Source organism: Candidatus Erwinia haradaeae, from assembly GCF_900698855.1.
Lineage (GTDB): Bacteria > Pseudomonadota > Gammaproteobacteria > Enterobacterales > Enterobacteriaceae > Erwinia_E > Erwinia_E haradaeae_F.
Genome location: NZ_LR217698.1, coordinates 192,320 through 423,005, shown reverse-complemented (window position 1 = coordinate 423,005; position 230,686 = coordinate 192,320). Strand labels below are relative to the sequence as shown.

Annotated in this window: 116 protein-coding genes, 3 tRNA genes and 3 pseudogenes (1 of these 122 only partly in view); 45 read left to right on the top strand and 77 right to left on the bottom strand. The window is 28.9% G+C overall.

The features are described from left to right. Nucleotides 1-352: the 5' portion of a bifunctional UDP-N-acetylglucosamine diphosphorylase/glucosamine-1-phosphate N-acetyltransferase GlmU gene (gene glmU / locus HACICURT3053_RS01190; RefSeq protein ID WP_157991934.1), read on the bottom strand. The gene continues 1,019 nt to the left of window position 1, outside the view; the window shows 352 of its 1,371 coding nt (coding positions 1-352); the start codon lies at nt 350-352; its stop codon lies off the left edge, out of view. Between the two features lie 4,454 nt (nt 353-4,806). Here glmU and pcnB point away from each other — a divergent pair. Together pcnB and folK are read left to right on the top strand one after the other, a co-directional pair. Beyond that, a complete protein-coding gene (gene pcnB, locus HACICURT3053_RS01185; RefSeq protein ID WP_157992301.1) occupies nt 4,807-6,234 on the top strand; it encodes a polynucleotide adenylyltransferase PcnB in 1,428 nt (475 codons plus the stop codon). Continuing rightward, entirely contained in the window at nt 6,231-6,719 is a 489-nt protein-coding gene (folK, locus tag HACICURT3053_RS01180) for a 2-amino-4-hydroxy-6-hydroxymethyldihydropteridine diphosphokinase (protein ID WP_157992300.1), read from the top strand. Before pcnB ends, folK begins: the two co-directional genes overlap by 4 nt. An 854-nt stretch (nt 6,720-7,573) precedes the next feature. On the opposite strand, the gene HACICURT3053_RS01175 is transcribed toward folK, so the two are convergent. The 7 genes from HACICURT3053_RS01175 to ispA form a co-directional block, all read right to left on the bottom strand. Next, the gene (locus tag HACICURT3053_RS01175) at nt 7,574-8,209 is read right to left on the bottom strand and encodes a DsbA family protein (protein WP_157991933.1); all 636 of its coding nucleotides are present in this window, start codon (nt 8,207-8,209) and stop codon (nt 7,574-7,576) included. A 1,266-nt stretch (nt 8,210-9,475) separates the two neighbouring features. After that, a complete protein-coding gene (locus tag HACICURT3053_RS01170; RefSeq protein ID WP_157991932.1) occupies nt 9,476-10,045 on the bottom strand; it encodes a UbiX family flavin prenyltransferase in 570 nt (189 codons plus the stop codon). 560 nt (nt 10,046-10,605) lie between these two features. Continuing rightward, nucleotides 10,606-12,123: an amidophosphoribosyltransferase gene (gene purF, locus HACICURT3053_RS01165; protein ID WP_157991931.1), complete on the bottom strand. Its 1,518-nt coding sequence runs from the start codon at nt 12,121-12,123 to the stop codon at nt 10,606-10,608. 41 nt (nt 12,124-12,164) lie between these two features. Further along, nucleotides 12,165-12,644, bottom strand: a complete 480-nt coding sequence (locus HACICURT3053_RS01160) for a CvpA family protein (RefSeq protein WP_157991930.1) — start codon at nt 12,642-12,644, stop codon at nt 12,165-12,167. A 1,287-nt stretch (nt 12,645-13,931) separates the two neighbouring features. Then, nucleotides 13,932-14,198 carry a ubiquinone biosynthesis accessory factor UbiK gene (ubiK, locus tag HACICURT3053_RS01155; RefSeq protein WP_157991929.1) on the bottom strand — a complete coding sequence of 89 codons (267 nt, stop codon included), beginning with the start codon at nt 14,196-14,198 and terminating at the stop codon, nt 13,932-13,934. A gap of 1,124 nt (nt 14,199-15,322) precedes the next feature. Beyond that, nucleotides 15,323-17,203, bottom strand: coding sequence for a 1-deoxy-D-xylulose-5-phosphate synthase (gene dxs / locus HACICURT3053_RS01150; protein ID WP_157991928.1), 1,881 nt, complete (start codon nt 17,201-17,203; stop codon nt 15,323-15,325). 18 nt (nt 17,204-17,221) lie between these two features. Continuing rightward, nucleotides 17,222-18,124, bottom strand: coding sequence for a (2E,6E)-farnesyl diphosphate synthase (gene ispA, locus HACICURT3053_RS01145; protein ID WP_157991927.1), 903 nt, complete (start codon nt 18,122-18,124; stop codon nt 17,222-17,224). Nucleotides 18,125-19,565: 1,441 nt separating this feature from the next. Between ispA and HACICURT3053_RS01140 the strand changes: the two genes are divergently transcribed. After that, nucleotides 19,566-20,537, top strand: coding sequence for a polysaccharide deacetylase family protein (locus HACICURT3053_RS01140; protein WP_157991926.1), 972 nt, complete (start codon nt 19,566-19,568; stop codon nt 20,535-20,537). Between the two features lie 276 nt (nt 20,538-20,813). Here the strand turns inward: HACICURT3053_RS01140 and pgi are convergent, their stop codons facing one another. From pgi to mrdA, 4 genes are all read right to left on the bottom strand, one after another. Next, entirely contained in the window at nt 20,814-22,457 is a 1,644-nt protein-coding gene (pgi, locus tag HACICURT3053_RS01135; protein ID WP_157991925.1) for a glucose-6-phosphate isomerase, read from the bottom strand. A gap of 2,881 nt (nt 22,458-25,338) precedes the next feature. Then, a complete protein-coding gene (gene ychF / locus HACICURT3053_RS01130) occupies nt 25,339-26,427 on the bottom strand; it encodes a redox-regulated ATPase YchF (protein ID WP_157991924.1) in 1,089 nt (362 codons plus the stop codon). A 1,523-nt stretch (nt 26,428-27,950) separates the two neighbouring features. Next, complete coding sequence (mrdB, locus tag HACICURT3053_RS01125) at nt 27,951-29,066, bottom strand: peptidoglycan glycosyltransferase MrdB (RefSeq protein ID WP_157991923.1); 1,116 nt, start codon at nt 29,064-29,066, stop codon at nt 27,951-27,953. Nucleotides 29,067-29,069: 3 nt separating this feature from the next. Beyond that, the gene (mrdA, locus tag HACICURT3053_RS01120; protein WP_157991922.1) at nt 29,070-30,995 is read right to left on the bottom strand and encodes a peptidoglycan DD-transpeptidase MrdA; all 1,926 of its coding nucleotides are present in this window, start codon (nt 30,993-30,995) and stop codon (nt 29,070-29,072) included. Between the two features lie 1,998 nt (nt 30,996-32,993). Here mrdA and tamA point away from each other — a divergent pair. From tamA to dapD, 5 genes and pseudogenes are all read left to right on the top strand, one after another. Then, nucleotides 32,994-34,739, top strand: a complete 1,746-nt coding sequence (gene tamA / locus HACICURT3053_RS01115) for an autotransporter assembly complex protein TamA (RefSeq protein WP_157991921.1) — start codon at nt 32,994-32,996, stop codon at nt 34,737-34,739. Then, nucleotides 34,736-38,554 (top strand): autotransporter assembly complex protein TamB, encoded by a 3,819-nt coding sequence (gene tamB / locus HACICURT3053_RS01110; RefSeq protein ID WP_157991920.1) that lies wholly within the window; start codon nt 34,736-34,738, stop codon nt 38,552-38,554. The genes tamA and tamB overlap by 4 nt, the downstream gene beginning before the upstream one ends. A 2,422-nt stretch (nt 38,555-40,976) precedes the next feature. Next, nucleotides 40,977-42,045: pseudogene (hemE, locus tag HACICURT3053_RS01105) on the top strand (uroporphyrinogen decarboxylase). A gap of 1,855 nt (nt 42,046-43,900) precedes the next feature. Beyond that, nucleotides 43,901-44,119, top strand: coding sequence for a translation initiation factor IF-1 (gene infA / locus HACICURT3053_RS01100; RefSeq protein ID WP_157991919.1), 219 nt, complete (start codon nt 43,901-43,903; stop codon nt 44,117-44,119). Nucleotides 44,120-45,164: 1,045 nt separating this feature from the next. Next, a complete protein-coding gene (dapD, locus tag HACICURT3053_RS01095) occupies nt 45,165-45,989 on the top strand; it encodes a 2,3,4,5-tetrahydropyridine-2,6-dicarboxylate N-succinyltransferase (RefSeq protein ID WP_157991918.1) in 825 nt (274 codons plus the stop codon). Nucleotides 45,990-46,954: 965 nt separating this feature from the next. On the opposite strand, the gene murA is transcribed toward dapD, so the two are convergent. Both murA and HACICURT3053_RS01085 read right to left on the bottom strand, forming a co-directional pair. Then, nucleotides 46,955-48,214, bottom strand: coding sequence for a UDP-N-acetylglucosamine 1-carboxyvinyltransferase (gene murA, locus HACICURT3053_RS01090; RefSeq protein WP_157991917.1), 1,260 nt, complete (start codon nt 48,212-48,214; stop codon nt 46,955-46,957). A gap of 111 nt (nt 48,215-48,325) precedes the next feature. Next, nucleotides 48,326-48,571 (bottom strand): BolA family protein, encoded by a 246-nt coding sequence (locus tag HACICURT3053_RS01085; RefSeq protein WP_414973881.1) that lies wholly within the window; start codon nt 48,569-48,571, stop codon nt 48,326-48,328. 4,581 nt (nt 48,572-53,152) lie between these two features. Here HACICURT3053_RS01085 and gshB point away from each other — a divergent pair. The 3 genes from gshB (at nt 53,153) to ruvX (ending at nt 55,181) form a co-directional block, all read left to right on the top strand. Then, nucleotides 53,153-54,130 carry a glutathione synthase gene (gene gshB / locus HACICURT3053_RS01080; RefSeq protein ID WP_157991916.1) on the top strand — a complete coding sequence of 326 codons (978 nt, stop codon included), beginning with the start codon at nt 53,153-53,155 and terminating at the stop codon, nt 54,128-54,130. 62 nt (nt 54,131-54,192) lie between these two features. Continuing rightward, complete coding sequence (locus tag HACICURT3053_RS01075) at nt 54,193-54,759, top strand: YqgE/AlgH family protein (RefSeq protein WP_157991915.1); 567 nt, start codon at nt 54,193-54,195, stop codon at nt 54,757-54,759. Next, the gene (gene ruvX, locus HACICURT3053_RS01070; RefSeq protein WP_174233916.1) at nt 54,759-55,181 is read left to right on the top strand and encodes a Holliday junction resolvase RuvX; all 423 of its coding nucleotides are present in this window, start codon (nt 54,759-54,761) and stop codon (nt 55,179-55,181) included. The genes HACICURT3053_RS01075 and ruvX overlap by 1 nt, the downstream gene beginning before the upstream one ends. A 196-nt stretch (nt 55,182-55,377) precedes the next feature. On the opposite strand, the gene htpX is transcribed toward ruvX, so the two are convergent. From htpX to rsmH, 7 genes are all read right to left on the bottom strand, one after another. Continuing rightward, a complete protein-coding gene (gene htpX, locus HACICURT3053_RS01065) occupies nt 55,378-56,265 on the bottom strand; it encodes a protease HtpX (protein ID WP_157991914.1) in 888 nt (295 codons plus the stop codon). 2,955 nt (nt 56,266-59,220) lie between these two features. Beyond that, nucleotides 59,221-59,859 (bottom strand): glutaredoxin 2, encoded by a 639-nt coding sequence (gene grxB, locus HACICURT3053_RS01060; RefSeq protein WP_157991913.1) that lies wholly within the window; start codon nt 59,857-59,859, stop codon nt 59,221-59,223. 1,013 nt (nt 59,860-60,872) lie between these two features. Beyond that, nucleotides 60,873-61,412, bottom strand: a complete 540-nt coding sequence (gene fldA, locus HACICURT3053_RS01055; protein WP_157991912.1) for a flavodoxin FldA — start codon at nt 61,410-61,412, stop codon at nt 60,873-60,875. 3,955 nt (nt 61,413-65,367) lie between these two features. Further along, nucleotides 65,368-65,455 (bottom strand) — tRNA-Ser (locus tag HACICURT3053_RS01050). Between the two features lie 2,285 nt (nt 65,456-67,740). Next, nucleotides 67,741-71,190: a transcription-repair coupling factor gene (gene mfd, locus HACICURT3053_RS01045; protein WP_157991911.1), complete on the bottom strand. Its 3,450-nt coding sequence runs from the start codon at nt 71,188-71,190 to the stop codon at nt 67,741-67,743. 959 nt (nt 71,191-72,149) lie between these two features. Further along, nucleotides 72,150-72,446: a cell division protein FtsL gene (ftsL, locus tag HACICURT3053_RS01040; protein WP_157991910.1), complete on the bottom strand. Its 297-nt coding sequence runs from the start codon at nt 72,444-72,446 to the stop codon at nt 72,150-72,152. Continuing rightward, nucleotides 72,443-73,384 carry a 16S rRNA (cytosine(1402)-N(4))-methyltransferase RsmH gene (rsmH, locus tag HACICURT3053_RS01035; RefSeq protein ID WP_157991909.1) on the bottom strand — a complete coding sequence of 314 codons (942 nt, stop codon included), beginning with the start codon at nt 73,382-73,384 and terminating at the stop codon, nt 72,443-72,445. The genes ftsL and rsmH overlap by 4 nt, the downstream gene beginning before the upstream one ends. 1,571 nt (nt 73,385-74,955) lie before the next feature. Here rsmH and HACICURT3053_RS01030 point away from each other — a divergent pair. Then, complete coding sequence (locus HACICURT3053_RS01030; protein ID WP_157991908.1) at nt 74,956-76,299, top strand: UDP-glucose dehydrogenase family protein; 1,344 nt, start codon at nt 74,956-74,958, stop codon at nt 76,297-76,299. A 126-nt stretch (nt 76,300-76,425) separates the two neighbouring features. On the opposite strand, the gene tldD is transcribed toward HACICURT3053_RS01030, so the two are convergent. The 17 genes from tldD to rpsB form a co-directional block, all read right to left on the bottom strand. After that, nucleotides 76,426-77,877, bottom strand: coding sequence for a metalloprotease TldD (gene tldD, locus HACICURT3053_RS01025; RefSeq protein ID WP_157991907.1), 1,452 nt, complete (start codon nt 77,875-77,877; stop codon nt 76,426-76,428). A gap of 325 nt (nt 77,878-78,202) precedes the next feature. After that, nucleotides 78,203-79,165: an acetyl-CoA carboxylase carboxyl transferase subunit alpha gene (gene accA / locus HACICURT3053_RS01020; RefSeq protein ID WP_157991906.1), complete on the bottom strand. Its 963-nt coding sequence runs from the start codon at nt 79,163-79,165 to the stop codon at nt 78,203-78,205. Nucleotides 79,166-79,177: 12 nt separating this feature from the next. Beyond that, nucleotides 79,178-82,660, bottom strand: coding sequence for a DNA polymerase III subunit alpha (gene dnaE / locus HACICURT3053_RS01015; RefSeq protein ID WP_157991905.1), 3,483 nt, complete (start codon nt 82,658-82,660; stop codon nt 79,178-79,180). Between the two features lie 551 nt (nt 82,661-83,211). Beyond that, nucleotides 83,212-84,357 (bottom strand): lipid-A-disaccharide synthase, encoded by a 1,146-nt coding sequence (lpxB, locus tag HACICURT3053_RS01010; RefSeq protein WP_157991904.1) that lies wholly within the window; start codon nt 84,355-84,357, stop codon nt 83,212-83,214. A gap of 3 nt (nt 84,358-84,360) precedes the next feature. Next, nucleotides 84,361-85,149: an acyl-ACP--UDP-N-acetylglucosamine O-acyltransferase gene (gene lpxA / locus HACICURT3053_RS01005; RefSeq protein ID WP_157991903.1), complete on the bottom strand. Its 789-nt coding sequence runs from the start codon at nt 85,147-85,149 to the stop codon at nt 84,361-84,363. A gap of 3 nt (nt 85,150-85,152) precedes the next feature. After that, nucleotides 85,153-85,608: a 3-hydroxyacyl-ACP dehydratase FabZ gene (gene fabZ / locus HACICURT3053_RS01000; RefSeq protein ID WP_157991902.1), complete on the bottom strand. Its 456-nt coding sequence runs from the start codon at nt 85,606-85,608 to the stop codon at nt 85,153-85,155. A 152-nt stretch (nt 85,609-85,760) separates the two neighbouring features. After that, nucleotides 85,761-86,783, bottom strand: coding sequence for a UDP-3-O-(3-hydroxymyristoyl)glucosamine N-acyltransferase (gene lpxD / locus HACICURT3053_RS00995; RefSeq protein WP_157991901.1), 1,023 nt, complete (start codon nt 86,781-86,783; stop codon nt 85,761-85,763). Nucleotides 86,784-86,786: 3 nt separating this feature from the next. Then, a complete protein-coding gene (locus HACICURT3053_RS00990) occupies nt 86,787-87,230 on the bottom strand; it encodes an OmpH family outer membrane protein (RefSeq protein ID WP_157992297.1) in 444 nt (147 codons plus the stop codon). 194 nt (nt 87,231-87,424) lie between these two features. Further along, the gene (gene bamA / locus HACICURT3053_RS00985) at nt 87,425-89,836 is read right to left on the bottom strand and encodes an outer membrane protein assembly factor BamA (RefSeq protein WP_157991900.1); all 2,412 of its coding nucleotides are present in this window, start codon (nt 89,834-89,836) and stop codon (nt 87,425-87,427) included. A 54-nt stretch (nt 89,837-89,890) separates the two neighbouring features. Then, on the bottom strand, nt 89,891-91,240 hold the full coding sequence (rseP, locus tag HACICURT3053_RS00980) for a sigma E protease regulator RseP (protein ID WP_157992296.1): 1,350 nt from the start codon (nt 91,238-91,240) through the stop codon (nt 89,891-89,893). Between the two features lie 9 nt (nt 91,241-91,249). Then, nucleotides 91,250-92,110: a phosphatidate cytidylyltransferase gene (locus HACICURT3053_RS00975; RefSeq protein WP_157991899.1), complete on the bottom strand. Its 861-nt coding sequence runs from the start codon at nt 92,108-92,110 to the stop codon at nt 91,250-91,252. Between the two features lie 28 nt (nt 92,111-92,138). Then, nucleotides 92,139-92,882, bottom strand: a complete 744-nt coding sequence (ispU, locus tag HACICURT3053_RS00970) for a (2E,6E)-farnesyl-diphosphate-specific ditrans,polycis-undecaprenyl-diphosphate synthase (protein WP_157991898.1) — start codon at nt 92,880-92,882, stop codon at nt 92,139-92,141. Between the two features lie 190 nt (nt 92,883-93,072). Beyond that, entirely contained in the window at nt 93,073-94,272 is a 1,200-nt protein-coding gene (gene ispC / locus HACICURT3053_RS00965; protein ID WP_157991897.1) for a 1-deoxy-D-xylulose-5-phosphate reductoisomerase, read from the bottom strand. Between the two features lie 142 nt (nt 94,273-94,414). Beyond that, a complete protein-coding gene (gene frr, locus HACICURT3053_RS00960; protein WP_157991896.1) occupies nt 94,415-94,972 on the bottom strand; it encodes a ribosome recycling factor in 558 nt (185 codons plus the stop codon). Nucleotides 94,973-95,112: 140 nt separating this feature from the next. Beyond that, nucleotides 95,113-95,838: a UMP kinase gene (gene pyrH / locus HACICURT3053_RS00955; RefSeq protein WP_157991895.1), complete on the bottom strand. Its 726-nt coding sequence runs from the start codon at nt 95,836-95,838 to the stop codon at nt 95,113-95,115. Nucleotides 95,839-96,034: 196 nt separating this feature from the next. Beyond that, the gene (gene tsf / locus HACICURT3053_RS00950; protein WP_157991894.1) at nt 96,035-96,835 is read right to left on the bottom strand and encodes a translation elongation factor Ts; all 801 of its coding nucleotides are present in this window, start codon (nt 96,833-96,835) and stop codon (nt 96,035-96,037) included. Nucleotides 96,836-97,016: 181 nt separating this feature from the next. Continuing rightward, nucleotides 97,017-97,760 carry a 30S ribosomal protein S2 gene (gene rpsB / locus HACICURT3053_RS00945; RefSeq protein WP_157991893.1) on the bottom strand — a complete coding sequence of 248 codons (744 nt, stop codon included), beginning with the start codon at nt 97,758-97,760 and terminating at the stop codon, nt 97,017-97,019. 1,353 nt (nt 97,761-99,113) lie between these two features. Between rpsB and map the strand changes: the two genes are divergently transcribed. From map to serS, 4 genes are all read left to right on the top strand, one after another. Further along, nucleotides 99,114-99,899 carry a type I methionyl aminopeptidase gene (map, locus tag HACICURT3053_RS00940; RefSeq protein WP_157991892.1) on the top strand — a complete coding sequence of 262 codons (786 nt, stop codon included), beginning with the start codon at nt 99,114-99,116 and terminating at the stop codon, nt 99,897-99,899. A gap of 1,937 nt (nt 99,900-101,836) precedes the next feature. Continuing rightward, entirely contained in the window at nt 101,837-102,424 is a 588-nt protein-coding gene (gmhB, locus tag HACICURT3053_RS00935; RefSeq protein ID WP_157991891.1) for a D-glycero-beta-D-manno-heptose 1,7-bisphosphate 7-phosphatase, read from the top strand. 1,123 nt (nt 102,425-103,547) lie between these two features. Then, entirely contained in the window at nt 103,548-104,660 is a 1,113-nt protein-coding gene (gene asd, locus HACICURT3053_RS00930) for an aspartate-semialdehyde dehydrogenase (RefSeq protein WP_157991890.1), read from the top strand. Nucleotides 104,661-105,537: 877 nt separating this feature from the next. Further along, a complete protein-coding gene (gene serS / locus HACICURT3053_RS00925) occupies nt 105,538-106,830 on the top strand; it encodes a serine--tRNA ligase (RefSeq protein WP_157991889.1) in 1,293 nt (430 codons plus the stop codon). A gap of 596 nt (nt 106,831-107,426) precedes the next feature. On the opposite strand, the gene thiL is transcribed toward serS, so the two are convergent. The 9 genes from thiL to HACICURT3053_RS00885 form a co-directional block, all read right to left on the bottom strand. Then, the gene (thiL, locus tag HACICURT3053_RS00920; RefSeq protein WP_157991888.1) at nt 107,427-108,413 is read right to left on the bottom strand and encodes a thiamine-phosphate kinase; all 987 of its coding nucleotides are present in this window, start codon (nt 108,411-108,413) and stop codon (nt 107,427-107,429) included. A gap of 49 nt (nt 108,414-108,462) precedes the next feature. Beyond that, nucleotides 108,463-108,882, bottom strand: a complete 420-nt coding sequence (gene nusB, locus HACICURT3053_RS00915; RefSeq protein WP_157991887.1) for a transcription antitermination factor NusB — start codon at nt 108,880-108,882, stop codon at nt 108,463-108,465. Between the two features lie 16 nt (nt 108,883-108,898). Beyond that, nucleotides 108,899-109,369, bottom strand: a complete 471-nt coding sequence (gene ribH / locus HACICURT3053_RS00910; protein ID WP_157991886.1) for a 6,7-dimethyl-8-ribityllumazine synthase — start codon at nt 109,367-109,369, stop codon at nt 108,899-108,901. 52 nt (nt 109,370-109,421) lie between these two features. After that, a complete protein-coding gene (gene ribD, locus HACICURT3053_RS00905) occupies nt 109,422-110,558 on the bottom strand; it encodes a bifunctional diaminohydroxyphosphoribosylaminopyrimidine deaminase/5-amino-6-(5-phosphoribosylamino)uracil reductase RibD (RefSeq protein WP_157991885.1) in 1,137 nt (378 codons plus the stop codon). A 2,193-nt stretch (nt 110,559-112,751) separates the two neighbouring features. Next, the gene (locus HACICURT3053_RS00900) at nt 112,752-113,774 is read right to left on the bottom strand and encodes an NAD-dependent epimerase/dehydratase family protein (RefSeq protein WP_157991884.1); all 1,023 of its coding nucleotides are present in this window, start codon (nt 113,772-113,774) and stop codon (nt 112,752-112,754) included. Nucleotides 113,775-113,957: 183 nt separating this feature from the next. Next, nucleotides 113,958-115,793, bottom strand: coding sequence for a glycerol-3-phosphate 1-O-acyltransferase PlsB (gene plsB / locus HACICURT3053_RS00895; protein ID WP_232037542.1), 1,836 nt, complete (start codon nt 115,791-115,793; stop codon nt 113,958-113,960). Between the two features lie 362 nt (nt 115,794-116,155). Then, a complete protein-coding gene (locus HACICURT3053_RS03405; protein ID WP_269472354.1) occupies nt 116,156-116,290 on the bottom strand; it encodes a hypothetical protein in 135 nt (44 codons plus the stop codon). A gap of 2,476 nt (nt 116,291-118,766) precedes the next feature. Continuing rightward, entirely contained in the window at nt 118,767-119,393 is a 627-nt protein-coding gene (gene yfhb, locus HACICURT3053_RS00890; RefSeq protein WP_157991883.1) for a phosphatidylglycerophosphatase C, read from the bottom strand. Nucleotides 119,394-119,825: 432 nt separating this feature from the next. Beyond that, complete coding sequence (locus tag HACICURT3053_RS00885; protein WP_157991882.1) at nt 119,826-120,164, bottom strand: Grx4 family monothiol glutaredoxin; 339 nt, start codon at nt 120,162-120,164, stop codon at nt 119,826-119,828. 442 nt (nt 120,165-120,606) lie between these two features. Here HACICURT3053_RS00885 and galU point away from each other — a divergent pair, with 442 nt between their 5' ends. Then, the gene (galU, locus tag HACICURT3053_RS00880) at nt 120,607-121,515 is read left to right on the top strand and encodes a UTP--glucose-1-phosphate uridylyltransferase GalU (protein WP_157991881.1); all 909 of its coding nucleotides are present in this window, start codon (nt 120,607-120,609) and stop codon (nt 121,513-121,515) included. Between the two features lie 1,315 nt (nt 121,516-122,830). Here galU and pgm read toward each other — a convergent pair. After that, nucleotides 122,831-124,471, bottom strand: coding sequence for a phosphoglucomutase (alpha-D-glucose-1,6-bisphosphate-dependent) (pgm, locus tag HACICURT3053_RS00875; RefSeq protein WP_157991880.1), 1,641 nt, complete (start codon nt 124,469-124,471; stop codon nt 122,831-122,833). 879 nt (nt 124,472-125,350) lie between these two features. Here pgm and HACICURT3053_RS00870 point away from each other — a divergent pair. Continuing rightward, a complete protein-coding gene (locus tag HACICURT3053_RS00870; RefSeq protein ID WP_157991879.1) occupies nt 125,351-126,478 on the top strand; it encodes a glycosyltransferase family 4 protein in 1,128 nt (375 codons plus the stop codon). A gap of 3 nt (nt 126,479-126,481) precedes the next feature. Continuing rightward, nucleotides 126,482-127,603 carry a glycosyltransferase gene (locus HACICURT3053_RS00865; RefSeq protein ID WP_157991878.1) on the top strand — a complete coding sequence of 374 codons (1,122 nt, stop codon included), beginning with the start codon at nt 126,482-126,484 and terminating at the stop codon, nt 127,601-127,603. Between the two features lie 599 nt (nt 127,604-128,202). Here HACICURT3053_RS00865 and ubiA read toward each other — a convergent pair. Further along, entirely contained in the window at nt 128,203-129,066 is an 864-nt protein-coding gene (gene ubiA / locus HACICURT3053_RS00860) for a 4-hydroxybenzoate octaprenyltransferase (protein WP_157991877.1), read from the bottom strand. A gap of 1,073 nt (nt 129,067-130,139) precedes the next feature. Between ubiA and clpP the strand changes: the two genes are divergently transcribed. The 3 genes from clpP to HACICURT3053_RS00845 all read left to right on the top strand — a co-directional run bounded on the left by clpP (nt 130,140) and on the right by HACICURT3053_RS00845 (nt 133,602). Next, nucleotides 130,140-130,724 (top strand): ATP-dependent Clp endopeptidase proteolytic subunit ClpP, encoded by a 585-nt coding sequence (gene clpP / locus HACICURT3053_RS00855; RefSeq protein ID WP_157992295.1) that lies wholly within the window; start codon nt 130,140-130,142, stop codon nt 130,722-130,724. 120 nt (nt 130,725-130,844) lie between these two features. Further along, nucleotides 130,845-132,110, top strand: coding sequence for an ATP-dependent protease ATP-binding subunit ClpX (gene clpX, locus HACICURT3053_RS00850; RefSeq protein ID WP_157991876.1), 1,266 nt, complete (start codon nt 130,845-130,847; stop codon nt 132,108-132,110). 826 nt (nt 132,111-132,936) lie between these two features. Then, nucleotides 132,937-133,602 carry a DedA family protein gene (locus HACICURT3053_RS00845; RefSeq protein ID WP_157991875.1) on the top strand — a complete coding sequence of 222 codons (666 nt, stop codon included), beginning with the start codon at nt 132,937-132,939 and terminating at the stop codon, nt 133,600-133,602. A 237-nt stretch (nt 133,603-133,839) separates the two neighbouring features. Here HACICURT3053_RS00845 and HACICURT3053_RS00840 read toward each other — a convergent pair whose 3' ends face one another. The 7 genes and pseudogenes from HACICURT3053_RS00840 to rplU all read right to left on the bottom strand — a co-directional run bounded on the left by HACICURT3053_RS00840 (nt 133,840) and on the right by rplU (nt 145,333). Continuing rightward, nucleotides 133,840-135,573, bottom strand: a complete 1,734-nt coding sequence (locus HACICURT3053_RS00840; protein WP_157991874.1) for a proline--tRNA ligase — start codon at nt 135,571-135,573, stop codon at nt 133,840-133,842. 885 nt (nt 135,574-136,458) lie between these two features. Next, nucleotides 136,459-137,067: an outer membrane lipoprotein periplasmic chaperone LolA gene (gene lolA / locus HACICURT3053_RS00835; RefSeq protein ID WP_157991873.1), complete on the bottom strand. Its 609-nt coding sequence runs from the start codon at nt 137,065-137,067 to the stop codon at nt 136,459-136,461. A gap of 605 nt (nt 137,068-137,672) precedes the next feature. Further along, on the bottom strand, nt 137,673-139,223 hold the full coding sequence (gene murJ / locus HACICURT3053_RS00830; RefSeq protein WP_157992294.1) for a murein biosynthesis integral membrane protein MurJ: 1,551 nt from the start codon (nt 139,221-139,223) through the stop codon (nt 137,673-137,675). 816 nt (nt 139,224-140,039) lie between these two features. Then, a complete protein-coding gene (locus HACICURT3053_RS00825) occupies nt 140,040-141,575 on the bottom strand; it encodes a TerC family protein (RefSeq protein WP_157991872.1) in 1,536 nt (511 codons plus the stop codon). A 626-nt stretch (nt 141,576-142,201) separates the two neighbouring features. Further along, nucleotides 142,202-143,200: pseudogene (cgtA, locus tag HACICURT3053_RS00820) on the bottom strand (Obg family GTPase CgtA); the annotation flags it as partial. A gap of 1,547 nt (nt 143,201-144,747) precedes the next feature. Continuing rightward, nucleotides 144,748-145,005: a 50S ribosomal protein L27 gene (gene rpmA, locus HACICURT3053_RS00815; RefSeq protein WP_157991870.1), complete on the bottom strand. Its 258-nt coding sequence runs from the start codon at nt 145,003-145,005 to the stop codon at nt 144,748-144,750. Then, nucleotides 144,995-145,333, bottom strand: coding sequence for a 50S ribosomal protein L21 (rplU, locus tag HACICURT3053_RS00810; RefSeq protein ID WP_157992293.1), 339 nt, complete (start codon nt 145,331-145,333; stop codon nt 144,995-144,997). Before rplU ends, rpmA begins: the two co-directional genes overlap by 11 nt. Nucleotides 145,334-145,591: 258 nt before the next feature. Here rplU and ispB point away from each other — a divergent pair, with 258 nt between their 5' ends. Then, on the top strand, nt 145,592-146,566 hold the full coding sequence (gene ispB / locus HACICURT3053_RS00805) for an octaprenyl diphosphate synthase (protein WP_157991869.1): 975 nt from the start codon (nt 145,592-145,594) through the stop codon (nt 146,564-146,566). A gap of 916 nt (nt 146,567-147,482) precedes the next feature. On the opposite strand, the gene HACICURT3053_RS00800 is transcribed toward ispB, so the two are convergent. The 4 genes from HACICURT3053_RS00800 to dnaK all read right to left on the bottom strand — a co-directional run bounded on the left by HACICURT3053_RS00800 (nt 147,483) and on the right by dnaK (nt 153,222). Further along, nucleotides 147,483-147,558: transfer RNA gene (locus HACICURT3053_RS00800), tRNA-Asn, on the bottom strand. Nucleotides 147,559-148,023: 465 nt separating this feature from the next. After that, nucleotides 148,024-148,746 (bottom strand): bifunctional 2-polyprenyl-6-hydroxyphenol methylase/3-demethylubiquinol 3-O-methyltransferase UbiG, encoded by a 723-nt coding sequence (gene ubiG, locus HACICURT3053_RS00795; RefSeq protein ID WP_157991868.1) that lies wholly within the window; start codon nt 148,744-148,746, stop codon nt 148,024-148,026. A 1,311-nt stretch (nt 148,747-150,057) separates the two neighbouring features. Next, on the bottom strand, nt 150,058-151,200 hold the full coding sequence (gene dnaJ, locus HACICURT3053_RS00790; RefSeq protein ID WP_157992292.1) for a molecular chaperone DnaJ: 1,143 nt from the start codon (nt 151,198-151,200) through the stop codon (nt 150,058-150,060). Between the two features lie 99 nt (nt 151,201-151,299). Then, nucleotides 151,300-153,222 carry a molecular chaperone DnaK gene (gene dnaK / locus HACICURT3053_RS00785; protein ID WP_157991867.1) on the bottom strand — a complete coding sequence of 641 codons (1,923 nt, stop codon included), beginning with the start codon at nt 153,220-153,222 and terminating at the stop codon, nt 151,300-151,302. A gap of 1,605 nt (nt 153,223-154,827) precedes the next feature. Between dnaK and HACICURT3053_RS00780 the strand changes: the two genes are divergently transcribed. The 8 genes from HACICURT3053_RS00780 (at nt 154,828) to yfaE (ending at nt 167,848) form a co-directional block, all read left to right on the top strand. Next, nucleotides 154,828-154,901, top strand: a tRNA-Pro gene (locus HACICURT3053_RS00780). 1,808 nt (nt 154,902-156,709) lie between these two features. Continuing rightward, a complete protein-coding gene (gene waaA, locus HACICURT3053_RS00775; protein ID WP_174233918.1) occupies nt 156,710-158,029 on the top strand; it encodes a lipid IV(A) 3-deoxy-D-manno-octulosonic acid transferase in 1,320 nt (439 codons plus the stop codon). Next, nucleotides 157,989-158,771, top strand: coding sequence for a glycosyltransferase family 2 protein (locus HACICURT3053_RS00770; protein ID WP_157991865.1), 783 nt, complete (start codon nt 157,989-157,991; stop codon nt 158,769-158,771). The genes waaA and HACICURT3053_RS00770 overlap by 41 nt, the downstream gene beginning before the upstream one ends. After that, nucleotides 158,761-159,243 (top strand): pantetheine-phosphate adenylyltransferase, encoded by a 483-nt coding sequence (coaD, locus tag HACICURT3053_RS00765; protein WP_157991864.1) that lies wholly within the window; start codon nt 158,761-158,763, stop codon nt 159,241-159,243. Before HACICURT3053_RS00770 ends, coaD begins: the two co-directional genes overlap by 11 nt. A 1,618-nt stretch (nt 159,244-160,861) precedes the next feature. Further along, nucleotides 160,862-162,268 carry an NADP-dependent phosphogluconate dehydrogenase gene (gene gndA, locus HACICURT3053_RS00760; RefSeq protein ID WP_157991863.1) on the top strand — a complete coding sequence of 469 codons (1,407 nt, stop codon included), beginning with the start codon at nt 160,862-160,864 and terminating at the stop codon, nt 162,266-162,268. A gap of 1,829 nt (nt 162,269-164,097) precedes the next feature. Next, the gene (gene nrdA / locus HACICURT3053_RS00755) at nt 164,098-166,383 is read left to right on the top strand and encodes a class 1a ribonucleoside-diphosphate reductase subunit alpha (protein WP_157991862.1); all 2,286 of its coding nucleotides are present in this window, start codon (nt 164,098-164,100) and stop codon (nt 166,381-166,383) included. A gap of 55 nt (nt 166,384-166,438) precedes the next feature. Beyond that, nucleotides 166,439-167,572 (top strand): class Ia ribonucleoside-diphosphate reductase subunit beta, encoded by a 1,134-nt coding sequence (gene nrdB, locus HACICURT3053_RS00750; protein ID WP_157991861.1) that lies wholly within the window; start codon nt 166,439-166,441, stop codon nt 167,570-167,572. A 15-nt stretch (nt 167,573-167,587) separates the two neighbouring features. Beyond that, on the top strand, nt 167,588-167,848 hold the full coding sequence (gene yfaE, locus HACICURT3053_RS00745; protein WP_232037541.1) for a class I ribonucleotide reductase maintenance protein YfaE: 261 nt from the start codon (nt 167,588-167,590) through the stop codon (nt 167,846-167,848). A gap of 1,010 nt (nt 167,849-168,858) precedes the next feature. Here the strand turns inward: yfaE and HACICURT3053_RS00740 are convergent. Continuing rightward, nucleotides 168,859-169,278 (bottom strand): ZapG family protein, encoded by a 420-nt coding sequence (locus HACICURT3053_RS00740; RefSeq protein ID WP_157991859.1) that lies wholly within the window; start codon nt 169,276-169,278, stop codon nt 168,859-168,861. A gap of 2,621 nt (nt 169,279-171,899) precedes the next feature. Here HACICURT3053_RS00740 and rplM point away from each other — a divergent pair. From rplM to glyS, 6 genes are all read left to right on the top strand, one after another. Then, on the top strand, nt 171,900-172,328 hold the full coding sequence (gene rplM / locus HACICURT3053_RS00735) for a 50S ribosomal protein L13 (protein ID WP_157991858.1): 429 nt from the start codon (nt 171,900-171,902) through the stop codon (nt 172,326-172,328). A 15-nt stretch (nt 172,329-172,343) separates the two neighbouring features. Beyond that, on the top strand, nt 172,344-172,736 hold the full coding sequence (gene rpsI, locus HACICURT3053_RS00730; RefSeq protein WP_157991857.1) for a 30S ribosomal protein S9: 393 nt from the start codon (nt 172,344-172,346) through the stop codon (nt 172,734-172,736). 283 nt (nt 172,737-173,019) lie between these two features. After that, a complete protein-coding gene (locus tag HACICURT3053_RS00725) occupies nt 173,020-173,661 on the top strand; it encodes a glutathione binding-like protein (RefSeq protein WP_157991856.1) in 642 nt (213 codons plus the stop codon). A 7-nt stretch (nt 173,662-173,668) separates the two neighbouring features. Further along, the gene (locus HACICURT3053_RS00720; RefSeq protein ID WP_157991855.1) at nt 173,669-174,172 is read left to right on the top strand and encodes a stringent starvation protein B; all 504 of its coding nucleotides are present in this window, start codon (nt 173,669-173,671) and stop codon (nt 174,170-174,172) included. A 510-nt stretch (nt 174,173-174,682) separates the two neighbouring features. Then, entirely contained in the window at nt 174,683-175,591 is a 909-nt protein-coding gene (gene glyQ / locus HACICURT3053_RS00715; RefSeq protein ID WP_157991854.1) for a glycine--tRNA ligase subunit alpha, read from the top strand. 13 nt (nt 175,592-175,604) lie between these two features. Next, nucleotides 175,605-177,698, top strand: a complete 2,094-nt coding sequence (gene glyS / locus HACICURT3053_RS00710) for a glycine--tRNA ligase subunit beta (protein WP_157991853.1) — start codon at nt 175,605-175,607, stop codon at nt 177,696-177,698. 2,077 nt (nt 177,699-179,775) lie between these two features. On the opposite strand, the gene HACICURT3053_RS00705 is transcribed toward glyS, so the two are convergent. Then, nucleotides 179,776-180,084, bottom strand: coding sequence for a hypothetical protein (locus tag HACICURT3053_RS00705; RefSeq protein ID WP_157991852.1), 309 nt, complete (start codon nt 180,082-180,084; stop codon nt 179,776-179,778). A gap of 344 nt (nt 180,085-180,428) precedes the next feature. On the opposite strand from HACICURT3053_RS00705, the gene rsmD reads away from it, so the two are divergent. Together rsmD and nlpD are read left to right on the top strand one after the other, a co-directional pair. Beyond that, complete coding sequence (gene rsmD, locus HACICURT3053_RS00700; protein ID WP_157992291.1) at nt 180,429-180,998, top strand: 16S rRNA (guanine(966)-N(2))-methyltransferase RsmD; 570 nt, start codon at nt 180,429-180,431, stop codon at nt 180,996-180,998. A 2,314-nt stretch (nt 180,999-183,312) separates the two neighbouring features. Beyond that, the gene (gene nlpD, locus HACICURT3053_RS00695; RefSeq protein ID WP_157991851.1) at nt 183,313-184,428 is read left to right on the top strand and encodes a murein hydrolase activator NlpD; all 1,116 of its coding nucleotides are present in this window, start codon (nt 183,313-183,315) and stop codon (nt 184,426-184,428) included. A 993-nt stretch (nt 184,429-185,421) separates the two neighbouring features. On the opposite strand, the gene dnaB is transcribed toward nlpD, so the two are convergent. The 4 genes from dnaB to HACICURT3053_RS00675 all read right to left on the bottom strand — a co-directional run bounded on the left by dnaB (nt 185,422) and on the right by HACICURT3053_RS00675 (nt 196,772). Further along, on the bottom strand, nt 185,422-186,840 hold the full coding sequence (dnaB, locus tag HACICURT3053_RS00690) for a replicative DNA helicase (protein WP_157991850.1): 1,419 nt from the start codon (nt 186,838-186,840) through the stop codon (nt 185,422-185,424). Nucleotides 186,841-188,291: 1,451 nt separating this feature from the next. Further along, nucleotides 188,292-189,290, bottom strand: a complete 999-nt coding sequence (gene gap, locus HACICURT3053_RS00685) for a type I glyceraldehyde-3-phosphate dehydrogenase (protein WP_157991849.1) — start codon at nt 189,288-189,290, stop codon at nt 188,292-188,294. Between the two features lie 2,263 nt (nt 189,291-191,553). Continuing rightward, on the bottom strand, nt 191,554-194,538 hold the full coding sequence (rne, locus tag HACICURT3053_RS00680; RefSeq protein ID WP_157991848.1) for a ribonuclease E: 2,985 nt from the start codon (nt 194,536-194,538) through the stop codon (nt 191,554-191,556). Nucleotides 194,539-196,364: 1,826 nt separating this feature from the next. Further along, complete coding sequence (locus HACICURT3053_RS00675) at nt 196,365-196,772, bottom strand: H-NS family histone-like protein (RefSeq protein WP_157991847.1); 408 nt, start codon at nt 196,770-196,772, stop codon at nt 196,365-196,367. A gap of 1,865 nt (nt 196,773-198,637) precedes the next feature. Here HACICURT3053_RS00675 and HACICURT3053_RS00670 point away from each other — a divergent pair. Continuing rightward, nucleotides 198,638-199,246, top strand: a complete 609-nt coding sequence (locus tag HACICURT3053_RS00670; protein ID WP_157991846.1) for a thymidine kinase — start codon at nt 198,638-198,640, stop codon at nt 199,244-199,246. Nucleotides 199,247-199,985: 739 nt separating this feature from the next. Beyond that, nucleotides 199,986-201,848, top strand: a complete 1,863-nt coding sequence (gene htpG, locus HACICURT3053_RS00665) for a molecular chaperone HtpG (protein WP_157991845.1) — start codon at nt 199,986-199,988, stop codon at nt 201,846-201,848. A 1,413-nt stretch (nt 201,849-203,261) separates the two neighbouring features. On the opposite strand, the pseudogene dnaX reads toward htpG, so the two are convergent. Beyond that, nucleotides 203,262-205,185: pseudogene (dnaX, locus tag HACICURT3053_RS03425) on the bottom strand (DNA polymerase III subunit gamma/tau). A gap of 725 nt (nt 205,186-205,910) precedes the next feature. Continuing rightward, nucleotides 205,911-206,480, bottom strand: a complete 570-nt coding sequence (gene apt / locus HACICURT3053_RS00645) for an adenine phosphoribosyltransferase (protein WP_157991841.1) — start codon at nt 206,478-206,480, stop codon at nt 205,911-205,913. A 2,048-nt stretch (nt 206,481-208,528) separates the two neighbouring features. Here apt and guaB point away from each other — a divergent pair. Then, a complete protein-coding gene (guaB, locus tag HACICURT3053_RS00640) occupies nt 208,529-209,995 on the top strand; it encodes an IMP dehydrogenase (protein WP_157991840.1) in 1,467 nt (488 codons plus the stop codon). Between the two features lie 89 nt (nt 209,996-210,084). Next, the gene (gene guaA / locus HACICURT3053_RS00635) at nt 210,085-211,665 is read left to right on the top strand and encodes a glutamine-hydrolyzing GMP synthase (RefSeq protein WP_157991839.1); all 1,581 of its coding nucleotides are present in this window, start codon (nt 210,085-210,087) and stop codon (nt 211,663-211,665) included. Nucleotides 211,666-212,417: 752 nt separating this feature from the next. Here the strand turns inward: guaA and gyrA are convergent. Further along, nucleotides 212,418-215,015, bottom strand: a complete 2,598-nt coding sequence (gene gyrA, locus HACICURT3053_RS00630; protein ID WP_157991838.1) for a DNA topoisomerase (ATP-hydrolyzing) subunit A — start codon at nt 215,013-215,015, stop codon at nt 212,418-212,420. Nucleotides 215,016-216,297: 1,282 nt separating this feature from the next. Here gyrA and gltX point away from each other — a divergent pair. Further along, complete coding sequence (gene gltX / locus HACICURT3053_RS00625; RefSeq protein WP_157991837.1) at nt 216,298-217,737, top strand: glutamate--tRNA ligase; 1,440 nt, start codon at nt 216,298-216,300, stop codon at nt 217,735-217,737. A 296-nt stretch (nt 217,738-218,033) separates the two neighbouring features. On the opposite strand, the gene HACICURT3053_RS00620 is transcribed toward gltX, so the two are convergent. The 8 genes from HACICURT3053_RS00620 to trmB form a co-directional block, all read right to left on the bottom strand. Continuing rightward, nucleotides 218,034-218,336 carry an integration host factor subunit alpha gene (locus tag HACICURT3053_RS00620; protein WP_157991836.1) on the bottom strand — a complete coding sequence of 101 codons (303 nt, stop codon included), beginning with the start codon at nt 218,334-218,336 and terminating at the stop codon, nt 218,034-218,036. Continuing rightward, nucleotides 218,317-220,731 (bottom strand): phenylalanine--tRNA ligase subunit beta, encoded by a 2,415-nt coding sequence (gene pheT, locus HACICURT3053_RS00615; protein ID WP_157991835.1) that lies wholly within the window; start codon nt 220,729-220,731, stop codon nt 218,317-218,319. Before pheT ends, HACICURT3053_RS00620 begins: the two co-directional genes overlap by 20 nt. Nucleotides 220,732-220,746: 15 nt before the next feature. After that, nucleotides 220,747-221,730, bottom strand: a complete 984-nt coding sequence (gene pheS, locus HACICURT3053_RS00610; RefSeq protein ID WP_157991834.1) for a phenylalanine--tRNA ligase subunit alpha — start codon at nt 221,728-221,730, stop codon at nt 220,747-220,749. 1,380 nt (nt 221,731-223,110) lie between these two features. Next, entirely contained in the window at nt 223,111-223,467 is a 357-nt protein-coding gene (rplT, locus tag HACICURT3053_RS00605) for a 50S ribosomal protein L20 (RefSeq protein ID WP_157991833.1), read from the bottom strand. Between the two features lie 86 nt (nt 223,468-223,553). Beyond that, nucleotides 223,554-223,751 carry a 50S ribosomal protein L35 gene (gene rpmI, locus HACICURT3053_RS00600; protein WP_157991832.1) on the bottom strand — a complete coding sequence of 66 codons (198 nt, stop codon included), beginning with the start codon at nt 223,749-223,751 and terminating at the stop codon, nt 223,554-223,556. Between the two features lie 72 nt (nt 223,752-223,823). Next, nucleotides 223,824-224,372 carry a translation initiation factor IF-3 gene (infC, locus tag HACICURT3053_RS00595; RefSeq protein ID WP_157992290.1) on the bottom strand — a complete coding sequence of 183 codons (549 nt, stop codon included), beginning with the start codon at nt 224,370-224,372 and terminating at the stop codon, nt 223,824-223,826. Nucleotides 224,373-224,390: 18 nt separating this feature from the next. Then, entirely contained in the window at nt 224,391-226,316 is a 1,926-nt protein-coding gene (gene thrS / locus HACICURT3053_RS00590) for a threonine--tRNA ligase (protein ID WP_157991831.1), read from the bottom strand. A 314-nt stretch (nt 226,317-226,630) separates the two neighbouring features. Continuing rightward, nucleotides 226,631-227,347, bottom strand: coding sequence for a tRNA (guanosine(46)-N7)-methyltransferase TrmB (gene trmB / locus HACICURT3053_RS00585; RefSeq protein ID WP_157992289.1), 717 nt, complete (start codon nt 227,345-227,347; stop codon nt 226,631-226,633). A gap of 3,086 nt (nt 227,348-230,433) precedes the next feature. On the opposite strand from trmB, the gene HACICURT3053_RS03380 reads away from it, so the two are divergent. Beyond that, nucleotides 230,434-230,686: TerC family protein (locus tag HACICURT3053_RS03380; protein WP_414973880.1), on the top strand; the 253-nt coding region annotated here is incomplete at its 3' end.

The following is a 230,686-nucleotide window of genomic DNA, read 5'->3' as shown; positions in this document are numbered from 1 at the left end:
GTAAACGACGTAGCGTATTACCTGAAATTAAAGGAACATCGCCATACAATATCAAAATTTCTTCATTATCATTAAAATAAGGTATAGCTTGCTGTATAGCATGACCCGTTCCTAACTGCTCTTTTTGTAAAATCCAGTTTAAAGAATCGTCATTGATGGCCATTTTAAGAAGATTACCAGCATGTCCATATACAAGATTAATACATCTGGCATTTATTTCTTTAGACACATCTATTACATATTGTACCATAGGTTTACCTGCTAGTAAGTGCAATACCTTTGGCAAATCTGAATGCATACGAGTACCTTTACCAGCAGCAAGGATTACTACGCTCATTAAACGATTTTCCATAAACATCCTAACTAATCATTACATCCATTGCATAAGAACATGCATGTGTCATATAGAATAATATTCTAGAAACTACTATTACTTGGTTTCAATGTGTTTCCTAATCTTCTTCTTAACGAAGAATTTTATATTTAATAATACATGACTATCTTATATATTTCAGATTCTTTTCGAAAATAAAGAATACAACCCATTTAAGTAATGTAAATATTGATGTCATTCACTCATCTTATATACTATTATAGTAATTTAAATAACAACCTAATTCGTAATGTTTCAAAAATTGAATGATAACGCATTCAACTACTAAAAAATATAATTGAATCTCTACATTTAGTACTAGATGTGTAAAGATAACAATCTTAGGCCTGTTTATCTGTTAAAAAACAGAGATAGTAAGATTTCTGTTTCACTATACAAAGAAAGTAAATATTATATTTCTCTATAAAATATAGTGTTCTTTTAATTAATTATGATCCATTTAACTCATTAATCTATTTGATACGCACCTAATAGATACCTTTACAATTACCTAGTATAGCCTACAATCTTAGTTTGCATTATAATAACTTTAATAAACCTCTTTAATTCAAATCATCAATTTATACCTTGTTATTTTTGAAAATTAAACTATAAAATCTTATTTGTTTCTAAAAAAAGTTTTGAGATAAAGTCAGCTTACTAATAGACGATTTTATCTTGCTTTTTTTTTCAAATTAATATAACAATCAATAAAAATATTTGTATTTCAAAAATCTTTAAATATTAATTTTAATAAATAATTATGGTTTGATAATGCATATTAATTCATGATATGCTTCATTATAATCATAAGAATCATGATTCTAAAAAATAGAAAGTTCTAATTATATAAATAAAAAGAAATTATATGACAAACCACAATTCTTCTCCCTGGATTAAGAAGGGCTTTGCCATCATTAATTTATACGATTATGACTATTTTTTGAGAACAAATATCTTACGAAACATCCAACATCATTGTTACTGTCACGCAAATATCAATCATATATAATAGTAATTAATCCATGGTTTGACTTCCGTTCTCTTTTATATGCTTCATTAGACATGATCTATGCTGAATTCTTCTTTATTGATAAATAAATTCATTAAAAACACCTAATAACCTACCTATCATTTTATCTACATATATAAAGTAATAACTAACATTACCACATAACTATTGATCATATCCATCAGTCGTATCCCATACAATTATTAAAATCTGATTATCTTATAGATAATCACTCAGTAAAGAAAATAGATTTTTCAGCAACTTTCTTTAAGAAAGACCTCTAGTATATAAATCGATGAATAAATAAAAACACATTATCAAATATCACTAGGTATAACAGACTAAAACCTTAGACTCTTCATTATTGCTAATAAGACTATACAGCAACGTCTATCTTTTTCTTTTATCATATTTTCATACAGTCATAATAACCCCATATTAAAATTCATTACCAACTGACTTAATGACCAAGTACATTAGTATACAATACAATAAAATATTGACTTCCATAAAATGACACCAAAACATTTATAATGTAATAAAATATCAGTTAAACTATGAAGATTAAGTATTAAAACATGACCGGTATCTAAAATAATACACAGTATTATGATTTATAACATAAATAAATTATTTTAATATCTTGCATCAATTAAAATATATAAAAATTTTAATTTAAATTTCATAAACGTTATAAAATATATCCCTAAAAACGATGACTAAACCCTAACGTTAATACTAACTAAATCTAATGAGTAATCTTTTAATAATAAGCAACTAATCTATTATAGATATACATACACAAGCGTCTCCTAACTCATCTAATTATAACGCTTTACTCCATAAAAGAAATATGCGATATATGTTTTATTGTGAGCTAAAAATATCGAATTTATACAAAATGTCATTAAATATCACTTAATGGAATATCTAAATTAGAGTATAAAATAATATTTTATATATTTTATATATTGTTTATATAAAATTAGAAATATACTATAAAATATAATCTAGTTATGTATTATATTACATTAAAACTACATATACCTCATTTTGAAAAACACATTATAAGTAATGATCATCACTTACTCAACCCAGTTAAAATAAGTGTATTACCGCTATATTAATCTTAAGTTATAAATCAATTTTAAAAAATTAAATAATTCACGAATAACATTTCTTTCAAAACGAAAGATAATTTACTTAATCATCAAAACCTACTGATTAAAATAAAATTTTTGATCTTATTAATTATACTTACATAATACTTACTTCCGTAGATCAATAAGATCAAATTAATATTATATTAATTACCAATTATCACGTAGTTATAATAATAAAGAAGGTAAATAAACAATCAAAAAAAAGATGATTTTCAAGATAGCTATTATAGATAATAATACTGTTTAACGAATCTTACAGATTTTTTTATAGATGAAATTACCCTTAAAATCAACTCTTCTTACTAAAGACACGAACAATATAAAGAAGTAAAAATAAGTATATTTTTAAATATAAAAATACATTATATATACAATCATCTTTGATAAAAATAAAACCCAATTTTATGATTTAATTATATATAATAAATACTCTACTCTATAAAATAGTAGGTTAAATTGTTTTATGTAAAAAATATATTTAAAAACTCACTAATCATTATTATGATATCCATCAATATAATAAATCACTATTAACTTAAATAGATAAATAAATAACCATAATATCCATTATGCAGTAAATAAATCACAATGATCTTATGCTTATTACAGTGTGGTGCATACAAAAATATTATTTTAAATAATAGAACACACTACAAATAAGTAAAAACTCTGAGTACTAAATACAAATATTCAAACATTCCAGTAAATTTTAGCACTAATGATACGATGAAAAAATAAAATCAATCAGTTTATACAGTTCAATCATGCTAAATGCTCATACAAGGTAAATATTGATTAGATATGATTTAAATTAAATTATTATTCATAATCTAATAATTATCTTAATAATATAGATTAACTCTCTTAATATCAAATAAGAAAAACCACTTTATTTATTTATAGAACACCTAGCTTAATCATTAATTAAGAATACACTCAATATAAATTCTATATTTTTTCTAAAAAATATTCATATATCATTGATACCAAAAATATGATAACTCTTTTAAACATAAAAGAGCTAGTTATTATTGCAATTTACATTTTTTACTTTAAAAATAGAAAAATAAATTTTTCTAAAAAAGAATCTTTTCATAATGATCGTATTCAACTATTAATTCACTCAATAAGCTGTATTATAATCATTCAAATTAATATTATTGATCGGGTCATTCATTAGAATATTGACTCTAAACTAAAAAATTAGTTTATTCGTAAAACAACTACCACTCAATTAAATAGTCATACCTTTGAATATCAAAGGTAAATCTTTCTTTAATTATCTTATTCTTATATTGTTCTATCTTCCTTATAAACTAGGACCATAATTTATAGTTGTATACAATTCATCACTATAAACTGAGAGTCTTACTTCTTTACTCTAATTGATGTTATTAATTCATCATACTATCTTTATACAATCAACCCTATTAGATTCTCCGTAAATTTATAAAAAATAATAATTATATATACTAAATTAATAATATTATACTTCAATTTAGATTAAATAAATAGACATACAGCTCAGGACTGCAATTAAGTACAAACACCTAAAGATATCTCAAATAATTCTCATTATATTATGCAGATAATTTGATTCAATTGACATTAAAACTATTTTAATTTATAGAAGATTAAACATCTTATTAGAAAATCTTCTGAGATAAAATTCCACATGCAGATGATATAGTCTTTCTAGGTTTTAAATATAAAATAATATAATATGTATTGTTATACTAAATAAAAGAAAAACTTATTAACATTTTTTAAAAAAATTATACTATGAAAAACATCAAAAATACATTGTAATGATTTTATATAATTTATATGTATATATTACAATTAATAGAAACTAATTTCCTCAACGAAAATCTCAATACTTATATACTAATATCTAAATCGAAATAATATAGTAAAAACCTAAAAATTACAATACTTCTAAAAAATGCAGATGAAGTTGCTTGTTGCTTATCATTAAGCAATATGCATCAAATAAAACCAAAGTATGCATAAGATACATTGATATATCTACCTTCCTACGCCACAATACCTACTACTTATATTTCTCATATGAAGCAATTCTAAAATAGACATATTAAGAAATTATAGTTCGTTCTAAAAGAACATTCATAACATATCTCAAAAAATACTCTTAAAATACATGAAAATTTTAACAAAATTCTAAAAATCTGTGATCTCAATTATAATGGTTCATAGATATATTTATAGACTAGATTTTATCACTATAGAGGTGCCCTATTTTTATCCGAGTGTCTAATTTTTGCCGACAAATCCTGAGTCATGAAAATGATGTGCTATCTGACATATCAAAAGCATGTCAAGTGACTGTCATTCAACGTAAAAATCATAGAATTCTTCAAAAGAATATCAGTGATAATGCTGTTAAAGTAATATATCGCTTAAACAAATCTGGATATGAAGCCTATCTAGTTGGTGGCAGTGTACGTGATTTGCTACTTAATAAAAAACCAAAAGATTTTGATATTACAACTAATGCAACACCAGATCAAGTACGAATGTTATTTCGTAACTGTCGTTTAGTCGGACGCCGTTTTCGACTTGCCCACATTATGTTTGGTCATGAAGTAATCGAAGTGGCTACATTTCGTAGCCATCATAAACCTAAGGAACAAGGTGTAATCAATTGTAATGGAGTTTGCTGTACACAAACTGGAATGTTATTGCGTGATAATAACTTTGGTTCTATTGAAGATGACGCACAACGCCGAGATTTAACTATTAACAGTCTTTATTATAATATTTGTGATCGTACAGTACGTGATTATAGTGGTGGCTTGATAGACTTAGAGTGCGGTATTATCCGAATGATTGGAGACCCAGAAACTCGATATAGAGAAGATCCAGTACGCATGTTACGCGTAATACGATTTTCTACCAAACTGAATATGAAAATTGACTGTAGAACTAAAAAACCAATCCCATATCTTGCTAGATTGTTATATGATATTCCTCCAGCTCGTCTATTTGAGGAGACGCTTAAATTACTTCAGTCTGGCTATGGTTATCATACATACTTACAACTATGTAAATATCAGTTATTTCAACCTCTTTTTCCAATTATTACACATTATTTAAGCACACAGGGTAATAAAAATATAGAACATATAATTATTTTAGTTTTGAAAAAAACTGATCTACGCATCCAACATCAGAAACCTGTTAATCCAGAATTTTTATTTGCTACACTTTATTGGTATCCTCAATTAATTATAACACAGAAATTTTCCCAGGAAAAAAAATGTACCTATTACGATGCTTTCTTAACAGCAATGAATTATTTATTGGACCAAGCTAGCCGCTCACTCGCAATCCCAAAACGTATTACTAATTTAGTGCGTGATATCTGGAATTTGCAATTACGTTTATCAATTCGAGATAGTAAAAGAACATTGATATTAATAGAGCATCCTAAATTTCGCGCTGCTTACCATTTATTAAAAATGCGTGCCATCGTAGAATCTAATTATGAATTACATAACCTAGTTGCTTGGTGGCGTCAATTTCAAATATCTACTGTATCAGAACAAAATAATATGATCAATATTTTACGAAAAAACTTAGTACCAAACTGTCAGCGATCAAATCTATGTAAATGCATGTCTTCTTGCCCAAGACAGAGCGAAAAAAATATATGTCAAGAATAAATCGTGTTTACTTATCCCTTGGAAGCAATATCTCTAATCCTCTTACTCAACTAAAGAATGCTATTAATAAAATCAAGCATATAAAAGATGCCCAAGTAATAATACAGTCACCACTGTATTATAGCCCTCCTTATGGTCCTATTAAACAGCCTTATTTTCTTAATATAGCAATAGCTATTGAGACTTATCTTACAGCCGATATATTTCTGGATCAAATACAGAATATTGAAAAAGAGCAAGGACGTGTGCGTAAAACTGATCGTTGGGGGCCTCGCACACTTGATATTGACATTATGTTATTTGGAAAACAAATATTGAACACACCTCGACTCACACTACCACACTATGATATGCATAATCGAGCCTTTATGCTTCTACCTCTTTTCGATATTGCACCAAATCTTTATCTTCCAGATGGAAGACGATTATCTAATCTTTTAGCATCTCTTGATGAGAGAATCATAAAAAATGTAATTAAATGTTAATTTTTTAAAATAAACTAGAACTTTTTTCTTCTGTTGATGCTAATAAACTTGGAATAAAATTTATATCTCACTATATTAAAATATTCTCTAATAAAATACAAACTTTATACACATTACAAAATCAAAGATACCTAATCACTTATAAATTTTATACTCAAAAAATTCTTAACAAATCATATTAAAATAAAGTCATCAAAATATTATAATTATATTTCATCTCTCTCTATAAACATGATTAGTTTAAAAATTTTATGTTCGCTAAATACAATAACAATAGCTATTTTTAACAGAAAAATTTCTTATAACTGAAACTTTAAAATTTTTTATTTTATATAAATAAACCGCATATGATGAATAAAAATAAAAAAAATAACGGACTCCTTTATACAATTTCATTTTCTAACTACAGAAAAAATTCCATATTAATAGAAACAAAAATGATTACACTTACCATAACCAAGTCGAAATTATTGAATACTAATTTAAAATGTCTATAATCTTCTATACTTAGATTATAAAATTTCTTATAAACAAATTCATATTTAATTAATCATTGATAAACATTATATCTATGATAATTTATATATCTCTTTTAATAACTCTAGTATTATTTGAATATAAATATTTGTTCTAAAAAAGACAACTATAGTAATATTTATATCTACATAACTAATACATATCCAATCAAATATAGTCAAATAGCAATTCCAAAAAAAATGCAATTTAGCTAAAAAACTTATTAAGTTTTAATAATATTTCTATACAAAAAAATATATAAATATCAGAATATTTATCAGTTACCTTGTAATACAAATATGATATCCATATATCAAAAATACTATCGTTTTAATTTGTCATTGATTTTTTTTGGTAAGTAAGAAACGTACCAAATTAGAATATTGTTTCAAATAAACTTCTGTAGAGCGTGAATCTAACTCGCTATTATTAATCATATATTTTCCATGAATTAACATCGTTGGAACCCCCTTTAGACCCACATACTCTGCAATTTTCTCTTGTTTGTGCACTAAGTATTCTACTTGATCACTATTCCACGCTACATCATATTCCGCCGACTTTATTCCAGAAACTTTCATAAAAACTTTTTTCAAAGAAACTTCGTCAGTGACGGTTTTATCATGCAAAATCCCATGAAAAATAGGTAAAGTAACTTTATTTTCTAACCCCATAACCATAGCAATCGTCCATGCACGTGTTAAAGCATAACCCATATTGCCGCCAAAACATCCAATATGATATTTTATTATCTTAACAGGATAAGGTAAGTTCTTGTTTACAATATAACCAATAGGCCAAATTTGTTCAAATTGATAACAATGAGGACAATAAAATGAAAAAAATTCCACTATTTGAGCTTCAACAGGAATAGGCTTATTTAATGTGATATAATGCTGACCATTTATGAATTCAGAAGCTGTAACATTTACCACCCAAAACAAACCCAATAACACTAGCCAAATCTTTTTCATTTAACTACTACCTCTTCATTACTGATAGCGCACATCATTCTTTTAGCCATCCCATAGCCAATAGATTAGATTAGTATAAATACTAAATATGCAAAATTCATGAATTATCCAGAATAATTATCCACAATAATTGCCTTAATTTTCTTTTAAAAGAAAGACTCTATTATTAATCAATTTTATCCTTATCTAAATTTTATCTAAAAATAAATCTAATCTTTTTGCTAAATAAAGTGTATGTTTTGTCATGAAAGTACTTATATCGACGAAAAGAATATTGAAGATAAATTATTTAGATAAATAACTTACAATACCATAATCTACTGAATAAAAAAATTCTATTTAGAAAGAGTTGTATAAAATATAAATCATATTTTTTTTAAGAAGACAGTCTGATGCAGTCATCACACAACTAGTCTATTTATCATAGACTAATCTAGAAAAGTAAATAAATAACACATAAGATATAATACTAGATAAAATAATCTATCATTTATACAAGTAACTTTTCTTCTGAAAAAGAAAAATAAATTATCAATATCTAAAATTAAAAAGTATGGAATAGAAAAATCAATTATGCTCTGTAGAGCACATACTTTTTATTATGTAAAAGTAGTATTTAAGAAGAAAGTATATATCTAAACCAATTAAATAAGTTACAAAAATAATAAATGCTTCTATCTATCAGGATAGAAGAATTTATTAAATAAAATTATTAAATTATTTTATATTATAAAAAAATAAAAAATGAATCTCCTATTTACCATTTAATTCTAAGATATCTAATTGGATCATTGATTTATTAATCAAAAAAACCATCTAATACCATATTATATCTTGATATAATAAAACTATACCTGATATAAACTAATAAATAACCCTTTTATACTTAATTAAGATTAAACTTTACCCTTTTAATAAAAGACGAATTATTAAAACAAAGATGCTATTATTTATAGAAAATAAAAAAAGATTAAAGAAATTTAAATTTACTATATCAAGTTATTTTTTAAATAAAGGTTTCAATAACCTTAAATATCATTTATTTATAAATAAAAAAAGTAAATAACTTACGGTGTATAACAAAAAATTTAATATACTATTTTATCCTTTTTAGAGTTCAAAAAATTACGCTAGTAATGTTCAGAGAACATTACAAATAAAGACCTAACTAAGTTCTTATAAGAACTAATCTTATACATAAGATTAGCGTTCAATCAAAATCTATAAAATAAATTATGATTTATCTAGTAATCCAAGCAGATTTATCTATCTCTCTCCCCAACGAATGAAAAGATCATTCTCTATTTTAATATTAAACTGATCTAAAACACGGTTTACTGTTTGATCAATAATGCTCATTATATTATGAGGGCGATGATAAAATGAAACTATTGGAGGCATAATTACAGCACCTATCTCCGATGCTGTAATCATCAAACGAAGATGCCCAATATGTAGTGGAGTTTCTCGTACACACAAGACTAGACGGCGTTTTTCTTTTAATACTACATCAGCAGAACGAATCATGAGTCCATCATGATAACTATGCACAATGGCCGATAAGGTTTTTATTGAACAAGGTAATATAACCATCCCAATAGTTTTAAATGATCCAGAAGATACACTAGCTGCAATATTATGCACATCATGAACTTCATCCGCCATAGCATGAACGTCACTTACAGAATAATCACTTTCAAGAAGCAATGTACGATTCGCTGCTTCGCTCATAATTAGATGAGTTTCAATTTCATCAATATGCTGTAAAACCTGTAAAGTTCGTATGCCATAAATTACTCCGCTTGCACCAGAGATACCCACGATCAATCGTTTCATGCCATATCTCCTAAGTCCGATCTTTAGAATTAACTTCCTTCCTATATCCAATGTTTATTTAAAATCTTACCAAATATTGATTCGGATTAAAACAAAATAAAATATTAATATGCTTTTCAAATAAAACTAGGATCTTTAATAGATAAAGTGAAATAATTTTTCTACAAAAAATAAAATCAATCTATTATATATATCTAAATTAATATTTTAGAGCCCACTTAACAACACTGAAAATTATAAAAAGCGTTAATCAAATGATTTTATAGTTTATTTTTTTGATAAAAAACTTACTTGCATATTAACTAATAATATAAATAATATTATTTATGAATATATCTTCATATTATCTATAAAGTTAATAGCTAAAAACCTACTTATCTAATTTTATATTATTACACTCATCAAAAATAAACGATATATAATATACTCATATTAAATAATAAATAAAACAAAAGTGATCTTTAATACAAAAAATTCAATAAATATTAGAAATAAAAAATATAAAATAAAAAATATAAAAACCTATCATGTTAAATAACATCAAACTATTATATATATCATTAAAGCTCATTATATATTTCTAAATTCTCTACCTCACTAATATTTTGTAAATCCTCAGAATAATCAGTACGCGATTTTTCTAAATATGACAAATATTTCTGATCAACATTTTGAGTAATATAAATACCATTAAATACAGAGCACTCAAATGAAGTAATATCTAGGTTGTCTTCTCGTACTGCATTAATAAGATCTGTAAGTTCTTGAAAAATCAATCCATCAGCCCCAATTAAATCACAAATTTGATCGGAATCTCGTCCATGAGCAATTAACTCTGTAACACTTGGAACATCAATCCCATATACATTTGGAAAACGGATCTCTGGGGCCGCAGATGCTAAATACACCTGATGCGCACCTGCTTCACGAGCCATCTCAATAATTTGTTCAGAAGTGGTTCCTCGAACAATAGAATCATCTACTAGTAATACATTTTTTCCATAGAATTCTGCACGATTAGTATTTAACTTCCGTCGTACTGCAGTGCGACGTAAATTCTGACCTGACATAATAAAAGTACGACCTACATAACGGTTTTTCACAAAACCTTGTCGATAGGGTTTGTCAAGAATTCGTGCTATCTCCAAAGCTATATCACAAGATGTTTCAGGAATAGGGATTACTACATCAATATCGATATTTTTCCATTCACGCGCAATTTTTGCACCAAGTTTAGTACCCATACGAACACGAGCGCTATATACAGAAATCTTGTCGAGACATGAATCTGGACGAGCAAAGTATACATATTCAAACAAACATGGGGTACACTTTGGATTGTCAGAACACTGATGACTATATAACTCTCCTTCTGTTGTTATATAGACCGCTTCTCCAGGCTCTATATCTCTTAGTAATTTAAAACCCAACGCATCTAATGCTACACTTTCAGAAGCAACCATATACTCAACACGCCCATCATCTATAATTCGCTGTCCAAGAACTAATAAGCGAATTCCATAGGGATCTCTAAAAGCAACTAACCCATGACCAATAATCATTGCAACACAAGCATAAGCACCCTGTACCTTTTTATGAAGCGAAGAAACAGCTGAAAAAATATTGTTTTCGTGAAGAAGATAAGATTCAAAACAATCTAGTTCTTGAGCAAAGATGTTCAGAAGAATTTCAGAATCCGAGCTAGTGTTAATATGTCGATGACCACTTTGAAATAATTCAGTACGTAACGTCAGAGCATTAGTAATATTCCCATTATGGGCTAATGTAATTCCGTACGGAGAGTTAACATAAAAAGGTTGGGCTTCAGATGCATTACATTTCCCCGATGTAGGATAACGAACATGACCGATCCCCATATTACCACTCATTCGCTTCATATGAGCAACCTGAAACACATCACTTACCAACCCATTTCCCTTTCGCATATGAAAATAATTCATTGCATCAATAGTTACGATACCGGCAGCATCTTGTCCTCGATGTTGAAGCATGGTTAGCGCATCATAGATAGACTGATTAACAGGCATAAATCCAGCGATCCCAACAACACCACACATATTAATGTACCCTCATAATCTGACCTCGTAATGCCCGATCCTTAATAAAAAATTGCTTTATTTTTTAAATAAGCCACGATCGACTCAATAATATAATTAAAATAGGGAATTAACTGAGATTGCTGCCAGTCTGGGAGTTTAGAAAAACTAGTAAAAGTATCGAGAAAAAACAATATGGCTGCAGAAATTAGTATACCTCGTAACCCACCAAAAAAAACTCCTAAAACCTTATCTATTGCTAAAAGACCAGTTTTAGAAACTAACCCACCTATCATAGAACTAACAACAGATCCAACAATCAAAGTACTTATAAAAATACACATAATAGAAATACCATTACGCATTATTTCATTTTCAAAACCTGTAAACAAGACAGAAAGGTGAGAATAGTAGCGATTCGTTATAAAAATTGCACACAACCAAGTAAATAAGGAAAGCACCTCCTTAATAAAGCCACGCGCAAGGCTCACAAAAGAAGAAAAACTAATAATTGCTATAATGCTATAATCAATCCAAATCATAAATGATTCCAGTTACTATATTATATCTATTTTCAATTTAAATTTTAATCTAAATATAAATTCAAGAATACTGAAATATTATAGCTTACTCAGAACATCATTCTATTAATAAGTTATTAAACCAACTAAAATAGTTGTATAAACTAACCGATAATATATCAATCCAATCTATCACTTAGACATTAATAACATATAATATTAAAGTTAGGTTAAAAACCTATTAAGATCGCTGAATCATAAATCAATCTAATATATCTATAACCTATTTGTCTCTATATGATCTCGCAATTTTAACCAAAGATTTAATCACTGCTCAATATCTACTAAACTATCTCTTATTAATTTAGAGATAATATCTAAAAGATTCTATCTTGCGAGCTAATTTTTTATTTTCTATAATTATATAAATATATAAAGTCAATATAGTTTATACAACTAACTTTTACAGGACAATAACTCATGATTATATCATAGAAACTCTACAAACATATTGATTCGTAATATAATCAAAATATCCATTCATTATTTTTATTCAAACCACTAAATTTACTAAATCAGATCTTAGACAAAAATATCTAACATTAATCCCTTAATATATCTCATATACTAAAGAAAATATTTTTATATTCAGGTATTCTCTAACTAATTTTTATATGATTTATATATATCGCATAGACTTTTCTTTATCAAAAGAACATTAATACGTGAAATATTAAAATATATTATATTAATATTCTATAACTATTTTATAATCTCTGATTACATTCTAAAGTAATGATAGATACTTCATTCTAAATCTATCTCTATTAATTATTATTGTAAAATGATATAATCATCTCCTACTAAACATTGTGCATCATAACTATTTTTATAATATTAAAAAATCCATTCTAATAAGAAAGAAATGTAATTATCACAAATAATAATTAAATAGGAAACACCCTCAAATAAACATAGTAGCAACCGCAGTCTATATTAACAACCTTAGACAAAATCCGAGTTATAATTGAATATACAAATGATAAAATCATGACACTTATCTTTATCAAAGATAAGTGCGATAACCAAAAAAACTATCCTGTAAAGGACTTGTATTTCAAAATCTTTACAGTCTCTTCACGAAGATAAGAGGACAATAGAAAGAAATAAAAGCATATAGCAACATTCAATAATCTAATTTAAATACATTAAAAAACCTATATGGTCTTAATATGTATTAAGACCAATCCTTCTGAATTTTAATATAAAAAAAATAAAATTTTAAAATAATTACAAACTATATTCTATTTATGTCTGATTTAATATTTGATCACTCTTAATCTCTTCTAGCTCAGACAATCTTTTTTCTAGAATAACCAGCTTCTCCTGAGCTCTTAATAAAATCTCTGCCTGAGCATCAAACTCTACACGACTGACTAACTCTAATCGAGCAAGATGCGCTTGCAGTGTCTGACGTATTTTTGTCTCAATATCATAACCAAAATCACGAATGCTAATTGGCATTGCATTATGAACTTTCCTAGCTAACATTTCAATTTTTTTTGGATCAATCATAATCTGACTCCTAATAAAAATAAATGCAATTTAGTCTCTATTTCTTCCTGAACTTAAGTAAAAAAGACTCTTGTATTATAAGAAAAAATTTTATTTAAAATAATCACAATACATTCATTTTCTCTTGAAAAACTGCGAAAAACCCTTTATTTCACACATTAAATTATAACGAGACATGATAATATCATTAACTATATACTAATTCTTGTTCTTTAAAATATTTTATCTGATAACATCATAACTAAGATTTTCAAAAAAAATAGAAACATAATATCCCTCTGTAAACCATATGTTTACAGTCGTATTTTGTATATATAATATCAGTACCACTTTGATAAATTCTTCTGACTATATTAAATAACCTAAAAAATCTAGATTATAATAAACAAAATGATATATTTTAAAAAACAATATCCAATATATACAACTTAGATTGGTTATAGAATAAAATTCTTAATTTAGAACAAGTGTTCTTTACCATCTATTAGATTAGACATGAATCATTTGGTACTTCTGTCTATTTATTTAACTGGTAAATTAGTATACGTACATCTTTTAAAAAAGATAAACATCATAAGGTTACAAACACAATTTTGTCTATATTATTCAACTACTCAACATTAGATACTGACATATATCTCTTATGTTTACTTCTCAAAATTAATACCATTCTATTCTCCTTTCTTCTTATGTTTAGACAATCTATTATCTTATGAGACAATTAAACATTACATAAAATTTATCTTAGACGACTTAACTTAAAAACCTTAATACATTGTTAAAAAACCATGTTTATTATCTTTCTAACAAAAAATCCTATGATGATCTTATTCACTCTTGATCTAAAATCAAATAATAAAATTATGCTTTTTAAGCATAAATTTAATGGATTAAGTCAATAATTTTATAGTCTCTGCCTTTTTAATTAAAAATTTTCATAATTGAAAAAATCTTTTTATTCAATAACAATTATTTTATACAAGTTTTTTTAAAAAATAAAATAGAGAATCACCCATATGTATAACCCTAATGCAAAAATTATTTAACTGAATCAATGAAGCTAATTAATTCTTTGATTAATATAATTATGAATTAATGAAGATATTGAAATATAAATATAAAACTTAAATAAGATGTAAGTCTGGTCCTAGCCAATCCATAATTTGTTTCTGAATACCAGAGCTATCTAACTGATAATCAATCCGAATCTGATTTTGATCTCCCTGAGGAATAAATTCATCTGGTAGGCCAATATTTAAAACCAATATTTTTTTTCTTTTAGCCATAAATAACTCATTAATTCCACTACCAGCCCCACCCTTTATCGCTCCTTCTTCAAGAGTAATCACGACTTGGTGCTCTGCAGCTATCTCTAAAAGAAGCGTATCATCTAGTGGTTTAACAAAACGCATATCAACTAAAGTAGTATTTAGTGTTTCAGAAACTATAATCGCTTGAGATAATAACGCTCCAAAATTTAAAATCGCTATTTTTTCACCTCGTCGCTTAACTACTCCTTTCCCCAAAGGAAGAGAAGATAGTGATTCTAAATACGCTCCTGTTCCATAACCCCGCGGATAACGCACTACACTAGGTCCATCTTGATAGTGATAACCAGTATACAACATCTGACGACATTCATTTTCATCACTTGGTGTCATAATAACAAGATTAGGAATACAGCGTAAAAAAGCAAGATCAAATGCTCCTTGATGAGTTGGTCCATCCCCCCCTACGATCCCACCACGATCAATTGCAAATAATACCGATAATTTTTGAATCGCAACATCATGAATAATTTGATCATATGCACGTTGCAAAAACGTAGAATAAATGGCTACTACTGGATTATAACCGCCAATAGCCAACCCAGCAGCAAAAGTTACTGCATGCTGCTCAGCAATTGCTACATCAAAATATTGTTCTGGATATTCACGTGAGAACTTAACCATTCCAGACCCTTCTCGCATAGCTGGTGTAATAGCTATTATTTTATCATCCATAGATGCAGTTTCACTTAACCATTCACCAAAAACTTCAGAATAACTAAGAAGACTTCCAGTATTTTTAGGAAACAAACCTCTATCTGGATCAAATCTAGGTACTGAATGCCAAGTAATAGGGTCATCTTCTGCTGGGGAATATCCCTTTCCCTTTTTCGTTATTACATGCAAAAACTGAGGACCTTTTAAGGTCTGAATATTCCGTAAAGTTAAAACTAATGTATCTATATCATGACCATCTATAGGGCCAATATAATTAAAACCAAGCTCTTCAAACAATGTACCAGGAACCAGCATGCCTTTAATATGCTCTTTTGTTCGCTTAAATAATTCTTTAATCGGGATTAAACCATTAAAAACTTTTTTACTAGTTTCACAGACACGGAAATAAGTTTCACCTGATAAAATCCTAGCTAACCGAGAATTTAAAGCGCCTACATTTTCAGAAATTGACATTTCATTATCATTTAGAACAACTACAAGATCTGCCTTGACCGTACCAGCGTGGTTCATAGCTTCGAACGCCATCCCAGCAGTTATTGCTCCATCACCAATAACACAAACGGTTTTCCGACCCATTTTTTCTTTAGCTGCAGCAACAGCCATACCAAGTCCAGCACTAATCGAAGTTGACGAATGACCTACACTTAAGACATCAAATTCACTTTCTTCACGCCACGGAAAGGGATGTAATCCGTTTTTCTGTCGAATTGTACCTATCTTTTCACGACGACCAGTTAGTATCTTATGTGGATACGCCTGATGACCAACATCCCAAAGAAGCGAATCAAATGGGGTATTATAAACGTAATGCAAAGCAACTGTTAGCTCCACCACCCCCAATCCAGAAGCTAAATGACCACTAGAGCAACTAACACTTGCAAGCAAATACTCCCTTAACTCCTTACAAAGTAATGGAAGAATACTTTTTGGTCGTAACCGCAATTCTTCTACCGTACTTGCTAAAGCAAGTGTGGGATATTTATAAGGTTCAAAGCTCATCGTTATCTCATTTAAAAGTTATATATCGCGCTCAATAATAAAATGTACTAAACCCTCTAATAGAGTCGTATTAAAAGATTTTTTAGAAAGTATTTCTAATTCACTAAGCGCATTTTGACATAAATTCTGAAGCTTAATTTTTGTATTAGCCAAACCAACTAAAAATGGATAAGTTTTCTTACTAAAATTTTTATCAGACTCTAATTTTTTTTCAATACATTCCCTATCACTGGTATAATCTAAAATATCATCCTGTAGTTGAAAAGCTAAACCGATAAAATTAGAAAATCTATCAAGAAGCGGTATAAGCTCAAAGCTAGTGTCTCGAGATGTTAAGGCACCAAGACGAACCGCTGCACGAATCAATATTCCAGTTTTATATAGATACACACGCTCTAACTCCTCTAACGTGCACTGTGCTTTATCTATAATCGATAGATCAAGAGCCTGACCTCCACACATTCCTCTTGCACCGCTAGCGCTAGCTAACTCAGACAACATAGCAATCCGATTTTTCGGCATAACACCAAACATTGGAGACTCACTTAATATAGAAAAAGCAAGAGATTGTAATGCATCACCAGCTAATATAGCTATATCCTCTCCAAATTTAATATGGCAAGCTACATGTCCACGGCGAAAACTATCGTTATCCATACAAGGTAAGTCATCATGAATTAAAGAGTATGCATGTATACATTCAATAGCTGCTGCTGGTACATCAAGCACAATTTCCTCTACATGCAACATAGTCCCAATAGCATATACCAAGCAAGGACGTAAACGCTTACCTCCTGACAATAAAGCATACTCTATAGCTGCGACTAAAGAGATATCCTTAAAGGGAAGTTTCATAATGTATTGATTAAGAACTTCATTTATACGATGATGATACTTGTTTAGCAAGGTGCTCAAAACCATAACTTCTCCTATCTTTAAAAGATTCTCTTAAAATTCTTTTATAATATGGTGTGATCATCTGAGTTAAAGAAAAAACTATAATATCCATATCCGAAACGTCTTTGAGAAAATAAATTCCCTTCCTAAAGAAGAACAAGAGAAAAAGTTAATGAAATCAACAAGTCTCACTCGTTATCGTATAAAACTTACTGAACTAACCCTCTTATTGAATCTTAGCAATACGGATCTTGAGTTTAACTTGAAGCCAATAAAATCACTGTAAAATATTTGAAATATTTAAAAGAATATCCAGGAGAAATTTATATAACCTAGAAATAATATATAAAAAGATAAATTGATCCATGATAATCTAATATTAGACAAATTAAATATACAATTAGAAAATATTTTTCTAAAAAAGTATATAAAAAATCGATCTTTTACATCAATATCTAAGTCAGTTGCCAACTCTGTATTCAATATTATATTTCAAAACAAGCACATTGGGCTTGTCTTAATCAGATCAACTGATTAAGAATCAATAAACTTCAAAAAATTAATAAACAAACACCTCTTAAATTTAGTTACATTTAATATAAAAAGAACATGTGCTTCTTCTCTATTAGAAACTTAACATTACTGTTAACTATGTTTATCCTTCCTTGGAAGGATAACAGGTTATAGCATATTTATCACTAAAATTGGAATTTTATATAAATAATACTATAAAAATAGTAATATCAATAATATCATCAGTAATAAAGACTAGTCTAAAAATTCATATACTTCTTATGACTAATGAATCCAGTTATATCAATTAAAATTTTGAAAAAAGCAAAAAATACTGATTTAGTTTAAATAAAGTGAATCCACTTACTATACAGTATATTTTTTTTAAAAAACTATCAATAATAAACACATGACCCTAAGAAAACAATTTCTAATACAGTAATTAATTTATAATCAAGACGAAGATTCTCATCTTATCTAACGGTCTTTTTTAAAGAATACGCATTCTGATTATTTAAATAATGTGAAAAATAACATTATCCTCTAATTAAAAAAATTAAATTACAATAATCATAATATGATATCTCACTATCATAATGTTATTCTGCCTACTTCTACCTATAGAAGTACTATTAATCATCTTAATCACATATAGAGCAATAATAACTTCTTTGTATTTTAACTATCGTTGCATCTATAGACCTTACTTATGTAATCTAAATGACAAATAAAATAAAATGGATCTTATAGACATGATATTAATAATTTTTTAAAATACTGTTACTTAAGATAATAGAATTAGATTCTATTCATAGTCATCAAAATATTCTATATCTTACTCTAATAATATAAAATAACATTTTATTTAAGAAGATATGTAGACTTATTATTAAATAATTTAGCTCTGCATAAAATGATACATAGCACATCTTATCTTAATATCAGAGGAAAAATGAATCTACCAGCATTACTTATTACTGTTGATACAGAAGGTGATAATCTTTGGGATAATCATGACAAAATCATGACAAAAAATGCCTCTTTTTTACCTCGATTTCAAGAGCTATGTGAAAAATATCAATTCAAACCCACTTGGCTTACTAATTATGAAATGGTTATAAATCCTGAATATATTGATTTCTCCAGAAATATTATTAGGCAAAATACAGGAGAAATAGGTATGCATTTACATGCGTGTAATAATCCACCTTTATACGATCTAACAGGAAATGACCAACAACATCAACCTTACCTTATCGAATACCCTGAACAGATTATTCGAGATAAAATTATATATATAACAAACTTATTAGAAGATACTTTACAAATTAAAATGAGATCCCATCGAGCAGGTCGTTGGGCATTTAATATAAAATATGCTCAAATTCTCATAGAACAAGGTTATCAAATAGATTGCTCTGTTACTCCGCGAGTTAACTGGAAACAAACTATCGGAGACCCTCAAGGAAGAGGTGGTACTGATTATCAGGCGTTTCCTGATTATTCGTATTTTATCGATGAAAGAAATATTTCAAAACCCGGAGACTCTACTCTATTAGAAGTTCCAATGAGTATTCAATACAAATACAGTAATTTAATTAACCAACTGAAAATAATATATCATCATTGGCGAGGAAAAGAACACAATCCAGCAGCATACTGGCTCCGTCCTTCTGGAGGGAATGTAAAACAGATGATAGATGTAGTAAAAACATCGCTGAGAAATGGAAGAGACTATGTCGAATTTATGATACATTCCTCTGAATTAATGCCAGGTGGCAGTCCAACATTTAAAACTAAATATGACATTGAAGTACTATATAACGATTTGGAACAATTATTTAACTGGCTCTATCCTCATACAGTAAGTATGACTTTATCAGAATTTTATTCTAAAAAAATAAAATATTGTAAAACAAAATAAAAAATTTTTCTGTGTAATTCTCTTTATAAAAAAGAACCTATTGTTGATTATAATACACAAGCAACCTTAAATTCTTTTAACATAAATATGTGATCATTCACCTTAACTTAATTGCATAATATATCGAAAAAAACTTAATAGAAATAATATCTAAATATTCAGTAATTTTATTGCTTCTTATAAATAGAAAATACTACACATAAAGATCTATAAAAATCTTTGTAAGAAGAAAATTATTAAGAATAGAACACTTTTCACAACACCGTATTTCAAGAGTTAGCGCCAAGACTTATAAGTATTAATAAGTCCGTTAGTTGAACTGTCATGACTCTTAACCTCATTAATATCAGAAAGCTCTAAAAGAATCCGATTAGCTAACTTTTTACCTAATTCAACCCCCCACTGATCAAAGCTAAAAATATTAAGAATGATACCTTGAGTAAAAATCTTATGCTCATATAACGCCATTAACAGACCGAGACTGTAGGGGGTTATGCAACGTATTAGAATTGAATTAGTAGGACGATTTCCCTCTAACCGTTGATAAGGAGAAATATCCTGAAGAAATTTCAAATCTTGTCCAATGTGGACATTATCTCTTTCTGTCATTTTAATTGATTGACCAAAAGCTAAAGCTTCAGTTTGCGCTAAAAAATGTGACATCAGTTTATCATGATGATTGCTAAGTTGATTATGTGAAATAACTGGTGCAATAAAATCACATGGTACTAACTTGGTTCCCTGATGAATTAGTTGATAAAATGCATGCTGACCATTAGTTCCTATATCACCCCAAATAATCGGACCAGTCTGGTAAGAAACCACTTGTCCTGTACGATCAATAGACTTTCCATTTGATTCCATGTTACCTTGCTGAATATATTTAGAAAAATAACGCATATAATAATCATATGGGAAAATCGCCTCAGTTTCTGAGCCAAAAAAATTATTATACCAAATACTAATCAAAGCAAGCAGTATTGGTAAACTTTTTTCGTCTGGTTCATTAAAAAAATGACAATCCATGGCATGAGCACCACTTAAAAAGTGTTCAAAGTTTTCAAATCCAATAGAAAGAATAATAGATAAACCAACTGATGACCACACCGAATAACGACCGCTTACCCAATCCCAGAGTTTAAACATATTATGATTATTAATACCAAACTGATTTACTCCCTTTTCGTTAGAAGATAAAGCGACAAAATGTTTTTCTATATCCTTTTCTTTACCTGATCTTAAAAACCATTCACGCGTATGATAAGCATTGCTCATGGTTTCTTGTGTAGTAAATGTTTTTGATGCAATCAAAAACAAAGTAGTCTGAGGGCTAAGTTCTTTTAATGTTTCAACAATATGAGTTCCATCAATATTAGAAACAAAATGCATCCTAAGATGATTTTTATACGGACGAAGTGCTTCTGTTACCATACGAGGACCAAGATCAGAACCTCCAATGCCAATATTGACTACATCAGTAATAGATTTTCCAGTAAAACCTTTCCATTTACCATCAATAATTGCCTCAGAAAATAATTTCATCTTTACAAGTACATCATTTACCTCAATCATAATATCTTGACCATCAAGAAAGATTGGCGTATTTTTTCGGTTACGTAATGCTATATGTAGAACTGCACGATTTTCAGTACGGTTTATTTTTTTGCTAGAAAACATGGACTGAATTGCACCTCGTACATCAGTTTCTTTCACTAACATTTGTAATTTTTCAAGCGTCTCCTCCGTAATAATATTTTTTGAAAAATCCAGCAACAGTTCCTCTTCAAACTTAATAGAAAAAGAGGTAAAACGTTTAGAATCATGTTTAAAAAGATCAATAATTTTAATATTTTTCATCTTTTTAAAATGTTGTTGTAAATCTTTCCAAGCAGGCGTATCTATTGGATTGATATTTTTCATAAAATCTACTATTATAATTAAGGATCTTAGATTTATACTAATCTAGTAAAATCTTCAACTTTACATCCTTTTCTGTCGTTATGGAAAATTAAAGAAATTATATAATGGAATTTAGACCACAATTAGAAAGATTCTAAAAATCACAAATCCTTTTATAATCTACTTTTCTGTAGATATATTGCCATGATCTAAAATAGAAAATATTTACATACAAAAAAACCAAAATAAACTTATAAAACTATAAAACATTACTATCATTCTTATCTTTTATAAACCATTATTCTATTTTAGATTAAATAATACACTATAAATAATCTTGTCATCACTCTAATCTAGAGATATTTTCTATCAAAATATAATTAAAATAATTTAATCATTTTCATAAAAAATATTCTTTAAAATCGCTACACAAACAGAAACTAAACCTTAAGCTTATGTGATGAAATTATTAAATAATTATGTATATTAAATATTTAATAAAAATTACTATGATAATATATCATTATACAATTGAATGTTTTGCCTTATAGTTAAAATTAGTAAACAATATGCAACTAATCTCAAACTTATTGAGATAAACTAATCTTACTTTTATGTCCATAAAATCAAAACAATAAAAACTCCAAAAGTAGCATTTCTAGTTAATATGAGATACCTAACTAACCATAAGAAATAGATGAAAAACGATATCTTAAGCAATATCTGAAAAAACCAAAAAATTTTGGCATACTTTCCAATATCTATAATCGCCATTACTTAACATAAGTATACTCTAATATTTTTATAGTTTATATCTAAGTTATAAGTCTTACTTAATATAAATCAAGGATCACTGTTAAAATTTTTAGTAAACAGAAACATGTTTCTTTAGAAACTAACGTTGATATTCCGAGCCTTTCTGAAAAAAAATGAGATATGACTATCCTTTTCTAAACAATTCTATGAATAAATTAATGATTAGACAAGTTACTTATCTTATTGTGGTACCTCTAATATCCTTAATTCGATTTCTCAACTATCTCTATTAGCATGAGATAGATATTAGAAAATGTTTCCGATTCTCATCGCATTCCGTAAGTGAATTGTATTAAATATTATGCAGAAAATCCTACATAATATAAGTGGATTACAATTTTCGACAAGACGCTTATTTAACAAATATCGTACACTAAATCTACTAATTACATTATTTTATGAAATGCCGTAATACATTTTTAATATAGGTAATGATTACCAAAAGATTTCTATAAGGCTTCTCTCTTATTAAGAAAAGACCTGATATAAATATCAATACAATGATATTTACTTTTCAATTACGTTTTTATCATCAACGTTCAACTCTTCTCTATAACACAAAAATTATAAAGAAACTATCCAAAAAAAATATATATTCATGTCAAAAACATAAGTTCTAATTTTCTTCTTGCTTCTTAAAAAGATTTAATAGAAGTTAAGAAATAAAACTGAGAAATTTTCTTTTATTCTTGTGAAATCTATTGTGGATATGTCTTAAAATTCGATATCGACTCAGATGATATCAATATAATAAGTGATCTAATACTAAGGCTATCGTATGTAAACTGAAAATCAACTGCCACTTGCTATATATATTATTACTCTACTTTACTAGATAAAATATTGTTTTATATTTAACACCTTAAAATATTTTTGTATACATTCTTATATTAAAGAATCAAGAAATGCTTATTTTATTATAAATAATAACTATAATATTACTTCAATTACTACAATTCTCTACGAACAGAAATATATAGTTATAAACTGCTAGAATGATTTTTATACAAAAACTAAAATACTTCATCTTGTTATAAATGATAATTTCTTTCTAATTTATTGGAAAATTATCAACATAAATCATATTTATAAGATCCTTAAATAAGGTCCCTCTTCATAATAAGCCTGACAATACCATATTAAAACTTTTTTATCTATTATCTTATTTTAATCTATTTTACAAAATATCATTTAATTTATTTCCTTCTCACCACCTTTATATCTCTTCTCTAAAGAGAAGAAATCATCATCAAACATAATACAAAGTAAAAATTTATGAAACATTGGTAACACATAGTCTATTTGATTTCAACTCATAAGAAATATATAAGCTTAACATCTCATTTAGTTTTAAAGATATCATCTTATATTTTTATATCCCCCAAGAATCTTTTCACATAAACTTATTGTTAGTTATGAAAATAAAAATAATAAAATACATTATTATAGATGTAATAATCTAATCTCTCTAATTAATAGATTTTTCGTCCTAAATGTAGAGAAACAGCATAAAAATTTACAATCTCTCTATATTAGAATTAAATACTATTTCCTCTATATATGCATCTTAATCTTATAAGCAATATTTATATATTAAACAAGATCTAATCTTATATCAAAAAACTCAGTTCCTTTCTTTATTATTTAGAAAAATAGACTGACCTATAAAATCAATATATCTATAATATGATTTACCAATTCATTATTTATATTATTGTAATTAACGATACGAAGATTTCTATTATCAGAAAACGATTATTAGATTAATTCTAATTTTTATAATATCAGTATACAATATAATTCATTTTATTTTATAAAAATGACAAAATACATCTTTCTATTTTCATATAAAAAATATAAATTAAAGATAATAAGAATTCATCAATAAAACAATTATTTCTATATTAATTAATATAAGTTATGATCAAAATCTAAGAAACTATTAATTAGAAAACATTATTAATTCATAATTAAGACCATTAAAAACACAAAAAATCATTTATTGAATAAGTCTATTACATTCTCTATTTAAAATCTCTAAGTCCTTATACATTTATAATAATGATCATTCTATTAATAATATATATTATATATTGAACAAAAAATTTATTATATCTCCATCTTGGACAATATAACTTTTTCCTTCTAATCGCATTTTGCCGGATTCTTTGGCGCCTTTATTACCTTTACAAGAAATAAAATCATCAAAAGAAATAACTTGCGCACGAATAAATCCTCTTTCAAAGTCACTATGAATTTTTCCAGCAGCTTGTGAAGCTGTGGATCCAGCTGAAATAGTCCAAGCCCGAACTTCTTTTATACCAGCCGTAAAGTACGTTTGTAATTTTAATAGATCATAACTTTCCTGCGAAATACGATTTAATCCTGTTGTCTTCATGCCTAAAGCGGTCATAAATTCCTGTCGCTCTATCTTTTCCATCTGAGCAAGATCTGATTCAACAACCGCACAGATAGTTACTACTACTGCTTTCTCACTTTTCGCAATTTTATATACAGTGTCTAGATATACATTATTGTTAAAACCACCCTCATTAACGTTAGCAACATACATAGTTGGTTTTAAAGTTAAAAAATTTAAAGAATGAACAATAGACTTATCTTCAATACTCATATCTAAAGAACGTAACATGCCAATATGAGATAAATGGGATAAACATTTTTCAAGGACAACTTTTTCTTTTTCAGTATGTGAAATTCTATTAGATTTTTTCTGTACCTTTTGAAGGGCGCGTTGACACGTATCCAAATCAGATAGGACTAATTCTGTCTGAATTGTTTCAATGTCATCAGCAGGATCAATCTTATTATTTATATGAAGAATATTTTCATCTTCAAAACAGCGTACAACATGTATAATAGCTGCAGTATCTCGAATATAACTTAAAAATTGATTACCAAGCCCTTCTCCTTTCGATGCGCCTTGAACTAAACCGGCAATATCTACGAAATTCATAATAGCAGGTAAAATGCGTCTGGGTTGTACAATTTCAGATAATTGATTTAATCGTGAATCAGGTAAAGGAACCACCCTACTATTAGGTTCAATCGTACAAAAAGGAAAATTATTGGCCTCAACACTCGCTTTAGTTAACGCATTAAATAAAGTAGATTTACCAACATTTGGCATACCAACAATGCCACATTTTAAACTCATAAATTACCTTATACATAACTGTTCTAATAAAGAAATAATGATCAATAGACAAAATTGCATAGTGTGTCATGTATTATATCATCTATAAATATGTATTTTCTGTGAAAACATTATTTCTAAATAATACAATATATAACTTGATGCTATATGTAAATCTAGTGTACATATAAAAAACACTAAAAAATATAAAAACCATCATGTTAATTTTAAAACTATATAAATCATTACATTCATTAAAAATCAACTACTAGAGTTTACAATTTTGAATAAAAAATAATCTCATGTATAATATACGAAAAGTATTGAAATAATTGGATCACTGAATCATCTAAACACTAAACTATGGTATTATTTTATACATGATACAAATCTAATATATTGAATATATACAATAATATCTATCTACAAAATAAAAAAACCAGATTAATTTGATAATCTATATTAAAATTATTAATGAATCAAGCGGTGCCTTATCTATATAAAACCTGAAAATATCAATTCTATTTAAGTAGAAAGACAACGCTACATATGATTATATAGCTATTACTTGACAATACAATATGAAATCACGTGCTCTGAACCACTACATCATACATGAGATGTTATTATATCTTAATAAAACATTAATTCTAGATAGTAGATAAAAATAAATTAAATCATCAATATTAAAACAATATTTGACGCCATTATTAGAATAACAAAGTAAATGTTAAAACATTTGATAGACCATCTTTTCAAAAAAAGAACTTTTAAAGACAGTCAATCACCCCTATATCAATTTGAATTAATTATAAAACATCACAATAAAATTGATTAAAAAATATGAAACTATAATAAATACATTATATCCCTTAGTTGTCACTAAGAAGATGCCAGCCTCTTCCTATTGTTATCTTTTCTTATCACGTTTTTGACATTATGCACTAAATATCACTATAGTTCAAAAAAATAAATTCTCTTGAATTCAATAAAATATTTTATCTAATAATAACTACTCTGATAAATCTTCTATCACTTGTAAACATTTATTAAGAACATTTCTAATTAACCAAAACATGCATTTAATTGAAAATTTAAGAATACAAGTAATATATCTCGTAATTTTAGATATATGTAAATCGTATAAAACTAAAACTGATGCTGAAATCATGTTTTTATCACATGGTTTCTTCTTTAAAAGAAACCAATATAAAAAAACTAAAAATATAATAATTAGAATTAAATAAAACTCGCAATTATCTTCTAAAGATAAATTCTAAAAAAATAAATATCATCACACGTGTTTAATGTACTCAACCTCTTTGCTCATTAACTCATTACTTGATCTTTCTATATTCAAGAAAGTTATTTACATGTATAAACTAACATTAAAACTATGTATCTTCTACAATATTCAGCGCCTCTTAGAGACATTATTTATCATCTAGTAATATTCTTCACACATACTCATTATCCTTATATTCTCTTAAAATATCATGTACTTCTCTAATTGAATTATACATACCAATCTACAATTATAATACTTATAAATTTTTGGATAACATTTTTCTATGTGTATGAATTGACATAATAATACCAAATCCAGCCATTAAAGCAATGAGCGAAGACCCACCGTAACTTACCATAGGTAGCGGAACCCCTACAACTGGTAAAAGACCACTTACCATCCCTATATTAATAAATACATAAACAAAAAAAATTAATACATTACCACCAACCATAACTCGACCAAATGTTGTCTGAGCATGAGCTGCTATCACTAATCCACGTAAAATCAGCAAGACATATAGTAACAGTAAAAATAAAACTCCTACCAATCCCAATTCTTCCGCTAATACAGAAAAAATAAAATCAGTATGACGTTCAGGTAAAAATTCTAATTGAGACTGAGTGCCATGCAACCATCCTTTCCCTGGTAACCCACCAGATCCAATAGCAATCTTTGATTGAATAATATGATAACCAGCTCCTAAAGGGTCGCTTTCAGGACACAACAACATAATAACTCGATTTCTCTGATATTCATGCATTAGACAAAACCATAAAATTGGAACAAATGCTACAACACTTAATACTGATATCATTATTACAGTCCAGCTCATTCCTGATAAAAATAATACTAATAAACCCGATCCAGTAATAAGGATTGAAGTACCTAAATCAGGCTGAGCAAAAACTAACAGTGATGGAATTAAAATAACTATTAATGTAATAATAATATTAATCACCCTAGGGGGACAAATATCACGATTAATAAAGCGTGCCGTCATTAGAGGTACAGTGATTTTAGCTATTTCAGATGGCTGAAATCGTATCATCCCTAGATCTAACCAACGCTGTGCTCCCTGACTGCTTTGACCAAATATTGTTACTGAAATTAATAATATAATAGAGATTGTATATAGAATAGGAGCCCAACTTTCATAAACACGCGGTGAAATTTGAGCCATTATTACCATGACACATAGACCGATTGTAATTTGAATAATCTTTCTTTCCATCACACCTAAATTCTGACCGCTAGCGCTCCACATAACCAATATACTAAATGCTAAAAGCAAAACGATGATAAAAAATAAAATTGGATCAAGATGAATACGATTCCAAGCTTTTTTCCATGATTGCTTGTTTGTTATCATGAATCACTGATCCTCATTGTCTAATCGACCCACACTTACGGTAGGAGACTTCACTTGATGATGACCAAGAATAATATAATCGAAAATTTGACGTGTAATTTTACCAATTTCCGATCCGCTCCCCCCGTTCTCTAAAATTACAGAAATTGCTATACGTGGTTTCATATATGGAGCATAAGCAGTCATAACTTTATGATCGCGAAGACGTTCAGTTAATCCAGTGGCGTTATAAATTTCCGTTTCTTTAAGACCAAATACCTGTGCTGTACCAGATTTAGCAGCAATTTTATACGGTGCATCTGAAAAATACTTACGAGCAGTACCATTAATCTGATTAGCGACATTATACATACCTTCTTTTACTATTTTCCAATATTCACTATTTACGTAAACCATGCCATTACTTGGTAAATCTTGCCATAAAGATGTCTTTTCTCCCCGTATCACCTCCATCAATAGATGGGGTGTTTTCACCATTCCATCATTAATCAGAATCATTAAAGCCTTATTCATTTGAATAGGTGTAGCAGACCAATACCCCTGCCCTATTCCAATCGGAATAGTATCTCCAGGATACCAAGGAATCTTAAAACGTGTAGTTTTCCATTCACGAGTAGGCATAATACCAGGAGACTCTTCTTGTAAATCGATCCCAGTAAGAGAACCATAACCAAACTTTTTCATCCATTGACTAAGACGATTAATTCCCATGTCATATGCAATTTGATAAAAAAAAGTATCAGCAGACTCTGCTATAGATTTGATAATATCAAGATGTCCATGACCTGAATGTTTCCAGTCACGAAATCGTTTGTTTGTTCCCGGCAATTTCCACCATCCAGGATCAAATAAAGTAGTCTGACGTGAAATGATACCAGAACTCAAGGCAGAAATCGCAATATAAGGTTTGACTGTTGAAGCTGGTGGATACGTCCCTTGAATTGCACGATTAATTAAAGGACGATTTTCATCATGAAGTAAAAGGCTATACTTCTGGCTAGAAATGCCTTGTACAAAAAGATTTGGATTATAGCTAGGAGTCGATACCATAGCAAGAACCTCTCCAGTACTAGGATCAGTAACCACTACAGCTGCGCGGCTACCTGCTAGAAGCGTTGCAATATATTGTTGTAATTTTAAGTCAATAGTTAAGTAAATGTCATAACCAGATTGTGGCGCTTTTTCATATAATTGACGAATCACTCGTCCACGATTATTTACTTCAACCTCTTCATACCCCGACTGACCATGTAAAATATCTTCATAGTAACGTTCAATACCTAATTTACCAATGCTGTGAGTTGCTGCATAATTGGACCATATACCTTTTTTTTCAAGACGCTTAATATCAAGATGATTAATTCTTGATACATACCCAAGAACATGGGTCAAAATAGCACCATAAGGATAAAATCTCTGCTGACAACCTACTATAACTACACCATTAAACCGATACTGATTCACTGAAAATCGAGCGATTTGAACTTCAGTTAGATTGGTTTTAAGTACAATTGAAGAAAAATGCCGTAAACGTTTTTTTTCTTTATAAAAAAGATTAAGCTCTTCATGAGTCAAATCAAAAATTGGTTGTAATTGAGATAAAGTTAATGACAAGTTATCAACTTTCTCTGGAACTATTTCCAGTTGATAAATTGTTCGATTAAAAGCAAGTAAAACACCATTACGATCACAAATCATACCTCTTCGTGGAGCTACTGGCACTAATTTGATACGATTGGCATTAGATCGAGTACTATAATCTCGATAACGGATGATTTGAAGTAGATAAAGATTGCTAACTAATACAGATGAGAGAAGTAAAATACCTAAAAAAGAAATTAACTCTCGGCGTACAAACAATTTGCGCTCGGAAGTATAGTCACGAAGAAAGTTGCTTTTCAATTGATTCCACTGCTTCTGTCTATTCACTTAACCTTAAAAATTAAAAGGATATGAAAGGTAATTAGCAATAGCTTGTTTTCTGAAAAAAGATTTTGCTATTAAGTCAGTTTTATCCTGATAAAAAAAACAAAAGACTGCTAGTTATACTTTAATCTAATCGTATTAAAGTAATATATACCCTTATAGTTTATTATGCTTGTAGCAACATGCCTTTGACAAAAATAATCCTAATTACAAAATCTATTATGAGATAGTTTTTATCTCGACATATAATATGTTGATAACTTATTGCATTTCTAAATAATATGTAGCCACTAATATATATAATAATTTCTCATATCCACACCGTTATTCTTATCAGTCAAAATATGAATCAAACTAATTAATATACTATTTCATATAGAAATAGAAAAAGAGATATGCACAATATGTATTCGAATAAAATCTCTAATTAAGTTACACTATACTAGTGGACCCTAATAGCAATAATTAATATTTTCTCTAAAACTTGATTAACTCATACATATAAAATCTATACGATTTCCAATCATATACAAAGTGATATAACAACACCTTATGTCCATATAACGCTCCGTACTTACCTCAAGTAAGTTTGCAATAATAATAAATATCTATCTGATCTCCCCTTTATTAAATACAATAAAATGCTCAGTTTAATGTATGAAAAGATTACTATATACAATTATATAATTAGATTCTGTTTACAGAATCAATGTATATTGTAACTAAAATCTTATAGATGCAGAATCTAATTCTATTAAATCTCCAATAGTTCCCACTTATAACCTAAAATATCTAAACATATTTAAAAAATTAATCTATGAATCAACCGCAAATTATTCATCTTATAAATAACTTATATTATTATTCTAATAATACTAATGTGAGTTATTATTAAATCTGATTAAATCATTGTTGCTCATCTTTTGAAAACCAATATACGTCTACTGAATGCATTTTATCCTTATAAAAAATATGTATCTCGTAATTTAAGGCGAGCATATACATATGTTATCAATCTTTATCTACATAAAACTATATAAAACAAATTATAAAAGTATATATTTATTTCCAGAAAAATATATGATTAATAATCATTAATATAAAAATTATGCACAATAATAAATATAAAATTCCTCTTTATTTTATCATCAGGTTATAATCTTGCATTTTATCAGTAATACTTGACTTACCACGTTATTATAATTATAAAATATGAAAAAATTCCTTATAATACTATCGCTAAAAACACGTTAATTTTAACTATTACAAAATAAATATTTATCTTATTGATTTTCTTATCATTCTAATATTAATCACAATCACGCAATCACATCTTCATTTTAAAAGACCAAAAAAAGAAGACATTGCTAATTAACTACTAAATAAATGAAGACTTAATTTTTTCTGTAAAAACCACTGTACATAAAATCACTTCAATAAACTTTTTATTAAAATAATAACATAAATATCTTATATTAAATCAATTTTTATAAAAACATTCAATCAATTAAAAAAAAGATAATTTATTTTTTTGAGAACAAATAACTAGAACATCGGTTCTAAATTATAATTATATCTATTCCCAAGTTATCACCTATTTCTCAAAGAGAAATAAGACAACTTTGGATAAAATCATTTAATAAATTATTAAAATAAATTTAACGCCAAAAACTGATGTCGTTAGTACGGAACGATTTTTTATCGTATCATATTTAATCTAAGATATTATATAATATCATTTAATTATCTTAAAATAAATCTATAAAGTCTCAATTAAAGATCATTAAATAAAAACTATTTTATGTAGTGTACTGCTTAATATATACTAGATAACACTTCTCATGATATTACCTCTAATAACAAATCTTAGATATTCCATCTACTCCAAAAACTGAAGAAAATTAGACCATATCACCACATAAGTACATCATGATTACTTAGCTATATTTTGACATAAATGAATCTCTTTAGCATTAAACAAAGACAGAATGAGGAGAAAGTGTGCTAAAAACCTATGTCTATTATCTATCTTTCCTACTAATTAACATCTATTCTGCATCTATTCACGCAAAATCAATCAATATTCATGTACTAGGATTATCTGGAGCTCTAAAAAAAAATGTTGAAGAACATTTATCGATAATTAGAATCCAAGAAGTAACTATAAGTAATCGATTTTATGATCGTGTCGAAAAAATAGTTAAAGAAGCCACAAAAGTATTTGGGTATTATGAACCGAAAATTCAAATTTATCTTAATCCAACTAAACAAAAAATAAAAGAGCCTGTACTTATAATTCAAGTCGCACTAGGAGAACCAGTGATCGTTTCTGGCCTTAGAGTAAAGCTACAAGGTGATGCACAAGAAGACCGTGATTATCTTAATCTTATCGCTGATAGACTACCAAAATTAGGTAGTACACTAAATCATAGAGAATATGAAAAATTTAAAAAATCTTTAAATAACTTAGCTTTAGAAAAAGGATATTTTAATGCTAATTACTACAGGAACCAACTAAAAGTATCAGTGCAAAAACATCAAGCATTCTGGGATATTGGGTACAATAGTGGAAAACGTTATCATTTTTCTAAAATTACTTTTACTGGGTCACAACTCCTTAAACAATATTTACAAAATTTAGTACCATTTAAAGAGGGTACCTACTATACCTCACACCATATGGAAGACCTAAGTCGTCGATTATCAGACACTGGCTGGTTTCATTCTGTAATACTTATACCAACACTTGATGAACCAAACCGAGGCGCATTTTTACGATTACATGGTGTTCTTACAGAACGCACCGAGAACACATTTACTACTGGGATTGGCTCCTCAAAAAAGATTGGAATGCATATACGAACCATGTGGAATAAAAATATCATTAATAATCGAGGACATAGTTTTAAAACCATTGCCAACATCTCTTCGCCTGAATGTGAGCTAAAATTTACCTATAAAATACCAATCCTAGAAAACCCACTAGAAAAATATTACTTATTACAAGGTAGTCTAAAACGCATTCATTGGAATGATATTAAGACAGATTCCTCTGTTATAACAACATCACGATACTGGAATGGTACTAACGGCTGGAAAAAATCAATCAATTTACGCTGGAGATTAGAACGATTTACTGAAGATGGCATCACAAATACAGCTATGTTAATTTATCCAAGCATTAGCGTTGACCGAACTCGCTCATACGGAGGGCTGATGCCCACACATGGTTATTCACAACATTATTCAATTGATTTTTCCGATATATCCTGGGGATCTGATATAGATTTTTTAGTATTTAAAATACAAAATTCATGGATTAAAACTATTAAAAAAAGAAATCGATTGATTATACACACAAATTTTGGTTGGATGAAGACTCATCATTTTGAAAAAATTCCACCAGATATGCGCTTCTTTGCCGGAGGAAATCACAGTATCCGTGGTTATAAATACAAGGAACTATCCCCGCGCGATCATAATGGAAAAATCCTTGGTGCTTCAAAGATTATAATAGGTTCACTGGAACATCAATATAATATTAATGGGAAATGGTGGGGCGCAGTTTTTATAGACATGGGTGAAGTCGTGCAGGAGTTTAAAGAGAAAAATATTAAAATAAGTATTGGTTTCGGTATACATTGGAATTCTCCTCTAGGTCCGATTAAACTTGATATTGCACGCCCAGTTAATGATAGAAACCATCATAGGATACAATCCTATGTTGGTTTAGGACCGGAACTATGAAAATATGGAAACGAGGATTTATTTATATACTGATTGTCATCCTGATTTTATTTTTTTTTATGATTTTTTTAATAAAAACGACAAGTGGAGCTAAATTAGTCTTCTTTACGATAGAATGCTACCTTCCGTCTCTTAAGATCCAGACAGTCCAAGGCAGTTTAAGTGACCTAACACTAAAAAGTATTCACTATATAACACAAACCATAGATATTAATATAGACGAATTTCATGTAGAACTATGCCTTACCTCTCTCTTGAAAAGAACTTTATATTTAAAAAATCTAACAATAAAACATGCAAAAATAGTAACAACTCAAACACCTCAATTATTTAGACTAAAGCCTTATCTAGAACAAAGTAATAACACAACTAAAATTAAATACATCAAGTCATTACTCTTTAATCAACTTAATCTTTATAAGATTAATTTAATTATTAATAATACTGAGATTATAATAACAAATTTTACTGGAGGCGCGAGCTGGATCGAGAATAAATTTACACTTAGACCAACCTATATCAATGGATTAAAAATCGTTCTACCAATAATAAAAAAGCAAATACTTAACAACGAGAAAGAACGACAGCACATTAAAGATCTTAAAATTATTTTTCTATTATTTGATGATATATTGAAATCAATATTGAATAAACCTATTCTACCATCTGTGTCGAAGTTAACATTACCTTTTACCATTGACATAGTACAACTGATTTTTAAGAAAATAGAAATTATTGGAAAATATAATATATCTATAAATCATCTTCTGACACAATTTCATACTAACTCTCAATATCTCTATCTAAAACAATTAAGAATTGATTCTCCTTACGGTATATTTAACTCTGAAGGCCAGATAAATCTCATTGATACCTGGCCACTAAAATTCACATTCAATGGTAATTTAACTACACCTTCTCTAAAAAACGAGAAGATCCAAATAATTATAAACGGAAATCTATATCGCTCAATCAAACTAATACTTAATTTATCTGGACCAATCCAAGCAATTCTTCATTTACATGCTCAACTTGCTATTACTGGCATACCTTTTTATATGACATTGGTAAGCCCTAAGATATGTTGGCCCATGCGTGATTCTAAACAATTTCAAGCTAACAACGTCAACTTGATCTTTAAAGGTAAAGCTATTGATTATACCATTGCACTACAAACTAACTTATTAGGGACCAATATTCCACCAACTTCGCTAATCTTACAAGGAAAAGGACATGGTAAACAATTTTTCTTAGATCAATTAAATTTAAATTCCCTATCAGGAACCATAAATTTAGCAGGATGGGTTAATTGGAATAAAGTTATTAATTGGCATAGTCAATTAACCTTATCTGAAGTTAATACAGAACATCAATATCCTACATTAAAAACAAAAATAATGGGTACATTCACCACTAATGGCTATTTCTATAAGAATAGCTGGAAAATTAAAACAATAGATCTAGACCTAAATCTTAAAGGCCAAATACTAGATCAGCCATTAACACTAAATGGTTCTATATTAATCGACAGACCTAGCTTCTTGAATATTCAACATATTCAACTTCTTATTGGTAAAAACATTATTAACCTTCATGGGGTTCTTTCTGAACAATTACATCTTGATATAAATATTGACGGCAAGCATCTACATGATGTCTTTCCTGAACTAAGTGGTAATATATGTGGATCTTTTTATGTTAGAGGAGCTCTACACAAAGCACAGTTATTTACAAAAATGACTATTAGAGCTCTGCAGTGGAAAAACATATATATTGGTCATCTGAATCTCGATAGCATGCTCACCATAAGTGATACAATTCAAGGGCGTATAAACCTTCTTATAGAGAATATAAAAAATAATAATACTATAATTCGCTTATTTCAATTAAAAGCTACAGGAACTTCTACAGAACATGATCTTACTTGTAACCTACAAAGCCAACTAATTTCTTGGAAGTTTTTCGTTCATGGAACTATGAACTTATTAGAGAAAACCTGGAAGGGAGTAGTAAAAAACAGTTTCTTTTCCACTCCAACGGGAGTGTGGAATTTAACACAATCTATTACTGTTAATTATTTTTATCAAACAAATACATTCATGTTCCAACCTTACTTCTGGAATAACTTAAAATCTAATCTATCTATACCAAAAATCACTAACATTGGACAATCTGTTTCCATAAATACTGATATTAATCATTTTAATTTATCAATACTTAATGTGTTTATAGATAGAAAAAGAGAACTAAGAGGAGAACTAAATGGTTCTGCATCTTTGAGTTGGAATATAAATACAGGGTTTCCAGAGGGAAAGGTTTTTTTACAAGGGAAAAAAATTCAAATTGACTATAAAACGCATATAGAAAATTCACCCATAATACTAGATACAGTAACTCTTAATACTCAATTAAAAAATAACTATATGCATATCCAATGGTTAATTCAATTTGCTAATAATGAACAAATAAAGGGAAATATCCAGATCTCTAATCTGGACAAAGACCGTAAACTATCTGGTACACTCGATACCGATCAAATATCAATAAAAATATTAAACCCAATATTGAATATCGATGAACAAATATCTGGAATTTTAAATATGCACCTCCATTTAAGAGGTAACTTAGATTCTCCAGAAATATTCGGGGATCTAAAAATAAAAAATATGATCCTAGATAGTCAAGACATGCCTATTCAAATACAAACATCTAACATGGAAGTGCTCTTTAATGGTAACAAATCTGCAATCAAAGGAATAATTCAAACCAAAAAAGGCGATCTGATTATGCATGGATATTCTACTTGGAATAATCTAAATAATTGGTATATAAATATTAAAATAAAAGGGAAAAACATCCGTGTAACAATGCCATCAATACTATATATGGATATATCCCCAGAGCTCGTTCTCGAAAGAACGCGAAATCTAATAATTTTAACGGGTCATATCAATATACCGAAGGCACATTTTCTTATTCAAGATAAACCAAAAGACAGCATTAATGCCTCTCCTGATGAAATACTTTTAGATAAAAACTTTCAACCATTAACATCCCAATCAATTAGTATGCCTATAACTAGTAATATCAATATTCATTTTGGAAAGAATGTAACTCTTTCCACCTATGGTTTGCAAGCTGCAATAAACGGTGATTTAAAAATACTAAAAGATAAACATAACACAAATCTCACTGGTCAAATTAATATTCCATCTGGTCGTTTCTATGCATACACTCAAGATCTGAACATACGAAAGGGAGAGCTAAAATTTTCTAAATTCCTAGATCAACCATATCTATATATTGAAGCAATTCGTAATCCAAAAAAAACTAAAGATAACATAATAGCTGGAGTACGAGTAACAGGCCTAGCTAATGATCCTAAAATAGAGGTATTTTCTGAACCGAAACATACACAGGAAGAAACTTTATCTTATTTGTTACATGGACAAAAATTAAGCGCTATAAATCATAGGAATTATTCGCTAACCTCAATATTAGTAGACCTAGGGCTAGCTCAAAGCGAAAAAATTATAGATCAGATTGGTCGAAGCTTAAGACTTAGTAATCTTGCACTAGATACCATCGGAGTAGGTAGTCAACAAAAAATAGAAGTAAGTGCTAATGTGCTCCCTAATTTACAGATAAAATATGGTATTGGAGTGTTTGATCCATTATCAATATTCACAGTACGCTACCAACTTATGCCGACATTTTATATAGAAGCAATGGCTAGTATTGACCAAGAAATGGATATGCTGTACCAATTTAATTTTCAGACTGAAGATAATAATGAAAATACTCATCGTGATTAATACATTTAACCATTCTATTTTAATAAACTACTTAAGACTTATTAAGAATTCAGTGAACTAATCTCTCTTTTCTTGCTCATACATCTATTAATATGTAATAGATCAATCTGACATTAATACATTACAATATGTTATATATTATCTTTTTACACAATTTTTAATATTATTTAATCTTCAAATTATATACTAACATGTTATTTTGTGTATAAAACTAATCATTATTCCGTTATACAACCTATTGATTTGATTAATATTCTTGTGCAACAATCCATATTATTTATATCAATTGATTTGTACAGTAATAAAGTTTTTATCTATAGAATATCTTAATGGACCCTCAGTATTCATTAAAAAATAAAATTATCATTTTTCTGAATTAAAAAACAAATAAAAAAACCAGAAGAAAAAATGAAAATAACAATACTTATTGTATTAGAAATAATACAATCTTACAAAAAATTTTTAATAAATAAAATTCTACTATATTTATCTTTTATCTATTAATGATAGTATAAGATAAATATTTAAATTAAAAATTTTTATTAGAACTAATAATTATAAAAAATGAATAATTCAAATAATCTAGATTTTCATAACACACTATCTATCAATAAATAATATAAATAAACTTAATGAAATATAATCTTTTTTAAAAAATAAAAACAATCTCTTATATGATTAAACGTCTTTCATAGAAGAATTTGAAAAATAAAAAATAAAAAAAATAATTTTCTTATTATAATTAATAGTGAAAACAGAACTTTCTGTAAACAAACTATAAATCAAGAACATTGCATTTAAGATTCTACTTATCAGAGATAAGCTTCTTTAGATAAGATATAACATTCTACTGATTTTGTATCTCTCTCAATATTTGGTATATTACCTTAATAAGTTATTATTGTCTTTAATTAAATTAATTACATCAAAGAGAATGATCATACTAAAAATACAGAAATAAAAAATTTTTTAATACGCGCTTATTTTATTATACCGTAATACCATCAGGGTATAATAAATATGCCAATTCAAACCTGAATCTTACCAAGATAATTCATTCATTAAGTTATAGATATCAAAAAAATGAATGTAAATAGATGCACACTTAATGTTTGTTATTAAAAATCTCACTTTTTTGGCAGAATACAATCAAAAAATCTTACTATTACGTATATATTATTAACAATATACATATTGTAATATAATAATTAATTCCTCTTTTCTTTCAAAAAAAGAAATTAAATCACTCAAAATTTTTTACTATAATTTAGATAGCTTTACCTTGGACTCTAATAATTAAAGATCACTCTATTTAATTTCATAATCAAATAACATTAGAGACCCAATTAAATTAAAATTTTTATTTTAAAACCTTCATTACAATGCTAATTATATTTTGTCTTTTTCTAAATATTCTATAATATAAGTCTATCATCGTTCTTCTTGACGCTCTACTCTTAACATAAGGTTCTATTTTTCATACTTAATCAATTAAATAAGATTTATCTATACCGTAAATCAATTACTTCTTGTAGTGATACACATAGCATAAAATCTTATTTCTTATATCAAAGATATATATTATCAATATAATTTTACCCTATCTAATAACTTTGAAGTCTCAAACTAAACTGGAAAAGCAATTTTATATCCTATATATGATCTTATACTTATATATGAATATCATACTATATTAACTTTTTTCTAATTAAACTTTGACTGCATTAGATTCAATATTGTATTTTTAACTCTCAGTTTTATAGATTGATTCAGTATTTTCTCGATCTAGTAATAAAATTAATAAATTTTAATCATTTTAAAGTTTTCAACCATTTTATACCAAATTTCTTTCAAGAAAAGGTATCTCCTTTTCTTCTCTATTATATGTTAAGAGCCCTCTAAATCCACTAAAAGGCTCATACCACCTAGTAATTCTCTCATTGAGCTTGATCAACTAAGGTCTAACTAGCTTGTGTACTTCGATTCTATTGAATTTTTGATAATAAAATGACATAATTCAATATTCGCCAGATAATCTAAAAAGATGCTCTAAAATTACCGAATTATTTTAATAATAGAATTTTAATCTATTCTATAAAACCGTTATAATATTTTATATAGCACTGTGATGCAATAAGATTGCAATCATCAAACACTTCCAGAAAAGTAAATCCATAGCGCTATAATCTCAAAAATTAGTGATAAATATATTAATATAAATAGATTTTAATAATCTTAAATAAAAATATTTAAGTCGTTTTCTCTATACAGATTATTAACTCATAAAAAATAATTGTTTAAGTCTGTATTTATAGTAATAATTATTTTACTTTTAGTAAAAAAATAAAAAAGTGATATAATAGATCATTGATTATTCTAAATAATTCAATACATTTATTTTTTTTCAAAATAGAACCAAATAATGAGTAAATTGAAAAATGACCGTTATCTTGGCACCTTACTACGTCAGCCCGTTAATATTATCCCTGCATGGATGATGCGCCAAGTGGGAAGATACCTACCAGAGTATAAAACTATACGTGCTGTTTCTGGAAATTTTATGTTTTTTATATAAAAATCCTGATCTTGCTTACGCAATATCCTTATAAACATTACAACGCTATCCTTTAGATGCAGTCATTCTTTTCTCTAACATCTTAACTGTTCTTAATGTAATGGGTTTTGATCTATATTTTACCGATCACAATAGACCCCATTTTTCGCATCCTGTTACTAATCGTTCTGATATAGAAAAATTATCCATTCCTGACCCTGAACAAAATTTAGGATACCTCATGAATACAATTCGATCTATTCGCAAAAATCTGTATGATGAAGTACCACTTATTGGTTTTTCTGGAAGCCCATGGACACTAGCAGTCTATATGATTGAAGGTAGAAGTAGTAAAGTATTTTCTAAAATAAAAAAATGATGTATTCAGAACCAAAAACTCTACATATCATGTAGATAAATTAACAAATAGCGTTATCTTGTATCTCAATGCTCAAATCCTTGATGGAGTTCAATCTATGATGATCTTTGATGCTTGGGGCGGTCTTCTGACTGGAAGAATTTGCCAGGAATTTTCTCTTCAATATATGCATAAAATTATCGATGGCTTATTAAATGAATAACGAATATCGTTATATACCCGTTACCTTTATTTACTAAAGGGGGGGAACAATGGTTAGAAAAAATGGTTAAAACTGGTTGTGATGCACTTGGTATCGACTGGACTACAAATATGGCAGATTCTCAACTCAGAGTTAGAAATCAGGTTGCATTACAAGGAAATATGGATTCATCAATATTATATGCTTCTCCTATGCGAATAGAGCAGCAAGTGAAAAATATTCTTGATGATTATAGATATAGAACAGGGCATATATTTAATCTTGGTCACGGAATCCATCAGGATTTGTCAGCAGAAAATGCAAAGATATTTATTAAAACTGTGCACAAATTTTCACAAACTTACCGTCCTTTCTAACAAGAAAAATCGTCTAATGTTTATATCAAAAGATATAAACAACATCTTATCATACCTTACAAGTTTTCTTTAAGTAAAAAATCAAATGATTCCTTATATAAGGAATATAGACTTTTAAAGTCTATTATTGTGACAAATTCATACGAAAAACTAAGAAAATATAACAATATTTAAAATTATAAATTTTATACAATATATTTAATTTTCAATTATTATTTAATTTTGTTCAATCAAGATTACTACATATAAAATATGTATAAATACTCTAATACTTCAATTAAAGATTTAATAGAATTGAAGATTGATATGTGCATGATTTAAATCAATTAATAACTACTAAACTATACAAAAATATATAAGAATATGCTGTCTTCTTTAAGTAAAAACAATGCATAGTCTTAAAAAGAAACGCATTCTCTAAGAGAGAAATATCCTTGCATCTATCTCGACTGAATAATATTCAGTATAATACAACTATAATTCTTATGTAAGTTAGAATAATTTTATTAAAAATACAATTGAATCTTCTAGATCAAAATATGATACCAATCATTATACTTACCACTATGTAATTTAAATCAAAGACTAGACATCGGTATTTGTCTAAATATAAGTATTAAAATAGACTGCTTCTCTTCTAAATAACTTATACTCACAATCGTGCTTATCTTGCTTATCATCTAATAACAACAGAAAGATTGCTGAATATCTGTCCTTAATTAATAAGTAAGTAACGTATGAAGTCACCCTATAATCATTTTTATAAAAAAATAAATATCCTCTTTAATTATTTATAAATCTTTATTTTAAAGTAAAATCATTGATTCTTACTTCAATATAGGTAAAATCAATATTACAATTATAAATTGTATATTTTTTATTACATGTATCTTTTTATAAAGATCACCTAAATCTTTTCATATCTATTTCAAATCTAAACATTCTCACATACACACTATGACGCATGTAACGCTTATCTTCTATCTTAAATAATTTTATTATCAGTACATGACTAAATCTTTAATAAAAATCTAGTCCAATTTTTCTTAAAAAATTTAATCATACTGATACTCATCAAATACTTTAATTTATGAAAGAAATCGAATGGCTTGATATACAAATATACATTATAAATTAATAGAAATTAATGTTAGAATACCTGTATCACATTGAAAATTCGACTTCAAAAATAATTAAGAGCTATTGCTTCAAGAGAAATGATTACAAATCTTCAATAAATGCGACATTTTAATTTTTTATCATTAATCAATATGAATTAAATAATATTTTTTTTGACTCTAATTATAAGAATAGACAAAGCATATCCTATCTGTTCATATAACACAATTATACATCAATAAAAAATAATATTTTTTGACAAATCCTGATTCTTATATAAGATAAATTTTGTTAAAAAATTAGTCACTAATTAATCTTTTAATCTATACAAATATTTAAAATCTATTATATGCTATTTATTTTCTCTATCTCAGTATATTGATTTTTCTAGAAGATTTTTCACATATCAAATCACGATGAACAGATAGTCTGAATATTTAAAAAAATTGTATGTTGGAATTATTCCAGTTATGTGAAATACTAAGATACAAATAAAAAATAAGTATACCTAAGATACAAACATTCATAGGATAAAATCTAATGTCATCTACGATGTAACCATTTATCTGTGTCTTTTATAATATTCATGGACAATATATTTAACTCGATAATTGTAAGTTAACAATAAAAAAGAAAATAATCAATCAATGATTCTTAAGCATATTTATAGAAATATATAAACAGTTAATATAGATTTAATTACTTTACAAATTAAGGTATTGACCTAGAGGATTTGATGTCTAAAGAAGATAACATTGAAATGCAAGGTGTCGTATTAGACACACTACCGAATACGATGTTTCGAATTGAATTAGAAAATGGTCACATAGTTACCGCACATATCTCAGGAAAAATGCGAAAAAATTATATTCGTATACTTACAGGTGATAAAGTCACTGTTGAGATAACTCCCTATGATCTCAGTAAAGGACGAGTTGTCTTTCGTAGCCGATAAAATATATAAAGCTAAGTAATTTTATATTAGATCTTATATAAACATAAAGATACTCGAATTCATCAAGAATATATAGAACAATATTGAGTTATCTCTAAGACTAAACGCTGTAAAGGTATATAATCTAGAGATAAATCATATACTATTTGAACAGTATTCAAGAGACTCTAAATTAGAGATATAATCTTATAATTACAATTACTCAAATAATTTAATCTGACAAAAGTTTTTTATTATCAAGTAATTAAAAAAAAATAAAAACATGCAGAATAGTTAAAAATAATCTTTTAGGATATGATTTACTTTTGCACCCTAAAAGAATTATCAATAATTCAAAAAAATAAAAATATAAAATAATTAATTAATTTATGATTTTTCATATTTTACAACACCTAATAATGTGAATAACCTAAAATATATTAATCTGTTAACTAGAAAATTCTTATCTTTAATTCAATATATTTAAAATAAACATAAAATAAAATTAATCTCAATTTAACACTCAATCTTACAAAAGAAAAAAATATCTTATATTTTTATACAAAACGAGAAAAGTCTAACTTTAGTTAATTCTTTCTCTCATAAGTCTACTATCCATAAAGCTCCTTGTATAGAACTCAAATAAAGTAGTTATTTTTTATAGATTCGAACTAAAAGTCAATAAAAATATACCCTTTATATAAAACGAGGATGATCGTATTGCTTTATATATAAAAATTATTTATCTAATAAATCAGATTACTTTAAAAAATCCAGACAATAACAGAGAGACTAATACAGTTTTATTAAAATAAGTAATATTCGTCTAAACTCGTTAATAACGCTTCTAAAAGATCCCACTTATCATAAAATAGAGAAGAAGCTAACTTAAAATTTTCCAAAAAATACCATCTACTAAATGTATAAAGAGACTAAAATACATATTTAAAAAAACTATATACATTTAATAATTAATTAGATTCAAAATCTGTCATATAATTCAGTAATAAACTAATCAACTATCTCTTAATAATAACAACAAACGCTTTAATCAGGTAAGATATTCATGAAACAACTAAAATCTATTATTGAAACCGCTTTTCAAAAGCGATTAGAAATTACCCCTAAAACTGTTGATACAGAAACACGTGAAGCTATCTGTCATGTAAGTTCTTTACTAGATAGCGGTAAATTACGCGTCGCTGAAAAAATCCAAAATCAATGGATTACCTATGATTGGGTGAAAAAAGCAATACTTCTTTCTTTTTGTATATATGAAAATCAAATTATATCTAGCGGAGAAAGTTATTACTATGATAAAATACCTATGAAATTTTCTTCATATTCTTATGAAGACTTCAAGAGAGGTGGCTTCCGGATTGTTCCTCCAGCCACAGTACGCTATGGCGCATATATTGCAAAAAATACTGTTTTGATGCCATCTTATATTAACTTTGGCGCATACATCGATGAAGGTACGGTCATAGATACCTGGGCTACCGTAGGATCTTGTGCACAAATTGGTAAGAATGTGCACTTATCCGGTGGTGTTGGAATCGGAGGAGTGCTAGAACCAGAACAAGCGAATCCAACTATTATTGAAGATAACTGTTTTATTGGAGCACGATCCGAAATTGTCGAAGGAGTGATTATAGAAGAAAATTCTGTTATTTCAATGGGAGTGTATATTGGACAAAGTACTAAGATTTATGATCGCTCTAATGGTCAAATCTATTTGGGACGAGTGCCTGCAGGATCAGTAGTAGTTGCAGGAAGTCTTCCTTCTAAAGATGGACAATATAGTATAAATTGTGCAGTAATCGTCAAACAAGTAGATAATAAAACATTGTCAAAAATAAAAGCTAATTCACTACTACGTAGTATCAATTAATTATATTTAATATTTAAAACTCTATCTTGTAATATTTTAGATAGAATCTAATTTATTGCATCATAATAATAACTACAATTATCCATCTAAAAAATAAAATCCAAAACTCACATAAATTCATCAAAAAGTTGATATTAAAAATTAATAACCACCTTTTCTATGTAAATAGATAGCCTATAAAGATAATTTAAAATTATAAAATCTATTATATAAACTATGAAATCTAATTCCAATACATATTCTAGATCTTTAATTCTAGAAAGATATATCGTATGATATTCAATACTATTTAGCTCATAACATCAAAATATTGAAATCAACATCTAAAACCATATATCACCAAAAAATTACTATAGATATATAGTGACCAAATCAAAAAAATAAATTATAAACTTTTGATTAAAACGAGAATCAACTCTCTAGAACCAAACTTCTAGAGTCAAGGAAGTATAGTTTCTCTGTTAGCTAAAAAATATATTACTATAAATCAATATTATATTCTTACTAATATGGGAATTATAAAAATATATCACGCGTATCTAGTCACTTGGAATATATAAGATCATCATAGACTTATATTACAAAAGAAAACATTTATATTAAATGCAATATAAAAAAATATTATATATTATATCAATAACTAATATCTATATTTACAAATTATATCAAATACAGTTTTTATCTAAAAATAAAGACTGATTTATACAGGTTATATAGTTATAGAAAACTACAACAATAGAATATACAAATATGTATATTCTTCCTATAAATAATAAATAGGATTTAAGAATATTTCTAAAAAATAATAATTCTTAATATATAATATGACACTAGTAAATCTGACATATGATTTACCCTTTCTAAAAATTTTATTTAAAAATAATTATCCAAGATCCAATTAAAATCCGATATAAATCTCTTATATTTATCAAAGTCTTCGTATCAAATTAATGACCAATTATCTTTTAACCGCCCTTTATTCTCTTAATATTAGCCCCAAGCCCTATCAGTTTATCCTCAATCATTTCATAACCACGATCTATATGATTAATGCGATCAACTAAAGTTATCCCTTCAGCAATACATCCAGCAAGAACTAAACTTGCTGACATACGCAAATCAGTCGCCATCACACAAGCACCTAAAAGCTTAGTAACACCATGACAAATTAACGTATTTTCCTTAATTTGAGCTTGCACACCCATGCGTATTAATTGTGGTACATGCATAAACCGATTTTCAAAAATCGTCTCAGTAATTATTCCAGATCCTTTAGCTACAAAGTTAAGAAGACTAAACTGCGCTTGAAGGTCAGTAGGAAAACCAGGATGAGGTGCTGTGCACAAATTAACTGCTTTAGGACGCTGACCATGCATATTTAAACTTATCCAATTCTTACCCTTCTTAATATCAGCGCCGGTTTCATATAGTTTTTCTAAAACTATCTTTAATGTATCAGGCTGTACTGCACGACAAATAACCTTTCCGCCAGAAATTGCCCCTGCAACTAGAAACGTTCCTGTTTCAATCCGGTCAGGAATTACCTGATATATCCCACCTCCTAACCTCTTAACACCCATAATCGTGATACGATTGCTCCCCGCTCCTTCAATTCGCGCCCCTAACATATTAAGAAAATTAGCAGTATCAACAACTTCCGGTTCACGGGCAGCATTCTCAATAATAGTCACACCAGTGGCTAAGGTTGCAGCGCTCATAATAGTTATAGTTGCGCCAACACTCACTTGATTCATAATAATATGGCTACCTTTGAGGCGGCCATTAACAGAAGCCTTCAGACAGCCTTCTTCCATCGTAATCTTAGCACCTAATTTTTTCAGACCCATAAGATGTAGGTTGACTGGTCTGGCTCCAATAGCACAACCACCAGGTAGTGACACTTGCCCTTGACCAAAACGCGCAACTAAAGGACCTAAAACCCAAATTGAGGCTCGCATAGTAGTTACTAACTCATAAGGAGCGCAATATATATTCACTTGACTAGCATCTAAACATATATAACCATTTTTTTTAGTCTGAACACCGAGCTCACTTAAGATCTGTATAGTTGTATCTACATCTTTCAACTTTGGAACATTATGAATTTCAATCGGATCTTCAGCAAGCAAGCAAGCAAATAAGATGGGTAATGCAGCATTCTTAGCGCCAGAGATAAGCACTTCACCATTTAATTGGGTAGGACCTTGTATGCAAAATTTATCCATGACCACTACCCTCTGGTTATTAAACAAACCATTACTCTAAATATACGTCACATATTATGTATAATTCAATATCATAAAAAAATTGAAAAAATAAATCTCTTTTGATTCATATTAACGCACCCATTCTTCAGGAGTATAGGTTCTGATCGAAACAGAGTGAATCCTACTATCAGTAATATAAGTTGTTAGTACCTCATAGACTATTTTCTGTTTCTTAACGCGACTCAGACCACTAAAGACATCACCAATTGCAATGATTTGAAAATGACTTCCATTACTACTAACATGGGCCTCTTTTAATGCTAACGTAGCTATTAATGTATCTTTTATTGTATTATTGTCTATTATCAGGTTCATTTTTACCCCATTAATAACATACAAATGTTATTTTAATCTCATTAATTTTCCAAAAAAAATAACAAAGTTCATAATATCTAAAACTATAAATCACAATTGAGATAAAAATAATATTTACTGTAAAATCAAATCTACCTTTTGATAAAAGAGTTAGATATCAATCTACATAAAATATAAGTGATAAATGTAATTTATAACCTTTCCTCTTCTCATAACAATTACAATCTTAGATTTAGAAAAACTCCGAATAATATTCTATATGAAAATTAATATTAATTATAAAAATCACCATCATGTTATTACTAAAAATTAATGATCTTAAAAAAACGATACATTACTTCTTTTTGAACCGAAATTACTTCAAAAATAACTAATCTAAAAAATTTAAAAAATATTAAGATAGATCATATATTTAAAATATATATAGTTTAATACCAATCGTTCAGAAAAAACATACCAAATATTACCTCAGCAATATCATAAAATCTAAGTTAAAACCTAACACCACAAGAAAATATTCTAATAAATCTATGCATATTTTAAACTTTCTCAATATTTGTTCAGTAAAATCTTTGATATTGTAATATATACAATAAACATTAATAATTTTTGATTATTCTCAAACATAAAATACAATATGACAAGCTCTATCTCAATATTTAAAGATTTTTACTTTTCTATACTAGAGAGTATTTTTAAACCAGATATATTTCCATTTCAATCACTATGCAACTTACAAAACATATTTTTTAAAAACCTCTTGATAGTTATAAGTCATATTTAACACAAATAACTACTAATCTATCAGTGTTTAAAATCCTGATCCCAAAACCAATCCCATCTAATAAAAAATAATAATTACGAAAATTTCTTGCAATACTCTTGCACCAGAGATTTTCATTCATAACCATTATTAGATATATCATATAGTTTCTAAGAGAAATTATAAGTTAATTACAGAGACTTTACCTTAATATAGAAAGAAAAATATTTTTATAATAGAGATAGATGTTATAAATAGCTAAAAATATTACTATTACTAATGTATAGTTGCCACATATTATTTAAAATAATTTTATTTTTAAAATAAATGCTAAATAATTTATTATAAGAGATAGTCTTTAAAAGAAATAAGGAACTACCTGATGCTCCTAAAAAATCGATTGAATGACATTATAACATCCAAATCACAATATCATGTTGTTTTATATAAAGATTCACTTCTAGTACCAATATAAAAATTCTTTTATAACTTAATAACATTTTGCCTCTTGTTTAGAAAAAGATAAAATATATATCTCCAACTTGATTCCACTAAAAACTATATGATTAACTAATCAGTAAATAAAATAACTTTTCATTCAAATAAAACCTTGTTTAGCTTAAAAAAATAAAATAGTTATATATCAATCCTAATAGAAAATAGATATTATGACATAATAATCATTTCATGATATTAAAATACCTCTATTTTATAAATACATTAAAAACTCGTCTTCACCAGTTGAATAATCTACCAGTCTTAAAAACTACTTAACTCAAAAGAAAATACATAGTTTAACTTTTACATAACACCCATGATTATCGAGTATAATATAAGATTTTATATCTCCATATTAGTCTATATATAATATAGCTAGTGCCAAATAAATAAGTAATCATAATATAAAATATCTATTCAAATCTAACATTTCACTTTTTATCCAATTATAGACAATAAGCGTAAAATTAATTATTAAAATTCTAATACAATATATATAAATATTTTTCATAACAAATTTAAAATATCGTTTTTTAATTATTTCGAAATATTTAAAATAATAACTGTTTTCCATAATAACAAATATTCATTAATATTCTTCTTATGATATCATGGATATGATATTTATAAAAAATCAAATTATTATATAAGATAAATATTATTTTTTAAAATAAATAATGTTTATAATATAATTATGACTTTAATAAAGAATTAATTAGATAGTTCAGAAAAATATAATTTGAATGAAATTAAATTTATCAAGATAAAAGACAATATCTTTACTAAGAAAGTAATTACTAAAAAAAATAAAAAAATAATTAGGAATTGATCTAATTTATAAGTATATCTTTATTCATCTATTGATTTATTCTAAAAATCCTTAATATAAATCACTGTATTAAAATAAATATGAATGAATTTTTGTTCAGATACATTATCAGAACTATATTTTTATAATCTTTCTTCTATGCCTTTAAACATTAACTGAAACAAACCTGAAATTAATAAACTTATCTTACTTCACTTATTAAAAAAACAATCCCTAGCCATAACTATTACGCTATAACTTAACTATATGATAATCTAGATCGCATACCTCTCTTGTTATCTGAATTTGAATTAATCTAAATAATAATAAGGTTATTCTTAATAATGTTTAAAGAAATGTCTTATAGAGACAAGATATCTGTATAACTTGATAAAACTCATTAAAACACTCAATCATATTAAAATAATTATGGAGTATTTATAATAATAGAAAATTTGATTTTGATAATCATGAAAGATTATATAAAATATTATTTCTTCTAAAATCACTCTAAGATTATTGACATCATATCATAATTGATATAAGATCATATATCTTTATATCAAAAATGTAAGGATAAAATTTTAACTTAAAATCATTCTTAGACTCATTGTCCATATTAGAAATGTATACATTGTAAGTTTTAAGATGATCTGTTTTTAATCTAAAAAGTAATATATTTTTCAAGTATATCCATAATATCAATATCTATCATCGGTTACAATTATTATCAAGTAATTAAAATATTTCTATTTTTATTACAATTCAATATATTTTATGATAAAATATCACTATATAATAATATCATATTACATACGATATATAAATTAATGTCATATGTTTACAAAAACTATATAACACATATTAATCTCTATAATAATTATATTATTAATGAATTAGAAAATATCCAAAATTTCACAGAAATAAGAGAAAACCATTACTAATCCAGTATTGTTATCTAGTTAAAAATTACTACTTATCTGGATAAGATGGGTTTCATAATCTTATTATTATTTTATTTTTTAAATAAAAAATTTATCTTGAAAGATAACAAGAAAAACTTTGATGTAGAAAAAATTCCAATATATTTGATTGTATGAATAATTTACTATAATTTGAAAAAATTTGTACAAAATACTGATTTTTTATAAAAAACTAATATCTTAAAATACTTTTATATCTAATACATTATTAATATCTATAATGTAGATCTACGTAAAAAAATAATAGAAAATTCCTTAATTTTTGAGTTAATTTCAGTTTTATTAACAACTGTAGTTGTTTATTTTATATGAAAATCAATTTTTATAGTCTAAGCTTTAAAATATCAGTCAATCAATGGTTTCTATTGTGTTAAACTACAATCCTCATATTGAAATTGATATTCATTTTTTAAGTTAATAACTATAACAAAAAAATCAATAAATAAAAAAATAAAATAATTACTATTACTAAGAATACAAAATATAAAAAAACCTAATATATACCTTTTTCAGTATATTGCTCAATAAGAAAAGATACTTTTTAGTTATGTTAGATTATTTAGAACTGACTAATAATAATTTATATACCATTTTAATAAAAAAATTGTCTGATTTAGTTAAAAATATATATTTTTATATATAATCAATCTTTTCATACTCTTGTATAAAAAGAATCGTTCTATATGAAAAATAAATCATGTGATATATATCACATATAAATATACCTGAATAAATAATACATCTATTATAAATAGATATCCAAATTTCATAAAAAAGATTAGTAATTTTAGTAATCTTAAACAATATCATATTGATTATATAATTTATACAAAATATGATCTAATATCAATTTTGTCTAGGCTGTACTTATAACTCATCTATAGATTTACAACATAAATAAAATCACCTATCACCTTCTTATTAAAATATAGATTACAAAAATGAGCACTCTGTTCATTTCTGATTAAAAATCATTAAGATACTGAAATATAAATTTCCAACCATGAATATCAATAAAAAATAAACCAAATACTTAATTCAAGTTACCTGTAATTATCTAATACATACAACTAACTCTATAAAAATCTAATATCTATTAGAGCAAAAGAAATAAGATTGAACTCATTAAATAATTTCTGATTTTTCTAATAAAAAATAAATTGATATACATCATATAACTATTACACTAGAAATGATAATAGTAGAATATATAAGATACTTCTGTTATACGTATGTATAAATTTTATAAAAATTAAAAATCAAAAGAATTTATTTAAAACTAAACAAGATAAACCTACTTATACTAATTTAATCTTAAATGATCATAGCCTAATTCATAAAATTTAAAACGTTTTACTTTCTATAAAAGATATATATATATTATATACCTCAATACTTCACACTTTGTAAACAAATAGTAAGGTCTCAAAATAGATCTGAAAGAAAAAAAATTTTTGATAATAAAAAGAGAATAATCTAACTTGGATTCTCAAAAAATATTACAAATAACGCTAATAGTGGAGAGAAATATGTTCAAACTTGGATTAGTAATGGATCCAATCACTTCAATTAATTTTAATAAAGACTCCACCTTAGCAATGCTACAAGAAGCTCAAAAACGTTGTTATGAAATCTATTATATGGAGATCTCTGATTTGTATCTACATAACGATGAAGGACGAGCACGAACTCGCATACTAAAAATTAATAATAGTTATCCTTTTTTTACCTTTAGTCAAGAACAAGACATTCAACTATCAAAACTTAACGTTATATTAATGCGAAAAAATCCACCTTTAGATTCTGAATTTATCTATGCTACCTATATTCTTGAGCGCGCTGAAAAAAAAGGTACATTAATTATTAACAAACCACAAAGCTTGCGTGACTATAACGAAAAATTATTTACAACATGGTTTCCTGACTTGATCCCAGAAACATTAGTTACTCAAAATTCTGATCAAATACGAATTTTCTGGAAAAAACATCAAAATATTATACTTAAGCCTTTGGATAGAATGGGTGGTGCATCTGTTTTTTATATCAAACCAAAAGATCCTAACATTTCGGTAATTATTGAAACTATTACCAACTATAATACTCGCTATTGTATAGCACAAGCTTACTTACCAGCTATAAAAGATGGTGACAAACGTGTTATTATAGTAGATGGTAAATCTGTGCCATATTGCTTAGCTCGTATTCCCAAACCCGGTGAGACAAGAGGTAATCTTTCAGCTGGCGCCTATAGTGAAGTGCGTCACCTGTCTTCCAGTGACTATACGATCGTAGAGAAGATAATCCCAACTCTTAACAAAAATGGGTTGATTTTTGTTGGATTAGATATCATAGGTGATAAACTAACCGAAATTAATATTACAAGTCCAACTGGTATTCGTGAAATTGAAGCTGCATTTCCAATTTCTATTACCGATATGTTAATGAATTCTATCGAAAAAAAAATACTTAATGCTTCCTCTATAACGAAGTATATTCCTACAGAATAAAAACCCTTTACATCATGCTAACTCGATCATCTTAGCATGACTAAACTATAGAAAAATTTAGTATGAATTTACAAAATAATTTCTTAATTGCTATGCCAACGCTTCAAAACCCGTTTTTTAAACGGGCGGTAGTCTATATTTTTGAGCATAATTCTGATGGAGCTATGGGTCTTATTATTAACAAACCTATAGATAATTTTATGGTTGAAGATATGTTAAAAAAACTAAAAATTGAACCAGTTCAAGATGAAGATAATACAAAAAAATTAACTACACCAGTATTTGCAGGTGGACCATTAGCAGAAGATCGAGGTTTTATTTTGCATTCAGCACAAAAAACTTTTTCTTCTAGCATCCAAGTATCAGAAAATACGGTAATGACTACCTCTCGTGACGTGCTTGAGACATTAGGAACTTCTAAACAACCAGAACACATATTAGTAGCTCTCGGTTGTTGCGCTTGGGGAAAAGGCCCTCTCGAACAAGAATTAATGAATAATGCTTGGCTAACTACTATAGCCAATACGCACGTCCTCTTTAATACACCAATAGCAGATAGATGGCGTGAAGCAGCAAAAAATATTGGTGTGGATATTTATAATATTGTTAGTGAAGCGGGTCATGCCTAGTGAACAATAAAACATTATTATCATTCGATTTTGGAATGCGACGTATTGGAGTTGCTAGCGGACAAAACGTAACTAAAACAGCATGTCCATTAAACGTTCTGAATGCAAAAAATGGTAAACCAGATTGGAATGAAGTTGATATACTCTTCAAAGAGTGGCAACCAAATCATATAGTAATAGGGCTTCCGCTCAATATGGATGGCAGTGATCAGGTAATAACAATATGCACACGAAAATTTTCTCACTCCATACATCATCGTTACAATATACCAATTTCTTTGCATGATGAACGCTTAAGCACTAAAGAAGCGCGTTCAACATTATTTGAATGTGAAGGATATCAAGCTTTTCGTAAACGAAATATTGATTCTATAGCTGCAGTTATTATATTGGAAAGTTGGTTAGAAGAAAATTCTTTATAATATGAAGTAAGAAAAGAACATTCTTATACTTATAATTAGAAATATTATCTAAACTACTACTGTATTTATTTATAATATCATATCATCTTAAATGATAATTAATTATACTAATGCATTAATGAATATTAACTGAAACTTAGAAATCATATAATATTAATAACATATTTGAATAAAGTAATCGAATACGCTAAAAGTATTATCTAGTAAACAATCCTTTTCCAGTTCTTAGCGCCTCAATTCGCTTATCTAACGAAGGGTGTGACATAAATAATTCACTGATCCATTTAGATTTACCATGAATACAAAATGCCATTATGCTTCCAGCCTCTTCTGGTTCATGGCTAGTTTTTAGACGCTGTAATGCGGAAATCATCTTCTCACGTCCAGCTAAATGAGCAGCACCAGCATCAGCATGAAACTCTCTATAGCGAGAAAACCACATGGTAATCATGCTTGCAATACAACCAAATACTAATTCAAGAACCGTGGAAGCAATCAAATAGACTATAGGATGACCATGATTACTCTCATCTTCTTCGCGGTCACCAGGCATAAGACTTGTTACAATCTGTGCTAAAATTCGTGATATAAATATTACAAATGTATTTACCACACCCTGTATTAATGTCATCGTAATCATATCACCATTGGCTATATGACTAATTTCATGAGCTAATACCGCCTCTGCTTCATCACGAGTCATATTTTCTAATAAACCGGTAGAAACTGCTATTAATGAAGAATTGCGTCGTGCTCCAGTAGCAAATGCATTCATATCTAGAGCGTGATAGATCGCAACTTCTGGCATAGACACTCCTACTGATTTAGAATGCAAATTAACAGTTTTTAATAACCAACGTTCTGTATCATTACCTGCTTTTTTAATTATCTCACCATCAACTGAACGAAGAGAAATCCACTTTGACATCAAAAGTGAAATAAATGACCCACCAAAACCAAAGAGAGCCGCCATAATCAGCAAACCTGTCATACTACTTGATTGCACACCTGTTAAACTAAGAATCAAACCAAAAACAACCATAACCCCAAGATTAGTTAGAAGAAACAGAGCAATACGTATCATAATATTTTATTTTCCTTACTTATTCAATGTTTAACTACTTCTATCAAAATTTCTCTTGATTCAAGAAATTTAATTATATCAAAATCTAAAAAAAAATCATCTATCTTGAATCAAAAAATATAAATTAAAGAATAAACTCTAATTTATAACACATTTTTTCTAAAAAAATTAAATAAATTAATAAAAATAGCTATCTCCTTTATTTAAGTATTAATATCCATAATTGTGATAAACCAAATTCCAAGAGTAATTACTCTAGATCTAATGATACAATTAATAATGCATATTATATGATCGTTATATCATCTCAATATAATTATATAACTCTTTAACTCAATAGATTACATAAACATGTTGAATTAATAATTCTCTTATACTAAAGAGTTTATCTATCATATTTTCATAATTTCTTAAAGAGATAACAAATTAAATTAACAGATTAAAATATTTATAAAATTTCTTACTAAAGATTTTTTCTAAAATATGAAAATAAGATTTCTCTCATTAAGAGAAGACTCATATTTTACAATCATAATCTTAAAATATTTTTCTGATTACAAAAGGTATCTATATCTAATTATTAAAGATAATATTACCGCCTTCAATCAACTATGATAATTTGAAGTTTTTTAAAAAAACTACAGATTAGAAGAAAATTATTATTCATCTTGTTGATGATATAACACAACCAATTGTTTCATAACATACATTGAAAATAATTCAGTAAATCAATCACTAAAAAAATACTACATACGTTATTAAATATTTAATAATAAATTTTATTTTCTAATTAACATCAGAGATATTATTACATAATCATCATACAATTATAAAAAAACAATATTTTTAATATATTTTAATTAATTTTTATAACCATACTCAAATATATTTTATATTTAAACTTAATATTATTATTATAATTACCAAATCATATATAAATGTAAAATAAAAAATTTTTATTAAAAAGTAAAATATTTATAAAATAGAATACAAGATAATCATATTAATAAATTAAATGTATAAAAATAATAAATTAAATATAATAAGTTAAATATAGATATTAGACTTTTATAATAGTTAGTTGAAAGTCTAAGAGTAATACATCTAAATAAGTAAGATATTAAACACAATCTTTTTAACTGTGAAAATTCTTGTTAAAAAATATTTAAATTATATAATTAAAAACAAAAATCATATAAATTTTTATCCCTGCTCTATAAAAAACTAATGTAATTATGTTTACATTGTAGAAAATATGACTCAAATTATTCAAACTTGTTTCTACGACTACAATCCTTACCCAAAACAAGAAATTATATTATTCTTCTGTTCCTGTTATTCTTCTAGAATTAATGGAATTAACTTTATTAAGCGTATAAAAAATATAAATATTTTATCTCTTCTAGGTTTAGTCCACATTAGAGAAACTAATCGAAATTAGATTGTGTATTAACTATGATACTCATTAAAAATTTTTATCCAAATAAGATACAAAGATTGTAGAAACTTAGAGGAAATAATACTTTCTTCTTCATTAAAACTTATTCTCACAATTAATACAAATACATATAATAATACCATTATAAAATTATTATGATAATTATCATATATCATCAAAGTTAAAAAATATTATCCTTTTTGATATTGAATGCATAAAAAGATAAAAATACAGTTTACTCCATGTATACAAAAGAATTTTTTATCTAAATTACTTTTTATTGTAATATAAAAAAATCAAATGAAAATATAGATTAAAAAATGAAGATCTTAGCTTATCTAAACCACTATGATTGTAAGAAGATTTCCTAAACATTTCTTTAAAATCCAAGAACTTTCCAGTCTGGACTAATCTATCTTTTCCAAGAATTAGTTACTCTAATTAACTAAAATAGTTATAAAATAAACCCACTAATCATGTATTATAGTACAATAAATGTTGTTTAATTTTAATGTTAACACCATCTAGAAGATTTCTCTTTCTAATAATGAATTAAGATGACTTAGAAACACATAATAACTTACCAAAAGTCATCAAATTCTATCTAAACAGAATCGTTTCATAAAGTGAAAAACCTTAATCATAACTTAATTATAAATTTATACTAAAATAACATGGATATGTTAGTCATATATTATTACATATAATTTATAGCATCCAATCAAAAACTTTAACAAGTAAATCTATAAAAAATTATATACAATGAGCATTTTAAAATTATTTAAACCGAATCAAATGTAGTCATCATAACTGTAAAAACAAATTTCAAATGAATAAAAATATTCTAATACTCAATATAAATAAATCTAGTATAATACTACTCACTTAACGATAAATAAGATTGTGAATCAACTGATCTGTAATATAAAATATTTATAAAAAATAATAAAAGTATTCTACCATATATACACTATTTGGAATAATAATAAAAACCAAATAAAATTATTAGGCCTTACTAATTTTAGTATACTCCGTAAAATTAACAGTCATAACTCATAACAAAGCAATCTTAGTTTTAAGAAATTACTTTTAACTAAATAAAAAATACTATATTTAATTTTATATACATCAAAACTTATAGATCTAATTCTTTTAACCTATCTTAAATAGATATTCTACACTAATAAAGTAAACCCTATCTCTCATAGAAATCTACAAACTCCTTAAAACAGAATAATCAAACTAACTATATCTTCCCTCTACAAACATTTGATCTACCTATATTATGAGTAATCAATAAATATATTTTTATTTAAAATTTTTACTTACTAGAAATTATAATATAATTCTAAAATTTAAATAAGATTCTATATCTATAGCTAGCTCATTTGATATAAAATCAAATCGAATCCATTAGCAATGATCTATCAAAAAATCTATTAATGACATTAAAATACTTAAGGTAAGATATCATAACAATATATCAAAACTATTGATTAGTAACCTTTTTTAGTAGTTCAAGTGAAAAGGGGACTTATTTTTGTTTTTTTAGCCATGTACGAATAGTAATTCTCCACAGATGACGGATATTTAATTTCAGAAATTAAATGTAGTAAATGCAGCAATGGAAAAATCTGAAAATCATTAAAAGATAGCTCTCTGTTAATTGTATTCGGGTATATCATTAATGAATCTAGCTTACATAAATCCTCATTCAGATCTTTAATTAAAACTAGACGTTTGTTTTTTAGTTTAGAAAACTTACCATAAGTGGCCTCTTTTTTATTAACAAAATATTGACGCGCTTCTAAAGTAGAAAATTCATAGAACAATGGTATAGGTAAATAAGGCATAAGAAGTTTGTATACATAGCCATTCACAGTCTCAAACCAATTAGTTACTGATAATCTAGGCTGACCAATAATAGAAGATGTTTGATCCAAAGCATCAACATACATAATAATATCAAAACTCTCTGACATATAACTTCCATCTTGTTTCATTAAGATCGGTACCATTTTTTTTCCAATCATGTATTTTGGAGTATATTCATCATCATTCATTAAAACTATTAAATCCATAGGAATATTTTTTAAACCAAAAATCATACGAGCTCTAATGCAAAATGGGCAATGTTCATATATATATAACTTCAATATAATCTCCTCACTAAACCATGATAAAATATAGTTGTATGAACCTCTTATATAATTTTAGAAAATTGATGATCAATATTCTTGATAGACTAATAGCAAAGTAGAAAAACCGTAGATTATCTAACTAATAGGATTAATTTAGTTAAGAATGCTCTGAATAATAAATAATTCCATGATTATCTGATAATAACAATAAATTGATCAGAATTATAGATAAAATCTCTCTACATTTTGAGATATACTTAATATTTTCACTTCTATCTTATTACGAATTAATGTTAATATAAAATATTGACAATGTTGTATTACTCTATGTTTACTGTATACTTTTCTAAATTACACATTTAGGGTAAAAATAAAATCAACAAAAAAAGAAACTTTTATAAAAATTAAAAATACATATCAATAATGATATGATCATATATCACCTAAATATGAATTTATAAACTATCTCAAAATATAATAAGATGGTGTAAATATAAATCACCATACTCTCTGTACGCTATCACACAAAATGCATATACATTAAAATTAATATTAAATTATAAATATTGAGGATCATTTTTTTTGAATTTTAGATAAAATAATAAATTATATCGTCTAAATATATCAATTAAGATTTAATTAAATTATATGTTATATATCTATCTATTCAAAAGATAGCTATACCTATTATGATAATAGTGATATTCACTATGAACACTAATTATATTCTAAATTCTATCTAATTCCAAATTAGATTCTTACTATAGAAAATAAAAAATATAGATATTTAAAAAAATCAAATTAAATAATTTTATCTGACAATATTCAGACAATAATTAATCATGTTACTAAAACTTGCCATCAACGAAAAACCTTATAAAATTCTTATCCATTCTTCTTCATCAGAAGAATACACTAATAGTATCTCAATCATATATATCCACGTAAAAGATATATATTCTTAAATGCTAGAAAGATAAAAAAACATAAAGAGCTTTTGATTATGAACTAAAAAATTATTTTTCTAGTTACATAATAGTTTTTGCAATAATTTCTGGTAAATTTAGTTCAAAAGAAATTTGCTGCACCCATTGATCCACACGATCTTTTGTAAGATCTGGCTGCCTGTCCTCATCAACAACTAAACCAGCAAAATAATTATTATTAACTATCGCTTTAGATGCCTCAAACACATATCCATGACTAGGCCAATAACCTATCATTACCGCAGAATTTGAGATAACAATATTTCGTATTATTCCCATTGCATCACAAAAATATTCAGAATAATCTAATTGATCTCCACAACCAAATAAACCAACCACCTTTCCAGTAAAATCAATTTCAGATAACGTCGGAAAAAAATCATCCCAATCACACTGTGGTTCGCCATAATACCAAGTGGGAATTCCTAGTAATAAAATATTAAAATTCTCTACATCTTCTTTACTACTTTGTGCAATATCAAAAACTTGCGCAACTCCTTTACCAAGACGCTTCTGAATCATATTTGCAATATTTTCTGTATTCCCTGTATCGCTACCAAAAAAAATACCAATTATCGCCATAACGTTACTAACTCCTTAAAACTTAATTACATAATATCTACTGAATTCTATTTATTGTATTAAATATATCAAATAAAACATATAGTATAGATATACCATCCACTTATACATTGTCCAAGATAAATACATACTACATAATAGGAAATTAATTCCAGCATGTTAATTTCTATACTTATCTAGTTTCGATGCTAATACTATCATCTGTTCCCCGTGATTTCATATAAAAATTCCTAAAATTTTTGTTCATATTGTTCTGTATACAACAGGATAGGGTATCTTCGTTAAAATATTAATATATAGGATATACTTAGTTGATACTTCAAGCACAGGTAGAAAAACTAAATACTACCCCACTTATAATAGAGCACCATTAAATAAAATAACTATGATATATCAACCTTGTTGGTATAAAGTTATATCTTGTTCAATATAAGAAATTATTATCTGATCCAAATCAGAATCTTGGATTTCTGTAATTGTTATAAAAATTGATTTCCATAACTACCAAGATACTCAAAAAAATCTATTTCTACCTATTTAAGGCACTTTATCTTACATCTGACAAGAATTATTTATAAAAATAGATTTTATCTAGCGTATTTCATTTTTTATTCTTCTTCTATTATATCCTCTTTTTGTGTATAAACATATTAGGTGAAAAGAATTTCATACATACATACTTCATAAGTATTATATAATAATACTTTTACTTATTATTGATAAAAGCAATTGAACCAATTTAGTACACTCAATATATTTATAAAAATAAGCAACCTTAATCTCTTATTCTTAAATAATTAATTTTAATACCAACTAAAAATATAATAGTATAATCTAAACCCATATAATATAAATATATCTACTTCTCTATGATTATGATTACCAATCATGCTTGATCATTATATTTGATTAGATTATATTAATCTTAAATATTTAAGACAGTGTAATAACTGTAGATCTATATAATAATCAGTCCTACTATTATCTATGAGTAGACATATGTTATTTACTTGAACTTTATATAATCTTGTTATGATTAGTAAAATAATCTAAAAAAATAAATATTTTTTAAAAGGACTATATTAAATTATATTTAAATTGACTCAAATTTAATTAGATCTATAAAATAGATAAAAGATTCTTTATTATAAGTCCTAAAATTTAGGATAACATATTTATATTTTAGATATTAATAGATTAATTACATGAGGAAAAACATAACAACATGTTGATCTTCAAAAATATTTCCAAAATTATAAGAAAAATTAAATTCTAGCTAATTGTTGTATTCTTCTAGCGTAATCATGAAATTAAATAACTTAGCCTTAGGTTATAAAACAACTTAATATCGATTTAATAAAAATAGAAAAATTAATATATTAAGAAAATAATCAATATAATACGACTAATATAACACAATTAAAATTATCAGAAAAATCAAACTGTTACTAAAAACCCATTGACAAAATTATAATAAAAAATAACTGTTTAACTCCATTTAATGACATCTAGGGAATTATGACATCACCCTTAATAAATCTTCTCGAACTTGTTAATACAATCTTTTAAAATTACATCCTAATGTTATTAATCAAAGTTATCTTGATTTCATCAGGATAACGATCTTCTTTCTCTCGTAAAAAACACATTAAAAATATACTAGAGTTAATCTAATTTGTTAATGAGACTAAAACCACTCATATGCATAAACTCTTACTACAGAAAGATTTAGGTGATTAACAGTCTTATTACTACTACAGACTATAAACCAAACAAATTCTCCTGTAACATATGAACAATCAGAAAATTATACGGTTTATAAAATAATGATAACAACTAAAAATTATTACAGAGAATGAGACATAAGTAAGTTAGCTATTGTCTTATTCAGTTATTTTCACTTAGTTTACAACTAAATAACAGCTAATTGAAAAATAACGCTTGACGAACAATTAATAGATTCTATTTTACTAATGGATTCTCATAGAAATATATCTCACAGAATTAGTGCATATAATGAACTATTAATACAAAAAAATAACTTTTAATGTAAGTTACAAGCTACTATAGCATTAGAACTATAGCAATCCTTACACAACCTGTTAATATAATGTTTTAACAACAAACTTAAAAGATAAAAAATTCATCATCCATAAGCTTTAATAACACCATCATATACACTTATGAACCTACCCATTCACAGGATTCAAATATATAATCATTTCTACAGAATAGATCGAAGACAACACTAAGATCATAATAGTGTTAAAACCCATCTTGTTTTACATATAATTGATAAACTTTAAAATCTAAAAATGTAGTTAATATTAGACTAATCAATTGTCTTATAAAAAATTTTTAACTTTTCCACCAAGAGGGTTACTTCTAACGTTACTATTATACTAACTTAAATTTGCATATGAGTTAGTATAAAACTCAATGAACAAGCGATTCAGTTACAAAGTAAAATTTATATTTATAATCTATAATTATATAGATATAAAACTATATAACAATAACACTTAGCTTATTTTATTAATATTAACTAATAAAAGAAAAAATTCTATTTGGTCCAACATAAAACAGTATGTAACTGATAGATCTGCATAGACCTATTGAATCCTAATCTCAACTTTCCTCAAGACTTGATATAATCATTATTAAATTACAAGATCTTCTATTAATAAATAAATCGTAACCTCTACAAATAAATATAATAATATCAATGAAAATATTTATTATATGCAATAATCTTATACTATATTTTATAAAACTAACTGTTAGTAAATAACCTGCTACACATATTTTAAATCGTAAATCACTTCTTTAATTTCAATTTTTTATAGTTATAAAAAATAAAATATCTATAGATATTGACCATATCTAATGAACATATCTTTTTTTATTCAAACAAATCTTAATTAGGAATTAAATTATGTATCATTTCTCTAAACTTAGATATACTCGAAGATCTTTACTAATAAATAATAGTATTTAATATTAGATTAATAATAAAATTATCAAAACGCAATTCATCTTATCCATTTATATATGCACAATTAAGTAAATACTTGCATAATAAATAAAATTTATAGAACATTCTGATCACTAATTTATATGATAATATCATTCATATGATAAATAATTAAATTTCTTGTATTAACTTCCTAACTAAAGTATAAAATATTAAAATAAAATTTTTTACTTTTAAACACAAAAAATAAATAAATAAAAAAATGGAAAACAATAAAAACTAAACATATTAAACATTTAAAAATTAAGATAACTTATTTTTTAATCTATAAAAGTACTTCGGATTAACTTTTGATAAAATACTAAATACTTCTAGATAACGTAAACTATAACAATTATTTATATTATTAGATAATATCCAATGTAAAAATTATCGATTATAAAATCAATACAATCCATTATTCCATATAATATACTATTTCTTTAATTGTTCTATAAATTAAAATAATTCAGTAATTTTAATGAATAAATCTTACAATTTAAATCTTATTTATATTTAGAAGAAATAAATAGCTCCAACACTAAACAATCAGAAATCAAGTAAAAATCATATAGAAACACAACAACAATTTTTTAATCAGTTATTATTTAAAATAATATACTATAATTAAATATAGATAATGAGCATAGCATATAAAAATAACCCCCTTATAGTTTATGAATAAGATTCAACTCTTAGACACACAATTATAAAAGCGTAACACCTGGAATCGAAATCAAATACTCTAAAATATATACTAAATTATCTATACCATAAATTATAGAATCTATATTAAGACTCTAGACTCTAACTGAATCTGCATACCTCTTAATTAACTGAAATAATAAACGCCAATCAATAGAATATTGATCTGTATATCTTTAATCCCAATTAAAAAAACATCAATCTAACATATTGATATGTTATATATTTCTAATATCATGGTGGTGAGAGAGGGATTCGAACCCTCGATACGTTACCATATACGCGCTTTCCAAGCGCGCTCCTTAGACCACTCGGACACCTCACCTAGTATACAAAAAAGCCCTAACTACTTATGATTTCACCAATATATAACAATAAATAAAAAAATCAAGTGATATTATATTTTTACTCCTACTAATTTTATTAAAAAAATATTAAAATTTGAATAAAAATCTGTTCTAGAATAGAAATCAAGAAATATACTTAATGCTCCTTTTTTAAAAATTAATTTTAAAAATATAAAAACTTTATAAATCCATACAAATTTTATAGATAATATATATCTACTTCTAATGATTATAACGTAATGCCAAATATATAGATAATTATTATTCTTTCATCTTAATATGCGTATTGTATATTACACCCATAAATCTAATTTAATAGTATAGAATACTCTTAATTGTATCAGTTTAATAAATGCAAAATAAGATAAAACATCGTACTCTTTCTATAAAAAATAATGTAACTATTAATAACTTCAATATTCTTGCAAATTCATCTCTAAAACTGAATAAAAAAATCATACTGTCGTCTAGTCTAGACTAGATAGATATCTAACTTCCTATTTTCTATTGCATTCATCTACAGATGAAATAAATATAGCCTAACTTTTAAAAATTAAAATTATTTGAAATAACTGAAGTAATAAATATTGTCACAATTACAATAATATTGTACAAATATAATTGTTATTACTGCTTAATATTGATATGGAGAATTATAATTACCGATCTATTAGATAAAAAATTTAACTCTGAAGAAATTATGTATTATGCATTATGATTATTAGTTAAGTAATAACTATATAGATCTTATTTTGTATCTTACTAACATCCATGTTATAAATATTATTTCTTAATATATTTTTTTTCTTGTATTTTAATAAATAAAAAAATAAATAAATAAAAACAAATACTCTACTCTTAATACTAAAAAATTAAATAATTAATGCATAAAAATAAATATGGACTAATTATTCAAAATAAAAAAATATATTACACTCTTATTTTTTATTTGCTATAGTACAATACTAAATAATATATTAATCTTTTCCTTAATATATTAAATATCGTAATATATCATATTAATATCTTAATTATAAAATTGATAATAATATTAAATTCCTCTGATCATAACTATTAATTAATGTATAAGTTTTTTATATTTAAAATCTTCCCAATGTCATATATTATGTCCGAGACATATACAATACTGATTGTATAATCAGTAACCTACTTTAAATCATTTTTTAGAAAAAATATTATTTATTTTAATAGGATTTTACGAAACAAAAGATATATAAAATATATTTTTGTTATAAATTCATATCTATATTTTTAGAATTAAAAAAATTTAATATTTTTAATTCTAAAAATAAAAACTATACATCAACCTATTCTAATAATGAATAAGTAATATCAATAACAATATTAGAAATTATACTAAAAATAAATATTACTTTGATATTATATATCATATGTTAAATTTTATAATCGATAATCTTTTCTCTCATAAAAAAGTGATATTAAATAATGATAGATTTATTTTTATATTTTATATTAACACATGGAGAGATCTTAACTGAAAAAAATATTACAAAATCAACTTATCTTCCACTAATTAAGTTAATGAATATAAAATTAAAACAATATAAATATGTTATAAAAAAATAAGATATGCATATCTTTACCAAAAAAATTTGGTATTAAAAAATAAAATATAACATTAGAAAATATCCGGTTAATTGACATTCTGAAGAACAATATAACTACATGATTATATCTTCTAAAGAAGATATAATCATGGTATATACTATAACTCGATATCATATAACAGTTACTCTACTTAAAAATTTTACATAATATTAGAAATATTCTATATAAAGAATTACAACCTATAAAGTGTCAAAATACTAACAATTATAATACAATCACCTATATTTATATTAACTATAATAGTTCATTCAATCATAAAATAACCAAAAACACACAATAAAAAAATAAACTAATACAACTAAATTATCAACTAATATTTACTATTCTAATTTTTCATTAAATAAAATAAAATAAACAATCTAATTAACCTCTTAATTAAAAATTAATAAAAGGTAGGATAAAAAAGAAAATAAATCTTATAAAATTTAACTAATATAGTATATTCCAATCACATTGAAAACTATAAGTACAATGAAAACGTCAGAAAACAACATGTTTAAAACATGAAAATACCTTAAGCAAAAACATAAAAGTCTTTAATAATTCAAGATATTACCTCCAACTGATAATAAATATAAAACATATATAATATTCTGTATCATTATCAAATAAACTACATAGGCACTATGTTATCAAGCATCTGTTCAATTAATTTAGTAATCCACTGAATACGCACTATTCGTTCTGATAAATCACAAACAAACCTAATACGTGTGGATCCATCTAGAAACCAACAATTAGGCTCTTTCTTTAAAAGACTTAAAAACCAAGAAGAATCAATCTTATTATCTTCACTAAATTCAATAAACCCACCTGTTTCATGAGCTTCTATTTTCTTTAAACCAATTATTTGTGACGATAACCTCAAAGAGGCGGTGTCAAAAAGAGCATGAGCTGAATCTGGCATTAATCCAAAACGATGCATTAACTCTGCCTTAATAGAATCCAATTCACTATAGTTTTTTGCACTAGCAATTCTCTTATAAAATGCTAAACGAGTGTTTACGTCAGGAATAAAAGAATCCGGAAGAAAAACAGGGATTTTGAGATCAATATTAATCTGACTACGCGTAAGATCTTCTAATGAAGGTTCGTTACCAGCCCTTAAAGAATTAACAGCATGTTCTAATAATTCCATATATAATGAAAAACCAATACTATCTATTTGCCCACTCTGCCCTTCCCCAAGTAACTCACCAGCTCCACGAATTTCAAGATCATGGGTAGCTAAAGACAAACCAACACCTAAATCTTCTAAAGAAGAAATGGCTTCTAGACGCTTCTGTGCATTTATAGTCATTGCTTTAGGATGTGGTGTCAATAACCAAGCATAAGCCTGATGATGCGATCGACCAACACGCCCCCTTAATTGATGCAACTGAGCTAGTCCAAATCGATCAGCGCCTTCAATAATAATTGTATTTGCAGTAGGTATGTCGATACCAGTTTCAATAATCGTAGTACAAACCAATACATTAAACCTCTGATGGTAAAAATCATTCATAACCCGTTCTAGCTCACGCTCATTCATTTGGCCATGACCAAGAGCAATGCGCGCTGTTGGAACTAACTCAGAAAGTTTTTTTGTTACTTTCTCAATATTTTCAACATCATTATAAAGATAATAAACCTGTCCACCACGGAGTATTTCACGTAAAATGGCTTCTCCAATAATTTTCTGATCATATTGATGAACGAAAGTTTTCACTGCTAAACGACGAGCTGGTGGAGTAGAAATAATTGATAAATCACGCATACCATGTACTGCCATATTTAATGTACGTGGAATAGGCGTAGCCGTTAAAGTAAGGATATCAACATCTGTGCGCATTACTTTAATGCGTTCTTTATGGCGGACTCCAAAACGATGTTCTTCATCTACAACAAGAAGACCAAGATCGTGCCATTTAATCTTGTTTTGCAAAAGCTGATGAGTGCCAATTAATATATCTACTTTCCCCTCTTTCGTCTCCTTTAATACCTGCTCCCGTTCTCTTTCGGTACGAAACCGAGAAAGCATCTTAATGCATACCGGCCAATTAGCAAATCGATCTCGAAAGTTATCATAATGTTGCTGAGCAAGAAGAGTGGTTGGCACTAAAACTGCTACCTGTTTATGATTAAAGACTGCTAAAAAAGCAGCACGCATAGCCACTTCTGTTTTTCCAAAACCAACATCACCGCATATTAAACGATCCATTGTTAATGGCTGACACATATCACTGAGTACTGCATTAATTGCCTTTTTTTGATCAGAAGTAACTTTAAATGGAAAACTTTCACAAAATAACTGATATTGTTTTTTATCATGTTTAAAAGCAAAACCATTTTTTGCTGCACGCTGAGCATAAATATCCAACAACTCAGCAGCAGCATCACGCACTTTTTTAGAAACTTTTTTCCTAGCTCGTAACCATGCAGAACCACCTAACCTATGTAACGGAGCATTTTCATAAGAACTACCAGTATAGCGGCTAATAAGATGTAGTGATGGCATAGGAATGTATAATTTCGCATTTTCAGCATATGCTAACATTAGATAATCTGCTTGAACACCACCCGTCTCTAAAGTAGAAAGGCCGAGGTATCGCCCAACACCATGTTCTATGTGCACTACTGGTTGACCTGGAGACAAATCCGAAAAATTCGGTATTAAAATATCAGCATGCATTGTCTTACGACGATCTTGGCCAGAATAGCTAACAAAATCATCTAGTAAATCATTTTCACAGATTAATGCGCGCTTTCGTCGGTGATCAATACAACCTTGCTCACTAGAACCAATTAATAAATAACACCCAGAATCTTTCGCTTGAGATAATTGATAAATAATATCTGCTTGAATATTAATGCGTGCGAGTAACTCCTGTAAAACTTCTCTACGACCTTCGTTTTCTACTGAAAAAATTACCGCACCACTAAAAGATTCAAGAAATCTTCGTAAACCATCTAAGGGCTGTTGAGCCTTAGGTCTAACCGATAAGTCTGGTAATGATGAGTATTCTAAATTAGTATGAGTTTTATCCTCTTCTAAACACTGCTGTTGGAGTTCTATACGCGGCCACTCCTGTAATGCAGACATAAGCTCACTACTACATAACCATAAATATTTAGGATCTAATAAAGGACGCATTACGTCAACTCGACGATTGTCATATCTCCTATTAATATCAAACCAGAAATCATCACTACTTTTCTTTAGTTCACCAGATATAACCAAGAGCGCATTAGACGGTAAATAACTAAAAAATCTAGGTAAAGGCTCTTCAAAAAATAATGGCTGCCAATACTCAATCCCAGCAGGTAGAGCTCCTTTTTTAACTTGCTGATAAACATGCTCAGGCTCCAATCGAACATCAAAATGTTTGCGCCACTGTTTCAAAAAAAGATCAATTACATCTTTGTTAGTTGGAAATTCGTGCGCAGGTAGGAGATTGAGTTCAGTAATTTCTTTCTTTGTTCGTTGACTATCACTATCTAAAAAATATATATCATGAATCTGATCATCTAAAAAAACAATACGATATACTTGATCCTTTCCCATAGGAAATATATCTAAAAACCTATCATAGTTAGAAAAATCACCATGCTCCACAATATGATGTACACTACGATAACCGGCCTTTTTAAGATGCAAACGTAACTGTGTACGAGAAATTTTAACACCTTTCTTTAAGCAAACAGCTAAAGAAGATAAGAAGTTATATGGACATACGCGCTGCATTAAGGTATGTACTGATAAAATCAGAATACCACTTTTTAGCATTGGCAGCTGATAAAGAGTAGAAAGTCTAGCAGATATAGTTGCCTGATCTGGAGAAAATCGATCAAATGGTAATGTTTCCCAATCTGGAAAACGATTCACTGGTTGATGAGTAAACTGTCTTAGTTCCTCCTGAAGACATCGAGCATTTTTTATGTCCTGGGTGATTAATATCACAAGACCGTGATGACGCTCAGCTATTTCGGCGCATTCAATAGCATAGGCAGAACCGGTTAATTGTCCCAGCTTCCGTTGGTCACCTTTTCTAAAAGGTAGGTCATAGCAGTAAAGTTCTGGCATAATCAATTAAAAGTTTCATGAAAATAGAATAGATAAATATATATGACACAGTCACATATCTTTGATCATATCAAAGATAGTTACGTGAGAACCATGGTAGTGTAAATCAATAAATTACGCTTGGAATTGATTATTTTATTCAATCATTGTCATCATTTTGAATATAAACTCTCGAAAAGAAAAATTAAAAAATACCTAATAGAAGCGTAGTGAATTATCATTGATCATGAAATAATCTTGTTCTACTTTAAGTTTTCAAGAAAGATCAAAATACTTCATATACAAATATCACTTTTAGTCTTCTATCTATCCACTTCTTGTTTTTTAGATAACTTTCAAAACCACTGATCAAATAAAAATATTTTCTAAAATTATTAATTAAAACACAGAAAAGAATCTGTACTTACTCTAATACAGATATTGTATTAAATAGTAATATAAAATATATTTAAATTTTATAAACAAAATCAAAATAATAATACTATCTACCTACCATGTTACATTATAAAACCATAAAGTATGCTAGCAGCTAGCATGGCATTATTTTCCCCTTTTAAGTTATAAATAAATCTTTAAAAAAAATTTTTAACATTCTGATTCTTTCTTTAACACTAAAGACATTATAAAAATAATGAGAACTTATGTTAAATATAAATCTATAACTATATATCATTTTAAGCTTTTAAAAAAAAATACTTCACTTCATCGAAACTCTTTATATATAATAATTAGTTATCTCTCATATCCAGAAATGTCTTATATACTAATATATATAAATATATATTTTCTAGCAATCTATTCCAAATAGCATATGAACTATTGTAGTATATTTCTATTATTTAGTCTTCTTCAGAAGCTCTGGATAGAATATTTAAAAAATAGATAAGACCCTCATTACATAATGCTATATTCTGTACATATTAAATTGAAATCTAATTTTTAAATAAAAAAATCTATATCTAATTAGAAAAGTAATGATTCATTTGCATTGAGCTGGGACTGACAGATTCATTTGAATGATATTTTGATAATGCATTTTCCTCAAGAATCAAATTCCTCCATTCAGTATCTAATGCATCACATTCTAAAATTAATTTCTCACGTTCTGTAATGCTTAAGCGTGTTTTATATGCAGTAATAACTACAAAAAAAGAAGATACAACGACTACAATTAACAAAAATATTGGAATCTTACTATGACGTATAAGATCCATAGCAATAAGACTGGATAAACTACATCTCGTAGATCTAGTCATAAATCTATACATTCTGCTAAACGAAGCATAGCACTGCGTGCGCGTGGATTGTCCAATACCTCACTTTTACTTGCCTTAATTTTTCCTAAATCCTGAAGAGAGGGATGAGATAAATCCCTGAACCCCCTCTCTCTAAGGGGGAATCGAGAAAAAATTTGTAATCCACGACTATTCTTACGTATGAATTGTTTAACTAGACGATCTTCTAGCGAATGAAAAGAAATAATTGATATACGTCCTCCTATTTTTAGGCTGCCTAATATTCCTTTTAGTGCTTGTTCTATTTCTTCCAACTCATTATTAACCCAAATTCGAATTGCCTGAAAACTTCGTGTTGCTGGATGTTTACGAAGTCGTCTAGTTGGAACAACAGAACAAATAAGATTCGCTAGTTCCTTCGTTCGCGTTATTGGACAGATTTTATTTCTTTGTACAATAGCGTGAGCAATACGCCACGCAAAACGTTCCTCTCCGAAAGTTTTTAGCACAAAATAAATCTCGCTTTCTTTTGCATTCATTAATTTTTTATCTGCTGATTGTCCATATACTGGATTCATCCTCATGTCTAGTGGACCATCTCGCATAAATGAAAACCCTCGTAAAGGGTTATCAACTTGTAATGATGACATACCAAGATCTAGAATAATACCATCAATTTTTCTTGTCAATCCACGTTCTTCAACATACTTACCTATCATTGAAAACTGACCATTAATAATTGTAAAACGTGAATCATTAATTTTAGACGCAATCGTCACAGCCTCAGGATCCCTGTCAATAGCATATAACTGCCCTAATTGACCAAGTCTATCTAAAATTAGACGCGAATGCCCTCCGCAACCAAAAGTTCCATCAATATAAATACCATCTGATCTAATATTTAGACCATTTACCGCCTCTTTTAATAAGACTGGTATATGTTTAAAAGTATCCTGCATAGCGCTCTAATCTTTAATCTTATATTAATCCAATAGAACTAGGTCGATAATTAATCGACGTCAATTATCAATTCTATAATAAAATTATTTAATATTACATCTGTTATTCTACTACTTATCATTATTCTAATTTCTCAAAATTATCTTTTTTCTTCTTTATTTATCTCATATTAAAAATTTTATGCTAAAAAGACAAGACGCATAAATTAAAAAAATCTACATTTTAAAAATAAAACAAGTTCCACGAAATAATCTAGATAAATTTCATTTTTGATAAAAACTTAAAATATACCTCTTTAACAAAATAAATATTGTAACTTCATTTAAGACATATAAACATGTTAATTATAAGAATGATCACTGAAATTTCCTAAAAAAGAAAATATAATAAGAAATACAAAGCAATACTGACCACATCCGTATAATGCATCTTCTACTTACTACACACATGTATCTTCAGATATTTTTAGCGCACACTATAAAAATATTAGTAAGGTTGTTCCTGATTATATTATACGATCGAGAAAAATCGCAAGAAAATACCTAATAATATTGTTTTAATAAAATAATTTCTTACATAATTTTTTTCTAAAGAAATAAATAAAATTTATATACACTCTAAAAATATATGATATGACAATCATTGGAAAATAATCTCTTAGAAATCAAAATAAAAAATTTAGACCCCAATAAACAATAGAAAAAACAAATCTCTAAATAAAATTAGAACCTATCTCTTTATAACAGATCTCTAGACACCATTAAAATTCTAATAACTATATAAATTATATAAAACTACCTGAGATAATATAAAACACTAATTAGATTATACCGCTAAAATAATATAAAATATTATATTAAACGAACTCTATATATACTAAATTACCATCAAATATCTATTTTAAAAAAAACCTATATATTAAATCCATGACTCCTCCCATCACCCATTAAATAATCTTGACAAAATTAATAAAAAATATACAGACTTTGTTATAGAAAAATGATTAAGTACCATAAAAACTTTAAATCTTATTTTTCTGAAAAAATTATATTATAGAGTTTGATATAAAAATAATTATAAAGATATATCTACTATCAAATTAATCTTGTAGAACACGCATTAAACTTATCTTAATAATATTAATAAATATATAATCTTCTATGATAGACAGAATGATCATTAAAACGTACAAAATTAATATATAGTTAATATGCATGCTTTAAGACACAATAATATATGCAGACAAAATTCGCTCATAGCGCGAATCACCTAAATCATTTTTATACAAACCAAGTTTTTAATATCTGGAAAAATATAAAATAATCTATCTACCCTTAACATTAAATAATCCATATTGATTCTTCAAAATGTCCGAGATGATCTCTAATTTAAATTCACTATAAATAGATAAAAAATCAAAAAAGAGTACCAATAATTTCTCTTTCCACAATAAGGTTAATCGCTTAGTTAATACTAATAAAAAAGATTTCACAATATGATATATAGATTAAATCATAACATAACATATTATATATAATAAACCAACATATTTAACACACTGGAATAATAAATGAAAGTTACAATCTTTGGTATTGGTTATGTCGGACTTGTTCAAGCTGCGGTCCTAGCTGAAGTAGGACATCATGTATTATGTATCGATGTTAACTCTAAAAAGATTGAAAATCTAAAACAAGGCATTCTTCCTATCTTTGAGCCAAACTTATCTGCGCTGATAACAAAAAACTTTAAAGAAGGACGATTGCGTTTCTCTACCCAAGAAAAAAAGGGAGTAAATCACGGACTAATTCAATTAATTACCGTTGGTACTCCATCAGATTCAAATGGATTTACCGACTTACAATCTGTTAATTCTGTCGTACATTCTATTGCAAAATACATGGAAGACTATAAAGTGGTCCTGAATAAATCCACTGTTCCAGTGGGAACCACTGAAAAAATGCAGGCAATAATGGTCAATATAATAAAAAAGCGTGGTGTAAAATTAAATTTTGATATAGCTTTCAACCCTGAATTTCTCAAAGAGGGCACAGCAGTCACGGACTGTATAAATCCAGATCGAATTATTATTGGTACCGATAATAAACTTGTGCTTAAATTAATCTATGAACTTTATTCCCCATTTGTCCAAAATAGAAATTTTATAATTCTAATGGATATAAGAAGTGCTGAGCTAACAAAATATACAGCCAACTGCATGTTGGCAACTAAAATTAGCTTTATCAATGAAATCTCTAATTTAGCAGAACGACTTGGCGTTGATATTGAAAATGTACGACAAGGAATTGGTTCTGATTCACGGATCGGTTCCTCATTTATTCAGCCTGGCTGTGGTTTTGGAGGGTCATGCTTTCCAAAAGATATTAAAGCCTTAATAAGAGCTTCAAAAGAAATGGGCTATCATCCTCGCTTACTTCAAGCTGTAGAAGATATTAATATTTCTCAAAAAAATAAATTACCTGATCTAATTAAACAACATTTTGGCAACGCTCTTCACGGAAAAATTTTTGCCGTATGGGGTTTATCATTTAAACCCAATACTAATGATGTACGTGAAGCTCCAAGCAGAACACTAATGGAAATATTATGGAATGCTGGAGCTATTATTCAAGCATTTGACCCAAAATCAATGAATGAAATAAAACTAATTTATGGTTTTCGAAAAGATCTTAAATTAATGAAAACTAAAGAGCTAGCACTTCAGAATGCAGATGGACTTATTATTTGTACTGAATGGGATGATTTTCAAAACCCTGATTTAAATCTAATTAAAAAAAATCTAAAAGAATCTGTAATTTTTGATGGTCGTAACTTATATGATCCAGAAATAATTCAAAAAGAAGGTTTAATTTATTATGGAATCGGTAGAGGATCATCTAATAGAAAGAAATATTAAATATACTTCCAAGTAAACATAGATATTAATTAACTATATATTTGAAAAATTATGTATTAATGCAAATTCATTAATTTCATGAACGAACAATCATTCTCTTCTTTAAGAGAAAAATTTTTCTAAAATTTATATGTTCAAACAACCCCCTACAATGAGGTTATCTATCTTAACAGTAGGCTGACCTACGCCAACAGGAATATTTTGTCCATCTTTACTACAAATTGCTACTCCTGAATCTAAATGTAAATCATTTCCAACCATTGAAATAGCCTGCATAACCTCAATGCCGGAACCAATAAGCGTGGCTCCTTTCACTGATTGTCGAATTACCCCATTTTTAATTAAATAAGCCTCTGAAGTAGAAAAAGAAAATTGACCAGAAGTAATATCTACTTGCCCCCCATGGAAATTAGGTGCATACAAACCATACTCAACACTTTCAATAATTTCTTGAGGAGTATAATCTCCAGCTAACATGTAAGTATTCGTCATACGAGGCATAGGTAGACAAGAGTAAGACTCGCGACGACCATTACCAGTGGATTCTGAACCCATTAATCGTGCATTTAACTTATCTTGCATATATCCCTTCAGTAAACCCTTTTCAATCAAAGTCGTATATTGTCCTGGTACTCCCTCATCATCAACAGAGAGAGAGCCTCGTAGGCCGTATTTAGTTCCGTTATCTACTACGGTACAACATTCAGATGCTACTTGTTGCCCTACTCTACCACTAAAAATAGATGTACCAAGACGATTAAAGTCACCTTCTAAACCATGTCCAACTGCTTCATGAAGTAAAATACCAGGCCATCCTGACCCTAAAACAACAGGAATCGATCCAGCAGGTGCCTCTAGTGCATATAAATTTACTAATGCCATACGCACTGCTTCGCGTGCCCAAACCTCAGCCCGAACCTCATTGTCGATATTCTCTAAAAAGAACTCGTACCCAAATCGTCCTCCTCCCCCACTAAAACCCCTTTCTCGTTTTCCACGGTCTTCCACTTGAACGCTAATTGATAAAAGAACTAAAGGGCGAATATCAGATACTAAAGTCCCGTCAGTAGCTGCAATTAACACCTGCTCATATACACCTGTAAGACTAGCAGTAACTTGGTGAACGCGTCTATCAGTTAATCGAGCAATATTATCAACCTGATGCAACAATAAAACTTTCTCATCACATGTTAAGCTACTCAGCGGATCCACACATAAGTATCGTGCAGGAACAACTTGTTTCCCTAAAACGTGGCACTGTTTGCTTCCTTGTTCAGAAACAATATTACGTGCTGCCTCAGAGCTCTTGTTTAACGCATCTAATGTAATTTGATCCGCATAAGCAAATCCGGTTTTTTCACCGCTGACAGCTCGTACTCCTAATCCCTTCTCTAGACCATACGTACCATCTTTAATCACCCGATCTTCTAATACCCATGATTCCTGGTATCTAGATTGAAAATATAAATCACTGTAATCCATCTTTTTTTCAAAAAGATAACCAAGAATAGCAGTGAGGTCATTATAACTCAGATTATTCTCAGAAAGAAGCTGATCATTTAAAAAATGAACATTCATAAATTCTCGCTTATTAATATAATTAATATTAATTACACTAATGATATAATAGATCAAATCACATTAAAGTGATATTACTAATAATACAATAAATTAATCAAATATTTTGACTATATAAATATACTATAAATACGCTTTTGTTATTATATCAGTAAGCTTTATGCAAACTAACCGATAAACTTAAAAATACAATTATTTCATAAAAATATCAATAATCTTTTAATGTTCAGATCCAATTAGTCACATGACTATACTTCATAGTATGAAGATGTACTATCTTGACATATTAAAATATCCAACTTTAGAATTTATTCTAAAATATTAATTAGCAATAAGAACCGTAACCCATCAATCTCTCATATCGACGATCTAATAATTGTTTTATACTAAGAAGATCTAAATCATTTAAATCCAATAAAAGCTGATCTTTAATTGCAGAACTGATCTGAAGTAAATCCCGATGAGCACCTCCTAACGGCTCAGGAACAACAGAATCGATAAGATGCAACTCCTTTAAACGAGAAGCAATAATAACCATCACTTCAGCAGCTATTGGTGCCTTATCGACGTTTTTCCATAAAATAGACGCACACCCCTCAGGAGAAATGACAGAATATGTACTATATTGCAACATATTAACTTTATCACCAACACCAATAGCTAAAGCTCCACCAGAACCTCCTTCGCCAATAACTGTACAAATTACTGGAACAGAAAGACTAGACATCTTTCTAAGATTACAAGCAATAGCTTCCGCTTGACCACGCTCCTCAGCACCTACTCCAGGATATGCACCGGGTGTATCAATAAACGTGATGATTGGCATTTTAAAGCGCTCAGCCATCTTCATTAAACGTAGTGCCTTGCGGTACCCTTCAGGTGCAGGCATACCAAAATTACGACGTATTTTTTCTTTAGTAGTGCGCCCTTTTTGATGACCAATTACCATTACAGGGCGCCCAGAAAAACGAGCAATACCACCAACAATAGCTTTATCATCACCGTAAGCACGATCTCCCGCTAGTTCATCAAAATCAGTAAATACAGTATGTATATAATCTAATGTATATGGTCGTAGTGGATGACGTGCCAACTGTGCAATTTGCCAAGCACCTAAATTAGAAAAAATCTTACGTGTAAGTTCACAACTTTTATTTCGTAAACGCTGAACCTCTGCATCTAAACGTATATTTTCTTGACTATCATTGCAGGAAACAAGCTTAAGAGAATCAATTTTTGCCTCCAGCTCTACAAGAGGCTGTTCGAAATCTGGGTAATGAAGACTCATAGTAATCCTATATTAATCAAACTCTAATTCCACCTGTTTTAGACCTGCCCATACACGGAGATCATTTAATAAATGATCACTAAGTGAGATATTCCATTTTTTACCTAGACATAATTTAGATCGAGTATCTCTGTTATGATAATAGAGATGAACGGGTATATTTCCTGATCTATATGGTGACAATAGATGATCGAGACTCTGCACAAGATTATCATTTATTTTCTTATCAGTTAGCAAGATCGCAAGCCCACGTATGTATCGTGTACGAGCTATATTAATATCCATGATATCCTTTGCTATCATTTTAATCTTTCCGTTAAAATCATCCACTACAACCTGTCCACTAACAATTAAGATGCGATCCTTCTCTAAGAACTGCTTGAATTTATCTAAAATATCTACAAATAAAATTACTTCCAAACGCCCTGAAGAATCATCTAGGATACAAATCCCCATACGACTTCCACGTTTTGTAACTATAATACGAGTTGATACAACCAAGCCCGCAACAATCGTTATTCTTCCATCTCTAGTTACTTCTATATCTTTTAAGCATTTTTCTCTAACATAATGCTTAAGCTCTTGTAAATACTGGTTAATTGGATGACTAGTTAAATAAAGACCTAAAACCTCTCTCTCAGCCTCGAGCTGAATTTGTTCTGACCATGGTTGTACATCTAACAGTATGTTCTTAACTCGATTTGGAGTTTCTGTAAGAATTCCAAACATATCAGATTGTCCTATGGAATCTGCCTTAGAACTCTGATGAGCAGCTTTTAATGCATCTGGTAAAGCGCTGATTAAAGCGGCTCTATGTAAGCCTAAACAATCACAAGCACCAGATAAAATTAATTTTTCTAAAACCCGTCGATTAATCTTTCTCGTATCAATACGAGAACAAAATTCAAATAATTCATTAAAAGAACCCTTCTGATTACGCGCATGTATAATTGCCTTTATTGGACCCTCTCCTATGCCCTTAATCGCCCCAATACCATACACAATTTTTCCTTGATGATTAACATAAAAATAATACAAACCAGAATTAATATCTGGTGGAAGAACCTGAAGACCTATCCGCCAACACTCATTTACTAAAGTAACTATCTTATCTGTATTATCCATATCAGTATTCATTACTGCAGCCATAAACTCAGCAGGATAATGCGTTTTTAACCATAATGTCTGATACGAGACCAAAGCATAAGCCGCTGAATGTGACTTGTTAAAACCATATCCCGCAAATTTTTCTACTAGATTAAAAATCTTAATAGCTAATCTACCGTCTATGCCATGCTCTTGTGCACCTCTTTCAAAACCCTCGCGTTGACGAGCCATTTCATCTGGATTTTTTTTCCCCATAGCTCTACGCAGCATGTCCGCATCACCTAAACTATATCCAGCCAAAACTTGAGCTATCTGCATTACTTGTTCCTGATAGAGGATAATTCCATAAGTAGATTCAAGAACAGGCTCTAACAACTCATGTTGCCATTGTTCATCTGGATAAGAAATCTTTTCCAAACCATGCTTACGGTTAATAAAATTATCAACCATGCCACACTGTAAAGGCCCTGGACGAAATAAAGCGACTAACGCGATAATATCTTCAAAACAATCAGGTTGTAATCGTTTAATTAAGTCTTTCATTCCATGCGATTCTAACTGAAAAACAGCAGTAGTCTCAGCCTGCCTTAACATATCAAAACTTCTTTCATCATTAAGATCAATAGAAGAAATATCAATTGGTTGAACATGATTTTTTATATGATTCGCATTAATCATTGCTAACGTCCAATCAATAATAGTTAGTGTACGTAGACCAAGAAAGTCAAACTTAACCAAACCAGTATATTCTATATCATTTTTATCAAACTGAGTCACTGGATAATGACCAGATTCGTCACAATATAATGGTGCAAAATCAGTGATTTTTGTAGGTGCAATAACCACTCCACCCGCATGCTTTCCAGCATTACGTGTAACACCTTCTAACTTTTTTGCCATGTCAATAAGCAGTTTTACTTCTTCATCTGACTTATAAAGAACTGATAAATTAGGGGAAGATCGAAACGCTTTTTCTAATGTTATTCCAGGATCTGCTGGTACCATTTTTGAAATTCGATCAACAAAAATATAAGGATGGCCAAGAACTCGTCCTACATCACGAATAACCGCTTTCGCAGTCATAGTACCAAAAGTAATAATCTGTGAAACTGCTTTACGACCATACATCTCTGCTACATGTTCAATTACTAGATCTCGTTTTTCCATACAAAAATCGACATCAAAATCAGGAAGTGAAACACGCTCTGGATTAAGAAAACGCTCAAATAACAAATTAAACTCTAATGGATCTATATCAGTGATTTTTAGCGAATAAGCGACTAAAGAACCTGCCCCTGATCCCCTACCAGGACCAACCGGAATACCATTATCTTTAGACCATTTAATAAATTCCATAACAATAAGAAAATAACCAGGAAAACCCATCTGATTAATAACCTTGAGTTCAGTTTTCAACCTCTGGTCATATTGTAAACGACGATGAGAACGAACTTTTTTCTCTGGAAATATAATATTTAACCTCTCTTCTAAACCTTCTTTAGATTTTAAAACAAGAAAGTCCTCCGTGGTCATAGAACCCGTTGGAAACTTTGGTAGAAAATATGAACCAAGTTGAATTGTAACATTACAGCGACGAGCAATTTCCACACTATTTTCTAAAGCTTCTGGAATATCTGAAAATAGTATACACATCTCCTTTTCAGTTCGTAGATACTGCTGAGCGCTATACAGACGAGGACGTTTCTGATTTTCTAAAGTAAATCCATTTTGGATAGCCACACGAATCTCATGAGCCTCAAAATCTAATTGAGAAATAAAACACACCTCGTTGGTAGCAACAATAGGAACACCTGTTTGTATTGCTAATTCCACTGCAGCATGCAAATATATTTCTTCATTTATTCGTCCAGTTCTAATCAATTCCAGATAGTAACAATCAGGAAAATATTTCTGATAAAAATTAATAGATTCTTGAACCTGTCTTTCGTTTCCTCGTAAAAGCATTTGACCAATTTCACCCTGAAGACCACCAGAAAGCAAAAGAATACCTTCTGGATTCTCCATCAACCAACTACGTTTAATTATTGGACCCTGGCTCCCATAACCACTCAAATAAGCACGCGAAATCAGAAATTTAAGATTTTGATAACCCTGATTATTAGTAGCTAGTATAGTAATTTGCGAAAGGTTATTACCCATAAGCTCACTACTCATTTTAAAATCAGCGCCAATAATTGGTTTAACACCTTTCTTATGTGCAGCATTATAAAATTTAATTAATCCAAAAAAATTAGTAAAATCTGTAATACCAACAGCAGGCATGCCTAGTTGTGCTACAAAATCTACTAATGTTCCTATTTTAGCTAATCCATCAATTATAGAATAGTCGCTATGGACCCGCAAATGAACAAAATGAGGCTCAGACATCTTGATTCCAATTCAAAATTAAGGCGAAATTATAGAAACAATCAACATACATTAATTATATTCTAACATCCTTATTTTGTAAGTTTGTATGGTAAAATTATAGATGAGAATATTGGAACAAGTAGCACTTATGTTTTTAGAACGCTTCTCTGTCAAATACGTAAATCTTACCTATTTTAAGATAAGCAACTAATAGATGTGATTCTTATAAATATTAATACTCGGACTTTAGTCTAAAATCAGACTGCAATATAATTGCAGTAGAAAACTACTCTCATAATAGATAATATATATTACTAAATCATAAACATGTAGACAATTTATCTACCTATATTGAAAAAGTTATTCTCATCCAGATTGATAACAAATTTTATATTTATAATATAAATTATATCTCCTTTTCTATATAATGTGTAAAATAGTTTAGGATATATAGTGAGAAAAAACATTAAATGTATTCTACTTAAAGATTAAAGATTAAAACAAAAAGCTACGTTATCAAATGAAAATAAAAAGCAATTAATGTCTATCTAAATATTAATAAATTTTTTTTATTGGCAAAACTCTAGCACTGCTTTCGCCGCACTTTCATTAGAGTTCTGTCGAATTTTATGATGTAACTCAGTAAAGGTAGTTAATAAAAAAGGACATATCTTCGGATTAATAAGAAAAGGATCCAGTGCAGCTGCAAGGTGTTTTGGTTGACACTTCTCTTGCAATAACTCTGGGACCAAAGTAGAATTAGATAATAAGTTAGGAAGTGAAACGTAACTAGTTTTTACTAAACGCTTAGCTAACCAAAACGTAAAGGGTTTCATACGGTAGCTTACTACCATCGGGCATTTGGCTAACATGCATTCTAACGTAGCTGTTCCAGAAGCTAATAAAGCAACATCACTGGCTTGCATGGCCAGAGGTCCTTTACCATCTAAAAAATGTACTTGTAATGTAGGTGCTACTCGATCCTTAATTTTTTTAAATTGCAAACGTCTCTGAGAGTTAACTAACGGTGCAATCACCTGAAGATTTGGATGTTTTTCCTGCAATATTATTGCTGTTTTCAGGAAATCTTCACTTAACATATCAATCTCAGAACTACGACTTCCCGGTAATAAAGCTAGACATAAAGAATCTGAATCAATACCAAGCTTTTGTCGTATAGATAACTTATCTGGCTTAATAGGAATCAAATCAGCCATGGGGTGACCGATAAAACAACAAGAAACATTCCAGCGATCATACAAAACTTTTTCAAATGGTAATAACACCAAAACAAGATCAGTTACACGCCCAATAGTAACAATACGTTTTTGTCTCCACGCCCATAATGATGGGCTAACATAGTGAATCGTACGAATCCCATTCCGTTTAAGACAACCTTCCAAGGTGAGGTTAAAATCAGGTGAATCAATACCAATAAATACATTGGGTTGCAAAAGAATAAGACGACGTGCCAAATCACGTCGAATATATAATAAACGACGCAGGCGCCCTACAATTTCCACAATGCCCATAACCTCTAATTCTTCTATGTCATACCATGCCAAGCATCCCTCAGACTTCATTAGAGGACCAGCCACACCTATAAAACGCACATTAGAATGTTTTTCTTTTATCGCCCGAATAAGTCCTGCACCGAGCATATCACCAGAAATCTCTCCAGCAACAAGAGCAATAGTTAATATATTATTCGACATAACTTAACGAATCAAACCTCTAGTAGATCGAGCAAAAAAATCGTAGAACGGCTGAACTTCCGGATGTAAATTTGCAATACGAGCAATCTCTGGCTTCACTGTATCTAATGTCTTACCACTTCGATACAGTATCTTATATGCAGAGCGTATCGCTCGTAGCGCATCTGTACTAAATCCATGACGTTTTAATCCAACAAGATTGATCCCAAAAGGCCTAGCATGATTACCTTGTGCAATAACATAAGGAGGCACATCCTGAGTTACACCAGAACATCCACCTACCATAACATAAGATCCGATAATACAAAATTGATGCACCGCTGTCATACCTCCAATGATTGCAAAATCATCGACGATCACGTGCCCAGCTAATGTCGCGTTATTAGCTAAAATACAATGATTACCAATAACACAATCATGAGCAATATGCGCATTTACCATCAAAAGGTTGTCATTACCAATACGCGTTATCCCATTTGATTGTGTAGTTCCGCGATGAATTGTCACGCTTTCACGAATATGATTACGATCGCCAATTTCCACTCTCGTTGGTTCACCAGTATATTTTCGATCCTGATTAACTTCACCTACTGAAGTAAATGACCACAAAGTATTATTTTTCCCAATGCAGGTATGACCATTAACTACGACATGGGATTTTAGCACCGTCCCTTCCCCGATACTAACATGAGAACCAATAATACAAAAAGGATGAATCTGAACACCTGCACCAATCACAGCACCTGCCTCAATAATTGCACTGGGATGAATAACGGCTGTAGCATCAATCACCAGCTAGACCTCCCGGCTTCGAGCACACATCATTGTTGCTTCGCAGACAATTTTACCATCTACGGCAGCCCACCCTTTGAAACGCGTTAATCCACGACGGGTTTTTTCAAAAGTCACTTCCATAATCATTTGATCACCTGGCACAACAGGTCGTTTAAATCGTGCTTGATTAATACCAGCAAAATAATAAAGTTCGCCTGGTTTTAATTGACCAACACTTTTAAATGCAAGAATACCAGTGGCTTGAGCCATAGCCTCAAGAATTAAGACACCTGGGAAGATAGGTTTACCAGGAAAATGCCCCTGAAAAAACGGTTCATTAACTGATACATTCTTAACTGCTCGGAGATACTTGTTTTTTTCAAAATCAATGACTCGATCAACTAGTAAAAATGGATAACGATGTGGTAGTAATTCAATAATCTCTTCAATTTTTAGAGTATGAGTTTTAGTATTCAAAATACTCTTCCTGTCCTGAAAAATCTTATGGCTGGAATAAAACGACCTGTAATAATTTATTTTTCTTTAGGCCAAAAATCATGTCTAGACCTCATACTTTTCTTTCTGTACATATGCTTTATCAAAAATTGATCATGTTTATTATGATGTTTTTACTCTTTATCAATTTTATTTTCGATAATGTTTAAACGTTGTCTTATGTCCTCGATATTCATTACTAATACTGTAGTTTTACGCCAAACCCTATTAGGCTGTACAGGAATACCAGAAGAATATATCCCAGGCTCAGTAATAGATCTCATCACCATGCCCATTCCTGTCACTGTGACTTTATCGCAAATCTCTATATGACCATTAATAACGCTGGCACCACCAATCATGCAATAGCAACCAATTTTAAGACTACCCGCCATGACTACACCGCCAGCTATAGCAGTATTATTTCCAATGATTACATTATGTGCGATCTGACAGTGATTATCTATGACAACATCATTGCCAATATAAGTGTTATCCAGAGAACCACGATCAATAGTTGTACACGCACCTATCTCCACTCGGTGTCCAATAATGACCGTACCTAGTTGCGGAATTTTAACCCACGCTTCGCCATCCTTTGCGTATCCAAAACCATCAGAACCTATTACAGCACCTGACTGAATAAGGCAATCACAACCAATATTAACTGCATGATAAATTGAAACATTTGCCAATAAGCGACTTCCTGAACCAATATGAGTCTTTTTCCCTATAAAACAGCCGGCACCAATTACAACATGATCTCCTAACACTACATCAGATTCAATTACTACATTGGCACCAATTGAAATATTTTTACCAAATTGGACTGTATCATGGATAACCGAACTAGGCGCAATTCCTATATCTGATTTTGGCGTGCTATCAAAAAATTGCGCTATACGAGCATATGTTAAATAGGGATTTTTAACTACCAGCGAGGACCCATTAAAAAATCTTATATCTGATGGGGTTAAAACTACCGCTGAAGCCTGGCATGTTAGAAGCTTATTACGATAACGCCTACTTGAAAGGAAAGTAATCTGACCGGTTTTAGCAGATTCTATAGAAGCAATCCCAGAAATCGCAATATCACCATTACCATGCAATTCCGCATCCAACTGCTGGGCTAATTCAGCTAGTCGAATTGAAAACATAAATTATTGAACCTGTTTTAAAACATCATCAGTGATGTCTTTAGATTGAACAGAATAGGCTACAGTATTTTGATCAAATACAATATCATACCCTTGAATACGAGCAATTTTCTTCACAGCATTTTGGATCCTGTCTAATATTTTATTACGTTCTTCAATTTGACGACGACGATTATCCTGATCAAATATCTGAACTTTATTTGAAAAAGCTTCTCTTTTTTGTATTACCTCTTGCTCCATGTTAATTCGCTCACTGGGCTTCATCGTAAGTCCATCACGCTGAAGATGACGTATTTTAGTTTGAAGCTCATTCTCCATGCCCTGTAATTCTGCAGTGCGTTCTTTAAACTCATTTTCCAATTTCTGTGCGGCAGCAGCGCGTTCGGGAAGCTGTTGAAAAATACTAGACATATTCACCACACCAATTTTATCAGAAGCTTCAGCCATTGCAGAAATAACTAAAGATAAACTTAAACCTGCAATATAAAAAAACTGTTTCACTTTTAAACTCCTTTCACTTTTACTGTTGTTAAATTAAAAACAAATACTAATTTTATTATGATTTACAATCAAGTATGTATGAGCTATCGTATTCACTGAGAAATAAAATATCCAGCCTGAATTTTAGGATTAATAATTACTTACCATATTTTCCCAAAATGAAACTGAAATGGCTCAGTCTGATCACCATGGCGTTTTTTGAAAGGATGAGAATAAGAAAATACTAGAGGACCAATAGGTGACATCCATTGCACCGAAAGACCAGTTGAGATACGTAAACTACCAGGTTGGCTATAATCAGGAATGTGAACTAGATCTGTATCCGTAATTTTTACCCAATGAGTATCCCATAAAGTTCCTGCATCTATAAACAAAGAGGTCCGAATAGAATTAGAGTATTTTACATCAATAAGTGGAGTCGGTGTAATTAACTCAGAGCTCACAACAGCCATGGCATTTCCACCAACCGCGTCATTAGAATGACAGATTCCATTAGGATGAATAGTAGAACATTTAGAAGTACTAGTATTATAGTAGACAGCTTTAGGTCCAATTGTATTAGAACGAAAACCACGTACCGTACTTAAACCACCAGCATAAAAATTCTCATAAAAAGGTAATTCTTTTTTACCAATTCCATCTCCATAGCCTAGACGACTGCGACCTAAAAAAATCCAGCTTCTAGATTGATTAATCGGAATATATTTCTGTGCATCAAGCGTAAATTTATAAAAACAGTTATCTGAACCTGGTACTGTAATTTTCCCATTAAAACTCACACTGTGACCAGTTGTAGGAAAAAAACCATGATCAATAGTTTTATAGGTCCATCCGTAATCAAATGCTATATCATCTACAGAAAAAGCCGCGTCAGAAGAAAGGGAAGGGTATGGACCAATAGAGCCAAGGTAACGCCACATAGACACCTGTGGTTTCATATGAGAAATAGCGTGATGTTGATATCCCATTCCAATACGAAGTGTATTGGCTTTACTCATCGGTAAACCCAATGTAGTATCTAACCCATAGTTTTTATTTTTATAATCGGATAAATCAGCATCATTTGCTTTAAAATCATTATAAAATATACGACCACGAAGACTTATACCAGAAATTGTGAAATAAGGATCAGTCAAGGCAAATGAGGCATACGTCAAGTAATCATTTTTAGTACTGTTAAGAGCAATTGTATTTCCAGTACCTAACCAGTTATCCTGAGTTACACCAGCTTGAAAGCTAACTCCGCTTTCCGTGCCATAACCAAAGCCTAAATTAATAGTACCAGTATTCTGCTCTTTAACCTCATAAACAACATCAACTTGGTCTAACGATCCAGGAACTGGAGATATATGAGAAGTTACTGTTGTAAAATAACCAAGACGAGATAAATGCTCTCTTCCTTGATCCACAAGATCTCTACCAAACCAAGACCCCTCCATCTGTCGCATCTCGCGTCTTAATACTGCGTCTTTAGAATTGTAATTTCCCTTGAAACGTACTTGATTGACATAGTAACGATGCCCCCTATCTACATGAAAATATGCATTAACAGTATGCTTGATATCATCAATATCTAATTTAGTTTCAACATGTGGATAAGCATAGCCATCTTTACCCAATATTTGTTTTATTTTATCTTGTATATGAGCAATTTTTTCCCAGTCATAAAACTCATTAGATTTTACTCTCGTTAGAGTTTTTAGATCTGGAAAATTCCCTTCTAGATGATTACTTATTGTGATACCAGATAATATGTATTTTTGACCTTCAGTAATATTTATAGTAATATAAATATTCTTTTTATCTGGTGTTAAACTAATCTGAGAAGAATCAATATTAAACCTAGCATACCCCCGGCACAAATAAAAGTTGCGTAAACTATCCAAATCTCCAGATAATTGCTGAGTCTGGTATTTGCCGTCACGAATAATATTCCACCAGGCTCCCTTCTCATGCAGTTTAAAATTTGAAATTAACTGATTAAAACTGAATTCTTTATTTCCAACGATATTTATCTGTTTAATTTTTGCTGCAATACCTTCAGAGAAAACTAACCTTAAATCAACACGATTGAATGACAAAGGAATGGTTTCTACTCTAACTGTTGCAGTATATCGACCAATACTATAATAGAAATTTTCTAATCCTTTTTTAATCGCAGTGACAGCAGAACAATCAAAAATCTCACCCACACGCACACCAGAAGAATTAAGGCTCTGCCTTAAAATTGTATCCTGCACTACTTTATTTCCATAAAAAGTAATACTAGAAATCGTAGGACGCTCTTTCACACGAACGATAAGTGTATAACCATCACGTAAAATATGAACATCGTCAAAGTAACCAGTCGAAAAAAGTGCATGAATAGTATTTCCCAAATCTACATTAGAAGCAGTATCACCAACATGGATAGTCATATTATGCAATACTGTCTCAGACGAGACTCTCTGTAGTCCATCAAAAGAAATATTCTTAACTACAAATCCATCTGCACCATATACAGTAGCGCTGCTTAAAAGCAGCGAAGCTATAAGAAAATGTTTCATCTCCACCCTTTAATAAATACCGCCAGTTTAATGCTCATTGCTCATTTACCGGTCAATAAATCAGAAATATGAAAAATCATTGAAAATCGCCAGTCCCATTAAGATGATCAGTATAATAAAACTAATGCGATAACTAAATTCCTGCACGCCCTGAGACAACGGTTGACCTTTTATTTTTTCAATTAATAAACACAAAAGATGTCCGCCATCTAAACCCAACAGTGGCAATAAATTCATCACCCCCAGGTTGACGCTGATCCGAGCAAGAAACATTAGATAATATTTAAAACCATACTCTACTGACTGCCCTGCGCTCTGCGCAATCGAAATAGGACCGCTGAGATTACTGAGACCTATCTCACCGTTAACTAGTTTACTTAATATATTGACTGTCAACTGAATAAACTGCCAGGTTTGAGACACCGCTTTACCCAAAGCTACCAATGGTAGGTACTGGTATGTTATTCTATACTCTTCAGATAAAGGTCTTACCCGAGGAACTAGTCCAGCAAATCCTTGATTCTTCTTATTAAAATTAATGTCTGGTGTTAACACTAACCGCACATTACTACCCGCCCTTTCTACTTCAATATATAACGCTTTATTTGGATTATCTCGAACTATCTCAGCAAAATGATTCCATGTCGTCTCAAGTTTACCAGAAACTTTAACAATTATATCACCAGGTCGCAAGCCTGCACGACTTGCCGCAGAATTCTTCTCTACCTGATCCAATACTAAATCAATATGGGGACCAGGCCCTTCCATACCTAGCAATTGCATAAAATCCTTCTTATCTATATTGCCTTTAAAAGAACGCAAGTTAATAATTTTTTCGCTATTATTCTTTCTTCCCAGAGACGTAACAGTAACACGAGCTGTATCATCACCAATCTTTTTTAGAAAAGCCATACGAACAGCATCCCAATCAGGAGTAATTATGCCATCAACAGCCTTTATTTCCATTCCTCTAGTAAAATGTGCTTCTTCTGCAGGCGAGCTAATTGTAATTCTATCAATCACTGGACGAACACCAGGCATCCCAATAATAAATATTATCCAATAAAGAAAAACAGAAAAAATAAAATTAGCAAGAGGACCAGCTATAATAATAGCCATCCGTTGTAATATATTTTTTTTATTAAAAGCCCGAGAGGAAAATGAAGAAGTAATACTAATTGAACGTACGTTCAACATTTTAACATAACCACCTAGAGGAATTAGTGCAAGTATATATTCGGTGCCCTGTTTATCTACATAACGTAATAACGTTTTACCAAAACCAATTGAAAAACGCTCTACCTTAACTCCAAATAAACATGCTGTTAAAAAGTGTCCAAATTCATGAACAGCAATTAAAAGTCCTACTGAAAAAATAAAAACGATGAAATTCAAAAGTGCATTAAGTATCATATATTCTTAGAATACTCCTGCCAATAACAACTGTAGACTTGCAAAAACTGGAGCTGCAGCCGTTAAGCTATCAATACGATCAAGAACACCACCGTGTCCCGGAATTAGATTACTGCTATCTTTGATTCCAGCTTCACGTTTAAACATACTTTCCGTTAAATCACCAAAAACCGATATTAAAACAGATAATAGAGAACAAACACAAAGAGAAACAAACGAAATCTTCAATGGCTCAAATAAATACACAAAATAAAACATAAAACTTGAAGTCAGTAAACCACCCAATAAACCTTCCCAAGTTTTACCTTCTGAGACTCGCGGTGATAATTTATTTTTTCCAAATCTTTTACCAGATAAATAAGCACCAGAATCCATTCCCCAAATAAGACACATTAAATAAAGAATTAACCAAGAACCAGAATGACGATCCAATAAATAATTATATTGCCTCAAAACAAGCATGCTGACAAAAAAAGGCAGAAGAGTTAGTAAACCAAAAATTAAGCGCAATGAACATGAAGTGCGCCAAAATAAAGATGAAATAGGATAGAATAACACTAAAAAAATAGCTATAATCCACCAAAAACACGAGATCTGAAGAACATTAACATAATTAAACCCATGTAACATCCATGTCAATTTATATACCTCAGATAGTGTATATATTAATATAATAAGACCAAACAAAATTGTCATACCTAGTCTCTTTTTACAAGAGACCAGTCCTGATAACGCTGTCCATTCCCAAGCCGCTAATATACTGATTGTCATCATAATAAAAGCAAACCATGAGAGAGAACACCAAAATAAACCTGAGATAACAATAGGAATTAATATACATGAAGTAATTAAGCGCAACTGTAACACAAAACCCTATCTCCCAAAATATAAAAAATTAAAGACTAGTTCCACCAAAACGACGCTCTCGTTGTGCAAATGCGTTTAATGCGCCTTCAAACACATATTCATCAAAATCTGGCCATAAAGTATCTGTAAACCAAAATTCCGCATAAGCAATCTGCCATAGAAGAAAATTACTAATGCGATACTCTCCTCCAGTTCTTATGACTAGATCTACAGGTGCTATTTTATGCAGACAGAGATGTGCACCTAAAGTTTCTTCTTCAATTTGCTCCGGCTGAAGAAGACCATCTTTAACTTGCCACGCTATTTTTCTGACTCCATGGATAATATCCCAGCGTCCGCCATAATTAGCAGCAATATTAAGTCTTAATCCTTTATTTTTCTTAGTTTTGTCTTCAGCTCTGCAGATAGAATCTTGCAAGCGCCTACTGAAACGACTAATATCACCAATAATTTTTAAACGAACATTATTTTTATGCAAACTGTTTATTTCACTGTCTATTACCAAAATAAAAAGTTCTAATAAAGCCATAACCTCTTGTGCAGGCCGATTCCAATTTTCTCTGCTAAATGCATATAATGTTAATGCATCCAAATGATGATTTACAGAAAAACTTACAGCTCGACGAACGGATTCTATACCCGCTTGATGACCAGAAATACGCCTCTTACCTTGATTTCTTGCCCAGCGACCATTACCATCCATAATAATTGCTACATGTCGAGGCTGTGACTCCTGATTGTCACGACTTTGAACTTGTTTTTCAAACGACATCACACGTAATAATTCCTTTAATTCAGAAATGAATACATTCTGAAATCTGTCACTCCGTTAACATTAAATATCTGCGATTATATAGGCTAAATCGATTGGACTGCACTGTAACGTTCACTAATTTATAGAACGACTATACCATTTCTCTATATTGCTCACAATTAACTATAATGATGAAAGTACGCCACAATTACTTTAAGGGAAAATGTCGCAGTAATGCTTTTGATACGGAACGAGCCTCACAATCAATAGCAAAAACCTCTTCAATACTCCCTGGTTCTTTGCAAAGCAGATGCTCCAAAACCATACTATTTAGTCTAGCTATATCAGTAAAACCAATTTTTGAATCTAAAAATGCCGCCACCGCAATTTCATTAGCAGCATTCAGTATAATTGTGCTTGCTTGACCAGATAAACCAGCCTCAATTGCTAGTTTCAAACAGGGATAACGTGAATAATCCGGTTCAGAAAAAGTAATCGCTTCAATATTCTTAAAATTAAGAGAAGATGAACCAGATTGTATTCGATCAGGCCAGCCCATCGCATAAGAAATAGGTACACGCATATCAGGAGAACTCATTTGTGCCATTACACTACCATCACAATAACGAATCATAGAATGAATAACAGACTGAGGATGCAGAATAACTTCAATCTGAGAAAAAGAAACATTAAATAACCACTTAACTGCAATATATTCCAACCCTTTATTCATCATCGTAGCTGAATCAATTGAAATCTTCTGGCCCATTGACCAGTTTGGATGCAAACAAGCTTGATCTGGTGTAATCTGATCTAATTTTGACAATGAAATCTCACGGAATGGACCCCCAGAACCTGTAAGAATAATATTCTCAATACCATGCTTCTCTGTCGATAAAAAACCAAGATTTTCCTGTAGATTATAAGGAAGGCTCTGAAAAATAGCATTATGCTCACTATCTATCGGTAATAGTTGAGCAGTAGAATCTCTCACTGCTTCTACTAAAAAACGACCACTGCTTACTAATGACTCTTTATTTGCTAATAAAACCTGTTTTCCCGACTTAATAGCAGATAGAGTTGGTAATAAAGCTACCATGCCTACAATGGCGACCATGACCTGATCAACATCATCTAAAGAAGCAATTTCACTGATAGCCTGTTCCCCACCTAACACCTTAGTAGGAATCTGAATGTCTATTAAGATCTCACGAAGTTTGTTTGCAGCTAATTGATCTGACATAACAGCAAAATCAGGACGAAATTCATAACACTGCTCTGCTATCATCTGAACATTTTTATCAGCAACAAGAGCTTTAATAATAAACAGGTGAGGATTTTTTCGTACTACAGATAACGTACTCCTGCCAATAGATCCAGTGGAACCGAGGATAGTTAATTTTTTCATTCTTTTACTCAAAAAAATAAAATTTAGTAGTCTCAAATGTAAAGGCAAACTAACGCGTTTGGTACACAACTTTGATCTCTCTTAAAGAGAGACTGCATGATTAATTTAATTCTCAATAATCAAATTGATAATCGGTAAAATACTAAAAATCTAATAATTCTTTTTCTTTTTCTGCCAATATAGAATCGATTTTCTTAATAAAAATACCGGTTTTTTTTTGTATCATATCTTGTATATGGCGAATACTTTCTTCATTCATCTTTGTATCTTTAATCAATATTTTTAGTTTATCATTTACATCACGTCGTATATTACGTAAAGCTATACGACCTTTTTCCGCTTCACCTCGAACCAATTTAATTAATTTATGACGACGCTCTTCAGTCAATGTTGGTAATGGAACTCGGATGCCCCCTGCTTCTGATCTTGGGTTTAAACCAAGATCAGAGGTGATAATAGCTTTCTCAACTAAAGAACTCATTGAGGGATCAAAGAGATTAATTTTTAAAGTGCGCGAATTCTCTACAGTTATGCTAGACAGTTGAGCAAGTGGAGTTAAAGAGCCATAATAGTTAATCATGATACCATCTAGAAGAGATGGTGCAGCTCGCCCAGTTCGCACTTTACGAACCTGAGTGATAAACACTTCTACACATTTTTCCATGCGTATTTCTATATCTTTTTTAATGTCGTTAATCAAATTCTATTCCTTAGATTCTATATAAAATTTCCTAATATACTACTAGAAAATTTGGAACACTTTAAATATAAAGTATTTTTTAGCAACTCTTAGAAACATACGTACTTTCCAATATCGAAAAAAAATCTTAGTGCATAATATTAATGCATAATCAGTGTTCCTTCTTTTTCACCCATAAGAACACGACGAAGCGCACCAAATTTGTTTATATTAAATACGCAAATAGGAAGTGAATAATCTCGAGCCAACATAAAAGCTGATAGATCCATAACTGTTAATTCTTTCTTTAATACATCAGAGTAAGAGAGTTTCTCATATAAAACTGCTCCCGGATCATTCTTCGGATCAGAAGAATAAACACCATCTACGTTAGTCGCTTTTAATACTATATCTGCCTCAATTTCAATACCACGCAAGCAAGCAGCAGAGTCAGTAGTAAAAAATGGATTACCAGTACCAGAAGAAAAAATTACCACTCGATTATGATATAGTAATCGCATAGCTTTAGACCAACTATAGCTATCACATAACCCATTTAAAGAAATAGAAGACATTAGAGATGTCTTTACATAAATGCGATTTAAAGCATCAAACATAGCTAAACCATTCATTACTGTTGCTAACATCCCCATGTGATCAGCAATTACACGGTTCATACCAACTTTCGATAATCCAGATCCACGAAAAAAATTTCCTCCTCCAATCACTATACCAATCTGAGCACCCAATGCTACTAATTCTTTTAATTCTATCGCGATCCTTTCAAGTATATTGGCATCAAGACCAAAAACTTCAGAACCCTTTAACGCCTCTCCACTAAGCTTAAGAAGCACCCGTTGATATATAAGTTTTGTATTAGTGTTCATTCTTATCCCCCCCAGATGACACCTTTAGTAAAATTTCACTATTTTTCTGATATCATCTTAAGAGTATTATGTTAATATCAAAATTCTTGAATTATTGAAATCAAGATTTAATTTATTAGACACCACTTGATACTTGTTAATCTATGAAGATATTCTTATCAGAATTGAATCTGATATTAGATTATTTTAATCTCTTTTATCTAATAGAATCACCAACTTCAAATCGTACAAAACCCACAACAGATGCATCTTTTTCTTTTAAACACTGACCTACAGTCTTATTCTGATTCAGAATAAAAGTCTGGCCGGTAAGTGACACTCTATCCATAAATTTCTGCATGCGACCTTGTATTATTTTTTCAGCAATTTCTTTTGACTTACCAGATTGCATAGCAATACCTAACTGAATTTCAGTCTCATTCTGTATTACCTCTTTAGATATATCTTCTGGCGTTATATATTCAGGTTGACTTGCTGCAATATGCATAGCAATTTGTTTAGAAAATTCTGTATCATCTGAAATCGTAGAGAGAAGAACTCCAATACGCGTGTTATGCAAGTAATAACTTATTAATTCACCCTCTATCACAGCTAAACGACGAATGTTAATATTTTCACCCATCGTTACAATAAGTTTTATACGTTCTTCTTCAAACTTAGCTCTTAAAACCATAAGATCATTAATTTTATCAGCAAAAGAAGCATTAAGAACTCGATTCACAAACAACTGAAAACTAGAATGTTTAGCTACAAAATCAGTTTCACAATTAACCTCAATCATTACACCGTAATTGCTTTCAGTTTTTATGTTTACTATTCCCTCTGAGACGACATTTCCTGTTTTTTTTGCGGCTTTAATAGCTCCAGATTTACGCATATTTTCAATTGCTAATTCAATATTACCAGAAGAGACAGTCAGAGCTTTCTTACAGTCAACAATGCCTGCATTTGTGCGCTCACGCAATTCTTTTACTAAAGCACTTGTAATATCTACCATGATCTGCCCTCAGTTTACTCGGCTCTATAAATCATATACTTATAGATTAAATCTAAACTATAGCTTTGAAGATTCATCTCTCTTTTTTCCACAAACTATACAACACCCATGCATCTAAAACTGTAAATAACAAACTTTTCAAGTAAAATACCTTAAATTTATATAGAAAGATAATCTATACCTAACATGGTAAGTTTTCTTCCTGAGAAATCATATGGACTTCTTCCAAATTTTGTGGCATATTTAGAAATAGTCCTTCACAAACTACATTTTCCACTATATTTAAATACAGACTAACTGCGCGAATCGCATCATCGTTTCCGGGAATAATAAAATCGACACCATCTGGATTCGAGTTAGTATCAACAATAGCAAACACTGGAATCCCTAAATTATTTGCTTCTTTGATCGCAATCTCTTCATGATAGGCATCGACCACAAAAAGCGCATCTGGCAGCCCCCCCATTTCTTTAATTCCACCTAAACTATTCTCAAGCTTGGCTAACTTACCAGCACGAATCAGAACTTCTTTCTTTGTCAATTTATCAAAAGTACCATCCTGAGACTGAATTTCTAAATCTTTTAGATGCTTAATTGACTGTCGTACAGTTTTCCAATTGGTTAGCATTCCACCAAGCCAGCGGTGATTGACAAAAAATTGATTGCAATTGATAGCATGTTCCTTGATAGATGCGCTTGCAGCACGTTTAGTGCCCACAAAAAGAATTTTTCCTTTACGGGATGATATCTTTTTTAATTCAGATAAAGCCTCATTAAACATAGGAACAGTTTTCTCAAGATTAATAATATGCACCTTATTACGAGAACCAAAGATAAATGGCTTCATCTTTGGATTCCAGTAACGCGTCTGGTGACCAAAATGCACACCAGCTTGTAACATGTCGTGCATGGAAATAGTTACCATGATCACCTCTATAAATATAATTGTTTAAAATCAAAGCGCTAAGCATCCTATAATGTAGGAGTTTTCATTTTTATCAAATAAAAATAAAAATATATTTAATGTTGATCAGTCTATTGTAGATATAGTTTTAAATATACTAATAATTATATAAACTTGTTATTATAATTACTGGCACAACTAATTCGAACCTTAAACCTAAATCAACATAGACGTTCCAGTTCAGTCCTATCTAATAAAAAACGACATACACCAACCATCCATCTATAATATAACGCCCAGTTATTATAAAATCTAAATAAAAAAACTAACATCTTCACTAACACTTATCTATCTTTTCTTTTTAATTCAGACACAACTATCAACGACCGAGATATAATATCTTAATTTTGTTCAATCATTCATTGAGTATTTTAAGAAATATCGTCTTGGTTAAAATACGATTTCGATTATTAAAAAATAATGAAAACATAAAGAATCTATTATGCGTAGAAAGATCTAAACAGCTAAACGAATATTTTAGTTAAAGAACGGAAAATTATAGTTATTTCTACCCTAATTTAAGAGCATAATCCCTTTCGATGGTAAAAAATAAGACAAACCCATCACGCTCTCAATATTGAAATATTGTTTATTACTTTCATGAAAACGCTAAATTAAATTTAAACAATGTTAATCTTTACATTCTACACCCTTATTTTACCGTTATTAAATCCATAAAAATCGTAATCTATCACTTAACTTTAGCACTTCTTTCTGATTCTACAAGAAGTATGCAAATTACAAATAATCTTTTACAGGTTCTCAGTTACACATATAATATACTTGATAGATCTAAACGAATCATCTAGATCCTTACAGTGTTTTACTCAAATCTTGATGTTAACTACCAACTAACACTTGTATAGCAATCTATGTAAATGAATTTATATCTTCAAAAATCGCCTAATATTTTTTATAACTAGACAACTACTCTAATTCATAGTCATATATTATAATGACTCTTGATCTTAAAAAGATTTTGACTTACACAGTATTTCAGGACAACCTTATTCATCTAAATACTAAAAAAACCACATTTAAATATAATAAATAAAATTACAACTTATTATGAACTAATTTTCCTAAAACATAGAAACATATATGTTCATTAATTATGGCAATAAAAATCCGTCAGTTAATTTGATATGTAATATCAGGCCGAAAGCACATGAAAGTTATTAAAATTACTACACATCTTCACTTATTCTTTCTAGAATGAAATGAATTGTTCTGCCATATTAATTATATCTTTGCTAATACTTACTAATACAATTATAGAACTAGTTAAAAAATAATTATCAACTTGGAAAAAAAATGAATATTCCAATCAAAACTAATAAAGAAATACAAAAAATGAGAATAGCCGGTATGCTAGCAGCGGAAGTACTTGACATGATTAAGCCATATGTTATTCAAGGCGTTAGTACCGCTGAATTAGATCGTCTTTGTCACGATTATATCGTGAATAAACAACATGCTATATCTGCCTGCTTAGGGTATCGTGGTTTTCCAAAATCTGTATGCATTTCAGTTAATGATGTTGTTTGTCACGGTATCCCTAGTGAAGACCAAATCTTAAAAAATAGTGATATTGTAAACATTGACGTTACGGTACTTAAAGATGATTACCATGGAGACACGTCTACTATGTTTATAGTTGGCAACACCAGTACCCAAGCATATCACCTGTGTGATATAACGCAAAAAAGTCTCTACTATGCAGTTCAGCTTGTAAAACCAGGAATTCGCTTGCAAACACTAGGATATCATATTCAAAAATTTGTTGAAAAACACGGATTCTCAATAGTACGTGAATATTGTGGTCACGGTATTGGAAAGAACTTTCATGAAAACCCACAGGTTCTTCATTATAAATCTTATGATAATGGAATAATTTTACAACCAGGCATGATATTTACCATTGAACCAATGGTTAACGTGGGTAACTGTCAAATTCGAATTATGAAAGATGGCTGGACAGTAAAAACTCAAGACCATAGTCTATCAGCGCAATACGAACATACTATTCTAGTAACTCAGAATAGCTATGAAATTTTAACTCTTCGTCAAAGTGAAACAATTCCAATACTGGTTGGTTAACAATTCATTTAATTTAATAATTATGTAAAACTAAATGAGAAATAAGATTTAATCTGGTAGATGTCTTCTCAATAACTATCTATGAATAATTTAGAAGATAGATTTTTAAATAAATATCATTATAAAAAATTTAAACTTTTCTCTTGCATCTCTTTTCTCTTTTATCTAAAGATACATATTTCTTATACAAAAAAACATAACCAGATAATTTACAATCCTATTTATACATAAGATCATTATAATATCATTAAAATATCATAACTTTTATATTATTAACATAATCTCTTGAGCCATACCGTTCTGCGCAAGTAACTTAATTAAGACAGTTGCACACATAAATAATACCTAATAATTCAATATTATTAGAAAATTGTATATAAAAATCAACTGAAACATATATTTATTATATATTTCATTATATAGAAATATTAAATTCTTTTATCATAATAGCAGGAATTATGAGTCATCTGTAATCTAATTTAAAATATTAATGATATATATAATTCCTTTATCAATATCAAATTATTAAATTGTAGAAAAACTATATAAAACTAGAAAACTCCAGATAAAAAATATAAATAGAGAAAAAATCACCTTTAATTACACAAAATCGATAATGATAAATTATGAACAACTCAATTTTTTAAAAAATTAACTTAATTACCAAAACTATCAATACTAGTGACTTTTAATATGTAAATGATTTAGTGTATGTCTATATACCTATATCGATAGATATTTTTCCAAAATATAAGATAATCAATGATTCCAACATTTTATATATATCGCATATTATCATGAATAATCTTAAACTTATTGCATAATCAATTGATTATAGTCTGATGGAAATAAATATTATCTTAATAATATTTTTCTTGTTTCAGATTATTGATCTTGTCATTTAATTCATATATATTACATTCTTTATTTTACAATTAATGTAATTAAAAATTCATCATTAAATATAATGATTTCATTTTTCTTCCTGTAATAATCTTTACATACAGATATATTGATAAATAAAATATTAAACCATAATGCATTATTAGCTAATAAAACAAACTTTTTTTGTTTGATCAATTTTAAATCAAAAAAACATATCTTTGTTCATACACAAAGAATTTCATTAAGTAAATTATTAGTTTCACTTCATATTAGTAAATATTTAGACTTTAGACCTCTGAAGATAGAGCTAAAAAATATTCTAGTATAAAACCGATCTTTTGATAGATCAATGATATAATTTATATTAAATAAACATTGTTTATCACATATAAAATCTTACATTAAAAATCATCAAATACAATACACGTGAATAAACTTACACTTTATCAACATGCAATAAAAAATAAATATTCTTTAGACCTAAAAAATGTAATTCAAACTAAATATACCCCAAATATAATAATTATTTAAAAATAAATTATAATATGAAATCAAACTCATCCTTTTACATCAGATCAAGAATATTAAAAACGCTAAATTCTATTTATATAATAATTAAATTTAATTATGAAATATAATTCATAATGACATATATTATCTATTAGAAATAAACAATAATAACAACTTAGTACTAAAATAGTAGTCTATGTACTAACGATGATTGAATTATTAAACGCATGGGATAGGCATTTAAAAACAATCAATATTTATATAATTTTACTGTAATAAAAAGTTTAATCTAATTTTACTATTATGATCACTTAAATATCATGATGTTAATGCATACACATAGTCACTCTTCTTGGTTTATATAACTTTATCACTAGAGTATAAATACGACTCTATATTAAAATAGATATAAAATTATATATCATGTATATAGATATATGTTATTTAGAATATGTAACAATTTCAAAGATACTTATAAAGTCCTCCTTCTTTATTAAACATTTTTAATTATTTCTATTTGTCACTACATAAAAACAATCAAATTGGAAAACAATGAATCTAAAGAAAGTACCAGCAATTTTTTTGATCGAGATGGGACGATTAATATCGATCACGGATACATCTCAGATAGTAAAAATTTTGAATTTATTGATGGAGCTATTGAGGCGATGCGCGAACTAATAACAATGGGATTTATTTTAGTATTAATAACCAACCAATCTGGTATTGGTCGTGGTATTTTTAGTGAAAATCAATTCATCCAATTAACACATTGGATGTCTTCATTTCTTAGAAAACATCATATTCATTTAACAGCTGTCTATTTCTGTCCTCATCATCCTAATGCAGTAATAGAAAAATTACGACAATCATGTGACTGTCGTAAACCAAAACCAGGAATGCTTTTTTCTGCTCAAAAAAGATTGCACATTAATATGCTAAATTCCTATATGATAGGAGATAAGGTCGAGGACATGCAAGCAGCAAAAGCCGCTGGTATTGGAACGAAAATATTAATTCAAAACCAAAATATAATTAATTCAACCAACGCTAAAAAAATTGCAGACTGGATATTAGATGGTCTAAAAGATTTACCTTTACTTATTAAGCAAAGTAAAAAACAGTTGTAATATTATAAAAATAAGACCAGAAAAAACTTAACTAAAAAAACAATTAACTCAGTTATAAACTGGCACATTCTTTATAAAACAACTATAGATTATATCTAATACCAATATTTTAATAAACGGTAAAATTATAGAAATCGTCTATATCAAAATACATTTGATTTAAACATACATGAGATATGAAACGTATGTAATCTAAATTTTAATGATCTTTGAAACATTAAAATGAATTATCAATAATTATGAATATCATCAATAAATAACTATATACTGTAATCTGATATTTTTTCTATAACTTCATTAATATGATTATTATCTTTATATCCCAAGAATACAACAACTAATATTATTATTTTATCAAAATATAAAGGCAATGATTTCACATCCATATAATATTAATATATTCATATTACAAAAAATCATAAATAATTCTATATATAAATAGAACCATTTATTTTACAATTGTTATAAGAAATCCTACATATTACCACATCTTTATTACTCTATTTTTCGATGTTATAGAAAATATATATTTATATATAATGCCTAAATAATTAAAATTTTATTTTTTGTAATATTTTATACCAAAAATCAATGTCATGTATAAAATTAGATCTATTACTACAATAAATACCCATACTCTATTGCATATACAACACTTATCGATTGCCCTTTAGTTATTACCTATATTTATTCTAAACAAAATATAAAAATAATTGTGACTAAAAAATATTTTTTACATCTCAGAAATTATAAAAATTATATTATTTATATTTGAAATTAAATTTCACTAATGTTTTAAAAACAAACATTAAAATATCAACTCTGTTATGCTATATATAAATTATATAATAAAATAATTAAACCTTTACCATGTAAAGCAATATAAATACTCAATTTATAAGATCAATCACTTAAAAATAATTATAAAATCATGTCAGTATGGGACTTCTACTCCTTTGTTTTTCCTAAAAAAGAATGATTCTAATATTTTTCTATCACTTAATCTATGCAAAATAAATTTAAATATTATCTTTCGATATAACCAAAATGGTATCATAACTGTTTTTATGTTATAAAATAATTATCTATGCAATATTATTGGTTATTCAAAAAATGGAACTAAATGTATACACTAGGCTTTGTTGGATGGAGAGGAATGGTGGGGTCAGTTCTTATGCAGAGAATGAAAGAAGAACATGATTTTGATCTAGTTCATTCAGTTTTTTTTTCTACTTCCCAAGTAGGTCATACAGTACCATTCTCATTAAGAAAATTCACAAACACACTACAAAACGCTTATGATATTGATACACTAAAAGAAATGGATATTATCATCACTTGTCATGGTAAAGAATATACGCAAGATATTTATCCACGTTTACGAAAATCTGGCTGGCAAGGTTATTGGATTGATTCCTCGTCTTTTCTTCGTATGAGAAACGAAGCAATCATCATTCTGGATCCAATAAATCATAACCTGATCTATGATAGTCTCAATCTTGGTATTAAAACATTTGTTGGAAGTAATTGTACTGTAAGCTTAATGTTAATGTCACTAGGGGGATTATTCGCAAATAATTTAATAGAATGGGCATCTGTAGCTACATATCAAGCAGCTTCTGGCGCTGGCTCGAATCATATGCGTGAATTACTGGTTCAGATGGGAAAATTATATAATATCTTTTCTAAAGAAATACATAATCCATCCTCGTCTATTTTAAATATAGAACGAAAAATGACAAATATTGCTTGTAACAGTGTTCCTATAAATAATTTCGGAGTGTCACTAGCAATAAACCTAATCCCATGGATTGATGCATACTGCTATACAGGTCAAACACTAGAAGAATGGAAAGGTCAAGTTGAAACTAAAAAAATCTTGAATACTAAAGATACAATACCAATAGATGGTATATGTGTACGAGTTGGTTCACTACGATGTCATAGTCAAGCATTTACTCTAAAGTTGAAACAAGACATACCACTCTTAGATATTGAACAACAATTATCCGAACATAATCAATGGGTCAAAGTCATTCCAAATGAACAAGAGACAACCTTACGCGAGCTCACGCCAGCAATGGTTTCCGGTACATTGTGCACACCCGTTGGTCGCTTACGCAAGCTCAATATGGGTCCAGAATACTTAGCTGCTTTCACTGTTGGAGATCAATTATTATGGGGTGCTGCCGAACCACTACGACGCATGTTGCGTATCTTAATAGGATTAAGATAAATAAAATTATTTTCTTCACAATCTATTATAAATAATGCGCTGTTATTTTAGATATTTTGCAACTACATTAAAAATATAATCTAGTGAATAAATATTGTTTATATAACTCCTCCTTAAATCTAACTTTCTGACTATAATATATAAGTGATTTTTGTTAAAAATATTTATATACAAATCTAATAAAACAACCATTCTTATTAATTCCTGATATTCTTTTAATATGATATAATCAAATTAATTAAAGTATATATCTACACACAATATCTATACATCATCAACGTCTAAATCAATAATATAATTAAATTAGATTAAGATAAACTAATTATGATATCGCACCAATATACATCCATCTATACAACACAACATAAAATTAAACTCATTTTAAAATCAAATCTAACCCATGATTATAATAATCTTTCTTATTTATCGTTATTTTATTTTCTGATACATATTTAGAAAAATTTTCATTAGATACTAAGCTTATTGTTCTTGATCTAATATGATTAATATCATGCATATGATATTGACATTATTATATAATAATCAGCTTTCACACTATCTGATCCTATCACAATATTTTATTTTTTATTTTATTTTATAAAAAATACATCATCACCAAATGCTCAATGACCTAATAAAATATGCAAACAAGTCAAAAAACCGTAATCAAGAAAGAAATAAACTGAAATCTAACATAAAACTACTATTCTACATTGCTTCTGTCCTGTTACGCCCTTATTATGAATATTCATATCTTATAATGAATACATACGCTTGATGCAATATCTCTATAGTATCTAAGATACTATAAATATCTATATCACATTTACAAGATAAATCAATTATCCTTTATTTTATGATCATTAACAGGACAAATATGCTAGATCTCAATCTTCTACGTCATCAACCATACTTAGTTGCTAAAAAATTAGCACGAAGAGGCTATAATCTAGATATTCCAAAAATACTCCAATACGAAGAAAAACGAAAAAAATTACAAATTGAAACAGAAAAACTTCAAGCACAACGTAATACCCAATCTCAATATATTGGACAAGCAAAGTTACGTGGAGAAGATATAAACAAATTATGTCAAAAGGTTCATCTGATATCTATACATCTCGAAACACTTAAAAAAGAACTCGATGCGCTTATTATTAAAATCAATAATATATTAATGTCCGTTCCAAACATTCCTGATGATTTAGTGCCAGAAGGCCACGATAGCAATAGTAATAAAGAAATAAGACGATGGGGTCAACCAAGGAGGTTTAATTTTTCCATACGCGACCATGTTCAATTAGGTGAATTATCTAAAGGTTTAGATTTTAGTGCCGCAGTCAAAATAACAAGTTCACGCTTTGTTGTAATGAAAGGTCAAATAGCTCTCATGCATCGTGCTCTAAGCCAGTTTATGCTAAATCTTCATACCGAAAAACACGGTTATCAAGAATTATATGTTCCTTATCTAATTAACGAAACCAGTCTTATTGGTACTGGTCAATTACCAAAATTTGATTCAGATCTATTCTATCTTGCACCATTAAACGAAAAGAATGCTGACCAGAAATATGCACTAATTCCAACATCTGAAGTCTCAATAACCAACTTAATACGTGATGAAATTCTACAAGAGTCAGATCTTCCGTTAAAAATGACTGCACACACGCCCTGTTTCCGATCTGAAGCAGGCTCCTATGGTCGTGATACACACGGACTGCTGCGTATGCATCAATTTGATAAAGTAGAAATAGTACAAATCACTCGTCCTGAAGATTCTATGGATATACTAGATGAATTAGTCCAACACGCAGAAACAGTACTCCAACTACTAAATCTACCGTATCGCACAGTATTATTATGCACTGGAGATATGAGTTTTGGTTCAAACAAAACTTACGACTTAGAAGTATGGTTACCTTCACAATCTACTTATCGCGAAATATCTTCGTGTTCAAATATGGGAGATTTTCAAGCTCGTCGTATCAAAGCGCGGTATCGATCTAAAGAAAAAACACAAACACAACTAGTACATACTCTCAATGGCTCTGGTTTAGCAGTTGGGCGCACTCTAATGGCAATTCTAGAAAATTATCAGCAAGAAGATGGTAGAATTGAAGTGCCTATAGTTCTTCGTCCTTATATGAATAATTTATCCATGATAGGTTAATCCTATAGATGAACTGTCGTACATAATCTCAATAATTTAAAATAATTAATAATTTTTGAATATCTTTGACTTTTATATATCATTTACGTCTTTAATTTTATTTTTAAAATCAATAAATCAAAAATAAAAATTAATATTTAAAAATTAAGAAAAATTAATAAAAACTATCTTTAGATAATAGATTAATTCTAATTTTTGTGTCTAATTCATACAAAGAATAGGAGATAGTATAACTTAGTAAGAGTGAAACCAAAAAAATCTCATACCATGCTATTACTTCATTAATACTAACTCATGAATGAATTATTAAATTTAAGAAAATGGTAAAAGTGTTATAATATCAACATAAATATAAGGATATTAATAAATCGTATGATTTATATAAACATTATATATTTTGAATCTGCTCATCTAAAAACCACTCATATAGAATATCATATTCACGATACAATCTAAAATTGTAACGAAACTTACATTAAAATATACCCAATATATAAAAATTATATTATAGTTTCAATCATAATATTGTTCGTCTAAATGATTACATCATTTACTGTAAAATCCCTAGAACGAAAAATAAATAATAGATTAAACGTCTATTTTAAATCAACATTTATAAAATGATCAAAACCTTGAAAAAGTAGATCAACTGGTTTATCATGATCAAAAATGGTTAAACCTTCAGTTTTTGGAACAATTCGACCAATACAAGTATGATCTACTCCATATTTTCCTAGTGCAATATCTAAATTTAATCGATTTTTATTCGATATAGTAAAACATAACTCATAATCTTCTCCACCACTAAGTGCCCACTTAAGAACCTTAGAAGATGGAAAATGATCTCTTAGTTCAGATGAAATAGGAAGAGAATTCAAATCAATACGAGCGCCGCAATCACTAGCCTTAAGAATATGACGCAGATCAGAAAGGAGACCGTCTGAAAGATCAATAGCAGAACTAGCTAAATGGCGTAATGCTTGACCCTGGACCACTCGAGGAGTTGGTCTCAAATGTCGTTTAATAAGTACATTTTTAATAATTGAATTATTAACTGATACTTGGTTCTGCAATAATAACAAACCCGCTATACTATCACCCAAGGTACCTGTAACATAAATCCAATCACCAATACATGCGCCACTTCGTTTGAGCGCATATCCCTTTGGGACTGTTCCATAAACAGTTAATGTTATACTTAGAGGACCTCGTGTTGTGTTACCACCAATTAACTGTACTTTATATAAAGATAAAAACTTAAAAAGACTGTCACTAAAAACCTGTAACCACGCATTGTTTACGTTAGGTAATGTTATTGATAATGTTAACCATACAGGCTCTGCACCTGTTGCAGCTAAATCACTTAAATTAACAGCTAATGCTTTATAAGCAAGATCACAAGGACTGATGTCATGTAAAAAATGAACACCCTCTACTAATGTATCAGTACTAATAGCTAATGTATTATTCCTTGATATATTAACCAATGCACAGTCATCTCCAATTCCCGTTTCTACATCCTTTTGAACAAAAACAGTGCGATCAAAGTAACGTGAAATTACTTGAGATTCGCTAGTCCCCATGTTTAAGCCTCCAGAATTTAAAATGAGACTAATTATAAGAAGTGATAAATCATATAAAACTCTCACGAATCTGTAATGAAACCTTGTCTAATACTCCATTAATAAATTTATGACTATCTTGTGCCCCAAAGACTTTTGCAAGCTCGATACCTTCATTAATCGCTACTTTATAAGGCACATCCGAACGCTTATGTAATTCAAATAATGCAATACGTAAGATAGCTTTTTCTACTAATCCTAAATCAGCTAAATCACGAGATAAATGTGGCTCGATTAACTTATCTAGCTGAACATTGTACATAACAATACCATTAATTAATTCACGAAAATAAATAATATCAATATCTTTAATATTGTTCTCTTCCAGAATCTGATATTCAATCTCTGACATATTATTATTAGATACTTGCCACGCATATAGCGCCTGTACAGCACATTCTCGAGCACGACGACGAGAGGAAGGATTCACTAAACTCTCTCCTGGATCAATTCTTAATGGATTGTAATATATTAATCATTTCAAGAGCGGTGATAGCAGCTTCGACACCCTTATTACCTTCTTTCATACCAGCACGCTCTATAGCCTGTTCAGTGTTCTCTGTTGTGAGAACACCAAAAGCAACTGGAATCTCACTACTCACAGCTACACGAGATAACCCTGAACTAACTGCATTCGCTACAAACTTAAAATGGGAAGTTCTACCTCTAACCACCGTTCCAAGCGCTATAATTGCATCATATTTTCCGGATTTAGCCAAAACTTTAGCCGTTAATGGAAGTTCATAAGCACCTGGAACCCATACTACAGTTATGTAATCATCCTGGACTTGACCAATACGTTTTAATACATCAATAGCACCACTTAAAAGGCAATCATTGATAAAATTATTAAACCGAGCAATCACTAAAACAATACGAGCATCTGGGGCAATAATATCAGCTTCAATAAGATTCATACTCTTTCTTCCAAGGTTGATTAAACAACGCGAACAAAATTATTATACCGGACTACTCGTCAACCGATGTAATGTTAGGAACAACAATATGCGGTGTCAAAATTAACTTGATATCAGGACCAATCCGACAAATATGATTAAAATTAAAAGCTAGAGAATCTTTAAGTCTCTTTAATGGTGGTATTTCGCATAAACTACGTCCAGTATCACCTATTAGTTTAGGAGCCAGATAAACAATTAATTCATCTACCAACTGTGCATTTAATAATGCACCAGCGAATTTTGCTCCAGATTCTACTAAAATTACATTTATTTCTTTATATCCAAGCTCTAAAAACATAGAATATAAATTCAGATGATTTTCATCATATTTTACATCTAATTTTTTAACATTATTAGGCCAATCTAACTGATTATATTTAGTTCGTACCAACCAAGTTTCTCCAGGTTGGTCAATAATGCGATACTGAGGAGTAATGCGATTTTTATTATCAATAATTACACGAATGGGTTGCCTGAACCTCTCTACTGGATATAACTCTAACGCAGAAGAATCCAGCTCCTTATAACGTACAGTTAATTCTGGATTATCCATTATAACAGTAGAGCTAGTAGTAAGAATCGCTGAACTTTGTGCACGTAAATTTTGTACATCAGATCTGGATTCCTTAGATGTAATCCACTGGCTTTCTCCATTGGCAATGGCAGTTTTCCCATCCAATGATGCTCCTAATTTTAATTGTATCCAAGGCAAACCCTTACGCATACGTTTGAGAAAACCACAATTTATTTTTTCTGCTTCCAGCGCCATTAACCCTTCAGAAACATGTAGACCTGCTTGTTGTAATCGATGAATGCCTTTTCCTGATACTCTTGGATTTGGGTCTTTCATAGAAACAACAACCCGAATGATTCCAGAAAGAATAAGAGCATCACAACAAGATGGAGTGCAACCATAATAAGTACATGGCTCAAGAGTTATATAAGCGGTAGCTCCTCTTGCTTTTTCACCAGCCATAAGTAAAGCATGAGCCTCTGCATGTAAACCACCTCTGTACTGATGATAACCTTCTCCAACAATAGAATCATCACGCACCAAAACACATCCAACATTTGGGTTTGGTGCAGTGGTAAACCGACCGCGATAAGCCAATTCTAAAGCACGAGCCATATAAATTTCGTCACTCATAATATCAACCTTGAATCTAGATCATTTTTTTTAAAAATCACACAAAGATCTATTGCATCATGATACACTTAATCTACATGAATTCAGATTCATGTATTACTATTATAATCTCAAATATCACCAACCTCCTTCAATAGAATCAGAATATATATCGATACCTAACTTATAAATTTAGCTATCAATACGACTAAAATATATTGTACTATAACTAGCTACATAAAATTATAAATTAAATATCTTTAATCTATTTTCTATAACACATGCTTATATGAATACTTTAGTATAATTTAAAATACCAATATTATCAAATCAAGCCACTATATTTAAGGTAATCAAAACCACCTTATTTAAATATCTGAACAAAAAATAAAAAATTAATTCTGTAATCTTTTTAAAAATGAAAATAAATCACATTAATTTTCTTCAAAATTGCACACAATATAAAATCTAACTATCATTTTTTTTCATAAAATCTAATTTACTCACTTAAATATTTTTCTTCATTCTTAGAATGATATTTAAGTGCATATTCAGTTATCTATAATTAACATACCGTAATTAACTTATCGCATGAAAACCAAAACAACATAAAAATAATAATTTTTAGATAAATTTTCTTCACTTTCAAAAAATTATCTGTATAAACTAAATATAATTTATATAGTATTGTCAAGTAAGCGTGTCTATATAAAATAAAAGTTAAATAATAATGCCAAATTAATTCTAATTTTAATAAACTACATTAAAATTATTATTATTGATACATAGATGCAAATTTTTAAATCAATTTTTAATAAAATTATATAAAATTTTCCCATGAAACATATTTAAAATATATCAACATTTAATAACTTAATCTTCAATATTCCCAATCTACTCTATTTCTCTTTTTAAAACTAAACAGGTTTCTAAAATAGAAAAAAACAATAAAAAATAGCTATACTAATACATGATTATTAACCTTCTCAATCAAATTAAAGAAATATGAGACGGATTAACATCACCTAATCTTTATACCTCACTCATTCTTCTTAATTTTTGCTTTATAAGAAGAAATTCATGCCTTAATAAACACCTTATAAAATCTCATTTTAATTATCTCTAATATATGGATACTACTAGACTTGTTATCTAATAAATTAATCAAGAAAAATACAACTAGAAGAGAGGCATACATTTGAGTCTTCTTTCTTGCAAATTACTAAATTAAATTTAATTTCATAAACTTAAAATAATTCTCTAATACAGAGAATGCTAGAAGATTCTTTATCAACTAGAATCTATAACTTCTAATTTCATACTAAAACATCATAACTCATTAATCAACAATCATATCATATCAATATATTGTCATCTAATCAGTATCTGGTTCTAATATAATCTTAATTAACTTAGAGCAAAGGAATTATTCTATAATTATATTATATTAATGGCCACATATATATCTCAAATATTCCACGATAAAACCTAGCAAAATCTCTATTAAAAAGATTATAAATTAACCTTTCAGTAGCATAACGAAGAATTATTCACTATAGAAGTTATTAATAACTAGTTTTAATTACTGTGACCTTCAAGTGGTCACATTACAATCAATTTAAGTTATTTTACTAGATATTCAAGTAAGAATCGAACCTATTCTAATTAAAATCTTTTAATATTTTTATATATTACAAAATATATATTTTCTCTGTCACTATATTCACCTCTAGTTATATAAATATTTTCTTTTGAAAAATCATCAGATCAAGTTATGAATGACATACTCATATTATAATAACTATTTTATCTTAACTAAGATAAAGGGAAAATCCTATCAAATTAGATTACTGAATCAGTAATATAATTAAAGTACAATTATAAAATATATTTATATAAATAAAATTATCTTATTCAAGATACGTAAATACATTCAAACTAATATACATAGTAAGAACTCTAAATCAAAAAAACAAATTTTGATCAATTTCATACATGTTTTGGAAACATTTTATTCTTAACAAACCTACTCAAAATAAAATATTACATACTTCATTCGTACGACACTAAAATACAACCTAATCTGAAAATATTTTCATTATTCATTATTTTTATTTAACTAATCAAATGAACCTTCTATAACATCTTAGACTAAGATGTTTTTTTAAATACTCGGTATATGGATTTGATTACTAATAAACAATAATAAAAAATCTATTGTATATTGTTATAATAATGATTATACCATGAAATGAAATGTGACACACCTATTTCTATTGAAGTGTGAGATACAGAACCTAAAACTTTTACTAATAAACTAATATCAGCATGTGTTCCACACATATCTCCAGCCTGCATAGGCAGCATATTCTTATCTGCTACCCGCCCCAGTGCTTTTTCTAGAGCATGAATATAAGAAATTAAACTTACAGGTTCACTATTACCAATGTTATAAATCTGATAAGGCACACATCTATTAGAGAGATGATCCACATCTTTAGTAACTAATCCTGTACCTCTATTTATTGGAATTATGTCTTGTAAAGAAATCACAGAGGTAACTAAATCATCAATATACGTAAAATCACGCTTCATATTACCATAATTATAAACATTGATTTTTTCACCAGACAGTATTGCTTTGGTAAATTTAAATAACGCCATGTCAGGACGCCCCCATGGCCCATATACAGTAAAAAATCGAAGACCAGTCGTAGGAATCCCATATAAATAGGAATAACTATGAGACATTAACTCATTAGATTTTTTAGTGACAGCATAAAAAGAAATTGGATGACTAGTATCATCATCTATTTCATATGGCATATTATCATTAAGACCATATACTGAACTAGAAGAAGCATACAATAAATGCTCTACTTTGTTGTAACGACAACCTTCTAGAATATTTAAATACCCTAAGATGTTAGAATTAACGTATGAAAAAGGATCAAATAGAGAGTTACGAACACCCGCACAAGAAGCAAGGTGAATAACACGTTGAAAACTGTGATCTCGAAATAAATTTGCCATGACCTCTCGATTAACTATATCACATTTAATAAAAGTAAAGTTATCTGAGTTTCTAATCGTAGATAATCGATCTATTTTTAATGTCATATCATTATGATAATTATTTAAATTATCTATTCCAACCACTTCATGACCTATGCTTAAAAGGGATTGAGTAACATGCATCCCAATAAATCCAGCCGCTCCTGTAACCAAAAATCTCATACTATCCCCATTTTTTCTAAATGTTTGAACGTATCTCTTAACACTTCACTTTATATCACTCTTTATAACATTCTTAAATTAATCCTAAGTCTTTCTGAATATCTCATACACTATACAACACGCTATTTAGCGCATTTTCCTAAAACTTATTTCATATCACTATAATCTAAAAAACTAATATAGCTATAAATGTCTTGATGCATGTTCAATAACAATTCGTATGTTCTCGTCGACTAAATCCAAACATAACTGATAAGTCGTTCGCGCTCGTAAGCAATCAGGATAACTTACATCTTTAATGTAACCTTGATTGCGTAAATTTAACACTAAAGAACTAAAAGATAACTGATCAAAATACTCTAAAAAATTAATACCAGATACAACAGATAAACGTCGTGCTATAGTACGGCTCTGTTTTTCTAACATACCACGATTAATCGTAGAAGAAATACTCAAAAGATAAAAAATGATAGAATAACGTTGTACTATAGTACGACTCCCTTCTGCTAAAAGCTGTAAAATATGAAAAGAATCTGGATTAAATCGCAAAAAATTTTTTTCTTCTATTAGCAAACCCTGTCGTTCCATTTCAACAATGAACATATCTAGTGCTTTAGATAGATTATCAACAGTCCATCGAAGAAATAATTCACTTTTAATAATAGGATAAATTACACTTATATGTTGAAGAAGGTCAAGATAACTGACCACTTTCTTATTTATAAGCAGAGATGCAATCAATGCTGGTATTACTAAAACATGGTAAATATTATTCCGATAATAAGTAGCCAATACTACTTGTGTAGGTTTTAACATAATGATGTCATCTATACTGTCTTGAAATACATTGAATTTATCCATTTTTAACGCGTGATCCAATAATTGTTGTGATGTGATTGTTGGTAGCGTTAACTCAGAAGAATAAGATGTATTTCGTAAAAGATTCATATAACAATCAATCTGATTAATTAATTGTTGACGAGATAAAGAATGTGTACGCGAAGCCAACAAAGCAGTTGCACACAAATTGATTGTATTAACAACTACAGCATTATTAATGCGTATCATAATTTTTTGCGCAATCTCATTAACAACTGAAGTTAACCAAGCTGGTCGTTGAGATTCTAGTGAATTAATACTTTTACGCCAATCTGGTACTTGATGAGTTAAATATTCTGTTAATAAAAGCGGTTCACCGAAATTAACATAGCTCTGACCAAGATTGCGCAAACAACACAATCCACGTATAATGGATAAAATACCTTCTTCTTTTTTAGAAGTTCCACGTAATTCATCAGCATAAGTCTGAGATTCTAAAACATGTTCGTAACCAATGTAGATCGGTATAAATACAATTGGGCGATGACCATCTCGTAACATAGCCTGTATTGTTATAGATAAAATACCAGTTTTTGGATTTAACAAATAACCCGTACGTGAGCGCCCACCTTCAACAAAATATTCCACTGAAGCTCCACGAATAAAAAGATCGCTCAAATACTCACGAAAGACCGTAGAATAAAGCTTATTACCCTTAAAAGAACGACGAATAAAAAATGCACCCAAACGTCTAAAAAGAAAACCAACTGGCCAAAAATTAAGATTAATACCAGCAGCAATGTGAGGCGGAACTAATCCCTGATTATAAAGAACATAGGAGAGAAGAAGATAATCGATATGACTACGATGACAAGGAACATAGACTAACTCTTTTCCAGTTTTCGCTAAGCGCCGTATGCGATCAGCCCCTGTAATATTAATTTTTTCATAGAGTCGTTTCCACGCCCATTTCATAATATGCGATGTAAAATACAGAGCTAAATCAGATGGATTAGAAGCTATTTCTTTTATAAATCTTACAGCATGCTTTCTTGCTTTCTCTGTAGAAATCTGTTTGCTGTTGGACTCATCGTCTATAGCTTTTTTTATTGCTCTCGATTCCAATAATTTATGAAATAAATTCTTTCGAACTGGTAAAATCAGGCCCACCATAGCTAGAAGATGACGAAAAAAATGCATACGAACTACTCTTATCAGAACCTTAGAGTCCCTTTCTCTTTTCTAGGTATTCATTATAAAATAATACAGTAACTCTAATCTTAAAAAACGAATAAAACTATCACAACCTAAAAATATAATTAAAAGTTTATATATACTATTTAACGTTACATAAGAATACACGCTTTCTTATTTTTTCGTTCTCTAAGTAAAGAACGACCAAATATTATAGAAACAAACACAATTTGAATATTAATGTCAGAATTCTTATTCTTTAGGTCCATAGCATAATGCAAAAAAACTTACTAAATCTAAAGATTGGTAAAGATGAGAAAAGAAACTTGTTTTTATGCATAAATACAACATCTGGTATATTCTTATCATCAACGCCCCCATTCTTCTAATGAATCAGGAAGATTTTTCTTACGACACTTCGTTTGCAATGTAAATAAATCAACTTGTGACTCATGAGATAAGACATATACCCCTTGGTTGAGATCTATCGATATCCAGTTCATATGTTAGATTATCAGGAATGACTGTGCTTTTTACTAAAATTCTCATACAAAATTGCCATAAATTATAGTATAGCTTTCGCTAATCCAACATAAATGAAACAAAACCTCTTTAAAAAAACTATAAACCTATCAGAATGAGTTAATCAGATACAATGTATTATCACAGACCTGATACTAACTATCATTATATACTCATTGCATATTTTATAATTGATTAATAACAAATTCTCATAAACCAATTGATATAAAAGAAAGTTATATAAACATTATAGATATCTATAATTGAATTTTCTTTACACCCTTATTGCAATCAATGAATAACATTAATCAATATCCTGTAATATGACCTTAGTGATATTTAATCTGACTTCATAAATTAGTTCAAATATAAAATATTATTTAATATAATAATATAGATTTTCTTTCTAGAAAATGTATATTATCTTATTTTTATAAATCCAGATTAAACCATCCTATGCTAAGACTTAAGATCAATAATTCTATATAGATTATCTTTTTACTATGTCTATTTATAATTCTATTAATCCGTCATGTATAATATATCTATATCTTTTCCTTATGATTGCATTATTAATTTAACTAAAATAAATAAAGCTTACAATAGACCAATTATCATCTGATCACAATATGGCATATTTATGTAAATTTCATTCTAATTTCTAATGAAATATATCAACATTACCACTGATTTGCTTTATGCCTAAAACAAATTAATAACTCATAAAAAACTTACCACCTCTAAAGTAACTAAACATTCCTGTGCATATAAAATTTTATTAAATAAATAGGAAATTAATATTTGTATTATGAAGACCCTATAAAGCTCACATAAAATTATATCATTATGGAATAATTGTAAGTTTAATATATTATATTTAAATGCAATATTGTAATTAAGAATAAAACAATCCAGCATGGATATGCTTACTATATTAAAAACAAGAATATTTTACCTTAAATACAAATCTTACTATTTAAATAAAAACAGATTACATAACAACTTTCAATATAATTACGCGCCTTCTTCTAGACCAGATATTAAAGATTCTAAACATGCTTTACACAAAGTTATCAATCAACTAACAAATAACTTGATGTATATAAATTTTCCATTAATATGACTTATCTCTGATTAAATTAGAGATAAAATAATAACGAAATTATGCCTATTTCTCTTCTAGCAGAAAATAAAACTTATAAATCTACTTTTCTATGCTAATCTAAAAAAGTTTTCGTATAATCTATTATAAGAATGATAATACAAAATCTATTTCTTGAGTATCTTGATAGAATCTTCATTCTAAAATGAATTTAGTAGTTTTATTCTTCCATTATCTAGTCAATGTAATTCATGAATAAAGCAATCAATATTTCTAAAATAAATATTAATTTATCTCAACAACAATTCTCGTTAGCGAATCACATTGCTACCAATACACTCATCTCATATAGTATTTCATAAACATTAATATACTCTTCCTCAAAATATAATTCATCCACTTGCAACAGTTTCTAATTTTTTTTTAAAACCATTAAAAGAGATTAAATGACCTATAAAACTTGAATATCAATATTTTCTATGACCTAAACCTAACCTTTAAATTAAAGATAGACAAAATAGACTATGATCTATTTCTTCATAAAACAACAAAAGAAGAAGTATTTAATATGTATTATAAAATAATCATTAATATTAGTATAAAAAACCTTCATTAATCAGAGCCTATCATATATAAATAAAAATAACACAAAGAACTCCAACCTATTAGGCACGCCTAAAACTTTGTAGGCACACTTTACACCAATCAGTTCTATGCTTTATATTAAAATACAAATCTCAATCAAAATTTAAGGACTTTACTATAATACATCTCATTAATTTTTACATAAATCAGTCTAAATACTATGTCTATAGTACATATAGTTCTGTGGTATTAATACCTGAATCATGTTATCTAACATTTCTAATCTTTCTAAAAGAAATTATCATATAAATTAGTGTTCATCTAGTTTTCATTAAATCCAATCACATTAAATCACTATATCAAAAACCAACTCCTACCTTTAAAATAAAATATTTTAAATTAAAACAAAATAAAATTGATTACATATGTTACAAGAATTAAAAAATTACTAACTAGTTAACATCTAATACTAAAAGTATTCTCATAAGATGTAAGTAAAATTAAACACAATTATAATTACACTAAGCAGTCGTAAATATAAATATGTTTATATAAACAATATATTATTGTAAATTTTTACTAAATCACGAAATATAATAAGAATATCATGTCCAAACAAATGATAAAAATACCAAAAAAAATCTAAATATTATGATATTGAAGATATGATAATAAGAACCATAAATAATACAAAAATCTAAACTTTTAAAAAAAAAGAAAAACTGATTTTATATAAAAAACTATGATACATTATAACATCCATAGTTTAGTTATTTAATCTTTGTTAACTCCCCTGATGAAGAGATACGGAAAGCATTTCGACAAAAAAATAATAAAGGATCATCCATTTTACTATCGCTATAACCAATTTTAATATTTAAAGGTTTACCAAGTATTAACTCCAATTGTAACACTTTTTCATATCCTACACAACGAACTAAAAGTGCTCTTCCCCCACAAAACCTTACCATCTGGCTCGCAAGAAGTTTTACTCGAGGAAGAAAATACGAATTACCATATACGATCTCTACGAGACGCCTAGGTGAACCAGTAATTAACCAAACTTCAGTGTCTACAGAAGAAATATGCTGTATTAGATGTTCTTGTACTTTCGGAAAAGGAGTGAGGTACTTCCTAAACCAATTAGCAAATTGCTCTTCTCTCTTTGTAAGAGTGGATTCACTGTGTCCAAATGTAATAGACCAAAGAAGAAGACTTGTTAACCATCGCGATGAATAACCTTGTACTAAAAAAACGCATCCAATTATAGGAAAAATAAAAATTAGCAAAAAACAATTCAACGGTTGACGCCATAGAAGCCATAATATAAAAGAGCCAAACATATCTTCTCGATGTAACGTACCATCGAGATCAAAAAAGATCACACGCTTTCGCATCGACTAACCACAATCCTTTAATCCTATTTAATTGTATTAAAAATACTAACAATATAATCTATATTAATGAAATATATTCTTATTAAAGAAGCGTTATATTATAAAAAATACTATTTTTTAAGGTCTTTTCCTCCTTAATAATTAATATCATTCAATCGATTGACTATATTGTCAATTATGTAAAAATTATGTTAAAATATATCTCTTTAGTGCTATCAATCTCTTAGATGCATATAACTTTTAATCATAACAATAAGATTACATGATTAAAATCCAATTCAATAACAATCCCTTAAATAAACTTTATGTGTTTCGCTTATAATTATTGCATCTTTCATTACAATAATAGTCAATCATAATATTATGTTATGTACCTTTCGGTAAAACTATCATGCAATTTAAAATTAAATGATCTATAAAATAAATTCTTCTCTATTCTTCTAGAGAAGCAGTTCTCTTACGAAGAGTGTCTTTAATTAACTTTTGCAGTTCACCGCTTTGAAACATATCTATGATAATATCAGAACCTCCACACAATTCACCATTAATCCATAACTGAGGAAAAGTTGGCCAATTTGCATACTTTGGCATCTCAGAACGAATATCCGGATTCTTCAGGACATCTATATATGCAAAGCGCTCTCCGCATGCTTCTAGAGCCTGAACAGCTTGAGCCGAAAAACCACAACTTGGCAGTCGAGGAGAGCCTTTCATATATAACAGAATAGGGTTCTCAGAAATCTGTCTCTGAATTTTTTCAACAATACTCATTTATTATCTCCTTAATTGTTAGAATAGATATTAATATTTATTACATACTCATGTTTTAATAATATATTTTTGTACATATACAATAAAAAAATACTTTTAGTCTATTTTAGACTACTTCAAAGCTCCTAAATCATTTAGAAACCATCGTATTATTACCATAGTGTGACAATATCTGATGCCTAATAGTAAACCAAATTTTATAAAATTTCAATTCTATTGACTATAACCACACTCAAACTAGACTCTTCTATACTTATACTCCAAAATAAGATAATAATGATCATGCATAATCTAAGTAAAATTTATCTAGTACTAAATTAAAGAGCCACTAAACCTAATCAACAATCTACAAGAATTATAATCCTAATGCAAATTATGTTTATCTTGTCTTTATTTGTTATAAGATGATAAAACCTCAAATAAGTTAAAAAGAGTAAGCACCATGTCTCAATATAGTCAAAAAACAATCAAAGCAGTTATTCCAGCTGCTGGACTAGGAACACGAATGCTCCCTGCTACAAAAGCAATACCAAAAGAAATGTTACCATTAGTTGATAAACCACTTATTCAATATATCGTAAATGAGTGCGTCTCTTCTGGTATCAATGACATTGTTCTAGTGACAAATACATCTAAATTTTCTATCGCAAATCATTTTGATGCTGATTTGCAATTAATAACTACACTAGAACAGCACATTCAAAAACAACTCATAAAAGAAATCTACTCTATCTGTCCTAAATATATTAATATTATTCAGGTTCGTCAGAAGATAACTAAAGGACTTGGAGATGCCTTGAGTTGCGCATGGCCAGTTATTGGATATAATCCGGTTGTGGTGATTCTTCCTGATGTTATCCTAAGTCAGCATGAATCAGATTTATCAAAAGATAACCTAGCAAATATGATTGAAGTATTTCATCAGACAGGATACAGTCAAATCATGGTTGAACGAATGACGGATGTCACATCCTATGGTGTGGTGGACTGTGGAGGAACACAATTAAACCCAGGTGACAGAACTTTCATAGTAGATATAATAGAAAAACCCACAGCAGACAAAGCGCCATCAAATCTTATAGTAGTAGGACGTTATGTACTTTCCAAAGAAATCTGGCCTTTGCTATCTAAAACACCTATTGGCTCTAATAATGAAATTCAACTCACCGATACACTTGCAATGCTAATAGAAAAAGAAAAAATTGAGGCATATCATCTAAAAGGAAAGAGCTATGACTGCGGTAACAAACTGGGTTATATGCAAGCTTTTGTTGAATTTGGAATAAACCATCAAACACTTGGAAATGATTTTAGGACGTGGTTAAAAAAGACCATAGAGATAATTAATTAATAATATCTATTATTTAGATTAATAATCATTGCAATATTTATTGCACCAATTCAAGATGCTACAAATTTTAATTTTGTACTATATTAAATGTGGATCAAAAAAATATTAATATAATATGTAATTATTATTTATGTTTATATAGCTCATAACTATATCAATTATTTCGGACTATATCCTTCAACTTCTTATACATGAAGATAAAAAATAACTTCAACTCATATATCATATTTAAATATAATCCATTTTAGAAGACAAGAAATGTAATACCCCATAAAACAATATTACAAACGTTAAAATGCATATACCATTACTATAAACACTAAAATATTTGAAAAAATAAATAGTTATAATTACATACCTCACGTTACAAAAATATGGATATAATCGATTCGTACGGACTCTCTTTGTGAATTACTCACAATCATAAAATAAGTTTATTACGTCAGAAAACATGCCTTATTAACAATATTAATGAACTTCTTATGTGAAAACTATATATCCGTTACATATATTCTCTTTCATTCGTAACTAAAATTTATTGTTTATTTAGTTGATAAAGCAAAAATTCCTAATAAGAGAAACAAAAAAAACTATTAATACCCTAAAACTCCATCATTATCTATTTATCAAGTCATAATTTCGAATAATAAAACAATTCAATACGATTGAAGATTATGACCAATAAAATTATCACCTAATAATATATATTAGATTCTATAACCCTTTATAGAATAAAGCCTAAATTAATAAAAAACAACACGTCTATCAATCCAAGTTATACTGCTCTAATGAAAAAAACTGGAAAAACTCTTAGAATAAATCTAATATAAAAGTATTAAATTGTAACTATCATTAACATAAGATATCGCACCTATAACAAAACAATTTTTAATCATCTCTTTTCAATAAATCTTCTATAAAAATATATTTTTAGAGTGATCTCTAATAAATCATTATACTATTACTTTATACCTATAAAGTAATATTTTATAAAATTTAATAAAAATACTTTTATACGATATGACCTAATAGAACTACTCGCTTTTTCCTTACTAAAACTAAACATTTTATATATTGATATCTTAAATAATATAAAAACCTGAATCATTTAAAACTTCGTGATTAACTAACTATTATTTATTTGAAAATCACTTTTATAAATAAAATTAATCTTCAAATAATTTGTTATGAAAATTAAATGATTAGAACCATTTTATTTATATAAAAATTCTAAAAAATTAAATAAATTAGTAATTAAATTATATAAAAAGATCATAATAACAATTACCTTACTAATTACTTCATCGTTATTTTATCAAACACAATGAATAAGAGATCTAACCATCTCAAATACTTCTTCTTCTATTTTTCTTCGGTGATTCTCTCCAATAAAACTTTCACAATAGATTTTATAAAAATCTTCAGTACCAGATGAGCGTAACACAAACCAACCATTCTTAGTCATTACCTTCAGACCACCAATTGCCTCATCATTGCCAGGCGCAATGACTATACTGTTAATAATTAGATCACCCGCTAACACATCAAACCTAATCATATCAAGTGATAATTCTGATAAAAAATTTTTTTGTATCGATGTAACAGGAACCTGTAAACAATTATAACTAAATTCACCAAGGCAATTAACAATCTCATTGTAGTATTGTTGAGGATTTTTACCGGTAACCGCCATAATTTCTGCTGCTAACAAACACATGATAATACCATCTTTATCAGTTGACCATGGTTGTCCATCAAAACATAAGAATGAAGCACCTGCACTTTCTTCACCACAAAAACCTAGGGTTCCATTAGACAAACCATCGACAAACCATTTGAACCCAACTGGAACTTCTATAAGCTGACGATTCAAATCATGAACTACGCGATCTATCACACTACTAGAGACTACCGTTTTTCCTACAGCAAGATTTTCCCCCCATAGAGGCCGATGACGAAATAGATAATGAATAGCTACTACAAGATAATGATTAGCGCTCATCATTCCATCAGAAGTAATAATACAATAACGATCATAATCTGGATCATTAGAAAATAATATATCAAATTGATTACGCACTGATAATAAACCTGCCATAGCAAGTTTTGATGAGCAGTCCATGCGGATAACCCCATCATGATCAAGATGCATAAAACGAAATGTTTGGTCAATCGAATCATTAACAATAGTTAAATCAATCTGATAAAAATCTGCAATACACTGCCAATATTTAATGCCAGATCCGCCTAAAGGATCAACACCAATCTTTAAATTGGCCTTCTGAATTGACGGAATATCAATAATCTTCGACAAACCCTCAATATAAGACTGAAGTATATCCTTTTCCTCTAAATAACCACTTGCCAATACCTGCTCAAAAGGCAAGCGTTGTACTTCTTTTAATTGATCTTGAATTAAAAAATTAGAACGAACTTCTAATATTTTTGTAAATTGACTGTCAGCGGGCCCACCATTTGGTAAATTATATTTAATTCCACCATCTCCTGGTGGATTATGTGAAGGAGTAATAATGATCCCATCAGCTTTTAAACTAACTTTTTTATTGTGTTCAATGATAGAATGAGAAATAGCAGGCGTAGGAGTATAATCATTTTCCTTTTGCAAAATGACATTAACACCATTAGCAACGAGAACCTCTAATACTGAATACATTGCTGGCTCTGACAGAGCATGCGTATCTTTTCCTACATAAACAGGCCCAGTTATACCTTTTTTTCTACGCTCTTCAGCAATAGCTTGAGTAATAGCTAGAATATGCGTCTCATTAAAACTATACCGCACAGCGCTACCACGATGACCAGAGGTTCCAAATTTGACTGCATGATCTATATTACCTAATTGAGGATGAAAAAGATAATACTGAGAAATTAATTGCGCAATATTAATCAGATCACTTTGTCGGGCTGGTTGACCAGCTCGAAAGCTATAACCCATTTCGTACTATTCCCTAAATATTAAGAAACGAAACATATCATATAAATTAATAGAACTTTAACCTCTTTACATATATTTCTTACCCAGTGACCAAGAGATTTTTAGAAAAATATACTTATAATATTAAATTTTTGCGATTTAAAAAATATATTATGTAAACATAAATCTACATAAAAATATCTTATAACTAAGATAAGTCCTATAAAATCAATAACAAGTCTATATTAATTATAGAATTTATTTCCATAAATAATTAAAATTTTAAGGTTGAGCTTATCATAGGCAACCATTAATAAAAGACTAAGATCTCTTAATGACCATATAATGTCGAAAATACATTTTATTCAACCTAACAGATGTCTGCTTGTTCTATCAAACATTCTTATTATAAGATCCAAGGAATACTGATATTGTTCTCGATATTAATCGTTCCTGCATCAACAAAATAAAGAAAATTTTTTTTCATCTTTCAATACCTTTTAAAATAAAATATTCTATTATATGAACTCTTCCCCGTGAGTAACAGTTCAAATAATTCTTAAAATTGATGAACGTTATCTTACGAATAAAATGCATTTTATCTCTTATCCTTACTGTGCGTTGAAATAGAAAATATCTTATTTAAAAAAAATCATTTTTTATCAGAACCTATTTCTCTAATTAATAACAACCTTAATCATTGAACATATAATATATTATACCTTATCTGACTGAAAACTAATACCATACTAAGTTGAATTAATAAACTTAGAAATCAATCTTATTAATTAAGACGTAATGACTCTACCTAATCTAAAACCTATCTATTCTAAAAAATAAAAACAATATCTTAAATTTTATATGACACCAAAACTAAATTATATACTAAAATCATCCATTATGAAAAATATACAACTTGTAATTGTTAGACAACAACATCGCTTTGATGGCGGAGCAGAAAATTTTATTACCAACATACTAGAAGCCTCAGGACTTCAAAAACTTAATCTGCATATTATTGCACGAAAATGGCCGAAAAAATATCTCACACACTCTACTTTTCACCCATGTAATCCAATCAAATTAGGACGTATAAGCCGAGAGCGAGGCTTTGCAAAAGCCGCTCGTACACTCTGGAAGCGAAAACACTTTAACCTTATTCAGAGCCATGAAAGGATTTCGGGATGTCATATATATCGCGCAGGAGACGGTATCCATCAAATCTGGTTAGAACAACGTTGTCGCATACTACCTAAATGGCGGCAAAAAATACTACTTAGCAGTCAATTCCATAATTATATTATGGAAGCTGAAAATAAAATGTACCAAGCACCAGAACTTAAAGCAGTGATATGTAATACAAAAATGATAAAAAAAGAAATTATTGAAAGATTTGGTCTAACTAGTAATAAAATTCACGTTATTTATAATTCGATTAATACCAAAAAATTTATTCCTGCTAATGAACAAGAAAAAATCAATATTCGAAAACAACTCCATCTCCCATTACAGTCGCGTATACTCATCTATGTTGGCTCTGGTTTTGAACGTAAAGGACTTGCAGCTGCAATCCATGCAGTAGCAATGACACACTACTATCTTATTGTGATTGGAAGAGATAAAAAAGAAGAAAAATACAAAAAAATAGCTAATGAACTTGGCTGTACTAACCGTATTATGTTTGCTGGAATAAAACATAATATGTGCCAATGGTATCAAGCTTCAGACGGACTCATTCTTCCATCTCTATACGATCCCGGTCCCAATGTGATTCTTGAAGCGATGGCTTGTGGCTTACCAATTATTACTTCCACTACTTGCGGGGGTAAGGAATTTATAGAATCTGGTAAAACCGGCTATATTTGTGATGCACTTAACATTCCTTCAATTAGAGATGCCATTATGGATCTCCCGCCGTCGACATATTCTAGCCATATAAGCAACTATATACGGAAAAAAACTATATCACTTTCTTCTGATCATCTAACTCAAAAACTAATATCTCTTTATCAAACAGTTATGGACTAACTTATGCGCATTCTAATGATTATTGATGGCCTTCCAGGTGGAGGAGCGGAGAAAGTCGTTCTCACCCTGTGTCAAGGAATGAGAATATTAGGACATGAGATTAGTCTCTTATCATTACGCAATATTTGTTACTATCCGATTCCTATCGGAATCGGATATCAAGTTTTGGAAACTTTAAATCATCCCTTTTCTTGGCTAAGATTCTTAACGAAATCTCAACAACAAGCATACCAGCTCAGACAAATTATTCAAAAAAAAGAACAGAATGAAGGCCAGTTCGACTTAATTTTTTCCCATTTACACCACACTGACCGTATAGTATCCTCTGCTAATTTACTTTCTGGTAAAAAAATATGGTACTGTGTGCATAGTATGCTATCAACATCTTATTTAAACCATCGACATGGACTTAGTCGATGGATCAAAAAAAGAAAAATTATGAAAGTATATCAAGGAAAAAATATTTTAGCAGTCTCTAAAGCTATCGAAGAAGATTTAATATACAATTTCTCTATTTTACCTAATCAACTAGCTATAATTCATAATCCATTTAACATTAGTTACATTCTTAATCAGTCTAATAAACATTGTAATCTACCACCAAAACCATACTTAATACATGTAGGACGATTTCATCCAACTAAGCGTCATGATCGATTACTTGAAGCTTATGCGCAATCAAATATACCAGCTTTCCTTGTTCTAGTTGGTACAGGAAACAAAAAACAAGTCAAAAAAATCACAGAACTAATAGAACAACTGAGTATTTCACATAAAGTCATACTCACTGGATTTCAAGACAACCCTTACCCTTTAATTAAAAATGCAGTTATGCTAATTCTGAGTTCAGACAGCGAAGGTTTTGGCAATGTTCTTGTAGAGGCATTACTGTGCGGAACGCCTGTCATTAGCACATGCTGTCCTGGAGGACCAAAGGAAATTTTGACAGAAGCCGGAGAAGATAGAGCGCTGACAGAATTAAATTCTAACTCTCTAGCAAAAAAAATGATAGAAACCTATCTCTCTCCGCCACCTCCACTGAATATCCAAAAGTTAATAAAATATGACTTACTTCCTATTTGTAAACAATATTTAAATCTAGTTAAAATCAACTATAAACTATGAGTTAATAACTTCTATATCTAAAAAAGAATTTCATCTTAATTAAAAGATTAATAATTTATTATTAACAATCTTTATAGTTCTGATTTAGATTTAACAATCAACCTATACGCTCTTTAATTATATTAATATCCAGGTATACAAACTTTTCTTTAATTGTAAACAGTTCAATTATGATTTTTTATATTTTTTTAAAAACTATCAAATTATAGTTTCAATATAAAAAATTAATTTATCTAAAAATACATCTGTAATCCTTTTTATTGTAGTTCACAATGTTAAAATTAATTATTCCAATTAAGCCTTAATATAGCTTTATTGGGATCTTTAACAGATTTTTTTAAACAAACTCAGTAATAATACATGATATAAATTCAAATACAATTTGTATTGTATTAGATACAATATCTATACGAAATTATGGGAACCATCTCATACATAGAGAATCTCTGCTTGATATATCATTACAGTTAACCCTGTGGTTTCTTACCTAATCCAATATTTATTTATAATAATCCATATAGGCAAAATTATAAAATATACCTAATTTAAATAATTCCTATGTAACATTTAAATAATAATTTTATTTAAGATGTTCTAACTTATATACCAAAAAAAATACCAAGAAATAAAACAAATCCAACCCAGTTATTATTAAGAAACGCTTGAAAACAATCTTCTGGATGACGATCTGCTATTAGCATCTGCTGATAAATAAACAATAAAAAAATAATAAAAATACTATAATAAAAACTCTTAGCTAAATGAATTTTCCATCCGATTAATATTAATACGATTAATACTGATAATTGTAAACATCCAATAATCAATTTATCATAACGATTAAATAAAATCGCCGAAGATCGTACACCAACTTTTAAGTCATCAGATCGATCAACCATAGCATATTGTGTATCGTACACCATTACCCAAAAAATATTTGCTAAAAACAATAACCAACAAATTTTCGGAAGACTTTGGGTAACTTCTGCCCACACCATAGGAATGGGCCAACTAAAAGATATACCTAAAACCATCTGTGGTAAATTAGTATAACGCTTCATAAATGGATAAATTAGAGTTAAAAATAAACCAATAAAAGACAAAAAAATCGTTTTTTCATTCATCATCAAAACTAGAGAAAAAGACAAAAAGACAAAAAACAAAAAAAGTATTTTTGCTTCTTTTTTTGATACTAATCCACTCGGGATAGGCCGTTTACATGTACGTTTAATACAACTATCAATTTTCCAATCAACAAGATCATTGACTATACAACCAGCGGAACGCATAGAAAAGACACCTAATATAAAAATAAGGAAAACCCTAAAAGATGGAGAAGACATCTCTGATAACCATAAAGCCCATAAAGTAGGCCATAGTAACAGAAGTAATCCAACAGGCTGATTACCACGAATTAAACTACAGTAAGCTACTAACTTAGTTACTTTGTAAGAAAAGTTCAATAATGAAAATTCCTTCTCCAATATATCCTATACCATAGGATATTAAATAATAAAAATCGGGATACAATAAACGCCCTAGTTCAAAAAATTAGAGAGATATGAAAAACTAACATACGAATAAATTTAAAATAATACCATTATAGATAATATATAAATAAAATAAAATAAATAAGGAGACAAAAGCAACATGTCCTATTTCCGATATTTTAAAAATAAACCAATAGAATTGTTAAATAATATTTTTAATCAAAATCTTCTCTCTTTTTGATAAATCCGTTCAGCTATCATAAAAATATATAATAATATTTGTATTAACATACTATATAAACTAATCATATATTTTTATAAAGATCCTCCCATTATCAAAACTTAATAAGATTTACTTTTTGATCCAAATTAAAGATTTGTGTATCTAAAATTATTTATTTTTCTAAATAATATTTAAAATGAATCATATTCTAATAGAATGTTTAGCTCACTCCATAAAAACAATTAAAAATATCTATCTTAATTTATTGCTAATGGGAAAATCAATAGTATATTGATTCTTATCTAATGGATTAATCATGTATATTCTATCAGATCTATACCTATGCAAAATAGTGAAAGAAATAAGAACTAAATCAAATATTTAAAAATAAATATGCTTAAACGATATACAGGAATCACTTATACACAGTTCTTATATATATCCATTATTTATAAAATGACCCTCCTTCTGAAAATACATCACTATTCTTTCGGAATATACCGGTATGAAAAGCAAAAACTTTTCTCTTCATGATCAGGAGTTTTAAACTCTCTGCCAACAACATAATTTTAAATCATTATATAACATAAAATTTCTTCCTTTAAGTAATTAGACTCTATGATAACCTTGAAATACCCAAGAAAGACCCCAAATAATTCTCATCTAGATATGAAATCTTATAATTATTAACATTTAAACACAAAACTTTCATCGAAGATTTCTAAAATCCTAAACAGCTCTAATATCAATTAATTACTACCCAAGAGTAAACTAGGAGATAACTGTGTTACATAGTCACACCAACGCGAGTACTATAGATTATATGACTTTAATACCAATAGTCATTGAAAAAACCTCTCAAGGAGAACGTGCATACGATATTTATTCGCGCCTTCTAAAGGAGCGAATTATATTTCTTACTGGACCGATTGAAGATTATATGGCCAATTTAATTGTGGCACAAATTCTCTTTCTAGAAGCCGATAATCCAGAAAAAGATATTCACCTTTATATCAATTCTCCTGGTGGAGTAATTACTTCTGGAATGTCGATTTATGATACGATGCAATTTGTTAAACCAGACATAAGAACTATTTGCATAGGACAAGCATGTTCTATGGGAGCACTACTTCTTACATCTGGTACAAAGGGTAAACGGTATTGTTTAACCAATTCGCGAATGATGATTCATCAACCCATAGGTGGTTTTCAAGGACAAGCCTCTGATATTGATATTCATGCACGCGAAATTATCAAAACAAAAAAAATAATGAACCAGTTAATGGCAAAACACACTGGTCAAACTGTTGAAACCATAGATAATGATACTAATCGAGATCGATTTCTATCCTCTCAAGAATCAGTTTCATACGGTTTAGTCGATGCCATTCTCTCTCAGCGCACCTAACAAATCACACTACAATTCATATTGTATACAATTATTATTTTATAAAAAATTGCTACATATTAAACTAGAGATATATTTCTAACCTTGTAGTCAATAGAAAATTATAATAGAGAAAGAATAATGACCAACAAAAACAAAGACGGTTCAGGTGAAAACCTGCATTGTTCCTTTTGCGGAAAAAGCCAATATACAGTAGAAAAACTAATTGCAGGACCTTCAGTATATGTCTGCAATGAATGCATTAATTTATGTAATGATATGATCGATCAAGACAAAAAAAGCGATCAAACAGAACCAGATCCAGCTCATATACTTCCAAATCCACATAGCATTCGTATTCATCTCGATGAATACGTCATTGGACAAGATAAAGCTAAAAAAGTACTTTCAGTAGCTCTTTATAACCACTATAAACGCATTCGTAATGCTAAAATACCAAATCATATTGAACTAGGAAAAAGCAATATTCTTCTTATTGGTCCAACAGGGACGGGTAAAACATTATTAGCAGAAACTATGGCACGCCTACTTGATGTGCCTTTTGCCATATCAGACGCTACCACTCTAACTGAAGCAGGATATGTTGGCGAAGATGTAGAAAATATTATTCAAAAACTACTACAAAAATGTGATTATAACGTACAAAAGGCTCAATATGGAATTATATATATTGATGAAATTGACAAAATATCTCGAAAATTAAATAATCCATCAATTACTCGCGATGTGTCTGGTGAAGGAGTTCAACAAGCCCTTCTAAAGCTAATTGAAGGAACTATTGCATCTGTGCCACGACAAGGAGGACGAAAACATCCACAACAAGAATTTTTAAGTGTGGATACCTCTAAAATCCTTTTTATTTGTGGAGGCGCTTTCTCAGGGCTAGAAAAAGTAATAGCGAGAAGAGTAGATACTGGAATCGGAATAGGTTTTAATGCATTGATAACAGGGCAGTCAGAAAAAATATCAGAAAATAATCTGATCGCACAAGTCGAACCAGAAGATCTTATTACGTTTGGTCTAATTCCAGAATTTATTGGTCGTCTTCCAATAGTAGCAACACTAGATAACCTTAATGAAGAGGAGCTAGTTGGTATTCTGAGAGAACCTAAAAATGCACTCACTAAACAATATCAAGCATTATTTAATATGGAAAATGTCAAACTAGAATTCCTCGAAGAATCTCTCTGGGCTATCGCACGAAAAGCAATAGAACGAAAAACTGGAGCAAGAGGACTTCGATCAATAGTAGAAAATATATTACTAAACATCATGTATGACCTTCCATCCATAAATACAATTGAAAAAGTAATTATCGACCAGTTGGTTGTTGAAGGAAAAAAAGAACCTCTTCTTTCATATAAAGAAGAAAAAGACCAAGAATGACTAATAAAAAATAAACTTCATTGTGAATAAACTCTTAAAAAAATATATGAGTATAGATATGTCTATATAATTACGATATTAGATTTACAATCTAACATTTATTAAAATAAATACAGTATGTCAAACTTAATATTAAGTGACTGAACCTCAAACCAATTAGGAGTAGTGTGATTTTATTAACACTAAAAAGGTAAATCGCAAGTTCTTACTTGTAATTGTCCTATGTTATAAAACATATTAGATCATATGATTTCAACAATCCGTTCTTATTTAATTTTAACAAAGAAATTTAAAATCAATGATTATTATATTCTTATAATTTTTACAAATCGACTAGACCTATCCTTTATCATATTGTGATAAAATTAATTAAATATGTAAAATCAGAATATTTATATTCGTATATTCACCTCTTTAAAATAGCACTATCTACATAGTGTTATCTTATATTATATAAGAAACCAATATATAATTTTCATTAATACAATTACCAATCTAGTCAACTATTGCTGATAACTACTATTCTAAATATATTATTAAAACATTATCTTGTTACTATGTAAAAAAGAATATTAAGGAAGTAGATATAAAACATGCTATAAGCAGATACAATAATACGATTTATCAGTTAAAAATATTAAAACTAATCAGTCATTGTAGTGACATTCATATTCAACCAATTAAGAACAATATGAAAATAACTAATAAAAATATGATTTGATTATACAATAGATATAATTGAAACAATATACAACGAATTACATCCAATCTATATATCTAATAGATAGATAAGCATTCACATCGTCTAGTGGAGCTAATATAACTAATGAGTATCTTAACCTCTCTCATTCAAGCCTTGTGGAAACAAGATTACGTTATCCTTGAAGACCCTACCCTTATTTGGACCCTATATTTAGTTTTATTTTTAATTTTATTTTTAGAAAATGGATTACTTCCAACATCTTTTTTACCAGGTGATAGTTTATTAATTCTCGTGGGTACATTAATAGCTGAGGGAGCAATTAATTGTGTAACTACTTTACTTATCCTGACTACTGCTGCTAGTCTTGGATACTGGGTTAGTTATCTTCAAGGCAGATGGCTAGGAAATACTTATACTGTAAAAAAATGGTTATCATACCTTCCTCTTCAATATCATAAAAAATCTAAAAATATGTTCCATCAATATGGATTATCTGCATTATTTCTTGGACGTTTTATTGCATTTGTCCGTACTATTTTACCTGTTCTAGCTGGGTTATCTGGTTTAAATCATTTGCGTTTTCAATTCTTCAACTGGACTAGCTCATTTCTCTGGGTATTAATTCTTATCATGATAGGATTTATGTTCGGACAAACACCGGTATTTCATGCCTATGCTAATCAACTAATATGTTTGATGATGATCTTGCCTTTAGCAATGATGTTCTTTGGTTTAATTGGTTCCTTATATCTGTTTTGCAGAAAAAAATATCTAATGATAAAAAAATAACATGGATTTTATATTGAAGGCATTATAAAAATAAACAAAAATTAAAAAATATGATAATTATAAAAATTAGCCAAACAATATGTTTAGCATATCACTATTATAGTGTAATCTAAATCTATTTTCATAGATGGTATGTCTAGTTTTATTTGGTTCATTATCGAATAAAAGTATATATATTTCTAACTTATTACATTATGTATAATATGCTTCCATATCTTTATGAAAGATATGCTAGTTCTAATAAGAACTAGATACTTTTTTTAACAAATCTATTAAGTAAAGGACAATATCACTAATTTTTATCATATGTTTTTCATATGAACGACGACATTGGTACTCAACTTCTGAATTCCGAAGATGACGTTCACTAATAACAATAAGATGCGGTATACCAATTAGCTCCATATCAGAAAACATCACACCTATCCCTTCCTTCCTATCATCAAAAATTACATCTATACCTAGCGCAGATAACTGACTATATATATCCTCAGCTATATTTTTAATACGATCTAATTTATGCATATTCATAGGTAAAATTGCTATCTGAAAGGGAGAGAGAGCAGTTGGCCATATAATACCGCGCTCATCATGACTTTGTTCAATGGAAGCCGCTATCAAACGACTAATACCAATACCATAACAACCCATTCTGACAACCTGACGTTGTCTATCTTTGTCTTGTATGCATACATCTAACGCCCGTGAATATTTTTCACCTAACTGAAAAATATGACCCACCTCGATTCCACGTTTAATAAAAATAGTACCTTTCCCATCAGGACTGATATCACCTGTGACAACGTTACGAATATCTTCAATACGTGGTATTGGCAGATCTCGCTCCCAATTAATACCGCTCAAATGCCATCCATCAATATTCGCCCCTGTAATAAAATTATTCATCAAGGACACAGATCGATCAGCAATAATAGGTATTTTAAGACCAACTGGTCCTAATGAGAAAGAATTAACACCTACCTGTTCACGAAGTTCCTCTTCACTTGCAAATCTCAATGGTTTAGCAACAATATCAATGCTTTCAGCTTTAATAATATTTAATTGATGATCCCCTCGAACTAGAAGAGCAATAAATTTAGCACTACTTTCTTTAGAGGCTTGTACTATAATCGTTTGTACTACATCTGTAAGTGAAAGGTCAAATTGAGTAACAAGATCTCTGATATTTGTAACTCCTTCTGTTTCAAATTCACGTTTGATTTTAGTAGAAGAGTTTCGACTTCCAGAAGTCGATATGGCTTCAGCAATGTCTATATTGGCCGCATACTCCGATTCGGTAGACAATGCAATGCAATTATCACCACTTTGAGCTAAAATATGGAACTCATGAGAAATTTGACCTCCAATTCTTCCAGAATCTGCCTCTACCACACAAAAATTCAAACCTATTCTCTTAAAAATATGACTATAAGCATGATACATAGCAGAATAAGTCTCCTGAAGAGAATCCTGCGTTGCATGAAATGAATAACCATCTTTCATTAAGAATTCACGAGATCGTATGACTCCAAACCGAGGACGTATTTCATCACGAAACTTAGTTTGGATTTGGAACAAGTTCAGTGGTAACTGTTTGTATGAACTAAGCTCGTATCGAATTAAATTTGTTATTACTTCCTCATTAGTCGGACCAAGGACAAAAGAACGATTGCTCCGATCAAAAAATCGAAGCAATTCTAAACCATAGTTTTCCCAGCGCCCACTTTCTTTCCATAGATCAGCCGGTTGCACAATAGGCATAGAGATTTCTAATGCCCCAATATTATTCATCTCTTCACGTATAATGTTTTCCACTTTTTTTAATACACGCAAACCAGTTGGTAACCAAATATATAATCCAGATGCTAACTTCCGAATCATTCCAGCACGCAACATTAGGTTATGACTGACCAGTTCAGAATCAGAAGGCTCATTTCTAAGAGTAGAAAGAAGATATTGAGTAGTACGCATAAATTATCAATTTATATAAGAAATGACTAAAGGAATAAAAAATATACTCACACTATATCTTTTATCATTAAAAAATTATATATATTCATGCTATAGTGAATATATCGAAATATTTTATAAAACAATCAATTAAAATATTACCTAACTTATCTAAAAAATTCAAATTTATGTGACTTATAAGTAAATTAGAAACAGAGATTATTGATCAATTTATATTAAATACTTTCTCTCTAATAAACTGAAAAAATTAAAAAAATGAATAACTGTAAAATACTTGGGATAATTAAATTTTAAAAATGAAGCATTGAAAACATGAAAGAAATCATTATAAAATACGATAACTAGATAATATATTTGTTCAAATATATAGTTAAAAACTCAATAAATCATGAAAAACCAAAATATTAAATTTATCAGTACTCTAGAATTTATATCTTAGCAATGTATAAACATATCAAAAGATTCTATTCTAGAATCAAAACAAACAAACCTCTAATCTAAATTTATTACCTATTAGTAACCCTAACTAAAAAAATATAGAATCATACATCGATTACTAATTCTTTTTTTATGTTAAAACTATCATAAAAAACTAAAAACATTTATAGAAAATACCATAATATCTTCTATATATTCTCATAGGCACATACTATTTAAATAAATATTATTTTAACACATAATATCTTGAATTTTAAAATATTTCTGTAGAAAAGTTTTATCTATATTAACAGATAAAACTAATTGTTATTCAAAATAAATAATTTTTACTAAAAAAATTAACATAAAGATATATGGTAAACAATCAAATAATACGAGTCATTAAAAAAATCTATAACCTCTATATATCAATATAGAGGTAAATTTCATGCTTTAGGTACAATTCTTCTATCGTTGATCATCGATTGTCACTCCAGAAGGAAATATAAGTTTAAATTTGTTAATATCTACTAGTATATTTTTTTGATTGTTAAAATCATAACTAGTCCGAAGTCCACTCTCCTCCATAACACTAAAGCAATTAATAACACCAGATTTAGTGACTTCAATAGAAAATTGAATAAAATCTTGCTCACTTTTTTTAGGAGTAAAAAAGAAATTATCATTTTTTTGTATTATATTATAATCTTTCCAATCAGACTTCTGATTACCTACAATTAGCATTAATGGACTATAACTCAGATCATTTTTTATACGATAAATCACAACTTGATTAATTAAAGGATGATAAAAAAACATATCTCGTCCATCCGAAAGTAGTATGTTCTCATCCGGACTAAATACATGCCAGTAAAATTGATTAGGTCTTCGCACCCACAGCTCACCATTAGACTCCTGTACCAAAATATCATTGTTATCCATAACCTTCTGATGAAATCTTACATATATACTACTAACTTGATCTAAGCGCTGCTGTAAAACACTCTGTGGATCTGCTAAAACAGTTAGAGGAATAAAAATATATAAAAAACAAAAACGAATCAATATGCTTTTCATTACAAAATGTAATTATAAAATACATTAAAAAATAAGATACAAACACCCATTGATTCTTTCAATAAAGATAACATCTTATAAATACCCTTCGCTCTATTATTCTTCTAATCCCATCCAAAACTAGCAACCTTAACATCTCTTCATATATCTCAAGAGTCATTACAATATATAAAAAATCGATTCTATTATTCATTAAATATTAATTAAATAAAAGAAAAACTACTAACAATCAATGTAAAAATTTCGTTGTATAACTTGTTTAAAAATCAAAAATTATAAACATTAATTTCAAACACAATCATTCTTTTTCAGTAGTTATTATTATAACATCTATAATATATATCAATTATAAAAAATTGAATATACGAAAGTAAATAGAGATTTTATAAACACTTAAGATTTTTAAATTAAAAACTAATACAACATAATTATTCAGAGCTATATTTTTATATAAAAATCTATACTATAATCTATAAAAATAAAATATCCCTAAATCATATTACACAATAATCCTATTAATAAACGATAGCCACCATAGAACATAATTCCATCTTTTAGAAAAGTTACATAGTTACTACTATTCTATCGCCAATTCATTCAGCTTTTTAACTAAATTCTCCAGTCTTATGCAAAGGAATCACATCACGGAGACGAAAACCCAGTGCGCTTAACATTAGAATATAAACACTAAAACCAATTAAAATTACTATCATTAATCGTGCTAATCGTTCAATCATGCCCCCATTATCCCATATGGGCATAACATAAAGCACACTAACTAACGAACCAGCCATCACTAAAACAGAGATAATTAATCGCAAAAAGAAATACATCCAGCCCGGCTGAGGGGAAAATAATTTCTGTTTACGTAATTGCCGATAAAGAAGTAGAGTATTTAGACAAGAAGCTAATCCAATAGAAAGCGATAACCCAGCATGCTTTAATGGCCCAATTAGAACTATATTCATAATCTGTGTTGCTAGTAATGTAAATACTGAAATCTTTAACGGAGTTTTTACATTCTGGTGAACAGAAAAACCCAATACCAATACTTTAATGATAATCAACCCTATTAATCCCACTGAATAAGCAACTAATGCATGTTGGGTCATTCCTACATCAAAATCAGTAAAATTACCATATTGAAATAAAGCTATAATAAGAGGTCTTGCTAAAATAGCCAACGCCACCGCACTGGGACAGGCTAGAAGGAAACAAAAACGTAACCCCCAATCTATCAGATATGAATATTCCGAAAAATTGCCACTACTCACACTTTTTGCTAATAAAGGAAATAAAATAGTACCTAATGTTACTCCTAATACTCCAACAGGAAATTCCATTAATCGATCAGCATAATATATCCATGAAATAGAACCAGGACTTAGAAACGAAGCGAAGATAGTATTAATAATAAGAGAAACCTGACTCACTGAAACACCGAGGACTAATGAACCCATATGGTGTACTAAACGCCAGACATCTATGTCGTGAAAAACTAAGCGCGGTAGAACTAATAAACCTATTTTTTTTAAATATGGTAGTTGATAACCAAGTTGTAACATACCGCCTATTAATACTGACCAAGATAATGCCGTAATAGGAGGATGGAAATATGGCGCAGCAAATAATGCAAAAAAAATGATACTTAAATTAAGCAATGCAGGAGCAAATGCTGGTATAGCAAAATAATTCCATGTATTAAGAATAGATCCAACCAATGATGATAGAGATATTAGTAATATATAAGGAAGTGTAATACGTAAAAGCGTTTCAGTTAACTTAATTTTATCAACAGTGTTAGCAAAACCAGGAGCTGTTACCTTAATTAACCAAGGAGCAAACATTATTCCTAAAATAATAACTACCCCTAATACTAACGTTAGAAACCCAGCAACATGCGTGATAAAGACTTTGGTGGCCTCCACATTCTTCTTACCTTTATATTCAGAAAGAAATGGAACAAGAGCTTGAGAAAAAGCTCCATCAGCAAAAAAACGACGTAATAAATTAGGTAACTTAAAGGCAACAAAAAAAGCATCAGTCACTATACCTGAACCAAAAATCCTTGCTATAACAGCATCCCTAATAAAACCTAATAGCCGCGACACAAAAGTCATAAAACTAACTACTACTAATGCCTTTAAAAGGCCAATTTGTGTCCTGCTCATAATTTTTAAAAATCTTAAAATAACATTCATCTTAAACACAACCTGCACTTACTATCACATTAAGAACCATCTAACTACTGTAAAAATATTTCTCTAATTAGTTATCATCCTTTCTTGTACCTATAATAAAAACAATTTTATATATTTATATGCAATATATTGCATATAAAACCACTATCCTACTTCTAGTAAAATTTGTATTAACCTATAATTTTTAATTACCTTACAATTGTCTATAATCCTAGTAATGTTAAAATTTACTCTTAGTGGGCTACGCTTTATAAAGTAACATATACAATCTTATTTTGGTCTATAACTTTTATATCTTCAAATAAGAATCTAAACTAATCTTAATGAAATTCATTCTAATTTATGGTATAATTTCTCTTCATTAGAAAATGTTTCTAACAAACAATTACTAACTTTGAATAGATTTCTTATAGAAGAATCTAATGATATTAGATACAATAAAAACTGAATCATATGTAATAACACACTCTATAATAAAACCCTCTCTTTCTTAATATTAATCAAAATAAATAGTATATTTATATTTAGTAGAACTTTTCAACCGCATCGAAAAAATAGATTTTCTAGCACGCTCTATATCTTTTTTCTTATCGCTAATATCTATACACAATATAAACATCTAACTCTTACATAAAAATTTTATTCTTAAAAACATAAAACTTAATTAAAATCATACGAAGAAAATTAGATCTATCAAAATTAATCTCATAATACATCTCAGCCACTGATTAACATCTTTTTTAATAATAATTGTATAAAATAGTTATATTATTAAAATTTAATAATACGTACAAGGTTTATACAATAGTCGCTTGCTTCTACAATTTGAAAACGAAGTGGTGGTATATCAATCACCTCACCAGTTAAAGGTAATCGACCTTGGCATTTAATTAATAAACCTGCTAAAGATTCATGATCATTTTCTGGTTTAATTAATTCTTTATAATCTAATACATGTTGTAATGAATGTAAGTCCGTACCACCTTTGACCAACCACCCATCTCCATCTACCATGATATCAGGAGTTTCATCTTCATCAGGGAATTCACCAGCAATAGCTTCCAAAACATCTAAGGGTGTAATTAAACCCTGGACTATACCAAATTCACTAGTAACAACAACAAAACTACCTTTCGCACGACGAAGAACACCAAGGAGGTTTAATGGATTAAGAGTATCTGGAACAATAATTGGCGGTGTAGTAGTAGAGAAAGAAGAGATATCGATATCATGATCTAATGCTACTAATAATTCTTTTGCTCTGACAACACCAACAATCTTATCTAGTCCACCACGACATACTGGAAACAAACTATGTGGTGTATCCAATAACTGAATACGAACTTCATCTGGAGAACAAGTTAGATCTACCCAAGAAATTTCTCCTCGTGGCGTCATAATACTCCGTATAGAACGTGACGCTAAAGTTAAAACAGCATTAATCATATAACGCTCCTCATCTTTAAAAGCTTCTTGAGGTGCAATAGTTTCTATTGTACTATTCTCTATACCATTCGATTCATTTTGTCGATTTCCTCTTATCAAACGCTGAATAGCCTCCGCAGTTCTTTCTCGCATCGGTCGACGTTCCTCATAACGCATAAAATTGCGTCGAGCCATCTGATTAAATAACTCGATAATAATAGAAAAGCTGATTGCTGCGTATAGATAACCTTTTGGTATATGAAAACCAACACCTTCTGCTACTAAACTCAGCCCAATCATTAAAAGAAAACTAAGACACAAAACAACTACAGTCGGATGACTATTAACAAAACTAGTTAACGGCTTCGAGGCAAGAAGCATCACTCCCATGGCAATCACCACCGCAATCATCATCACCGATAAATTATTTACCATGCCTACTGCAGTAATAACTGCGTCAAGAGAAAACAACGCATCAAGAACAATAACCTGTATTACAACTGACCAAAAACTAGCATAGCCTTTATGACCTAAACTATTCATATCGTGATTTTCTAAACGCTCATGCAGTTCAATCGTTGCTTTAAATAATAAAAAAATACCTCCCATCAGTAAAATTAAATCACGTCCAGAAAAACTAATGTCACCTATACTAAAAAATGGACGCCTTAAAGTAACCATCCAGGAAATTAAAGAAAGAAGACCTAATCGTGTTATCATTGCAAGTGACAATCCAGTCAGGCGGGCCTTGTCGCGCTGATTTGGAGAAAGCTTATCTGCTAATATAGCAATAAAAACTAAGTTATCAATACCTAAGACAATTTCAAGTATAACCAACGTAAGAAAACCCGCCCATATCGAGGGGTCTAAAAGAAATTCCATGCATAACTCCGAAAAAAGACACGAGAAAATACACTATTTTTTTATTCAAACAATCACAGATTGTATTAATAAGCGTATCGGGAGACATAGAAAGAAATACCAAAAAGGCCGATTGTATATTTATATCAATTATAAAATCAGTCGATTAAACTACCTGAGGCCCATTACTCCTAATATTAAAGATCTTTACTTTATCAGCTGATACCTATAGGTCAAAATCATTTTTTTTACTACGCAATATAATTTAATTAAAAAATAAAAATAAATGTAAACAGTAAAACTAAATAAAAAAAGATTTCTATACAGGAATATACTATATTATTACAACTCTAAATAGGATTATTATAATATCAGATCACCAATATTATGGTAATAGTAACTTTACACTCCTAATTCCAGTTCCATAATATAAACAAATCTAAAAATATTACATATCTTAATATATACAGAGCAAAATTAATGACTACTATACCCTTCAAGAGAACCTAACTCTTTTCAGTTTTATCCTATCTCTACGTTCATTACAGCTCAGGTATCAAATAATCTTGATTGTCTTCTTCACTATTTCATGATAAATTCTATTTACATGATTATGGAATTGAATCCAATGAATCTATCTGTAGAGGCGCTTGAAGAACTGAGATTAAATCCCAGCATAAATCATCTAAACCAGAATGATTTATAGAAGAAATTAAATAATATTTGTGATGCCAACCTAGTTCCTTTGCAATCACTTGACTGCATAATCTTGCTTGTTCCTTACTCAATAGATCAATCTTATTGAAAACCAACCAACGGGGTTTATGAAACAATGCTTGACTATACTGCCCTATTTCATGTATAATAATCTTTATGTCTCTTAATATATTCACTTTTTCCATCGAAGATAAATCAATTATATGCAATAATATACGACATCGTTCAAGGTGTTTAAGAAAGCGAACACCAAGACCTATTCCTTTGGAAGCTCCTTCAATTAAACCAGGTATATCAGCAATTACAAAACTCCTTTCTCTACCTACGAATACAACAGCAAGACGAGGTATCAATGTAGTAAACGGGTAATCAGCAACTTTTAACCTAGCGCCAGAAATCTCACGAATAAAAGTTGATTTTCCTGAATTAGGAAGTCCCAATACGCCCACATCCGCTAAAAGAATTAGCTCTAAGTGTAAATCACGTATTTCACCTTGAGCCCCCATGGTCCTCTGACGAGGTGATCGGTTTACCGATGACTTAAATCTTGTATTACCTAATCCATGATGGCCACCTTTAGCTAACATAACTTTCTGATGATGTGCCATATCTACAAGTACTTCACCAGTGCCTTTGTCAATAATACGCGTACCAAAAGGTACTTTAACTAGTAAATCATTCCCGCGTTTACCAGTACAATTAGAACTCTGTCCATGCTGACCAGATCCAGCTTTAAAAATTTTTTCAAAATGAAAAAACGATAAGGTATTTAAATTTGAATCAGTTTCTATATATATATCACCACCATCACCCCCATCTCCACCATCAGGACCACCGCGCGGGATATACTTCTCACGACGAAAACTTATACAACCGTGACCACCATTTCCAGCCACAACCACTATAGTTGCTTCGTCAATAAATTTCATTTTACTTCTCCGTCACTTACATAACTTTATTCTAATTTTAAAAAAACAAAACAAATAAACCCATATAAACCTAAGATATATAACTAGATTAACTAAAATCACACATAGACCATTAAATATCTAAAATCCTTTTATTAAAAAGATATTCTAAATTCTTTAACAATATACAAAATATAAAATGTTAAAATAATGTGTTTACAAACTCATTATAAAATTATTATATCTATTTTAATTATTCACATTCATTAAATATCAAATACGACAACCTAAAAACTATAGAAAAAACATTGCTTCAGTATTTATAATTTCAATTTGAAATATAATTGAAGTATTTTCACTCCATACAAATATATGTCGTATAATATAACTAAAATTTTCTTTCTCAAACTATCCTTTATAAATAGGTAGTTATCAAAAATATATGGATAAACTAATATTAATAATCAAGTGACAAAAAACAAATAAACTATGTAATATATAAAAATTTTTATAAATTATAAATAAATATTAAAATAAAAATATTTATATATATCAGTAAACACTGATTACGTATAAAACTAAAAAATTATTATCTCTACATCTATGTTGAAAAAACATGGATCATTTTTCTAATTATACACATCATCTTCTATTTTGAATCCCATTACTCAAAATCGGCTAAAAAATTATAACTACTTCAATCTCATTTAGATTGAAATAAACAATCAAAAAATTAAGTATTCTCAGTCGTTGAAACATATTCCACGATAATCTTTTCATTATATCCCGATAATAATTATACTAACTAGAGTTGATAATTGTTTCCAAAAAAATACAATGGACAGACCATAATGACTATTCTATCAAAAAAACAATCTATACTCTAACAACAAGACATTCCATTATTATCAAAACACACATACAACTATCTTATTTACCTTAAAGTAAACAATTATATTATGATAAATCCCATCAAGTAGCTAAAAATTCAAACTCTTGATATAACTGATTATCTTATGTATGAAGAATAATGAGTTACGATCTAAAAATTAAGAATTCATCAATTATAGATCTCTCTATTTACACTATTAATTATTATAGTTATAAACGTTATTTTTCAGTCATCTATAGAAAGATATCTTTCTAAATTAATATCAAAAAATATAATTTCATATATTTTAAGATACTAGTCTTAGTTAAGACTAGTATATAAGTACTAACATATCTATTTACATATCTATACTTAATATATATTTTTAATAAAAAATTAGATCATATCCCTATCCTTAATCATCCACGTACTGATCTTTCTTTTTTGAAAGATTATTCTCTCATCATGGATGATTTATTATTATCCTTTCTTTTTAAAAGAAAAGTGAACATTTAAAAAAATAAACCATAGTGATCGATGCAAAATCTCGTTTATGTATCTTCATGAGCCTAATTTACGATTACAGTTCTGTGTAGATACAGACTTCATATAACATAAAACCATACTTATAATAATTAAAATACATTAATATTTTATAAATAAAAATCTATCGTTATTTAGATCTAATCTAAATAATCTACATAGTAATAATGCTAACATATTTTCTATTTCTTGAGCCTTTTACTTCAAACTTAACCTTACCATTTTCAGTCGCAAATAAAGTGTGGTCACGCCCAAACCCTACATTCCTTCCAGCATGAAAATTAGTACCACGTTGACGAACAATAATTGTACCAGCTAATACCGATTCACCACCAAAGCGTTTTATCCCTAACCTTTTCGAATGAGAATCACGTCCATTTCGGGTTGAACCACCCGCTTTCTTATGCGCCATTTTTTAGATCATCCCCTAAAGAAGTAATACGAGTGATTTTTACATCAGTAAAGCTTTGACGATGCCCCTGTTGCTTATGATAGTGCTTACGAGCACGAAATTTAATAATTTTTATTTTCTTACCACGACCATGAGAAATAATTTCTGCATGAATTAAACTTCCCCTAATAACAGGTGAACCAATACTGACATCTATACCATTAACTATCATTAATACTTGATTAAAAATTATTCTCTCACCAGCAGCTAGATCAAATTTTTCTAAACGGACAGTTTGACCTTCTCTAACCCGATACTGCTTGCCACCACTTTTAAAGACTGCATACATATTCAACTCCACTTCTGCACCTGCCTGATTCAATTTAATACCACGTTATTAATAATATTGAATTATAAATTTTACGAAACTTTATGACTAAAGACAAGTATCTATTATCCAACGCTATATAAATCGCTAAACATATAAAAGAAAAGATCACATAATATTTTTCCAGTACAATCTTTTTATATTGTCTGAATTGTTTTACCAAAAAATCAATCAACACATATATCCTAGACATGAACTGAGAAATTGTTAAATAGACTAATGAACTTACAGCAAATTAATCAACTTATTTCACAAGACATGGAAGAGATTAACTCAACCATACTTACCAAATTGCACTCAGATGTTTCTCTTATCAACCAGGTAATTTACTACATAATTAATGGAGGAGGGAAGCGCATCCGTCCCATCATTTCTGTTCTAGCTGCACGAGCAATAAACAATTGCTCAAATAAACATTATATTACAATAGCAGCACTCATTGAATGCATTCATACTGCAACACTGCTACATGATGATGTTATTGACGAATCAAGCATGCGAAGAGGTCAAGCGACTGTAAACACCACTTTTGGAAATTCTGCTAGTGTTTTGGTTGGTGATTTTATTTATACTCGTGCGTTTCAGATGATCATAAGTCTGAATTCAAAACGAATACTAACAGTCATGTCAGCGGCTGTAAATATTCTTGCTGAAGGGGAAGTGTTACAATTATTAAATCGCAATAATCCAGATATGACTGAAGAGAATTATATGCAGATTATTTACAGTAAAACTGCTAGACTCTTCGAAGCAGCAACACAATCTTCCGCTATTTTAGCAGAAGCTAGTGCAGATCAAGAACAAGCCTTACAAGATTATGGTCGATATGTTGGAACCGCTTTTCAATTAATAGATGATTTACTAGATTATAGCTCTAATGGAGAGGCATGGGGAAAAAATATAGGGAATGACCTTGAAGAAGGAAAACTCACCTTGCCTTTACTGCACGCCATGAATCATGGAACCCAAGAACAAGCTAATCTCATTCGATCAGCCATTATTCAAGGAGATGGACGCTCTTTTCTTGATCAAATTTTAGAAACAATGACTAATTGTAATTCATTAAAAAAAACACGTCAAGCTGCGGAAAAAGAAGCCGATAAAGCTATAAAAGCACTTAAGATACTTCCAATATCCCCGTGGCGTATTGCTCTAGAAGCAATAGCAAACATATCAGTACAACGTTTTTTTTAAAAAATAAGATTTTATCATATACATTTCTACTTTACATAATGCCTACCTAGGCAATAGGTAGGCATTAATAATATAATCAGGCTTAGCTTTCTAATCATTTTCTCTATCTCATAACTTCTAATATTTTACTGACTTTATATTAAAAAATTAATCAGATACTTAATGAACTCACTATCTTTAACCTTTTTATTACAATTCTGAAAAATAATTCATTAATCATATTAAAATAAAAAAAATAGTATTGAACACCATTCAACACTTTTACAATCATTTATTTTTTATTAAAAATAACATATTCTGCATAATCAAAGAATCTAATTAACTTTTATATCAAATATAAAAACTCAAAAGCAACTACTTTTCCCTATCAAAAATTCAATCATTACTAATAACACTGATAAAAAAACAAAACATAATATTAAATTCTATCACAAAATACATAATTATATTGAATATCAATACTAATTGAAATAACATTTAATAAGATATTTTATCTTATTTCTATATGCATAAAAAATAACTATCAACCTCATGCTCATTCTTTACACAAAACTACTCATACAATTTAATGTGTTTATTAAAAAAATAAAAAATACTATATTAATAGTATAATTATACTAATAGATGTAACTATAGATACAGTATTTATAAGTTATTATCTATATTCACAGTTGTCCTTATCTTATGAATCTACTAAGATGGTTCATCCAAATTCTTACTAAAATGAAAATTAAAGTCCCATTAATCTTAAGCATTAAAAAATTATAAATAATAATCAATTATTTTTAATTACTAATTTTCTAATAAAAAAGATAATATCTTATAAATAATTCTTTCTTTAAAAGAAAGCTCGTATTTTATTTTTTATATAAACTACTAAATGCATCATTTCAATTTTTTAAGTGATTATTTTAAATGGCTCCTCTGACTGGGATCGAACCAGTGACATACGGATTAACAGTCCGCCGTTCTACCAACTGAACTACAGAGGATCTTATTTTATTGCAGATATATTATATACTAAAAATCAGAGATGTCAAAGTATGATTAAAAGATACTCAATTAAAATCTATGTTTACTAATATTAGTACCTCTTCAAAATGAAATTTTATAATAAACTTAATTTGAATTAAAAAAATTAATATTAATTAAATCTAATTATGATTATGACAGAACCCAATTGAATAAAATAATTTATTCATATCTCAATTTTAAACATAAGATAAATCATTAAGATTAACAATCTTATAAATATAAGATCAAAATATACAACCTAATAAATTATTAGATTCTTCACACATTAAGCTCTGTTTAATCATTAGACAGTTATCTATATTCTATTGTCACTTATTTATAAGATGATATTAGATTAAGTCATCTAAATTGATAACCAGATTTAACCTACAACATTACCATATGATATAGATTATGCACAATATCAAGATAACTTAATATTATCACTCTTTATGTGCATGCACCATATAATTCACGTCCACGTTAGCAGTTAATTTATATGACTCAGTTAAGGGATTGCAAGATATCCCAGTTATGTGATGCGCATACAATTTTGTTTTATCAATCCAATGAAGCAACTCTCTAGGTTGAATTAATTTCCACATCTTATGCGTGCCTTGTGGTAATATTCTTAATATATATTCTGCACAAAATATGGCTACAAACCAAGATTTTTTAGTTCGATTGATAGTAGAAAAAAACACTTCTCCACCTGGTTTTACCAATTGAGAGCAAGCATTAATTACAGAATAAGGCTCTGGTACGTGCTCTAATAACTCTAAACAAGTAACTACCTCATATTTTTCCGCATACTTAACTAAATGCTCCTCTGCTGTTTGTTGTATATATTGAACTTTAATTCCACTTTCCAATGCATGTAGCCTAGCGACTTGTAATAGGTCTTTCTCTATATCTAAACCCACAACATTAGCACCTAAACTCGCCATGCTTTCTGCAAGAATACCACCTCCACATCCAACATCTAATATCTTTTTTCCAGATAAACCATTAGTATAATGTTTAATCCAATCAAGACGCACCGGGTTCATTCTATGTAATAACTTACACTCACCTTCCAAATCCCACCAACGCGAAGCCATCACTGAAAACTTGGTCACTTCACTATAATCAATGTTTAAACCATCAAATTTTGGCACTTGATGCATTGAGATAAAACTCCATCAAAATAATATAAAATATAACTACCGTTCAATTAAATATACGTTCTATATAATCTCAAATTCTCAAATGTTGAAAAAACTAATCGATAATCAATTATAAAAACTATATATTAGTATGATAATAAACCTTTTAAAATTTAATCAACACAAACATTTTAATGTTTATTTAATTTAATCTCTATCTATCTAATTTTTCTATATCATACCGTTAGGTAGAATCTGTTACTATATTATCTTTGTCAAGCTTCTCCCATTATTAAGATAATAATGAAACTTATTAATATAAAATAGCTAATTAAACCAATGGATAACATTTATAATCCAAAATAAATTGTATAATATCATAGATAAATAAAATATAATATTGATTATTTTTTATAGACAAGTTAATACAAAAATTCTCAAAAACTTATGTTATGTTATATGTACTTTCTTCTATCATAAATCTTGTAAAGCTACATGTATACATACAATAACAATAACCTTTCTTGTCTTAAGAAGAATAAAATTTATAGAAATATCCTCTCGATTAAAAAATTAACTTTAAATACAATTAAAAATCAATACATTTATCTGAACGACTAATACACAATAGCATAATTATGAATAATTATGCGCTTTAATTATTTATTCATCAGAATAAATCTTAAATTTATCAACTATTCTCAGTTATATCAACTCTCGGTTATATCAATGAATAATTCACTCTAAACCATACCTATGATATCAATCTAAATAATTAGCAAATATCAATAATTCTATTATATAAATCGATCAACAAAACTTATGTACAAAATTTAATCAAATTTAAAATCATATTTTATTTAGAAAAATTATAACGTACTTAATTAGTAATTATTTTACCAAGTAAAAGTATATTAATTATCTTGATGACACGAGCTAACTTGCTTTAATAAAGTAAAAATTACTTATATATTCACTATAATAATATATAAAACATCATAAGAATATACTTTTATAAAGAATTCCCCTCTTTAACAACAACAACTCAGCCTGTATTCCCTCCTTAGGGAATACAACAACATGCTAAATATCATAAACAGTTAAAACTTCATGATTTTATTTTTATAAATAACAATAAAATTTACATTTTAACCAAGTCAAACATATTAATAATTTATTAACTATAATAATATATCCATCATTTAATTCTTTAATTACAATATAATCTAAGATCCTGAGTATGACTTCGTAGATCTAGAGTTAAATTAAATCTGACAGACTATATAATTGATGATAAATAGCTGTCAGAAAAAATTAATGGTTTAAGATTATTTAATGCGTAAGATCATCAAAAAATTTTTTCACACTATCAAAAAACGTTTTAGAACGTGGACTATTTTGCTCACCAAGAGATCCACTAAAACTTTCCTCTAGTTCACGTAGAAGCATTTTCTGTTTATCGTTTAAACGAACAGGGGTTTCTACAACAACACGACATAATAGATCACCAGATGAACCACCTCGCAATGATTTTACCCCTTTATTTCGTAAACGAAACAATTTACCTGTCTGCGTCTCCGATGGAACTTTTAAATTTACCCTTCCATCTAATGTAGGAACCTCAATTTCTCCACCTAGTGCTGCCATTACAAAGCTAATAGGTACCTCGCAATACAAGTTATTCGCTTCACGCTCAAAGATATGATGCTCTCTCATCTGTACTTCCACATACAAATCACCAGATGAAGAACCATTCTCTCCCACTTCACCTTCACCGCTTAACCGAATGCGATCACCAGTATCTACACCTGCCGGTATTTTTACTACTAAAGTTTTTAACTTTTCAATACGACCTTGAGCATGACACGTATTACACGGATCTTTTATTATTGACCCTCGTCCATGACAAGCAGGACAAGACTGCTGGACAGTAAAAAATCCCTGTCGCATCTGTATCTGACCCGACCCCCGACAAGTAGAACAAGTTTGTGGCTTTGTCCCTGCTTTTACTGCACTACCATGACACACCCCACATAATTCTAAAGTGGGAATACGAATCTCTCTAGATACCCCTCGAACCGCCTCTTCAAGTGATAACTCAATTTTATAACGCAAGTCTGCTCCACGCGCAGAGCGCTGCTGACGTCGATTGCCACCAAAAATATCTCCAAACACATCACCAAAAATATCTCCAAAATCAGCAGTAGTACTACCAAAACCACCTTGGTTACCCCCGCCGACACCTCCCTGCTCAAATGCAGCATGACCATATTGATCATAACTTGCTCGTTTCTGGGGATGAGTTAAAACCTCATAAGCTTCTTTAATCTCTTTGAATTTACCTTCAGACCGTTTATCACCCTGGTTACGATCGGGATGAAACTTCATAGCTAAACGTTTATAAGCCTTTTTAATTTCTCGCTCATCTGCCGACTTAGTAACACCTAAAATCTCGTAATAATCTCTTTTCACCATTTTAATTAATCCTACCCTTAAACACGGGTGCACGGGAATGGATACAATCCACACCCGTGGTAGTTATAACCAATTGCTTTAACGGGCTAGCATACCCTATCAAGTGCGATTATTTTTATTATCTTTCACTTCTTCAAATTCAGCGTCGACAACATTCTCATCTTTTTTTATATTTTCAGTAGAATCAGATGAACCACTAGTTCCACTCGGTTTTTTAGCACACTCTGTTAATTTATCAGAGGCCTCTAATAATAATTTCATACTAGACTCAATAGCTGATTTATCTTCACCTTTCAACGCATTTTGTAAAGAATTTAAAATTGATTCAATAGTATTTTTATCGTCTTTATTAAGTTTATCACCTGATTCGTTCATCTGCTTACGAACACTATGAACAATTTGATCACCCTGATTACGAACCTGAACTAATTCTTCAAATTTACGATCTGATTCAGCGTTAGTTTCTGCATCTCGTACCATTTTTTCAATTTCATTATCATTTAGACCTGAAGACGCCTTAATAGTAATCTTTTGTTCTTTACCACTCTTTTTATCTTTAGCGGATACATGTAAAATGCCGTCTGCATCAATATCGAAAGTAACCTCAATTTGCGGCATACCACGCGGAGCGTTCTGAATACCATCAAGATTAAATTGTCCAAGAGATTTGTTATCTATAGCCCGTTTTCTTTCACCTTGAACTACGTGAATGGTTACAGCAGATTGATTATCTTCAGCTGTAGAAAATATTTGACTATGCTTAGTTGGAATTGTAGTATTTTTAGAAATAAGCGAAGTCATTACTCCACCCATAGTCTCAATGCCCAGTGATAATGGGGTCACATCTAAAAGTAAGACATCTTTAACTTCACCAGCAAGAACTCCACCCTGAACAGCAGCTCCAACTGCTACTGCTTCATCCGGATTCACATCTTTACGCGGCTCCTTGCCAAAAAACTTAGCTACTTTAGCCTGTACCATTGGCATTCGAGTTTGTCCTCCAACTAAAATCACATCATTAATATCAGACACCGAAAGATCAGCATCTTTTAGAGCAACTTTTAAAGGAGAAATAGAACGCAAAATTAGATCTTCAACTAAAGATTCTAATTTTGCACGAGTAACTTTGATATTTAAATGCTTCGGACCAGTAGAATCTGCTGTAATATACGGCAAATTAACATCGGTTTGTTGAGCTGAAGATAACTCAATCTTTGCTTTTTCAGCAGCTTCTTTTAAACGTTGCATCGCTAATGGATCATTATGAAGATTAATACCTTGATCCTTTTTGAACTCAGATACAAGATAGTTAATCATACGACTGTCAAAATCTTCACCCCCTAAGTGAGTATCTCCGTTCGTAGCCAGAACTTCAAATGTTTTTTCTCCATCCACTTCATCAATTTCAATGATAGAAATATCAAACGTACCACCACCTAAATCATAAACTGCAATTGTACGATTGCCTTTGTTTTTATCTAAACCATAAGCTAATGCTGCTGCAGTAGGTTCATTAATAATTCGTTTGACATCTAAACCCGCAATACGTCCAGCATCTTTAGTAGCCTGACGCTGCGCGTCATTAAAATAAGCCGGAACAGTAATTACAGCTTCATTTACCGATTCACCTAAATAATCTTCAGCAGTTTTCTTCATTTTTTTTAAAACTTCAGCTGAAATCTGTGGCGGAGCAATATGCTTTCCTTTAATGTCTAACCATGCGTCACCATTATCGGATGAAACAATTTTGAATGGCATAATTTTAATATCACACTGCACTTCATCGTCTTGAAATCGACGACCAATCAATCGTTTAATTGCAAATAAAGTATTTTTTGGATTAGTTATTGCCTGACGCTTAGCAGGTTGACCAACTAAAATTTCCCCATCCTGGGCATAAGCGATGACAGAAGGCGTGGTTCGATCTCCTTCTGCATTCTCTACTACACGTGCCTGACCTCCATCCATAATGGCAATACATGAGTTTGTCGTACCCAAGTCAATACCAATTATCTTACCCATTTAGACATCTCCACTTTAATAAATAATTTATATAAAATCATCTTATAAAGCGTAAATGCGGGCATTTTTTATAGTTTCAACTCTAAGTCGTGCGTTTTTCTTAGTTGTAACATTGATACACACAGTATGATCAAGTTTTACAAAGTATCCATAAGTATATGGTATATATCATTGTTTGATAATGCATTATCAATATTTTTGACATAAGATATAATCTTCAATTAGATACAAACTAATTATAAATCACCAGATTTCAACTACATTTTTTTGGCAATAAACTTCAGATAAAAAACACATAGCCTCTATCTCCAAATAAATAATAAAGAAGCTCGATGCATCGATCACAACGAAGCTATATCATCATTTATTCTAATATAATTCTTCTGAATAAATTGCTTTATCGGTTTTAAAATATAAAAACTAATAACTCCTAACAGTATTTATAATAAAATATAAAATACTTCCATAACAATAAATATTCGTAAATATAAATAACTAATGTACAGGAAAATGAGACACTAATTTTTTTCTATAAGTATCAATAATCAATCTTCTTTTAAATCCTATCTAAATAAATCAATAAAATATAATATTTAGACCGTTAATTAATAAATTACTATTAATCTACAATCTTACAAATCATCAAGAAGATTATACCTTTACTCATCAATTATTGAAAATATTTAATTTTTAACTAACTAATTATAGATATAATACTGATCTCTTTTGATCTTATTAGAAATTTAAAAGAAAAAGATAACAATTAAATCAATCCCATAACATTTCCTGGCCCAAAATAAAAAACTAAACCTCAAAAAACCGATCATTATCTAATCAAGGTTTTTATTTTAATAAACGAATTCCAAAATATGTATTAAAGTACTCAAGATATCACAACCATTCTTTTAAATATATTAAAACATATTCTAAAAAAAATTAATCTATACATATAATATTGAATATTATTTTCAACCTTAGTGATTTATTAATACATGTTTATTGTTAAAAAGAAATTACCTCATATTATGATAAACCTCAATATAACTAACATATTCTATTGGAGAATACATAACATCTATTTATTACTTTAAAAAAATCTTCTGAATCATATGAGTTTTCAAACCCCAAAATAGACAAGAAACCAATGAAAATATATTATTTAACCAATTGATGGATATTTTCTAACCCTAAATTCATATATTCTTACCATAATTAGAAAACCACAGTTATTTCTTAAAAATAACTAAAAAATACTATTAGTTTCATCTTTGAACACTAGAGGATATATAAATATTAATTTTTAAAAATAGTTTTATTTCTTGATAGCCTACTGCATTCTTAATGCATAGATTATAGAGAGATAATAGAAATTAATGACAGATAAATCACAATTTCTCATATCATGCGATCGTTTAAATTATCATTTATACGCTGATAATACTCATATAACATTGCTTTGCTTAGTATATTCCAAATATATTACGACCCCTTACATACAGGATTTGCATGAAAAACCTCATTTGTTTCTAAATTCGAAGAATATTACATTAAAAAGTCTTATTTAAATTATTTGCATTTAAATTTTTGAAAAGTAAAATAACATTACGGCACGTGGCGCAGCTTGGTAGCGCACCGTCATGGGGTGTCGGGGATCAGAGGTTCAAATCCTCTCGTGCCGAAAAAATCAAACAACCCCATCTCATTAATCATTCCACGCTTAATTTAAAATAAAAAATTAAACACATTATTCTCATATACTACTAAATTAATTGACATTATCTTATATATCTTCAAATCACATACAATAAAAATACACTCTAGTTATTAAACTAATTAACGGTTAATGATGCGCTAATTAAAAAATTATTAGAATAACAACTAAAAAACATTACATCTAAGAAAAATTAATCACTATAATACCCAATTATAAAAAACTATAATACCTATCCTCTATAATTATATCCTTGATATAAAGTTAAAAATAATGTATATTTACAGATAAATCACTTACACATCTATTATATAAAAAATATCTTTATTATCATTTATTAATCAATAAAATAAATAATAATTCTATTTTCTTACGATATTCTGCTTTAAAAAATCATTCATATCATCTAACCTGTAAGGTACAATTAAATTCTATTGTCAAAAAACAAAAAATACGTATATCTTAAATTATGTAAACTTACATATGATTAAATACCTTATCAATATTTAAAGTTAAACATTAAAAAATTTAATATTAATTAATTATATTCCGAGCCTTACAAAAAAATAAAATAAGTAATATTGTCCTTGTTATTCATGCAATTCATATTACATCCTAAGTAACTATCCTGTTGTTAATTAATTCTCACTTCTTTTGCATTCTATCAGTGCACATTATGTAATTAACGTATCTCTTACAAATACTAAAAATTTATTTGAATTTCTATGATATTTTAAGTAAAAACCTTTTTCCAAAAAATATTAGTGAGATGAAAAATATTTTATCAGTTATTAAAAATAAATATTTATAAAATATAATTATTTATAAACTATAATATAGTACCATACTAAGATTTTTATCTGACCTATTCTTCTAATTACCAACAAATTATTAGTGCCATAGTAGAAAGAATAATAAAAACTAATATACTTTAATCTTAACAAATCATAGTATTCATAGTATCTTTCTTAATAAATATCTCAAAATAAAATCCCACTGTTAAACTTATTTAGTCTAAAAAACTTCGACTTACATATAAACTCATACTCGTAATAAAAGGAATGGTTTATTAGAAAAATAAAAAATTAAAAATAGAGTTAAAAATAAGATATAATATACATGCACTTACCCGAATTAAAGATTTATTACTCAATATTTTTATTAAAAAATAAAATATAAATCATTTTTTATATTCTATGATTGTAATAACTTATGAAGTATAAGAGATTAAAATAAATATAAAATATTATTCATTATCTGTGAATATTATACTAAATCATACATGTTATACATAACCAATAATATTTTAGTCCATAATTGAACCACTATGATACTTCTCAAAGACACATATCATATCTATCTAAAACTAACAACAACATCATAATTCACTATATTAATGGACAAATTAAGATGTAATGATAAAAATCATAGTAATCATGAAAATATCGTCTAGAAATACTACAGATTTCAATATCATCATATATAAGAAATGAACTATATTTTTAATAGAAACAAGTAAGAACAGACATTCAATCAAATCAATTATTTTATAATAACTCACTCTGATTTCTTATCTTTACCACATTCTACCTTGCAGACTCTTTAGAAATCTGTCAGTATTCGTGAAAAATAGATAAGTTTAACTTAAATATCCATAAAACACATGACAACACGAGAATATTCAATATTTTTATATCTTTATTTACCTAATTCAATATTTTCTTAAATTATCAATAATACTTAGATTACGCTCTTTCTTTAATATAAAAAAATAAAATCATGCTTTTTCTTTACACAATTTTACTATATCTATTGCAACCTATAATCTGGTTACGTCTCTGGTGTCTCAGTTATAAAAACATTAGATATCGAGAACGCTGGCCTGAGCGTTATGGGTTTTCTATTAAAACAATTCAACCACATGGCATACATCTACATGCTGTTTCAGTTGGAGAAACATTAGCAATACTACCTCTCATCCAATCCCTACGTTATAATTATCCAAATCTACCTATTGTTTTGACCACTATGACACCTACAGGATCAGAATTGGCTCGAACCATAGTAGATCATAGGATACATCATGTATACCTACCGTATGACCTGCCTGGATCCATGAAACGTTTTTTCAAACAAACATGCCCTAAATTAGTTATTATCATGGAAAAAGAGCTATGGCCTAATATGATCTCTCTTTTATACAATCAAAATATTCCATTAATAATAGTTAATGCTAGATTATCAGAACGCTCTGCCTGTTCTTATAAAAGAATTAGTATCTTTATGAAACCTTTACTTCAGCGTATCGCCTTAATCGCAGCACAATCTCATGAAGATGGAGAGCGTTTTATTAAACTTGGAGTAGACAAAAATAAAATAATAATCACTGGAAACCTAAAATTCGATATATCCATCACATCAGAAATGAAAAAAAAATCTAATAGATTACGTCATCAATGGACATTCAGTCGACCGAAATGGATTGCAGCTAGCACCCATCATGGAGAAGAAAAGATTATCTTAGAGACACATCAGAAACTATTAAAAGACTTTCCTGACCTATTATTAATTCTAGCACCTCGCCATCCTTCACGTTGCCAAAAAATATGTTATTTAACGAAAAAATATAACCTAAATTATATACTACGTAGTAGTAATTTGGTTCCTTCTGCTAAAATTCAGGTGGTAATTATTGATACAATAGGTGAACTTATGTTGCTATATGGCATTTCCGATCTAGCGTTTGTTGGTGGAAGCTTAGTAAAGCATGGTGGTCATAATCCATTAGAACCTGCGTCACATTCTATCCCAATACTCATGGGGCCCTACACTTTTAACTTTAAAAATATTTGTGAAAGAATTAAAAAAAATAATGGTCTTATTACCGTAAGTAGTACTAGTTCCTTAACTAAATCAATTATTATGCTTCTTATCCATGAAAATTTACGCGTTTATTATGGCTCTCAAGCACAACGCATATTAAAAAATAACCAAGGAACTCGACAACAACTACTACAGATCCTTAAACCCTTTCTCCCACCGCAACACAATTACTATGAAAATACGACAAAAAATTTCCGTAGTCATAATTACTAGAAACTCAGCTGAATTTCTGCCTGAATGCCTAGAATCAGTTAATTGGGCAGATGAAATTATTATACTTGACTTTAATAGTACTGACCAAACTCGAAACATAGCTTGTCAATATGGAGCTATCGTTTATAGAACTAATTCATGGAATGGTTACGGTAAACAACGACAAATAGCACAGAGCTATGCACAAAATTCTATGATTTTAATGATTGACAGTGATGAGCGCGTAACAAATAATTTAAAAAATTCAATCCAAAACATACTAAAAGAACCAGAAACAGACACAGTCTATCTTCTCTCACGCTCTAACCTGTTTCTAGGGCGATTTATGCGCCATGGGGGCTGGTATCCAGATCGAGTAATACGTCTATATCCACGTCATTTTCAATATAATAGCAATCTAGTACATGAAGCCTTATACGCGCCAAAAACGAAGATTAAATTACTAGATGGAGACCTATTGCATATAACCTGCAGTGATTTTTATTCCTTTCAATTGAAACAGTTATCCCATGCCAAAGCATGGGCTATACAGAGTAATCAAAATGGAAAAAATAGCAATGTTATACGTATTTTCTTATACACTATCTGGACTTTTATACAGACATTATTAATACGTGCAAGTTTTTTAGATGGTACGAAAGGATGGATATTAGCAATGGTAAATTCTCAGTATACTTTTAATAAATACACAACCTTATGGACTCTAAATCGCTCTACAAAGAAAAAACTACATGAGAAATAAAGCAATATACCCTGGAACGTTTGATCCGATAACTAATGGACATATAAATATCATCACACGTGCAACACTAATATTTAGCAAAATAATCCTTGCCATTACCACCAATCCCAGTAAAAATCCAATGTTTTCTATTGAAAAACGCGTAGGATTTGCTCAAGAAGCAGTTGCACATTTAAAAAATGTAAAAATAATTAGGTTTAGTGGTTTATTAATACACCTTGCTCAAAAACAAAAAACTAACGTACTCATTCGAGGCCTACGCAACGTATCGGATTTTGAAAAAGAAACCCAAAGATACCACATGAATAAACATTTAAACCCTAAATTAGAAATTATATTCCTTATTGCTACAGAACAATCCACCTATCTCTCTTCTTCATTAATCAAAGAAATAGCACACAACGGTGGTAATATTGAGTCACTCCTTCCCGCATCCGCATGCAAAGCACTTACCAATGTATATAAATCATAATTTTTTAACACAAAAATAAAACAAATAAAAAAATAAAATACTTAAATATAATAATCACATTATCCATAAATGATAATTAAAAATCACTATGCGTTGCGGTAACATCTGATTTATTTAGAAAAATTCGATCATAGATAAAAACCATCTCATTAGAGAACATATAATAAGCTCTTGTTTTTATTAACATAATGTAAACATCACTCAAATAAAAAATATCCAGAATAAGATTTATAACTCAATCATCACACATTAAAAAATTTTCTAATATACTAATAATTAGAGTTATTACTAATGATAGTAATAACTCCACAATTTATATTAACTCCACAATTTACATGAAGAAGAAATCAAGTAGTTAAATTAAAATAATAAAATAATATAGATAACAATTTTAAATTAACTTTATATATCTATATTAGCTATAATAATATTATAGCTTGTCCTACTTCTTAATATCTGAGTTTCTATCATTAAAACATTTAACTAAGTATAATACTTATATACAAGATTCTATAAATCTTTTCTAAATAATTATCATTATAGAAAACAGATGATATCTACATTAAGTCGAAATAATAAATTCAAAATAATAAATATTAATGTCAAACACTCATTTTCCTTGCTCTCTATCAAACTCTATCAAAACGATAACTATCTAACCTAGCTTATCAACTAACAACCATTAGAGTATTTAAGAGTAAAGATCACACTAGTATCATTTAATCTATGTCTTTTTAATAATAATTTTGAGTGATAAAATCTCACTATATCTCACTCTAGATATTAAGCACTAATCTTAAATACGCTAAAAATAGTAATAAAATAAAATTTTAGAACATGTTAGATAGTCAAAGAAAATAAATAAACCAACCATTCCTGATTAATCATAACCAATAAGATGATATGACTTATTCTAATTCAAATCCTCTACTTTTCCTTTAATATAGAAATTACCAGACTGTAATATCATACAATTAATCTTCAATATTAATCATACCCAAAAATTAACCAAAAAAATAACATAATAAACGGTGTTGATTATACATTAAAAATCTAATTATAAATCTATATATCTTTATCACATTATCCTGATTAAAAAAAATAACAAAATTCATTATACACGTTAATAGCGATATTTATATAATAATATATAAAATTTTATATTTTTAAAACTCAATTTAAATAAGAATCATTACTATTCAAAACCACATGAATAATATAAAATACATTATATGATATGATAGAATCATTGGTGATGAGAACAATAAATCGATCTCTAACCCTATCGTAAAAAATAGGAAAATTTTCTATTAAATCAACATCTACCATATTAAAAATAATGACCTTTAATGACTACAATAATTAATTAAAGTGATCATCTATCCTAACCAAAGCATTATCATCTCTTTTAACTATAATAGCTATATATCTCTCTAAAAAAATCTACAGTAATACAAATTATTAACTAAAACTAACTATAACTTGGTATTTACCATTAACCTATATATAAATGAGTAGTCTAATAACACTCCACTGAGCTTATATATAACATATCAATTATATTGATTTTCATCCACGAGGTCCCATCCAAAAATTATTGCATTTAGAGGAAAATAGAATGCCAAAGCAACAAATCGGTATTGTAGGTATGGCAGTAATGGGGCGTAATCTAGCTCTAAATCTAGAAAACCGAGGCTATTCAGTTTCTATATTCAATCGTACTACTGCAAAAACCAACGAAATTCTGATAGAAAACCCCGATAAAAATCTCATTCCATTTTATAAAATTAAAGAATTTGTAAATTCATTAGAAAAACCACGTCGTATTTTACTAATGGTAAAAGCTGGTCAAGCAACTGATAAAACAATATCGATAATTGCGCAATATCTTGAACACGGAGACATCTTAATTGATGGTGGAAACTCTTACTATAAAGATACCATACGTCGCAATAAAGAGTTATCTAGCCATGGATTCAATTTTATCGGAACTGGTGTTTCAGGTGGCGAAGAAGGAGCTCTAAAAGGCCCGTCTTTTATGCCTGGAGGTCAAAAAGACGCATATGAACTTATTGCTCCAATTTTTAGTAAAATTGCAGCAGTATTCCAGGGAGAAGCCTGTATTTCTTACATCGGACCAAACGGTTCTGGGCATTATGTTAAAATGATACATAATGGTATTGAATATGGCGATATGCAACTAATTTCTGAAGCCTATTTTCTTTTAAAATACGCATTACAGATGAATAATGATATTATTGCAGAAATTTTCAAAAAATGGAACGACGGAGAGCTAAATAGCTACTTAATTGACATCACATCAAAAATCTTTACTAAAAAAAATATAGAAGGAAATTATCTAATTGACTTAATCTTAGATGAAGCTGAAAACAAAGGAACAGGACAGTGGGCTAGTCAAAGCGCATTAGATCTTAATGAACCTCTTTCATTAATTACCCAATCAGTATTCGCCCGCTATATATCATCACTCAAAACAACACGAATGAAAGCATCTAAAATTCTATCTGGCCCTAAATGTAAAATATTTAGGGGTGATAAAAAAAAGTTCATTGAACAAATACGTCGCGCGCTATATCTTGGCAAGATTATTTCTTACTCACAAGGTTTTGCTCAATTAAAAGCTGCATCAAAAAAATATCAATGGAATCTTAACTATGGAGACATTTCTAAAATATTCCGCGCTGGTTGTATCATTCGCTCTCAATTTCTAGAGCAAATCACTCAATCCTATACTTTTAATCCAGAGCTGATTAATTTATTATTCACACCTTACTTCAGTAATATCGCTTCTCAATACCAAATGGATTTAAGAAAAATCACCTCTTATGCAGTACAAAACGGAATACCGGTACCAACATTTTCTTCTGCTATTTCCTACTATGATAGTTATCGTTCAGAAAATCTACCTGCAAATTTAATCCAAGCACAACGCGACTATTTCGGATCACATACTTACAAGCGTATTGATAAAGAAGGCCTTTTCCACACTAAGTGGACCCAATAATTATCCACTATCTCTTATGTTTAAGGCTTCTCATGAAAGAAGCCTTAAACATAAGTCTATATAAAATAGAAATAAAAAAATTAAGATCTCTTATTAACTTTTTAGTAAAATAAGAATTTTTATACAAATAGTAATTAATAGAATCAGATGCTATCAATAACATATAGACTCTGAAATATATAAAATAAAATAATTTATAATACATTTTATACTTAAAATATTAATATAACTTCAAATCTACAATTAATTTTACAAAATTTGATAAACCTGCTTATAATCATTTATTGGGACTAAAATCATCTTCTATTTACTTTTAACTCATAGGAAAATAAATTCCTTAATCAATTTTTATAGATTTCTACTCAAGAAATCTATTCTAAAAAAATTAAATTACATGATTAAAGTCCATTACTTCATTATTTATAGATCTTCATAAATATCTTAATCAATCTACGTAATTCAATCATTATTAATATCTCATTATTCATTAAAACGTAACAAATAACTAAATCCATAGTCATCAAACTCTCCAACTAGTTCAAGAAGTGTAATTCTCTAACTAGCGTATTGTTGCTTTCCGGTGATAAACCATAACTAAGCTTTATAATTTTTTAATCTATAAATACAGATTTTCACTAAATATAAAATTGGAATTTTTTACCAGACTTACATGAATACTAATGTGATCTTTTATGAATTAATTTCATCTTTAGAAATTTGATGACAATAGAATCACTACGTGATGAAACTATTATAGATATAAATATGCCATTCAACAATAATGCAAATTAATAAAAATATACAGAAAAGATGAAATATAAATTTACTTTATTTTAAATAAATCTTGTTTTATTAATATCCTCAAGTAATTAAGATCATCATAAAACATCTATAATTTATATCACGAAGAGGTCAAACCTAATTATAACATAAAGGTCATAAAACAATATTGATCATCTTATCAATAAAAATTATTGTAATATATAACATCAATATCTATCTAGAAATAAAACATAGACAGATTATCACATTATACCTAATAACTTATGATAAAAAACTTACTACTCACACAGACTCATCTGAATTTGATATACTAACCTGTTCGGGTTAATCAAATACCCCTCCAAAACGATAAAAATATATATTGATTCTTATAGATCCTAGTTCATCATAAGAATGATGTCTCTCTATTTTCTATAAATATCAATCTAATATATTTCTTATATAATATCTATATAAGTCACAATTTCAATATAAAAATTATAAGTTGGAGCAATAAAAAATAAAATAACATGTAAAAAAATACACTCTATAATCTTGAAATAGATTGTTAACCTTTTCTGTTAAAAAACCAAGATTATGAAAATCTTCATATATTTGATTCATAACTATATGCAATAAATTTAAAATCATATAAGACAGCAAATAAAAAATATATTTATTTATTAGACTGTTTTTAAGAAAAACTTAAAAATATCAGTATGGTTGAATCATATTTCTATTTATAGATAGATAAGTAATAAATTCTAATTCAGTTAATAATCAACCCTTTAAAATCTAAAAAAGAAACCCGAATACAAAGATAAAATAAAAATTATTTACTTTCTAGCATAACTGAAAAGAGAGAAAAATGAACTTAAAAACCGATTTATTATATGCTTCTATGCACTCCTGAAATCACAATTTATTAACTAAATAGAAACCATTAGAATAATACATGTATTATTACCATTTACCCTACCGCTATATTTGTGTTGATATGTAGAATTGCATACAAAATATATATTTTAAAACACGAGGATTATTTATTAAAACAGGTAAAAATTGACATGAATCAAAGTCTATTTGTCACTAAACGCAATGGCCGCGCTGAATGCATTGATCTCGATAAAATACATCGTGTGCTCAACTGGGCATCCAAAGGTCTAAAAAACGTCTCCGTTTCACAAGTGGAACTTTGTTCGCGTATTCAATTCTATGAAGGCATTCGAACGTTTGATATTCATGAAACTATTATCAAGTCAGCAGCCGACTTAATCTCAAGAGATGCACCTGATTATCAATATATGGCTGCACGATTAGCTATCTTTCATTTAAGAAAAAAAGCTTATGGAAAATTTAAGCCTCCTACACTTATAAATCAAGTTACACGCATGGTAGCTATGGGGAAATATGATAAACACCTCATAACGGATTATAGCACTGAAGAATTTGAAAAAATGGATAGTTTTATTGATCACTGGAGAGATATGAATTTCTCCTACGCCGCAGTCAAACAACTAGAAGGAAAATATCTAGTTCAAAACCGTGTGACCGGTGATATCTATGAAAGCGCTCAGTTTCTATATATCTTAGTGTCTGCATGTCTATTTTCTAAATATCCAACCAAAACTCGCCTTAACTATATCAAACGATTTTATGATGCAATTTCAACTTTTAAAATCTCTTTGCCTACACCTATTATGTCGGGAGTTCGAACACCAACACGTCAATTTAGTTCCTGTGTATTAATTGAATGTGGTGATAGTCTTGATTCAATTAACGCCACCTCCAGTGCAATTGTTAAATATGTCTCTCAGCGCGCTGGTATTGGTATTAATGCGGGTCGTATTCGTGCTTTAGGAAGTCCTATTCGTGGCGGTGAAGCCTTTCATACTGGTTGCATTCCTTTTTATAAATATTTTCAAAGCGCGGTAAAATCCTGCTCTCAAGGAGGAGTTCGCGGAGGAGCCGCTACCTTATTCTTTCCTTTATGGCATAGAGAAATTGAAAGTCTTCTAGTTTTAAAAAATAACCGCGGTGTCGAAGAGAATCGAGTCCGACACATGGATTATGGTGTGCAATTAAATAAAATGATGTACCAGAGATTACTTAAAGGAGAAGATATCACTCTATTTAGTACATCAGATGTACCTGGTCTATATGATGCATTTTTTGCAAACCAGGAAGAGTTTGAGCGACTATACACACAATATGAACAAGACCCAAATATTTATAAACAAAAAATAAAAGCTATTACTTTATTTTCCTTAATGATGCAAGAGCGTGCATCAACTGGTCGGATTTATATTCAAAATGTTGATCATTGTAATACTCATAGCCCATTTAATCCTGTTCTTGCACCTATTCGTCAATCTAATCTATGTCTTGAAATCACTCTCCCTACTAAACCAATGCAAAATATTAACGATGAAAATGGAGAAATTGCACTTTGCACCCTGTCTGCATTTAATCTTGGTGTTATTGACAGTTTAGATGATCTTCAAGAACTAGCAAGATTAGCTGTGCGTGCACTTGATGCGCTAATTGACTATCAAGATTATCCTATCCCAGCAGCTAGAAAAGGGGCCATAGGAAGACGTACTCTAGGAATTGGCGTAATTAACTATGCATACTATTTAGCAAAAAACAATGTACGCTATTCTGATAATAGCGCCAATATCTTAACACATCAGGTTTTTGAGGCAATACAGTATTGGCTTCTTAAAGCATCTAATGAGCTAGCAATTGAAAAAGGTGCTTGTCCATGGTTTTCCGAAACCACCTACTCTCAAGGCATTATGCCAATTGATACATACAAAAAAGATTTAGATACAATATGCAATACCCCTCTCCTTCTTGACTGGGAAAGACTCCGAAAGTCTGTAAAAAAATATGGTCTACGTAACTCTACGTTGTCAGCGCTAATGCCAACCGAAACATCTTCACAAATTTCTAATGCTTCCAATGGAATTGAACCACCTCGAGGACATATCAGCATTAAAGCGTCAAAAGATGGTATACTTCGTCAAGTAGTACCAGAATATACGCGGCTAAAAAATCAATACGAATTACTATGGGATATACCAGATAACAACGGATATTTACAACTAGTTGGCCTCATGCAAAAGTTCATTGACCAATCTATTTCTTCAAACACACATTACGATCCAAAACGTTTTACAGGTGGTAAAATTCCAATGAGACAACTTCTAAAGGACCTGTTAACTGCTTATAAATTTGGAATTAAAACACTGTATTATCACAACACTCATGATGGATCAGATGCTTCTCAAGATTCAACTATCCCAATAGATCCAAACGAAGAGTGCGAAAGCGGGTCCTGTAAAATTTAACTATTACTCAAAGCTTTTGCAAAAGGATGCTTACTTAATGTTGTTGGAATAAAATATGGCCTATACAATTTTTTCACAAAAAAATAATAATCAACTACTAGAACCAATGTTCTTTGGTCAATCAGTAAATATTTCACGATTTGACCAACAGAAATATAATATTTTTGAAAAACTAATTGAAAAACAACTCTCCTTCTTCTGGAGACCAGAAGAAATTGACGTATCACGAGATCGAATTGACTATCAGTCACTTCCTCAGCATGAAAAACATATATTTATTAGTAATTTAAAGTACCAAACATTACTGGATTCTATTCAGGGCCGTAGCCCAAATATCGCTTTATTACCACTTATATCTATTCCAGAATTAGAAACGTGGGTAGAAACCTGGTCGTTTTCAGAAACCATTCATTCACGTTCTTATACACATATTATCCGTAATATTGTTAATAATCCTGCAATTATTTTTGAAGACATTGTTACACACAAGGAAATTTTATCTCGAACTAAGGATATATCTAGATATTATGATAATCTTATCTTTATGACTCATTCCTGGCTCCTTTTAGGCGAAGGAATTCATAAATTAACGAACAGTACAACTATTACAGTAAACCTAAGAAAACTAAAAAAACAACTATACTTGTGTCTAATGAATGTAAATGTACTTGAGGCTATTCGCTTCTACGTCAGCTTTGCTTGCTCTTTTGCTTTTGCTGAACGCGAACTTATGGAGGGTAATGCAAAAATTATCAAACTTATTGCTCGTGATGAAGCTCTACATGTTACTGGTACACAACATATTCTCAACCTTCTACATAGCGGTTTAGATGATCCAGATATGGTAGAAATAGCAACAGAATGCAAAAAAGAATGCTATAATCTTTTTCTACTGGCTGTTAGGCAAGAAAAAAAATGGGCAGAGTATTTATTTAAAAATGGCTCAATAATTGGTTTAAATAAAGAGATTCTCTGGCAATATATTGAATATATTACTAATATTCGCATGCATGCAGTAGGACTCCGCCAGCCATTTCAAATACGATCTAATCCTATTCCATGGATTAACTCCTGGCTAGCCTCAGATAACGTTCAGGTCGCGCCTCAAGAAGCAGAAGTTAGTTCTTACCTAGTTGGTCAAATTGACTCTGAAGTAAATACAGATGATCTTATCGATTTCCAGTTATAACTAATGACGCCTTGCATGATTATCATTCGCCCTTCTGGTACAGAAATACAATACTATAATTTATATGACACGCTTTTAAGCATTATAGAATCATATCACATATATATCGAATATCAGTGTCGTGCAGGATATTGCGGTTGTTGTCGAACTCGTCTCTTAAAGGGGACAGTCACCTATAATATATTACCATTAACTTGTATTAAACCAGGTGAAATTTTACCCTGTTTATGTTATGTTCACAGTGATATTGAAATTGAACTATATGGTTCAATGTAAATTACATTGATATCTAATAAATATACATAAATACATCATACGATTTTTAATTAATATCACAAAACAATACTCTTGATATTTTAAGAAATCTTCTCTAAAAGACTCAATATTTAAATAAAATAATATTGTACTTATCATTATCTTTTTCAGTGTTTTAATTACTTCAATCAATTCAATTTTCTCATATGACATTCATAACATATTAAAGAATTAGTATAATCTAATACCATCTAATTCAATTATATCAAAGATTTATATTACTTTACAAAGGATGATCACCATAGATCATTTAAGCATAATTTTCAAAACCAAACATAGTCAGACATGTAAAGATCTATGCAATAATTATACATCAGTGTAATATCTGTGCGAAAGAAGAAAAATGAACACCCATATGAAATTTAAAATATGAAATATACATTCATCTCTCCACATACAACATTTATCTCAAACGGTTTTAGATATTCAGTAATCCTAGATGCGCTTGAAGTTTTAAACAATATTAAATTTTTTAAATCAAAAAAATTACTTGACAATACTAAAAATATAACATTGTAATATATAATGGTATTACTATATGAAAATAGTAATATAAATAATCTTCTCTGAAGAGATATACATTAGAATTTATTTTATAGTTTTAAAAATGATTATAATATTATTTAGTATAGTAATTTATAAACACTCGTACTACCTATTAAATTTTATACAAAACAACTCTAGTAATCAGGATTTAATCGCAAGAAGAAAGCATTAATCAAATTAATTTTACTATGATTTGTCAAATGTAAATAAATGTAAATTTAACCAATGTAATTACTATTACATAACATGTTAATATTATTATTTTAAATAAATAATGAGAACCAAACTCTTTCTTTCTTTATATAATATAATGCATCTCTTTATGGTATAATACATCTCTAATAATATTCTATATTCAATAAAACTACCTGTTTAAATGAGACAATATAGAAAATAAAAAATCTAATATAATTAATCATACCGATCTATTTACTTAATGGAGTATAAAATGGTGGCTTTGAGAATAAATTTTTAGACTCTTCCGGATAATCCCGTGGAAAATTGATGGGAATTTGATTTTTATCTAGTTCCGATTCAGATAGATCATATCTATATAAACTTTTGGAATTTACTAGATGAGACAATAAAATATTAGATCCATTCTTTATATGTTGATGTAATTTCTGATGATCACACTCTAGAGTGTCTAATAAATTTACAGTCTGTGCTAAATAACTGCGGAACTCCTCTTGATATCTCATCATTTCTACTTGACTTTTCTTTAATTTATCTTCTAATTTTTTTTTCTCATATAAACTACGACCACCAAAACACATTGCAAAAACCCCGATAATTATTCCAATTACTAATCCAGAAACTACTAGCTCCCACATCATTACACTCATAATCCACTAATCCTTTTTGTAATATCTTTATTCATATAAACTCTATTTTTTACAACTAACCTAGATCTCTAAATCCAATAACATTAATTAAGATAAAGAAAAACCTTATAGTAACTCAATTTAAAGTACATAGATACAATGAACCAAATAACTATATAATTCGTAACACCGTAATTAAACCGATATCGAATTAATCATTATTACCTTCTCTATGTACTAGATGTGTTATTCAACAAACGAAATATTAATGGATAAAAAATATACAACTTAGAACCCTTACATTACAAAATCATTTTCGACAATTATATCCATATCTATTAAAAAATAATCAATATAGATTACTTATAGTCTATTACATAATTACCGATTAAAATATGTTAACGTAAATATACATATCCTTGTTTATTAAAAATAATAAATCACTTATTCTATTAACAATCAACATATGATAAATAATAATAAAATACACTATCCTTAATATACTTAACTTGTATTTTCTATATTTTAAAACATTCTAGCTGACTAATCTCCCTACAATCTTATTTGTTTTCTAATCAGAAAAATATGAGACACTTTGATTAAACATCATAATAATAGAAAATATTGTTTGTATGCTATCCAGACAAATTCTACTCATTATTATCATTATAAATATCAGAAAATTAATCATTATTCCACCGCTTCATAAGAATAAGCACAGACGCTATATGAGTCTTATCGAAAGACAAACTAAAAACCAAAATTAATTTAATAGATAGACACTCATTAGATGAAAATAATTTTTAACTTCTTTTCTTTACTGAATCTTCAATAAAATGTTACAGGCTTTCTATTCTTAAATACTTTACTAATATCAATCTCTATTCAAAAGACAATCTAAGAAATATCTAATTATAAATTTTCTAAATAACTTCTTTGTATATAAAAACAATGTGTGTTAAGTTATGGTAAATCTTACTCTAATAACATAAAACCTTTTGAAAAGATTTTATTGTTTTAATCATGCATTAATCGTAAAAATTTAAAAAAATTCTATATCTAGAACTGAATATATCAATCTAAAAACATATCGTAACTATAAAAAATAAAAATTTTTACTACTTTTTAAGATCAACTTACACATAAAACTAAAAGTGATTTATAAAAAATGTCTATCAAATAAATAAAAATAACTAGCAGTTTGACAATCAAAGCTCAATACTTAAAAACTTCTCCTTAATAATAGACAAACCAGGAAATATTTCCTAAATGAAACCAAGGAATATAACTATATAATTCCAGACAGATCTCCTTGAGAATAATATAACAGATACATTAATAATAAGCATGACTCCCATATGGAATCACAGCAAATCTGTTATTATTAATTTAGATAAAATGAATCAAGTATCGACCTAAAGAAATAAATTAGAAATTTAAAAATAGAAACTAACTACATGAAACGTTAACTTACATCGTAAACAAATATATTCATTATTAATCACCAGCCTGCATACTTTGGATAAAAAAAGAATGATATGTCTTGTGTATATTCTATGCAAGAATAATAGGTCACTAAAAAAAACAAATACACCGCTATTATTATGTTTTTCCAAAATATGAACATTTGTAAAAATAACAGAGTTTGCATTAGTCTAATAGAAATTATTGCGAATCAATTTAAAATTGAGATCCATTGGCTCCGTGTCTATAAATTATTATCTCAGAACTTGTTAACTCCAGATTATTAATGTAATCAATGCAAAACTATTAAACTGCCTAACCTTAAGTAAAAAAACCTACAGTAAATTGCAAGCCTTATTATTAAAGTAATTATTTTTATTACATGTAATTAAATCAAATCATAGAAATAATTAAGAAAAATGTGAAAATATCACGATATACAGAATCGTTAATTATCACACAAATTAGTTCACTGATTACGATGTTTAGATGACATCATAATGATACCAGAAGAAAAAATAAAATATTTATTGCAATTACGCACAAAATTACTTAAAAATACAGATCTATCAAAATCTGTAATAAACGTATACTAATACAAGATATTTCTAAAGGGATATAAGAAATAGATTTTAATCTCTTATACAAAACAAAACGAAATAAATATAACTTTGATTAAATCAAAATACCATTCAATGTTTGATTTCTATATGTTATAAAAATAACAACCATCTATACTCAAGACCAATCGTTAAAATTTTTAACTCTAATAAACAAATTATAAAAAAATAAAATAAAATTGATAACTGCATTGATATCTTAATTCAATATAATGAATCAAGATACAACTAAAATTTAAATACTAAGATTGCATATTTTCTTCAAAAAATACAATGTAAGAACTATGGTACACCCATAGAATATAATTTTAAACAATTAAAACATACTCAGATATAATAATGAGTTCAAAGAAAAGATTCGATTTTTATAATCTAATTCTAGAATAATGTAAAATCTATGTTAATATAAGATATTATCTTATAGGTTAAGCGTCTACTAGCGTCCAACTTTATTTCAAATTGGTATCTTTCTAGTAAAAATCATTATATAAATGCCAACCCATATATTAATACTTTCGGATTGCATTAACATAAAAATTAATTTAGGTGTGTGTTACAATGAGAACTTTTACCGCTAAACCTATATCAGCCCAACACAACTGGTATGTAGTGGACGCAACACATCAAATCCTAGGTCGTCTAGCTACAGAATTAGCTAGACGACTAAGAGGTAAACATAAAGCAGAATATACTCCACATGTTGATACAGGTGATTACATTATTGTCTTAAATGCGAAAAATATATCTATCACTGGTAAAAAAAGGAAAAACAAAATCTATTATCACCATACTGGCTATGTTGGTGGAATTAAACAAATTTCTTTTGAAGAAATGATTAGACGACAACCAGAACGAATTATTGAAATTGCAGTTAAAGGCATGCTACCAAAGGGACCATTGGGTCGAGAGATGTATCGTAAACTAAAAGTTTATGCAGGAAATACACACAACCATACAGCACAAAAACCACAAGTTCTTGACATTTAATTAGGATTATAGACAATGGTTGAGTATAAAAAATATGGAACTGGTCGTCGAAAAAGCTCTTCTGCCCGTGTCTTTTTAAAGGAAGGCATTGGTCACATCGTAATAAACCAGCGTTCTCTAGAACAATATTTTGGTCGAGATACATCTCAGATGGTGGTGTGTCAACCTCTCAAATTACTTAATAAGATGCATCAATTTGACTTATTTATTACTGTTAAAGGCGGTGGTATTTCTGGACAAGCAGGTGCAATCCGTCACGGAATTACACGCGCTTTAATAAAACATGATGAATCATTACGAAGTGAACTTCGTAAAGCAGGATTTGTAACACGAGATGCTCGCCAAGTAGAGCGTAAAAAAGTTGGTCTTCGTAAAGCACGACGTCGCCCACAATTCTCTAAACGATAATTTTCTATCTAAAAAAAATAATAAAAACCCGGAAACCACAACCGGGTTTTTATTTTAAATAACTCTAAAGAGAACTAAATAACAGAACTACTACGTTAACTATTTTGAACTCTTCCTGAGATGAGAGATAAGAACTACATATGTTTTTCTACAAATCTTTGTTTAACAACATAAATATCTTATGATTTAATAAAGAAATTATAAATATTCCATAATATTAGTATGTTTAGACACAAGAAGAGTTAGATAACTATAAAAATTTTTTATTAACCTTGGAGACTTCATGTCCGCTATTACTAATAAGCGTGCAGTGATGACGCTATTTTCTGGACCTACTGACATTTTTAGTCACCAGGTTCGCATTGTACTGGCTCATAAAGGAATAAATATAAAGATTGAACCAGTTGAAAAAAGAAACTCAACAAAAGACTGTATTCTATTACACCCTCCTTTCTCTATACCTACACTTATTGATCGAGAACTGACTCTTTATCAACCTCAGATTATTATGGAATACTTAGATGAACGATTTCCACATCCACCTCTTCTTCCAGTCTATCCAATAGAGCGAGCTGAAAGCCGACTTATCATGCATCGCATTCAACATGATTGGTACGTACTTATGCATACAGCACAAAATAATATGGGATCTCAAGCAGAATCTGCGCGAAAAAAACTCCAAGAAGAACTACAATCTGTGAACACAGTCTTTGCGCGTTCACCGTTTTTTATGAGCGAAGAATTTAGCCTTATAGACTGTTATTTAGCTCCACTATTTTGGCGTTTACCTCAAATAGGTATTCATATATCCAAGCCTAATTCCAAAGACTTAAAAGATTATATGAACCGTGTCTTTACCCATAGTTCTTTTCTTTCATCTCTTAGCGAAGAAGAGAATGCCATGCAAATACATACAATAAAGTGACATAATAATGATCGAATCTCAATTTACAGATCAACGCCCCTATCTTTTACGTGCTTGGTATCAGTGGTTAATTGACAATAAGATGACACCCCATCTACTAGTCAATGTTAACTTTCCTTCTGTTGTAGTGCCAATATCTTATATAAGTCATGGAAAAATTATACTGAATATTTCACCAAAGTCAGTAGAAAATCTAGAAATCAAAAATGAGCTAATTTCTTTTAATACCTGTTTTAATGGCATAGTGCATAAAATTTCATTACCTCCAATTTCAATTCAAGCAATTTATTCTATTGAAAATGGCATTGGAACTAGTTTTACACATCAAAAAACCAAAATAGATTTCAATGTAAACCAATTACAAGAAAACTATAAAACTCCATCAGTACAAGAAGAATCAGATATTCCTAACTTGACTTCTATAAAAAGTAAAAATAACAACCATAATATAAATGCAAATAAAATTGTTTCAGAAATAAAAAAACCCTCTACACTTCGTATTATAAAATAAATTATCTATAATTATGATAACTAATATGACCATTTATCCTAAAATTAAATAATATTCATCTAATATGAATTTCATAACTCTGTATGCTATTATCATGTTGCATCTAATAAAATAAACTATCATTTATATAGAAATCATAGCGATCACAAGTTAATCAATTGCTACCTTTCCTAAGTAGAAAGTAACCATTTTATAAAAAATATAACTCATAATATATAAAAATTAATTAGAAAATAAAATAGCTCTAATTCATAAACTCAAATAAAAAACTGTAGTACTAAAAGTATCTTACAAAAAGTGAATAATTAAAAAATTATATTAAAACAAGTTTCATACTCTACCTAAATAGAGCTCTTTGTTATAAGAAAACATATCATTTATTATAATTTATTAAAATAACTAACCTAAGTTATATTCAAACTAAAATAGAGATTTTTTATAATTTTCACCACGAATTACTACAGTATCTAATGACATATAATAATTTATTATAGCGTATATAATATCAATATGACAAATCTTGACAATAAAACCGTCCAAGGACTTATTCTACTCTTACAAACTTACTGGGCCAATCAGGGTTGTAGTATTATACAACCACTAGACATGGAAGTCGGCGCAGGAACATGTCATCCAATGACCTGTCTACACGCCGTTGGGCCAGAACCAACAGCAATAGCCTATGTACAACCATCACGACGCCCAACGGATGGCCGTTATGGAGATAACCCCCACCGTCTTCAACAATACTATCAGTTTCAATTAATCCTAAAACCTACACCAAAAAACATACAAAACATGTACATTGATTCTTTAACAACACTAGGTATTGACTTCAAAACACATGATCTAAGATTTGTAGAAGATAACTGGGAAAATCCCACTTTAGGAGCCTTAGGCCTTGGATGGGAAGTATGGTTAAATGGAATGGAAATAACACAATTTACCTACTTTCAGCAAGTCGGCGGCCTAAACTGCAAACCTATTACTGGAGAAATTACCTATGGTTTAGAACGCTTAGCTATGCACCTTCAATCAGTTAGTAACATTTATAAATTAATATGGAGCAAAAATACTTTAGGTACAATTACTTACGGTGACTTATTTCACCAAAACGAAATAGAACAGTCAATCTACAATTTTGAATATGCTGATGTTGATTTTCTTTTTCTTTCTTTAGAACAGCACGAAAAATCGGCTAGAAAGCTAATACAACTTCAAACACCTCTTCCACTTCCAGCTTATGAACAAATTCTAAAAGCTATACATAGTTTTAACTTACTCGACGCACGAAAAGCAATCTCATCTACTGAGCGTCAACACTGCATTTTACGTATTCGGTCTTTAACTAAATCCGTAGCTGAAGCCTATCTAACATCTAGAAAAAAACTAGGATTTCCTCGGTGTAAAAAAAATTAAAATATGGTGCACTATGAATAATCAAACTTTTCTAGTCGAAATTGGAACCGAAGAATTACCTCCAAAAACACTACGAAGTCTGGCCGAAGCTTTTGCAGATAACTTTACTAATAGACTCAATAAAGAATCCATTATACATGGTAAGATTCATTGGTTTGCTACACCTCGTCGTTTAGCTTTACAAGTAGAAAAACTCGGTACAGATAAGCGCAGTTATATAATCAAAAAACGCGGACCAACAATTCAATCTGCCTTTGATGCTAACGGAGAACCAACCCCCGCTGCTAAAGGATGGGCGCACAGCTGTGGTATTCGAGTTGATCAAGCAGACAAACTGATTACTAATAATGGTAGTTGGCTAACATACTGTTTTAAAAAAATCAGACCATGTGTTCAAATATTGCTTCCAGAAATTATTGAAGAATCTCTAGCTCGAATTCCTATGCCTAAAGCTATGCAATGGAACGAATCAAAAATTCAGTTTATACGCCCAATACACAACGTAATTTTACTTCTTGGAGATACACTTATCGAAACTAAGATTCTAGGAATTTACTCTACACGTACCACTTATGGTCATCGATTTATGGGCATTCCCTATTTTAGCATTCCACATGCTGACCAGTATCAAAAAATACTGTTTACACTCGGTAAAGTGCAAGCAAATTATCATACGCGTAAAGAATTTATAAGAAAAGAAATTCATAAATCCGCTTCAATTATAGGAGGAGTAGTAATTCTTAGCGAAGAACTTCTTGAAGAAGTCACTTCATTGGTAGAATGGCCAGTAGTTCTCACTGGAAGGTTTAAAAAAACATTTCTAAGAATACCTAATGAAGCGCTCGTACAGACTATGCAGTCTCATCAAAAATACTTTCCAATATATAATAAATCAGGAGAGCTCTTACCTTATTTTATCTTTGTCTCTAATATTGAATCAAAAGATACGGAAAAAATTATTTCTGGTAACGAAAAAGTGTTGCATTCGCGTCTAACAGATGCTGAATTTTTCTTTCAGAAGGATCGTTATCATCGTTTAGAACATTATCTTCCACATCTGAAGCGCGTTTTATTTCAAAAAAATCTCGGTACTTTATATGACAAAACGCAGCGTGTTAAAAAGCTAGCAGGATGGATTGCCATGCAAATTGGAGGAAATGTTAACAAAGCTCAGAGAGCTGGTCTTTTATCTAAATGTGATCTGATGACCAAAATGGTATTTGAGTTTACAGAAACACAAGGATTTATTGGCATGCATTATGCTCGTCAAGACGGTGAATCTGAAGAAGTAGCGATCGCACTCAGAGAGCAGTATCAACCTCGATTTTCTGGTGATTGCCTTCCTTCTGGCGAAATATCTTGTTCACTCGCAATTGCAGACAAAATAGATACAATAGTAGGAATATTTAGTGTTGGTCTACATCCAAAAAACGATAAGGATCCTTATGCTCTCCGTCGTGCAGCACTTGGGATCTTACGCATTATTATTGAAAAAAAACTACCTCTTGATCTTCATTTACTCATTCATGAAACAGTTCGTCTATATGAGAACCAACTAATTAATTCTAAAACAATAGACGATATAATTTACTTTGTATTAAGTCGCTTGCGATCATGGTATCATGATCAAGGTCACAGAAATGATACATTACAAGCAGTTCTCGCGCGCCGCCCGTTTAAACTAGTAGATCTAGATTTACGAATCAACGCAATTACACATTTTCGATCTCTAAAACAAGCACAAGACCTTTCAGCAACTAATAAACGCATCTCTAATATTTTATCCAAAACAACAGATTCATTAAATACGCAAGTTAATAAAGCGTTATTAATAGAGCCAGAAGAAATTCAATTAGCAGATCAAATCAATAATCTATACGTTATATTACCTTTATACTATGCAGACTCTCGTTATCAGGAAGCGTTGATGAAAATAGCTTCTTTAAATAAAATAATTAATAGCTTTTTTAATAAAGTTATGGTAAATTCTATAGATAAAGAATTACGTGTTAACCGTCTAACATTATTATATAAATTTCAATCTCTATTTATCGAAATAGCTGATATATCTCTACTTAAAGACAATTCCTCAATTTATGAAAAATAACTTTCCACTTAAAAACACATCTAGTATTATATATAGATAATTATCTATGTATCGATAGACTGAAATAATGTCACTTAAATTTATCATAAAAATAATTACAAAAATAGAAAGATTTAATAAACTTGATTAATTAAGAAACAAAAATCTCTATCTAGTATTTTGTTTTATCTTGAATTAAAAAATTATTTTATAAAAATAATATATACTATAAAAATATAATTCTCCTAAAAAATAGGAAAGAGTTTTTTGATTCTATTTTTATAGAATGTTATACTTATTTTTTACTATAATTTTCCACATTATATTCATATGTATCCCATAAAAACGTTTTTAAGAAAATATAGAATTACTACGTAGTCACTACTAAAAATATATACTCATTGTTAACTTATCAAAGGTGAACATATTATACAAACATACATATTGATATAACATATTTTATACACTCAATCACTTCTTTTCTATAATCTTAAAAACTTACAGATCAGAACTATCTTATCTTCTGTTTTTTTTAGTTAGATCGAATATAGTTCGTTTTTCTTATAACCTTCTCTTTAAATCTAAATAACTCTTTGTTTTCTCTTGTAATTAAAGCCTTACTTAATACTACCGTCTCACACACTACAAGATCCTAGGAATTAACGGTACAGTTATTGAAGATAATAACCTAAACACAATCATTCGTCTTTAATCTAGATACTTAAAAAAATAGTTTTCCAGAAACAAATACTAAGATAAACTACTAATCTTATAATATAAATAAATTAAATGCCATAAAATAAAACCAATCTATTTTTATTTAAAGATGGTTTATCCATTCAAATCCATATAAAATATATACACTATACTCTATCTCGTAGAATAAAAGATTTTTATTTCGTATCAAACTATATAGAATATATTTGTGCAAATAATTTTTATCATTAATAATTTAGTATAATCTCGAATTAATACATAACAAAATTTATTAATTTATTAAATGAACCACCAAATCTCTTAATTAAAAATTTATATTATTTTATTAATCAAATTAGTTTAAAGATGACACTTACTTACCGGAATAATTCTAGTATTTATAAAACACAGTGTTAACAAAATGTATTCAAAATACTTTAATATATTTTATATCTAGTTAAAAACTTTTTAAGTAATGATATTTATCAGATATCAAATGTTATTAATTTTATACATATACCTCCATAATAATTATTATACACTTGTATATAATAAAAAATTATGATCTTATTAAAAAATAATCTATCATTTAAGATTCAAGACTAATTTAAATAGATAAAATAATAATCTATTCAAATAAGTCTCATCGTGAAATTTAATACATCTTTAAAGAAGATGTATAAATCTATGATTAAATTAAGCTTATCTATCTCCTTTCATTTGATTTCCTAAATTAAAAGATCAAGTAAAAACTTAATTGACTTAACTATTTTAAATAAAAATAATTTTCTCTATAAAATAGTCAATAGTATTAATAAATAGATCACCTTTAGATATCCTAAATATAAAAATTAAAATATTTTCTAAATAATTCTAAAATTTACTTTAAACTCTTTTATAGAATAGAAATATGTTAATTTATAAAATACATATATCTAAAATATACCAAGATGATTCATCATACAAAAAATTATATCTAATATAATGAATAATTAATAAATTCAATATTTACACCATTGTATTTGTTAGAAAAATTATTAATTTTAAATTAAATTAAACCCTTATAGATTTATCTATAAAATATCTCATTAAAAAAAACTAAATCAATCTACATAAATCAAGTTAAAAGTTATCTTTCTTAGTTTAACTAATAATGAATACCGCTACCTAATCTGTTAATACTTTTCTAAGATCATAGAAATAACCTGACTACAATAATGAAAAAATAAATACATAAATAATATATCATATCTAGTACTATTTAACTGCAGAATACTTAATAAACTAACCTATAGTTAGTCCTATGCACTTTAGTTGAATCATATTTTGATTTTAATAGTTTAAAAATCGTTGACTTGTTCTAACTAAAACTTTTTTTATTGTTATAAACTAAAAAAGGTTCTCAATATAAACGATCAAACACAGATATATGAAATTTCTTTTTCTCTAGTTGTTTAATGTAGTACCAACGCTCTTCTGGTTTTGGTGGTGAACCTATCTCATGTTCATGATGAGTTGGCGTGACTGACATAACACATGATTTCTCTGGAATCATAAAAAAAAATATACCTATAAAAATTGATTGAACAAGAATTACCATCGCTAATGCGATTGTTAATATACCGCTATTCCGTTTTATACGGACAGTAACAGGATTTTTATACCCTAATCCTATTGCCCGTTCACGATTGACATAATCTTTATGTATCACTTTTTCTCCACATAATACCTTGTTGTTTCAATTTATCCAGATAAAACCGCTCTATCAACTATTAATTTATAACCTGCTTGTCTTTCTCAAAAATAAGAATAAATAACAATCATGTTATTTTAACATATATAAAAATAAACTATAATGGATGAAATATTTTGAACAAAAAAATAAAATAAAAAAATTAGAATCTAAATTAAATAATAAAATACTAAATCATAAAATGATCTATTCTCTAAAGTTTTAATCATAGCTAGCTAATATACTTCTTACATATGTATAAATCATGCTATTTTCTAATAAAAAAAGAAGGTATTGCAATACCAAAAAAAGAACACCAAATTATGCCGAAAAAAAAAATAAGTATTATTGGTGGTCAATGGAAAGGAAGAAAACTATTCGTTCCTGATAGTATCGGACTATATCCCACCACCCATCGTGTTCGTGAAATGCTTTTTAATTGGTTAGCTCATGATATTTATCAAGCTAAATGTCTCGACTGTTTTTCTGGAAGTGGTGCGCTAGGATTTGAAGCTCTTTCGCGCCATGCTTCTAGCATTACATTGTTAGAAAAAAATCAGATAGTAGTGCGTCAATTAACTAAAAATAAAAAAATTCTAGGAGCGAATAATGGGCATATTATTCATACAAATGCATTACACTACATATCTAAAAAAGGTATACCCTATCATATAATCTTTGTCGACCCACCATTTTATCAAGATTTAATTATAAAAACGATTACTCTCTTAGAAAGAAATTTCTGGTTAGAAAATGAATCACTAATTTATATAGAAAGTGAAATTAATAAAACAGATCTTCCAGTTCCACATAATTGGCAAATCTATCGAAAAAAAATAACCGGTCAAGTCGAGTCTCGATTATATCTACGCCTAAAAATAAATTATACATAATATTCAAGTTTATCTGTGAGACATTAATTAAATTAAATATTCTATACTTTCTATTTTTAAATACAAAAAAATATACCTATCAAAATTTATGAACATGCTTAATATTTTTATCTTGTATGTCATAGACATCTTGCTTTTTAGAAAAAGCTACCTAAAAAAAATCCTCTCTAATTAAATACAATAGATGTCATTAAAAATAAAACGCAATAAAATCAAACAACATACATAATATCTATTTATACTAAACTAGTCTTAATTACATAATCTATATGTACGATTCCTTTAGAAATCAGCACTTAATAATAGGGGAAAAATTTAAAGGTAACGATTCTTAATTGAATACAAATATTCTTATAACATTTTTATCCATAACTCATTATATCTATCATTAAACTCAAAATTATTCCAAAATAACTTATTAATCCCAAAAAAAATACGTACAATATATCTATCGTATAGAACCTAACTGATAAGAAGTTATATAACTAGTATCAAATAATCATCATATACTAAATTATGAGCCCCAATCTAAAAAATTTAATAAAACAAACATGAACAATATAAATCAAACTTTTATAATTATAATTTTGTTGCTCAGAAAAAATTAATAATAGTATTCCTAATAGAATTATAAATACTTTTCTAACATAACTGAAAACAATTCCATAAGATCTCAAATTAGACTATAGTCTCCACTACAGATTATATTATCTATTGATAATTAAGAACATAAAAACAAAAAAATCACATGGCACATACAAATATAATTTTATCTTACAAACCATCTTACTTGATATACAAACAATTCTATGTAATACTTTAATTTTAATATGCATATCCCTAAAAACCAGTCAATACCATTGTATATATTAAAAATATAATCAAATACTCTAAAAATTAGATTTTAATTATTTTTTCTTTAAAAAAAAGAAATGAAATTAAATATAATATATGTAAATTATATCATCTGATCCATCTAATATTTTTTTTCAATAACTAAAGTACACCCAGTTTAACAATTCACACGAGCCTTACAAAAAAGTAACTATCATCTACCAATAGAAATTGACCTATTCTAAAAGAATAGGTTCTTATCTGACACTTTTAGATTTCTCATAAATAACTATATACATAAAATATGAATAGAGAAATTTTAGATAAGAATGAAACACATCTATAAATTTCTATTTAGCACTTTCAGATCCTAGATACATGTAGAATCTTAATTAGAAGAACTAAACTTCTCTAAGCTAAATTAGATTTATTTTATCAAAAAATATAAAAAGAATCTATTAAGAAATTATGGTAAAACTAGTAAAAAACTCCAAAAATATCAAACTATTAAATCCTAAAAAAAGGAAGACTACAGCATAATTTTCTAAAAATTCTATGGTTTAGAACCATTGACATTTCTAATACAGACTTCTCTCTTGATTTATACATACTTTACTTTATATACTTATAGTAGTTGAACAGCCTTTTCACATTGCTTGATATATTAACCACATAACTCAAAAAATAATCAGGAAATAATACTTCCTATAAATAAACACATACTATCCAAAATCATCTGGAGATGTTCTCTTTATTATTTATGGTATTTGATATATATCCAAGAAAATCAAGTAATACAGAAAAAATATAATTTTTTAATAAAAAACATGCTTATTTAACTATTTTAGCACATAATTACATATAAACTGAGTAACTCATCTTTAATAATAACAACTTTACTTTAAATAAATATAGAGCAATTAATGAGTTATAATTAACATATTCATAACAGTATATAATACTTTTATCAATCAGTTGATTGACACCAATTTCTAGAATATAAAACTGCCTATACTAATAAACATCTCCAACCACATAAAACAACATTAATTTTAACGTACTCTACGTTAGATATATAAAAATTATTTATATAACTAAATACAAAAATCATGTAAATCATCTTCATGCATAAATTTTATGTCACTAAATAGAATAAAAAAATATAAAACATACAAAATAAACATACTTAAATCGTAATCAATTATCTAACAGTTAGAGACTATAATGATAAGAAAATACAATCAAACCTAAAAAACTAACTATACAACTTTTTCTTTATTAAAATGTTATAGAAATAAATCTCTATTTATCATAATAATAATAAATCAGAAAATTCAGATATTATTATTATACTTCAAAGGCTTCACTAATAATATACTATTAAAAACATCTTAATCTCTCTTATTTTATTATTCTAATAAAGAGAAATCTAAGATTACAAATACTATATTAATTGTATAAAGCTGTAATAGAGGAGTCAATGAAAATAGAAAAACTACTATTTAAAGCAAATTCTGTAGTAGTAATTACAATACTAGGATTTGGTCTGATAGGTTGCTCTAAGACTATGAATACCGAAGTAGCTATAAATATAGTTGGAAAAAATACATCAAATATGCTAAGCAATTATTTTAATCAAGTTAAAAATATTACTAAAATAACAATCAGTCATCCAATACAAAAAAGATCACTATCTATATTAGATAAAAGAATAAGCCTCAATATCTCTAAATTAATCAAAATAAACAAAATAGTAGCCAAACAGGGTTTTATAGTTTATAGAAAAAAAAATAAAAATATTAAACCAAAAACAAATAACCAAGCAAATTATATAGTTAAAAAAGGTGATACTTTATTCCATATTGCATCTATTACTAATAATACAGTTCGTCATCTAGCAAGTCATAATAACATTCCTATACCATATGTCCTCACTATAGGACAAAAATTAAATATTCTTAAAAAAACTACTCGTACCAAAAAATATAAAAATACAGAAACTACTCTAAACAAAAAAAATAAAAAAGGACAATCTATTTCTAGACTCAAGATAAAAACAAAAAAAAACAATATTAGGCACAAATCAAATATGTTTTATCCTAAAAAATTAGATCAAATTCATAAAATCAATGCTCCTCCTCTATCTAATCGCATTCTATTTAAAAAATCCGAATTAATTTCTACCCATATCATAAAAAATATTACTAAAAAAAATATTCCTCTTATAACGAGTTGGAAATGGCCAGCACATGGAAAAATTATTGATAATTTTTCTTCGGAAGAAGGAGGAAATAAGGGAATTGACATTGCAGGCGTATATGGTCACGCAGTTGTATCTACTGCACCTGGGCAAGTAGTCTATGCTGGTAATGAGTTACGAGGATACGGTAATTTAATCATTATTAAACATAACAATGACTATCTAAGCGCTTACGCACATAATGCAACAATTTTCGTAGCAAAACAACAAACAGTCAAAGCTGGTCAAACCATCGCTACAATGGGAAATAGCGGAACAAACTCTGTAAGATTACATTTTGAGCTTCGTTACAAAGGAAAATCTGTTAATCCATTATATTATTTACCGAAACGATAACTGGAAATAAATTCCATATTTTAAAAAATCATAAACTCTTCAGTTTATTAAACATACAAAGTAAAAATGCAAAAAATACTAACCCATAATTCAATGATTAAAATCATCAAAATTACAAATATATGTTAAAAAGAAGGATAGATATCGTTTAATCAAAAAACTAAAAATAATTAAAACTAAATACATATTTGCCTGAAATGCATCAATATATTCAATATTGATTGAATTCTTTATTATACAAGATATAAGGTTTCTGTCTTACGTTACTACATAATCTAGTTAAATCTAAAACTTAGTTAGTTTTAATTCTTTTTTAATACATTCAAATATACAACGCTATACTATTGATGTTGATTTAGACATTCTTTGATTATTTCATGACAAACAAATGGTCACATACATAACAAAATACAACACTGATTTCATATATCTACTATCTGAAATCTAAATTTTTTATTTATTAACAATAAGAAAATAAAAATCTTGGTTTCTTCTTAGATAAGAACATTGATGAAAATCAATATTAATATATAAGACTAACAGAAATCCAATTCCATTGGATCAGAATCTAAAATAGTATGGTAGTTAATATGGAAAATATATAGTACAATCACTATCGTAGTATAATATAATTCACTCAATTAATGAATACGTCCTTTTCTAAAAAGAGTATTGTCATAAATGAAAATTAATAAAAATAAAAGATTCTTTTTAATTACGATAGCAGTATAAATCACCATTTATTCCAATCCATTTGACTCATAATTAAAAAAAAGTAAAAAAATTACTTATCATGTCAACTATCTCAATAAAATCATCTAAAATATACCAAAAGATTAAAAAATACATTAATCTAATAAATCTAATATCTATTTAAATCCTTGTTTTTACAATTCTTTCTGTATTAAAAATACTATATATACTTAATTTTAATATATATATATCATAATGTTATCTAATGCAGTATTCGATAAAAAATATAATTCCATATACTTATTTATTCTCATACTGTTTCGGCCAGGCATAATTATCAAAACGTGACCATTGTCCATTAAAAGTTAATCTTACCGTACCAACTGGACCATTACGTTGCTTACCTAAAATAATCTCTGCCACACCTTTTAAAGTGCTGTGCTCGTTATATACTTCATCCCGATAAATAAACATGATTAAATCAGCGTCCTGTTCAATAGAACCAGATTCACGAAGGTCAGAATTAACTGGTCTCTTATCAGCTCTCTGTTCCAAAGAGCGATTAAGTTGTGATAACGCTATAACAGGCACTTTTAGCTCTTTTGCTAACGCTTTAAGAGATCGAGAAATCTCAGCTATTTCTAATGTGCGATTATCAGATAAAGCAGGAACACGCATCAACTGTAAATAGTCAATCATAATCAAATTAAGACCACCATTCTCTCGAAATATACGGCGAGAACGTGATCTAACCTCAGTTGGAGTCAGACCAGATGAATCATCAATAAACATATTTTTCTTTTTTAAAAGAAGACCCATAGTACTAGAAATCCGAGCCCAATCTTCATCGTCAAGCTGACCTGTACGGATGCGAGTTTGGTCAACACGTGATAACGATGCTAAAATTCGCATCATAATCTGCTCCCCAGGCATTTCAAGACTAAAAATAAGAACCGGTTTGTCTTGCAACATTGCTACATTTTCACATAAATTCATAGCAAAAGTGGTTTTCCCCATTGAGGGGCGTGCAGCAACAATAATTAAATCAGAACGTTGTAAACCAGCGGTTTTTTTATTTAAATCTTGATAACCTGTATCCACCCCAGTCACGCCATCATGAGGCCTTTGGTATAAAGCTTCAATACGTGATACCGTAGATTCAAGAATTTCATCAACACTTTTTGGCCCTGAATCCTTTTTAGCCCGATTTTCAGCAATCCGAAATATTCGTGACTCTGCGAGATCAAGTAGAGCATCACTACTGCGACCCTGAGGATTATAACCTGAATCAGCAATTTCATGTGCTGCAGAAATCATCTCACGAACAACTGCACGCTCACGTACTATATCCGCATAAGCACCAATATTTGCTGCACTTGGTGTGTTTTTTGACAACTCCGCTAAATAAGCAAATCCCCCTGCTATATTTAATTTACCTTGAACCTCCATCCATTCAGACAACGTGATCAAATCAATCGGCTTACCTTGATCCAGTAAATGTTGCATTTCTTTAAAAATAATCCTATGAGGACGACTAAAAAAATCCTGAACCACCACGCGTTCTGAAATATTTTCCCAACGGTCATTATCAAGCATTAAACCACCTAATACTGATTGCTCCGCTTCTATTGATCGAGGAGGTAATTTAATCCGTTCCATTTGGCTATCAAATGGCTCAGTATTTGTATAGAACTTATGGATGGATTTCTTCGCTATCATAAGAATCTTGTACCAAAATCTTTTTTAATGAAATAATTATCACTAGAAGTAACATTTCTATAAATTCTAGCATTCTACTGAAGGTTATAATTTGCCTTAATAATAAAATAACTTAACATAGATAGATCTCCGCACGATGGAACTAAACCATAATGATCTAGATAGTAAAACACTAACTTCTATAAATTTGAAAATTGCGATTCAATATATTCATCTAGAATATAATTCTAATCGACAATAAATTAAAATAATCAAAATCAGTCTATATTAGAGTTAATTCTAATTTTATCCAGTTTTTGCATACTATTTAAAATCCTTTCATCTACTTAGAAAAAGGAAAGTAATAGTATCTTCAATCATTTAATTACAGTCGACTAAATAAAATGATATCAAAACTTATTATTTAAAGAATATGTATTTCATACATAAATGAAAGAACATAGTATAATATTAATATATAAGAAAATAGAGATCTTTTCTCAAAAAATAAAAATGTCATATCCATTACCTAGATTTACTATAAATCTTAGTAAATGAATGAATTTTTTATAAAAAATTAAAAATTCAGTAACACGACCATCATTACTTATATTAAATTACATTGCATAACTAAATATTTTAGAACCTAATTTTATATCCTTCTCCATCTTTATTATCTTCAATACTTATAGTAATATTTTGATCTCTATACCTTATAGATTAGATTAAAAATAATCAGGTATATTAAATAAAGTGATAAGATGAATATCTTTTACTTATCTTCAGATAAGAAATATGTGTTTTTTTGGAAAAACCCATGATTTATATATTAATAACAGAATCTAATTCCCCCTCTACCTATTAAAAAATCAGATAAATCGCTGGTCTAAAAACAGAGATTTTATTAAAAAATTAATCTTTATAGATCATTAATCTATTCAAGTTAAATTATAAATCGCATCAACTAATTAAATTTGACTCTTTAATCCATGTTAAGAAAATAATCTCCACTACAATTAACCAGATTTTATTAATAAAAAAACTAATATTAACTATATTAATTTTTATGTTTTTTTGTATTTCTGATTGATAATCAGATAAGATTTTTAAAAAAATAACAACATTTAATATCCAAAAATATTTTTATATAAATCTTTCCTATAATAATAAGACACTTATGACTCTCTTAGTATCTTCTGAACTTATAGAATAAGTTATACACTTTCACAAACATATTAAAGAATTAAACTATAAATATTTTACATTATAGATAAAACTTCAATACTTTAATATCATTCAGTCTCTTTAATAAACCATATTTATTAGATGCAAGATAATTTAACATTTATTATTTTTTTTATTATAAATATATTAAAAAATAAAATATTAAAATAAAAAGATTTTATCATTTCTTTTTTTAATCATCGATGTTATTTCTTAAAAAATATAACTACCTGATTCCTTTGAATCTATCAAGCATTACTAATATAAGTTACCAAATCAAGCACCTTATGAGAATATCCTGTTTCATTGTCATACCATGCCACTAATTTTACGAAATTTTTATTTAACGCAATCCCTGCTTTTTCATCAAAAACACATGTAAAAGTAGCGCCATTAAAATCAGTAGAAACAACTTGATCTGATGTATAACCAATGATGCCTTTCATCGAACCTTCGGACGCAGATCTAATGACTTCGCATATTTCTTTATAAAATGCGGGTCGTGTTAATCGTGCTGTTAAATCAACAACAGATACATTAGGAGTGGAAACACGAAACGACATACCAGTTAACTTACCATATAATTCAGGTAGTACTTGTCCCACCGCTTTAGCTGCGCCAGTAGAAGAAGGAATAATATTCTGACCCGAACCTCGACCACTACGCCAATCTTTATAAGATGGACTATCAACCGTTTTTTGCGTTGCAGTTACAGCGTGAATAGTAGTCATTAAAGCTTCTTCAATCCCAAATTTATCATGCATAACTTTCGCTAATGGAGCTAAACAATTCGTGGTACAAGATGCATTAGAAACAATATCCTCACCTTTATAAGCATGATTATTCACCCCCATCACAAACATAGGTGTAGCATCCTTAGAAGGAGCAGTTAAAACAACTTTCTTGGCTCCAGCCTTAATATGTTTACGCGCAGTTTTATCAGTTAAAAACATTCCAGTCGATTCTACTACAATATCAACATCAACCTCGTTCCACTTTAAGTCTTCTGGATTCAATTCAGAAGTAACACGAATAGAATGACCATTGACTAATAACAACCCATTAAAAGAACTAACTGTACCGTTAAAAAGACCATGAGTTGAGTCGTACTTCAACATATATGCCATATATTCAGAATCAAATATATCATTAATCGCTACTATTTCTATGTTAGAACGTTCTTGAGCAGCTCTACAGACAAGACGACCAATTCGACCAAAACCATTAATACCTACTTTAATAGTCATATATTCACCAAACATTTCAATATTGATTGATTATGTAATAATAATAAAAATCATTATAGTAAAATTAAAAACAACCATAGGCACTATTTTAAAAAAAGTTTACTATAAAAATCACCTTACTAATAAAAAATTACCTATCTAATTCCTACTCTCTTCTTGTTATAAATATTCTTAATATTTAACTGAATAATCTATGTAATCAAATCGTCTATAAATTAGACCTATGAAATACACCTAAATTACAGCTATGATAAAAAATCATAAAGATAACTTAAATTTTTTTCTAAATTGTATTTCATTAATTAAAACTTGTCTAAGAAAAACTGTCACACTAAGCTCTATATCTTATATTACTAAAATTCTTATAAAGTTAAATATATTCTAAATTCCTTTTAAAATATAGACATATGTATAATACCCTTATGATTCTGATACAAATAAATGAAGTTTTATCAGGAAAGTTTCTTCTGTTACACCTCTGTAATCGACTTAATAAAAAATATTTTCATATTGTATTAAAATCTTGGTAAAATTCAATTTTTTATTTCTATAAATTGTATTCTATTTCATATATTTTATTAAAAAATCTGGTCTATCACTAGATCTTTATAAAATCAATAATCAACCATATCATTTTCTTAAAAAATAAACAAAATCCATAATATCAATAAAAAGAATCTTCTAATATTTATATATTTTCTAAATATATTAACCGCCTAATGTATTAACCAAATAACCAATCTAATAATATGCTATATCTTAATCAAGATATATCAGTAGATAATATATTGATATTCTTGTTTTTATCAAATATCAAAACTAACATACTATATAATCTTATAGATGAAGGATATAGAACACTGATTATCTATTATTTTATAATCATATTAAAATATATATGGAACAATAAGAATCAACATTAATATTCCGTATTAATTATATCCTCTTTATAAATTAAAGAAAAATAAAATATTAGAAAAATTAATTATCTTGTTATAGTTTAGAACTATCTAAGCTATAGATTTCCCACAATCCTAAAAGTATTGTTTTCTAAAAATCGACTAAACATACTCATTTATCTATCTATATGATAAAACTTGTCTGAAATATAAATTTATTAGATGATAATATCTAAGCAATCAGTACCTCTCATTCTTTATCCCAGTTTCTAAAAAATGCTATACCTGTGTCAATCAAAGACCCACTCTATTAGCCATTATAATGATAAATATACATGGTAATCATAAAAACATAAATTTTGCATACAAATACTTATAAAATCCTAACTGATTAAATCAAAAAATGTAAAAAATCTAATATAAATTGAATACAATCTAACGATGTTATTCATAACAATGAGATGTAAAATAAAGCTAATTTTAAAAACACATACTTATCTTTTTATGAACCAAAATAAATTGCATTTATCTTTTTATAAAAACATTATTTTATCATAACATTCCATAATTATTACAAAAATTAAAAAATTTATATAATATATCCCCTATATACATATAGATAGAATTACTATAATTCTATAATTATTTCTAAATAAACTATCCATTCATCAATAAAACTCGAAATTACTTTATCTCCTCTTAATAAAGAAAATACTTAGAAAATTTTTTAAAGATCTTCTAAATATAGAAGATCTTTTTAAAACATACACAATATAAAAATATAATAATTAATTAATCAATAAGACCAATCGTATTTTTTGAAGATTATGAAATAAATATAACAGGATGCTAAAATATCTCAGAAATTTATATTAAAATAAACTATGTTATTACTCTAGTGTCAAACATACACAGCATTTGAAATATAAACTTGTAATACCCCATAGAACAATATGTCTTCTTTGGAGCAGACGCCACAACTAAGTCATATAATACCTACTTAATACAATTTCATACAATAATACTTATGTATTAACGAAATTATAGTAAAAGTTCAAATCAAACCATTTATGACAGTATAAGATTGTAAAATACACTATCAACTATAACATTACTCAACATGACCTAAACACATACACATGCACAAACAATAGAAGATAATCAGTTATGTTAGATAAATACAACTAATATATTCTTAGAAAGTTTTATTTTGTGGAATAATTATATTATTCTCTTTTCCTTTTATAGAAAATATCCCAAATTTCTATTTTAAATAGAAAAAATTATTTAACATAACCTTAAGAAAAAATAAAATCATTATATGGATTGTTATAAATTTTTACTAAAAGATGTACCTATAGATCTCAGTTAATACTTTCTTCTTTTCTAGAAGAACAAATTTTAATTTCTTTAGAAAAAAGAGCTACTTTAGTGACAGGAGCAAAAGAATGTCTACAATGCAAAACAGATTCATCAAGAGAACTCAAGACAGGAACTGATGTTAATTTCATAGTATCTGCAGATAAAATAGTAACAACATTTTCCACTTTAACTGATGTTAGTATTCGTTTATTTTCTAAAATTTCCTTAGAATTCTGAGTAGAATCTACTTGTTGATTTACCGGAGAAATATGAATCTTTGAAGATATGGCGTTCTGCTCATTTGTATTGCAAGCATCAGAATAAACAGCTTTAGATACAGAAAATAAATCAACACCAGGAGAGACTGATTTTAATGAAAGGACATCTCTATGGGTAGATTCTGCAATAGTTGAGTGATCGGTCTCTTTTTGAAAGGAACTGTTCTTATTGACTTGTTTTACTGGATAAAAAATCCATACCTTACCCAAGGCAACCTCAAGAGATGCTACAGCATGAGATAATGGCATAGGTGAACATCTTGGATACCGTTCATACACGTATCTCCGACGACGATGTCCAGATACACGTAAATGCCTTGGTATTCGACGGGTACGGCGAATAATATTATTACCACGAACATGATTAGGATCATCTAATTTTAATTCTGTCATTATTTTTCTAGCTTCTTCGGTAACCATGGTAGACTTCTCTATATGAACAGAGCAAAATTTAGTCTTCTCCGGAATAATCACTGGTGTTGATTTATTAACATCATTATGAGCAAGAGAGCTCTGTACTAAATGTACATTTTCTTCTCTTTTTTTAACCTCCGTGACATTTCTTGAAACAAGATGAGCAGTTTTCTCAACCTCAATCTGAAGAAATTTATTATCTTTATTAGAATGGGTATAACGATTTTTTCGTATATGTCTAAACTGACAATCTAACTTAGAATTATATTCTACTGGTTCTTTTTTAAGAGGCAGATCAGCTCCTAACTGTAAGCTATAGTCGCCTTGTAAAGCATCGCTGCTTGTTCTTATTGATAATATTTTATTTTCAGTCTTAGACTTATCTAGATCATCATTACGAATTTTACACTGATTATCTCTAATCATACGATTCGAGGAATCATTATTTAATTGACGATTTTGATGATTACGAGATCGAATCGAACATTCTTCTAGATTGTTTTTACGGTCTAACGATTCGTCTTGTTGAGAAAAGGGCCTATGCATCTTATTAAATAATTTACGCAATGTACGAGTCATACAGATACTTAATTTATATACTCTTAAATAAGAAACTCTAAATATCTTAAGACATGCACGAAAATTTATCCTGTCTTTTAAAACAACTTTTTGTCGCTCTAACGAAGGCTCTAACATCCCAGATGTAGTGAGTTCTGGGCGTTCTAAACGCTTACGTTCAGTATATCTCTCGTCAAGAGAGAGATTAATTTCATATGCATGTAATTTTGAAAGATGATAACTCAAAGTTTGGGTCTCTTCTCCACTTCGAATGCGTACTACTGAATAATGTGGAGTCTGCATATTATCATTGGGAACAATAATAGCACGAATACCTTTAGTACGTTTCTCAATTGCACTTACAGCATCACGTTTCTCATTTAGTAAATAAGATGCAACTGGTACAGGAACAATAGCATGAACTTCCTTAGTATTCTCTTTTAGGACTTCTTCTTCTATTAAACGTAAAATAGAAAGTGATAATGACTCGTTATCGCGAATAGTTCCAGTCCCGCTACAACGAGGACATACATGATGACTGGATTCACCTAGTGATGAACTAAGTCTTTGACGCGACATTTCCAATAAACCAAAACGTGAGATATGACTTATCTGAATACGAGCTCGATCCTGTCGCACTTCTTCACGCAAGCGATTTTCTACAGAACGCTGATTCTGTATAGGACTCATATCAATAAAATCAATAACAATTAAACCCCCAACATCACGCAAGCGCAACTGTCTAGCAATTTCATTAGCTGCTTCAAGATTGGTATTGAATGCTGTTTCTTCGATATCTCCGCCACGAGTAGAACGAGCAGAGTTAATATCAATAGCAGTTAAAGCCTCAGTAGTGTCAATGACAATAGAACCTCCTGATGGCAACCGAACTTCACGCTGAAAAGCAGATTCAATTTGTGATTCAATTTGATAATGGCTAAATAATGGAATTTCACCTGTATATAATTTAATTCTACTACTAAAATCTGGACGACCTAATGCAGAAATATGCTGGCAGGCCAAATGAAATACCTTTGGATTATCTATTAGAATTTCACCAATATCTTGACGCAAATAATCACGAAACGCACGTACAATAACATTACTTTCTTGATGAATTAAAAATGGAGCAGATCGGTTATTAGCAGCCTTTTTGATTGCCTCCCAATGCTTAATACGAGAACTTAGATCCCACTGCAATCCCTCAACAGATTTTCCTACTCCGGCAGTACGAACAATTAAACCCATTCCATCTGGTAAATCCAGCAAAGCTAATGCTGATTTTAGAACAATACGATCATTACCTTCAATGCGACGGGAAATACCACCAGCACGAGGATTGTTTGGCATTAATACTAAATAACTGCCCGCTAAACTAATAAATGTTGTTAACGCTGCCCCCTTGTTACCGCGTTCTTCCTTATCAATTTGCACAATAACTTCTTGTCCTTCACGTACTAGATCTTTGATGTTTGATCGACTATAGCTATCAGAACGCTTAAAGAAATATTCACAAGAAATCTCTTTAAGAGGTAGAAAACCATGCCTTTCCACACCATAATCTACAAATGCAGCCTCAAGACTAGGTTCAATACGAATTATCCTACCTTTATAAATATTAGATTTTTTTTGTTCATATCCGGAACTTTCAATATCTAAATCATATAGACATTGCCCATTAACAAGTGCAACACGCCACTCTTCTTTCTGAGTTGCGTTGATCAGCATTCTTTTCATCATAACTTACTCATTATTATTACATTTTTTACAAAGCTATAAAGATAATCACATAAAATACCATAGCCCTATAATCTATATGTAATCATAAAACTAATAACCCGAAATAATCGCTCACATTAAGAGAAAGCACCAATACTTAATAATCTGTTTATCTAATGCAATAAAAACTTATTCATGAAATATCAATTTATGTTTAATAAAAGCATTGTAATACATCTTAGACAGTAAACCAAAAAAAGTAACTTATCTCCTTGCTCTTATTTCATTCATCAAAATAACCTAGATACTTATACATACAAAAGTATGTAATACGGAGTATCTCATTACCATGATATGAGTAACATCCAAATAAATTTTTGATTTTCATGTACATTGTATCCTTGCACATGAATAGCACCAGTCAAACTAGTTCTAGGTAATTTACAAAAAAACCACACGTAAATCTTAATAGACTTAAAATTTTATCGCATTTCTGAACAAAAGATAGCAAGATAACTTTTCTACAACCATTTAAATTTGAATATGATTAATATTAAGAGGAAATTCATGATCATGTCATTTTATATAATTCATGCAACTATACCTTTTCAGTAATGCTACCTAATCTTCTAATTATAAAATTCAAGACAAACAACACAATATCTAGACATAAAAATCCAACTAACTACTCTAACCTCTTGAGATGACTTTACAGACCTGATATTATAAATATAATAAAATTTTTATTTTAACCACTATCTACTTAAATTTATACCATTCCGAATATATATATTTTGATATTCTAATTTAAATCAAAACATCTATACAGAGATCAAAATTCAAAACCATATTCCTAATAAAGTATCTCTTTTAACAACACTCTTAATACATTCGAATACTAAAAATATGTATTCTCTATATATAACTAATATTACCAGATCTTCAGCACAAATCTATAATCAAATATCGCTAATCTATTACATAAAAAAGTGATACCAGTATCATATATAATAAGCAATCGAAAAAACAATCAAAAACTATGCTTATATACCGATTAAATGAATCATAAAATACTATGTTATTTTATTGATTACATTTACTAGAAAACCAAAAAAAGAACATATTCGGAGAAGTAAATTCAATAAAATCAAATAAAATTCTTTTATATAAAAGAGAACACAGATTACTTTTCAATACATTAAGGATGATATTCAATACGAAAACTATATTAGTAAAAAAATGAAGATATATAAAATATACTAACTATCTTATCGATCACTTTGGTCCAAACTTTTATAGACATATCATTCTTATCTGTGATGATACTAATAAAAATAGAATAAATAATAAACTTATTTAAATATATTAAGATATATACAAGTAAAAACACCCAGATTATATCTGGGTGTTTTTAATGACCATAAATAACTAATGGGAGATATAAAATATATACTATTGTGACTATAAGTTAATTAATAAAATGTTCTGTCAATCATTATCAATCACTTAATTATTAATAAAACTAAAAATAAAAATCGTAAAAATACATCCATTAATCCATTAATAAACTTAAAAAAACAAATAATTATTGATAAGCCAATTCGTTTGGTTTGTAAAATTTAATTTTACAGTTATAACAAAAGTGTATAGTGAGAAGCAGTGCTTATCCAGGAAAAGCGATTAATAATATCGCATGTAGTCTCCTTTATTAAACCTTAGAACTAAATTCTATCTTGCATCACATAATTACTCTAACTATCGATGATTCTATATCATCAGTATTGTCGAAACGCATTACTGAACCGAACACTGCTAATTCCATTCAACTACTAAGTTACAGATATCTAAAGGAGAAAATCTTCTAAATTTTTTCCATACTTCTCCATAGCATACCGAATGATTGTCGGAGTTCGCCCCTGGCCAGTCCAGGTTTTTCTTTCTCCCTTGTCATCTATATAGACATATTTTGCAGGGCGAACAGCACGCTTAGTTTTACTAAGCGTCTGGCTAAAAGATGGACTAGATAATAATTCACTAGGATTAATACCGTCAGTAATTAACATCTCTCGATATTTCTCAAGTTTACGGAGACGTTCTTCAGACTCTAATCGAACTTGACTTTCTTCTTCGCGGCGCTCATTAACCACTAACTCAAGCTTCATCAACATATCTTCTAGTGTCTCTAAACTAAATTCTCTTGCCTGTAAACGTAATGTACGAATTTTATTCAGAATTTTAAGCGAAGTACTCATAGTTAAAGTCTCTAAATTATATATATCCGGACCATAATATATAACAATAGTAATAGCGAATATGCACTGCAATAGTTTATATTTCATTAACAATAAAAAATAAAAAAGAACAAAACATATATTTTGAATCAATATACTATTACTAAAGCAATGTCATCCTTATTCATTCATAAAAAGAAAATACTTTAAATATTCTGTAATCTTGAAATATAATGATTATCCTTCTAATAACATAACCAGTCCTCTCATGTTAACTCACAAATATTACTGCTCATTAAATGTTAAATATAGAAATATTATTCCATAAGCAATACTGATATATCTTATCTTCTTTATTTTCATTAGATCAATCTATAAATCCATATCTAGTGGAATTAATAAAAATATTGATACAACATATTTACTAAACACTTTAATCTAAAAGACTGATTGAAGTAACCCAAGGTATCCTACCACTTCAAAACAAGATCATTATCTAACTTTAATATTTAAATTTATACTCGTAATAATATACAACATACATTATCTAGTTCTAGACATAAAGATACAAACCAATTCTAATATAAACATTATTTTTAAATTTAAATAATATTCAATATATACTGAATCTTCTTAATAAAATCTAGTATAACGTATATTTCACTCTCATCTGGACCTAGAATATCAATGAATAACAGATAAAGAAAACTATTTAAAATATATATACTTATATTATCAAGAATCTATTTACTTTAATAAAAAAATATCTTGTATTTTAAATTATTTATTTTTTCTAATATCAATCTAATAATCAGATATACTTCCTGTGTTGAACATAAACCGTTTTTGTTTCTCAAAAAAAATAAAAAAATAATTATAATAGAACCACCACAAAACCTTCTTTAAGAAATTACGTTTAAATACTATATAATTAGCATTATCTAATATTACTTTATCTATAGTACTTTTATTAATCTAATCCATTTTGCCTTGATAAAACATCTATAATTTGATTATCTATTTATCTAAATGTTTTTAAAAACTACTATACAATAAAATAATTTGCACGCTCATCTAGATTACTCTTAAAATTATAAGAACATCTACATAGTACGCCCAATTCTATAAATTTAAAAAAATGACTGAGCGTATATAAAATATGATAATGACCGAACTTTGATCTATTTATAGAATAAATAATATTTATTATATTATTATAATAGAACCTATCTAATCACAAATAATTATTTACTTAATCATAAATCGATAAAAATAAATTAAACATCTATTTTCAACTCCCTAAACTTACTACACGCCATCAATTTTCTTATTAAAAAGACCTATCAGCATGTCATCACTATAATCATAGTCATGATCTATACTTTGTTCTTATAAAATAACTTCAAAATAAATTAAATATAAAATATTCTTACAGACTCAAGAGACGAAATACATGTCTTGCTATTATTCTTTCTAGATGTCATATAACTAATTATTTTTCAATCTATAGAAAATTATATAACGTATCTATAAACCAAACAATATCTAGATAAATGAAGAATTACTATATATTATGAATTTAGTAAAAAATTAACTCTAATCACATTGCTCATATAAAAATTTATACACTATATTTATATCCTATTAATGAAGATATATATCATAATCCTAGAAAAATAAAGAAACTATAAAGATAGATATTCTTATAAATTAAAAACATTTATATCATAAATAGTTCAGAGAATTCTTCTATAAAAAATAAGGTGTCATAAACAACTGTCTCTTTTATCTAATTTATTACATTACATTTTCTTACACAAACAATAGATATATTATCCTATTCTCTGAATATGTTTCAAAGTTTTGAATTACCAAGGAGTAAAACAATGGCTCAACTTTATTTCTACTATTCAGCAATGAATGCTGGTAAATCAACAGCTCTATTGCAATCCGCTTATAATTATCAAGAAAAAGGAATGAGAACTATATTATATACTTCTGAAATAGATAATCGCTTTAAGATACCTAAAATTAGTTCACGAATTGGAATATCATCTCCTGCTAAACTATATAACAATAAAACGCTACTCTTTAAAGAAATTTATGCTGAAAAAAAAAATAGTCCAATAAATTGTATTTTAGTCGATGAAAGTCAATTTCTTACGCGCAAGCAAGTAAAGTCATTGACTAATGTCGTTGATATACTACATATTCCTGTATTATGTTATGGATTACGTACAGATTTTCGTGGTGAATTGTTTTCTGGAAGTCAATATTTATTAGCCTGGTCAGATAAATTAATTGAACTAAAAACTGTCTGTTCTTGCGGTAAAAAGGCTATCATGGTAATACGTTTTGACAATATTGGACTGCCTTGTAACAAAGGTAAGCAAATAAAGATAGGTGGAAATAAAACTTACGTATCTGTCTGTCGAAAACATTACTTCCAATCTCTAAAAGATAATTGTATACAGGTCTCTGAAAAAAGACGATAAAATCGATGGAAATATCCCTTAAAAATCTATAAATAACTTTTACAAAATTTCTATTATTCTGTTACTCACTTATTAACATTGCTATCATCATTTGGACGAGTCCCCTCACTTGTCATAAACTATGTTGAACACACGTGACGGCATATCTCAATTACCAAGTACCAAGTGGTATAGTTAATAAAATCTATACGAGATTAAACATTACTTCTCCTGAAAATTGACATATCTGATAATAATCTTAACCTTCTCATCTAAAATAACTCAGAATGTACCTTCTTTAATCAAAGATACACATTTTAATAAAAATTACCATGGATTAACTAATAGATAATACATCTCAATATGAATTTACAATATAAAAAATCATAATACATATGAAATGTCACATGTTAATTTCTAATTTTACTTATTGTAAAACAAAGATATCGTTCTCTAAAATACTTCAAGAGAAGTAATGATTACGTATATCTCTAATATATATTGTGAAAATATAGGTATAGACTTTATAAGAAAACTATAACAATTTCAGACAAAATATCATTAGTTCTAATATCTCATACATTGCATCTTTCATTTAATAAATAAATGCTACTTAGATTTAAAAGTCAAAAAAACATAATTTTCATACAATAACTGTTGTAATAATATCTACTATTTGCAGGCTCTTGAAATATATTTTTATAACCCCACTTTTACTTTTAAATACTAAATAACTATGTTTTATTGAGGTAATAATAAAATGCAAAAGAAAGAGACATTTACCTTTCAATCAGAAGTGAAACAACTTCTAGACCTAATGATTCATTCTCTCTATTCAAAAAAAGAAATCTTTCTAAGAGAATTAATATCCAATGCTGCTGATGCCACCGAAAAACTACGATTTCAATCTCTCTCGAAACCAGATTTGTATTCGGGCAATCTGCGTCTACAAATTTCCATTGACAAAGAGAAACGCGTCCTCACGCTTAATGATAATGGGATTGGAATGCAACGCAATGAGGTTATAGACAACTTAGGTACTATTGCTAAGTCAGGAACGAAGGCTTTTATTGATGCAATAGGATCAGATCAGTCTAAAAATAATCAATTAATCGGTCAATTCGGTGTAGGTTTTTACTCAGCATTTATGGTAGCAGATATAGTTTCTGTACATACTCGCGCAGCAGGCACTCCTTCTAATGAAGGCGTCTTTTGGCAATCTTCTGGAAACGGAGAGTACACTATTTCTAGTCTTGAAAAAGATGATCAAGGTACAGAAATCACATTGCATTTACGTGAAGGTGAAGACGAGTTCTTAGATGAATGGCATGTTCGCAGAATTGTTACTAAATATTCAGACCATATAAATCTAACAATTGAAATTCAAACCAAACAAAAGAAAGAAAATGGTTTAATCTGGGAAAAAATTAACAAAGCACAAGCATTATGGACTCGAAAGAAATCTGACATAACTGAAGATGAGTATAAAGAATTTTATAAACACATTTCTAATGATTTTACCGATCCACTGACCTGGACCCATAACAAAGTAGAAGGAAAACAAACATATATAAACTTACTATATATCCCGTCACAAGCACCTTGGGATATGTGGAGCCATGATCATAAAAATGGTCTTAAACTCTATATCCAACGCGTCTTCATTATGGATAATGCTGAGGAATTAATGCCAAATTATTTACGTTTTGTCAAGGGATTAATTGATTCTAGCGATCTCCCATTGAACGTCTCACGCGAGATTCTTCAAAATAGTACTATTATTAAAACGCTACGATCAGCCCTAATTAAGCGTTCATTAAACATGCTTGAAAAATTATCCAACAACCATAAAGAAAAATATCAAACATTTTGGAAACATTTTGGTCGTGTTCTTAAAGAAGGCCCCGCAGAAGATAAATCTAATATCGAAAGCATTACCTCATTACTACGTTTTTCTTCTACTAAATTTGAAGATATGGATCAAACCGTCTCTTTAAATGATTATGTTAATCGCATGCTACCAGAACAAGATAAAATCTATTATATTACCACAGAAAGCTATACCTCTGCGAAAAACAGCCCTTATCTTGAAATGTTTCACAGTAAAAAAATTGAAGTGCTTCTTCTTTTCGATCGTATTGATGAATGGATGATGAGTCATCTTACAGAATTTAAAAATAAAAAATTCCAATCAGTAAGTACATCTGATGATACATTTAATAAACTAACAGAGAGCGAGAATGAAGAACAAAAAAACACTGACAAATCTCTAGAACCCTTTATCAAACGAATTAAATCTCTACTAGGTCCACGTGTTAAAGACGTTTTGCTTACACGCCGACTTTCAGAAACACCAGCTATTGTTACTACTGATATAAACGATATCACACCTCAAATGGCTAAATTATTTTCCGCTTCTGGCCAATCGGCACCAGAAGTTAAATATCTTTTTGAACTTAATCCTGTTCACCCATTAGTACAGAAAGCTTCTGATATACAAAATGATGCACTCTTTACACAATGGATTGAACTTTTTCTAGATCAAGCTATCTTTACCGCAACTGGGACACTAGAAGACCCTAATAAATTTATTCGTCGAATAAATCAACTTCTATTGCAATAGAATATCATAACAATTTCTCTAATCTTATACTAAACCCGACCATTACTCATGTTAATGGAATATTGGTCGGGCATCAATTAAAACTAAAACCCATCATTACTTGTTAAGAATTAATGAAAATACATATTATCTGTTTATGTACATAATAATTCTCTTCCTTTAATAACACCGGATTTCATCCTATGAAATAGTACCATATCATTATATGGTAAGTAATATCTATTTTAGTAAATATAAGTTATGAGCTATAAACCTTGTCTATTGAATTTTGAATTAAATTAAAGGACAATAAATGATAAACAGATCTATCACTTATCTATTTTTCCAACTACACTCCTGATATGTAACAATATCAATAAAAATTGATTTAGATAAACCAAACAGTTATTCAACACGCAATATTAGATATATATTTTCTTTTGTAATCAAAAAATAGTTTAATTATATATATGTGATTTAATAAACTTTATCTAATATTGAACATACTTATAATACCGCAAACTATTTGTAATATTAGAGTAAGTGAAATCTATTATGATATTTTTTAAGAAACAATTAATTTTTTTTTAAAATCTTCACAATAGATTAATAAAAATTTCAATTATCATTTTATAGTCAATAACATGTTGACAAATCAATTTATTCATCATTAAATTTCTTATAAAAATAAAGTAAGCTAGAGACATTATGTAGAAACGAATAAGTTTATATTCATTCTATCATCTAATCTCAAGAACTAACCAAATATACGATATAACAATATATTTCAATGCAATTAGACTATCACTCATATCAGTTCTTTTTAGAATAATCGAAAAATTACTAAGTTTTACCTACTTCTAAAGAATTTAAAAATAATGATAATATTACTATTCATTTAATTATTCAATTAATATTGATGACTAATTAGATATACCTTTTCATTCTTCATTAACAATCAAGGCCTATCAAAAATGAATACCGATCCAACCCGAACATTTTATCTCATAAAATATTTCATTATTAAATAATGATGTATATAAGACAATAGGATTGTATTATACTAAGAATAATTTAGCTCTTATACTGAGGAATCTTTTGATCTCTATTTATTAATTAAACTAACCAAGAAAGACCAAAACTATGAGCCATCTAAATAAAAAATAGATGGTAACAATACTTACAGTAAATATCATAATTACATCTATACTATAAATACACATTAATTAACATAACTACTTTTACAATAAAATCCTAAGTAAATCCAAATATAACCTACGTATAATGAAAGAATTATAGTCTTTTCTTATAAAAACTATGTCTGAACGTCGCTTCTTAAAAAGAAGAATGATATATCATCTCTTAATATTCAAATAGTTCTTATCGTAATTTTTTAAAAATTAAGAAGTAAAAACCAATTATACAGGCTGAATTCTACTCTTCCTCTAGAGTAGAATCAAAAAAATCACATAAATTCTGAATATATTGACCTTTTGAAATTAACTAACGCGCCCTCATTAATCTCTCATTATAAATCTTGAGGTGCCACTCTAGAGGAGTTAAAATGAATTTATTATCATCATCTTCCACTATTCTTAAATCTATTGTATGCACCGCATCCTAATTGAGAGCCTGATGTAATGCTTTATATGCTTCTGGAGTACCTAGATACCTCTTGCCAACTCGTAAATGTAAATAAATACCATATTAAGTTTTTCTTGCCATCTATCTAAGAGCTAACTTCTCAGAAAATTTTGGTATAGCTAACATATAAATCTTAGATGACCAAAGATCTCGAGAAGATACTTCTGCTATAATTTTGAGAATCAATCTTTGAAATGCTTGATGCACATGTCTTTTATTAGGAATAAAATCATATTTTTTAAATGCATCATATAGTTGCTCTTCTAACAAAAACAAGTCACAATTTGTTGTACATAAAGTCTTTTTTTAATAAACCCCGTGAAAATTTACTATTCGGATGATCCAATAAATTTTGTTTATTTATTAATGAAGGCTTTGTTAAAGCCATACTTAATAACCCATTCATCTTAGCATTAATCTTATCATTTTTTAATACACTTATGCTACCTTTTTGAAATTTTAACTTATTTTGTGAATCTATCCGATCAGTGGTAGTATCCGATAAACGTCGTAACCTCTCACTAAAATCAATCCCTGATCCATCTCTAATATCTGGTGTAGATAAACAAGATGATAAATCATTTTTATCCTTACTCAATGGTGCAGTTGAACTAGACATAACTGTTCCGGGATTAAACACCAAAGCGCGCAATAAAGTCATTTCTACCCCCATGCGACGAGTTGGCGCTAACGGTAACTCCTTCCTCCCTATCAAAACTATCTGATAATATAATTGAACATCCTCAGGAGAAATTAAACGAGCCACTTTACGTAATCGATGAGAAAAAGAAACCATTCTTCCTTCACAAAAAGAAGAAGGAAGGAATTGTACTATTGCTATATAATGAAAAATCTCTAACATTTTTACTAATAAGCTATCCCAATCATTACCATACATAGCAACTTGATTAAGGATGTTCATAACTAACTTACCATTAGCATAAACCAAAGCCTCAATCAACGATAAAGCCTTATCGTCATCTATCATACCAAGCATATCATATACATTATGAGCAGTAATTACACCATTACCCATAACAATAGCTTGATCAGTTAAACTTAATGCATCACGCATACTACCCTCTGCTGCATGAGCTAGAAGTCTAATTCCTGGCGCTTCCGAACTAATATTTTCAGAATTTAATATATATTCTAACTGAGCTTGAATGAGATCCTCATCCAGTAAGTTTAAATGAAATTGTAAGCAACGTGATAAAATGGTAACTGGTAACTTTTGTGGATCCGTAGTTGCTAATATAAATTTAACATGCTCTGGCGGTTCTTCTAATGTCTTTAAAAGTGCATTAAAACTATGACGTGATAGCATATGCACTTCATCAATTAAATAAATCTTAAAACGACCTCGAGAAGAGGAATATTGTATATTGTTAAGAAGATCACGAGTATCTTCGACTTTAGTTCGAGAGGCAGCGTCAATTTCAATTAAATCAACAAAACAACCCTCAGAAATGTCACAACAATGACTACATTCACCACAAGGTCTTGCAGTAATTTTCGTTTCACAACTCAAACCCTTAGCAAAAAGACGGGCAATAGTTGTTTTTCCAACACCCCGAGTACCAGAAAATAGATAAGCGTGATGTATGCGACCCATAGATAAAGTATTAGACAATGCAGATACAATATGTCTCTGCCCTATAACCTCACTAAATTCTTGTGGCCGCCATTTTCTTGCTAACACCTGATAACTCATATAGGTTGTCCAACCATAGGTTATAATCTCTTCATAAGAGAACAACTAAAATAGTAAAATTACAATAATAAATCATTACTATCCATTCCATCTAGAAATTAATTTAATAGATAATATTATGCTTGATATATCAATATTCTTTATCACCCGTTCTTCTCACCTTCCTTGTATGTCATGTTATTAATAGATACTTATTTCTATTAATTAACAAAAGAAATATCAAAATAAAACCTTTCTCAATTCAAAAAAAGTTATTAATCTCACTGCCATCCTAATATAAATCAAAACTTTAGAATAAATTTACGAAAGGGCCATATTATAGAATTATGAATATTAGACTTATAGATTTTAATCAAATAAATCAATATACTAATAAACTTAGAGTTATAATTTCTTTTTATAATCTAAACATAATAACAATCAGACTAACTCACTAATATTCTACTCAGGATATGATACTGATCATATTATCCTTAATGTGATACTATTCGCCTATTAAATACAACTAAATTAAAGGCATTATATTATTAACTAATATACCTATTATTTTAATAAATTAGTACTAGAACCATATATACTAAACATGTAGTGTAAACATAAACTCCTTTTTCAATACGAAAAATGATAGAACATTATACTGTTATTAACATCACTCTTATTATTTTTGATAATGTTATAAAGTTAAATAAATGTAATCAGTATTGATAAAAATGAGAATATCTGACCTATCCATTACATATAGACGATTTTCCAGGAAACCTCAAGAGAGAATAGCTCTCAACACCATAATCTTTTAAACGTGCTTCACCCCCTAAATCAAAGAGACTTATAATGAAAGCAGCGTCCATAATATAACCTCCAGCACGACGAATAAGCTTAATTGTTGCTTCAATAGTACCACCAGTAGCTAATACATCGTCTACTACTAACACGACCTCACCAGGCTGAATTGCATCACAGTGTATCTCTAACACACCAGAACCATATTCAAGTGAATAGTGTTCAGAAAAAGTTTTACGAGGAAGCTTCCCAAATTTACGTACTGGTAAAAAACCAACCCCCAGCTCTAAAGCAATAGGAGCGCCAAACAAAAACCCACGAGCCTCAGGGCCCATAACTTTACTAATTCTAGAATTACGATAACGCTGAACTACTAGATGGACGCTCAATGCAAAAGCTTTTGGATCCGCTAATAAACTAGTAATATCTCGAAAAATTATTCCAGGTTCCGGATAATCCGGAATACTTTTGATACTATTCTTGAGAAATTCAAGTTGAATCGTAGTGTTAGTCATTATATAGCCTAGTAAAATTAGATATAAATGATATAATCATATTATTTCTTACATCAAAATTATAATTCTTTCAAAGAAAAAGACATACCCTGCTTCCTTAGTATAGCTGATAAAAAAACTCGGAATCGTTCAGGAAATATCTGAACATCATGAGATAAAATGTAAACAATAAAATTTAACAATATTTACAATACATACAATAATCCATAAGGTAATAAAGACCACTTATCAATAATTTACTAAATACTTTTTATGTTTTTTACATAAAATAAGAAATCAAATTAATATCGCTCATTATAACATCTGATGCAGAGATTATTATGCATTGCTACTAAGAGTATTTCTCCATAAAAACTAAGTCTTGCTTCTTTCATAACCTTCTATATAATAAAACTTTTTTTAAAATCAGAATATTCATGCTTAATTTAAGAATTCTTGATCAAGAATTATTTAAAACTCAATAAATAAAATGATAATTTATTCTATTTCACCACAAAGAGATGTAACATAAACTAAAAAAGAATAAAAAAACTAAAAAAGAATATTAGAGTATAAATTTATATTTAATATTAAGAAGACACTCATCTTAAGAGATGATTCTTAAACTTCTTACTATGCATCAATTTATATACTAAGAAATTATCATTTAATTTTTCATCATCTATTAATAAATAATTATTATAAACCCTCGCCCTTACTCTAGAATTAGAAAAATAATTAAATAGATCATTCTAATAACATCCTTTATCATTCAGTATTCTCAATTTTCTTATCTGTGTAGAAAACCACAACTAAATCGCTACATCTTTATGTTATACTCATATTAAATTCATATAAATAACTAAGATTTATATTTAGATGTTTTATACAGAAAATATTAAGGTCCTAATGTATGAAATAATTCTGAAAAATCTACTAGATGAGAAATTGATAATAACAACTCTTCTAATAAAACTTACATACAACTTAAATTTCTAATTTGATAGGATAGAAATAATTTTTAGATAAATCCCTATAACTCATAGTATTCATATACTATTTGCGTAACTACTATAATAACAAAAACGCCTGATTATTAACAGTAATCACCTATATTCCTTCACATGAAAGAATTAAAATATCATCCTGATTACACCATCAATACTGATTGTATCAGTAACATACTATAATTCTACTGTTTATTACAGTCTAATAATTATCGATTTGATAATAAAATATTTCATCTAATTCTTCTTGTCACTTACTCAGAAAAAAATCAATATACCTAACAATCTATATATCACATTCAACACTTTATGCATTGTCTTAAACAAGATAATAATGGATAAAAAAATCTCTATATATATCCACTTCTCTCACATTCTAGACTCTAAACATAATAAAATTTTCATAAAAATATAAATTCAATCTATATAGGATACTTATCCCAAACATAATAGTAAATCATTGAAAATTTAGTTGTTATATGTAGAATAAAATTCCAATAGTTTAATATATCAAATACATTATTTTTAAGAGTATGCAACAAATAACAAGACTTCATAACAACCTTCCTAACTAACTTACAGAAATATTACATAAATTAACTTATACTCTTCGAGATATATAAACCTGAATATTGATTCAAAAACATGTCTATATAGACATATAATAAAGAATTTACTGCATTATAGAATAATAATAAAATTCTATTTATTAATTATTATAAGATAAATCTCCTATAACTTGTTTTAAAAACTAAATAATATAAAAATTTAGAACAAAATATAAATTCAGACAAATTAATGCTATATAAGATAGAAGCAATGTATATTAAGCAATATTTAAACCGAAATGCTATTAATGATATTTATAAGTAAATGTACAATAGTTGATAATAAATCAACTAAATGCCGCTTAAAAATATAAAAATTATACATATATGATAAATATCATTACAGATAAATACGAGTTAACATCAAAAATGCTGGAGGCAATAGATTAGAGCCTGTATAATATTGCTGCAATATTTTAAATCCTTTGATTTACTTCTACATTGAGATATTGCCATGCTAAGAATTACAAAAGAAAGCCTAACATTTGATGATGTTCTTCTTGTTCCAGCTTACTCAAAAGTACTACCACACACAGCCGACCTTACTACTTGGCTAACTAAATCTATCCGTCTAAATATCCCGATGATCTCTGCAGCAATGGACACTGTAACTGAATCCAACTTAGCTATTGCAATCGCCCAGGAGGGTGGTCTTGGATTTATTCATAAAAACATGTCTACGTTACACCAAGTAGAAGAAGTTCGAAAGGTAAAAAAATATGAAAGCGGAGTTGTAACTAACCCTAAAACCGTATTACCAACTACTTTGCTAGAAGAAGTTAAGATGCTAACTGAACTTAATGGATTTGCTGGTTATCCAGTTGTTAATCACAATCAGCAACTTGACGGTATTATCACCAGGCGTGATGTGCGCTTTGTTACTAATCTTAAATTACCAGTATCTGCAGTTATGACTCGAAAAGAAAATTTAGTCACCGTTAAGGAAGGTGAAACACGTCAAATAGTTCTACAAAAAATGCATGAAAATCGTATAGAAAAAGTACTAGTAGTCAACAATAATTTTCAATTATTAGGCATGATTACAGTTAAAGACTTTCAAAAAGCAGAACAAAAACCTCATGCTTGTAAAGACGAACAAGGTCGTCTACGTGTTGGAGCGGCTGTTGGAATTAACAAAAATAATAACGAGCGCATCGATTCTTTAATTTCAGCTGGAATTGATGTTTTACTGATTGACTCCTCACACGGACATTCCGAAAATGTACTACAACAAATCCGATTAACACGCGCAAATTATCCTAATTTACAAATTATTGGTGGTAATGTAGCAACAGGGGCTGGAGCCCTTGCACTAGCTAAAGCAGGTGTTAATGCTGTTAAAGTTGGTGTTGGGCCAGGATCCATTTGTACTACCCGTGTTGTAACTGGCGTAGGTATACCACAAATTACCGCAATATCGGATGCTAACGCGGCTCTTCATGGGTTGGAGATTCCAATTATAGCTGATGGAGGGATCCGTTTCTCTGGTGATATCGCTAAGGCTATCGCCGCTGGAGCGGCAGTAGTAATGGTAGGTGCCATACTCGCAGGTACTGAAGAATCACCAGGAAATATTGAATTATATCAAGGTCGTTCATTTAAATCTTATCGGGGAATGGGATCAATAAGCGCAATGCATCAAGGATCTTCTGATCGTTATTTCCAAGCTCAAAATACAATCAAGAAATTCGTTCCAGAAGGTATCGAAGGTCGAGTTCCTTACAAAGGACTCTTAAAAGAAATCATATATCAACAAATGGGCGGACTACGATCCTGCATGGGATTAACAGGGTGTGCTACAATTGAAGAATTACGAACAATACCAGAGTTTGTTCGTGTTAGTAGAGCAGGAGTTTCAGAAAGTCATGTCCATGATGTAACTATTACTAAAGAATCTCCAAATTATCGCATGGATACCTGACCATACATTCTGGTCCCTTATCTAAGATACAGTCTTGTTCTTATATATCATCAACCATATCACATATAACTTAGTCTTAGGATGACCAGATGAATCTAAAAAATATGCATAAAGATCGAATTCTTATCATAGATTTTGGTTCACAATATACCGTTCTTATTGCTCGCCGAATACGAGAACTTGGGGTATATTGTGAACTATGGGACTGGAATGTAACCAAGAAACAGGTTGAATCATTTAATCCAAATGGAATCATCCTTTCAGGAGGTCCAGAAAGCAGCATCTCTTATAATAGCCCTCGAGCTCCCGATTATATATTTTATTCTGACATCCCCATTTTAGGTATCTGCTATGGCATGCAAATTATGACAATACAGCTTGGTGGCCAAGTACTAACTGCCAATAAACGTGAATTTGGTCATGCTCAAGTTGAAATTATAAAAGACAGCCCTTTAATCTTCGATCTTAAAGATACAACTAACATAAATAACAAAACAATACTTAATGTATGGATGAGTCATTGTGACATTGTCACAATTATTCCAAAGGATTTTACCCCTATAGCTAGAACTAACAATTGTCCATTTTCTATTATAGCAAACGAAAAAAAACGTTTCTACGGTGTACAATTTCATCCAGAAGTCACACAAACGAATCAAGGAAAAAAATTGTTAAAAAACTTTGTCCATAACATCTGTGAATGCACGGCTCTATGGACTCCAGTCAATATTCTTGATAATATTGTCACTTCTCTCAAAAAAACATTAGGTAATGACAAAGTAATCATTGGTCTCTCTGGTGGTATTGACTCTACAGTTGCAGCTCTTTTACTTCATCGCGCTATAGGCAAGCATCTAACTTGTATCTTTATCGATAATGGTCTTCTTCGCCTTCATGAGGCAACTCAAGTCATGACAATGTTTTCTAGTCACCTTGGCCTTAATGTTTTACATATAGAAGCGGAACAACGTTTTCTTAATGCTCTCGACAACATAGAAGACCCAGAAGAAAAAAGAAAAATTATTGGACGAGTATTTATTGAAATCTTCGATGAAGAAGCATCAAAACTATGCAATATACAATGGTTAGCGCAAGGAACTATCTATCCTGATATCATTGAATCTGCCATGTCTAACAATACTACAACACGAATGATTAAATCACATCACAATGTTGGCGGTTTACCAAAAAAGATGAAACTGCACCTAATAGAACCTGTTAAAACACTCTTTAAAGATGAAATCAAGAAGATCGGAATAGAACTTGGTTTACCCAGTTCCATAATAGCTCGTCATCCTTTTCCAGGACCAGGGCTTGCAATACGAATTTTAGGTAATGTTAAAAAAGAATATTGCGATCTTTTACGCTATGCTGACTCAATATTTATTGAAGAATTACATCATGCCAACTTATATAATAAAATCAGCCAAGCGTTTACTGTTTTTCTTCCAATTCGTTCCGTTGGAATCATGGGTGATGAACGAAAATATGATTGGGTTATCGCTTTACGTGCTGTTGAAACGATTGACTTTATGACTGCGCGGTGGGCTTATTTAACCCACGATTTTCTTGCTCATGTCTCAAATCGCATAATAAATGAAATAAAAGGCATCTCCCGTGTCGTGTATGATATCTCTGGGAAACCACCAGCTACAATTGAATGGGAATAACCTTAATTTACCAAATTCACTAAATAAAAAGATTTAAAAAAATAAAGATAATCTATAATTATATTATAAATATAATATTCCAGAATATTTACTGAATGTTCATGGAAACTCAATTACTTCATGAACACTCATCTAATGAATTTTCTAAAAATTATCTGACTTTGTTCACTATTACAAATCGTATTTACCTAAAATGAATATATATAAATATAATAAAATAAATATTTATTGATGAGATAATCGAAAATTTTCTAAAAATTCTAAAGATATTCCACTGATCTTTATATAACTAAAACAAACTTATAAAATAAACCTTCAAATAATTTTATATAACGAAAACCTTATATATTAATTTAGACTCTAGATCCTCAATACCAATTAATAAAAAAAACTAAAGTTAACTAAAAAACTTAAAGCACACTATAAAATAAATTTATGAAACTTATCTGATCAAAATAATATTATATAAATAATATATTCAACTTGATCAAAAAATCACATTCTCTGCAGAATATTTTAGAAATAAAAACTTAATACGTATTATAACTCCTTCTAAATAAGGAGGAAGCATAGATGATATAAATTATCTATATCTTAAAATTATGGGAAAATAATAACGCTAATAATCCTAGTAAAATAATATTAGAAATAGATATTATAACATAATTAACTATTTATTAAAAAAATAGCCTTGCAACAGTACAATTGAAAGGCTATTCAGGATTATCCTCTAAGCTAGCGCTACATCAATATCATATTGAGAATCTAGTATTACTACCTATCTGTTCTATATTAGTAATGTGGTCTAAATTTTCTTCCACTATCGGTTCAGCAACTCTCTGTAGTCCCACTACTTTTTCTCCAATAGCAGTACGAATTAAAATCACACCCTGCGTATTGCGACCAATTACACTAACCTCATCCACACGCGTACGAACTAAAGTACCTGCATCAGTAATCATCATAATTTGATCTCTATCAGTAACCTGTACAGCACCAACTACTAACCCATTACGTTTACTAACTTTAATCGAAATTACACCTTGCGTCCCACGTGATTTAATGGGATAAGCTCGATTCTTTGTACGCTTTCCATAACCATTTTGGGTAATAGTCATAATAGCGCTATCATCACGAGGAACGATTAGAGAAACAACGTGATCACCCTTTGTTAACTTAATTCCACGAACCCCAGAAGCCATGCGACCCATTGTGCGAACTGAATTTTCAGAAAAACGAACAACTTTCCCCTCTGCAGAAAAAAGCATCGCCTCATCATTACCATTAGTAAGTGACACACCAATTAACTCATCTTCATTACGCAGTTTAACAGCAATAATACCGGAATGACGTGGACGCCTAAATTCCTCTAATGCTGTTTTCTTGACCATCCCACTTGCAGTGGCCATAAAGATCTTCGATCCTTCAGCATATTCACTAACTGGTAAAAGAGCAGTAATACGCTCATGAGCGACTAAAGGTAATAAATTGACAATTGGCCGGCCCCTAGCACCACGACTTGCTTCTGGTAATTGATGAACTTTAATCCAATATAAACGACCTAGACTTGAAAAACATAAAATTGTATCATGACTATTAGCTACTAATAGACGATTAATAAAATCTTGTTCTTTAATACGCGCAGCTAATTTTCCCTTACCACCACGCCGCTGAGCTTCGTAAACAACTAATGGCTGATATTTAATATATCCCTGATAAGATAATGTAACTACTACATCTTCTTGACGAATAAGATCTGAAATATTAATATTAGCGCTAGACGAAGTAATTTCAGTGCGACGCTTGTCACCAAACTGCGAGCGAATCAATTCTAGTTCTTCACAAATAACTTCTAACAAACGAACTGAGCTATCAAGAATACATCGAAGCCCAGTCATCTTCTTTAATAAAGACTTATACTCTGAAAGTAATTTTTCATGTTCTAGTCCAGTAATTTTCTGTAGCTTTAAATCTAAAATTGCTTGAGCTTGTTGATCCGTAAAATAATACTGACTAGAAGATATAGGAGACGAAGCCTTTAACCTCTGTACATGAGCCATGTTTAAGAGCGCAGGGTTTAACATTGTAGAAATGCTACCCACGTCCCATGTGCGTTCCAGTAAACCTGATTTTGCCTCTTCTGGTGTAGAAGAACAACGAATTAACTTAATCACAGAATCAATATTTACCAACGCTAATGCTAACCCTTCAAGAATATGAGCACGACCCCCCGCTTGACGCAGCTCAAACAATGTACGACGAGTAATAACTTCGCGACGATGACGAACAAAAGCTTCTAATATATCCTTTAATGACATTATTTTCGGCTGCCCTTGATGCAAGGCCACCATATTGATACAAAATGAAATCTGTAACTGAGTTAATGAATAAAGATTGTTTAATATAACTTCAGCTACCTCATCACGCTTTACTTCTATAACAATCCTCATTCCTTCTTTATCAGATTCATCCCTTAATGCAGTAATTCCATTTAGACGCTTATCTTTTACTAATTCAGCAATTTTTTCAATTAAATGAGATTTATTTACCTGATAAGGAATCTCATTAACAATAATTGTTTCTCGTTTTGTTTTGGTATCTACTTCAATTACCGCACGAGCACGAATATAAATTTTCCCACGGCCAGTCCGATAAGCTTCATTAATTCCATCCCGACCGTGAATTAAAGCAGCAGTAGGAAAATCAGGACCTGGGATATATTTCATCAATCCTTCGACAGTAATATTGTCGATTTTTAAATATGCTAAACAAGCATTAATAACTTCGGTAATGTTATGCGGAGGAATATTTGTAGCCATCCCAACAGCAATACCAGAAGATCCATTAATAAGAAGATTGGGAATACGAGTTGGCATAACAGATGGGATCTTTTCTGTGCTGTCATAGTTGAGTACAAAATCAACAGTATCTTTATCTAAATCCGATAGTAACTCATGAGCAATTTTAGACATACGAACTTCCGTATATCGCATGGCTGCAGCAGAGTCTCCATCCACTGATCCAAAATTACCTTGTCCATCAACTAATCTATAACGTAACGAAAACGACTGAGCCATCCGAACAATCGTCTCATATACAGCTACATCACCATGTGGATGGTATTTACCAATTACGTCACCAACAACACGAGCGGATTTCTTATAGGCTTTGTTCCATTCATTACCAAGAATGCTCATCGCATAAAGTACACGACGATGAACAGGTTTTAAACCATCACGAACATCTGGTAATGCACGACCAACAATCACCGACATTGCATAATCCAGATAAGAGTGCTTTAATTCTTCTTCAATATTAACCGGTTTAATTTTAGGGATAAGATTACTCATAAACGCACTTTCCTTTCTATAATAAATCCTAAATTTAACAACATAATAACATATTGAACTAAATCCCTTAAGAATGGAAAATATTAGTCTGATAAGTTTTACTGAGTTCTATATACTACAAAAAGATTAATACACATTTTCTATACAAGAAATACATATATAAGAAATAAATTATGAATATAATATTTCAATATCCATTGAAATATTCATTTAATACAATCACTTAAATCTTAAGAACCTATAATTCTTCAAAAAGGAATAGATATTATTAATATACAATTTAAGAAAACAAATTAAACATATAACTTTAATATTGCATATGTTTTCATACACCTGTGAATACAGAAAAATATATCTATAGTCTAATTTCATTACAATGTATTCTGCATATATAAAGTTTTATTTGTTTTAATAAGCGCCATCTCACGAATTTATAAAAACCTTATGGAAAAAAATTTTAGAAAAAAGATATGTCTACTCAGTTGAAATTAATGAAAACGTTATTTGATCTTCTGATAAACTAATCTCTTGTAATTAAATTCTATCAATTACTTAAATAAAAAATAAGTTGAAATTAATTAGAGGTTAACGATCGATGACAATCGATGAATTAACTATTTGATCAAAAGCAAATGCCTGAGAATCTTGATTCTCATGATTTATAAAAAAATCAATACATCTATTTCAGTAATCCAAATATCACAAATAATCAAACTCATCTTACTTACCTCTTAGATAAGCTTCTCCTAGATCAAAACCATTGATATATATTATTCATTGATACCTAAAGAGATAAAATTATAATGTCAATAACATTGATAATATCGCTGATAAACCAACAATAACTAAATAAATTCAGGACTCATTTTTTTAAAATTCCTAACATGTAAAAAAATTAAAAATAATATTAAGAGACAGTTAGTCTCCAATAGACTATTCTATATTAAAAGTATCTATGCATTTGTCTAAAAATATCATTATCACTACCTTGAATCATGATAATTATTGATTCTGAAAATTTATAATTATGTCAGTGTATGTAGTACTTAAACGAAAATAAACTAGATGCAATTAACACTATATACTCAATGATATTCTTTAAAATAAGAAATACCTTTTTATTCTTAAATAATAAAATATTGCATAAGTCACTTATATAACAATATACCCTATTAAAAAACAGAAATTTATCATTTAAAGTCATAATCAAAGATTATATTATTCAAATAATACAAAGTAATGTACAACTGAGTTATATATTCTAATCATTAAATATTAATTTATGAAAATTAAAACCCGTTTTGCTCCCAGTCCTACAGGCTCTTTACATATTGGTGGTGCTCGCACCGCATTATATTCATGGCTATTTGCTCGACAACATAATGGTCAATTTGTCTTACGTATTGAAGATACTGATTCTGAGCGGTCTACTCAAGAATCTAGTACTGACATTATAGATAGTATGCAATGGTTAAATTTAGATTGGGATGAAGGCCCTTATTATCAGACCAAGCGATATGATCGTTATAATCTAGTGATCAACCAAATGTTAGAAACCCGTAATGCATATAAATGTTTTTGTACTAAAAAACGATTAGATGAATTGCGTAAATATCAAATACTTAATGGAGAAAAACCACACTATGACGGATATTGCAGAAATAAATATAATAATCAGGATGATGATAAAATACACGTAGTCCGATTTTGTAACCCAAAAGAAGGATTAGTAGTTTTTGATGATCAAATACGTGGGCCAATTCAATATCATAATAAAGAGCTAGATGATCTTATTATCCGCCGGTCGGACGGAACCCCTACCTATAACTTTTGTGTAGTCATTGATGACTGGGACATGAAAATCACCCATGTTATTCGTGGGACAGACCATATCAATAACACCCCGCGCCAAATTAATATTCTTAAAGCAATTTCCGCGCCTATTCCTACCTACGCCCATTTACCTATGATTCTTGACTCTAATGGAAAGAAATTATCAAAACGTCATGGAGTCGCTCAAGTATTATGGTATCGAGATCAAGGCTACTTACCTGAAGCGTTACTAAACTATTTACTGAGACTGGGATGGTCTTATGGTGATCAAGAAATATTTAGTACAAAATCCATGAAACAGTTTTTTACACTCAATACAGTAAGCAAATCTGCCAGTACTATCAATAACAAAAAACTACAATGGCTTAATCAATATTATATTAATAATCTACCTTCGGAATATGTTGCTTCTCATCTCCAAAAACATCTTGAGAAAAATAAGATCAATATCCACCTTGGCCCAAGACTAGATGACATAATCCAGTTACTTGGAAAACGTTGTAAAACGTTAAAAGATATGGCAGATTCCTGCCGCTATTTTTATGAAGAATTGAATTCATTTGATGATCATTCAGCTAAAATATATCTAAATTCAAACTCTGAAGAGCTTAGACTTCTTTTAGGAGCAGTATACATCAAACTAGCAAATATACATAATTGGACCATAGAAGAAATTCAAAAAAAAATTACGGAATGCGCTGATATACTCTTAATTCATATAGGAAAAATAGCTATGCCACTTCGCGTATCTGTTACTGGTCAAGCAAAATCACCGGAACTCTATATGACTATTTATGCCATTGGTCAAGAACGAACTTTAACTCGCATTGAAAATGCTCTAATGTATATCGTTAACAATCAAGATAAAAAAGAGTATCAGAAATATTAAAATCTATCATATTAAATCATATTTAATGCTTCGCTTAAGAATATAATAAAGATTATTAGATCTACCTCAATTCTAAATTGAGCACTCATATGAATGTGATTTACAAATCCATAGCCGATCCTTTAAATATAAGGAGAAATATCTTTCTTTACTTTTATATAAAATTTTGTATAATTTAATACTCGATATAAGTTTACCTAGACTTGAGATCATTCTAAATTTTTTTAAAACTCTTATCTTTATGGTAAACTGGATTACTACTAGCTAAATCGAGTCATCTGACGATATTAATTACTTTAATCTAATTTTGGTCTAGTTTTTTCAACACAACTTTTTAATCTTTGACCTGGACGAAACATGACCACTCGACGTGCCTTAATAGGAATGACTACACCTGTTTTAGGGTTGCGTCCTGGACGTTCTTTTTTCCAACGAAGATAAAAATTGCCAAATCCTGATAATTTTACTTTCTCACCATTTTCTAAAGAACAACGAAGTTCTTCAAAAAACAATTCAACAAGTTCTTTAGCGAAACGTTTTTTCAGTCCAAAAAATTTTGAAAATAAATATCCTGATATTTTATCTTTTGTTAGAGCCATATCTTCCATCCCTTAATGATGCTTGAAATCGTTTCTCAAGAGATTTTATACATCTACCTATAATAACGGCAAGATCCTTTTCGTGTAGCGTTCGACAGATATCTTGTATAATAATGCTAATCGCAAAACTCTTAAAGCCTTGGACAATACCCTGGCCACGATAGATATCAAATAAATTCACGCAAATTACTGTCTCCCCTCCAGCTTTCTTGCACTCTTTAAGTACATCTGATGCTCGTACATGTTCGGGAACAATTATAGAAATATCCCGACGATTAAAAGGAAAAGGAGAAAGAGGATGAGCATGAGGAAAGATTCGTCCTAAAACCTTTTCCCAAAAAATTTCAAACATAATAACGCGACTCTTTAACCCAAGTTTCTGTTCTAAAAAAGGATTAATTGTCCCAATACAGCCAATATACTCTTGAAGCATATAAATCCCAGCACATTGACCAGGATGAAACGCAGGATTGACTACTGGAAAAAATTCCACATTGTCTGCTTGACTAAGCAATTGAAATAAAGACTCTAAATCACCTTTTACATCGTAAAAATCTACTAAATCCTTAGGTAGATCCCAGTGCTCTGCATAACGGTAACCACTCACAACACCTGCTAATATTAATTCCTGTCGAATGCCAAGAGGCGCTTTTATATCGGGTACAAAACGTAAACCACTCTCAAAAAAACGTATATGTAACTGTTGTCGATTCTGATTGTATAATATTGCACCTAATAAACCAGTCCACAACGATAAACGCATTACAGACATTTCAACTGAAACAGGATTAAGCAGTCCTAGACCCTCATCTCTAGGATGTAACAATTTTTGTAATTTTGGATTAACAAAACTATACGTAATAGCTTCCTGATAACCTCTATCTACTAATAAAGTTTTAGCACGCTTTAAAGATAAAGCTTTGTTATTTCTTCTAGAAATAACTAAATTAGTTTTTATTGAAATATTAACAATATTATTATAACCATAAATCCGCGTAATTTCTTCTATTAAATCTTCTTCAAGAACTAGATCAAATCGCCAACTGGGTGATCTTACCTCCCAGTAATCTAATTGTTTAGTAACTTTACACCCAAGACGATGGAGAATATCCGTTACTACAACATCCTCTATTATATTTCCAATTAAACGATCTAGATTTACACGATAAAGAATAATCACGTCTCGACTAGGTAACTTGTTCTGGTAAGTAATATCAATTATAGATCCTGCAGATCCTCCGCAGATAGTTAATAAAAGATGTGTTGCTCGTTCAATAGCTTTATTCTGTAATTCTGAATCAACTCCTCTCTCAAAACGACTTGAGGATTCTGTATATAAACCATATTTTCGGGCTCGCCCAATAATTGCCAATGAACTAAAAAAAGCACATTCAAGAACTATGCTCTTAGTATCTAAAGTAATACCAACCTCTTGACTTCCACAAATTCCAGCCATAGCCAATATTTTATATTCGTCAGCCACTACTAATGTATCAGTTCCTAATCTAGTTTCACTACCATCTGGTAATTGAAATATTTCATTTTCTTTAGAATAACGCACTATAATTGCACCAGAAATTCGATCACGATCGAAGGCATGTATCGGCTGACCTAACTCCAATAAAATATAATTAGTAATATCAACTACTGGATTTAAAGAACGCATACCACAACGACGTAATTTTTCCTGAATCCAAAATGGCGTTGCACTTCTTAAATTATCTAATTTTATAACTCTTGCTAAATAACGTGGACAAGCTTCTATATCATCAATATGAATCTGGATTATATCTGGTATACTAGCAGTTACAGGAAAAATATCTACTTCATTTAACGACATGCGGTTTAAAACAGAAACATCACGAGCAATACCAAGAATACTCAAACAATCCCCCCTATTAGGCGTGATGCTAACATCAATAATATTGTCGTTTATCCGTAAATACTGCAAAACATCAGAACCAATAACAGAATTACAAGGTAATTCTATAACACCTTCTTGATTAATAAAAAGACCTAACTGAGAAAATGAACATAATATCCATCTAGGATGTTTCTCACGAATGTGAGAAACATCAACTTTAACACTAGAGGATGATAGGTGATCACACCTTGCCACAACAACTTTTAACCCTCTACGACAATTAGAGGCATTACAAGGAATATCCAATAACCGATCAATACCAATATTTACCTGAGTCATCCAAATGTTACTAGAATCTGGATTCGAATAACATTGCTCTATCTTACCAACTACTATCTTATTAAAAGAATGAAATTGCACTGCTTCTATGCTATTTACTGATAGACCCGCCATGGATATTTGACTACAAAGAGACGATATATCTATTGCGGGATCAACCCATTCTCTTAACCAAAATTCACTAAATTTCATTAATCGTATCCGTCCTTATTGAAACTGTTTAAGAAAACATAGATCATTTTCAAAGAAATCACGCGAATCAATTACACCATAACGTAGCATAGTTAGACGTTCCATACCCATACCAAAAGCAAACCCAGAGTAAATCATTGGATTAATACCAACAGCATTCATCACATTAGGGTGAACCATTCCACAACCAAGTACTTCTAACCATTGCCCATTTCCAGCCATGATATCAACTTCAGCAGATGGCTCTGTAAAAGGAAAGTAAGATGCACGAAAACGTATCGGCATTTGATCTTCAAAAAAATTTTTTAAAAAATCAAACAGTATTCCTTTTAAATGAGCAAAACTAATGCTCTCCTCCACCAGAAGACCCTCCATCTGATGAAACATTGGTGTATGAGTGCGGTCATAATCATTGCGATAAACACGACCAGGTGCAATCATGCGAATAGGAGGCTTTTTCTGTTTCATAGTGTGAATTTGAATGCCAGAAGTCTGAGTGCGCAATAAACGGGTAGAATCAAACCAAAAAGTATCATGTTCTGATCTAGCAGGATGGTGATAGGGAATATTCAAAGCGTCAAAATTATGATAACAATCTTCAATATCTGGCGACTCTTTTACTATAAAACCTAGTTCGCTAAAAAAGGTTTCAATACAATTGATAGTACAAGTAATAGGGTGTAAACCCCCATTAACTGTTTGTCTTCCTGGTAATGAGACATCAATATACTCCTGATCTAGCTTTGTCTTTCTTTCCAAGACCTCTATCATATCCTTTCGTGCAGTTAAAGCATTCTTTATGGATTCTTTAGCTCGATTAATTTCGGATCCAGTAATAAGACGCTCTCGTTCATCAAGAGTGCGTAATCTAGCTATCTGAAGCGTGATGTGACCATTTTTACCAAAATATTCGAGGCGTACTTTTTCTAGGTTATTAATATTATTAGAGTTATTAACAGCTATTTTCGCTTTTTTTATTAAATGATCGATATACGACATTTTTCTGTCTCCAACCATGCTGAATCAGGTATCTTATAACATACAAATAACTCCTCAGTAATAATAATTTAATCAACTAACGCCTCCTTCTCTTGAATATATGAAAAGATATTTTAAGAAATAAGGATCGTATTTTTACTATTATAGGAAAATAGACCTAACATTGGGAAAGCCTAATAAATGGTTTAAACTTTAAAATTAAACACATGTTTTAATCAATCTAAACTTAGAGTATAGATTAGTAGCTAAATTATAAATAACTTTACAATGAGAAAAACTAAAACATACTTCTATCATAAAGTTTTCACACTAAATTTAATAAAAATATCAACTCTAATATCACTTCAATCCAATCAAAAAGAGCATGTTTATAAACTGAATACTGTTAATAACATTATTCTAATATACTAATCATGCATATCTCTAGATTAATGTATCTAGAAATATTATGATCATCAACTCCATCTAGATCACTCTCTTAATCTTATTGATATCAAATTTAGTGCTTATCATGAGAGCAACTGATAAACTACCAATAGAAACTGATTGAAAGGCTGATACATATTTATTAGTAACTATTTAATTCAATGATCTCCTATCTTATCAACTAACTTTATATTTACGATATACCTATAACTAGCTTATTATCATTATAAAATCAACATGATATCAGTAATTAAGTTTTACACTTATAATCTACAAGATTGGTAATACATAACAAATCTTTTTAAGATCCCTTAATAATTATTTCCTGTTTATTGTATAAACTGACATAAAATGAAATTTTCATAAGAACATGAGTTGGTCAATAATAAATATTGATTATTTTTCTATTAAAATCTCCATAGTATTTTATATAAATGATAATTTTTTAAAAAATCACATCTCCATCTAATACAGGAATAAGCTACTAATAAATACTAATACTAATACAAAAACAAACCACAAAACTGTAAAATCAAATTCATAAAGAATAATAAAAAACCATAGCTATATATTAAATATGAAAAAAATTCGTTCATTCAAAATCAAGACATTAAAAATGTCATGAATTATTATAATATAATCAATTGACTTTGATGAGAAATTAAAATCTTTAATATTTAAAATATGCATAAAGCTCTTATTTTAAGCAGAAAATAATATTAAAATAGATGAAATATAAAAAACTATCTATAATTATATAATTAAACAGTTTGGTCTTAAACCAGAATCCAGATATTGTTTTCAAGACCTATCCATAAAAAATATTTTTACTTTACCAATACAACTGTAATTATTAATTTGAACGTATTAGCAAAATAATATAAAAACCATAATCTTTATAATATTTATGCATATTAAGATTATATATTTCCATTTTATGATGTATAAATTGGCTTATGCTAATGCTAATTTAGCTCTTACTACAAGTTCAGAAAAACCTTTTTTATCAAAGATAGCTATATCAGCCAAAATTTTACGATCAACTTCTATTGAAGCCTTTTTTAAACCATTCATTAAAAGACTATAAGAAATACCATTTGCACGAGATTCTGCATTAATCCGAGCAATCCACAGTTGACGAAACTGACGTTTGCGTTGCCGTCTATCACGATAAGCATACTGACCAGCTTTAATAACTGCTTGCAATGCAACACGATAAACTCGTGAACGAGCACCATAATAACCCTTGGCTTGCTGTAGAATTTTCTTATGACGCGCACGAGCAATTACACCACGTTTGACACGGGCCATTTAGCTCTCCTAGTTAATATGTGATACACTTCTCTCTCTATTGTAGAGATTCCGAATAAATACAACATTAAATAACAAAAATTATCTTATTTATAAGGCAAACATGCTATAACTAAACCTACATCACTCTTAGACACCATGGTTGCAGAACGTAAATGACGTTTGCGTTTGGTTGATTTTTTTGTCAAAATATGACGAAGGTTAGCATGTTTATGCTTGAAACCACCTGATGCAGTCTTCTTAAAACGCTTTATAGCACTACGTACAGTTTTAATCTTCGGCATATCAGTTATCTACCTTTGATAATCAGTTAAAAAAAGAGAAATAAAATTCTCATGATACCATATCAATACCAATTACTTCTTCTTTGGCGCAAGAATCATAATCATCTGACGACCTTCAATTTTATTAGGAAAAGATTCAACAGTAGCTAAATTTAGCTCTTCACATAAATCCTTACGCACACGATTAATTACTGCCATACCTATTTGTTGATGCGCCATTTCACGACCACGAAAACATAGAGTGATTTTAGCTTTATCTCCATCCTCTAAAAAACGAATTAAATTCCGTAATTTTACTTGATAATCTCCATCGTCAGTGCCAGGACGAAATTTAATTTCCTTAACTTGAATAACTTTTTGTTTTTTTTTCTGTTCCTTATATGATTTATTTTTTTCATAAAGAAACTTCCCATAGTCCATAATACGACAAACGGTAGGGTCAGCGTTTGGGCTGATTTCAACAAGATCAACACCAGCTATCTTAGCTTTTTCCAAAGCTTCATTCAAGCTAACGATACCAAGCTGTTCACCGTCAAAATCTGTTAGACGCACCTTAGAAGCACGAATATCCTCATTTATACGATTTGGACGAACTGGTTGAACTCTCTTTCCGACTTTAATACTTGACTCCTCCAGATATTAATCCATTAATCGTAAATTACGATTGAATATTTCATCTTGTAATCTTACTAACCACTCAGATAAATTTAAAAATCCTAAATCTTTACCATCTCGTTTTCGAACAGATACCGCATCCTTCTTCATCTCTTTATCACCACAAACTAATAGATAGGGCACATGGCGTAAAGTATGTTCACGAATTTTTAATCCAATCTTTTCATTTCTTAAATCTGATTGAACACGAATTCCTGCATTTTGTAACGTCTGGACTAAATCCGCAACATATTTAAATTGAATCTTAGTTACATTCATTACTACTACTTGTAATGGAGCTAGCCAGGTAGGAAAACATCCAGCATATTCTTCTATTAATATTCCAATAAAACGCTCCATTGAACCTAATATAGCACGATGAATCATCACCGGAACCTGACGTTGATTATCTCTGTCAATATAAAATGCATTTAAACGAGAAGGTAATATAAAATCTAACTGTATTGTACCACATTGCCAAGCCCTATCAAGACAATCATATAAAGTAAATTCAATTTTCGGACCATAAAAAGCGGCCTCACCCGGTTGATATTCAAAAGGAATATTATTGGTTTTCAGTGAAGTAACTAAATCAGATTCTGCTCGATCCCATAGCGAATCATTAACCATAAGTTTTAAAGGGCGCGTAGAGAGTTTGACTAAAATTTTTTGAAAACCAAAAGTACTATACATATCATATAGCATATGAATACAATTATTTAATTCATTAAGGACTTGGTCTTGTGTGCAAAAAATATGAGCATCATCTTGAGTAAAGTTACGCACACGCATCAAGCCATGTAATGAACCTGACAATTCATTACGATGACAACTGCCAAATTCAGCCATACGTAAAGGAAGATCTCGGTAAGATTTCAAGCCTTGATTAAATATAAGAATATGTCCTGGACAATTCATGGGTTTAATACAAAATTCACGATTTTCAGACGATGTAACAAATATTGCCTCTTTGTAATTATCCCAGTGACCAGTCCGATTCCAAAGACTACGATCCATCATAAATGGACCTTTTACCTCCTGATAATTATATGCCCGAAGCCTGTTACGAACAAAAGTTTCTAACTCACGAAAAATACTCCAGCCATGATTATGCCAAAAAACCATACCAGGAGCCTCTTCCTGCATATGGTATAAATCAAGCTGTTTACTAATGTGACGATGATCACGTTTTTCCGCTTTTTTCAAATTGAATAGATAGGATAACAATTGGTTTTCGTTAGACCACGCAGTACCATAGATACGTTGTAACATCTTATTGTTTTGATTACCACGCCAGTAAGCACCAGATATTTTATGAAGCTTAAAATTATGGCAAAATTGCATATTGGGCACATGTGGACCACGACACATATCAATATATTCCTGATGGTAATAAAGATTCAGATACATATCAGGATTAATGTCTTCATCTAAAATAGCTATTTTATATATTTCACCACGTGAAATAAAAATATCACGAGCTTCTTTCCAGCTTACCGTCTTCTTATACACATTATAATTAGTATTTGCTAAATAGTGCATACGTTGTTCAAGTAACTCTATATCATCCTTAGTTAATTTATGTTCAAGATCAATATCATAATAAAAACCATTATGAATAACCGGACCAATTGCCATTTTAGTTAGTGGCCAAAGTTGTTTAATCGCATGACCTAAAAGGTGAGCACATGAATGACGGATGATATCTATACCTATTTTGTCTTCTGAAGTAATTATGATCACCGATGCATCTGATACAATTTGTTCACATGAATCAACTATCTCATTATTTACATACCCAGCAACACAGACTTTTGCTAATTCAGGAGAAATATCTCTAGCAATGTCTATCACGCTAATAGGCTGGTTAAATAACCTCTTGCTACCATCAGAGAGGGTAATAAAGGGCATGCAGAATCCTTAATTAATTTTACAGTAGAGCTATTTATGTTATAATTATATTTTAATGTTTTAAACTGATCTCTATACCTTCTAGCATAGAATATCATATAAAAATAAGATAGATATGAATTTAAAATTACAATATATCATAGATCATATGATATGAATAGTAATGCTCTTATTTAATGAAAATCATTTCAGAAAAAATGAATACCTAAACAACCTACGATTAATCAACCAATATTAACTAATATTTATATAAAACCTTATAACTAATAAGGCTCAATATATTTTAAATATAAATAAAACATACGATAATTTTATTATGTTTTCTTAAACATCAAATCCCATGTACCATGACCTAATTGTTGACCTCTCTTCTCAAATTTTGTGATGGGTCTTGATTCTGGACGCATAATCCATTGACCATTACTTGATTGATTTTGATAACCCTGAATACCGTGCATTACCTCTAATGCATATTCAGCATAATCTTTCCAATCTGTAGCAAAATGAAAAATACCGTTTAATTCTAACCGAGAAAAAACTAGATTAGCAAATGAACTTTGTACAAGGCGACGCTTATTATGACGTACCTTATACCATGGGTCTGGAAAAAAAATTTGTACTACATATAGTGAACCTACTGGAATCATAGATTCCATAACTTCTACTGCGTCATGACATATTACACGAATATTCTTAATTCCAAGAGACTGAACCATTGATAAGCAAGAACCTACACCTGGTTTATAAACTTCAATACCCAGGAAGTTATACTGTGGATTATCAGAAGCCATAGCCACCAAGGAAGACCCCATTCCAAATCCAATCTCTACAACCACTGGTGCTGTACGATTAAATACATTGGTAAAATTAATTATATCCTTTTGATAATCAACGCCTATTTCTGGCCAAAATTCGTCCAACGCTCTCTTTTGACCTTTGGTAAAATGACCCTGACGATGTACAAAACTAAGAATTTTTCTCCTATAAACTTGCTTCTGCCTGCCCTGTAATAAACTAGAACTAATTTTCATACAAGTACCTGTAACAATTAACGATAGAACAAATAAAATCACCATTGTTTCTTTGTAATAAAAACAATAATGAATCAATTTAACTGTAAAAGTATATTCTCTTATTAATTACATACAATAAAAAAATCTATTATGTCAAAACCATTCTATTAAATATGATGGCATGATTCATATCAAACCTATAATTACTATATTTTGAAAAAAGTAAAATATATACCAACAACAGATCATTTATATTTCTATACCAATTTAACGAACTCTATAAATCAAAATAAATATAGATATTAAAAATCTAATATAATTACAATGATCATTGTAGTATCGTGCGATAATATTTATTTATGATTTTTTATTCAAATTTATAGTTTCTTATTTGAATTGCATGAAAGAGTATTCTTTATTTATTGTAAATTTATAAATAAAAAATTAAATTATATTTCTCTACGAGAGTTGTGTTTTTTTAAAAACATTATCAAATTTTTGATTATAACTCGAGAAGATATATAGTATAAAACTATTAATTATAAAACCTAATATATAAATCCCACCGATCTCTGATAAATCTTAAAATACTTCATAAATTAGAAATAAATTCATATTTTATTAAATCATTTTAATATCTATAACTATTAAATTATTAACTTAAATATATAATCTAATATTAACATCAATAATATTTATATGCTCACTTATCAAAACTTAATCATATATAAACAAGTACACTCAATATATATATTTGATAAATATATACAAATATATCGCATGTCTGAGTTATATTCTAGAATGAAGTTTCTATAATATATTAAAAATTAAAAATTAACATTTAATACTAACAATACACAACGTCTTTCTTATCATATATAAATATAAAAACACTGATATAATTAACATAAATATATATATTAAATTTTGTATTTAATTACATTATTTAAAAAAATAAAAAAAATTATATTTATACTTCAAACATAAATAATCTATATCTGATTGTAATTTCTATTACATCTTTTTATTTAATCAATAAAAACACAACGTTCAAGAATCACATGAAGATCATACATAAAATGTAAAATAAAATAAATAATATGTATTATTATATCTTAATTAAACTTTTCAAATCTGTTCGCTATATGGATAATTAATATTATGTAACTTGTAATCTTATTAATCTAAATAAATATATTTATATAAACTTAATTTAATAAAATATACTTAATATTAAATTAATAAAAATATTTATTATTAAAGATATCTATATCACTATATCTTAGTGATTACTATTCACTAAAATTTATATAATTCATATCATATAAATTTAAAATATAAAATCTATGATATACACTGTATCTTGAAAATAAATTAATGAACAATATTATTTATTATTATGTATTGATATAAAAATACAATGTATAAAAATTAAATTTCTAAAACTGTTTATTTTTTTTAAAATAAAAAATAAATCCTCATTTTATGAAAAGAATTTTTAAAATAAACATCAAAACACAGGAAGAGTTTTATCTATAAAAAATTAAATATATATCCTATATTTAAATAAAGAATAAAATCTCTTGGCAATAACCATTATTTCCTATCTCGTAATTCACTGATATCTGATAAAATATTATCTAATTATATAGACTACATCTAAAAATTAATTCACTTTTAGCTCACAAAAAATCCATAATAGACAGTATCATTATTGAAATTTTTCCATTAAAACAATCAGTAAGGTATTACGAATCAAGACATATAGGATGAGGAAAAACTAAATACGTATCCACTTATAAATTACAAAACACTGAAAATACCTATTAATCCAATAATTCAAAAATAATACCTTCGTACTCTGGCGTAATTGATAATATATTACGACATGGCTTTAAAGAATACTTTTAATCTAAATGATTCTATTTAGTTAGAAAAATCTATACACAAAACTATTCATTGGCAAAATATTAAAAATTAAATATTATTAACCCTAAATCCATAATATCAGAACTGATAACCAATTAATACAATCCTGAAAATAATTTTTATTTCTACTCAATAAATTCTTCTATCAATTATTATTAATATGATTTCATCAAATATCATATATGAACTTTAATTTAAAAAATTAGTTTATTTCGCTTATCTAGAAAAAATAACCTAAACTATTATCTATATATCTGTAGAAAATAAATCGCGCATATATAGTTGATCTCTTATTAATAGAAATAATAAAAATATTTTAAAAATATTAAAAATAAACGTATATAGTTTTATTATATAGAACTAAATTAATCTAGATTATTCTAATCTGTATTTTGATGAACTAAAATCAGATTCATCTAATTTGAAAAAAATTCAGTTTATTTAAAATCCAATTCATATAAATAAAGAATATAAATATTAAAACTATAAATAAATATATTAAAATAAATATAATATAGCATATGTTATTTAATTGTAGAAAAGAATATTTAATCTAAAATCGAATTATAGAATATTCAAGATGATTTATTAAATTCAAACTATTAAAAATAATTAAATTACTAAATATATCCAATTATTTAATTATTCTGTAGTTACAGACTAAGATATTTTTATCTTAATATAATCAATAAATCATTTATATAATCTATAATCAAGCATAGTCTATTTATTTATATAAAAAATAAGATCACCTGCTTTATTTTCGATGGATAACGCCAAGATATTACCTAATTAAACACAGAGTTATTATTAAATATATTGTAGTATTATATAGATATTGGTTTCTTTCTGTCAGAAAGAAAATGTAATAAAAAAATTTATTTTAAAATAATATTATACATACAATTATCGTAATTTTTTGTTAAACAAAATTTATAAAGTAGTGACTAGCTTTCAAATGAATTGTTATTTTAGCGAGTAAAACAAGTATTCATGTTATATAACATTGAAACCAGACCCCCTTGCTAACTTTATAATATTAGTTATTTTCTTTAAAATTTATGAGAAGTTCATATAGTTTCCACTATAATGATAGAATAAATTAAGATTAAATCTTTATTTTATGTATTTTTATAATTAATTATTATCACTCCCTTATAAGGTATTATGAAATAATGTATGAATGGATTTTTAATTTAGAAAATTGGTTAACCTTAAGTATACTAACAATTCTTGAAATTGTTCTTGGTATTGATAATATTCTCTTTCTATTACTAATAGTAGGTAAATTACCTATACATCAGCAATATATTGCCCGGTTTTTAGGTTTATCTGGTGCAATGATTATAAGGTTGATTATACTTGCATCTCTAACATGGCTTACTCATCTAAAAGAACCATTTATTACTTTTATGCATCATGTGTTTT

Excerpts from the sequence above, each read along its gene's own strand:
- HACICURT3053_RS01175 (WP_157991933.1), bottom strand. The coding sequence starts at position 8,209 with ATGAAAAAGATTTGGCTAGTGTTATTGGGTTTGTTTTGGGTGGTAAAT.
- HACICURT3053_RS01170 (WP_157991932.1), bottom strand. The coding sequence starts at position 10,045 with ATGAAACGATTGATCGTGGGTATCTCTGGTGCAAGCGGAGTAATTTAT.
- purF (WP_157991931.1), bottom strand. The coding sequence starts at position 12,123 with ATGTGTGGTGTTGTTGGGATCGCTGGATTTATGCCTGTTAATCAGTCT.
- HACICURT3053_RS01160 (WP_157991930.1), bottom strand. The coding sequence starts at position 12,644 with ATGATTTGGATTGATTATAGCATTATAGCAATTATTAGTTTTTCTTCT.
- ubiK (WP_157991929.1), bottom strand. The coding sequence starts at position 14,198 with ATGATTGATCCAAAAAAAATTGAAATGTTAGCTAGGAAAGTTCATAAT.
- dxs (WP_157991928.1), bottom strand. The coding sequence starts at position 17,203 with ATGAGCTTTGAACCTTATAAATATCCCACACTTGCTTTAGCAAGTACG.
- ispA (WP_157991927.1), bottom strand. The coding sequence starts at position 18,124 with ATGGTTTTGAGCACCTTGCTAAACAAGTATCATCATCGTATAAATGAA.
- HACICURT3053_RS01140 (WP_157991926.1), top strand. The coding sequence starts at position 19,566 with ATGAATCTACCAGCATTACTTATTACTGTTGATACAGAAGGTGATAAT.
- pgi (WP_157991925.1), bottom strand. The coding sequence starts at position 22,457 with ATGAAAAATATCAATCCAATAGATACGCCTGCTTGGAAAGATTTACAA.
- ychF (WP_157991924.1), bottom strand. The coding sequence starts at position 26,427 with ATGAGTTTAAAATGTGGCATTGTTGGTATGCCAAATGTTGGTAAATCT.
- mrdB (WP_157991923.1), bottom strand. The coding sequence starts at position 29,066 with ATGATAACAAACAAGCAATCATGGAAAAAAGCTTGGAATCGTATTCAT.
- tamB (WP_157991920.1), top strand. The coding sequence starts at position 34,736 with ATGAAAATATGGAAACGAGGATTTATTTATATACTGATTGTCATCCTG.
- infA (WP_157991919.1), top strand. The coding sequence starts at position 43,901 with ATGTCTAAAGAAGATAACATTGAAATGCAAGGTGTCGTATTAGACACA.
- dapD (WP_157991918.1), top strand. The coding sequence starts at position 45,165 with ATGAAACAACTAAAATCTATTATTGAAACCGCTTTTCAAAAGCGATTA.
- murA (WP_157991917.1), bottom strand. The coding sequence starts at position 48,214 with ATGGATAAATTTTGCATACAAGGTCCTACCCAATTAAATGGTGAAGTG.
- HACICURT3053_RS01085 (WP_414973881.1), bottom strand. The coding sequence starts at position 48,571 with ATGAACCTGATAATAGACAATAATACAATAAAAGATACATTAATAGCT.
- gshB (WP_157991916.1), top strand. The coding sequence starts at position 53,153 with ATGTTCAAACTTGGATTAGTAATGGATCCAATCACTTCAATTAATTTT.
- HACICURT3053_RS01075 (WP_157991915.1), top strand. The coding sequence starts at position 54,193 with ATGAATTTACAAAATAATTTCTTAATTGCTATGCCAACGCTTCAAAAC.
- htpX (WP_157991914.1), bottom strand. The coding sequence starts at position 56,265 with ATGATACGTATTGCTCTGTTTCTTCTAACTAATCTTGGGGTTATGGTT.
- fldA (WP_157991912.1), bottom strand. The coding sequence starts at position 61,412 with ATGGCGATAATTGGTATTTTTTTTGGTAGCGATACAGGGAATACAGAA.
- mfd (WP_157991911.1), bottom strand. The coding sequence starts at position 71,190 with ATGCCAGAACTTTACTGCTATGACCTACCTTTTAGAAAAGGTGACCAA.
- ftsL (WP_157991910.1), bottom strand. The coding sequence starts at position 72,446 with ATGACTAGATCTACGAGATGTAGTTTATCCAGTCTTATTGCTATGGAT.
- rsmH (WP_157991909.1), bottom strand. The coding sequence starts at position 73,384 with ATGCAGGATACTTTTAAACATATACCAGTCTTATTAAAAGAGGCGGTA.
- HACICURT3053_RS01030 (WP_157991908.1), top strand. The coding sequence starts at position 74,956 with ATGAAAGTTACAATCTTTGGTATTGGTTATGTCGGACTTGTTCAAGCT.
- tldD (WP_157991907.1), bottom strand. The coding sequence starts at position 77,877 with ATGAATGTTCATTTTTTAAATGATCAGCTTCTTTCTGAGAATAATCTG.
- accA (WP_157991906.1), bottom strand. The coding sequence starts at position 79,165 with ATGAGTCTTCATTACCCAGATTTCGAACAGCCTCTTGTAGAGCTGGAG.
- dnaE (WP_157991905.1), bottom strand. The coding sequence starts at position 82,660 with ATGTCTGAGCCTCATTTTGTTCATTTGCGGGTCCATAGCGACTATTCT.
- lpxB (WP_157991904.1), bottom strand. The coding sequence starts at position 84,357 with ATGTCGAATAATATATTAACTATTGCTCTTGTTGCTGGAGAGATTTCT.
- lpxD (WP_157991901.1), bottom strand. The coding sequence starts at position 86,783 with ATGTTTTCAATTCGACTAGCTGAATTAGCCCAGCAGTTGGATGCGGAA.
- HACICURT3053_RS00990 (WP_157992297.1), bottom strand. The coding sequence starts at position 87,230 with ATGGCTGAAGCTTCTGATAAAATTGGTGTGGTGAATATGTCTAGTATT.
- ispU (WP_157991898.1), bottom strand. The coding sequence starts at position 92,882 with ATGTCGTTTGAAAAACAAGTTCAAAGTCGTGACAATCAGGAGTCACAG.
- ispC (WP_157991897.1), bottom strand. The coding sequence starts at position 94,272 with ATGAAAAAATTAACTATCCTCGGTTCCACTGGATCTATTGGCAGGAGT.
- pyrH (WP_157991895.1), bottom strand. The coding sequence starts at position 95,838 with ATGAACACTAATACAAAACTTATATATCAACGGGTGCTTCTTAAGCTT.
- tsf (WP_157991894.1), bottom strand. The coding sequence starts at position 96,835 with ATGGTAGATATTACAAGTGCTTTAGTAAAAGAATTGCGTGAGCGCACA.
- rpsB (WP_157991893.1), bottom strand. The coding sequence starts at position 97,760 with ATGGTAACTATTTCCATGCACGACATGTTACAAGCTGGTGTGCATTTT.
- map (WP_157991892.1), top strand. The coding sequence starts at position 99,114 with ATGAATATTCCAATCAAAACTAATAAAGAAATACAAAAAATGAGAATA.
- asd (WP_157991890.1), top strand. The coding sequence starts at position 103,548 with ATGTATACACTAGGCTTTGTTGGATGGAGAGGAATGGTGGGGTCAGTT.
- serS (WP_157991889.1), top strand. The coding sequence starts at position 105,538 with ATGCTAGATCTCAATCTTCTACGTCATCAACCATACTTAGTTGCTAAA.
- thiL (WP_157991888.1), bottom strand. The coding sequence starts at position 108,413 with ATGGGGACTAGCGAATCTCAAGTAATTTCACGTTACTTTGATCGCACT.
- ribH (WP_157991886.1), bottom strand. The coding sequence starts at position 109,369 with ATGAATCTTATTGAAGCTGATATTATTGCCCCAGATGCTCGTATTGTT.
- ribD (WP_157991885.1), bottom strand. The coding sequence starts at position 110,558 with ATGAGTGACGAAATTTATATGGCTCGTGCTTTAGAATTGGCTTATCGC.
- HACICURT3053_RS00900 (WP_157991884.1), bottom strand. The coding sequence starts at position 113,774 with ATGAGATTTTTGGTTACAGGAGCGGCTGGATTTATTGGGATGCATGTT.
- plsB (WP_232037542.1), bottom strand. The coding sequence starts at position 115,793 with ATGCATTTTTTTCGTCATCTTCTAGCTATGGTGGGCCTGATTTTACCA.
- HACICURT3053_RS03405 (WP_269472354.1), bottom strand. The coding sequence starts at position 116,290 with ATGAACTGGATATCGATAGATCTCAACCAAGGGGTATATGTCTTATCT.
- yfhb (WP_157991883.1), bottom strand. The coding sequence starts at position 119,393 with ATGCGAAAGCGTGTGATCTTTTTTGATCTCGATGGTACGTTACATCGA.
- HACICURT3053_RS00885 (WP_157991882.1), bottom strand. The coding sequence starts at position 120,164 with ATGAGTATTGTTGAAAAAATTCAGAGACAGATTTCTGAGAACCCTATT.
- galU (WP_157991881.1), top strand. The coding sequence starts at position 120,607 with ATGTCTCAATATAGTCAAAAAACAATCAAAGCAGTTATTCCAGCTGCT.
- pgm (WP_157991880.1), bottom strand. The coding sequence starts at position 124,471 with ATGGGTTATAGCTTTCGAGCTGGTCAACCAGCCCGACAAAGTGATCTG.
- HACICURT3053_RS00870 (WP_157991879.1), top strand. The coding sequence starts at position 125,351 with ATGAAAAATATACAACTTGTAATTGTTAGACAACAACATCGCTTTGAT.
- HACICURT3053_RS00865 (WP_157991878.1), top strand. The coding sequence starts at position 126,482 with ATGCGCATTCTAATGATTATTGATGGCCTTCCAGGTGGAGGAGCGGAG.
- clpP (WP_157992295.1), top strand. The coding sequence starts at position 130,140 with ATGACTTTAATACCAATAGTCATTGAAAAAACCTCTCAAGGAGAACGT.
- clpX (WP_157991876.1), top strand. The coding sequence starts at position 130,845 with ATGACCAACAAAAACAAAGACGGTTCAGGTGAAAACCTGCATTGTTCC.
- HACICURT3053_RS00845 (WP_157991875.1), top strand. The coding sequence starts at position 132,937 with ATGAGTATCTTAACCTCTCTCATTCAAGCCTTGTGGAAACAAGATTAC.
- HACICURT3053_RS00840 (WP_157991874.1), bottom strand. The coding sequence starts at position 135,573 with ATGCGTACTACTCAATATCTTCTTTCTACTCTTAGAAATGAGCCTTCT.
- lolA (WP_157991873.1), bottom strand. The coding sequence starts at position 137,067 with ATGAAAAGCATATTGATTCGTTTTTGTTTTTTATATATTTTTATTCCT.
- HACICURT3053_RS00825 (WP_157991872.1), bottom strand. The coding sequence starts at position 141,575 with ATGGAATTTCTTTTAGACCCCTCGATATGGGCGGGTTTTCTTACGTTG.
- rpmA (WP_157991870.1), bottom strand. The coding sequence starts at position 145,005 with ATGGCGCATAAGAAAGCGGGTGGTTCAACCCGAAATGGACGTGATTCT.
- rplU (WP_157992293.1), bottom strand. The coding sequence starts at position 145,333 with ATGTATGCAGTCTTTAAAAGTGGTGGCAAGCAGTATCGGGTTAGAGAA.
- ispB (WP_157991869.1), top strand. The coding sequence starts at position 145,592 with ATGAACTTACAGCAAATTAATCAACTTATTTCACAAGACATGGAAGAG.
- ubiG (WP_157991868.1), bottom strand. The coding sequence starts at position 148,746 with ATGCATCAAGTGCCAAAATTTGATGGTTTAAACATTGATTATAGTGAA.
- dnaJ (WP_157992292.1), bottom strand. The coding sequence starts at position 151,200 with ATGGTGAAAAGAGATTATTACGAGATTTTAGGTGTTACTAAGTCGGCA.
- dnaK (WP_157991867.1), bottom strand. The coding sequence starts at position 153,222 with ATGGGTAAGATAATTGGTATTGACTTGGGTACGACAAACTCATGTATT.
- HACICURT3053_RS00770 (WP_157991865.1), top strand. The coding sequence starts at position 157,989 with ATGAAAATACGACAAAAAATTTCCGTAGTCATAATTACTAGAAACTCA.
- coaD (WP_157991864.1), top strand. The coding sequence starts at position 158,761 with ATGAGAAATAAAGCAATATACCCTGGAACGTTTGATCCGATAACTAAT.
- gndA (WP_157991863.1), top strand. The coding sequence starts at position 160,862 with ATGCCAAAGCAACAAATCGGTATTGTAGGTATGGCAGTAATGGGGCGT.
- nrdA (WP_157991862.1), top strand. The coding sequence starts at position 164,098 with ATGAATCAAAGTCTATTTGTCACTAAACGCAATGGCCGCGCTGAATGC.
- nrdB (WP_157991861.1), top strand. The coding sequence starts at position 166,439 with ATGGCCTATACAATTTTTTCACAAAAAAATAATAATCAACTACTAGAA.
- yfaE (WP_232037541.1), top strand. The coding sequence starts at position 167,588 with ATGATTATCATTCGCCCTTCTGGTACAGAAATACAATACTATAATTTA.
- HACICURT3053_RS00740 (WP_157991859.1), bottom strand. The coding sequence starts at position 169,278 with ATGAGTGTAATGATGTGGGAGCTAGTAGTTTCTGGATTAGTAATTGGA.
- rplM (WP_157991858.1), top strand. The coding sequence starts at position 171,900 with ATGAGAACTTTTACCGCTAAACCTATATCAGCCCAACACAACTGGTAT.
- rpsI (WP_157991857.1), top strand. The coding sequence starts at position 172,344 with ATGGTTGAGTATAAAAAATATGGAACTGGTCGTCGAAAAAGCTCTTCT.
- HACICURT3053_RS00725 (WP_157991856.1), top strand. The coding sequence starts at position 173,020 with ATGTCCGCTATTACTAATAAGCGTGCAGTGATGACGCTATTTTCTGGA.
- HACICURT3053_RS00720 (WP_157991855.1), top strand. The coding sequence starts at position 173,669 with ATGATCGAATCTCAATTTACAGATCAACGCCCCTATCTTTTACGTGCT.
- glyQ (WP_157991854.1), top strand. The coding sequence starts at position 174,683 with ATGACAAATCTTGACAATAAAACCGTCCAAGGACTTATTCTACTCTTA.
- glyS (WP_157991853.1), top strand. The coding sequence starts at position 175,605 with ATGAATAATCAAACTTTTCTAGTCGAAATTGGAACCGAAGAATTACCT.
- rsmD (WP_157992291.1), top strand. The coding sequence starts at position 180,429 with ATGCCGAAAAAAAAAATAAGTATTATTGGTGGTCAATGGAAAGGAAGA.
- nlpD (WP_157991851.1), top strand. The coding sequence starts at position 183,313 with ATGAAAATAGAAAAACTACTATTTAAAGCAAATTCTGTAGTAGTAATT.
- dnaB (WP_157991850.1), bottom strand. The coding sequence starts at position 186,840 with ATGATAGCGAAGAAATCCATCCATAAGTTCTATACAAATACTGAGCCA.
- gap (WP_157991849.1), bottom strand. The coding sequence starts at position 189,290 with ATGACTATTAAAGTAGGTATTAATGGTTTTGGTCGAATTGGTCGTCTT.
- rne (WP_157991848.1), bottom strand. The coding sequence starts at position 194,538 with ATGAAAAGAATGCTGATCAACGCAACTCAGAAAGAAGAGTGGCGTGTT.
- HACICURT3053_RS00675 (WP_157991847.1), bottom strand. The coding sequence starts at position 196,772 with ATGAGTACTTCGCTTAAAATTCTGAATAAAATTCGTACATTACGTTTA.
- HACICURT3053_RS00670 (WP_157991846.1), top strand. The coding sequence starts at position 198,638 with ATGGCTCAACTTTATTTCTACTATTCAGCAATGAATGCTGGTAAATCA.
- htpG (WP_157991845.1), top strand. The coding sequence starts at position 199,986 with ATGCAAAAGAAAGAGACATTTACCTTTCAATCAGAAGTGAAACAACTT.
- apt (WP_157991841.1), bottom strand. The coding sequence starts at position 206,480 with ATGACTAACACTACGATTCAACTTGAATTTCTCAAGAATAGTATCAAA.
- guaB (WP_157991840.1), top strand. The coding sequence starts at position 208,529 with ATGCTAAGAATTACAAAAGAAAGCCTAACATTTGATGATGTTCTTCTT.
- guaA (WP_157991839.1), top strand. The coding sequence starts at position 210,085 with ATGAATCTAAAAAATATGCATAAAGATCGAATTCTTATCATAGATTTT.
- gyrA (WP_157991838.1), bottom strand. The coding sequence starts at position 215,015 with ATGAGTAATCTTATCCCTAAAATTAAACCGGTTAATATTGAAGAAGAA.
- gltX (WP_157991837.1), top strand. The coding sequence starts at position 216,298 with ATGAAAATTAAAACCCGTTTTGCTCCCAGTCCTACAGGCTCTTTACAT.
- HACICURT3053_RS00620 (WP_157991836.1), bottom strand. The coding sequence starts at position 218,336 with ATGGCTCTAACAAAAGATAAAATATCAGGATATTTATTTTCAAAATTT.
- pheT (WP_157991835.1), bottom strand. The coding sequence starts at position 220,731 with ATGAAATTTAGTGAATTTTGGTTAAGAGAATGGGTTGATCCCGCAATA.
- pheS (WP_157991834.1), bottom strand. The coding sequence starts at position 221,730 with ATGTCGTATATCGATCATTTAATAAAAAAAGCGAAAATAGCTGTTAAT.
- rplT (WP_157991833.1), bottom strand. The coding sequence starts at position 223,467 with ATGGCCCGTGTCAAACGTGGTGTAATTGCTCGTGCGCGTCATAAGAAA.
- rpmI (WP_157991832.1), bottom strand. The coding sequence starts at position 223,751 with ATGCCGAAGATTAAAACTGTACGTAGTGCTATAAAGCGTTTTAAGAAG.
- thrS (WP_157991831.1), bottom strand. The coding sequence starts at position 226,316 with ATGCCCTTTATTACCCTCTCTGATGGTAGCAAGAGGTTATTTAACCAG.
- trmB (WP_157992289.1), bottom strand. The coding sequence starts at position 227,347 with ATGAAAATTAGTTCTAGTTTATTACAGGGCAGGCAGAAGCAAGTTTAT.